The 224,956-nt window shown below is 68.2% G+C and carries 218 protein-coding genes, 2 tRNA genes, 1 pseudogene and 2 riboswitches; of the genes and pseudogenes, 136 read left to right on the plus strand and 85 right to left on the minus strand.

Features of this window, described 5'->3' with window-relative positions; genetic code table 11:
* Nucleotides 1-69: 69 nt before the first annotated feature.
* Nucleotides 70-282, minus strand: coding sequence for a hypothetical protein (locus tag FVP33_RS19435; RefSeq protein ID WP_187270594.1), 213 nt, complete (start codon nucleotides 280-282; stop codon nucleotides 70-72).
* 155 nt (nucleotides 283-437) lie between these two features.
* Between FVP33_RS19435 and FVP33_RS05855 the strand changes: the two genes are divergently transcribed.
* The 7 genes from FVP33_RS05855 to FVP33_RS05885 all read left to right on the plus strand — a co-directional run bounded on the left by FVP33_RS05855 (nucleotide 438) and on the right by FVP33_RS05885 (nucleotide 6,361).
* A complete protein-coding gene (locus FVP33_RS05855) occupies nucleotides 438-1,058 on the plus strand; it encodes a dihydrofolate reductase family protein (protein ID WP_147782697.1) in 621 nt (206 codons plus the stop codon).
* A 205-nt stretch (nucleotides 1,059-1,263) separates the two neighbouring features.
* On the plus strand, nucleotides 1,264-1,683 hold the full coding sequence (locus FVP33_RS05860; RefSeq protein WP_147782698.1) for a YciI family protein: 420 nt from the start codon (nucleotides 1,264-1,266) through the stop codon (nucleotides 1,681-1,683).
* 23 nt (nucleotides 1,684-1,706) lie between these two features.
* On the plus strand, nucleotides 1,707-3,014 hold the full coding sequence (locus FVP33_RS05865) for an RNA polymerase sigma factor (protein WP_147782699.1): 1,308 nt from the start codon (nucleotides 1,707-1,709) through the stop codon (nucleotides 3,012-3,014).
* 383 nt (nucleotides 3,015-3,397) lie between these two features.
* Nucleotides 3,398-3,601 (plus strand): hypothetical protein, encoded by a 204-nt coding sequence (locus tag FVP33_RS05870; protein WP_147782700.1) that lies wholly within the window; start codon nucleotides 3,398-3,400, stop codon nucleotides 3,599-3,601.
* A gap of 114 nt (nucleotides 3,602-3,715) precedes the next feature.
* Nucleotides 3,716-4,849 (plus strand): glycosyltransferase family 4 protein, encoded by a 1,134-nt coding sequence (locus FVP33_RS05875; protein ID WP_147782701.1) that lies wholly within the window; start codon nucleotides 3,716-3,718, stop codon nucleotides 4,847-4,849.
* Between the two features lie 11 nt (nucleotides 4,850-4,860).
* Nucleotides 4,861-5,733: an SGNH/GDSL hydrolase family protein gene (locus tag FVP33_RS05880; protein ID WP_246142190.1), complete on the plus strand. Its 873-nt coding sequence runs from the start codon at nucleotides 4,861-4,863 to the stop codon at nucleotides 5,731-5,733.
* Nucleotides 5,726-6,361 carry a DedA family protein gene (locus FVP33_RS05885; RefSeq protein ID WP_147782703.1) on the plus strand — a complete coding sequence of 212 codons (636 nt, stop codon included), beginning with the start codon at nucleotides 5,726-5,728 and terminating at the stop codon, nucleotides 6,359-6,361. Before FVP33_RS05880 ends, FVP33_RS05885 begins: the two co-directional genes overlap by 8 nt.
* 6 nt (nucleotides 6,362-6,367) lie before the next feature.
* Here FVP33_RS05885 and FVP33_RS05890 read toward each other — a convergent pair whose 3' ends face one another.
* Nucleotides 6,368-6,985 (minus strand): CGNR zinc finger domain-containing protein, encoded by a 618-nt coding sequence (locus FVP33_RS05890; protein ID WP_147782704.1) that lies wholly within the window; start codon nucleotides 6,983-6,985, stop codon nucleotides 6,368-6,370.
* A gap of 111 nt (nucleotides 6,986-7,096) precedes the next feature.
* Between FVP33_RS05890 and FVP33_RS05895 the strand changes: the two genes are divergently transcribed.
* Genes FVP33_RS05895 through FVP33_RS05905 form a run of 3 tightly spaced genes read left to right on the plus strand, consistent with a single transcriptional unit; the run spans nucleotide 7,097 to nucleotide 9,086 of the window.
* Nucleotides 7,097-7,645, plus strand: a complete 549-nt coding sequence (locus FVP33_RS05895; protein ID WP_147782705.1) for a carboxymuconolactone decarboxylase family protein — start codon at nucleotides 7,097-7,099, stop codon at nucleotides 7,643-7,645.
* Nucleotides 7,646-7,686: 41 nt separating this feature from the next.
* Complete coding sequence (locus FVP33_RS05900; RefSeq protein ID WP_147782706.1) at nucleotides 7,687-8,628, plus strand: pyridoxamine 5'-phosphate oxidase family protein; 942 nt, start codon at nucleotides 7,687-7,689, stop codon at nucleotides 8,626-8,628.
* Nucleotides 8,625-9,086, plus strand: a complete 462-nt coding sequence (locus FVP33_RS05905) for a nuclear transport factor 2 family protein (protein ID WP_147782707.1) — start codon at nucleotides 8,625-8,627, stop codon at nucleotides 9,084-9,086. The genes FVP33_RS05900 and FVP33_RS05905 overlap by 4 nt, the downstream gene beginning before the upstream one ends.
* A 36-nt stretch (nucleotides 9,087-9,122) precedes the next feature.
* Here FVP33_RS05905 and FVP33_RS05910 read toward each other — a convergent pair whose 3' ends face one another.
* The 4 genes from FVP33_RS05910 to FVP33_RS05925 form a co-directional block, all read right to left on the minus strand.
* Nucleotides 9,123-9,656 (minus strand): NADPH-dependent FMN reductase, encoded by a 534-nt coding sequence (locus tag FVP33_RS05910; RefSeq protein ID WP_147782708.1) that lies wholly within the window; start codon nucleotides 9,654-9,656, stop codon nucleotides 9,123-9,125.
* 99 nt (nucleotides 9,657-9,755) lie between these two features.
* Nucleotides 9,756-10,331 (minus strand): hypothetical protein, encoded by a 576-nt coding sequence (locus FVP33_RS05915; RefSeq protein WP_147782709.1) that lies wholly within the window; start codon nucleotides 10,329-10,331, stop codon nucleotides 9,756-9,758.
* The gene (locus FVP33_RS05920) at nucleotides 10,328-10,879 is read right to left on the minus strand and encodes an RNA polymerase sigma factor (RefSeq protein WP_147782710.1); all 552 of its coding nucleotides are present in this window, start codon (nucleotides 10,877-10,879) and stop codon (nucleotides 10,328-10,330) included. The genes FVP33_RS05915 and FVP33_RS05920 overlap by 4 nt, the downstream gene beginning before the upstream one ends.
* A gap of 88 nt (nucleotides 10,880-10,967) precedes the next feature.
* On the minus strand, nucleotides 10,968-11,477 hold the full coding sequence (locus FVP33_RS05925) for a hypothetical protein (RefSeq protein ID WP_147782711.1): 510 nt from the start codon (nucleotides 11,475-11,477) through the stop codon (nucleotides 10,968-10,970).
* Between the two features lie 312 nt (nucleotides 11,478-11,789).
* Here FVP33_RS05925 and FVP33_RS05930 point away from each other — a divergent pair, with 312 nt between their 5' ends.
* Genes FVP33_RS05930 through FVP33_RS05945 form a run of 4 tightly spaced genes read left to right on the plus strand, consistent with a single transcriptional unit; the run spans nucleotide 11,790 to nucleotide 15,502 of the window.
* Nucleotides 11,790-13,670 (plus strand): glycosyltransferase family 2 protein, encoded by a 1,881-nt coding sequence (locus tag FVP33_RS05930; RefSeq protein WP_147783186.1) that lies wholly within the window; start codon nucleotides 11,790-11,792, stop codon nucleotides 13,668-13,670.
* A complete protein-coding gene (locus tag FVP33_RS05935) occupies nucleotides 13,670-14,005 on the plus strand; it encodes an STAS domain-containing protein (protein ID WP_147782712.1) in 336 nt (111 codons plus the stop codon). The genes FVP33_RS05930 and FVP33_RS05935 overlap by 1 nt, the downstream gene beginning before the upstream one ends.
* Entirely contained in the window at nucleotides 13,998-14,414 is a 417-nt protein-coding gene (locus tag FVP33_RS05940) for an ATP-binding protein (RefSeq protein ID WP_147782713.1), read from the plus strand. The genes FVP33_RS05935 and FVP33_RS05940 overlap by 8 nt, the downstream gene beginning before the upstream one ends.
* Nucleotides 14,411-15,502 (plus strand): PP2C family protein-serine/threonine phosphatase, encoded by a 1,092-nt coding sequence (locus FVP33_RS05945; RefSeq protein ID WP_147782714.1) that lies wholly within the window; start codon nucleotides 14,411-14,413, stop codon nucleotides 15,500-15,502. Before FVP33_RS05940 ends, FVP33_RS05945 begins: the two co-directional genes overlap by 4 nt.
* 22 nt (nucleotides 15,503-15,524) lie before the next feature.
* Here the strand turns inward: FVP33_RS05945 and FVP33_RS05950 are convergent, their stop codons facing one another.
* The 9 genes from FVP33_RS05950 to FVP33_RS05985 all read right to left on the minus strand — a co-directional run bounded on the left by FVP33_RS05950 (nucleotide 15,525) and on the right by FVP33_RS05985 (nucleotide 25,234).
* On the minus strand, nucleotides 15,525-16,226 hold the full coding sequence (locus tag FVP33_RS05950) for an alpha/beta fold hydrolase (protein ID WP_147782715.1): 702 nt from the start codon (nucleotides 16,224-16,226) through the stop codon (nucleotides 15,525-15,527).
* 108 nt (nucleotides 16,227-16,334) lie between these two features.
* Nucleotides 16,335-17,279, minus strand: a complete 945-nt coding sequence (locus FVP33_RS05955) for an undecaprenyl-diphosphate phosphatase (RefSeq protein WP_147782716.1) — start codon at nucleotides 17,277-17,279, stop codon at nucleotides 16,335-16,337.
* Between the two features lie 155 nt (nucleotides 17,280-17,434).
* Entirely contained in the window at nucleotides 17,435-17,599 is a 165-nt protein-coding gene (locus FVP33_RS19440; RefSeq protein WP_187270595.1) for a hypothetical protein, read from the minus strand.
* Nucleotides 17,600-17,671: 72 nt separating this feature from the next.
* Nucleotides 17,672-17,941 carry an acyl carrier protein gene (locus tag FVP33_RS05960; RefSeq protein WP_147782717.1) on the minus strand — a complete coding sequence of 90 codons (270 nt, stop codon included), beginning with the start codon at nucleotides 17,939-17,941 and terminating at the stop codon, nucleotides 17,672-17,674.
* A complete protein-coding gene (locus FVP33_RS05965) occupies nucleotides 17,938-19,332 on the minus strand; it encodes a 2-oxo acid dehydrogenase subunit E2 (RefSeq protein WP_147782718.1) in 1,395 nt (464 codons plus the stop codon). The genes FVP33_RS05960 and FVP33_RS05965 overlap by 4 nt, the downstream gene beginning before the upstream one ends.
* Nucleotides 19,325-20,305: an alpha-ketoacid dehydrogenase subunit beta gene (locus FVP33_RS05970; RefSeq protein ID WP_147782719.1), complete on the minus strand. Its 981-nt coding sequence runs from the start codon at nucleotides 20,303-20,305 to the stop codon at nucleotides 19,325-19,327. Before FVP33_RS05970 ends, FVP33_RS05965 begins: the two co-directional genes overlap by 8 nt.
* Nucleotides 20,302-21,297 carry a pyruvate dehydrogenase (acetyl-transferring) E1 component subunit alpha gene (gene pdhA / locus FVP33_RS05975; protein ID WP_147782720.1) on the minus strand — a complete coding sequence of 332 codons (996 nt, stop codon included), beginning with the start codon at nucleotides 21,295-21,297 and terminating at the stop codon, nucleotides 20,302-20,304. The genes FVP33_RS05970 and pdhA overlap by 4 nt, the downstream gene beginning before the upstream one ends.
* Entirely contained in the window at nucleotides 21,294-23,096 is a 1,803-nt protein-coding gene (acsA, locus tag FVP33_RS05980; protein ID WP_147782721.1) for an acetate--CoA ligase, read from the minus strand. Before acsA ends, pdhA begins: the two co-directional genes overlap by 4 nt.
* Nucleotides 23,097-23,164: 68 nt before the next feature.
* Entirely contained in the window at nucleotides 23,165-25,234 is a 2,070-nt protein-coding gene (locus tag FVP33_RS05985) for a hypothetical protein (RefSeq protein WP_147782722.1), read from the minus strand.
* 172 nt (nucleotides 25,235-25,406) lie between these two features.
* Here FVP33_RS05985 and FVP33_RS05990 point away from each other — a divergent pair, with 172 nt between their 5' ends.
* The 4 genes from FVP33_RS05990 to FVP33_RS06005 are packed head-to-tail and all read left to right on the plus strand — an operon-like array spanning nucleotide 25,407 to nucleotide 29,906.
* Nucleotides 25,407-26,045 (plus strand): TetR/AcrR family transcriptional regulator, encoded by a 639-nt coding sequence (locus FVP33_RS05990; RefSeq protein WP_187270596.1) that lies wholly within the window; start codon nucleotides 25,407-25,409, stop codon nucleotides 26,043-26,045.
* A complete protein-coding gene (locus FVP33_RS05995) occupies nucleotides 26,042-27,310 on the plus strand; it encodes an MFS transporter (RefSeq protein ID WP_147782724.1) in 1,269 nt (422 codons plus the stop codon). Before FVP33_RS05990 ends, FVP33_RS05995 begins: the two co-directional genes overlap by 4 nt.
* Nucleotides 27,310-28,572 (plus strand): alanine racemase, encoded by a 1,263-nt coding sequence (locus tag FVP33_RS06000; RefSeq protein ID WP_147782725.1) that lies wholly within the window; start codon nucleotides 27,310-27,312, stop codon nucleotides 28,570-28,572. Before FVP33_RS05995 ends, FVP33_RS06000 begins: the two co-directional genes overlap by 1 nt.
* Nucleotides 28,569-29,906, plus strand: a complete 1,338-nt coding sequence (locus tag FVP33_RS06005) for a D-arabinono-1,4-lactone oxidase (protein WP_246142191.1) — start codon at nucleotides 28,569-28,571, stop codon at nucleotides 29,904-29,906. Before FVP33_RS06000 ends, FVP33_RS06005 begins: the two co-directional genes overlap by 4 nt.
* 27 nt (nucleotides 29,907-29,933) lie before the next feature.
* Here the strand turns inward: FVP33_RS06005 and FVP33_RS06010 are convergent, their stop codons facing one another.
* The 4 genes from FVP33_RS06010 to FVP33_RS06025 all read right to left on the minus strand — a co-directional run bounded on the left by FVP33_RS06010 (nucleotide 29,934) and on the right by FVP33_RS06025 (nucleotide 34,006).
* The gene (locus FVP33_RS06010) at nucleotides 29,934-31,865 is read right to left on the minus strand and encodes an APC family permease (RefSeq protein WP_147782726.1); all 1,932 of its coding nucleotides are present in this window, start codon (nucleotides 31,863-31,865) and stop codon (nucleotides 29,934-29,936) included.
* 43 nt (nucleotides 31,866-31,908) lie between these two features.
* The gene (locus tag FVP33_RS06015; protein ID WP_147782727.1) at nucleotides 31,909-32,439 is read right to left on the minus strand and encodes an adenine phosphoribosyltransferase; all 531 of its coding nucleotides are present in this window, start codon (nucleotides 32,437-32,439) and stop codon (nucleotides 31,909-31,911) included.
* Between the two features lie 89 nt (nucleotides 32,440-32,528).
* On the minus strand, nucleotides 32,529-33,263 hold the full coding sequence (locus FVP33_RS06020; protein ID WP_147782728.1) for an ABC transporter permease: 735 nt from the start codon (nucleotides 33,261-33,263) through the stop codon (nucleotides 32,529-32,531).
* A complete protein-coding gene (locus FVP33_RS06025; protein WP_147782729.1) occupies nucleotides 33,260-34,006 on the minus strand; it encodes an ABC transporter ATP-binding protein in 747 nt (248 codons plus the stop codon). The genes FVP33_RS06020 and FVP33_RS06025 overlap by 4 nt, the downstream gene beginning before the upstream one ends.
* Nucleotides 34,007-34,209: 203 nt before the next feature.
* Here FVP33_RS06025 and FVP33_RS06030 point away from each other — a divergent pair, with 203 nt between their 5' ends.
* Together FVP33_RS06030 and FVP33_RS06035 are read left to right on the plus strand one after the other, a co-directional pair.
* Complete coding sequence (locus FVP33_RS06030; RefSeq protein WP_147782730.1) at nucleotides 34,210-34,776, plus strand: LemA family protein; 567 nt, start codon at nucleotides 34,210-34,212, stop codon at nucleotides 34,774-34,776.
* Between the two features lie 76 nt (nucleotides 34,777-34,852).
* On the plus strand, nucleotides 34,853-35,740 hold the full coding sequence (locus tag FVP33_RS06035) for a M48 family metalloprotease (RefSeq protein ID WP_147782731.1): 888 nt from the start codon (nucleotides 34,853-34,855) through the stop codon (nucleotides 35,738-35,740).
* Nucleotides 35,741-35,753: 13 nt separating this feature from the next.
* Here FVP33_RS06035 and FVP33_RS06040 read toward each other — a convergent pair whose 3' ends face one another.
* Together FVP33_RS06040 and FVP33_RS06045 are read right to left on the minus strand one after the other, a co-directional pair.
* Entirely contained in the window at nucleotides 35,754-36,968 is a 1,215-nt protein-coding gene (locus FVP33_RS06040) for a winged helix-turn-helix domain-containing protein (protein ID WP_147782732.1), read from the minus strand.
* Between the two features lie 38 nt (nucleotides 36,969-37,006).
* Nucleotides 37,007-37,708: a phosphonatase-like hydrolase gene (locus tag FVP33_RS06045; RefSeq protein WP_147782733.1), complete on the minus strand. Its 702-nt coding sequence runs from the start codon at nucleotides 37,706-37,708 to the stop codon at nucleotides 37,007-37,009.
* Between the two features lie 137 nt (nucleotides 37,709-37,845).
* Here FVP33_RS06045 and FVP33_RS06050 point away from each other — a divergent pair, with 137 nt between their 5' ends.
* From FVP33_RS06050 to ilvA, 7 genes are all read left to right on the plus strand, one after another.
* Nucleotides 37,846-38,994, plus strand: coding sequence for a TIGR03364 family FAD-dependent oxidoreductase (locus FVP33_RS06050; protein WP_147782734.1), 1,149 nt, complete (start codon nucleotides 37,846-37,848; stop codon nucleotides 38,992-38,994).
* A 156-nt stretch (nucleotides 38,995-39,150) separates the two neighbouring features.
* The gene (locus tag FVP33_RS06055; RefSeq protein ID WP_147782735.1) at nucleotides 39,151-40,302 is read left to right on the plus strand and encodes an ABC transporter substrate-binding protein; all 1,152 of its coding nucleotides are present in this window, start codon (nucleotides 39,151-39,153) and stop codon (nucleotides 40,300-40,302) included.
* Between the two features lie 14 nt (nucleotides 40,303-40,316).
* On the plus strand, nucleotides 40,317-41,237 hold the full coding sequence (locus FVP33_RS06060) for an ABC transporter permease (RefSeq protein ID WP_187270627.1): 921 nt from the start codon (nucleotides 40,317-40,319) through the stop codon (nucleotides 41,235-41,237).
* Nucleotides 41,234-42,157 carry an ABC transporter permease gene (locus FVP33_RS06065; protein ID WP_147782737.1) on the plus strand — a complete coding sequence of 308 codons (924 nt, stop codon included), beginning with the start codon at nucleotides 41,234-41,236 and terminating at the stop codon, nucleotides 42,155-42,157. Before FVP33_RS06060 ends, FVP33_RS06065 begins: the two co-directional genes overlap by 4 nt.
* Complete coding sequence (locus FVP33_RS06070; RefSeq protein WP_147782738.1) at nucleotides 42,154-43,269, plus strand: ABC transporter ATP-binding protein; 1,116 nt, start codon at nucleotides 42,154-42,156, stop codon at nucleotides 43,267-43,269. The genes FVP33_RS06065 and FVP33_RS06070 overlap by 4 nt, the downstream gene beginning before the upstream one ends.
* Nucleotides 43,270-43,324: 55 nt before the next feature.
* On the plus strand, nucleotides 43,325-44,461 hold the full coding sequence (locus tag FVP33_RS06075) for an AI-2E family transporter (RefSeq protein ID WP_246142192.1): 1,137 nt from the start codon (nucleotides 43,325-43,327) through the stop codon (nucleotides 44,459-44,461).
* Complete coding sequence (gene ilvA / locus FVP33_RS06080; RefSeq protein ID WP_147782739.1) at nucleotides 44,454-45,692, plus strand: threonine ammonia-lyase; 1,239 nt, start codon at nucleotides 44,454-44,456, stop codon at nucleotides 45,690-45,692. The genes FVP33_RS06075 and ilvA overlap by 8 nt, the downstream gene beginning before the upstream one ends.
* 145 nt (nucleotides 45,693-45,837) lie before the next feature.
* Here the strand turns inward: ilvA and greA are convergent, their stop codons facing one another.
* The gene (gene greA / locus FVP33_RS06085; protein ID WP_147782740.1) at nucleotides 45,838-46,329 is read right to left on the minus strand and encodes a transcription elongation factor GreA; all 492 of its coding nucleotides are present in this window, start codon (nucleotides 46,327-46,329) and stop codon (nucleotides 45,838-45,840) included.
* Nucleotides 46,330-46,446: 117 nt separating this feature from the next.
* Nucleotides 46,447-46,872, minus strand: coding sequence for a DUF4307 domain-containing protein (locus tag FVP33_RS06090; protein ID WP_147782741.1), 426 nt, complete (start codon nucleotides 46,870-46,872; stop codon nucleotides 46,447-46,449).
* A gap of 61 nt (nucleotides 46,873-46,933) precedes the next feature.
* On the opposite strand from FVP33_RS06090, the gene mca reads away from it, so the two are divergent.
* Together mca and FVP33_RS06100 are read left to right on the plus strand one after the other, a co-directional pair.
* Entirely contained in the window at nucleotides 46,934-47,827 is an 894-nt protein-coding gene (mca, locus tag FVP33_RS06095) for a mycothiol conjugate amidase Mca (protein ID WP_246142193.1), read from the plus strand.
* Nucleotides 47,824-48,063 carry a hypothetical protein gene (locus tag FVP33_RS06100; protein ID WP_147782742.1) on the plus strand — a complete coding sequence of 80 codons (240 nt, stop codon included), beginning with the start codon at nucleotides 47,824-47,826 and terminating at the stop codon, nucleotides 48,061-48,063. Before mca ends, FVP33_RS06100 begins: the two co-directional genes overlap by 4 nt.
* A 10-nt stretch (nucleotides 48,064-48,073) precedes the next feature.
* Here the strand turns inward: FVP33_RS06100 and trhA are convergent, their stop codons facing one another.
* On the minus strand, nucleotides 48,074-48,820 hold the full coding sequence (trhA, locus tag FVP33_RS06105; protein WP_147782743.1) for a PAQR family membrane homeostasis protein TrhA: 747 nt from the start codon (nucleotides 48,818-48,820) through the stop codon (nucleotides 48,074-48,076).
* Nucleotides 48,821-48,891: 71 nt separating this feature from the next.
* Here trhA and FVP33_RS06110 point away from each other — a divergent pair, with 71 nt between their 5' ends.
* The 4 genes from FVP33_RS06110 to FVP33_RS06125 all read left to right on the plus strand — a co-directional run bounded on the left by FVP33_RS06110 (nucleotide 48,892) and on the right by FVP33_RS06125 (nucleotide 53,387).
* Nucleotides 48,892-49,677 carry an isoprenyl transferase gene (locus FVP33_RS06110; RefSeq protein ID WP_147782744.1) on the plus strand — a complete coding sequence of 262 codons (786 nt, stop codon included), beginning with the start codon at nucleotides 48,892-48,894 and terminating at the stop codon, nucleotides 49,675-49,677.
* Between the two features lie 3 nt (nucleotides 49,678-49,680).
* Nucleotides 49,681-50,805, plus strand: coding sequence for an aminotransferase class V-fold PLP-dependent enzyme (locus FVP33_RS06115; RefSeq protein ID WP_147782745.1), 1,125 nt, complete (start codon nucleotides 49,681-49,683; stop codon nucleotides 50,803-50,805).
* A 396-nt stretch (nucleotides 50,806-51,201) separates the two neighbouring features.
* The gene (gene phoH2, locus FVP33_RS06120; protein ID WP_246142246.1) at nucleotides 51,202-52,539 is read left to right on the plus strand and encodes an RNA 5'-3' helicase PhoH2; all 1,338 of its coding nucleotides are present in this window, start codon (nucleotides 51,202-51,204) and stop codon (nucleotides 52,537-52,539) included.
* 62 nt (nucleotides 52,540-52,601) lie between these two features.
* A complete protein-coding gene (locus tag FVP33_RS06125; RefSeq protein ID WP_147782746.1) occupies nucleotides 52,602-53,387 on the plus strand; it encodes a DUF6199 family natural product biosynthesis protein in 786 nt (261 codons plus the stop codon).
* Nucleotides 53,388-53,391: 4 nt separating this feature from the next.
* Here the strand turns inward: FVP33_RS06125 and FVP33_RS06130 are convergent, their stop codons facing one another.
* From FVP33_RS06130 to FVP33_RS06155, 6 genes are all read right to left on the minus strand, one after another.
* The gene (locus FVP33_RS06130) at nucleotides 53,392-54,810 is read right to left on the minus strand and encodes a class II fumarate hydratase (protein WP_425460937.1); all 1,419 of its coding nucleotides are present in this window, start codon (nucleotides 54,808-54,810) and stop codon (nucleotides 53,392-53,394) included.
* Between the two features lie 63 nt (nucleotides 54,811-54,873).
* Nucleotides 54,874-55,458, minus strand: coding sequence for a carbonic anhydrase (locus FVP33_RS06135; protein WP_147783192.1), 585 nt, complete (start codon nucleotides 55,456-55,458; stop codon nucleotides 54,874-54,876).
* A 38-nt stretch (nucleotides 55,459-55,496) separates the two neighbouring features.
* The gene (locus FVP33_RS06140; protein WP_246142194.1) at nucleotides 55,497-56,150 is read right to left on the minus strand and encodes a DUF4245 domain-containing protein; all 654 of its coding nucleotides are present in this window, start codon (nucleotides 56,148-56,150) and stop codon (nucleotides 55,497-55,499) included.
* A gap of 5 nt (nucleotides 56,151-56,155) precedes the next feature.
* Nucleotides 56,156-56,371: an exodeoxyribonuclease VII small subunit gene (locus FVP33_RS06145; RefSeq protein ID WP_147783193.1), complete on the minus strand. Its 216-nt coding sequence runs from the start codon at nucleotides 56,369-56,371 to the stop codon at nucleotides 56,156-56,158.
* 18 nt (nucleotides 56,372-56,389) lie between these two features.
* Complete coding sequence (gene xseA / locus FVP33_RS06150) at nucleotides 56,390-57,628, minus strand: exodeoxyribonuclease VII large subunit (RefSeq protein WP_147782748.1); 1,239 nt, start codon at nucleotides 57,626-57,628, stop codon at nucleotides 56,390-56,392.
* 19 nt (nucleotides 57,629-57,647) lie between these two features.
* Entirely contained in the window at nucleotides 57,648-57,965 is a 318-nt protein-coding gene (locus tag FVP33_RS06155) for a hypothetical protein (RefSeq protein ID WP_147782749.1), read from the minus strand.
* An 88-nt stretch (nucleotides 57,966-58,053) separates the two neighbouring features.
* On the opposite strand from FVP33_RS06155, the gene FVP33_RS06160 reads away from it, so the two are divergent.
* The 3 genes from FVP33_RS06160 to FVP33_RS06170 are packed head-to-tail and all read left to right on the plus strand — an operon-like array spanning nucleotide 58,054 to nucleotide 60,492.
* Nucleotides 58,054-59,106 carry a 4-hydroxy-3-methylbut-2-enyl diphosphate reductase gene (locus FVP33_RS06160; protein WP_147783194.1) on the plus strand — a complete coding sequence of 351 codons (1,053 nt, stop codon included), beginning with the start codon at nucleotides 58,054-58,056 and terminating at the stop codon, nucleotides 59,104-59,106.
* Complete coding sequence (locus tag FVP33_RS06165) at nucleotides 59,103-59,645, plus strand: DUF6264 family protein (RefSeq protein ID WP_147782750.1); 543 nt, start codon at nucleotides 59,103-59,105, stop codon at nucleotides 59,643-59,645. Before FVP33_RS06160 ends, FVP33_RS06165 begins: the two co-directional genes overlap by 4 nt.
* On the plus strand, nucleotides 59,632-60,492 hold the full coding sequence (locus tag FVP33_RS06170) for a CPBP family intramembrane glutamic endopeptidase (protein ID WP_147782751.1): 861 nt from the start codon (nucleotides 59,632-59,634) through the stop codon (nucleotides 60,490-60,492). Before FVP33_RS06165 ends, FVP33_RS06170 begins: the two co-directional genes overlap by 14 nt.
* A 22-nt stretch (nucleotides 60,493-60,514) precedes the next feature.
* Here FVP33_RS06170 and fbaA read toward each other — a convergent pair whose 3' ends face one another.
* Nucleotides 60,515-61,540: a class II fructose-bisphosphate aldolase gene (gene fbaA, locus FVP33_RS06175; RefSeq protein WP_147782752.1), complete on the minus strand. Its 1,026-nt coding sequence runs from the start codon at nucleotides 61,538-61,540 to the stop codon at nucleotides 60,515-60,517.
* A gap of 202 nt (nucleotides 61,541-61,742) precedes the next feature.
* Between fbaA and glpX the strand changes: the two genes are divergently transcribed.
* Nucleotides 61,743-62,675, plus strand: a complete 933-nt coding sequence (glpX, locus tag FVP33_RS06180) for a class II fructose-bisphosphatase (RefSeq protein WP_147783195.1) — start codon at nucleotides 61,743-61,745, stop codon at nucleotides 62,673-62,675.
* Nucleotides 62,676-62,684: 9 nt separating this feature from the next.
* On the opposite strand, the gene FVP33_RS06185 is transcribed toward glpX, so the two are convergent.
* The gene (locus FVP33_RS06185; protein ID WP_147782753.1) at nucleotides 62,685-64,292 is read right to left on the minus strand and encodes an FAD-dependent monooxygenase; all 1,608 of its coding nucleotides are present in this window, start codon (nucleotides 64,290-64,292) and stop codon (nucleotides 62,685-62,687) included.
* On the minus strand, nucleotides 64,292-65,965 hold the full coding sequence (locus tag FVP33_RS06190) for an FAD-dependent monooxygenase (protein ID WP_147782754.1): 1,674 nt from the start codon (nucleotides 65,963-65,965) through the stop codon (nucleotides 64,292-64,294). Before FVP33_RS06190 ends, FVP33_RS06185 begins: the two co-directional genes overlap by 1 nt.
* Nucleotides 65,966-66,151: 186 nt before the next feature.
* On the opposite strand from FVP33_RS06190, the gene FVP33_RS06195 reads away from it, so the two are divergent.
* Entirely contained in the window at nucleotides 66,152-67,114 is a 963-nt protein-coding gene (locus FVP33_RS06195; protein WP_147782755.1) for an AraC-like ligand-binding domain-containing protein, read from the plus strand.
* Between the two features lie 43 nt (nucleotides 67,115-67,157).
* Here FVP33_RS06195 and FVP33_RS06200 read toward each other — a convergent pair whose 3' ends face one another.
* The gene (locus tag FVP33_RS06200; protein WP_147782756.1) at nucleotides 67,158-68,492 is read right to left on the minus strand and encodes a DNA recombination protein RmuC; all 1,335 of its coding nucleotides are present in this window, start codon (nucleotides 68,490-68,492) and stop codon (nucleotides 67,158-67,160) included.
* Nucleotides 68,493-68,647: 155 nt separating this feature from the next.
* Between FVP33_RS06200 and FVP33_RS06205 the strand changes: the two genes are divergently transcribed.
* A complete protein-coding gene (locus FVP33_RS06205; protein WP_147782757.1) occupies nucleotides 68,648-70,138 on the plus strand; it encodes a CoA-acylating methylmalonate-semialdehyde dehydrogenase in 1,491 nt (496 codons plus the stop codon).
* 7 nt (nucleotides 70,139-70,145) lie between these two features.
* Here FVP33_RS06205 and FVP33_RS06210 read toward each other — a convergent pair whose 3' ends face one another.
* The gene (locus FVP33_RS06210) at nucleotides 70,146-70,754 is read right to left on the minus strand and encodes a GNAT family N-acetyltransferase (protein ID WP_222706635.1); all 609 of its coding nucleotides are present in this window, start codon (nucleotides 70,752-70,754) and stop codon (nucleotides 70,146-70,148) included.
* A 251-nt stretch (nucleotides 70,755-71,005) separates the two neighbouring features.
* Here FVP33_RS06210 and FVP33_RS20215 point away from each other — a divergent pair, with 251 nt between their 5' ends.
* The 8 genes from FVP33_RS20215 to FVP33_RS06250 all read left to right on the plus strand — a co-directional run bounded on the left by FVP33_RS20215 (nucleotide 71,006) and on the right by FVP33_RS06250 (nucleotide 79,627).
* Nucleotides 71,006-71,320 (plus strand): MurR/RpiR family transcriptional regulator, encoded by a 315-nt coding sequence (locus tag FVP33_RS20215; protein ID WP_425460938.1) that lies wholly within the window; start codon nucleotides 71,006-71,008, stop codon nucleotides 71,318-71,320.
* Nucleotides 71,321-71,478: 158 nt separating this feature from the next.
* A complete protein-coding gene (gene iolC / locus FVP33_RS06220; RefSeq protein WP_147782759.1) occupies nucleotides 71,479-72,438 on the plus strand; it encodes a 5-dehydro-2-deoxygluconokinase in 960 nt (319 codons plus the stop codon).
* Nucleotides 72,435-73,316 (plus strand): class I fructose-bisphosphate aldolase, encoded by an 882-nt coding sequence (locus FVP33_RS06225; protein WP_147782760.1) that lies wholly within the window; start codon nucleotides 72,435-72,437, stop codon nucleotides 73,314-73,316. The genes iolC and FVP33_RS06225 overlap by 4 nt, the downstream gene beginning before the upstream one ends.
* A 32-nt stretch (nucleotides 73,317-73,348) precedes the next feature.
* The gene (locus FVP33_RS06230) at nucleotides 73,349-74,845 is read left to right on the plus strand and encodes a CoA-acylating methylmalonate-semialdehyde dehydrogenase (protein WP_147782761.1); all 1,497 of its coding nucleotides are present in this window, start codon (nucleotides 73,349-73,351) and stop codon (nucleotides 74,843-74,845) included.
* Nucleotides 74,846-74,888: 43 nt separating this feature from the next.
* Nucleotides 74,889-75,812 carry a 5-deoxy-glucuronate isomerase gene (gene iolB / locus FVP33_RS06235; RefSeq protein ID WP_147782762.1) on the plus strand — a complete coding sequence of 308 codons (924 nt, stop codon included), beginning with the start codon at nucleotides 74,889-74,891 and terminating at the stop codon, nucleotides 75,810-75,812.
* The gene (gene iolD, locus FVP33_RS06240) at nucleotides 75,809-77,731 is read left to right on the plus strand and encodes a 3D-(3,5/4)-trihydroxycyclohexane-1,2-dione acylhydrolase (decyclizing) (RefSeq protein WP_147782763.1); all 1,923 of its coding nucleotides are present in this window, start codon (nucleotides 75,809-75,811) and stop codon (nucleotides 77,729-77,731) included. Before iolB ends, iolD begins: the two co-directional genes overlap by 4 nt.
* A gap of 2 nt (nucleotides 77,732-77,733) precedes the next feature.
* Nucleotides 77,734-78,735, plus strand: a complete 1,002-nt coding sequence (locus FVP33_RS06245; RefSeq protein ID WP_147782764.1) for a Gfo/Idh/MocA family protein — start codon at nucleotides 77,734-77,736, stop codon at nucleotides 78,733-78,735.
* 1 nt (nucleotide 78,736) lies between these two features.
* On the plus strand, nucleotides 78,737-79,627 hold the full coding sequence (locus FVP33_RS06250; RefSeq protein ID WP_147782765.1) for a TIM barrel protein: 891 nt from the start codon (nucleotides 78,737-78,739) through the stop codon (nucleotides 79,625-79,627).
* A 4-nt stretch (nucleotides 79,628-79,631) separates the two neighbouring features.
* On the opposite strand, the gene FVP33_RS06255 is transcribed toward FVP33_RS06250, so the two are convergent.
* Both FVP33_RS06255 and FVP33_RS06260 read right to left on the minus strand, forming a co-directional pair.
* On the minus strand, nucleotides 79,632-80,393 hold the full coding sequence (locus tag FVP33_RS06255) for a GntR family transcriptional regulator (protein WP_281289368.1): 762 nt from the start codon (nucleotides 80,391-80,393) through the stop codon (nucleotides 79,632-79,634).
* Nucleotides 80,394-80,494: 101 nt separating this feature from the next.
* Nucleotides 80,495-81,118 (minus strand): exonuclease domain-containing protein, encoded by a 624-nt coding sequence (locus tag FVP33_RS06260; RefSeq protein ID WP_147782766.1) that lies wholly within the window; start codon nucleotides 81,116-81,118, stop codon nucleotides 80,495-80,497.
* Between the two features lie 155 nt (nucleotides 81,119-81,273).
* Between FVP33_RS06260 and FVP33_RS06265 the strand changes: the two genes are divergently transcribed.
* From FVP33_RS06265 to FVP33_RS06275, 3 genes are all read left to right on the plus strand, one after another.
* Complete coding sequence (locus tag FVP33_RS06265) at nucleotides 81,274-81,678, plus strand: SseB family protein (protein WP_147782767.1); 405 nt, start codon at nucleotides 81,274-81,276, stop codon at nucleotides 81,676-81,678.
* Nucleotides 81,679-81,703: 25 nt separating this feature from the next.
* The gene (ychF, locus tag FVP33_RS06270; protein ID WP_147782768.1) at nucleotides 81,704-82,777 is read left to right on the plus strand and encodes a redox-regulated ATPase YchF; all 1,074 of its coding nucleotides are present in this window, start codon (nucleotides 81,704-81,706) and stop codon (nucleotides 82,775-82,777) included.
* Nucleotides 82,778-83,139: 362 nt separating this feature from the next.
* Nucleotides 83,140-84,708 (plus strand): ABC-F family ATP-binding cassette domain-containing protein, encoded by a 1,569-nt coding sequence (locus FVP33_RS06275; RefSeq protein ID WP_246142195.1) that lies wholly within the window; start codon nucleotides 83,140-83,142, stop codon nucleotides 84,706-84,708.
* A gap of 9 nt (nucleotides 84,709-84,717) precedes the next feature.
* On the opposite strand, the gene FVP33_RS06280 is transcribed toward FVP33_RS06275, so the two are convergent.
* Together FVP33_RS06280 and FVP33_RS06285 are read right to left on the minus strand one after the other, a co-directional pair.
* Complete coding sequence (locus tag FVP33_RS06280) at nucleotides 84,718-85,767, minus strand: hypothetical protein (RefSeq protein WP_222706637.1); 1,050 nt, start codon at nucleotides 85,765-85,767, stop codon at nucleotides 84,718-84,720.
* Nucleotides 85,768-85,951: 184 nt separating this feature from the next.
* Nucleotides 85,952-86,071, minus strand: a pseudogene (locus FVP33_RS06285) (LysR family transcriptional regulator); the annotation flags it as partial.
* 196 nt (nucleotides 86,072-86,267) lie between these two features.
* On the opposite strand from FVP33_RS06285, the gene FVP33_RS06290 reads away from it, so the two are divergent.
* From FVP33_RS06290 to FVP33_RS06315, 6 genes are all read left to right on the plus strand, one after another.
* Entirely contained in the window at nucleotides 86,268-86,888 is a 621-nt protein-coding gene (locus FVP33_RS06290; protein WP_147782770.1) for an LON peptidase substrate-binding domain-containing protein, read from the plus strand.
* A gap of 165 nt (nucleotides 86,889-87,053) precedes the next feature.
* Nucleotides 87,054-88,331: an ABC transporter substrate-binding protein gene (locus FVP33_RS06295; protein ID WP_147782771.1), complete on the plus strand. Its 1,278-nt coding sequence runs from the start codon at nucleotides 87,054-87,056 to the stop codon at nucleotides 88,329-88,331.
* A 121-nt stretch (nucleotides 88,332-88,452) separates the two neighbouring features.
* Entirely contained in the window at nucleotides 88,453-89,457 is a 1,005-nt protein-coding gene (locus FVP33_RS06300) for a carbohydrate ABC transporter permease (RefSeq protein ID WP_425460941.1), read from the plus strand.
* Between the two features lie 86 nt (nucleotides 89,458-89,543).
* A complete protein-coding gene (locus FVP33_RS06305; protein WP_147783200.1) occupies nucleotides 89,544-90,359 on the plus strand; it encodes a carbohydrate ABC transporter permease in 816 nt (271 codons plus the stop codon).
* A gap of 6 nt (nucleotides 90,360-90,365) precedes the next feature.
* Nucleotides 90,366-90,605 (plus strand): hypothetical protein, encoded by a 240-nt coding sequence (locus tag FVP33_RS06310; protein ID WP_147782772.1) that lies wholly within the window; start codon nucleotides 90,366-90,368, stop codon nucleotides 90,603-90,605.
* Between the two features lie 18 nt (nucleotides 90,606-90,623).
* Entirely contained in the window at nucleotides 90,624-91,667 is a 1,044-nt protein-coding gene (locus tag FVP33_RS06315; protein WP_147782773.1) for a LacI family DNA-binding transcriptional regulator, read from the plus strand.
* Nucleotides 91,668-91,691: 24 nt separating this feature from the next.
* Here the strand turns inward: FVP33_RS06315 and ctlX are convergent, their stop codons facing one another.
* Nucleotides 91,692-92,744 (minus strand): citrulline utilization hydrolase CtlX, encoded by a 1,053-nt coding sequence (gene ctlX, locus FVP33_RS06320; RefSeq protein ID WP_246142197.1) that lies wholly within the window; start codon nucleotides 92,742-92,744, stop codon nucleotides 91,692-91,694.
* Nucleotides 92,745-92,782: 38 nt separating this feature from the next.
* Nucleotides 92,783-92,893: riboswitch (glycine riboswitch) on the plus strand.
* Nucleotides 92,894-92,993, plus strand: a riboswitch (glycine riboswitch). It abuts the riboswitch before it with no gap.
* A 30-nt stretch (nucleotides 92,994-93,023) separates the two neighbouring features.
* Here ctlX and gcvT point away from each other — a divergent pair.
* The 3 genes from gcvT (at nucleotide 93,024) to gcvP (ending at nucleotide 97,449) form a co-directional block, all read left to right on the plus strand.
* Nucleotides 93,024-94,160 (plus strand): glycine cleavage system aminomethyltransferase GcvT, encoded by a 1,137-nt coding sequence (gcvT, locus tag FVP33_RS06325; protein ID WP_147782774.1) that lies wholly within the window; start codon nucleotides 93,024-93,026, stop codon nucleotides 94,158-94,160.
* A 2-nt stretch (nucleotides 94,161-94,162) separates the two neighbouring features.
* Complete coding sequence (gene gcvH, locus FVP33_RS06330; protein ID WP_147782775.1) at nucleotides 94,163-94,534, plus strand: glycine cleavage system protein GcvH; 372 nt, start codon at nucleotides 94,163-94,165, stop codon at nucleotides 94,532-94,534.
* Nucleotides 94,535-94,620: 86 nt separating this feature from the next.
* Nucleotides 94,621-97,449, plus strand: a complete 2,829-nt coding sequence (gcvP, locus tag FVP33_RS06335; protein WP_222706657.1) for an aminomethyl-transferring glycine dehydrogenase — start codon at nucleotides 94,621-94,623, stop codon at nucleotides 97,447-97,449.
* Between the two features lie 165 nt (nucleotides 97,450-97,614).
* Here the strand turns inward: gcvP and FVP33_RS06340 are convergent, their stop codons facing one another.
* Both FVP33_RS06340 and FVP33_RS06345 read right to left on the minus strand, forming a co-directional pair.
* Entirely contained in the window at nucleotides 97,615-98,421 is an 807-nt protein-coding gene (locus FVP33_RS06340) for a CPBP family intramembrane glutamic endopeptidase (RefSeq protein WP_147783202.1), read from the minus strand.
* Nucleotides 98,422-98,437: 16 nt separating this feature from the next.
* Complete coding sequence (locus FVP33_RS06345; protein ID WP_246142198.1) at nucleotides 98,438-98,833, minus strand: thiol-disulfide oxidoreductase DCC family protein; 396 nt, start codon at nucleotides 98,831-98,833, stop codon at nucleotides 98,438-98,440.
* 280 nt (nucleotides 98,834-99,113) lie between these two features.
* Between FVP33_RS06345 and FVP33_RS06350 the strand changes: the two genes are divergently transcribed.
* The 3 genes from FVP33_RS06350 (at nucleotide 99,114) to FVP33_RS06360 (ending at nucleotide 103,671) form a co-directional block, all read left to right on the plus strand.
* The gene (locus tag FVP33_RS06350) at nucleotides 99,114-100,922 is read left to right on the plus strand and encodes an ABC transporter family substrate-binding protein (protein WP_246142199.1); all 1,809 of its coding nucleotides are present in this window, start codon (nucleotides 99,114-99,116) and stop codon (nucleotides 100,920-100,922) included.
* A gap of 158 nt (nucleotides 100,923-101,080) precedes the next feature.
* The gene (locus tag FVP33_RS06355; protein ID WP_147782779.1) at nucleotides 101,081-102,610 is read left to right on the plus strand and encodes an ABC transporter permease; all 1,530 of its coding nucleotides are present in this window, start codon (nucleotides 101,081-101,083) and stop codon (nucleotides 102,608-102,610) included.
* 2 nt (nucleotides 102,611-102,612) lie between these two features.
* Nucleotides 102,613-103,671, plus strand: a complete 1,059-nt coding sequence (locus FVP33_RS06360; RefSeq protein WP_147782780.1) for an ABC transporter permease — start codon at nucleotides 102,613-102,615, stop codon at nucleotides 103,669-103,671.
* An 11-nt stretch (nucleotides 103,672-103,682) separates the two neighbouring features.
* Here the strand turns inward: FVP33_RS06360 and FVP33_RS06365 are convergent, their stop codons facing one another.
* Nucleotides 103,683-104,303, minus strand: a complete 621-nt coding sequence (locus FVP33_RS06365) for a PH domain-containing protein (RefSeq protein WP_147782781.1) — start codon at nucleotides 104,301-104,303, stop codon at nucleotides 103,683-103,685.
* Between the two features lie 71 nt (nucleotides 104,304-104,374).
* On the opposite strand from FVP33_RS06365, the gene FVP33_RS06370 reads away from it, so the two are divergent.
* The 4 genes from FVP33_RS06370 (at nucleotide 104,375) to FVP33_RS06385 (ending at nucleotide 110,449) form a co-directional block, all read left to right on the plus strand.
* Complete coding sequence (locus tag FVP33_RS06370) at nucleotides 104,375-106,042, plus strand: ABC transporter ATP-binding protein (protein WP_147782782.1); 1,668 nt, start codon at nucleotides 104,375-104,377, stop codon at nucleotides 106,040-106,042.
* A gap of 36 nt (nucleotides 106,043-106,078) precedes the next feature.
* Nucleotides 106,079-107,890: an ABC transporter family substrate-binding protein gene (locus FVP33_RS06375; protein ID WP_147782783.1), complete on the plus strand. Its 1,812-nt coding sequence runs from the start codon at nucleotides 106,079-106,081 to the stop codon at nucleotides 107,888-107,890.
* Between the two features lie 139 nt (nucleotides 107,891-108,029).
* A complete protein-coding gene (typA, locus tag FVP33_RS06380) occupies nucleotides 108,030-109,937 on the plus strand; it encodes a translational GTPase TypA (RefSeq protein WP_147782784.1) in 1,908 nt (635 codons plus the stop codon).
* Nucleotides 109,938-109,987: 50 nt separating this feature from the next.
* Entirely contained in the window at nucleotides 109,988-110,449 is a 462-nt protein-coding gene (locus FVP33_RS06385) for a hypothetical protein (RefSeq protein ID WP_147782785.1), read from the plus strand.
* Between the two features lie 68 nt (nucleotides 110,450-110,517).
* Here FVP33_RS06385 and efeB read toward each other — a convergent pair whose 3' ends face one another.
* From efeB to efeU, 3 genes are read right to left on the minus strand one after another with little or no spacing between them, the layout of a single operon-like run.
* A complete protein-coding gene (efeB, locus tag FVP33_RS06390) occupies nucleotides 110,518-111,762 on the minus strand; it encodes an iron uptake transporter deferrochelatase/peroxidase subunit (protein ID WP_147782786.1) in 1,245 nt (414 codons plus the stop codon).
* Between the two features lie 10 nt (nucleotides 111,763-111,772).
* The gene (gene efeO, locus FVP33_RS06395; protein ID WP_147782787.1) at nucleotides 111,773-112,975 is read right to left on the minus strand and encodes an iron uptake system protein EfeO; all 1,203 of its coding nucleotides are present in this window, start codon (nucleotides 112,973-112,975) and stop codon (nucleotides 111,773-111,775) included.
* A complete protein-coding gene (efeU, locus tag FVP33_RS06400) occupies nucleotides 112,972-113,832 on the minus strand; it encodes an iron uptake transporter permease EfeU (protein WP_147783203.1) in 861 nt (286 codons plus the stop codon). Before efeU ends, efeO begins: the two co-directional genes overlap by 4 nt.
* Nucleotides 113,833-113,923: 91 nt before the next feature.
* Between efeU and FVP33_RS06405 the strand changes: the two genes are divergently transcribed.
* The 4 genes from FVP33_RS06405 to FVP33_RS06420 all read left to right on the plus strand — a co-directional run bounded on the left by FVP33_RS06405 (nucleotide 113,924) and on the right by FVP33_RS06420 (nucleotide 117,920).
* Nucleotides 113,924-115,114, plus strand: a complete 1,191-nt coding sequence (locus tag FVP33_RS06405; protein WP_187270598.1) for a PIG-L family deacetylase — start codon at nucleotides 113,924-113,926, stop codon at nucleotides 115,112-115,114.
* Entirely contained in the window at nucleotides 115,111-115,437 is a 327-nt protein-coding gene (gene fdxA / locus FVP33_RS06410; RefSeq protein WP_147782789.1) for a ferredoxin, read from the plus strand. The genes FVP33_RS06405 and fdxA overlap by 4 nt, the downstream gene beginning before the upstream one ends.
* A complete protein-coding gene (dapC, locus tag FVP33_RS06415; RefSeq protein WP_147782790.1) occupies nucleotides 115,438-116,547 on the plus strand; it encodes a succinyldiaminopimelate transaminase in 1,110 nt (369 codons plus the stop codon).
* Nucleotides 116,548-116,621: 74 nt separating this feature from the next.
* Entirely contained in the window at nucleotides 116,622-117,920 is a 1,299-nt protein-coding gene (locus FVP33_RS06420) for a citrate synthase (RefSeq protein WP_147782791.1), read from the plus strand.
* 363 nt (nucleotides 117,921-118,283) lie between these two features.
* Here the strand turns inward: FVP33_RS06420 and dapD are convergent, their stop codons facing one another.
* Nucleotides 118,284-119,219, minus strand: a complete 936-nt coding sequence (gene dapD / locus FVP33_RS06425) for a 2,3,4,5-tetrahydropyridine-2,6-dicarboxylate N-succinyltransferase (RefSeq protein WP_147782792.1) — start codon at nucleotides 119,217-119,219, stop codon at nucleotides 118,284-118,286.
* Between the two features lie 59 nt (nucleotides 119,220-119,278).
* Between dapD and dapE the strand changes: the two genes are divergently transcribed.
* The 3 genes from dapE to FVP33_RS06440 all read left to right on the plus strand — a co-directional run bounded on the left by dapE (nucleotide 119,279) and on the right by FVP33_RS06440 (nucleotide 121,828).
* Entirely contained in the window at nucleotides 119,279-120,352 is a 1,074-nt protein-coding gene (gene dapE, locus FVP33_RS06430; RefSeq protein WP_187270630.1) for a succinyl-diaminopimelate desuccinylase, read from the plus strand.
* On the plus strand, nucleotides 120,337-121,560 hold the full coding sequence (locus FVP33_RS06435; RefSeq protein ID WP_246142200.1) for a hypothetical protein: 1,224 nt from the start codon (nucleotides 120,337-120,339) through the stop codon (nucleotides 121,558-121,560). Before dapE ends, FVP33_RS06435 begins: the two co-directional genes overlap by 16 nt.
* 91 nt (nucleotides 121,561-121,651) lie before the next feature.
* Entirely contained in the window at nucleotides 121,652-121,828 is a 177-nt protein-coding gene (locus tag FVP33_RS06440) for a DUF3117 domain-containing protein (protein WP_147782794.1), read from the plus strand.
* Nucleotides 121,829-121,897: 69 nt separating this feature from the next.
* Here the strand turns inward: FVP33_RS06440 and FVP33_RS06445 are convergent, their stop codons facing one another.
* Nucleotides 121,898-122,527 carry an O-methyltransferase gene (locus FVP33_RS06445; RefSeq protein ID WP_147782795.1) on the minus strand — a complete coding sequence of 210 codons (630 nt, stop codon included), beginning with the start codon at nucleotides 122,525-122,527 and terminating at the stop codon, nucleotides 121,898-121,900.
* 112 nt (nucleotides 122,528-122,639) lie between these two features.
* Here FVP33_RS06445 and FVP33_RS06450 point away from each other — a divergent pair, with 112 nt between their 5' ends.
* Nucleotides 122,640-123,002, plus strand: coding sequence for a sec-independent translocase (locus tag FVP33_RS06450; protein WP_147782796.1), 363 nt, complete (start codon nucleotides 122,640-122,642; stop codon nucleotides 123,000-123,002).
* A 27-nt stretch (nucleotides 123,003-123,029) separates the two neighbouring features.
* Here FVP33_RS06450 and FVP33_RS06455 read toward each other — a convergent pair whose 3' ends face one another.
* Complete coding sequence (locus FVP33_RS06455) at nucleotides 123,030-123,947, minus strand: LysR family transcriptional regulator (protein ID WP_147782797.1); 918 nt, start codon at nucleotides 123,945-123,947, stop codon at nucleotides 123,030-123,032.
* Nucleotides 123,948-124,003: 56 nt separating this feature from the next.
* Here FVP33_RS06455 and FVP33_RS19445 point away from each other — a divergent pair, with 56 nt between their 5' ends.
* The gene (locus FVP33_RS19445; protein ID WP_187270599.1) at nucleotides 124,004-124,180 is read left to right on the plus strand and encodes a hypothetical protein; all 177 of its coding nucleotides are present in this window, start codon (nucleotides 124,004-124,006) and stop codon (nucleotides 124,178-124,180) included.
* Between the two features lie 54 nt (nucleotides 124,181-124,234).
* On the opposite strand, the gene FVP33_RS06460 is transcribed toward FVP33_RS19445, so the two are convergent.
* From FVP33_RS06460 to FVP33_RS06470, 3 genes are read right to left on the minus strand one after another with little or no spacing between them, the layout of a single operon-like run.
* Nucleotides 124,235-125,371, minus strand: a complete 1,137-nt coding sequence (locus FVP33_RS06460) for an Mrp/NBP35 family ATP-binding protein (protein ID WP_246142201.1) — start codon at nucleotides 125,369-125,371, stop codon at nucleotides 124,235-124,237.
* Entirely contained in the window at nucleotides 125,368-125,889 is a 522-nt protein-coding gene (locus FVP33_RS06465) for a DUF1003 domain-containing protein (protein WP_147782798.1), read from the minus strand. Before FVP33_RS06465 ends, FVP33_RS06460 begins: the two co-directional genes overlap by 4 nt.
* A complete protein-coding gene (locus tag FVP33_RS06470) occupies nucleotides 125,873-127,192 on the minus strand; it encodes a magnesium transporter MgtE N-terminal domain-containing protein (protein WP_147782799.1) in 1,320 nt (439 codons plus the stop codon). The genes FVP33_RS06465 and FVP33_RS06470 overlap by 17 nt, the downstream gene beginning before the upstream one ends.
* 46 nt (nucleotides 127,193-127,238) lie before the next feature.
* Here FVP33_RS06470 and FVP33_RS06475 point away from each other — a divergent pair, with 46 nt between their 5' ends.
* A complete protein-coding gene (locus FVP33_RS06475) occupies nucleotides 127,239-127,730 on the plus strand; it encodes a YflT domain-containing protein (RefSeq protein WP_147782800.1) in 492 nt (163 codons plus the stop codon).
* 166 nt (nucleotides 127,731-127,896) lie between these two features.
* Here FVP33_RS06475 and FVP33_RS06480 read toward each other — a convergent pair whose 3' ends face one another.
* Nucleotides 127,897-129,369 carry an aminopeptidase P family protein gene (locus FVP33_RS06480; RefSeq protein WP_147782801.1) on the minus strand — a complete coding sequence of 491 codons (1,473 nt, stop codon included), beginning with the start codon at nucleotides 129,367-129,369 and terminating at the stop codon, nucleotides 127,897-127,899.
* 19 nt (nucleotides 129,370-129,388) lie between these two features.
* On the minus strand, nucleotides 129,389-130,402 hold the full coding sequence (locus FVP33_RS06485) for an endonuclease/exonuclease/phosphatase family protein (RefSeq protein ID WP_147782802.1): 1,014 nt from the start codon (nucleotides 130,400-130,402) through the stop codon (nucleotides 129,389-129,391).
* A 74-nt stretch (nucleotides 130,403-130,476) separates the two neighbouring features.
* On the opposite strand from FVP33_RS06485, the gene FVP33_RS06490 reads away from it, so the two are divergent.
* Complete coding sequence (locus tag FVP33_RS06490) at nucleotides 130,477-131,328, plus strand: PHP domain-containing protein (protein WP_147782803.1); 852 nt, start codon at nucleotides 130,477-130,479, stop codon at nucleotides 131,326-131,328.
* Between the two features lie 31 nt (nucleotides 131,329-131,359).
* Nucleotides 131,360-132,211 (plus strand): PHP domain-containing protein, encoded by an 852-nt coding sequence (locus FVP33_RS06495; RefSeq protein ID WP_147782804.1) that lies wholly within the window; start codon nucleotides 131,360-131,362, stop codon nucleotides 132,209-132,211.
* A gap of 8 nt (nucleotides 132,212-132,219) precedes the next feature.
* On the opposite strand, the gene FVP33_RS06500 is transcribed toward FVP33_RS06495, so the two are convergent.
* Nucleotides 132,220-133,671 carry a DEAD/DEAH box helicase gene (locus tag FVP33_RS06500; RefSeq protein ID WP_187270600.1) on the minus strand — a complete coding sequence of 484 codons (1,452 nt, stop codon included), beginning with the start codon at nucleotides 133,669-133,671 and terminating at the stop codon, nucleotides 132,220-132,222.
* 194 nt (nucleotides 133,672-133,865) lie between these two features.
* On the opposite strand from FVP33_RS06500, the gene FVP33_RS06505 reads away from it, so the two are divergent.
* Nucleotides 133,866-134,585: a ferritin-like fold-containing protein gene (locus FVP33_RS06505; RefSeq protein ID WP_246142202.1), complete on the plus strand. Its 720-nt coding sequence runs from the start codon at nucleotides 133,866-133,868 to the stop codon at nucleotides 134,583-134,585.
* Nucleotides 134,586-134,612: 27 nt separating this feature from the next.
* Here the strand turns inward: FVP33_RS06505 and FVP33_RS06510 are convergent, their stop codons facing one another.
* The gene (locus FVP33_RS06510; RefSeq protein WP_147782807.1) at nucleotides 134,613-134,903 is read right to left on the minus strand and encodes a hypothetical protein; all 291 of its coding nucleotides are present in this window, start codon (nucleotides 134,901-134,903) and stop codon (nucleotides 134,613-134,615) included.
* 2 nt (nucleotides 134,904-134,905) lie between these two features.
* The gene (locus FVP33_RS06515) at nucleotides 134,906-135,130 is read right to left on the minus strand and encodes a DUF3107 domain-containing protein (protein ID WP_147782808.1); all 225 of its coding nucleotides are present in this window, start codon (nucleotides 135,128-135,130) and stop codon (nucleotides 134,906-134,908) included.
* A gap of 107 nt (nucleotides 135,131-135,237) precedes the next feature.
* On the opposite strand from FVP33_RS06515, the gene FVP33_RS06520 reads away from it, so the two are divergent.
* On the plus strand, nucleotides 135,238-138,387 hold the full coding sequence (locus FVP33_RS06520; protein ID WP_147782809.1) for an ATP-dependent DNA helicase: 3,150 nt from the start codon (nucleotides 135,238-135,240) through the stop codon (nucleotides 138,385-138,387).
* A complete protein-coding gene (locus FVP33_RS06525; protein ID WP_147782810.1) occupies nucleotides 138,380-141,574 on the plus strand; it encodes an ATP-dependent helicase in 3,195 nt (1,064 codons plus the stop codon). The genes FVP33_RS06520 and FVP33_RS06525 overlap by 8 nt, the downstream gene beginning before the upstream one ends.
* Nucleotides 141,575-141,791: 217 nt before the next feature.
* On the opposite strand, the gene FVP33_RS06530 is transcribed toward FVP33_RS06525, so the two are convergent.
* Nucleotides 141,792-142,646 (minus strand): LysR family transcriptional regulator, encoded by an 855-nt coding sequence (locus FVP33_RS06530; RefSeq protein WP_147782811.1) that lies wholly within the window; start codon nucleotides 142,644-142,646, stop codon nucleotides 141,792-141,794.
* 144 nt (nucleotides 142,647-142,790) lie between these two features.
* Between FVP33_RS06530 and FVP33_RS06535 the strand changes: the two genes are divergently transcribed.
* On the plus strand, nucleotides 142,791-144,104 hold the full coding sequence (locus tag FVP33_RS06535; protein WP_187270601.1) for an MFS transporter: 1,314 nt from the start codon (nucleotides 142,791-142,793) through the stop codon (nucleotides 144,102-144,104).
* 643 nt (nucleotides 144,105-144,747) lie between these two features.
* Here the strand turns inward: FVP33_RS06535 and FVP33_RS06540 are convergent.
* Entirely contained in the window at nucleotides 144,748-145,743 is a 996-nt protein-coding gene (locus FVP33_RS06540) for a phosphotransferase (RefSeq protein WP_147782812.1), read from the minus strand.
* Between the two features lie 79 nt (nucleotides 145,744-145,822).
* Here FVP33_RS06540 and nudC point away from each other — a divergent pair, with 79 nt between their 5' ends.
* Together nudC and FVP33_RS06550 are read left to right on the plus strand one after the other, a co-directional pair.
* A complete protein-coding gene (gene nudC, locus FVP33_RS06545; protein WP_147782813.1) occupies nucleotides 145,823-146,785 on the plus strand; it encodes an NAD(+) diphosphatase in 963 nt (320 codons plus the stop codon).
* A complete protein-coding gene (locus tag FVP33_RS06550; RefSeq protein WP_147782814.1) occupies nucleotides 146,749-148,461 on the plus strand; it encodes an ATP-dependent helicase in 1,713 nt (570 codons plus the stop codon). Before nudC ends, FVP33_RS06550 begins: the two co-directional genes overlap by 37 nt.
* Here FVP33_RS06550 and FVP33_RS06555 read toward each other — a convergent pair.
* Together FVP33_RS06555 and FVP33_RS06560 are read right to left on the minus strand one after the other, a co-directional pair.
* On the minus strand, nucleotides 148,361-149,272 hold the full coding sequence (locus FVP33_RS06555; protein WP_147782815.1) for a hypothetical protein: 912 nt from the start codon (nucleotides 149,270-149,272) through the stop codon (nucleotides 148,361-148,363). The genes FVP33_RS06550 and FVP33_RS06555 overlap by 101 nt on opposite strands.
* 264 nt (nucleotides 149,273-149,536) lie before the next feature.
* Nucleotides 149,537-150,916: a zinc-dependent metalloprotease gene (locus tag FVP33_RS06560; RefSeq protein ID WP_147782816.1), complete on the minus strand. Its 1,380-nt coding sequence runs from the start codon at nucleotides 150,914-150,916 to the stop codon at nucleotides 149,537-149,539.
* 102 nt (nucleotides 150,917-151,018) lie between these two features.
* Here FVP33_RS06560 and FVP33_RS06565 point away from each other — a divergent pair, with 102 nt between their 5' ends.
* From FVP33_RS06565 to FVP33_RS06585, 5 genes are all read left to right on the plus strand, one after another.
* On the plus strand, nucleotides 151,019-152,131 hold the full coding sequence (locus tag FVP33_RS06565; RefSeq protein WP_147782817.1) for a YlbL family protein: 1,113 nt from the start codon (nucleotides 151,019-151,021) through the stop codon (nucleotides 152,129-152,131).
* A 132-nt stretch (nucleotides 152,132-152,263) separates the two neighbouring features.
* Nucleotides 152,264-155,104, plus strand: coding sequence for a UPF0182 family membrane protein (locus tag FVP33_RS06570; RefSeq protein WP_147783207.1), 2,841 nt, complete (start codon nucleotides 152,264-152,266; stop codon nucleotides 155,102-155,104).
* A 4-nt stretch (nucleotides 155,105-155,108) separates the two neighbouring features.
* Nucleotides 155,109-155,969, plus strand: a complete 861-nt coding sequence (locus FVP33_RS06575) for a class I SAM-dependent methyltransferase (RefSeq protein ID WP_147782818.1) — start codon at nucleotides 155,109-155,111, stop codon at nucleotides 155,967-155,969.
* Nucleotides 155,970-156,017: 48 nt separating this feature from the next.
* Nucleotides 156,018-156,091 (plus strand) — tRNA-Met (locus tag FVP33_RS06580).
* A gap of 214 nt (nucleotides 156,092-156,305) precedes the next feature.
* Nucleotides 156,306-156,962 carry a histidine phosphatase family protein gene (locus tag FVP33_RS06585; protein WP_246142204.1) on the plus strand — a complete coding sequence of 219 codons (657 nt, stop codon included), beginning with the start codon at nucleotides 156,306-156,308 and terminating at the stop codon, nucleotides 156,960-156,962.
* Between the two features lie 601 nt (nucleotides 156,963-157,563).
* Here FVP33_RS06585 and FVP33_RS06590 read toward each other — a convergent pair.
* Nucleotides 157,564-159,000 carry an MDR family MFS transporter gene (locus FVP33_RS06590; protein WP_147782820.1) on the minus strand — a complete coding sequence of 479 codons (1,437 nt, stop codon included), beginning with the start codon at nucleotides 158,998-159,000 and terminating at the stop codon, nucleotides 157,564-157,566.
* A 67-nt stretch (nucleotides 159,001-159,067) separates the two neighbouring features.
* Here FVP33_RS06590 and FVP33_RS06595 point away from each other — a divergent pair, with 67 nt between their 5' ends.
* Nucleotides 159,068-159,673 (plus strand): TetR/AcrR family transcriptional regulator, encoded by a 606-nt coding sequence (locus FVP33_RS06595; protein ID WP_246142205.1) that lies wholly within the window; start codon nucleotides 159,068-159,070, stop codon nucleotides 159,671-159,673.
* On the opposite strand, the gene FVP33_RS06600 is transcribed toward FVP33_RS06595, so the two are convergent.
* The 4 genes from FVP33_RS06600 to FVP33_RS06615 form a co-directional block, all read right to left on the minus strand.
* Entirely contained in the window at nucleotides 159,655-159,873 is a 219-nt protein-coding gene (locus FVP33_RS06600; RefSeq protein WP_147782821.1) for a hypothetical protein, read from the minus strand. The genes FVP33_RS06595 and FVP33_RS06600 overlap by 19 nt on opposite strands.
* Before the next feature lie 202 nt (nucleotides 159,874-160,075).
* Nucleotides 160,076-160,804 (minus strand): SGNH/GDSL hydrolase family protein, encoded by a 729-nt coding sequence (locus FVP33_RS06605; RefSeq protein ID WP_147782822.1) that lies wholly within the window; start codon nucleotides 160,802-160,804, stop codon nucleotides 160,076-160,078.
* A gap of 208 nt (nucleotides 160,805-161,012) precedes the next feature.
* Entirely contained in the window at nucleotides 161,013-161,798 is a 786-nt protein-coding gene (locus tag FVP33_RS06610; protein ID WP_187270602.1) for an inositol monophosphatase family protein, read from the minus strand.
* Between the two features lie 9 nt (nucleotides 161,799-161,807).
* Nucleotides 161,808-162,626 (minus strand): BtpA/SgcQ family protein, encoded by an 819-nt coding sequence (locus FVP33_RS06615; protein WP_147782824.1) that lies wholly within the window; start codon nucleotides 162,624-162,626, stop codon nucleotides 161,808-161,810.
* Nucleotides 162,627-162,784: 158 nt separating this feature from the next.
* Between FVP33_RS06615 and FVP33_RS06620 the strand changes: the two genes are divergently transcribed.
* The 9 genes from FVP33_RS06620 (at nucleotide 162,785) to sufU (ending at nucleotide 172,101) form a co-directional block, all read left to right on the plus strand.
* A complete protein-coding gene (locus tag FVP33_RS06620; protein WP_147782825.1) occupies nucleotides 162,785-163,585 on the plus strand; it encodes a DeoR/GlpR family DNA-binding transcription regulator in 801 nt (266 codons plus the stop codon).
* Complete coding sequence (locus FVP33_RS06625; RefSeq protein ID WP_147782826.1) at nucleotides 163,582-165,066, plus strand: FGGY-family carbohydrate kinase; 1,485 nt, start codon at nucleotides 163,582-163,584, stop codon at nucleotides 165,064-165,066. The genes FVP33_RS06620 and FVP33_RS06625 overlap by 4 nt, the downstream gene beginning before the upstream one ends.
* Complete coding sequence (locus FVP33_RS06630; protein WP_147782827.1) at nucleotides 165,063-165,836, plus strand: SDR family NAD(P)-dependent oxidoreductase; 774 nt, start codon at nucleotides 165,063-165,065, stop codon at nucleotides 165,834-165,836. Before FVP33_RS06625 ends, FVP33_RS06630 begins: the two co-directional genes overlap by 4 nt.
* Before the next feature lie 87 nt (nucleotides 165,837-165,923).
* Nucleotides 165,924-167,216: an ABC transporter substrate-binding protein gene (locus FVP33_RS06635; protein WP_222706638.1), complete on the plus strand. Its 1,293-nt coding sequence runs from the start codon at nucleotides 165,924-165,926 to the stop codon at nucleotides 167,214-167,216.
* Between the two features lie 56 nt (nucleotides 167,217-167,272).
* Nucleotides 167,273-168,124, plus strand: coding sequence for a carbohydrate ABC transporter permease (locus FVP33_RS06640; protein ID WP_147782828.1), 852 nt, complete (start codon nucleotides 167,273-167,275; stop codon nucleotides 168,122-168,124).
* Nucleotides 168,121-168,936, plus strand: coding sequence for a carbohydrate ABC transporter permease (locus FVP33_RS06645; RefSeq protein WP_147782829.1), 816 nt, complete (start codon nucleotides 168,121-168,123; stop codon nucleotides 168,934-168,936). The genes FVP33_RS06640 and FVP33_RS06645 overlap by 4 nt, the downstream gene beginning before the upstream one ends.
* 20 nt (nucleotides 168,937-168,956) lie before the next feature.
* Nucleotides 168,957-170,018, plus strand: a complete 1,062-nt coding sequence (locus FVP33_RS06650) for an ABC transporter ATP-binding protein (RefSeq protein ID WP_147782830.1) — start codon at nucleotides 168,957-168,959, stop codon at nucleotides 170,016-170,018.
* A 380-nt stretch (nucleotides 170,019-170,398) separates the two neighbouring features.
* Nucleotides 170,399-171,649 (plus strand): cysteine desulfurase, encoded by a 1,251-nt coding sequence (locus FVP33_RS06655; RefSeq protein WP_246142249.1) that lies wholly within the window; start codon nucleotides 170,399-170,401, stop codon nucleotides 171,647-171,649.
* Nucleotides 171,646-172,101: a Fe-S cluster assembly sulfur transfer protein SufU gene (gene sufU / locus FVP33_RS06660; protein ID WP_147782832.1), complete on the plus strand. Its 456-nt coding sequence runs from the start codon at nucleotides 171,646-171,648 to the stop codon at nucleotides 172,099-172,101. Before FVP33_RS06655 ends, sufU begins: the two co-directional genes overlap by 4 nt.
* Nucleotides 172,102-172,120: 19 nt before the next feature.
* Here the strand turns inward: sufU and FVP33_RS06665 are convergent, their stop codons facing one another.
* Nucleotides 172,121-172,657 (minus strand): hypothetical protein, encoded by a 537-nt coding sequence (locus FVP33_RS06665; RefSeq protein WP_147782833.1) that lies wholly within the window; start codon nucleotides 172,655-172,657, stop codon nucleotides 172,121-172,123.
* 66 nt (nucleotides 172,658-172,723) lie between these two features.
* On the opposite strand from FVP33_RS06665, the gene FVP33_RS06670 reads away from it, so the two are divergent.
* The 9 genes from FVP33_RS06670 to FVP33_RS06710 are packed head-to-tail and all read left to right on the plus strand — an operon-like array spanning nucleotide 172,724 to nucleotide 182,082.
* A complete protein-coding gene (locus FVP33_RS06670) occupies nucleotides 172,724-173,644 on the plus strand; it encodes an FAD binding domain-containing protein (RefSeq protein WP_246142206.1) in 921 nt (306 codons plus the stop codon).
* A 5-nt stretch (nucleotides 173,645-173,649) separates the two neighbouring features.
* Nucleotides 173,650-174,144 (plus strand): (2Fe-2S)-binding protein, encoded by a 495-nt coding sequence (locus tag FVP33_RS06675; RefSeq protein ID WP_147782834.1) that lies wholly within the window; start codon nucleotides 173,650-173,652, stop codon nucleotides 174,142-174,144.
* On the plus strand, nucleotides 174,141-176,534 hold the full coding sequence (locus FVP33_RS06680; RefSeq protein ID WP_147782835.1) for an aerobic carbon-monoxide dehydrogenase large subunit: 2,394 nt from the start codon (nucleotides 174,141-174,143) through the stop codon (nucleotides 176,532-176,534). Before FVP33_RS06675 ends, FVP33_RS06680 begins: the two co-directional genes overlap by 4 nt.
* Before the next feature lies 1 nt (nucleotide 176,535).
* Nucleotides 176,536-177,444, plus strand: coding sequence for an XdhC family protein (locus FVP33_RS06685; RefSeq protein ID WP_147782836.1), 909 nt, complete (start codon nucleotides 176,536-176,538; stop codon nucleotides 177,442-177,444).
* A complete protein-coding gene (locus FVP33_RS06690) occupies nucleotides 177,428-178,036 on the plus strand; it encodes a nucleotidyltransferase family protein (protein ID WP_147782837.1) in 609 nt (202 codons plus the stop codon). The genes FVP33_RS06685 and FVP33_RS06690 overlap by 17 nt, the downstream gene beginning before the upstream one ends.
* A gap of 2 nt (nucleotides 178,037-178,038) precedes the next feature.
* On the plus strand, nucleotides 178,039-178,956 hold the full coding sequence (locus FVP33_RS06695) for an AAA family ATPase (protein WP_147783211.1): 918 nt from the start codon (nucleotides 178,039-178,041) through the stop codon (nucleotides 178,954-178,956).
* Entirely contained in the window at nucleotides 178,949-180,211 is a 1,263-nt protein-coding gene (locus FVP33_RS06700) for a vWA domain-containing protein (protein WP_246142207.1), read from the plus strand. The genes FVP33_RS06695 and FVP33_RS06700 overlap by 8 nt, the downstream gene beginning before the upstream one ends.
* On the plus strand, nucleotides 180,211-180,909 hold the full coding sequence (locus FVP33_RS06705; protein WP_147782838.1) for an SRPBCC family protein: 699 nt from the start codon (nucleotides 180,211-180,213) through the stop codon (nucleotides 180,907-180,909). The genes FVP33_RS06700 and FVP33_RS06705 overlap by 1 nt, the downstream gene beginning before the upstream one ends.
* A 27-nt stretch (nucleotides 180,910-180,936) precedes the next feature.
* Complete coding sequence (locus tag FVP33_RS06710; protein WP_147782839.1) at nucleotides 180,937-182,082, plus strand: XdhC family protein; 1,146 nt, start codon at nucleotides 180,937-180,939, stop codon at nucleotides 182,080-182,082.
* Nucleotides 182,083-182,159: 77 nt separating this feature from the next.
* Here FVP33_RS06710 and FVP33_RS06715 read toward each other — a convergent pair whose 3' ends face one another.
* Nucleotides 182,160-182,594: an Hsp20/alpha crystallin family protein gene (locus FVP33_RS06715; RefSeq protein ID WP_147782840.1), complete on the minus strand. Its 435-nt coding sequence runs from the start codon at nucleotides 182,592-182,594 to the stop codon at nucleotides 182,160-182,162.
* Between the two features lie 152 nt (nucleotides 182,595-182,746).
* Between FVP33_RS06715 and FVP33_RS06720 the strand changes: the two genes are divergently transcribed.
* Both FVP33_RS06720 and FVP33_RS06725 read left to right on the plus strand, forming a co-directional pair.
* Nucleotides 182,747-183,277: a pyridoxamine 5'-phosphate oxidase family protein gene (locus FVP33_RS06720; protein ID WP_147782841.1), complete on the plus strand. Its 531-nt coding sequence runs from the start codon at nucleotides 182,747-182,749 to the stop codon at nucleotides 183,275-183,277.
* A 23-nt stretch (nucleotides 183,278-183,300) separates the two neighbouring features.
* The gene (locus FVP33_RS06725; protein ID WP_147782842.1) at nucleotides 183,301-183,966 is read left to right on the plus strand and encodes a hypothetical protein; all 666 of its coding nucleotides are present in this window, start codon (nucleotides 183,301-183,303) and stop codon (nucleotides 183,964-183,966) included.
* A gap of 67 nt (nucleotides 183,967-184,033) precedes the next feature.
* On the opposite strand, the gene FVP33_RS06730 is transcribed toward FVP33_RS06725, so the two are convergent.
* Nucleotides 184,034-185,527, minus strand: coding sequence for an APC family permease (locus tag FVP33_RS06730; RefSeq protein ID WP_147782843.1), 1,494 nt, complete (start codon nucleotides 185,525-185,527; stop codon nucleotides 184,034-184,036).
* A gap of 172 nt (nucleotides 185,528-185,699) precedes the next feature.
* Between FVP33_RS06730 and FVP33_RS06735 the strand changes: the two genes are divergently transcribed.
* Nucleotides 185,700-186,509, plus strand: coding sequence for an acetoacetate decarboxylase family protein (locus FVP33_RS06735; RefSeq protein ID WP_147782844.1), 810 nt, complete (start codon nucleotides 185,700-185,702; stop codon nucleotides 186,507-186,509).
* 196 nt (nucleotides 186,510-186,705) lie between these two features.
* On the opposite strand, the gene FVP33_RS06740 is transcribed toward FVP33_RS06735, so the two are convergent.
* Nucleotides 186,706-188,055, minus strand: a complete 1,350-nt coding sequence (locus tag FVP33_RS06740; protein ID WP_147782845.1) for a glutamine synthetase family protein — start codon at nucleotides 188,053-188,055, stop codon at nucleotides 186,706-186,708.
* A gap of 107 nt (nucleotides 188,056-188,162) precedes the next feature.
* Between FVP33_RS06740 and FVP33_RS06745 the strand changes: the two genes are divergently transcribed.
* Nucleotides 188,163-188,888 (plus strand): type 1 glutamine amidotransferase, encoded by a 726-nt coding sequence (locus FVP33_RS06745; RefSeq protein WP_147782846.1) that lies wholly within the window; start codon nucleotides 188,163-188,165, stop codon nucleotides 188,886-188,888.
* Here the strand turns inward: FVP33_RS06745 and FVP33_RS06750 are convergent.
* Entirely contained in the window at nucleotides 188,885-190,255 is a 1,371-nt protein-coding gene (locus FVP33_RS06750) for a pyridoxal phosphate-dependent decarboxylase family protein (RefSeq protein ID WP_147782847.1), read from the minus strand. The genes FVP33_RS06745 and FVP33_RS06750 overlap by 4 nt on opposite strands.
* Before the next feature lie 10 nt (nucleotides 190,256-190,265).
* On the minus strand, nucleotides 190,266-191,519 hold the full coding sequence (locus FVP33_RS06755; protein WP_147782848.1) for a cytochrome P450: 1,254 nt from the start codon (nucleotides 191,517-191,519) through the stop codon (nucleotides 190,266-190,268).
* Between the two features lie 139 nt (nucleotides 191,520-191,658).
* On the opposite strand from FVP33_RS06755, the gene FVP33_RS06760 reads away from it, so the two are divergent.
* Entirely contained in the window at nucleotides 191,659-192,159 is a 501-nt protein-coding gene (locus FVP33_RS06760) for a MarR family winged helix-turn-helix transcriptional regulator (RefSeq protein ID WP_147782849.1), read from the plus strand.
* Between the two features lie 34 nt (nucleotides 192,160-192,193).
* Here FVP33_RS06760 and FVP33_RS06765 read toward each other — a convergent pair whose 3' ends face one another.
* The gene (locus FVP33_RS06765) at nucleotides 192,194-192,886 is read right to left on the minus strand and encodes a gamma-glutamyl-gamma-aminobutyrate hydrolase family protein (protein WP_147782850.1); all 693 of its coding nucleotides are present in this window, start codon (nucleotides 192,884-192,886) and stop codon (nucleotides 192,194-192,196) included.
* A 113-nt stretch (nucleotides 192,887-192,999) separates the two neighbouring features.
* Between FVP33_RS06765 and FVP33_RS06770 the strand changes: the two genes are divergently transcribed.
* From FVP33_RS06770 to FVP33_RS06815, 11 genes are all read left to right on the plus strand, one after another.
* Nucleotides 193,000-194,463, plus strand: a complete 1,464-nt coding sequence (locus FVP33_RS06770) for an aldehyde dehydrogenase (RefSeq protein WP_147782851.1) — start codon at nucleotides 193,000-193,002, stop codon at nucleotides 194,461-194,463.
* A gap of 3 nt (nucleotides 194,464-194,466) precedes the next feature.
* The gene (locus FVP33_RS06775; RefSeq protein WP_147782852.1) at nucleotides 194,467-195,378 is read left to right on the plus strand and encodes a DODA-type extradiol aromatic ring-opening family dioxygenase; all 912 of its coding nucleotides are present in this window, start codon (nucleotides 194,467-194,469) and stop codon (nucleotides 195,376-195,378) included.
* Entirely contained in the window at nucleotides 195,371-196,246 is an 876-nt protein-coding gene (locus FVP33_RS06780; protein WP_147782853.1) for a fumarylacetoacetate hydrolase family protein, read from the plus strand. The genes FVP33_RS06775 and FVP33_RS06780 overlap by 8 nt, the downstream gene beginning before the upstream one ends.
* Nucleotides 196,247-196,438 (plus strand): ferredoxin, encoded by a 192-nt coding sequence (locus tag FVP33_RS06785; RefSeq protein WP_147782854.1) that lies wholly within the window; start codon nucleotides 196,247-196,249, stop codon nucleotides 196,436-196,438.
* Nucleotides 196,438-197,649 carry an NAD(P)/FAD-dependent oxidoreductase gene (locus FVP33_RS06790; protein WP_147782855.1) on the plus strand — a complete coding sequence of 404 codons (1,212 nt, stop codon included), beginning with the start codon at nucleotides 196,438-196,440 and terminating at the stop codon, nucleotides 197,647-197,649. Before FVP33_RS06785 ends, FVP33_RS06790 begins: the two co-directional genes overlap by 1 nt.
* Before the next feature lie 38 nt (nucleotides 197,650-197,687).
* Nucleotides 197,688-198,530 (plus strand): carbon-nitrogen hydrolase family protein, encoded by an 843-nt coding sequence (locus tag FVP33_RS06795; RefSeq protein ID WP_147782856.1) that lies wholly within the window; start codon nucleotides 197,688-197,690, stop codon nucleotides 198,528-198,530.
* 72 nt (nucleotides 198,531-198,602) lie between these two features.
* On the plus strand, nucleotides 198,603-199,055 hold the full coding sequence (locus FVP33_RS06800; RefSeq protein ID WP_246142208.1) for a response regulator: 453 nt from the start codon (nucleotides 198,603-198,605) through the stop codon (nucleotides 199,053-199,055).
* Between the two features lie 52 nt (nucleotides 199,056-199,107).
* On the plus strand, nucleotides 199,108-199,233 hold the full coding sequence (locus FVP33_RS20080; RefSeq protein ID WP_281289369.1) for a hypothetical protein: 126 nt from the start codon (nucleotides 199,108-199,110) through the stop codon (nucleotides 199,231-199,233).
* The gene (locus tag FVP33_RS06805; protein WP_147782858.1) at nucleotides 199,230-199,610 is read left to right on the plus strand and encodes a response regulator; all 381 of its coding nucleotides are present in this window, start codon (nucleotides 199,230-199,232) and stop codon (nucleotides 199,608-199,610) included. The genes FVP33_RS20080 and FVP33_RS06805 overlap by 4 nt, the downstream gene beginning before the upstream one ends.
* A complete protein-coding gene (locus tag FVP33_RS06810) occupies nucleotides 199,595-199,996 on the plus strand; it encodes a response regulator (protein ID WP_222706640.1) in 402 nt (133 codons plus the stop codon). Before FVP33_RS06805 ends, FVP33_RS06810 begins: the two co-directional genes overlap by 16 nt.
* A 21-nt stretch (nucleotides 199,997-200,017) precedes the next feature.
* Entirely contained in the window at nucleotides 200,018-201,787 is a 1,770-nt protein-coding gene (locus FVP33_RS06815; protein ID WP_147782859.1) for a sensor histidine kinase, read from the plus strand.
* A 15-nt stretch (nucleotides 201,788-201,802) separates the two neighbouring features.
* Here FVP33_RS06815 and FVP33_RS06820 read toward each other — a convergent pair whose 3' ends face one another.
* A complete protein-coding gene (locus FVP33_RS06820; RefSeq protein ID WP_147782860.1) occupies nucleotides 201,803-202,999 on the minus strand; it encodes an aminotransferase class I/II-fold pyridoxal phosphate-dependent enzyme in 1,197 nt (398 codons plus the stop codon).
* Nucleotides 203,000-203,176: 177 nt separating this feature from the next.
* On the opposite strand from FVP33_RS06820, the gene FVP33_RS06825 reads away from it, so the two are divergent.
* From FVP33_RS06825 to FVP33_RS06840, 4 genes are all read left to right on the plus strand, one after another.
* Complete coding sequence (locus tag FVP33_RS06825; RefSeq protein ID WP_147782861.1) at nucleotides 203,177-203,725, plus strand: hypothetical protein; 549 nt, start codon at nucleotides 203,177-203,179, stop codon at nucleotides 203,723-203,725.
* Nucleotides 203,722-204,501, plus strand: coding sequence for a PKD domain-containing protein (locus FVP33_RS06830; protein WP_147782862.1), 780 nt, complete (start codon nucleotides 203,722-203,724; stop codon nucleotides 204,499-204,501). The genes FVP33_RS06825 and FVP33_RS06830 overlap by 4 nt, the downstream gene beginning before the upstream one ends.
* Nucleotides 204,502-204,629: 128 nt before the next feature.
* Nucleotides 204,630-206,102: a S1C family serine protease gene (locus FVP33_RS06835; RefSeq protein WP_147782863.1), complete on the plus strand. Its 1,473-nt coding sequence runs from the start codon at nucleotides 204,630-204,632 to the stop codon at nucleotides 206,100-206,102.
* 124 nt (nucleotides 206,103-206,226) lie between these two features.
* Nucleotides 206,227-207,276, plus strand: coding sequence for a glycosyltransferase family 2 protein (locus tag FVP33_RS06840; protein WP_147782864.1), 1,050 nt, complete (start codon nucleotides 206,227-206,229; stop codon nucleotides 207,274-207,276).
* A 10-nt stretch (nucleotides 207,277-207,286) separates the two neighbouring features.
* Here the strand turns inward: FVP33_RS06840 and FVP33_RS06845 are convergent, their stop codons facing one another.
* The 8 genes from FVP33_RS06845 to FVP33_RS06880 form a co-directional block, all read right to left on the minus strand.
* Complete coding sequence (locus FVP33_RS06845; protein WP_147782865.1) at nucleotides 207,287-208,816, minus strand: CDP-glycerol glycerophosphotransferase family protein; 1,530 nt, start codon at nucleotides 208,814-208,816, stop codon at nucleotides 207,287-207,289.
* The gene (locus tag FVP33_RS06850; protein ID WP_147782866.1) at nucleotides 208,813-210,063 is read right to left on the minus strand and encodes a CDP-glycerol glycerophosphotransferase family protein; all 1,251 of its coding nucleotides are present in this window, start codon (nucleotides 210,061-210,063) and stop codon (nucleotides 208,813-208,815) included. The genes FVP33_RS06845 and FVP33_RS06850 overlap by 4 nt, the downstream gene beginning before the upstream one ends.
* 725 nt (nucleotides 210,064-210,788) lie before the next feature.
* The gene (locus tag FVP33_RS06855) at nucleotides 210,789-211,085 is read right to left on the minus strand and encodes a hypothetical protein (RefSeq protein WP_147782867.1); all 297 of its coding nucleotides are present in this window, start codon (nucleotides 211,083-211,085) and stop codon (nucleotides 210,789-210,791) included.
* An 85-nt stretch (nucleotides 211,086-211,170) separates the two neighbouring features.
* A complete protein-coding gene (locus FVP33_RS06860) occupies nucleotides 211,171-211,992 on the minus strand; it encodes a hypothetical protein (RefSeq protein WP_147782868.1) in 822 nt (273 codons plus the stop codon).
* On the minus strand, nucleotides 211,989-212,762 hold the full coding sequence (locus FVP33_RS06865) for an ABC transporter ATP-binding protein (protein ID WP_246142209.1): 774 nt from the start codon (nucleotides 212,760-212,762) through the stop codon (nucleotides 211,989-211,991). Before FVP33_RS06865 ends, FVP33_RS06860 begins: the two co-directional genes overlap by 4 nt.
* A 1-nt stretch (nucleotide 212,763) precedes the next feature.
* Entirely contained in the window at nucleotides 212,764-213,582 is an 819-nt protein-coding gene (locus FVP33_RS06870) for an ABC transporter permease (protein WP_147782869.1), read from the minus strand.
* 42 nt (nucleotides 213,583-213,624) lie between these two features.
* Nucleotides 213,625-214,317: a phosphocholine cytidylyltransferase family protein gene (locus tag FVP33_RS06875; protein ID WP_147782870.1), complete on the minus strand. Its 693-nt coding sequence runs from the start codon at nucleotides 214,315-214,317 to the stop codon at nucleotides 213,625-213,627.
* Between the two features lie 367 nt (nucleotides 214,318-214,684).
* Nucleotides 214,685-215,137, minus strand: coding sequence for a hypothetical protein (locus FVP33_RS06880; RefSeq protein ID WP_147782871.1), 453 nt, complete (start codon nucleotides 215,135-215,137; stop codon nucleotides 214,685-214,687).
* Between the two features lie 43 nt (nucleotides 215,138-215,180).
* Between FVP33_RS06880 and FVP33_RS06885 the strand changes: the two genes are divergently transcribed.
* Genes FVP33_RS06885 through FVP33_RS06895 form a run of 3 tightly spaced genes read left to right on the plus strand, consistent with a single transcriptional unit; the run spans nucleotide 215,181 to nucleotide 218,035 of the window.
* Nucleotides 215,181-216,215, plus strand: coding sequence for an ABC transporter ATP-binding protein (locus tag FVP33_RS06885; RefSeq protein WP_147782872.1), 1,035 nt, complete (start codon nucleotides 215,181-215,183; stop codon nucleotides 216,213-216,215).
* Nucleotides 216,191-217,762: a hypothetical protein gene (locus FVP33_RS06890; protein WP_187270603.1), complete on the plus strand. Its 1,572-nt coding sequence runs from the start codon at nucleotides 216,191-216,193 to the stop codon at nucleotides 217,760-217,762. Before FVP33_RS06885 ends, FVP33_RS06890 begins: the two co-directional genes overlap by 25 nt.
* Nucleotides 217,763-217,771: 9 nt before the next feature.
* Entirely contained in the window at nucleotides 217,772-218,035 is a 264-nt protein-coding gene (locus tag FVP33_RS06895; RefSeq protein WP_147782873.1) for a DUF3039 domain-containing protein, read from the plus strand.
* A gap of 23 nt (nucleotides 218,036-218,058) precedes the next feature.
* Here FVP33_RS06895 and FVP33_RS06900 read toward each other — a convergent pair whose 3' ends face one another.
* Nucleotides 218,059-219,372: a nicotinate phosphoribosyltransferase gene (locus FVP33_RS06900; RefSeq protein ID WP_281289370.1), complete on the minus strand. Its 1,314-nt coding sequence runs from the start codon at nucleotides 219,370-219,372 to the stop codon at nucleotides 218,059-218,061.
* Between the two features lie 90 nt (nucleotides 219,373-219,462).
* On the opposite strand from FVP33_RS06900, the gene murI reads away from it, so the two are divergent.
* The 5 genes from murI to FVP33_RS06925 are packed head-to-tail and all read left to right on the plus strand — an operon-like array spanning nucleotide 219,463 to nucleotide 223,605.
* Entirely contained in the window at nucleotides 219,463-220,326 is an 864-nt protein-coding gene (gene murI, locus FVP33_RS06905; RefSeq protein ID WP_246142210.1) for a glutamate racemase, read from the plus strand.
* Entirely contained in the window at nucleotides 220,323-221,081 is a 759-nt protein-coding gene (gene rph / locus FVP33_RS06910; protein ID WP_147782876.1) for a ribonuclease PH, read from the plus strand. The genes murI and rph overlap by 4 nt, the downstream gene beginning before the upstream one ends.
* Nucleotides 221,078-221,749 carry an RdgB/HAM1 family non-canonical purine NTP pyrophosphatase gene (gene rdgB, locus FVP33_RS06915; protein WP_147782877.1) on the plus strand — a complete coding sequence of 224 codons (672 nt, stop codon included), beginning with the start codon at nucleotides 221,078-221,080 and terminating at the stop codon, nucleotides 221,747-221,749. Before rph ends, rdgB begins: the two co-directional genes overlap by 4 nt.
* A gap of 36 nt (nucleotides 221,750-221,785) precedes the next feature.
* On the plus strand, nucleotides 221,786-223,012 hold the full coding sequence (locus tag FVP33_RS06920) for an Nramp family divalent metal transporter (protein WP_147782878.1): 1,227 nt from the start codon (nucleotides 221,786-221,788) through the stop codon (nucleotides 223,010-223,012).
* A 41-nt stretch (nucleotides 223,013-223,053) separates the two neighbouring features.
* Nucleotides 223,054-223,605, plus strand: a complete 552-nt coding sequence (locus FVP33_RS06925) for a HEAT repeat domain-containing protein (RefSeq protein ID WP_147782879.1) — start codon at nucleotides 223,054-223,056, stop codon at nucleotides 223,603-223,605.
* Nucleotides 223,606-223,611: 6 nt separating this feature from the next.
* On the opposite strand, the gene FVP33_RS06930 is transcribed toward FVP33_RS06925, so the two are convergent.
* Nucleotides 223,612-224,334, minus strand: coding sequence for a DedA family protein (locus FVP33_RS06930; RefSeq protein ID WP_147782880.1), 723 nt, complete (start codon nucleotides 224,332-224,334; stop codon nucleotides 223,612-223,614).
* An 82-nt stretch (nucleotides 224,335-224,416) separates the two neighbouring features.
* Nucleotides 224,417-224,501 (minus strand) — tRNA-Leu (locus tag FVP33_RS06935).
* Nucleotides 224,502-224,956: the final 455 nt, after the last annotated feature.

Here is a 224,956-nt window from a genome sequence, read left to right on the forward strand (position 1 = left end):
CCGAGGGACCGGCACGGGATCTTCACCCCGACGAGATGCTCGTGTCGTGATAGAAGCCACAGGCGAGCACTATCGCCGGTTCGGGTCGTTCTCCTGCGGGTGGCGGGCGCGGCCGCGCATGTTTCCTGCTCCGTTGAAAATGAATGCGATGATCAGGGCCAGGCTGAACGGCCACGTGTCGTAGTGCCAGAAGAAACGGCCGACAAATCCCAGGCCGGCCAGGGTCAGCATCACCCAGTACACAGCCCCGGCGATCGTCATCCGTCTCCACGCAGTGATCACCAGATCAGTATGCGCCCTCGTGCCCTCAGAAATGAGAATTCTTCCCACCGCGAGCCGGGGCGAGTTGTAGGGTAGTGCCGAGCCCGCCCAAGGTCTACCCTCCCGTAGAGGGTGTCGGTGCTTCCCGGCAATCGTGGCTCAGCGAAGGAGTGGACGTGGCCGGCCGATTCGTGTACTGGATGAATGTCTCGCTCGATCTTTTCATCGAGCGAGAGGCGGGCGAGCACGGTGACATCGAAGGGCCCAGTTGGATCCGTCTGGGTGAGCCGCTGCATCGCGAATTCAACGCTCGCGCGCGGGCGATGTCGATGATGGTTCAGGGCCGTAAAGTCTACGAGATGATGGATCCGTTCTGGCCGAACGCTCGCACGGACGAATCCCTGCCGGGCTTCCTGCGCGAGTACGGCGAGATCTGGACGAACATACCCAAGGTGCTCGTCTCGCGCACGCGCACGACGGCCGAACACAACACGCGCATCATCGGCGGCGACAACGCGATCGAACAGCTCGCCGTGCTGCGGCAGGAGACTGAGGGAGACATCGGCATCGGTGGCGCGAATCTCGCCACTCAGCTGTTGCGGGCTCACCTGCTCGACGAGCTCTTGCTGTTCACACACCCGGTCGTGCTCGGAGCCGGCCGGCCACTCTTCGATGCTCTTGACCACCCCATCGAACTCGACCTCGTGGAACAGGGTTCGTTCGACCAAGGAGTGACGATGCACCGCTACGCGGTGCGCGGGGCGTTGGTCGGATCGGCTCCAGATCTGACGAACTGAACGTCCGGCTTTTGGGCGGGCTGACTGAACACGTTGCGCGGGACAATGCGGTCATAGCCGGTCCGGCCTTGATCCTGCGGTGGCGCGAACCGCCTCCCTCGGAAAGCATCCAAAGATTCTTCAGCATTTGTCGATTTGGCATCGCGCCGTTCGACCTAGGGGTGAGAAGCTCGAACAGCGACCTTCCAGAATCAAGGAGTAGAAGATGGCCAAATACATGCTGATCATGCGCGCGACGGACGAGTCGTTCGCGAATTTCACGAGCGTCGACTTCACGGAGATCCTCGAGGCGATGGGCAAGTTCAACGACGAGCTGATCCGGGCCGGCGTGTTGCTGGCGGCTGAAGGCCTCGACGACGCGAACAACGGGGTCGTGGTCGACTTCACGGGGGAAACGCCGGTCGTGACTGACGGTCCCTACGGAGAGACCAAGGAGCTGTTCAACGGGTACTACATTCTCGACGTCGCATCGATTCAGGAGGCTGTCGAGTGGGCCAAGCGCGCACCGATGACGGCGGGCAGCAAGACCGAGATCCGTCGCGTGCCGTCGATCGATGAATTCCCTCAGGACAACGTCTGGATCCAGAAGGAGCGCGCCTGGCGCGAGCAGACCGGGCAGCTCTGATCGAGTGAGGCAGTTGGGATCCGATGAGTAGGGCCGAGGCGAGGCGCGCCGTCGAGGCGGTGTGGCGGATGGAGTCCGCCCGCATCGTCGGTGCCCTCGCCCGCTATACCGGAGACTTCTCGCTGGCCGAGGATCTCGCCCAGGAGGCACTCGCTGAGGCGCTGGTTTCCTGGTCGGTCAACGGACTGCCGGCCGAGCCGACCGGTTGGCTGCTCACCGTAGGCCGTCGCCGGGCGATCGACGTCTTTCGACGCCGGTCCGCCCGCGACGAACGGTACGTTCTGCTTGCCCGTGACCTTGACGAGGAGTTGCCCGGCGTGGACGTGCTGTTCAATCCCGACGCCATCGACGATGACGTGCTCGCCTTGATGTTCATCTCGTGTCATCCAGTGCTGTCGAAGGAGTCACGGATCGCATTGACACTGCGGGTCATCGGCGGACTCACGACCGACGAGATCGCCAAAGCCTTCCTGGTGCCCGCGCCGACGATCCAGGCGCGCATCACCCGCGCCAAAAAGACGCTTGCGGCCGCCGAAATCCCCTTCGTCGTTCCCGAACCGCACGAGATAGCCGAGCGGCTCGGCTCGGTGCTTCAGGTTGTCTACCTGATCTTCACGGAGGGCTCGTTCGCATCGGCTGGTGAGGAGTGGATTCGCACGGATCTGGCCAGCGAGGCGCGCCGACTGGCTCGTGTGCTGGTGCGACTCAAGCCGGAGCCCGAGGTATTTGGGCTGATCGCGCTATTGGAACTCACTGCGGCCCGTTTTCCCGCGCGACTCGACGAACTGGGCCGCCCCGTGCTCCTGGAGGACCAGGATCGACGGCTGTGGGACCAGTCGGCGATCCGGCGCGGACGTGCGGCCCTCGCACGAGCCGTGGACGCCGGACATGGACTCGGCGCGTACGGTCTCCAGGCATCCATCGCCGAGTGTCACGCGGTGGCGCACTCGGTTGCCGAGACCGACTGGCAGCGGATCGTCATCCTCTACGAAGCCCTCGGACGGCTGACACCATCGCCCATCATCGAACTGGGTCGTGCGGTCGCAGTCGCGATGGCCTCCGGTCCGGCGGATGGCCTCGCGCTGGTGGACGCGATCGCGTCACGCGGCGAACTGGCCGGCTCGCACCTGCTCCCCGCGATCCGCGGGGAAATTCTCACCCGACTCGGCCGCCCGGACGAGGCGCGGACCGCACTCCTGCAGGCCATAGAGCTGTGCGGGAACGCCGTCGAACGCGCAGCCCTCCAGCGAAAGGTCAACGACATCGGCGACCACCGGGGCACCGCCGCTGAACCCGCCACGAGCAATGTTCCACAAGGAGAATATCCGTAATGTCACTGACAAATCCTGATCCAAGAGTCACGCAATACATCGATGACTCTGAGGCTTTTGCCCAACCGATCCTCAATCATCTGAGAGAGCAGATCCATCTGCACTGCCCCGCTGTCGTGGAATCAATCAAGTGGGCTAATCCGCATTTCACATGGGATGGGACCGTTCTACCGGGCGAGTAGATCCGAGATCATCTCGTATTACGGAGGGTCGTTCAGGAACTACCTCGTCAGCGCGCTCATCGGATCGATTCCGATTCTGGTCGCGAACTGGAGCCGAACTCTGTGGCCCCGTCTCGCGGTGTCAGTGGCGTTGATTGCCGTCCAACTGATCACAGGAAGCATTTTCGTACTCACCCCACGGGCCGCCTGAACTCGGGCGGGGTGGATTTCGCGTTCTCCTCGCCGCCGGTAAATCGCGGGGGACATGATTGGGACATCCCGAAGTCCAAACGACTCCCGCGAACGATGCATCGCGGCGCCGGCGATATCGATCGATTGGGCGGGCGGAGCGTCGAATGGCTGGTGTTGCGGAAGGATGCCGACACTGTAGCCGCAGCAATCCTCGACGTGATCGCGAAGACGTGAGGCGGCGGTCGCGCATGACCCGCGAGCCTTCGCGCCCCAAGAGTTCACCATCCCCTCAATCGACAGACACTCAAAAGTTGAGCCCCGAGAAGCCGCGGATGAGACCGTCGAGGCATGAGGATCGCGATTGTCGCCGAGACCTACCTTCCCCTCGTCAACGGAGTCACACACTCGCTGCAGCGCGTGCTCGAGCATCTCGTCCGCCGGGGCGACGAGGTGCTGGTGATCGCCCCGGCGGCGGTCGGGGCGAATGACGTCGACCAACGCGATGGTGTGAGTGTCGTGCGGTTGCCGTCTGTTTCTGTGGCCGGGTATTCCGATGTGCGCCTTGCCGTCGGCGGAGTCTCGCGGGTGCGCCGCCTACTCGCGGGTTTTGCGCCCGACATCGTTCACCTCGCCTCGCCGTTCGAACTCGGACGCCGGGCGATACGCGCGGCGGAGCAACTGGGAATTCCGACCGTCGCGGTGTACCAGACGGATGTGCCCGGCTACCTCGGGAAGTACGGCGTCCCATTCCTCGAGGCCTGGGCGTGGCAGCGAGTCGCCGCGATCCACCAGCTCGCGACCCTCACCCTGGCCCCCTCGCTCTCCGCGGCACGTCAGCTCGATGCGCACGGCATCCCGAGGGTCGAACTCTGGGGTCGCGGAGTGGACACCACCCGCTTTCATCCGGGCAAACGAAGCGCGGCATTCCGGGCGAAGGCGGCACCGAACGACGAGGTCCTCATCGGCTACGTGGGACGTCTCGCGGTGGAGAAGCAGGTGGAAGACCTGGCCGCCCTCGACAACATCGAGGGCACTCGGGTGGTGATCGTCGGAGACGGTCCAGAGCGGGAGGCGCTCGAGGCCGTGCTGCCGAACGCCTACTTCACCGGATTCCTGGGCGGGGAACAGCTCGCCACTGCCCTGGCGAGCATCGATCTCTTCGTGCACCCGGGGGAGCTCGAGACCTTCTGCCAGACGATCCAGGAGGCGATGGCCTCCGGAGTGCCGGTGGTGGCGACCGGCCGGGGCGGCCCGGTCGACCTCGTCGACCCGTCGCGTACCGGCTGGTTGTACACACCGGGCGACCTCGGGCAACTGCGCCGCCACGTCGTGGACCTCGTCGGAGACGATGCCAAGCGTGCCGCGTTCGCCGAGGCCGCGTTCCAGAGTGTGCAGGGTCGCACCTGGCCCGTGGTCTGTGAATTGCTGCTGCACCACTTCGAATGCGCGATCGCCGAGCACGCGCTTCTTGCCCGGCGGTGACGGGAACGGCGGTGACGGGATCGGCCGCGGATCCGAGCTCGGGAGAGGGGGCCACCACGGTTCGCCTCTACGTCGCGCTGGGCGACTCGTTCACGGAGGGCGTCGGAGATCCGGATCCGCGCCTGCCGAACGGGGTGCGCGGCTGGGCCGATCGAGTGGCCGAGAGACTTGCGAAGGCGGAACCCGGCTGGCAGTACGCGAACCTGGCCGTGCGCAGCAAGAGGCTGCGGGATGTCGTCGCAGACCAGCTGGACTCGGCGGTGCGACTGCACCCCACCCTCATCACTCTCTACGCCGGCGGCAACGACGTGATGGACCCCGGCACGGAGATCGGATCCCTCCTCGACGACTACGAGAGACTCGTGGCCGCTCTGGCGAAGACCGGCGCGACCATCCTCTTGTTCACCGGCTACGACGTTCCCCTCTATCCCGTGGTCTGGCTGTTCCGGCGCCGAAACCACGCCTACAACGACGGCGTGCGCCGCATCGCAGAGAAGTACGGCGCGACACTCGTGGACTATTGGACCTTCGAGGGCTACGAAGACAGGCGGATGTGGTCAGCAGACCGACTTCATCTCTCGAAGGCAGGCCACAAGGCGCTCGCCGCCCGGGTGCTCGATGTGCTGGCGGTGCATCACTCGATCAACGCCAAAAAGATCAAGGCCAAGAAGTTCGCGCCGCTCGAGTCGCGGTCGACTCGACGGTGGCTGATCGACCAGAGCCTGTGGGTGCGCGACTGGGTGGTTCCGCTGCTTCATCGCAAGATCAGGCGGGTGACGCTCGGTGACTGGCTGGAGCCGCGCTGGCCGCATCCCGTGGAGGTTCCGCCGAAGGGTGGCTTGCGTCGCCTGGTGAGAGACCGCGAAGCCGGGCCCCGTGGCTGACGTCGCCGATCTGATCTACGCTGTGGCCCGGTCGCCGTGGGCACTGTTTGCGTTGGTCGGCCTGCTCGTCATCGACGGGTTCTTCCCGCTCGTGCCGGGGGAGACGATGGTGGTCACGCTCGCGGCGCTCGGCGCATCCGGCCACGGACCCGAGCCCGTCGCCGTGCTGGTGGTGGCCACCGCGGCGACCATGGTGGGAGACGGAATCGCCTTCCTGATCGGGCGTTCGATCCATCCGGCGCGCAGGGTCTGGATGCGCGGATCGAAGGCGCAAACCGCGCTGCTGTGGGCATCCGGCCGAATCGAACGCAACCCGGGTACCATTCTCGTCGGCGCGAAGTTCCTCCCGTTCGTGCGCGTGGCGGTGACGATGACGGCAGGGGCGAGCGGCCTCCCGGCGTGGAGATACCTGGTCTTCTCCCTCCTCTCCGCCACGATCTACACGGCGTACCACGTCGGGGTCGCGGTTGCGGCGGGAGAACTGTTCATCGCCGACCCGTTCGTCGGGCTTGCCGCGTCGATCGCGTTCGGGATTCTCTCCGCGACGGCGATCGGCGGCATTCACGGAATGGTGACGCGGGCCCAGCGCTCGCGGGCGGCCGCGTCCGTCGAGCACGGGGATTTGTAGCCTGAATCAGTGGGTCGTGTCCTCCCGCGTGATGCGGGCGGAGCGCACCGACTGGTAGTGCCGGGCCGCGCGCGCGCGGTTGCCACAGGCAACCGAGCACCATTCCCGTCGAGGGTGGGTCTTCACGAAGTACAGCACGCACCCCGGCGCGTAACACGCCCGCAGTTGGGAGCCGTTCTCGCCCAGGAGTTGCTGGGCTTCCGAGGCGACTTCGGCCAGACCGGCAACCACCGGAGAGCCTGCGGGGGTGGCGGCGAGCTCGAGATGTCCCTCATTCAATCGCAGTCGCGGCACACTGCGCTCGCGGACTGCCTCGTTCACGGCTCGGGTCGCATCCTCCACGCTTGCGACGGCAGACTCGGCGGCTGGGCGCTGGTCGCTGGTGACATGGGCTGCCAGTCGGCGCACCGAATCTCGCAGAACTCGCGCGCTCTGGAACTCCTTCTGCGTCGCCGTGACGCCTGCACGGTCGAGGCCGACAGCATCCAGCCAGGCATCAAGATCCGTCGGCGCGGCGAAGTCGTCGTGCACACCCGCGGTATCGGCCCAGATCGTGGCCATCAGCCGCACCGGGGTCGGCTCCTCGGGGAGCACCCAGCTGCGATCCGGTCCATCGTTTTCCATGCGGCAAATATATCACGGATGAATTGAGTTGCATCCGTGAGATTACCCGTGGTATAACCTGTAACGGATGAACCTGAGTTCATGCATTAGAAACCAAGGAGACAGAGACCCATGACTACCGCTATCGCCACGATCGTCCCCATCCAGCCCGAGACCGCCACGGGCGTTGCCAAGGATCTGCTCGACCAGGTGCAGAAGGGACTGGGTCTCGTTCCGAACATGACGAAGGTCATGGCGAACAGCCCGGCACTGCTGAAGGGCTACCTCGCCCTTTCCGCCGCGGTCGCAACCGGCAGCATTCCCGCGGCGGTTCGTGAGCGCCTGGCAATCTCCACGGCGCAGCTGAACGGCTGCGAGTACTGCCTGTCTGCGCACACCTACATCGGCGGCAACATCGCCAAGGTGGATGCCGCCGAGCTGGATGCCGCGCGCCGCTCCGAGTCGAGTGACCCCCACGTGGGCGCGCTTCTGAAGCTCTCCCAGGCGATCGCCGAAAACGCGGGCGACGTGCACGATGACGCACTCGGCGTGGCCCGTGCCGCCGGCGTGACCGACGCGGAGATCGGCGAGCTGGTGGCCAACCTCGCGTTGAACATCCTGACCAACTACTTCAACGTGCTAGCCAACGTGGAGAACGACTGGCCGGTAGTCGGGCTGTAGGCCTCGACTCGTTCCTCAAGGACATGATGACGATGACTTCGATGCGCGAAATCGCCGACGCGGGCTTCCATGCCGGCGAGCTCGCGGTGCAGCGGACGGCCGGGGTCGCGCGAGACGCGGCGCGGCTGTCCAGCATGCTCGAGCCCGTTGCGCTGACCGGCGGAATCGCCGGATTCCTCAGCGCCCGCACGTTTCTCGTCGTCACCGGGAGGGATGCCGGCGGACGTCTCTGGACGTCTCCGCTGGTCGGCCCTCCCGGGTTCCTCGAGGTGCTCTCCGACACCGCCGTCGCGGTGCAGGCCGCGATTCCCGCGGGAGACCCGCTCCACGGGCTGGTCGCGGGCCAGAAGATCGGGATGACGGCGGTCGAATTCGCCACCCGGCGCCGGGTGCGGATCAACGGCACCCTCACGGTGAGCGGGGGCGACCTGCTTCTCGTCGAGGTCGAGCAGGCCTACGGCAACTGCCCGAAGTACATCCAGCAACGCACGCTCGTGCCCGGCCGCCCGCACCGGGACGGAGGCGATCCCGTCCGTCTCGGCAGCACTCTCGATCCGGAAGATCGCGAGTTGATCCGCGCCGCCGATACGTTCTTCCTCGGCACCGCGAACCCCGAGCGGGGAGCCGACGCCTCGCACCGTGGTGGCCCACCTGGGATGGTCCGCGTGGACGAGCGCGGGCTGTGGTGGCCCGACTATCCGGGCAACAATCTCTTCAACAGCTTCGGCAACCTCGCCGTGAGCCCCGAGACCGCCCTGCTGTTCTTCGATTTCGGCACCGGGCGTACTCTTCACCTGTCCGGCACGACCGAGATCGAATGGGGAGAACCCGGCCGATCAGGAGACGACGGGCACACCGGCCGAATTGCACGGTTCACCCTTCAGCGCGTCGTGGCCGGTCGCCTGCTCCCGGCGCGAGAGACCACTCACAACCCCTATCCGCGCAACCCCACGCTGACCGATCGACAAGGACACGTTCGATGACCGAATCCCGCCCGCCGTTTCCGCCATTCGACCTGCCGACGGCCCTGCAGAAGGTGCAGGCAGCCGAGGACGCGTGGAACAGCCGCGACCCCGAGAGAGTCGCTCTTGCCTACACGCCGGACTCGGTGTGGCGCAACCGCGACGTGCACGTCGTCGGTCGTGAGGCGATCATCGAGTTCCTCAGCGCGAAGTGGCACCGCGAGCAGGGCTACGCGCTCCGCAAGGGCCTCTGGGGCTTCCGGGAGAACCGCATCGCGGTGCGGTTCCAGTACGAGTGGCACGACGTTCACGGCCAGTGGTTTCGCAGCTACGGCAACGAACTGTGGGAGTTCGCCCCGAGCGGGCTCATGAACCGTCGCGAGGCATCCATCAACGACCTCGGCATCAGCGAGGCCGAGCGACGCATCTTCGGACCCCGCCCGCAGTCCGAAGTCGGTGTCGACATCCCGGTCTGGTGAGCGCCTGGCGCTCGCGCTGGGACCCCGACACGGGGATCATCCGCGCTTCTCCAATTGCTCGAGCATCGTGATCCACCAGCGGGCGAGCGCGTCGCGTTCGGGCAGGGTCGAGACGATCCCGGAGACGATCGTGTCCCGAGCAAGGGGGAGGTCGATGCAGGCCCCGTCGAGAACCCGTGCATCGATATAGCCGAGCACCAACGCCAGAGTGGCCAGGGCACCATGTCCTCGCCCCGGGGCAGCCACATTGATCCACGCGACCGGCTTTCCCGAGACCACCTCGCTGCCCACGGTCCAGTCCAGGAGGTTCTTGAAGCTGCCCGGGAGCGTGCCGGCGTACTCGGGCGTGCTGAACAGCACGGCATCGGCGAGACCTATCTGCTCGCGCAGGGTGGCAACGGCGGCGGGAACGGGGTCGTGATCATCGTCCGGATTGAAGGCGGGCAACGCAGACAGGCCGCCATACAAGGTGGCGCTGGAGCCTGGCGGCGCCAGCTCTCGTATCGTGGCCAACGCGGCGTTGTTGGTCGACGATTGCCGGGTGCTGCCGGAAACAAGCAAGAGTCTCATCAGAATGCGTCCCGTCTTGCCTCAAGGCGATGGAACCAGACCGACACGGGCCTGATCGTGTCCATCGTATGGGCAGTCCCTCGCCCGCTGGCGCCCGGGCTAGTGGTGGGAGTTCGCCGGCGGTGCGGTTGGCTTCGATCCCGCGCCGGGCGGGGTGACGGGGGGCACGACCGTTGACGGCCGCCTGCTGGGGTCGGGTCGGGCGGGCACGCTCGTTCGCGGCGATGGCGACACGCTGGACTTGTCGCTCGCGCCTCGTTGGGGGCCGCCGGACGAGGTGCCCTCTCTGCCCGGCACGCGACTGCTCCCGGGCGCCGGAACCGGGGGCTGCCCTGGCTCGTGCAGCGCGCCGGGCACCAGGGTGTGGACGAGGAAGCTGATGGCGGTCTGCGCCGTATGCCTGAAGTCAGGGCTGGCCGCGGCGGCCGAGGCGCCGACGCCCACCGATGCCGCGACGGCAATGGCGGCGACGATGAGACGACGGTTCCGAACCCGTCGATGCGCGGCGATGTCCACCGGAGCAGGGGTCATGAGCGCGGCGAGCTCTGCCGAGGGTTCGGGGGGGCTGCCGGCGCCCAGAGACCTGAGTTCGAGGAGCAGCGATCGAAGATCGGCGGCATCGTCGATGGCGGCCTCCTCGAGGAGATCGTCGACAACGCGGTCATCACGAGTCATGGGGTGTTCCCGACCTTCATTTCCAGTTCCTGCTTCAGGTTTCCCAGTGCTCGGCGCTGGAGTTGTTTGATCGCGCCGGGCGTCTTGTCCATGATCGCCGCGGTCTGTTCGAGGGAGAGGTCCGCGATGATTCGCAGGTTCAGAACCTCGCGCTGATCATCGCCCAGGTGGGCGAGGAGTTCGAGGGCGCCGGCGTCGAGAGCCGAATCCAGCGCGTGGTCTTCCGCGGACGCGGTGGATCTGGAGTCGAGCTCCGGCAGGTATTCGGTGATCATGGGGCTCCTGGCCCGCAGTCGGTGGTGATCCACCGACCGGGCATGTGCAATGGAGAAGATGAGAGTCTTCAACCCCTTCACCCCTCCGTTCACCGAGGCGAGCCGAGGGTAGAGGGCGAGGAAGACATCGTGGGTAACGGCCTCGGGGTCATCCACACCGCGGGCCACAAGGTAGCCGTGCACCGACGGCGAAAGCGCCTGATACACGAGAGTGAAGACCTCCGCCGGGTTGCTGCTCCCGAGAGCCAGCATCTCGTCGGTCAATGTCTCCATCGACCACCTCGTCCCATTCCGTCACCAGAGCCCTGCCGCGCAACGCTGCCTAGGCTAGCGCGGCGCGGCAGGGTGATTGGTGAGAAACTTACGGGCGGCCGGGCGTGGTCGGCTTGTGGCTGGTGCCCTTCGACGACTGGTCGGGGAGCGCCGGCGCGCCGGTGGAGACGTCGGACGGTGCGGCGGTCTTACCGGGGTGGACGATCGTGGCGCAGTAGGCCTTGATGTCGGTCGAGTTGCTCGCCGCGACGACGAGGGACTTGTACGCCGTGGATGAGGTGCTCAGTCCACCGTGCGTGAAGGCCGTGCAGAGACCGAAGGCCGCGGGGCCCGTGGCATCCGGACCCACCGGCGTGGCGGTGGGGTTCGGCGTGGCGGTGGGGTCCGGCGTCTCGGTCGGGTCTGCCGTGGCCGTGGCATCCACCTCTGTGCTGTCGGCGGGGGCAGGGGCGCCGATCAGGCTGTGGGCGCTCTGCTGCAGCGGAGCCGGAAGCGTCCCGGTGTAGGCGGCGACGGCGGTGCCGCCGGCGGCGACTGTGCCGAGTGCCAGGGCGCCGATGGCGATCTTGCTCGTGACAAGAACGGTAAAGAATGACATCTAAGTCCTCCAAGTGGGTCTGAGACCCGTCGGTTCATTTCTGCGGGGCCGAGGCCCACGTGGACGTAATCGACGACGGCACCCGAAAAGTTACGCTCGGTACCAAAAGCTTCAGGTCGCTCGGGGAGTATCGTGCCTGCCGCGATATTATCGAGGGAGCACGCCGAGGGGGATTCGGCGGCACGGGGCTTTCGGGGGGTCGACGTGGTTCAGGAGCGCGTGTCGGTACACAGGGCCGACCCGGAGGTGACCACCCGGCTTGCCGTGCTGCGGCTAATCGTCGTGGCGACCGTGGTGCTCGGCCTCAACTACATGGTCTGGCGTTGGTTCTTTTCGCTCAACTGGGGAGCGTGGTGGATCGCGCTGCCCCTCGTCGCCGCGGAGACCTACAGCCTCATCGATGTGAGCCTGTTCGGCCTCACGATGTGGCGGGCTCGCCCGCGACCCCGGCCGCCCGTGGCACCGGCCGGACTGACCGTCGACGTCTTCATCACCACCTACAACGAGCCCGTCGACCTGGTGATAGAAACGGCCACCGCGGCCCGAGCCATTCGCTATCCGCATCGCACCTGGATTCTTGACGACGGTGATCGTCCGGAGATGAGCGAGGCGGCAACGTCGCTCGGCGTCGGCTACATCACGCGCGGGGCCGACTGGCTCGACCGGCCCTTGCACGCGAAGGCCGGAAACCTCAACAACGCCCTGCTCGCCACGGACGGCGAATTCCTGCTCATCCTCGACGCCGACCAGGTTCCACTTCCCCAGATTCTCGACGAGACCCTGGGCTACTTCGGGGACGAATCCGTCGCCCTCGTGCAGACCCCGCAGATCTTCGGCAACGTCACCCCGGGTGATCCGCTGGGGAGTCAGGCCGGCCTGTTTTACGGACCGATTCAGCAGGGGAAGGACGGCTGGAACGCGGCATTCTTCTGCGGTTCGAACGCTCTGCTCCGGCGCGAGGCCCTCATGCAGCTCGGGATAGCCGGTTACGTCGCGGAGGTGGAGCGCGCGGTCCTCACGGCACTGCGGGGTGCTCGGCGCGTGCTTGCCAAGGCGGCCCGCAGCGCCCCCCGGGACAATGATGTGGTGCTCGGCGCCCTCGCGGAGGTTGCCTCCGCCGTGGAGACCGCGCGGCTGGAGGTGGCGGCTCTCAAGCCGCTGTCGTCGGTCACCTACGCACTGCAACGACGGATCGAGGAGATCTCCCGCGGCATGGTGGCTATCGACATCCACCTCCTCGCCCGAGACCTTGACGCGCTGAGGGAAATGGGCGGCGACGACGAGGTCGAATGGGATGTCCTGATGGACATGGAGAGCACGGTCGAGACCCTCGCCTCGCGTGAACTTTCCCCGCTCGGGGCCTTCGAATCGGTGCAGACCCTGTTGCGCTCGATCGATGTCGACCGTGCAGAAGAGGCCCAACCGCTGATGCCGCTCGCGACGATTTCCGTCACGGAAGACATGGCGACGTCGATGCGGCTGCACGACATGGGCTGGCGGAGCGTCTATCACTCCGGTCTGCTCGCGGTCGGTCTCGCCCCGGAGGACCTCGGGACGATGCTCAAACAACGCCTGCGCTGGGCTCAGGGGACCATGCAGGTGTTCCTGAAGGAGAATCCGCTCCGGCAGCGTGGCATGACCATCGCCCAGCGTCTGATGTACTTCTCCACGATGTGGAGCTACCTCAGCGGATTCGCGGCGCTGATCTATTTCGCGGCGCCGATCGTCTTTCTCTGCTTCGGCATCCTGCCGGTCAACACGACCGCGTGGGAGTTCTTTCTTAGGTTCGTGCCCTTCATGGCGCTGAACCAGCTGCTCTTCGTGTTCGCGGGGCGGGGAATCCCCACCTGGCGCGGTCAGCAATACAGCCTCGCGCTCTTTCCCGTCTGGATTCGGGCGACCGTGAGCGCGGCGGCGAACGTCTACTTCAAGCGGCCGCTCGGCTTCGTGGTCACGCCCAAGACGCGCCAGGAAGGCGGCCCGAACTGGCGGCTCATCACCCCCCAGGTCTGCGTGGCAGTGGCCCTGGTGATTGCGGCGGTCATCGGCACGACGCGACTTGTTCTCGGTGTCGGCGAACCGATCGGCACTGCCGTGAATCTCGGCTGGGTGGTGTTCGACCTGATCGTGCTCAGCGTTCTTGTGCCTGCGGTCTTGTACCGCGGCTTTCAACCGAAAGAGGTGTCCGGCTAATGGAGTTCACGAGCGGAGAGATTGCCGACGGCATTGCCGTGGTGCGGCCCACGGGCCGTCTCAATATGGTGTCGGCGGGGCGCCTGCGAGAGCTGATCACATCGACCGTGGCAGGGGGGCGGTCCCGGGTGGTCGTGGATCTGACCGGAGTGGAATTCATCGACTCGTCGGGGCTCGGCGCCCTGATCAGCGGGCTCAAGACCGCCCGGCAGGCCGGCGGAGATCTCAGGATCGCCGCGCCGAACGAACAGGTCTCTCTGGTGTTGCGGCTCACCAACATGGATCGGGTGCTCCCGGTCTACGCCAGTGCCGAGACGGCATACGGCAATGGATAGCGGCACTCAGTTCACCCTGGCGATGTCTGCACCGCCGGACGACGTCGACACGGTGCATGCGCTGTTGCAGGAGGTCTGGTCCAACTCGCCGGCGGTGTCGGCGACGGACCGGGTGTGCTTCGAGACGGCCCTGATCGAGCTCGCCGGCAACGTGATCCAGCACGCCGACGCGGGAACCGGCGTGTCCTGCACACTCACCGTGGAGGTGTTCGGCGATCGGATCGAGGCGAGGTTGAGCGACACCGGTGAGCCGGGACAGTTTCACCTGGTGCCAGGAGGCATGCCGCACGAGCTGGCGGAGTCCGGGCGGGGCATCCCCCTCATCGAAGCGCTCGTCGACGAACTGCACTACGACCGGTCCGGTTCCCTCAACCTCTGGCGGATCAGTCGAAGGCTCGGCACCGCATGACGACGAGCGAGGACGCCTATCGGGTGCTCGTGCTCGACGACGACCCGGACATCGCCGAATACACCAGGACCGTGCTCGAGCGGAGGGGCGGCTGCCAGGTCCTGTCCCTGAATGACCCGCGGCTAGCCGTGGCGGCCCTCGAAGACTTTCAGCCGGATGTCGTGGTGACCGACATCGAGATGCCGGGCATGAGCGGCTTGGAGGTGCTGGCCCTGATGCGGGAGGCGCAGCCCGGCCTTCCCGTCATCGTCATGACCGCGCACGTGTCGATCGATTACGCCGTGCGCGCTCTTCGGAGCCAGGCCGACGAGTTCCTCACCAAGCCGATCTCCCACCCGGAACTGATTTCGATAGTCCGCCGTCTCGCGTCGCAGTGGCGCAGCCGAAGGGAGGCCGACCTGGAGCTGGATCGCGCCGCCGAGGTGCAGCGTGGCCTGCTTCCGCGACAGCTGGTCGCCCTTGACGGATATCAACTGGATGGCGACTGCACTCCGGCCCGTGCGGTCGGGGGCGACTTCTTCGACTGGTATCCGGTCAGCGATGGCGCGGCATTCACCGTCGCCGACGTGATGGGAAAGGGAATCGGTGCCGCCATCATCGCGGCCACCGTTCGATCGGTGTTGCGTTCCGGCGCCGGCGGGCCCGATCTGGGGCAGGTGATGTCCGTTGCCGATTCCTCACTCGAGCCGGATCTCGAACGGGCCGGCGCGTTCGTCACGCTCTTCCACGCGAGGCTGAATGCCGCGCTCGGCGAGGTGCGCTACGTCGACGCCGGACACGGACTGTCGCTGGTCGTTCGCGCGGCCGGTGGCACGAAGCGGCTGGCGACGACGAGTTTCCCCCTGGGGTCGGGGTTCGGGGGAGGCTGGCGCGAGCACATCCTGACTCTGCTGCCCGGCGACACGCTCGTGTCCGTGAGCGACGGCGTTCTCGACCTGTTCGACGGGACACTCGCGAGCCTGGACGAGGTGGAGCGGATCGCGCGCTCCGCGTCGAGCGCACGAGACATCGTCGACGCTCTGCTGGAGAGGGCGTCACACGGCGCGCCCGACGACGTGACCGTCGTTGTGCTGCGGCGGGACCTCTGACCGAGCCGGTGGCGATTTCGCCTCAGTGAGTCTGCACGGCGGCGACGATGGCGGCACCGAGCTCGGTGGGCTTGGTGAACTGGGGCCAGTGCCCGGTGGGCAGTTCCACGTATTCGACGTCGTGGATACGGGCGAGCTCCGACACGTTGGGGTGACCGCTCTTGATCCACGTCTTCAGCGCCGAGACCGGGAACTCGCAGGTGATCACGGTGACCGGCACGTCGTAGCGCCGCTCGTCGTGGAGGTGCTGGGCATCCTGGGCCACGCCGCGCGGCTCCGGAATCGCCCGGGCTCGGAAGGCGGCGCGGAGGTCGTCGCTCAGGTCGACGAGGTCCTCGTCGTCGAAGATGTCCCACGACGGCAACGGCACGTCGTCTCCGACGGCTGGCAGCGCGTCGTTGATGACACCACCCTCGGCGAGTGGACCGCTGTCCACATAGACCGCGCGAAGCACACGATCCGGTCGCGCATCCACCGCCCCGTGGATGATGGCGCCACCGCCCGAATGACCGACCAGCACCACCCGGTCGGGCAGGGAGTCGATCACCGCCACGACCGCATCGATGTGGTCGCGCAGGCCGATTCCGGCGCGCGGCGCGTGGGCAGACTCGAGCCCGGGAAGCGTGAGCGGGTGCACGCGATGCCCCGCAGCGACAAGGGTCGGGGTCACCCGCGACCAGGATGACGCATCCAACCAGAATCCGGGAACCAGAATGATGTCCATGCCGAGCGACGCTACGCCCGACGACCGACACCCGACGCCCCGACACGGGACGCCCGAGGTCGACGAATCAGCGGTCAGATCTCCGGAGGCGATCCGTACCTCAGTGACTCAGCCGTGAAGCAGGAGCCAGCCGAGGGATGCCGCGCCGGCGAGGAGGGAGTAGACGGCGAAGGGGATGAGGGTCCTGGTGCGGAAGTAGCGGTCGAGAAAGGCCACAGCGAGCAGCGCCGCGACGAACGCGGTGGCGCTGCCGGCGAGCACCTGGCCGTGGATCGAGGCGCCGAGCGGACCGAAGAGGTCGGGCAGCTTGAGCAGCCCGGCGGCCAGGATCACCGGGGTCGCGAGGAGGAACGAGAACCGTGCTGCCTCTCGATGGCTGAGACCCACCGCCATGCCGGCAACCATCGACACGCCAGACCGGCTGATCCCGGGAAGCAGGGCGAGCGTCTGCACAGCGCCGATCGCCACGGCGCGCCACCGAGGCACGTCGGCGAGGGCGGTGTCGTCGCCGAGGGCGTCCGGGTCCTGGGCGGCCGCCGTGCCCAGAACCGCGGCATCGGCGCTCCGTCCGTTCAGCGCGGCGGCCCGGTCGACGGCCGGGTCGCGTCGCCGTCTCAGGAGTTCGCCCCCGCCGAGGATCAGCCCGTTCACGATCAGGAAGATCGCCGCGGGCACCGGCTTTCCCAGCACCGTGCGGAAGGTGTGCTCGAGCAGCAGACCGGTCACCCCCACCGGGATGGTGGCCAGGATGAGCAGCCAGGCGAGTCGCTCGGGCGCGGTCCGGATGCGGCGGTACCGCACCGAGGAGAAGAAGCCCCGGATGATCCGCGCCCAGTCGCGACGGAAGAACACGAGCAGCGCCAGGGCGGTCGCCACGTGCAGACCCACGATGAAGGCGAGGTAGGGCGACTCGGGGGCGGAGACCGAGAGGTCGCGACTCCATTGGCCGCCGAGCAGGGCCGGGATCAGCACCGCGTGGCCGAGGCTGGACACGGGGAACAGTTCCGTGATGCCCTGGATCGCCCCCATCACAATGGCTTCGAGGTAATTCATGGGGTCGGGTCCTCCTGGGGCGCTGGGCATCGGGTGTCAAGGGAGCGAGGTCACTCCAGCCAAACAACGACGCCCTAAGATTCCGTAGAGATTCGGCAGCATGCACTCGTGGCTGCCGGCGCTCTGCACCCCGTGTATTCGCGGGCCGCGGTTGTCTAGCGGCCGGGGAAGATGCGCGAGAAGAGGCTCTGTGCGGCCGGGGCCTGGTGGCCCGGGCATCGCTGGGCGACCGGGACGTCGCGCATCACTTCGTCGACGTGCTGGCCGCACCCCGCCCAGGTGACCTTGCCGCACTCACTGCAGGTAACTGCCTGGCACATGTATTGCTCCCTCTGCTGGTTCTCCCGGAACCACCGGTATTGGCGGTTCTGGCGGTGGGAGTAAATATACCCCTAGGGGTATAACGTTTGCTGAGTGCGGTCAGCCTGGGCGGCGACGTAGCCGATCAAGCTGTGCACCGTGGTGAGCGACGCATAGTCGTTCTCCGGGGTCTCGACACCGGTGGCGCCGGCGACCGTCTCGAGAAGTCGCAGGAAATCGAGGGAGTCGAGTTCGAGATCCTGCCGGAACCTCGCGGAGTCGTCGAGGCCGTCGGTGTCCACGTCCGGCGCCACCTGCCCGATTGCCGCGAGCACGGCAGCGCGAGCGTCATCCTCAGTCATAATTCCTCCGGTTTCTGCAGCAGCTCGTCGATGCGGGCGAGGAAGCGCGCGCCGCGCAGACCGTCGCTCACCCGGTGGTCGGCGGAGAGGGTGGCGGTGACGGCCGTACGAACGCCGAGCATTCCGTCGTGCGCCCAGGGCTGCTCGAGCACCCGGCCGAAGCCGACGAGTGCGACCTGGGGCGGATAGATCACGCCGAACACGCTCTCCACTCCGAGGTCGCCGAGATTGGTGACCGTGATCGTGGGGTCGGTCATCTCGGCTCGCTGCAGGCGACCGCTGCGCGCGCGGCCCACGAGGTCCCTCAGGCCCGCCATGAGGTCGTCGAGGGAGAGGGAGTCGGCGTCGTGGATGGCGGGAGCGACGAGGCCGCCCTGACGCAGCGCCACGGCGACACCGAGATGCACCGCGGAACTCGGCTGGAACGCGTCGTCGGCGTAGAAGCCGTTCATCTCGGGAATGTCCCGCGCGGCGAGCGCGGTCGCCTTGAGCAGAAGGGCGGCGGGCACGACCCGCTCGGCGATGGACCGCTGGGCGTTGGCGGACTGCAGCCACGCCGTGGCGGCACGCAGGTCAATGGTTGTGCTGAGGTAGTAGTGCGGGATGGACTTCTTCGAGCGCGCCATGAGCACGCCGATGGAGCGGCGCAGGCGAGCGGAGCGCTCGGCCGACTCGGCTGCCGCTGCCGTTGCCGTTGCGGGCAACTTCCCCGGTTTCCGGGTGCGCCCGGGTGCGGCAGGCACCGGTTCCCGCGCGCGGGTGATGTCGGGCCCCGTCACCTCGCCGTGCGGGCCGGTGCCGACGACGCCGGCCAGATCGATGCCGAGTTCGGCGGCAAGCCGGCGCGCCCTCGGCGACGAGCGAATCCGCTCCGGCCGTGACGACTCGGCCGGAGCGGCGGCGGGCGAGGGAACGGCGCGTTCAACATCGTCGCGTGTGATGACCCCCTGCGGGCCGCTTCCGTGCACCCCGGCGAGCTCGACGCCGAGCCGGTGGGCAAGTTGGCGCACGGGGGGAGAGATCGGGGCCTGGGCCGGCGGCACCGCCTCGATCGGCCCGGCCGCCTCGATCGGTTTCGGGGCCTTGGCCGGCCTCCCCGGCTTTGCGGGCCGGTGCGGCTTCGCGGCCGGCCTCGCCGACTCGTCGACCGCCGCCGGCGTCTGGGTGATTCGAGCGAGCGGGGCGCCGACGGGCACCGTGACTCCCTCCTCCACGAGCAACTCGGCAACCACTCCCTCGTCGAAACTCTCCACGTCCATGACCGTCTTATCGGTGTCGACGGCGGCGACGATGTCCCCCTTGTGCACATAGTCGCCCGGCTTCACGAGCCACTCGACGAGCTTGCCGCGCTCCATGTCCGCGCCGAGCGACGGCATGAGGAACTCAGCCATGAGATCCCACCGCCTCGCGGGCTGCCTCGACCACGCGGACGACCGACGGCAGGGCGGCGAGTTCGAGGTGCTTGGCGTAGGGCAGGGGCACCTCGGCGCTGCACACCCGACCCACCGGGGCGTCGAGGTCGTAGAACGACGACTCGGTGATGCGCGCACTCACCTCGGCCGAGATGCTGCCGCTGCGCCACCCCTCGTCCACGACGACGGCGCGGTGCGTCTTCGCCACCGTCGCGAGGATCGCCGGTGTGTCGAGGGGGCGGAGGGTGCGCAGGTCGAGCACCTCGGCGTCGATCCCCTCCCCGGCGAGCTGCTCGGCCGCCTCCAGGACGGTCGGCAGCGAACCGCCGTAGGTGATCAGGGACACCGCGTTCCCCGGTCGGCGAATCGCGGCGCTCGTGATGTCGACGGCGCCCGCGTCGTCGGCGATCTCTCCGGCCACGTTGTAGAGCGACCCGTGCTCGAAGATGAGCACCGGGTCGGGATCTTCGAGCGCGGTCCACAGCATGCCGCGGGCGTCGGCGAGGGTCGCCGGGGTGAGAATCCGCAGCCCGGGGATGTGCGCGTACCAGCCTTCCAGGCTGTGCGAGTGCTGCGCCGCGAGTTGGCGTCCCGCTCCGGTCGTCATCCGGATCACCAGCGGCACGTTGAACTGGCCACCGGACATGTGCAGGATGCTCGCCGCGTTGTTCATGATCTGGTCGAGCGCGAGGAGACTGAAGTTCACGGTCATGATCTCGACGATGGGCCGCATGCCGCCGAGGGCGGCCCCGATTCCCGCACCGACGAAACCGGACTCCGACAGGGGAGTGTCGCGGATGCGTTCCGGCCCGAACTCCTCGAGCAGGCCGAGGCTCACGGCGAAGGACCCGCCGTAGAGTCCCACATCCTCGCCCATCAGGAAGACCCTGTCGTCGCGGGTGAGTGCCTCGCGGATCGCGTCCCGCATCGCCTCCCGATAGGTGGTCTTCACGGCGACCTGATCTCGCTGTAGACGAAGCGCAGGAGCTCATCCACCGGTTCGACGCTGCCGGCCTCCGCGAACTCCACGGCCGCGCTCACCTCGGCGTCGACGTCCCGTTGCATCTTCGCCCACTCCGCCTCGGAGAGCCGGCCGGCCCCCTCCAGCGTGGCGCGGAGCAGGTCGATCGGGTCGCGCTCGATCCACCGGGCCACCTCGGCCTTGTCACGGTAGCGCTCCGGGTCGTACATCGAGTGCGCCCGGAAGCGGTAGGTGCGCAGTTCGAGGAAGTGGGGCCCGCCGCCGCCGCGCACCGCATCGACGGCGCGACGGGCGGCCTCCTCGACCGCGAGCACGTCCATCCCGTCCACCGGCCAGGCCGGGATCTCATACGCCGCCGCCTTCACGGCGAGATCGGTCTGCGACTCCGAGCGCGAGAGCGCGGTGCCCATCGCGTAGAGATTGTTCTCGCAGCAGAACAGCACGGGAAGCTGCCACAGGGCGGCGAGGTTGAGGCTCTCGTGAAACTCGCCCTCCGCGGCCGCCCCCTCGCCGAAGAAGCACACGGTGACCCGGGAGCGGCCGGCCATCTTGTCGGCCAGGGCCAGCCCGATCGCGAGCGGCAGTCCACCGGCGACGATGGCATTGCCGCCGTAGAAGCGGGTCGCCGCGTCGAAGAGGTGCATGGACCCGCCGCGACCGCGGCAGCAGCCCTGCTGAAAGCCGTACATCTCGGCGAGGATCGACCCGGCCGAGACGCCCTTGAGCAGCGCATGCCCATGCTCGCGGTAGGTGGCCACCACCGCATCCTCGGGGTCGAGGGTCGCCATGATGCCGGCGGCCACGGCCTCCTCACCGATGTAGACATGAAGGAAGCCGCGGATCTTCGCCGCGCTGTAGAGTTCGACGCACTTCTCCTCGAGCCGGCGCACGCGCAGCATCTGCGTGAGGAGGTGTTGGCCGTGGGCGGCCCCGGACGGGGTAGCGGCGCGAGGCGTGTTCATCGGCTTCCCTCCACGGTGGACGTGTCGCCCTCGGGCAGGCCGAGCTCGCGGGCCTTGAGCAGTCGGCGCAGGATCTTGCCGCTTCGCGTCTTGGGCAGCGACTCCACGAAGTCGAGCTCGCGAGGGGCTATCGCGGGACCCAGCCTCTTCCTGGCGAACCCGATGATGTCCAGCCGCAGCGCATCCGACGGTTCCCGGCCCGGCCGCAATTCGACGAAGGCCTTGACCAGGGCGCCGGCGACGGGATCGGGGATGCCGATCACTCCGGCCTCGGCCACGGCCTCGTGCTCCAGGAGACAGCTCTCCACCTCGAAGGGCCCGATGAGGTGGCCAGACGACTTGATCACGTCATCGCCTCGACCCACGAACCAGTAGTAGCCGTCGGCATCCCGAGTGGCGAGGTCTCCGGTGAGGTACCAGCCCCCGACGAAGCATCTCCGGTAACGCTCCTCCTCGTTGAGGTAGCCGCGGAACATGGATGGCCAGCCTGGTCGAAGCGCCAACTCGCCCACGGTGCCTGGCTCGGTCACCAGCTCCGCCTCGCCGTCGAGCATGACCGGCCGGTCCTCGTCGTCTCGGCGCACCAGGGCGGCCTGCACCCCGGGGAGCGGTCGGCCCATCGAACCGGGACGGATCTCGGTCGCCGCGTAGTTGGCGATCATGATGCCGCCCGTCTCCGTCTGCCACCAGTTGTCGTGCACCGGCAGGCCGAACGCCTCCGTCCCCCACACCACGACCTCGGGGTTGAGCGGCTCGCCGACGCTCGCCACGAAGCGCAGCGCGGAGAGGTCGTGTTCGTGCGCGAGCGGGGCGCCCGCCTTCATCAGCATCCGCAGGGCGGTCGGCGCCGTGTACCAGACCGACACTCGTTGCTCGGCGAGGATGCGGTACCACCGCTCGGCATCGAGCTCCTCCTCGTCGACGATGGAGGTCACGCCGTGCACGAGGGGCGCGATCACGCCGTACGAGGTGCCGGTCACCCAGCCGGGGTCCGCGGTGCACCAGTAGATGTCGTCCGGGTGCAGGTCGAGGGCGAAACGGCCGGTCGCCAGGTGGGCGGCGACGGCGTCGTGCACGTGGATCGCCCCCTTCGGGGTGCCCGTCGTGCCGCTCGTGAAGTGCAGCAGCGCCATGTCCTCCCGCTGGGTCTCGGCGACCGGCCCGTAGGGTTCCGCGTCGCGCAGCAGGGCCGTGAGGTCGAGCGTGTCCGGCTCGGGCGCGCCCTCCGCATCGACGAGGAAGACGTGCCGCAGTTCCGGCAGAGCCGAACGGATCGGCGCCACCTTCTTGCGGTACAGCGCCCGGGTCGTGACGAGCACCCGACCGGTGCCGAGCTGCAGTCGTTGGCGAATCGGATCCGGACCGAAGGCCGAGAACAGCGGGCAGAACACGCTCGCGTTCGTGAGGGTTCCCATCATGGCGACATAGAGGGAGGGGATGCGTCCCGCGAGCGAGAACACGCGATCGCCCCGCCCGATCCCGAGCGAGCGCAGCACGCTCGCGAACCGGTTGGCCTCCTCGGACAGTCCCCGGTAGGTGAGCGAGTGGGTGGTGCCGTCGGCCCGCACGAACCGGAGGGCCTCGCGCTCGGCCCGCTCGCCGACGGCGTGCCGGTGGGCGGCCTCGAAGGCGATGTTGACGCCGCCACCCGGAAGTCCGGTCAGCTCGCGTCTCGCCGAGTCCCAGGTGAAGGTGCGGCAGGCCTCGTCGTAGTCGACCAGGTTCGGCAGCACCGCGAGGCTGCGGACATCCTTGCGGATGGTGGACCAGCGCGTGGGTGACTCGATTCCTGCGGCCATGACCTCATAGGACTCCACCCCGCGGGGCGGGCATAGAGCCTAAGGTCCTCTCGCCTCGGTGGTTGCCGTCAGGCGCTGGGCTGACGCAAGGCCACCGGCTCGACGAAACGAAGCCACGCCCACACCGCGAGGCTCAGGGCGGCGAAGGCGACGGCCACGACGATCGATCCGACCACCGGGAAGTCGGCGCCCCGGCCGCCGAGGAACACTGCGGCGGCGAGGGTGGTGACCACGGCGACGCTCGCCAGCCAGACCGGCGGCGACCACTCCAGGATCACGCGGCCGGGCAGGGTGGCCAGCGGGAGAATGAGGGTCATCGCCGATCCGAGTCCGGCGAGCGCGATCGTCGCGAGGGTCTCGTGGAGCAGTGACGGCCAGAAGCCCTGAACGGCGCCGAGGGCGCCGTTGGCGAGCCACGCCGCGATCGCCAGCACGGTCACCCCGCCCACCTCCACGAGGTTGACGATCGCCCTGGGTCGCGCGGGCAGTCCTCGCGCGAAAGCGATGCCGATCACCACCCCGGTGACGACGACCGGCTCGATGCCCGTCGCCCTCGAGAGCAGGGCGGCCACCGCGGCGGCAAGCACGAGCATCGGCCGCGTGCGCAGCCGTCCGGCGACACCCTGCCAGCGGCGAGCGAGACGCGTCGTGACGGCCACCCCGATCACATTGAGCAGGCCGAGACCCAGGCACACCGCCACGGTGAGCCTGAGGTAGCGCACCTCATCGTCGACCCCGCCGGAGAAGACCACGAACGCCGCGGCCACCGCGAGGGGGATCGCCCCGGCGAGGATCGGGTTCAGCGCCGTCGTGTCGTCGCGATCGACGAGCCCCGGTCGGTTTCGACCGGTGAGGCGGATGCTCGGTCGTCTGACCCGACCGCGGAGGGCCGTCGCGAGCATCCGGAGCGGCAGGGCGACGAGCAGGATGAAGGCCAGGGCGAGAAGCGGAGCGAGCAGCCAGTTGCCGCGACCGATGGTCTCGGCGAGAGTGGGCAGTTCGGAGCCGAACGACGTGGGGGTGCCCCAGTTGCTCGACCCGCTCGCCGGCGGCACCGGTGGGGTGGGCTCCGGGGCCGGCGAGGTCGGTGAGTCGGAGGGCGGGGGAGTCCCGGCCGGCGGATCGGTCGTGGTGGGCGCGACGGGCGGCACGGCCGCGCCGGGCTTCGGGCCGAAGAACACGGAGATCGGCGCGGAGGGGGCGCTGAAGTTGCCCGCCTGGTCACGCTGGATCGCCACGACGGGGTGTTTGCCGGCCGCCGGTGCGGCCGCCGTGCAGGCCCAGATCGTGCCGCTCACGCGGGCGCTGCAGACCGGCACGTTGTGCACGTACACGTCGACGGCGCCGGCCGCCTCGCCCATGCCGCGGTAGGTGACCGTGCGGTCGGGTGCGCGGCTTCCCGCGCGGGGCGAGGTGATCGTCGGGCTCGCCGGAGCATCGCGGTCCACCGTCACGGGAAGGGACCCCGACGGGGAGGAGGATGCCCCACCGCCGAGGCCGGCCTGCGACTGGCGGGCGACGATCACCCACGACCCGGAGCCCACGGTGAGGGCGCAGGACCAGTAGCCGGTGGTGCTGGCGATCGCGGTGCAGCCGCCGGCCGGGGCCCCCGCCACGCCCGCGACCACGGTGGCGCCGGCAAAGCCGAGACCCGACACGAGCCCGCTGGTGACGAAGCCCGGCGCTCCGTCGATGCTGGGCGCTCCCAGCACATCGAGGGTCGCGGTGTCCTCGCCGGTGATCGCGCCGCTCGTCAGCTGCTGGGCGGTGACGGAGATGGCCCTGCCGTTCGGCAGGGCGATCGTGCACCCCCAGGTGGTCTTCGAGTCCTCGGGAATCGTGCAGACCGGCTGGTCGCCTGGCGTGAGGGGGAGCACGCTCACCCCGGAGTCCGCGTCCTTCGTGCCGGTCAGGGCGACGGCGTCGGTGGGAGAGAAGCCCGGCGCCGTCAGCGTGAAGTTCGGGCTCGGGCTGGCAGGGGGGCTGGACGTGGGGGTGGGGACGGCGGAGGCCGCGGTCAGGATCCCGGCGAGCCCGGCAAAGGCGAGGATGGCGGCCAGTCGCAGGAATCGCCGGTCGGCGCTCGCTCCGCATTCGCGAAACGAACGTCGGGGGACGTTCGTGGGAGAGGGCTGCACCGTACCTCCATTTAGCTAGGCATTCGCTGCCCTGTCAAACCGCGGACCGAGTGTTACGCCCCGTTTGGGTGATTGACGGAGCCGCGAATCACCGCCATGATTCGTAGTCAGACGACTGGGACGATCGACCCAGTTCGGCCGATCGCAGACCGACCAGATGGAGGGCCCAGGCATGACCCGCGTCCCCTCCGACGAACGACGAGCCGCGCTGATCCAGGCCGCCCTCGCCGTGATCGACCGGGACGGGGTGTCCGCGGCCACCACCCGCGCGATCGTGGCCGAGGCGGGCATGTCGCTCGCCAGTTTCCACTACGCCTTCCGCTCCCGAGACGAGATGATGCGGGAGCTCATCGCCTTCGTCGTGGCGAACGAGAAGCGGGTGACGCTCGCCGCCGTGGCCCCCGGCACGGACATCCGCACCGCCGTTCGAGCGGGCCTCCAGGCCTACTTCGACCTGCTGGTGGAGAATCCGCAGCGGGAGCAGGCCCTCTTCGAACTCATGAACTACTCCCTGCGCACCCCGGAGCTCGACGCGGTGCCGGCCGCCCAGTACGCCAGCTACTTCGCCGCGGCAGGCGAGCTGCTCGAGTACGGCGCGCTCGCCACCGGAGTCACCTGGTCGCGGCCCGTGCAGGAGGTCGCCCGCATCCTCATCGCCATCAACGACGGCTACACCCTCGCCTGGCTCGCCGACCGGGATGCCGTCGCCGCCGGGCGACTCATGGACTTCGCCGCAGACACGATCGCCGCGCTCGCGCGCCCCGCCCGCCCCAGCCCCCGTCCGGCCACCCCGCAGGAGCCCCAGCCATGACGACACCCGAGACCGCCCACGCGCCGGCCCCGTTCGCCGAACCGCGGGCCCGGGTCCGCGGCAGGTGGATCTCCCTCTTCGCGGCGGCCTGGCTCGGGGTGTGGATGGCGCAGCTCACCCCCATCCAATTGCTGCTTCCCCTGCAGATCGAGGCGCGCGTGCACTCGTCGGACTGGGTGGACAGCGTCGTGGCGTTCGGCGTGGTCTCCGGCATCGCGGGCGTCTTCGCCCTCGTCGCGTTCCCCCTCACCGGGGCGCTGTCCGACCGCACCACCTCGCGCTTCGGCCGACGCCGCCCCTGGATTCTCGGCGGCGCGCTCCTCTTCGCGGCCGGCCTCGTCGCGCTGGGCGCCCAGACCGGCATCCTGGGGATCGGCGTGTTCTGGTCGGTGGCCCTGGTCGGTTTCTGCGTGCTCTCCGCCGCCCTCACGGCGATGATCTCCGACCAGGTGCCGGTGAACCAGCGGGGCTACGTCTCCGGCTGGATCTCGGCGCCGCAGGCGATCGGCACCATCCTCGGCCTGCTCCTCGTCGTGGTTCTCGGGCTCGGCATCTTCGCGGGCTACACCCTCGTCGCCGTGCTCGTCGTGCTGCTGGTGCTCCCGTTCGTGCTGGGGGTTCCGGATGCCGTGCTCGCGCCGGCGGACCGCCCGCGCCTCACCGGGCGCGGCCTGATCGCCGGATTCTGGATCAGCCCGCGCGAGCATCCGGACTTCGGCTGGACCCTGCTCAGCCGCATCCTGGTCAACTTCGGCAACGCCTTCGGCACCGCGCTGCTGCTGCAGTTCCTGCAGTACGGGCTGCACCGCCCGCACGCGAGCGACGACCTGCTCGTGTTGGTCGCCGTCTATCTCGTCTTCGTCGTGATCGCCTCCCTCGTCTCCGGGAGGCTCTCCGACCGGCTCGGCCTGCGCAAGGTCTTCGTCTTCGTCGCCGCCGCGCTGCAGGGCGTCGCGGCCCTCCTGCTCGCCTTCGTGCCGGAGTTCGCCGTCGCGATCGTCGCCGCCGGCATCCTCGGTCTCGGCTATGGCTGCTTCCTCTCCGTCGACCAGGCGCTCGCCACCCAGGTGTTGCCCGACGTGCACACTCGCGGCAAGGACCTCGGCATCATGAACATCGCGACCGCCGTTCCGCAGGCGGTCGCGCCGCTGATCGGAGCGTTCGTGGTGGCCGCGTTCGCCGGCTTCCAGAGCCTCTTCGTGCTGTCCGCGCTCGCGGCCCTGCTCGGGGCCGCGGCCGTGCTGCCGATCAGGTCGGTGCGCTGATGACGATTTCGCTCAGCCACCCGTCGACAACTCCGTGGACCACGCCGGCACGCTACTGGCCGGGGATCGACGCGGCGACGGCGGAGCTCGATCCGCCGTTCGGGGTGATCTCGCTGCCGGCGCTGGCCCACAACGCCTTCGAGATGCTGCGTCGCGCGAACGGCACTCCGATCAGGGTGGCGAGCAAGTCGGTGCGGGTGCGTTCGGTGATCGACGCGGTGCTCGCGCTTCCCGGATTCGCCGGGGTGCTCGCCTACACCCTGCCCGAGGCGCTCTGGCTCGCCGCGGGGGACGAGGGCAACGACGGGATCGCGGATGTCGTGGTCGGCTACCCCACCGCCGACCGGGCCGCGATCCGCCGCCTCGCCACCGACGAGCGGCTCGCCTCCCGAGTCACCATCATGGTGGACTCGGTGGCCCAGCTCGACCTGATCGATGCGGTGCTCCCCCCGGATCGACGCGGCATCATCCGGGTCTGCCTCGAACTGGACGCGTCGTGGAACTCCAAGGTCCTCGGGCACCTCGGCCCCTGGCGGTCGCCGGTCTTCACCGTGGATCAGGCGCGCGACCTTGCCGCCGAGATCGTCCGCCGCCGGGGGTTCTCCCTCGTCGGCCTCATGGCCTACGAGGGGCAGATCGCCGGTCTCGTCGACGAGCCGGCAGGCGACCCGGCGCGCGGCGCCCTCGTGCGCTGGGTGCAGCGCCAGTCGGTGGCCGAGCTCGCCGGCAGGCGCGCCGAGGTCGTCGCGGCGGTCCGCGCGCTTGCCGACCTCGAGTTCGTGAACGGCGGCGGCACCGGTTCACTCGAGACCACGAGCGCCGAGCCCGCGGTGACCGAGATCGCGGCCGGCAGCGGGCTCTTCGGCCCCCACCTCTTCGACCACTACCGTCGCTTCAGCCCGGCCCCCGCGGCCGCCTTCGCCCTCTCGGTGGTGCGCAAGCCGACGCCGCAGATGGCGACTCTGCTCGGCGGCGGCTGGGTCGCCTCCGGGCCGCCCGGGCCGGACCGGCTGCCCCTCGTCGCCTGGCCGGAGGGCACGAGAATGATCTCGCGGGAGGCAGCCGGCGAGGTGCAGACCCCGCTCAGCGGAGAGTCGGCCGCCCGGCTGCGGGTCGGCGATCGGGTCTGGCTTCGGCACACGAAGGCCGGCGAGTTGAGCGAGCACCTCGACGCCTTCACGCTCGTGGACGGTGATGCGTCCGGGTTCAGGGTCGTCGGCACCGCGCCGACCTACCGGGGTGAGGGGAAAGCGTTCCTGTGAGCATCGACAGCGCGACCGCGCGAATCCGGCCGGGCGAGAGCTGGCGCAACTGGGGGCGCACCGAGGCGATTCTGCCCGTGTTCGCCGCGCGCGCGTCGACGGTCGACGAGGTCGTGGAGGTCGTGCGCTTCGCCCGCCAGCACGGCCTCACGGTGAAGACCGTCGGCGCCGGGCACAGCTTCTCGGGCATCGCGGTGGCCCCCGGCGTGCAGCTCGACATCTCCGGGCTCGACGGCCTGCTCGACGTCGACCTGCCGAACGCGCGGGTCACCCTGGGAGCGGGCACCCACCTGCACCGGTTGCCCGACCTGCTCGAGCCCCTCGGTCTCGCACTGCAGAACATGGGCGACATCGATCGCCAGACCATCGCCGGGGCGACGTCGACGGGAACTCACGGCACCGGGGCGCGGTTCGGGGGACTCGCCACCCAGGTTGTCGCGCTCACCCTCGTCACGGCCGACGGATCGATCCTGCGGATCGGCGACACCAGCAACGCGGAGCTGCTGCCGGCGGCCCGGCTGGGCCTCGGCGCCCTCGGTGTGATCGTGGAGGTCACCCTGCAGTGCGTTCCGGCCTTCCTGCTGCGCGCGGTGGAACGACCGGCGGGCTTCGACGAGGTGCTCGACGACTTCGAGGCGCGCGCCACGGTCGCCGACCACTTCGAGTTCTACTGGTGGCCGCACACCGACGGCGTGATGACCAAGACCAACACTCGTCTGCCGGGCGACGCCCCCCGGGAGCCGCTCGGCGCCGTCTCCGAGTGGCTGGAGGATCGGGTGCTCAGCAACGGCGTTCTCGCCCTCATCTGCACTCTCGGCCGGGTGGCTCCCGCGCTCACCCCGCCGATCAATCGGCTGGCGACGAGGGTGTACGGCAACCGCACCTTCACCGACCGCTCGCACGAGGTGTTCGTGAGCCCGCGCACGACCCGGTTCGCCGAGATGGAGTACGCGATTCCGCTCGAGGCGGTCCCCTCCGCCCTGCGCGACATCCGACGGCTCATCGACGATCGCGGCTGGCGCATCTCCTTTCCCGTCGAGGTGCGGGTCGCGGCCGCCGACGACAACTGGCTCTCGACAGCGCACGGGCGGCCGACGGGCTACATCGCCGTGCACCGCTACGTGCGCGACCACCACGTCGACTACTTCACCGCCGTCGAGCGGATCATGCGCGGGTACGAGGGCCGTCCGCACTGGGGCAAGATCCACTACCTCGACGCCGAGGCGCTCGCCGCGGTGTATCCACGGCACGCCGACTTCGTGGCGGTGCGCGACCGGCTCGACCCCGATCGCCTCTTCACCAACCCGTACCTCGACAGGGTTCTCGGCCCCTGATCCGCGGCTGCCGCCCGACCGCGGGTTCTAGCTGACGTGCACCGACGGACGGCGCTTGGCATCCTTCTCGCACTCGCGCAGCACCTCGCGGGTGACCGGAGCGACCTCTCCCGTGCCGGTCACCAGGAACTTGAACATGTTCGAGATCGGGTTGCCCTCCGTCCACTCGAAGTAGATGTCCGGGACGACGCCGGTGAGGTCGCGGATCTCGAGCAGCACGGCGGCGAGGGTGTTCGGCACGTTGCCGCTCTCCACCTTGAGCACCCGGTAGCCGTGCATCTCCACCCCGCGCACCACGAGGTCCTCCTCGAAGTCGGAGGAGTCAGAGGGGTGCACCTCGAGGAAGATCGTGCGGGCACGCTGCGGGATGTGGCTGAACCGGCGCTCGTCCGTGTTCTTCTCGCGGTATTCCTTGGCCGTGCCGTCGTCGGGCTCGTTGGCGATGATACGGATCTTGCCGTTCTCGGCGTCGGCCATCACGAAGGAGCGGGCCGTCTCGTCGAGCTCGACCGAGGTGGCTCTCAGCTGAAGCGACCGCTGCACGCGGGACACGATCGAGATCACGAGGATGCCGACGATGAACAGCGTCGCGATGCGCAGTCCATCGGGCCGTTCGATGATGTTCGCGACCGACGTGTAGAGGAAGACGACGGAGACGACCGCGAATCCCACGGTGCGCTTGCGCTGCTTCTTGTGGAACGCCGAGAGCGTGACGGCCACGGATGCCGAGGTGATGAGGACGAGCACGCCCGTCGCGTACGCGCCACCCTGGGCATCCACGTTTGCGCGGAACACGATGGTGATCAGGAAGGCGATCGCGGTGAAGACGAGCACCAGCGGGCGCACCGCCCGCGCCCAGTTGGGCGCCATCCCGTAGCGGGGAAGGTAGCGCGGCACGAGGTTGAGCAGGCCGGCCATGGCCGAGGCCCCCGCGAACCAGAGGATGCAGATGGTGCTGATGTCGTAGACCGTGCCGAACACCGGGCCGAGGTATTCGTGCGCGAGGTAGGCCAGGGCGCGACCGTTCGCCGATCCGCCCGGCTGGAACTGTTTCTGCGGGATGAGGAAGGTCGTCACGAGGCTCGAGGTGATGAGGAACGCGCTCATGATGAGCGCGGCAGTGGTGAGCAGCCGGTTGGCCCCGCGGATGCGCCCGGTCGGCTTCTGGGGAGTGTCCGTCGCGTCGCCGCTGATCTGCGGCATGACGGCGACCCCGGTCTCGAATCCGGAGAGGCCGAGGGCGAGCTTCGGGAAGACGATGAGGGCGATGCCCACCACGACGAGGGGGTTCCCGTGCTGCGTATTGAGCGCCGTCCACCAGTCGGAGACGACCACGGGGTGAGTGAACACCTGGCCGATCGACACGAGGATCACCACGACGTTGAGGGCGAGGTACACGGCGACGAGGGCCACCGCGATGCCGATCGCCTCTCGGAATCCGCGCAGGAAGACGGCACCGAGCAGGGCCACCAGCACGAGGGTCAGGCCGATCTCGTTGCCGTGGAACCAGGCCGGGGCGAACGGGTTCTCGATCGCGTGGGCGGAGGCGTCGGCGGCGGAGAGGGTGATGGTGATCATGAAGTCGGTGGCGGCGAAGCCGAGCAGCACCAGCACGAAGAGCTTGCCGGCCCACCAGGGGAGCAGCTTTTCGAGCATCTGGATGGAGCCGGAGCCCTTGAAGCTCTCGCGGGCGACCCGGCGGTACACCGGCAGGGCGCCGAGCAGGGTCAGCGCCACCAGCACGATTGTGGCGAAGGGGGAGACGAGCCCGGCGGCGAGGGCGGCGATGGCCGGCTGGTAGCCGAGGGTGGAGAAGTAGTCGACGCCAGTAAGGCACATGACCCGCCACCACGAGTGGGTCTTCTCGGGGGTCTCGGCGTGCGGCCCCTGGTGCGTGCCGCGCGGATCGACGAGGCCCTTGAGCATCCAGGTGCGAAAACCGGCGGTGGTGACGGCCATCAGGACTTTCCTCCAGCAACAGGGTAGCTCGGCTGCGGGGCGTTCACAGCGTCACAAGCGAGTGCACGCGGCGACCCGGCAGCCTGGTCGTTCCCGCGAGTTCGGAGAGCTCGAGCACCACGCTGATTCCGGCGACGACCCAGCCGGATCTCTCGATGAGCGAGCAACTCGCGGCGAGGGTGCCGCCGGTCGCGAGCACGTCATCGATGAGCAGCACCCTGGCGCCTCTTTCGAGTTCGTCGGGGTGCACCTCGAGGGTGGTGCTGCCGTATTCGAGGTCGTAGTCCTCGGTGAGCACCGCGCGGGGGAGTTTGCCCGGTTTGCGGATCATGACCACGCCGTGCCCGGTCGCGTATGCGGCACTCGCCGCGAGCACGAATCCCCGTGCCTCGACTCCGGCGATCACGTCGAACCCGCCCGCGAACGGCGCCACGAGGGCATCGGTGACGGCGTGCAGGGCCGCACCGTCCGCGAACACCGGGGTGAGGTCCCGGAAGGTGATCCCGGGGGTCGGGAAGTCGGGCACGACCCGGCTGAGTCGCTCGATCGCCTCCCGTGCTGTCGCCGTCGGCATCCGAAGTCCTTCCTGAGCACTGCAGTATGCGGCGCGACGATAATTGTCGCACTGACGCCACCCCTGCAGGCGACGTGCGGTCGGCGCTCTCACGGGGTCCGGCGGCGAAGGGTGACCGAGCCGAGAACGATCGCCCCGACCGCGAAGGCGCCGATGATGAGCAGCCGTCCGCCGATCCACTCCGCCGACTCCGAGTCGGCGGCCACGGCGTTGAGGGCGTCGATGGCGTGCGAGAGGGGCAGCCAGTCCGAGATCGCGTGCAGCACGTCGGGGAGCTGGTCTCGGGGGATGAAGATCCCGCCGAGCAGGATCTGCGGGAAGACGATCGCCGGCATGAACTGCACAACCTGGAACTCGGTGCGGGCGAAGGCGCTCGCGAGCAGACCGAGCGTCGTGCCGAGGATCGCGTCGGCGAGGGCGACGGCCAGCAGCAGCCAGATCGAGCCCGAGATGGTGAGTCCGCACAGCCACACCGCGAACCCCACCGCCACGAGGGCCTGCAGAATGGCGAGGAGCCCGAACGCGAGCGTGTAGCCGAGGATGAACTCCAGCTTGCCAAGCGGCATCGTGAGCAGCCGTTCGAGAGTGCCGGTGCGGCGTTCGCGAAGCGTGGTGATGCTCGTCACGAGGAACATCACGATGAACGGGAACAGCGCGATCATCGCCGGGCCGACCCGCTCGAACACCGCCGTGTCCGAAAAGAGCCAGGAGACCAGTCCGATCAGGAGGCTCGGCACCAGCAGGAGAAGCGCGATGGTCCGCGGATCGTGGCGGATCTGCTGGAGCACGCGCCGCGCGGTCGCCAGGGTGCGGGACGCGTTCATGAGTCGTCCTCCGCCCGTTTGCGCGGAGTTCGGGCGATGAGGGTGAGGAAGGCGTCCTCGGTGTCGGCCGCCCCGGTCGACTCGAGCAGTCCGGTCGGGGTCTCGTCCGCGAGCAGCACCCCGCCCCGCATCAGCAGCAGCCGGTCGCAGCGCGTCGCCTCGTCCATCACGTGACTCGAGACGAGAAGGCTCGTCCCCTCGTCCGCGAGCGCATGGAAGAGCCGCCAGAGCTCCACCCGCAGCACAGGGTCGAGGCCGACCGTCGGTTCGTCGAGCACCAGGAGTTCCGGCGATCCGATGAGGGCGGCCGCGAGCGAGACCCGCGCTCGCTGGCCGCCGGAGAGAGTGTCGACGAGCTGGGACGCGTGGGCGCCGAGATCCGTCGCCTCGATCACCCGGTCCACCTCGCCGCGCTCGGCGCCGAGCACCCGCCGAAAGTAGGAGAGGTTCTGGGTCACCGTGAGGTCGTCGTAGACGCTCGCGGACTGCGTGACGTAGCCGACCCGGCGACGCAGGTTCGGCGTGCCTGCCGGGCTCCCGAGCACTGTCACCGTGCCGGAGTCGATTCTCTGCACCCCCACGATGGACCGCATGAGGGTGGTCTTGCCGCATCCGCTCGGCCCCAGGAGACCCACCACCTGGCCGGGCTCCACCGAGACCGTGACCCCGTGGAGCACCTTGCGCCGTCCGCGCGAGACGTGCAGCCTGTCGATGATGATGGCCGGTCCGTGGTAGTTGGTCACAGCTCGAACTCTCCGCGTGCGGGGGAGGCGCTGTCAAGGGCCGTCGGACCCGAGAGATCGGCGGGGGCTACGAGTTGTCTCGGAGCTTGCCGCGAACGAGGTGAGAGCGCAGATGACCTTGGCTATAGTTGTCTCGAATGTGCGCCGCCCGCCCTGCCATTCCTGTCCTGGGGCGAGAATCGCACTTCCCCGAGGGAGTAGCAATGGAAACTCTGATCGTCGTCGGCATCATCGTCCTGCTGGTCGTCATCATCGGCGTCTACCTGTGGTCGACCTACAACGGGCTCGTGCGCCTGAACGTGCGTGTCGACGAGGCGTGGAGCGACATCACGGTGCAGCTCAAGCGTCGCGCCGACCTCATCCCGAACCTGATCGAGACGGTGAAGGGCTACGCGGCCCACGAGAAGGGTGTCTTCGAGGCCGTGGCGCAGGCCAGGGCCGAGTCGATCAGCGCGAGCACCCCGGCCGACGCGGCCGTCGCCGAGAACCACATGCAGGCGGCGCTGAAGAGCATCTTCGCGGTCGCCGAGGCCTACCCGCAGCTGCAGGCCAGCCAGAACTTCCTGCAGCTCCAGGGCGAGCTCGTCGACACCGAAGACAAGATCCAGGCCTCGCGTCGCTTCTACAACGGCGGCGTGCGCGAACTGAACACCAAGATCAAGACCTTCCCGAACACCCTGTACGTGCGCAGCCTCGGCTTCCACGAGCGCGAGTTCTTCGAGGTGGCGGATGCGGCGGCCATCGCCGAACCGCCCCGCGTGCAGTTCTAGGCCCGGTCGGTGGAATTCCCTCGAGCGCACTCGCGCCTCGATTTCGTTGTGCTGATCACCCCAGGCTGAGACCACCATGTATCGCGCGATAGCGAAAAACAAACGCAACACCGTCTTCATCATCCTGCTGTTCATCGTGATCATCGGCGGACTCGGCTGGTTGGCCGGGGCCATCTACGGCAGCCCGGCGATCACGATCTGGACGCTGGTGATCGCCACGGTGTACGCGGTGATCCAGTACTTCGCCGCGTCCCGGCTCGCGATCTCGATCTCGGGCGGCCAGGAGATCCAGAAGGCGGACAACCCCCGCCTGTATCGCATCGTGGAGAACATCGCCATCACCGACGGCCTGCCGATGCCCAGGGTCTACATCGTCAACGACCCGGCCCCGAACGCCTTCGCCACCGGCCGCGACCCGGCGCACGCCTACGTCGCGGCCACCACCGGTCTGCTCGACATCATGGACGACTCCGAGCTCGAGGGCGTGATGGCCCACGAGATGGGCCACGTGCAGAACTACGACATCCGGGTCTCGATGATCGTCTTCGGCCTCGTGGTGGCGATCGGCTTCATCGCCGACATCTTCCTGCGCCTCTCGTTCTTCGGCGGCCGGAGCAACGACCGCAACAACGGCGGCGGCAACCCCGTCGTGCTCATCTTCGGCATCGCGGCGATGATCGTCGCCCCGCTCGTCGCCGCCGGCGTGCAGGCCGCCATCTCCCGCCAGCGCGAGTACCTCGCCGACGCGACGAGCGCCATGACGACGAGAAACCCGGATGCTCTCGCGAGCGCGCTGCAGAAGCTCGGTGAGTTCGGCCGACCGATGCGGCGGCAGAACTCGAGCACCTCGCACCTGTGGATCTCCGACCCCTCGAGGCCCGGGTTCATGAGCCGCCTGTTCAGCACCCACCCGCCGCTGCCGGACCGCATCGCGCGGCTGCACAAGATCGGCGGCGAGTTCTAGGCGCTGCCCGGTTCTAGGCGCCCGGCTCGGCCACCGGCACGCCGAGCTCGGCGGCGATCGCGCCGGCGAGATCGCCCCGGCCCATCACCTCGATGCCGTCGAGTCCCTGCCAGGCTGCGGTCTCGCGCAGCACGGGGGCGAGGCGAGCTGCGGTCTCCGGCGGTGCTCCCGCCTCGGTCCACGCGGCCTGCACCCGCAGCACCCGGTTCTGCCGGTCGCTCTTGAGGTCCACCCGGCCGACCAGCCGATCGTCGACGAGCAGCGGCAGCGTGTAGTAGCCGAACACGCGCTTGGCGGGCGGGGTGTAGATCTCGATGCGGTAGTGGAACCCGAACATGCGCTCGGCCCTGCCCCGCTGCCAGACGACCGGGTCGAACGGGGAGAGCAGCGCCGTCGTCTCGATTCGCCGGGGCATCCGCGCGTCCCGGTGCAGCCAGGCTGGCCGGTTCCAGCCGGCGACGGTCACCGGGATGAGCTCACCGGAGTCGACGAGGTCCCGAACGGCGGCCTTCGCCGGCTCCTGCTTGAGCCGGAAGTAATCGGCGAGGTCGCTCAGGGTTCCGATTCCATGGGCCGCGGCGGAGACGCTCATCAGCCGCCGGATCGCCTCGTCCTTCGGCACCTCGGCGTCGAGGATGTGGCTCGGCAGCACCGCGTCGGCGAGGGCATAGGTGCGTTCGAAGCGGGTGCGCCCGGCCGTCACCACCTCGCCGAACATGAACAGGTACTCAAGGCCGGTCTTCACCTCCGACCAGCCCCACCACGGTCCCTTGCGCGCCCCGGCGTCGTGCTCGATCTGGCTCGCCGCGAGCGGCCCCTTCTCGGCGAGTTCGGCGCGCAGCCAGTCGAGCATCGTCGGGTTGGATTCCACCCAGCCGCCGGCGATCGACGAATACCGTGCCCGCAGGGCGGCCATCTTCCACCGGAACAGGGGCCAGCTCTCCACGGGGATGATCGCCGCCTCGTGGGCCCAGTACTCGATGTAGCGACCCTTGCGGGCGAAGGTCAGCGCGTCGAGCTGCCCCCTGTCGTAGGCCCCGAGGCGGGCGAACAGCGGCAGGTAGTGGCTTCGCTCGAAGACGTTCACCGAGTCGAGCTGCAGGAGCCCCAGCCGGTCGATCGCCGAATTCAACTGCCGGGTGCCGACGCTCGCCGGGCGGGGGCGCCCGAAGCCCTGCGCGGCGAGGGCGATGCGCCGGGCCTGCGCTGCGGTGAGTGTCGTGATCATCGCCCCCGACACTAGCGCGAGCCACCGACGGCGGAGCCTCAGGCCGTTGCCTCCGCGAGGCCGGGCACATCGGCAACGGAGGCGAGAATGTAGTCGTGCGGCTGCGCTTCGAGCTCGGCCCTGCCGAGACTGCCGGTGAGGACGCCGACCCCGATCACACCCGCGTTGCGTGCCGCGAGAAGGTCGACGATGGTGTCGCCGGCCGCCAGCACCCTGCGCACATCGACGATTCCCGTGCGCTCCATCGCCCGGTGGATCAGATAGGGCGCCGGGCGTCCGGATGGCACATCCGAGGTCGTCACGACGGCATCGAGCACATCGGTCGGCGCCGCGCCGTCGATGGCCGGCCCGATGGTCCAGCCGATGGAGTGCAGGATGGCCTCCGCGACCTCGCTCGTGAAACCGGTGGTCAGCGCGACGCGAATACCGCGTGACCGCAGTTCGCGCAACGCCGCTTCGACGCCGGGGAGGGCGACGGGCGGCAGATCCCGGTAGGACTGGGAGAGGATCCGGCGAAAGCCGTCGAATGCCGAGGCGACAGTCGACTCCGTCGGTTCCACCCCGCCAAGGCCCAGCAGGGCGCCGATCGCGGTGACCTTGTCGGTCCCCATCCAGAGTTGCAGGTCTCGTGGCTGGACCGTGGCGCCGGCATCGGTGACGCAGCGCTCGAGGGCCACGTAGACGAGGCCGTGGTCGTCGACCGTGGTGCCGGCCATGTCGAAGGCGACGAGTTCGATCATCCGGGGCTCCCCTGGTTCGCGGCCGAGCGACCGATACCGACCAACCAACCAGTGCCAGATGAACGGTGGGAAAACTCGGGCGGAACACGCGCGGCACCCCTTGACTCGGAACGCAACGTCGCGCACAGTCGACAACCATGGCGACCACGACCCCCATTGCCGAGTGCGACGTTCTCGTGGTGGGTGCGGGAATCGTCGGGCTCGCCCACGCAGCGGAAGCCGCGTCCCGAGGGCTCTCGGTGGTCGTGATCGACCGGGACGCCTGGGCCGTCGGCGCCTCGGTACGCAACTTCGGCCACTGCTGCATCACGGCACAGTCGGGGGAGCTGCTCGAGCTCGCTCAGGTTTCCCGCGAACGCTGGCTCCACTACAGCGGCCTTGCCGGATTCTTCTCGATCGAGTCGGGGGCCATCGCCGTGGCGGCCAACGATCGTGAGCTCGATGTACTCACCGAGCTGGCGGAGTCCCGCGAACCGGGCCAGGTTCGCCTGCTCGACGCACAGGGGACCCGCGACCGGCTCTCCGTCGGCGCGGCGACCGCCGGCGACGGGTCGGCCATCGTGGGCGGTGCCGTCTTGCGCGACGACGTGCGCGTGGATCCGCGCGAGGCCGTGTCGAGCCTGGCGGCCTGGCTGGCTGACCAGCCAGGAGTCACCTTTCTCTGGCAGACCTCGTTCTTCGGCGCGACGGATGGCGTCGCCGACACGTCCCGCGGCGCGATCCGGGCAGAGCAGACGATCGTCTGCGTCGGCCACGACCTCGACTACCTCTACCCGGATTTGGCGCTGCGGCACGAGATCCGGCGCTGCGGGCTGCAGATGGCGCGGGTCGAGGCGCCGCCCGGCCTCCTCATCGGCGAGGCCGTGTTGACCGGCACCTCGATGCTGCGCTACCCGGCGTTCACCGAAACCGCCGCGGCCGGCGCCCTTCGCACCCACCTCGAGTCGGCGGAACCTGCCCTGCTCGAGATCGACGCGAACCTCATGTTCGTCCAGCGACCGGACGGCACTCTCATCGTCGGGGACAGCCACCGCTACGACATCTCGATGCCGCCGTTCCTCGCCGAGCAGACCGGCGCCCTCCTTCTCGATCGAGTCGCGGCGGTGCTCGGTGTCGGATCCCTCAGGGTGCTGGAGAGGTGGCAGGGGGTCTACGCGTCGAGTCCGCTGCATCCCTACCTCGTGCACGAGCTCCGACCCGGAGTCACGGTGGTGACGGTCACCTCGGGGGTCGGCATGACGATTTCACTCGGACTCGCGCGCAAGGTCATCGGCGCTCTGTACTGATCGCCACTGATCGTCGCCAGTCGTTGGTTCGACGTTAACCCTCGTGCCTCATTCCGGTCACGATCGGTGGTGAGCATCATCAGAGGTCCTCCCTGGTATCCGAAATGTTCGCCCCACAGCGCGAGCGCCCAGGGGAGATCGCCTGGAGGAAGAATCGTGATCAGCAAGCGTTATGTCGCCGGCGCCGCCATCCTGGTGGCCGCCGCCGTCTCGCTCACCGCGTGCGCGGGAACCGCCGCACCGTCGAGCTCCACCTCGAGCGGCGCAACGGTGGATGCCAAGACCGCGACGAGCGCGGCCGCGCTCGGCGGTCTGCCTGCCCTCGTGAAGGCCGCCAACGCGGAGGGCCAGCTCAACGTCATCACCCTCCCGCCGTCGTGGGCCAACTACGGCAAGATCATCGCCGGTTTCGAGAAGAAGTACCCGAAGATCACGATCAACTCGGCGAACCCCGACGGGTCGAGCGCGGACGAGATCTCCGCGGCGAAGGCGCAGAAGGGCCAGTCGACCGCTCCGGACGTCTTCGACCTCGGCACGGCAGTCCTGCAGCAGAACCTCGACATGGTCGCCCCGTACAAGGTGGCCAACTGGGCGGATATCCCCGCGGACTTCAAGGCCACCGACGGAAAGTGGTTCTACGACTACACCGGCCTGATGTCGGTCGGCTACGACTCGAAGGTCATCAAGACGGCGCCGAAGTCCATCTCCGATCTTCTCGGCTCCGACTTCAAGGGCAAGGTGGCCATCAAGGGCGACCCGACCCAGGCGAACGAGGCGGCGAGCGCGGTGTACCTTGCCGCCCTGCAGAACAAGGGGGGCGCGAGCAACATCCAGCCGGGCGTCGACTTCTTCGCCAAGCTCAAGAAGGCGGGCAATTTCCTGGCCGTGACCCCCACCCAGGCCACCGTGGTCTCGGGCGAGACCCCGGTCGTCATCCAGTGGAGCTTCAACAACCTCGCGTGGGGCGCGGCGGGCGGCGCGGCCGGAAACCCGAACTTCAAGACCGTCGTGCTGCCAGGCACTGCGCTCGGCAGCTACTACAACCAGGCCATCAGCATCGACGCACCGCACCCCGCGGCCGCGCGCCTCTGGGAGGAGTACCTCTACACGCCCGCCGTGCAGAACCTCTTCCTCGCCTCGGGTTCGTACCCGGCGACGCTGGCAGCAATGGAGTCCGCGAAGACCGTGGACGCGAAGGTGCTCGAGACCGTCGGGGCGGCTCCGAAGGACTTCGTGCAGCTCACCGCCGACCAGGCCACGACGGCGGGCACCCTGCTCGCCGCCAAGTGGGCCGCCGCCATCGGCTGACAACCACCTCGATGATGTCTGCCGCCGCCATCGCGCCAGCCACCACGACGAGCGGCGCCGGGGTCTCGACTCCCCGGCGCCGCAGCGTGGCCTGGCTCGGACTCCTGCCGTTCGCGGGCTACGTGCTGCTTTTCCTTGCAGTGCCCGCGGTGCTGGCGGTGGGCAGCGGGTTCTTCACCCGCGCCGGGGCTTTCACCCTGGCGAACCTCGCGGCATTCGCCGACCCGAACATCCAGAAGGCCTTCCTCGCGTCGATCGGCATCTCGGCGCTCACGGCGGTGGCAGGCGCGGTGATCGGTGCCGTCGTGTGTTTCGCGCTTCTCGGAACCCGTTCGGACGGCTTCCTGCGCACTGCTGTCGACTCGGCTTCGAGCGTGCTCGCCCAATTTGGCGGCGTCATGCTCGCGTTCGCCTTCATCGCGACGATCGGCCAGCAGGGACTCATCACGAAGTGGCTGATCTCGTCCGGTCTGGCCGACAACGTGTTCCTTAACTTCAACAACCAGGGTCCACTGCTCTATCAGATCTCGGGCCTGAACATCGTCTACCTGTACTTCCAAGTTCCGCTCATGGTGCTCACCTTCATGCCGGCGATGGAGGGTCTGAAGAGCACGTGGGCCGAGGCGAGCGCGACGCTCGGCGGAACGCGGCTCACCTACTGGACACGAATCGGGATGCCGATCCTCGCTCCGGCGTTCTTCGGCAGCCTGATCCTGCTCTTCGCCAACTCGTTCTCGTCCTATGCCACGGCGGCCGCGCTGCTGTCCCAGGGCGGGATCATCCCGCTCGCCATCAAACAACAGTCATCGAGCGAGACGGTGGTCGGCGTTGCGAACGTCTCCGGTGTGCTCGCCCTCGGAATGGTGGTCGTCATGATCGTGCTCATGACCGCGTATGCGGCGCTCCAGCGTCGGGCATCGAGGTGGCAGCGATGACGGTCTCCACGGCCACGGCCACGACCAGCGACCCGATTGCACCGAAGGCGGTGAGGGGCAGCCCCGTTGGGCCTCGCAGCTTCGCGGCGGAACCCGGCCGGGTCGTCCGCGGCATCATCCTCGGAATTGTGGGAGTGGTCTTCCTCGTGCCGATCGTGGCGATGATCGAGTTCTCGCTGAGGGTCGGCCAGCCGGTGGACGGGCGGCAGGCCTACGGCTTCCAGCACTTCGTCGCTGTCTTCGATCCGGTGAATTCACGGGCATACGGTGTGCTGTTCCAGGGCATCGTCAACTCCATCGGAATCTGCGCGATCACGGTGCTCATCGTGCTCGTACTGCTGCTGCCGACCATGATCTTCGTCGAACTCAAGTTCCCCGGCCTCCGCCGGGCGCTCGAGTTCGTCTGCATCATCCCGATCACCATTCCGTCCATCGTGCTCGTCGTCGGCTTCGTGCCGGTCTACTCCGTCGTGGCGGGCATCTTCGGCAGCCACCCCTGGACGCTCTCGTTCGCTGTGGGAATCATCGTGCTCCCGTACGCCTACCGTCCCATCGCGGCGAACCTCAGGGCGATCGAGGTCGTGGTGCTCAGCGAGGCGAGCCGCTCGCTCGGAGCGGGCTGGACGAGCGTGCTCACGCGCGTGATCCTGCCGAACCTGCGGCGGGGCATCCTCTCCTCGGTGTTCATCACGATCGCCGTGGTACTCGGGGAGTACACGATTGCGTCGTTCCTCAGTCAAAACACCTTTCAGACGGCGCTCATCCTCGTGCAGCACACCGACCCATACGTCGCCGTGATCTTCGCGCTCTTCGCGCTGATCTTCGCCTTCGTCCTTCTCGTATTCATCGGACGCCTCGGGTCGGGTTCACCGCGACCGCGCCGCGGCGGCCCTCGACGGCTCACCCGGAGGCCAGAATGACAAACACCCGCAGCTCGGCACGCAACGCCGCTCGCGCGACGCCCGCGGTTACGGCGAGCCAGGCCATCCCGCTCGCCCGGGAGGGCGCTGCCGTCGAACTGCGCAACGTCGTCAAGGACTACGCGGGGCACCGGGCACTGACGGGCGTCAATCTGTCCATCGCTCCCGGCGAGCTCGTGGCGCTGCTCGGTCCGTCCGGGTGCGGAAAGACGACGGTGCTACGCGCACTGTCGGGCCTCGAGGCGATCTCCGACGGCCAGATCAGGATCGACGGCGCGGATGTCGCCGGGCTGCCGGTGAACAGGCGCGACATCGGAATGGTCTTCCAGTCGTATTCGCTCTTCCCGCACATGACGGTGACGCAAAACGTCGAGTTCGGCCTGCAGATGCGCCGAGTGGATGCCGCGAGCCGTCGCGCCCGGGCCGTCGACGCCATCGAGATGGTGGGCCTTGGCCACCTCGGCGGCCGCTACGCGCACCAGCTCTCCGGCGGTCAGCAGCAGCGCGTTGCCCTGGCGCGGGCCCTGGTCACCCGCCCGCGGGTGCTCCTGCTCGACGAGCCGCTCTCCGCCCTCGACGCGAAGGTGCGCGTGCAGTTGCGCGACGAGATCCGGCGCATCCAGACCGAGCTCGGCATCACGACGGTGTTCGTGACGCACGACCAGGAGGAGGCCCTCGCCGTGGCCGACCGGGTCGCGGTGATGCGGGACGGCAACATCGAGCAGATCGGCTCCCCGGAGCAGCTCTACACCCAGCCCGCGACCTCCTTCGTCGCGACCTTCGTGGGGCTCAGCAATCCGGTGGCGGCCATTCTCGCCGGCGCAACAGTCACCGCCTACGGCGCGACGCTCCCGGTGCTCGGCACGGCGCCGGCCGACGGCCCGGTGACCGCCTACATCCGGCCGGAGGACATCGCGCTCGGGTCGCGCGGCATCCCGGCCACCGTGGTCGCGTCGAGCTTCCTCGGTTCGCTCCGTCGCACCCAGGTGCGCCTGGCCGACGACTCGCTGCTGTTCGTGCAGCACGACGTGCGCGAACGGCCGGTGTCGGGGGAGCCCGTCTTCATCGAGTTCGCCGGCCACCCGGTCGCGGTGAGCGAACGTGAGGAATGACACGGGGCGCCGTCGCATACCGCACCGCGCATACAGCCGGACGTAGACTGACCGGGTGACTTTCGGACGACGGAACAGGCCGCTGGCTCCCGCCGAGCGCTGGCAGCCCGACGACGCCGTCCCCGCCGGAATGAGGGTGGCCGGAGCGTGGTCATGGCGGATCCTCGCGCTCGCCGGCGTGATCGCCCTCTTCGTCTTCCTCGTGATCCAGCTTCGCGAGATCGTCGTGCCGTTCATGGTGGCGATTCTGCTCGCGGCCCTCCTCGTGCCGTTCGTGCAATTCCTCCAGCGGCATCGCTGGCCCAAGTGGCTCGCCGTCGCCCTCGCCGAGGTCGGACTCATCGCGATCGTCGCGGGCCTCATCGTGCTCGTGGTGTTCCAGATCCGGGGCGGATTCCCCGATCTGCAGGCGCAGACCATCACCGCCTACAACGACTTCAAGAGATTCCTGCTCGACTCCCCGCTGCACCTCACGGAGTCGCAGATCAACACCTATCTCGGCAACGCGTTGGCGAGCATCCAGAACGACAGCCAGCAGCTCGTCTCGGGGGCGCTCAGCGTCGGCTCATCGGCCGGTCGATTCCTCGCCGGCCTGTTGCTCACCCTGTTCGCCACCCTCTTCTTCCTCATCGACGGCAGGGGCATCTTCGGCTGGTTCGTGCGGCTGTTCCCGCGCAAGGCTCGTCGGGCGGTCGCCGGGTCCGGCCAGACGGGCTGGGGCACCCTCACCAACTTCGTGCGGGTGCAGATCTTCGTCGCGGCCGTGGATGCGGTGGGCATCGGACTCGTCGCCTTCGCCCTGCAGCTCCCCCTCGTGATCCCGATCGCGATCGCCGTGTTCCTCGGTTCGTTCATCCCGGTCGTGGGGGCCGTGCTCACCGGCATCATCGCGGTCTTCATCGCCCTCGTCTACAACGGACCCCTCGCGGGCCTCATCATGCTCATCGGCGTGATCGCGGTGCAGCAGATCGAGGGCCACGTGCTGCAGCCGTTCATCATGGGCAACGCCGTGAAGGTACACCCCGTGGCCGTGGTATTCGCCGTGGCGGCCGGCGGCTTCCTCGCCGGCATCCCCGGGGCGCTCTTCGCTGTCCCGGTCGTGGCGACCCTCAACGTAATGTTCAACTACGTCGCGCGCGGGGACTGGCGCAGCGGCGAAGACCCGACCCCGAAGGACGTTCTTCGTGCCTGACACCACCCTTGCCGGACCGACCCTCGCCGAGTTCGAGGCCGCGCGAGCGGTAGTCGCGCGCGTTGCCGAGGTCACGCCGATGGAGAGTTCGCGGTTCCTCTCCGAGGTGCTGGGGTCACCGGTCTACCTCAAGTGCGAGAACCTGCAGCGTACTGGCTCGTACAAGATCCGCGGGGCGTACAACCGGCTCGCGAAGCTCACCGACGAGGAGAAGGCCCGCGGAGTCGTGGCCGCCTCGGCCGGAAACCACGCCCAGGGGGTCGCCTTCGCGGCCCGCGAGCTCGGCATCGCTGCGACGATCTTCATGCCGGTCGGTGTCGCCCTGCCCAAGCTCCAGGCGACCCGCAACTACGGGGCCGAGGTGATTCTCCGCGGGCACTCCGTCGACGAGCCGCTGCGCGCCGCCGCGGAGTTCGCCGCGTCCACCGGAGCCGTGCTCATCCCGCCCTTCGACCACCCGGATGTCGTGGCCGGCCAGGGAACCCTGGGCCTGGAGATCCTCGACCAGGTGCCCGACCTCGACACCGTCATCGTGCCGATCGGCGGCGGCGGCCTGATCTCCGGCGTGGCCAGCGCGCTCAAGCAGAAGTTCGCGACCCAGGGCCGCACCGTGCGCATCATCGGGGTGCAGGCGGCGAACGCGGCGCCCTACCCGCTGTCCCTCCGCACTGGAGTGCCGACCGAGATCACCCTCAGCCCGACGATCGCCGACGGCATCGCCGTGAGCAAGCCGGGCATCCTCAACTTCGAGATCATCAAGAACGCCGTGGACGAGGTGATCACCGTCACCGACGACGACATCGCGCGGGCCATGCTCGTGCTCATCGAGCGGGCGAAGCTCGTGGTCGAGCCGGCCGGGGCCGTGTCGGTCGCGGCGATCCTCACCGGCCAGGTCGTGAACTCGGGCACCACGGTGGCGATCCTCAGCGGCGGCAACATCGATCCCCTCGTCATGGAGCGGGTGCTCTCCCGCGGGCTCGCGGCATCCGACCGTTATCTCAAGATCCGGCTCATGCTTCCCGATCGCCCGGGTCAGCTGGCGCGGGTCGCCGAGCTGATCTCCGAGGCGAACGCGAACGTCGTGGAGGTGCTGCACACCCGTCACAGCCGCAATTCGCTCATCAGCGAGGTCGAGCTGGAGCTCAGCGTGGAGACGAGGGGACCGGAGCACGTCCAGCGGGTGCTCGGCCACCTCCTCGAGGCGGGCTACGAGCCACGCATCGACTTCTGATCGAGCCGGCGCCACCCGGCGCCCACCCGGCCCGACCCGACAGCCACTTGTGCCCCCGTGTCGCTATCGTGCCCGGTCGAGCGAGCACACTCACGACGAACGGGCACAGTCACCGGATTGAGTCGGTGACGGCACGACCGTGGGGTCAGGGCGTGTAGGTCTCCACCTTCACGATGTGCACGGTGATCTCCTTGCCGTTCGGCGCGATGTAGCTCGTGGTGTCGCCGACCTTGTGGCCGAGGATCGCCGCGCCGAGGGGGCTTCCCTCGCTGTACACATCGAGGTCGCTGTCTTCGCCGACGATCTCGCGGCTGCCGAGCAGGAAGACACTCTCGTCGCCGAGGATCGTCGCGGTCACCACCGTTCCGGACTGCACGATCCCGGTGCTTTCCGGTGCCTCGCCGACCTTGGCGTGGCGCAGCAGCTCGGTGAGCACGCGGATGCGCGCCTCGATCTTGCCCTGCTCCTCCTTGGCGGCGTGGTAGCCGCCGTTCTCCTTGAGGTCGCCCTCTTCGCGGGCGGCCTCGATCTTCTTGGCAATCTCGGTTCTTCCGGCTCCCGCCAGCTGTTCGAGCTCCGCGCTGCGGCGGTCGAAAGCTTCCTGGGTGAGCCAGGTTTCGGTTGTCTCGTGGGACACGGTGAACTCCTTGGATGGACGACTGATCGCGCGGCCGCGGCCCTGCCGGGCGCGCCGGGCGATCGGGATAAACAAATGAGACCGGCCAAGCGGCCGGTCTCCAATGAATTACTTAGTTTAGGTCAGCCAACAGCGGTAGATCAAGCCGGTGACCGCCTGCTCGGCGGTGCGCACCGTCTCGGTGTGCCCGGTCGTGTAGAGCTTCGAGGCCGGAATCTTCACGATTTTCCAGCCGACGATGCCGTGGGCGTCGTTCTGCACCTGCAGTGCGCACCGGGCCGTGCTCCCGATCGGCATCGACACCAGGAAACTGATGCTCACCGTCTTGTCGTCGAGGATCCGATGGCTGGTGTCCTGCGCTTCGATCGAGCCCCCGGCCTGGTCGAGCCCGGCCCAGATCACCCACGCCACCACGACGATGCCCACGAGCACGGCGAGAGCGGTGTACAGCCGGCGGTTGCGACGCTTGATCGACGGCGTGCGCCCGTAGCGCTCGGCGAGGTCGTTGTCGTCCGCGTGGCCGGTGCGACCGATGGCAGTCATTCAACATCCCTCAGCGATTAGTCTTGGATTCCAAGGCTATCCGCTATCCCTGAGGAGTTCGGTGACACTGCGTCTGCTGGCCGTGCACGCCCATCCCGACGACGAGTCGAGCAAGGGTGCTGCGACGTATGCGTACTACCGCAGCATCGGGGTCGAGGTCACGGTCGTGAGCTGCACGGGAGGCGAACGCGGCGACATCCAGAACGAGGGGCTGGCCGAACGCGCGGCCGCGAACCGGGACATGGCGGGGCTCCGCCGCATCGAGATGGCGCGCGCCCAACAGGCGATCGGGTTCGACCACCGCTGGCTCGGCTACCTGGACTCCGGGCTGCCGGACCCCGCGTCCGTGCAGGCCGGCGAGCCGCTCCCGGCGAACTGCTTCGCGGTGATCCCGCTCGAGATCTCCGCCGAGCCGCTCGTGCGCGTCATCCGCGAACTGCGCCCGCAGGTGCTCATCACCTACGACGAGACCGGCGGCTATCCGCACCCCGACCACATCCGCACCCACGAGATCTCGATGTACGCGTTCGAGGCCGCCGCCGACCCGGCACGGTACCCGGATGCCGGGGAACCGTGGCAGATCTCCAAGGTCTACTACGACCGCATCTTCAATGCGCCGCGGATCGAGGCGATGTACCAGTTCGTGCTCGCCAACGACCCCGGTTCGCCCCAGCTCGAGCGACTCACCGAGGTGCGCGGCTGGATGAAGGACCGCCCGAATCTCGCCACCACGCAGGTGCGGATCGGCGACTTCCTCGAGGCCAGGGACGAGGCGCTGCGCTCGCACGCCAGCCAGGTGGCCCCGGACAGCTTCTTCTTCTTCTGGCCCAACGACATGCAGCGCCAGGCCTGGCCGTTCGAGGACTTCCAGCTGGCCGTGTCGCTCGTCGACACCGACATCCCCGAGACCGACCTCTTCGCCGGAATCGTCAACGACCACCAAGGAACGCCATGATCTCCAGCATCCTCACCCTCGCCGCCCAGGTTCCGGCCGCCAAGTTCGACGAAGAGTCCGTCACCCCCGGCTGGGTCGGCTTCCTCATCACCTTCCTCATCGCCGCGGCCGTCGTGCTGCTCTGCCTCGACCTCGTGCGCCGGATCCGCCGGGTGCGCTACCGCGGCGAGATTCGCGAACAGCTCGAGGCCGAACGCGTCGCGGCCGACTCGGCTCCGGAGAACCAGGACGACTGACCTCGGCTGACTAGGCGCCGAGGACGGGCGGGTTCGTCGCCACGAGGAAGATCGCCGTCCAGTGGCAGAGGAACGCCAGCAGGGTGAGTGTGTGGAAGATCTCGTGGAACCCGAACACGCCGGGGAAGGGGTTGGGTCGCTTGAAGCCGTAGGCGACCGCGCCGATCGTGTAGAAGAGACCGCCGACGAGGATGAGGGTCATCATCATGGCGTTCGCGTGGAAGAAGTCGACGATGAAGGCGAGGGCCGCGTACCCGAGCAGGAGGTAGAGGGGCACGTAGAGCCAGCGCGGGGCCCCGATCCAGAAGACCCGGAAGCCGATGCCGAGCGCCGCGCCTCCCCAGACGAGCCAGAGCAGCAGCACCGCCTTGTCGTGCGGCAGGGCGAGCACGGTGATCGGGGTGTACGAGCCGGCGATGAGCAGGAAGATGTTGGCGTGGTCCAGCCGCTTGAGCAGACGCCTCGTCTTCTCGTTCCAGGTGAACCGGTGGTAGAGGGCCGAAATGCCGAAGAGCAGGAGCGACGACAGCACGAAGACCGCGCTGGAGATCTTGGCCGCCGTGCCGTGGGCCAGCACGATGAGGATCACCCCGAGCACGATGGCGAGCGGGAAGGTGCCCGCGTGGATCCAGCCCCGCCAGGTGGGCTTCTGCTCCGGCGTCTGGTCCTCGACGATGGCATCCTCGAGAAGGGGAATGTTGGGCAGACCGGCGCCCGGCTCCTGATCGACGCTGACGTCGTCCGCATCCTGCGTCATGCTCCAAGCCTAGCGGCAGGGCGGCGGCCGCGACGGGGAGCGAATCGGGGCGATTGCACTAGCGTTAGGTCGTGGCAAAGAGGGAGATACCGCTCGGTGAAGGGGTGCTCTATGGCCTCTACCAGAACCGGATCCGCCGCTGGCTGAGCCATCAGGAGCTGCCGAAGCACGTGGCGATGATCCTGGACGGCAACCGGCGATGGGCGAAGCAACGGTTGCTCGAGACCGCCGCCCACGGGCATCGGGCGGGCGCGGCCAAGTTCCGCGAGTTCCTCATCTGGTGTGACGACCTCGGCATTTCGGTGGCCACCCTCTACCTGCTCTCCACGGACAACCTCACGGGCCGCGACCCGGAGGAGCTCGATGAGCTGTTCCAGATCATCGGGGACCTCGCGGAAGACCTCTCGCACTTTCGCAACTGGCGCGTGCAGCATGTCGGCTCCCACGACGGACTGCCGGCCGACCTCCTGGCGACGCTCGCCGCGGCCGAGAAGCGCACCGAGCACAACACCGGCCTGCACATCAACCTCGCTGTCGGCTACGGCGGACGCCGGGAAATAGCGGATGCGATGCGCAGCATCGTGAAGAAGCACGGCGACGAGGGCGGGACTCTCGATGCGCTCGCCGAGATCCTCACCCCGGAGCTCATCGGGGACCACCTCTACACCGGCGGCCAGCCCGACCCTGACCTGGTCATCCGCACCTCCGGCGAGCAGCGCCTCAGCGACTTCATGCTCTGGCAGAGCGCGCACAGCGAGTTCTACTTCGTGGAGGCCCTCGGCCCGGACCTGCGCGAGGTGGACTTCCTCCGCGCGCTGCGCGACTATGCCCGCCGCCAGCGGCGCTACGGGAGCTGAACCGTGACCACCATCGACGACTTCGTCGCCGGTTTCGGCGAGGAGCCCGGCTACCTCAACTTCGCCAGCATCGGGCCACTCGGCCGGGCGGTGATCGAGGAGGAGCAGGCCCAGCTCGAGCTGTTGCGGCGCTCGCGCTTCGGGAGCCTGGGCAGCCTCGACAGACAGGACGAGCGGGTGCGCGCCGCCGTTGCCGCCGTCACCGGCTTCACCGCCGAGCAGGTCTGCTTCCAGCCCAACACCAGTTCCGGGCTCATGCACGTGATGTTCGGGCTCACCGGGGGAGTGCTGCTGTCACCGGCCGAATTCCCGAGCGTCACCTTCGCCGCGGCGCGCGCCGCGGATTCGCTCGGCGTGCTCAATCCGGTGTGGCTCGACACCGCGGGGGGACCGGTGACGCCGGGCATCATCCGTGACCAGCTCACGAAGAACACGGCCGCCGTCGCGGTGAGCCTCGTCGACTTCCGCACCGGCTATCTCGCCGACCTGGAGGGGATCCGGCAGGTGATCGGGGATCGCCTGCTCATCGTGGACGCGATCCAGGGCTTCGGGGTCGTGGATGCGCCGTACCGCGTCGCGGACGTCGTCGTGTCCGGCGGCCAGAAGTGGGTGCGCGCCGGGTGGGGCACCGGCTTCCTCGCGCTGAGCGATCGGGCCGCCGAGTCGCTCACCCCGGTCTTCTCGGGGTTCAACGCGACGGACCAGGACGACCTGCCGCTCGACGCCGTCGTGCCTCCAGCGCGCGGCGTCGCGGCGTTCAGCATCAGCAACCCCGATCCGATCGCCCAGGCCCGGTTGGCGGCGGCGCTCGAAGACATCGCCCGGGTCGGCGTCGCCGCGATCGGCGAACGGCTCGCCGAGAAGGTGTCCCGGGTGATCGAACTCGCCGACGAGTACGCGGTGCCCGTGTCGTCGTCCCGCGCCGAGCACGAGCGCGCCGGAATCGTCGTGCTCTCGCCGGCGATCGACCAGCTCACGGTGCTCTCCGCGTCGCTCCACAATCACGGCGTCAGCGTCACGACCCGCCAGAACACGGTGCGGCTGAGTCCCCACGTCAGCACCGACGAGGAATCGTTCGACATGCTGCGCGCGGCCTTCACCAGTTACGCGTCCGCCATCACCGTCTGACCCTCCCTCCCTTCCTCCTCCCCCTTCCTTCCGCCTCCCCCTTCCGCCTCCCCTTTCCGAAATCCATGCATTCCGGGGTGACACGCCGCCCGGCAGCGCCAACACGCCGCGGCGCTGCACCGATTGCATGGATTTCGGAACGGGAATTGCCGAAGGGCGGAAGGGGAGGCACGCGTTCGACGCCGCGAATTTACCGCGATGTAACACTGCACAGGGCGTGTCGGTGATGGTCTTGCCGATCGACAGACGTAGCGTCGGATCCATCGGGTATGGCACCCGATCGAGACGGCCACGTAAGTTCGTTTCGGAAAAAGACAGTGCCTAAAGGAACTGACCGGCCGTCACGCGACTGGATCCGAGTGTCAAGCACTCGGGGATGGAGTTCACGTGGCCGCATTGGACAAGACCAGCCCAGCCTCCCCGTCAGCCTCGAAGGTCAGGCAAACCGAGCGCACGTATGTGCTCGACACGTCTGTGCTCCTGTCTGACCCGAAGGCGATCTTCCGCTTCTCGGAACACGCCGTCGTTCTGCCCGTCGTGATCATCTCGGAGCTCGAGGCCAAGCGCCACGATCCCGAGATCGGCTACTTCGCCCGGCAGGCTCTCCGCAACCTCGACGAACTGAGGGTCCAGCACGAGAGACTCGACTTTCCGATCGCGGTGGGCGATGGCGGTTCCCTGCGGGTCGAACTCAACCATTCGAACATGTCGGTGCTGCCCTCTGGTCTGCAACTCAACGACAACGACTCGCGCATCCTCGCCGTGGCGCTCAACCTCTCCAACGACGGTCTGGATGTCACGGTCGTCTCGAAGGACCTGCCCCTGCGGGTGAAGGCCGCATCGATCGGGCTGGCGGCCGAGGAGTACCGGGCCGAGCTCGCGGTGGACTCCGGCTGGACCGGCATGGAGGATGTCACCCTCCCGTCAGAGCAGATGGCCAGGCTCTACGAGACCGAGTCGCTGCACACCCGGGTCGTCGGCGACACCCCGGTGAACACCGGGCTGGTCATCCACTCGGACCGGGGATCGGCCCTCGGCCGGGTCACCGCACCCGGGCAGCTGCGACTGGTGCGCGGGGACCGCGACATCTTCGGCCTGCACGGCCGATCGGCCGAACAGCGGCTGGCCATCGACATGCTGCTCGACCCGGAGATCGGAATCGTGTCGCTCGGCGGCCGAGCCGGCACCGGCAAGTCGGCACTCGCCCTCTGTGCCGGGCTCGAGGCCGTGCTCGAGAAGCAGCAGCACAAGAAGATCATGGTCTTCCGCCCGCTCTACGCGGTCGGCGGCCAGGAACTCGGCTTCCTGCCGGGCGACGCCTCGGAGAAGATGAACCCGTGGGCACAGGCCGTGTTCGACACCCTGGGATCCGTCGTCTCCCAGAACGTGCTCGACGAGGTCGTGGAACGCGGACTGCTCGAGGTGCTGCCGCTCACCCACATCCGCGGACGCTCTCTGCACGATGCGTTCGTGATCGTGGATGAAGCCCAGTCGCTCGAGCGCAACGTCTTGCTCACCGTGCTCAGCCGCATCGGCCAGAACTCGAGGGTCGTGCTCACCCACGACGTGGCCCAGCGGGACAATCTGCGGGTCGGCCGACACGATGGTGTTGCCTCGGTGATCGAAACTCTCAAGGGCCACGCGCTCTTCGGCCACATCACCCTGACCAGGTCCGAGCGTTCGGCGATCGCGGCCCTCGTGACCGAGATGCTCGAATCGAATGAGCTTGCCTGACAACTTGCCCGGGTAGACCGGTGAGGTGACCCACACTCGAGGGACAGAGTTAAGCTCGTAGGGTGAGCAGCCTGACGATTACCGTGATGATCGCTTTCGCGATTCTCACGGTGTGGGGCCTCGTCGCCCCACGCGGCCAGTGGCGCGCTCTCGCCGGATGGAGTCGACACGATTCCGACGGGGGCGAGCCCGGTCCGCTCGGCGTGGCCATCCTCCGGATCGTGTCGGCCGTCGGCCTCGTCGTGGTCCTGTTCGGCAGCATCTCCCTGGCGAATCCCGTGCGCGAGGAGCTTCCCCGCGCGGTGGACGTGCCCGCGCGCATGAGCACGGTGGAGCGACTGTGGGGTTCGCCGGCGCCGGTCGTGGTCAATCGGGTGTTCGTCCCGGTCTCCGCGCCGCCCAGCGGCGTCGTCGCGCAGCCGGTGTTGCGCTATCAGGCCATGATCGGCGCGCAGCGCACGCCGAGCTACCTCTTCGGCCTCAAGAACTACACCAGGCACGGCGCGAAGCCGGGGGACGGCTACATCGGCTCGTCGCCGCAGGTGGGACTGACGGCGCTCGACTCCGCCGACCTGGTCTTGCAGGTGCGGGCAGACAAACGGTGCATCCCGTACAGCGTCGCGCTGGTCGAGACGGAGGACACGGTGACCGTCGGGGTCTACTTCGGGCAGCCGAACGCTGCCGGTTCTGGCAACGACGCAAATGTCACCCAGTGCGACACGGGTGCGAGCGGGTCGAAGTCGGTGTCGATGCTCATTCCGGTCGACCTGAAGTCCGCCGTGGCCGGCCGCACGGTGCGCGACTTCGACGGTTCGGCCATCGAGAGCGCCGGAGTGCCGACGGAGTAGACGACTACGCCTGCGGCGGTCGGGTCATCGACAGCACGTCGAGCGCCGAATCGAGCTGTTCGACCGTCACCTCGCCGCGCTCCACGAATCCGAGGTCGATCACCGATTCGCGGATCGTGATCGCCTTGGCCACCGCGTTCTTGGCGACCTTGGCCGCCGCCTCGTAACCGATCACCCGGTTGAGCGGGGTGACGATGGCGGGTGAGGACTCGGCGAGGGCGAGGGCCCGTTCCACGTTGGCCTGCAGGCCGTCGACGGTCTTGTCGGCGAGGGCGATGGTGGAGTTCGACAGGAGGCGGATCGACTCGAGCAGGGCGGTGCCCATGACCGGGATCGCCACGTTGAGCTCGAACGAGCCGGAGGCGCCCGCCCAGGCGATCGTGGAGTCGTTGCCGATCACCCGGGCCGCGACCATGAGCACGGCCTCCGGAATCACCGGGTTCACCTTGCCCGGCATGATCGACGAGCCGGGCTGCAGGTCCGGGATGTTCAGTTCGCCGAGGCCGGTGTTCGGGCCGGATCCCATCCAGCGCAGGTCGTTGCAGATTTTGGTGAGGCTCACGGCGATCACCCGGAGGGCTCCGGATGCCTCGACCAGGGCATCCCGCGCTCCCTGCGCCTCGAAGTGGTCGCGGGCCTCGGTGAGGGGTAGGCCGGAGTCGGCCGCGAGCAGCTGGATCACCCGCTGGGAGAAGCCGGCCGGCGTGTTGATGCCCGTGCCGACGGCGGTTCCGCCGAGCGGCACCTCGGCGACCCGGGAGATCGTGGATTGGACGCGGTCGATGCCGTATCGAATCTGGGCCGCGTAGCCGGCGAACTCCTGTCCGAGCGTGACCGGGGTCGCATCCATGAGGTGGGTGCGACCGGACTTCACGACCGACTTCCAGAGCTCAGCCTTGCTCTCCAGCGCCACGGCGAGGTGGTCGAGCGCGGGCACGAGGGTGCCGAGAAGCGCGCCGGTCACAGCGACGTGCACCGAGGTGGGGAACACGTCGTTCGACGACTGGGAGGCGTTCACATGGTCGTTGGGGTGCACCGGCCGGCCGGCGAAGCGGGTGGCGAGCGTGGCGAGAACCTCGTTGGCGTTCATGTTGGAGGACGTGCCGCTGCCGGTCTGGTACGTGTCGACCGGGAACTGGTTGTGATGCCGCCCGGCGATGAGTTCGTCGGTGGCGAGCACGATCGCCTCCGCGATCTCCGCGTCGAGGATGCCGAGATCCCGGTTGACGATGGCCGCCGCGCGCTTGATGCGGGCGAGAGCCACGATCTGGGCGGGCTCGAGCCCGGATCCCGAGATCGGGAAGTTGTCGACCGCGCGCTGGGTCTGCGCCCCGTAGAGGGCGGCGACCGGCACCCGCACCTCGCCCATCGTGTCGTGTTCGATGCGGTACTCGTCGTCGGCGACCTGGTGCAGAGTGTTCACGGCGCTGTGTCTTTCTTCTCGATGATCCGGGGTATCCGGGGTGGGGCGAACGGGGATGGTGTTTCAGACCTCGCCGACAATGATGTCGGGAACGGCTGCACCCTGGAGCAAACGGTAGTTCGCACCGACGATAGCCAGCGTACCCGCGGCGATCGCGTCGCTGATGAGCTCGGAGCTCTCGAGCAACTCGGCGACGGTGTCGCGCAGGTGTTCGCGGCCCACCTCCGTCGCGTCCGGGCGGTCTCCGTCCGGGGCGCTGACTCTCTTCACCGCGGGAATGATCTTCTCGATCAGGCCGTGGATGTGCGGCGGCAGCGGAACGGCGTCCGGCGCCTGCGAGTCGATGGCCGCCCTCACCGCTCCGCACTCGTCGTGGCCGAGCACGACGATGAGGGGAACGTGCAGCACCGCGACCGCGTACTCGAGCGAGCCGAGCACCGAGTCCGAGATGATCTGGCCGGCGTTGCGCACCACGAAGAGGTCGCCGAGTCCCTTGTCGAAGATGATCTCGGCGGCGAGGCGGGAGTCGCTGCAGCCGAAGAGCGCGGCCTGGGGCGCCTGTCGGTCGACGAGCTGCTCGCGCCTCTCGACGTCCTGGCGGGGATGGCTCGGCTCGCCGTTCACGAAGCGCTGATTGCCGCGGGACATCTCCTGCCAGGCGATAGACGGACTGCGGATTTCTTCGCTCACTTGGTCTTTCCTTCCGCGTCGAGTTGAGCAGCGATGGCGGCCGCGAGCACCCGGAATTCCGCCGGCTCGGCCGTGCCGTAGAGCACGACGCTGCTGCGACCCACCGTCGTGGTGAGAGCGTAGGCGATGTTTCCGGTGTCGCTCTCGCTGCGTCGGTCGTAGACGGTCCACTCGAGGCCGCCGAGGGAATCCGTGCCGGTGGCTCGAGCCCGCTCGAGCGCGTTCGACACCCAGGTGCGGTTGGCGTCGATGCCCTGCTTGAGCCCGATGAACTGGGCGCTCGGCGTGATGAAGCCGATGGTCCACGCCGTGATCCCGTCGGCCGAGGTGGTGACTCCGTCGTCGTTCGCGCTCCAGCCGGTGGGGAGCCTGGGTGCGGCGAGGGGCGCACCCACGAGCGATTGCGACTTGGCGGCATCGCCGACGAAGTCCACGGGTTGGCGGGCCGGCTGGTCGGGCCGGACGACGACGAGCACGAGAACGAGCACCACGCCGAGCGATGCGAGCAGGGCGAGCACGAGATTGATCAGGGACTGGTTGGCGCGGTGCTTGCGGGAGGCCTCGGCCTTGCGCGCGGCCGTCTCCTCCGGAGTCTCTGGACGGCCGAGCTCGGCGACGACGCGCGCCGGCCGGTCGGGGGGAAGCGTCACCGTTCTCAGCCCGCGACGGCGTTGCGAGCCGCGTCCAGTCGCGCCTTCGCGCCGATGAGCCATTCCTCGCAGCGCTTCGCGAGGGCCTCGCCGCGCTCCCACAGGGCCAGCGACTGTTCGAGCGTGGTCGAACCCTGCTCGAGCTCGTTGACGACGCGCACGAGTTCGTCGCGCGCCTGCTCGTAGCTCAGGTCGGCGACCGCCGGAACGGGGGATGAGATCTCTGCCACGGCTTAACTCTACCGAGCCTTGGCGGGGGTGGTCGGCGGCGGGGTGACGGTGGTCGTCACGGTGCCGTCGGCGAGGGTGAGGAGGAGCGGAGTGCCCACCGGCGCCTCCTTCTCGCTGCGCAGCACCGCGCCGCCCGGCAGTTGGGCGATCGCGTATCCGCGGTCGAGGGTGCGTTGCGGCGACAGCGCGCGCAACTGGGACCGCAACTCGCCCACCCGGGTGCGGGAGCGTTCGATCAGGAGATCGATGAGCTCGGTGCTTCGTCCGATGTAACGTCCCAGCTCCTCGGCGCGGGAGTCGACGAGCCAGGACGAACTCGCGAGCACCGGGCGTGACCTCAGTTGCTCGAGCCGGTCGATCTCGGTCACGACGAAGCTCGTCACCCGGCTCTGGATGCGCGACCGGGCCTGCTGCACCCGGCTGAGTTCCTCCGCCACATCTGGCACCACGCGCTTGGCCGCGTCGGTGGGAGTGGATGCCCGCAGCGAGGCGACCTCGTCGAGCAGCGGCCGGTCCGCCTCGTGCCCGATGGCGCTCACGATGGGGGTGACACAGGCCGCGGCGGTGCGCACGAGAGTCTCGTCGCTGAAGACGAGGAGGTTCTGGAAGTCGCCGCCGCCGCGCGCGACGATGATCACGTCGACCTCGGGGTCCGCGTCGAGGAGCTTGAGCGCCGCCGTGACCTCGCCGGAGGCACGATCGCCCTGCACCGCGGTGTGCACGACGCGGAAGGCCACCGCGGGCCAACGCAACTGGGCGTTGCGCAGAACGTCCTTCTCGGCATCCGAGTCCTTGCCGGTGATGAGCCCGACACAGCCGGGCAGGAAGGGGAGCGGCTTGCGGCGGGCGGGGTCGAAGAGGCCCTCCGCCCGGAGCTTCTGGCGGAGGCGTTCCAGCCTCTCCAACAGGTCGCCGAGGCCGACGTGGCGCATCTCGAACACCTGCATGGTGAGGGTGCCGCCCTTGACCCAGTAGTTGGGTTTGACGAGGGCGATCACCCGGTCACCCTGCTTCAGGTCGTCGGGGAGCTTCGCCTTCACCGACGACCAGACGGTGAAGCCGACAGTCGCGTCGACATCGAGGTCCTTGAGTTTTCCGTAGACGTTGCCGCCCGAGAGCCCCCACTGGGTGATCTCGCCCTCCACCCACACGGAGCCGAGCCGATCGATCCAGCCCTTGATCTTGTTGGAGAGGAGCGCCACGGGCCACGGGGCGTCAACGGTGGATGGCCCGGGATCTATGGTCATGCGGGAATCGATCCTGCGGTCACGACTGGCCGCCCACGGGCGGCTCGCCCACGTATTCGTGCGCCTCGCCGGCGAGTTCCGGCCACAGGAGGAGGTCGCTCACCCGCACCCACCCGCGGGCCGGATGTCCGTCGACCACGAATCGCTCGGCCACACCGCGATGCACGAGGTCGCGGGCACGGGCGGGGGTGACGTCCACCACGAGGTCGTCGCCCTCGAGAAACGCGAAGCGCCTGCCGTGCACGAGCAGGCCGACCGGCGTGGCCTCCACGCCGTCCTCGTCACGCAGGGAGATCTCCAGTGTCTCGTACGCGTCTCGCGCCGCTCTGCCGGCCATCCGTTTGCCTCCCAGCGTCTCGGAGTGCACGCGAACTACAATCGGGTTCGTGAGCACGATAACCAACGGCGCTGCCGCCAGCCTGAACATGCCGCGGATTCCCGCGGTACGTAACAGGCTAAGGGACAACCCCGTCAGCCATCCCAAGAGGGTGCTGCTCGCGGCGCCCCGCGGCTATTGTGCGGGAGTGGACCGGGCGGTGATCGCGGTCGAGAAGGCCCTGGAGCATTACGGTTCGCCGGTCTACGTGCGCAAACAGATAGTCCACAACATCCACGTCGTGTCCACCCTCGAGAAGAAGGGGGCGATCTTCGTCGACGAGGTCGGCGAGGTGCCGGAGGGTTCGCACATCGTGTTCTCGGCCCACGGCGTCTCGCCCGCCGTCGTCCAGGGGGCGGCCGACCGCAACCTCGAAGCGATCGATGCCACCTGCCCGCTCGTCACCAAGGTCCACCGAGAGGCCGTGCGTTTCGCCAGGGACGACTTCGAGATCCTGCTGATCGGCCACGCCGGCCACGAGGAGGTCGAGGGCACGATGGGGCACGCGCCGGAGCGCACCACCCTCGTCAACAGCCCGGCGGATGTCGCCCTGTTGCAGGTGAAGGATCCGGACAACCTCGTGTGGCTGAGCCAGACAACCCTGAGCGTGGACGAGACCATGGAGACGGTGCGGCTGCTGCGCGAACGCTTCCCCAACCTGCACAACCCGCCGAGCGACGACATCTGCTACGCGACCCAGAACCGCCAGGTGGCCATCAAGAAGGTTGCCGAAGAGGCCGAACTCGTGATCGTCGTCGGCTCGGCCAACAGCTCGAACACCGTGCGCCTGGTGGACGTCGCCCTCGAGAACGGTGCCCGCGCCGCCTATCGCGTGGATTACGCGAGCGAGATTCGCCAGGAGTGGCTCGACGGCGTCGCGACCGTCGGGGTGACGTCCGGCGCGTCCGTGCCGGAGGTTCTCGTGCAGGAGGTGCTCGACGACCTCGCCGACGCCGGCTACACCGACGTGCGCCAGGTCGTCACCGCGGAGGAGGACCTGATGTTCTCGCTGCCCAAGGAGCTGCGCAAGGACGCGAGCGGCCAGGCCGACTCCCGCGGACTCGGCGGCCGGACTCGACAACTCGATTGGCAGAAGAAATGACCGACCCCCGACCACGACCGCAGTACGGCGAGTACGCGAGCCCGAAGGACCAGGCCGCGGCCGCCGGGCTGCCCGCCCCGTCGTTCGCGCCGCCCGTGGTGCCGCCCGCCGGCGAGCGCGCGGTCGAGCGTGCCGCCCACGCACCCGGGGCGGCGCCGTCGGCCATCGGCACGGCAGCACCGCGCCGGTGGGACGCCTTCCTCAGCTACGCCCTGCTCGCCTATGGCGCGGTCACCGTGGTCGCCGGCTTCTTCCAGTTCACCGACCTGAACGCCGTGATCGAGCAGGTGTACACGATGATGAACATCGGTACCTACACCCCGACGGCCCTCGCCGGCACGCTCGGAATCGTCATCAACGTGTCCAACGTGGTGCTCTTCCTGATCACCGTCGCCGTGACGATGAGGGCGCTTCGTCGGGGCCGCCTCGCCTTCTACCTGCCGATCATCGGTGGAGCGGTGGCCTATCTGGTGTCCTTCGTCTGCCTGGCCACGCTGATGCTCGGGGACCCGGCGTTCACCGCGTATGTCGGTCGCTGACCCTCGCGCCCTCGAGTCATCCCGCACCGCGCCACCGGCGCTGACCTGGAGCCTGCTTCCGGCGGCCGGAGTCTCGGCATCCGCGGTGCTGCTCTTCGGCGTTCAGGCGCTGCCGGCCGGATACGCGACCCTCGCGGCCAGCCTGATCGTGGCGTTCGCCCTCGATCGCGACCTGTTCCGCAGCCTCGCGCTCGTGGCCGCCGGCCTCGGAATTGTGAGCGCCATCTCGGTCGCGGCCGACATCAGCTACGCCAACATCGCGCTCATGGGCACGGTGCTCAGCCTCGCGATCGCCGTGCCCTACGCCGCCGAGCGCTGGGGCCTTCCACGTCTGGGAGTCGGGCGCGGCGCCGACCGGGCGATCCGGTTCCCGATCAACACCGGCCACCGCTGGACCAGGCTCGAACGCCTGTACCTGCCGATCGTGCTGGTGCTCGGCTACGTCATCCTGCCGTTCTACTTCATCGGCTCTGGGGCGTATCGCAACTGGCCGGCCATCCACGCCCCTGACGAGCTCGCTCGCCTCTTCGTCGGCGTGAACTTCGTCGGAATCTGGGACGAGATGTTCTTCATCTGCGTCGTCTTCGCGTTGCTGAGACGACACTTCCCCGTCTGGCAGGCGAACCTGCTGCAGGCCGTGATCTTCGTCTCGTTCCTCTGGGAGCTCGGCTATCGAGGCTGGGGTCCGCTGATGACCTTCCCGTTCGCTCTGCTGCAGGGGTACATCTTCACCCGCACCCGGTCGCTCACCTATGTGGTGTGCGTGCACCTGCTGTTCGACCTGGTGGTCTTCCTGGTGCTGGTGCACGCACACAATCCTGGCTGGCTACGGATCTTCCCCTACTGACGCAGCGACCGGGCCGGCGCGACTAGTTGCCCGAGTGGCCGGCCGATCCGAGCTGCTGGGTCGCCTGCACCACGCGCTTCGCCATCGCGGTCTCGGCGAGCTTGCCCCAGGCGCGCGGGTCGTAGACCTTCTTGTTTCCGACCTCGCCATCCACCTTGAGCACGCCGTCGTAGTTCTTGAACATCGTGTCGGCGATGGACCGCGTGAACGCGTACTGGGTGTCGGTGTCGATGTTCATCTTGATCACACCGTTCGCGACGGCGGTCGCGATCTCCTCGTCGGTGGAGCCCGATCCGCCGTGGAAGACGAGGTCGAGCGGCTTGTCGCCGGTGCCGTAGCGCTGGGCGATGCCGACCTGGATCTCGTGCAGCAGCTCGGGACGGAGCTTGACGTTGCCGGGCTTGTAGACGCCGTGCACGTTGCCGAAGGTGAGGGCGGCCATGTAGCGGCCGTTCTCGCCGAAGCCCAGCGCCTCGACTGTCGCGACCGCGTCGTCGATGGTGGTGTAGAGGTGCTCGTTGATGTCGTGGCTGACGCCGTCTTCCTCGCCGCCGACCACACCGATCTCCACCTCGAGGATCGCGTTGATCGCCTTCATGCGCGGCAGGAGCGACTGGGCGATCTCGAGGTTCTCGGCGAGCGGCACGGCCGAGCCGTCCCACATGTGCGACTGGAAGATGGGGTTGCGACCCGCGCGCACCTCGGACTCCGAGGCCTCGATGAGCGGCAGGACGAAGCCGTCGAGGGCATCCTTCGGGCAGTGGTCGGTGTGCAGCGCGACCGTGATCGGGTAGTTCTTGGCCACCTCGTGGGCGAATGCGGCGAACGCGAGCGCGCCGGCCGCACGGTTCTTGACGGTGTGCCCGGCGAAGTAGTCCGCGCCGCCCGTCGTGACCTGGATGATGCCGTCTGAGCCGGCCTCGGTGAGTCCCTGGAGCACGGCGTTGATCGTCTGCGACGACGACACATTGAACGCGGGGTAGGCGAAGCCCCTCGCCTTGGCCTTGTCGAGCATGTCGGCGTACTGCTCGGGGGTTGCGATGGGCATTGCGTCTCCTTCTGGGCTACTCGGACTGGCGCATCGGGCCAGCGCCGAATTTACGGTACGAGTCTATTGACTCCCGGTGCCCGCGAAAGAATGCCGATTGTTTCGCGAACGAGGGCGGCTCGTGGGGAGGCAGGCTCGCTAGCCTTGACAAGTGAACACTGACAGCGCGAACCTATTCCAGCATCCCGACCGCAACCTCGGGATGGAGCTCGTGCGGGCGACGGAGGCGGCCGCGATTCGAGCCGTGCCCTTCATCGGCCGGGGCGACAAGAATGCCGCGGACGGAGCGGCCGTCGACGCGATGCGCAAGTTCCTCGGCACCGTGGGCTTCGACGGCCTGGTCGTGATCGGGGAAGGCGAGAAGGACGACGCCCCCATGCTCTTCAACGGCGAGCACGTCGGCACCGGGCACGGTCCGGCCTGCGACATCGCCGTCGATCCCATCGACGGCACCTCGCTCACCGCGGCCGGCCGCCAGAACGCGCTCTCGATGATCGCGGTCGCCGACCGGGGAAGCATGTACGACCCGTCCGCCGTGTTCTACATGGACAAGATCGTCACCGGACCGGAGGGCCACGGCGTGGTCGACCTTCGCCAGCCGATCGGCGAGAACATCCGCGCCCTCGCGAAGGCGATGAAGAAGGACATCGCCGACATCGTCGTGGCCGTGCTCGACCGCCCGCGGCACGCGGAGCTCATCGACGAGATCCGGGCGGCGGGAGCCGGAACCCGTCTTCTTCTCGACGGCGACGTGGCCGGCGGCATCAACGCGGCGCGCTACGACGCGCGAATCGACATGTGCGTGGGACGCGGCGGCACCCCGGAGGGCATCATCACGGCCTGCGCGCTCAAGGGACTCGGCGGTTTCATCCAGGCGAAGCTCGCCCCGCGGGACGACGACGAGCGCCAGAAGGCGATCGACGCCGGACACGACCTCGACCGCATCCTCGAGATCGACGACCTCGTCACGAGCGACAACACCTACTTCGTCGCCACCGGCGTCACGGACGGCCAGCTGGTGGGCGGCGTGCGAAAGAAGGGCCCGATCATCCGCACCGAGAGCATCGTGCTTCGAGGTCGTTCCGGCACCATCCGCCGCGTCGTTGCCGACCACCTCGCGGAGAAGTGGCTGTAGCCCCGAGCCTCAGCGATCCAGGATGGTCCTGAGCGTTTCCCGCAGCGTGCTGCCCTGCGCCGCGGAATCCGTCGGGGAACGCCAGGCCACGAAACCGTCGGGTCGCACCAGCGCGGCGCCGGTCGACTCCAGGCCGTAGAGGCTCTCGAAATCGCCGTCCGGGTTCGCCAGCCCGGGCGCACCGATGTGGTGAATGCCGATCTCGATCCCGAGTTCGCGAGCGGCCTGGGCGGCGGGGGCAGCCCAGGCGCCGCCGTCGCTCCCGGTGAGCACGGTGAAGGTGCGTCCGAACAGGTCGAGGGTGGAGATGCGCTCGCCGTCGCGCACGAGGAACGTGTGCGGCGCGCGCGTGCCCGGCAGGCCACGGGCCTCCCGCGGGTCACCATGGACGACCGCCTCCCCGGGCTCCGAGGCGATGGCCGCGGAGCGGTAGCGGTACCCGAGATCGATCACGTCATCCTTCACCAGCGCGTCCATCCCGAGCGCAGCCCGCGACGGCGCGGCGCGAGTGACATAGCGAGCGTAGGCCTGGCCGACGGTGAAGATCGCCACCGGCTTGCGCTCGGCTTCGTAGGTATCGAGCAGGCCGTCTCCGGCGGTGCCGCCGAGCACCGCGGCCAGCTTCCACGCCAGGTTGTGGGCGTCGTGGATCCCGGTGTTGCCGCCGTACCCGCCGTAGGGCGGCATGACGTGCGCCGAGTCGCCCACCAACAACACCCGACCCGCGCGCCAGGAGTCGGAGACCTCTGCGCTTGCCTGCCACTTCATCACGTCGTCGATGTGGACCTCGATGTCGGGCACTCCCAGCCCCGCTCGGACGAGCTCGATGCATTTCTCGTCGGTGAGATCGGTCCAGACGTCATTATTCGGATCGGTGGGGTCGCCAAGGCCGTGGACCGCCAGGAAGCCCGATTCGTACGGTTTCTGGATGCGGAAGAAGCCCTGCAGGATCGGGTTGACGACCATGATCACCCCGAGGCTGCGCCCGCGCATCAGATCGGCCACCTCCGCATGGAAGTAGATGGTGATGCTCTTCGAGAAGACCCCGCGGCCCTCCTGGTGGATGCCCACCTGATCGCGCACTCCGCTGTGCGCCCCGTCGGCCGCGATGAGGTACCTGCTGCGGACGGTCGAGGTCTCGCCGGTGTCGCGGTCGCGGATCTGAGCTGTGACGCCGTCGGCATCCTGCTCGAACGAGACCATTTCGGTGCCGAATCGGGTCTCGGCCCCGAGTTCGCGCGCGCGCTCGCCCAGGATCGGCTCGACCGCGACCTGGCTCGCGAAGAGCCGCTCCGAGGGGCTCAGGTCACGCACGCCGTCGTTGAACTTGGGCAGATAGTAGGCGATCTCCTCGCCGGCGAGGCTCACCACCGCCATGATCGCGGCATCCTGGTCGAACTGGTCACCGGACTTCACCGTGATTGCCTTCTCGACGCCGACGCTGCGCATGATCTCCATCGATCGCTGCAGGATCGCCGCCGCCCGAGGGTGCACGGCCCCACCGCGGTGGCGCTCGACGACCAGGGACGGGATGCCGTGGTAGCCGAGGAGCGCTGCGGTCGTCATGCCGACCAGGCTTCCGCCGACGATGAGGACGGGAATCTCCGTGTCGGTCATCACTGTGCCCCAACGCCCTGGAGCGAGTCGACGGCGCTGGGCGAGTCGGCACTGGGCACATCGCGACCCAGTATTGCCGCGAGCGGTTCGCCGAGTTCGCTTCCGTTCGCCGCCTCATCCGTCGGGGCGCGCCAGGCAATGAACCCGTCGGGCCGCACGAGCACGGCTCCGCTCGCAGTCAGGCCGTACAGTGCCTCGAAGCTCGCGTCCGGGTCGGTTGGGCCGCCTTCTCCGCCGATCAGGTGAAGGTCGATCGGGAGAGCGAGCTCCGCACTCGCCGCGGCGACGGCGTGCTCCCAGCGTGTTCCCTCGCTGCCGGCCAGGACGACGAACCGCGTGCCGAACAGGTCGAGGGTCGAGAGGCGCTCGCCGTCGCGCTCGACGAACAGGTGCGGGGCGCGTGTGCCGGGCAGGCCGCGCGCCTCCCGGGGATCGCCGTGCAGACTCGGCGGCACGTCGGCTTCGGGCCGGATGGCGGACGACTGGTAGCGATAGCCGAGGTCGATGATCGCGTCGCTCACCACGGGCTCGAAGCCGAGTGCTGCGCGGGAGGGTGCCGCCCGCATCACGTAGCGGGTATAGGCCTGCTCGACAGTGAAGGCGGCGACCGGGCGGCGCTCCGCGTCGTAGCTGTCCAGGAGCTCGGGTGCGGCCCGGCCGCCGAGCACCGCGGCCAGCTTCCACGCCAGGTTGTGAGCGTCGTGGATGCCGGTGTTGCCGCCGTAGCCACCGTACGGCGGCATCACGTGAGCCGAATCACCCACGAGGAGCACGCGCCCCGAGCGGAAGCTGTCCGACACGTCGGCGCTTGCCTGCCAGCGCATCACATCGTCGATCTCGACCGCGATGCCCGGTGCCCCGAGACCGGCGCGCACGAGTTCGACGCACTTCTCGTCGGTGAGGTCGGTCCAGACGTCACTGTTCGGGTTCTTCGGATCGCCGAGTCCGTGCACGGCGAGGAATCCGGATCGGTAGGGCTTCTCGATCCGGAAGAAGCCCTGCAGGGTCGGGTTCACCACCATGATCACCCCGAGGCTCCGGCCGCGCAGCAGTGCTTCGACTTCGGCATGGAAGTAGATCGTCACACTGTTCGAGAACGCGCCGCGCCCGGTCTGCGCGATGCCGAGCTTCTCCCGCACTCCGCTGCGGGAGCCGTCGGCCGCGATCAGGTACTGCGACCGCACGGTGGAGGTTTCTCCCGAGTCGCGGTCGATGATGTGTGCCGTGACGCCATCGGCATCCTGTTCGAAGTCCACCAGCTCGGTGCCGAACCTGGTTTCGGCGCCGAGCTCCCTGGCGCGGTCGCCGAGCACGGGTTCGATGGCTACCTGGGTGGCGAAGAGCCGCTCCGAGGGGCTCAGGTCGCGCACGCCGTCGTTGAGCTTCGCGAGGTAGTAGGCGATCTCCTCACCGGCGAGGCTCTCGACGGCCATGATGGCGGCATCCTGATCGAACTGGGCGCTCGATTTGGCCTTCACCGTCTCTTCGAGGCCGAGACTGCGCAGGATCTCCATCGAGCGCTGCAGGATCAGCGCCGCGCGCGGGTGCACGGCCGTGCCGCGATGGCGCTCGACCACCAGGCAGCGGATGCCGTGCTGGCCGAGCAGCGCGGCCGTCGTCATGCCGACCAGGCTCCCTCCGACGATGAGAACGGGAACGTTGGTCTCGGACATGGCTTCTCCTTCGTGCACGAGGCAGGACGACTGCGACTGCCTGTGCACGTCGTCGTGCCGAGGCTTGGCGCCACAGTATTCGAGGCGAATCCGGGGCGCATCGGCGTAGAGTGCAGATACCTGTCCACTCCGTGCACTCTTGACGGCGAAGCGACAGCACGTGCCCGCTCACCGAGGAGTGGCTCAATGCAGATCGAGCGCACCGACCCCCCATCGCCCGCGCGCGTCGAAGCGCCGGTGCGCCACCTCCGCGAGTGGAGTTCGCTGCTGTCCCAGTCGTTCATGAACTTCAGCGTTGAGTCGGCCAGACCCGCCCAGTTCCGGGGTTCGCTCGGGATCCGGACCATCGCCGGCATCGACTTCATCCAGATGACAACCGGCAGCCACGCCGCCTACCGCGACGCGAAGAGCATCGGCGCAGCGGAGCGGCCCGACTTTTTGCTCTGCCTGCAGGTGGCCGGGGTGGGAGAGTTCTTGCAGGACGGTCGCACCGCGCGGTTGAACCCGGGCGACATCACCGTCTTCGACACCACGCGGCCGACGACGGTGATCAGCAGCACCCACTATCGCAACCTGTGCATGCGATTCCCGCAGCGGCTGCTCGACGTGCCCGTTGCGCAGATGCGCCAGTTGACGGCCACACGATTCGACGGGCGGGAGGGCCTCGCTCCCGCCGCCGGGGCCGTGCTCGACACGCTGAATCGGGTTGCGGATACCCTGCCTGGTCGCAGCCAGCAGCTTGCGGCGCACAACGCGCTCGACCTGATGTCGACCCTGTTCGAAAGCACTCTGGGTCTCGCCGACGGGCGGCAGCGTCGAGCGGGTGCCGCCCTTCTCGAGCGGATGCTCGACTTCATCGAAAAGAACCTCGGTGACCCGGAGCTCTCGCCCCAGACGCTCGCCGTCACCCATTTCGTCTCGCTTCGCCAGGTGCACAGCGTGTTCAGCGCGGCGGGATTGACCGCGTCGGCCCACATTCTCGACCGTCGGCTCGAGCACGCGCGCCGGGACCTGGTCGACCCTGCCCTGTCCGGGATCTCGGTGGCGACGATCGCCGAGCGTTGGGGGTTCCGGTCGGCCTCTCATTTCGGCCGGTCGTTCAAGGAGCACTTCGCCCGCACGCCCGCCGATTACCGCCACACCGCGTGACGCCGAGCCGGATCTCGGCTCTCGGCCGACCCCCGAGGCGTCCCTACGCGGTGCGGTCCGGTTCCACCTCGAGGGCCGCGACGGCCTCGAGTTCCGCCACGAGTTCGTAGGCGCTCAGGTCGCGCGGGAAGTCCTCGAGTTCGTCGTGGCTGCCGAGCACCTTCGACTCGTCGAGGACGTTGAGCTTGCGCGCCGAGGGGAGCACCTGGCGCTCGAGCGACCCCACGAACCCGTTGTAGTTCTTCACGGTGCTCTCGATCGACCGGCCGAGCTTGTCGACGTGACTCGCGAGGGTGGCGAGGCGGCCGTAGAGCTCCCGACTCAGGTCGAAGAGCATCTTCGCCTCCTGGGTCACCACATCCTGCTGCCAGCTGAAGGCGACGGTCTTGAGCACCGACCAGAGCGTGACCGGCGAGGAGAGGGCGACGCGCTTGGAGAACGCGTAGTCCATGATGCCGGGGTCTGCCTCGAGAGCGCTCGAGACGAGCGACTCGCTCGGGATGAAGGCGATCACGAGCTCGGGGGACGCGTCTAGTCCGGCCCAGTAGGCCTTGCTGCCGAGGGTGTCGATGTGCGCCCGCACCGCCTTGACGTGCTGGCGGATGAACTGCTCGCGCCGCGCGCCCTCCTCGCCGGTCGCCGTCACGGCGATCTGGCTCGCCTCGAGGTAGGCGTTGAAGGGCACCTTCGCGTCCACGGCGATGTTCTTGCCGCCGGGCAGGTGGATGACCATGTCCGGCCGGCCGGCCCCGGCATCCGAGGAGATGCTGGACTGCACGTCGAAGTCGACGCGCTCGATCAGACCCGCCGCCTGCACGACGTTGCGCAGCTGCGTCTCGCCCCAGACCCCGCGGGTGGCGTTGTTGCGCAGGGCGGACGCGAGGGACTCCGCGGTGCTGCGGAGGCGCTCCTCCGACTCGGTCGCGGTGCGCAGCTGCTGGCTCAACTCGCCGTGCTGCTGGCTGCGCTGGGCCTCGAGCTCTGTCACCTTGAGCTGCATCGTGCGCAGCGACTCCTGCACCGGACTGAGGGCCTGGAGCACGCGGCTCTCCTTCTGCTGCCGCTCCGCCTCGGCAAGCTGCTCGAGGCGGTGGCGCTCCACGAGCTCGCGGTACTGGGCCTGCTGACCGGCGACCTGCTCCTTGAGGGCGAGCGCGGTGGCCTGGATGGCCGCGAGCTCCGCGCTCAGTCTGGACTGTTCGGCGAGCCCGTCGGCCCGCACCGCGGCCAGGGCGATCTCGTGCTGGGAGGCGATGAGGGCGGGGTCGGTCGCCTCGGGCGTGCCGGACCGCCTGGCGCGGGCGAGCAGGAGCCCGATCACTGCGCCGAGCAGAACCCCGATGAAGAGGCCGATGATGAGGGCGAGAAGCGGGTCCATGAATCCAGTGTGACAGCGGGCTCCGACAATGCCGGGAAGCATCGCCCGAGACGCGCGGATCCCTGGGCGGGGCGGGCAGCGGCCGGGAGGGCCGGAAACATTTCGAGAACAATAAACGACGAAAATCCGGTCGATCTCGCGGCTAGCATGGCGGCATGGACATCGTGAACCACTGGATCAACGGCGCGGCATTCGAGGGCGAATCGACGCGAACCGGACCGATTTTCGACCCCGCCCTCGGCCGGGTCGCCCGCGAGGTTCGGCTGGCCACGACGGGCGACGTCGACGTCGCGGTCGCCGCGGCCAGGGCGGCCTTCCCAGCCTGGGCGGACACCTCGCTCGCCAAGCGCCAGGCGATAATCTTCACCTTCCGCGAGCTGCTCAACACCCGCAAGCTCGAACTCGCCGAGATCCTCACCGCCGAGCACGGCAAGGTGATCTCCGACGCCCTCGGCGAGATCTCCCGGGGCCTCGAGGTAGTGGAGTTCGCCACCGGCATCCCGCACCTGGTCAAGGGCGAGTACAGCGAGAACGTGTCGACCGGGGTCGACGTCTACTCGACCCGCGAGCCGCTCGGCGTGGTCGGCGTGATCAGCCCGTTCAACTTTCCGGCCATGGTGCCGCTCTGGTTCTTCCCGCTGGCGATCGCCGCCGGCAACTCGGTCGTGCTGAAGCCCTCGGAGAAGGACCCATCGTCGTCCATCTGGATGGCGCAGCTGTTCCAGGAGGCCGGACTGCCCGACGGCGTGTTCAATGTGGTTCACGGGGACAAGGTCTCGGTGGATGCCCTGCTCGAGCACCCGGACGTCGCCTCCATCTCCTTCGTCGGCTCCACGCCGATCGCGAAGTACATCTACGAGACCGGGTCGAAGCACGGCAAGCGGGTGCAGGCACTCGGCGGAGCGAAGAACCACATGCTGGTGCTCCCGGACGCCGATCTCGACCTCGTCGCCGACTCGGCGGTCAACGCCGGGTTCGGCTCGGCCGGTGAGCGCTGCATGGCGATCAGCGTGCTCGTGGCCGTCGAGCCCGTGGCCGACGAGCTGATCGCGAAGATCGCCTCGCGCATGTCGAGCCTGCGGGTCGGGGACGGCCGGCGCAATTGCGACATGGGACCGCTCATCACGCGGGAGCACCGCGACAAGGTGGCCGGCTACATCGACATCGCGGCCGAGGACGGCGCCAAGGTCGTCGTTGACGGTCGTGGAATCGCGGTCGACGGGGAGTCCGACGGTTTCTGGCTCGGCCCGACGCTCATCGACGCCGTGCCCACCACCTCCCGGGTGTACACCGACGAGATCTTCGGCCCGGTGCTCTCGGTGGTGCGGGTGGCCACCTATGAGGAGGGCGTGGCGCTCATCAACGCGTCGCCCTACGGCAACGGCACCGCGATCTTCACCAACGACGGCGGTGCGGCCAGACGGTTCCAGCGCGAGGTGCAGGTGGGGATGATCGGCATCAACGTGCCCATTCCCGTGCCGGTCGCCTACTACTCGTTCGGCGGCTGGAAGGACTCCCTCTTCGGCGACTCGAAGGCGTACGGACCGGACGCCATCCACTTCTTCACCCGCCAGAAGGCCATCACCCGCCGCTGGCTCGACCCGAGCCACGCCGGGGTGAACCTGGGCTTCCCCGAGAACAAGTAACGGGGTTCTAGAGCACGGCGTCGGTGCGGATGCCGAGCAGGGTCTCATTGGTCGGGTCGGCCGGGAGCGGGCGGAAGCCCAGCCGCGCGTAGAAGGCCCTCGCCCCGAGGTTGTCGATTCCGACGCCCAGGTGCACCCCGGGCACCTCGCGCTCCCGCAGCGCGGCGAGCAGCGTGCGCACGAGGGCACGCCCGAAGCCCTGTCCCTGGAGCTCGGGGAGAAGATCGATGTGCAGGTGCGCCGGGAAGAGCTCGGTGCCTGCCGCGATCATCGATTCCGGGTGGTGGCCGAGGGCGATCATCTTCTGGCCGGCGGTCACCGCCGGTTCGACGAGGGGGTACCGGGCGTCGAACCGGGGCAGCCACTCCTCGCGGTAGCGCTTGACGAACGCGGCCGTGTCCGCGGTCGCCACGAGGTAACCGGCGACCCCGTCTCCGGTGTCCACGACGAACGCGAGTTCCGGTTCGAGGGTCGCGTAGGGGGCAGCGAAGATGTCCCCGAGCAGGTCGTCGGAGTCGAACTGGCCCGTCGCGTCATCGCCGGATGCGCCGGTGCGCACGCAGATCTCGTAGAGGTCGGCGAGGTCCCGCGGCTCGTACTGGCGTATCCGGTTCACCCGTCGAGTCTGTTCCACCGCGCGCGAGCCGGTCAAGGCGAACTGGCACAGAGTTTCGACGGCCTGAGCAACCTTGTCAAGAATTGACAACCGGCCCGGACTTGCCCTGCGCGCGACGCGCTCGGGGCGCGAGCGGGGTCCATGATGATCGACGCCACCACGCCGACGAGCGCCCGGAATTCCGCACGGGCTTCCGCACCGGGGCCCGACAATCCACCGCGCCGTCGGCGCGCCGGGTCGCCGACGCGCTGATGGCGAATCCGCAGCTCGCGATGGACAAGACCATCACCGAACTCGCCGAGCTGTGCGACACCTCGGGAACCTCGGTCGTGCGGTTCTGTCGCAGCATCGGCCTGAGCGGCTACCCGGAGCTGCGGCTCGCCTGGCCATCGGCCTCACCGCGTCCGGAGCCACGCCATACGTGCGTGGCGCGCTCGTCGCGGCCCGGGCCCTCGGCGCGACCACCGCGCTCGTCTCCTGCAATCCCGGTGCGCCCCTCACGCCGCTGGCCGACAGCCACATCGTGCTCGACACGGGCGCTGCGGACCGTGGGTCGGCGGAGGTAGGCGACCGCGGATTTCGCCGCCTGACCGGGGGAGCGGAGCCCGCGGCCTGGACGCTGGGTGATCGACCAGCGGAGTTGACTTGTCAATATGTCCGAACATATAGTCGACAGGACGGGCGCCGCGGCTCGTCGGCCAACCAGGAAGTTGAACTGAGCAGCATGACCCAGCCTCGTTCCGCACTCGATGTTCTCACGATCGGGCGTGTCAGTGTCGACATCTACCCGCTGCAGGATGGGGTCGGTCTCGAAGACGTCTCGACCTTCGGAAAGTACCTCGGCGGCAGCGCGACCAATGTGGCGGTCGCCGCCGCTCGCCACGGGCTGTCCTCCGCGGTGATCACCCGCACCGGGCACGACCCGTTCGGCCGGTACATCCACCAGGAGCTGCGCCGCCTCGGGGTCGGCGACGAGTTCGTGTCTCCCGTCGACGGCCTCAACACCCCGGTGGTGTTCTGCGAGATCTTCCCGCCGGACGACTTTCCGCTCTACTTCTACCGCGCCCCCAAGGCGCCGGACCTCGTCATCAACCCCGAGGAACTCGACCTCGACGCGATCCGGGACGCCCGGATCTACTGGTCGACGGTGACCGGGCTCAGCGAGGAGCCGAGTCGCACCGCCCATCATGTGGCCTGGGACGCGCGCGGCCGTCGGCCGCTCACCATCCTCGACCTCGACTACCGTCCGATGTTCTGGGAGTCGCCGGCAGCGGCGACGGAGCAGGTGGACCGCGCCCTCGCCAAGGTGACCATTGCCGTCGGAAACCGCGAGGAGTGCGAGGTCGCCGTCGGCGAGACCGACCCGCACCGCGCGGCGGACGCCCTGCTCGAGCGCGGAATCGAACTGGCGATCGTCAAGCAGGGTCCGAAGGGCGTGCTCGCGAAGACGCGGACCGAGACGGTGGAGGTCGCGCCCTACCTCGTGGAGGTCGTCAACGGCCTCGGCGCCGGGGACAGTTTCGGCGGCGCCCTGTGCTTCGGCCTGCTGCAGGACTGGCCGCTCGAGCGCACCCTTCGCTTCGCCAATGTCGCCGGCGCGATCGTGGCCGGCCGGCGCGAGTGCTCGACAGCGATGCCGACCACCGTCGAGGTCGAAGACATCATGAAGGGAATCCGCGCATGACCGCTCTCGACTTCGAATTGCTGCGAGAGACCCGGGCCGCCCGCCCCGGTCGGATCGCCGAGATCCTCGCCGCGCGCCGGCGTCGCGACGTGATCGCGGGCGACGGCCGCCTGTTCATCGTCGCCGCCGACCACCCGGCCCGCGGCGCCCTCGGCGTCGGCCCCAACGAGTCGGCGATGGCCAACCGCTACGAGCTGCTGGAGCGGCTTGCCTTCGCACTCTCCCGGCCGGGCGTGGACGGCGTGCTCGGCACACCGGACATCATCGAGGACCTCGCGCTCCTCGGTCTGCTCGACGGAAAGATCGTCGTCGGCTCGATGAACCGCGGCGGGCTGCGCGGGGCGTCCTTCGAGATGGATGATCGATTCACCGCCTACGACATCGACCGCATCCGGCGCGACGGCCTCGACTTCGCCAAGAACCTCATCCGCATCAACCTGCAGGACGCCGGTTCGGCCGACACCCTCGAGGCCTCGGCGCTCGCCGTGAGCGAGGCGGCGGATGCCGGCATCCCGATCATGCTCGAACCCTTCATGAGCGAGTGGGTGAACGGCTCGATCCGCAACGACCTCTCCACGGATGCCGTGATCCTCTCGATCGCGATCGCCTCCGGCCTCGGCAACTCGAGTTCGCACTCGTGGCTGAAGCTTCCCGTGGTGCCGGACATGGAACGAGTCATGGCGTCGACCACGCTGCCGACCCTGCTGCTCGGCGGAGACCCGACCGGCGACCAGGACGAGACATTCGACAACTGGAGCAACGCGCTCGCCCTGCCCGGCGTGCGCGGACTCGTCGTGGGGCGCACTCTGCTCTACCCGCCGGACGGCGACGTCGTCTCGGCGATCGACACCGCTGCCGCGCTCGTCCACCGCCGCTGAACGCCATCCCGGTTCAAGAAAGAAGATCCAAAATGTCAGACCTCCCCGTTGTGCCGCACTGGATCGACGGCGCCGAGCGGGCGAGCACGTCCGGCCGCACCTCACCGGTCTTCGACCCCGCCCTCGGAGTGGAGACCAGGCACGTGGCCCTCGCCGACGCCGCCGAGATCGATGCGGCAGTCGCCTCCGCGAAGGCGGCCTTCCCGGCCTGGCGCGACCTGTCGATGACCAGGCGCCAGCAGGTGCTCTTCCGCTTCCGCGAACTGCTCAACGAACGCAAGGGCGACCTCGCCGAGATCCTCACCTCGGAGCACGGCAAGGTCGTCTCCGACGCGCTGGGCGAGATCACCCGCGGGCTCGAGGTCGTCGAGCTGGCCACCGGCCTGCCGCACCTGCTCAAGGGCGAGCACTCTGAGAACGTGTCGACCGGCGTCGACGTGTACTCCACGAAGTCCCCGCTCGGCGTCGTCGGCATCATCAGCCCGTTCAACTTTCCGGCCATGGTGCCGATGTGGTTCTTCCCGATCGCGATCGCGGCGGGCAACACCGTGGTGCTCAAGCCCTCGGAGAAGGACCCGTCGGCGGCCAACTGGCTCGCCGCGCTGTTCACGGAGGCCGGGCTGCCCAATGGCGTGTTCAACGTGCTGCACGGCGACAAGGTCGCGGTCGACGGCCTGCTCGAGCATCCGGACGTCAAGTCGATCTCCTTCGTCGGCTCCACCCCGATCGCCAAGTACATCTACGAGACGGCCGCCCGCCACGGCAAGCGGGTGCAGGCCCTCGGCGGGGCCAAGAACCACATGCTCGTGCTTCCGGATGCCGACCTCGACCTGACCGCGGATGCCGCGATCAACGCGGGCTTCGGTTCGGCCGGCGAACGCTGCATGGCGATCTCCGTCGTGGTGGCCGTGGAGCCCGTCGCGGACGACCTCATCGAGAAGATCACCGCCCGCATGGCGACGCTGAAGATCGGCGACGGTCGCCGCTCCTGCGACATGGGGCCGCTCGTCACCGAGGCGCACCGCGACAAGGTCGCGAGCTACCTCGACATCGCGGTGCAGGACGGCGCGACCGTCGTCGTCGACGGACGCGGAATCGAGGTGGACGGGGATGCGAACGGCTTCTGGCTCGGCCCGACCCTCATCGACAACGTGCCCGTCACATCCCGCGTCTACCTCGACGAGATCTTCGGGCCGGTGCTCTCGATCGTGCGGGTGAAGAGCTACGACGAGGGGGTGGCCCTCATCAACGCGAGCCAGTACGGCAACGGCACGGCGATCTTCACCAACGACGGCGGCGCGGCCCGCCGATTCCAGAACGAGATCGAGGTGGGCATGATCGGCATCAACGTGCCGATTCCCGTGCCGGTGGCGTACTACTCGTTCGGCGGGTTCAAGGACTCGGCGTTCGGCGACTCGAAGGCCTACGGGCTGCAGGGCTTCCACTTCTTCACCCGCGAGAAGGCGATCACGAGCCGCTGGCTCGACCCGAGCCACGGCGGAATCAACCTGGGCTTCCCCCAGAACTGACCTCGACACACTCACTCATTAGTCTCATCGTGGAGGTCATATCGTGACGCAGGAGTCCTGGTTCCATCCGCGCGGGACGCTCGCCGAGGACGGCTGGGAGACCGTCGTCGGCTCGGCCATCCACGGCTGGCACCACACCGGCCTGCGGGTCGCCGAGCTGGCGGAGGGCACCGAACGGGTGCTCGCCGCCGACCGGGTCGAGCGCCTGGTCATTCCGCTCTCCGGCTCGTTCACGGTGAGCTACGTGCCGCCAGGCGAACGGGGGGTCGACGTCGAGCACGTGCAGGAGTTGGCCGGGCGGGCATCGGTGTTCTCCGGGCCCACCGACACGCTCTACCTGCCGACGGGCACCGCGCTCCGGATCTCCGGGGCCGGTCGCGTGGCCGTGGCGGAGGCGCCAACGGTCGACCGCTTCCCGGTCGCCTACCTGCCCGCCGCCGCGGTCGCCGTGGAGCTGCGGGGCGCCGGGCGCTCCAGCCGCCAGGTGCACAACTTCGGCACGCCGGCCCAGCTCGACGCCGCTCGCCTCATCGTCTGCGAGGTGATCACGCCGGCGGAGAACTGGTCGAGCTACCCGCCGCACAAGCACGACGACTTCGTCTCCGGCGGCGAGTCCCGGCTCGAGGAGATCTACTACTTCGACAGCGCCGTCTCGCGCGGGCTCACCGCCCCGGACACCGCCGACCCGTTCGGGTTCATGCGCACCTACGCCTCGGATGACCGGGAGATCGACATCCTCGCCGAGGTTCGCCACGGCGACGTCGCCCTCGTGCCGCACGGTTGGCACGGACCGTGTGTGGCCGCCCCCGGCTACGACCTGTACTACCTCAACGTGATGGCCGGACCGGACCCGGACCGGGTGTGGCTGATCAGTGACGACCCGGCCCACGGCTGGATTCGAGACACCTGGGCCGGCCAACCGGTCGATCCGCGCCTTCCGTACACGCACCCCGAAGGGACCCCATGACCACCAGACGCATGACCGTCAGCCAGGCGCTGATCGAGTTCCTCGCCCACCAGTGGACGGTCGACGGCGACTACCGCGAACGCACAATCGCCGGCACCTTCGGCATCTTCGGCCACGGAAACGTCGCCGGAATCGGGCAGGCGCTGAAGCAGCTCTCCGCCGAGGACCCCGCCATCATGCCGTACCACCAGGCCCGCAACGAGCAGGCGATGGTGCACGAGTCGGTGGCGTACTCGCGCATGACGCGTCGACGTTCCACCTTCGCCTGCGCCGCATCCGTGGGTCCCGGCGCCTCGAACATGCTCACCGGGGCGGCCCTCGCCACGATCAACCGGCTGCCGGTGCTGTTGCTGCCCTCCGACACCTTCGCGACCCGGGTCTCCGACCCGGTGCTGCAGCAGCTCGAGCTGCCGCACGATGCGAGCATGAGCGTGAACGACGCGTTCAAGCCGCTCTCCCGCTTCTTCGACCGGGTGCAGCGCCCGGAGCAGCTGTTCTCCGCCGCGCTCGGCGCGATGCGGGTGCTCACCGACCCGATCGAGACCGGCGCGGTCACGATCGCGCTCCCCGAGGACGTGCAGGCCGAATCCCTCGACGTGCCGGACGAGTTCCTCGCCGACCGCGAGTGGCACCTGCGCCGACCGCGTCCGGACCGCGGGGTGATCGCCGACGTCGTGCGGGCGATCCGCGCTGCCGAACGCCCGCTCATCGTCGCGGGAGGCGGGGTGATCTACTCGGATGCCGCGGCCGCCCTCCGCGCGCTCGTCGAGTCCACCGGACTCCCCGTCGGCGTCTCCCAAGCCGGAGTCGGCTCGCTGTCCTGGGACCACCCGCAGTTCCTCGGCGCGGTCGGAGCCACCGGAACCACCACCGCAAACCGCGCGGCCGCGCAGGCCGACCTGATCATCGGCATCGGCACTCGCTACAGCGACTTCACCACGGCGAGCCGCACCGCCTTCCAGAATCCCCGCGTGCGATTCGTCAATATCAACATCGCCTCCTTCGACGCGTTCAAGCACGGCAGCGCCATTCCGGTGGTGGCCGACGCCCGCGAGGCCATCCTCGAGCTCACCGCGGCCCTTGCGGGCCACCGGGTCGCCGAGGCGTTCGAGGCGGACTACTCCCGCGAGAAGAGGGCCTGGGACGACGTGGTCGACGCGGCCTTCGAGCCGCGCGGCCTCGACCTGCCGAGCCAGACCGAGATCATCGGCGCCGTGCAGCGGGCCTCCGACCCCCGCGACGTGGTGGTCTGCGCCGCCGGCTCGCTGCCGGGAGACCTGCACAAGCTGTGGCGGGTGCGCGACGACCTCGGCTACCACGTGGAATACGGCTATTCCTGCATGGGCTACGAGATCGCCGGCGGCATCGGCGTGGCCAGGGCAGACACCACCCGCGACGCGATCGTGATGGTCGGCGACGGCTCCTACCTCATGATGCACACCGAGATCGTGTCGGCGGTGGCCGAGGGCATCAAGCTGATCATCGTGCTGATCCAGAACCACGGCTACGCCTCGATCGGACACCTCAGCGAGGACGTGGGGTCGCAGCGCTTCGGCACCCGCTACCGCTACCAGGACAAGGCGGGCAACAACTTCGACTCGGGAGGCATCCTGCCGATCGACCTCGCGGCCAACGCCGAGAGCCTGGGTATCCGGGTGATCCGCGTCGAACCGGGGGCGGGCGCCATCGCCGACCTCGCCGCGGCGGTCGCGACGGCCAAGGCCTCCGACCGCGCCACCCTCATCCACATCACCAGCGACCCGCTGCTCTATTCGCCGGACGGCGAGGGCTGGTGGGACGTGCCGGTGGCGGCGGAATCGACCCTCGAGAGCACCCGGGCGGCGCGCGCCGACTACCTCGAACACCGGAAGAACCAGAAGCCGCACCTCGGTGCCGGCGCCGTCGAAAGGAAAAGCTAGGAATGCGCTTTGCAATTCTCGGTGCCGGCAGGATCGGCATCGCCCACGTCAGCACGCTCATGGCCCAGACCGGGGTGAGCGAGCTGCTCGTCGCGGACCTGGACCCCGCCCGCGCCCGGACGGCGGCCGAATCGGTCGGTGCCGCGAGCCACGGCACGATCGACGACGCGTTCTCGTTCCGGCCGGACGGCATCGTGATCGCCGCTCCGACCCCCGCGCACGCCGAGTTGATCCTCCGCGCGGTGCGGGCGGGCATCCCCACCTTCTGCGAGAAGCCGCTGGCGGAGTCGCTCGCGTCGAGCGTCGCCGTGGTCGAGGAGGTCGAACGGCACGACGTGCCGGTGCAGATCGGATTCCAGCGACGCTTCGACGCCGGCTATCGCGCGGCGAAGCAGGCACTCGAGGCGGGCGACATCGGTGAGTTGCGGCGCCTGCACCTTCTCACCTGCGACCCGACACCCCCGCCGGCGGAGTACATTCCGCAGAGTGGCGGCATCTATCGGGATTGCCACATCCACGACTTCGACATCTTGCGCTGGGTCACCGGGCGCGAGGTCGTCTCGGTCTTCGCCACGGGAACCAATCGCGGAGCGGCCTTCTTCGGGGAGGCCGGCGACGTCGACGAGTCTGCGGCCCTGCTCACCCTCGACGACGGCACCCTGGCCACTCTCCAGGGCTCGCGGTACAACGGTGCGGGCTACGACGTGAGGATGGAACTCGCGGGCACGCTGGGCAACCGCTCGGTGGGACTGGATGACCGGGTGCCGCTCACGAGCGCCGAGCCGGGGGTCGGCTTTCCCGCTGGAACCCCCTGGCCGAACTTCCAGGAGCGGTTCGCCGCGGCGTATTCCGCGGAACTCGCCGCCTTCGTCTCGGTCGCCGCCGGGGAACGCCCGAGCCCGTGCACCCCGCGGGAGGCCCTGGAGGCGCTGTACATTGCGGAGGCGGCCACCCTCTCCCGAGCCGAGGGCCGCTCGGTGCGGCTCGACGAAGTGCGGGGCTGACATGGCGAAGCCGAACGGTCTCGCCGATCGCCTCGCCGCGGCACCGATCTCCTGGGGAGTGTGCGAGGTTCCCGGCTGGGGGCTGCAGCTTTCGCCGCAGCGGGTGCTCGCCGAGATGCGCGACCTCGGCGTCGCGGCCACCGAGTTCGGCCCAGACGGATTCCTGCCCGACGCGCCGGCGGAGAAGGCGAAGACCCTCGCCGGATTCGGGCTGCGTGCGGTGGGCGGGTTCGTTCCTGTCGTGCTGCACGACGCGTCGGTCGATCCGGTTCCGGGCATCGAGGCGCAGCTGGAGTCCTTCGTCGCGGCCGGCGCCGTGAGCCTCGTGCTCTCCGCGGACACCGGACGCATCGGCTACGACTCGCGTCCCACGCTCACCGAACGGCACTGGGACGTTCTCCTGGCCAACCTCGATCGGCTGGCCGTCGTGGCCGCGGAACGCGGAGTGGTCGCGTCCATCCATCCCCACGTCGGCACCCTGGTGGAATCGGCGGACGATGTCGCTCGCGTGCTCGAGGGCTCTCGCATCGGGCTCTGCCTCGACACCGGCCATCTGCTCATCGGCGGCACTGATCCCGTCGCCCTCGCCGCCGCCCAGGCGGCCCGGGTCAGTCACGTTCACCTCAAAGACGTCCGGGTCGGCATCGCCGACGGCGTGCGCCGGGGAGACCTGAGCTACACGGAGGCGGTGCGCGACGGCCTGTACACGCCGTTGGGAGCCGGGGACATCGACATCGCCACGATCGTGAGCTCGCTCGAGGCGGCCGGCTATAACGGCTACTACGTTCTTGAGCAGGACACCATCCTCACCGAGCTGCCGCAGCCCGGGCGTGGGCCGGTGGAGGATGTGCGGGAGAGCCTCGAATTCATCTCGAGCCTGACGTGGCCCTGATGGGCTACTTATCGACGAGGGTGACCTCGAAGGAGTAGAGGTCCGGCCGGTAGCAGTGGTGGCCGAATTCGACGGCGCGCCCCGAGTTGTCATAGGCCGTGCGGTCCATCGTGAGCAGGGCGGAGCCGCGGTCGATCTCGAGCAGGACGGCCTCTTCGACCGTGGCCTTGCGGGCACCGATGCGCTGTTTGGCGACGCGTATGGTCACCCCGCGCCCTCGCAGCACCTGGTACAGGCCGTGGTCCTTCAGTTCGTCGCTCGACACATCGAGGAAGTCGGCGGGAAGCCAGTTCTCGAGCACCGCGACCGGGACGTCGTCGGCCAGTCGCACGCGGCGAACGTGCAGAGTCGGATCTCCCTCCGCGACTGCGAGCTTTTCGGCGACGTTCGCGTCGGCCGGCACCACGTCGAGCGTCAGCACTCTGGTCGACGGCTTCTGGCCGCCCCCGACGAGGTCGTCGAAGAGACTCGTGAGTTCTACCCGCCTCGTCACCTGGCCATGAACCACCTGGGTGCCGATGCCGCGGCGGCGCACGAGCAGGCCCTTGTCGACGAGTTCCTGGATGGCGCGCCGGATGGTGGGGCGGCTCAGGCCGAGACGCTCGCCGAGGGCGACCTCGTTCTCCAGCCGGGATCCGGCCGGGAGGTCGCCGCCCAGGATCGCCCTCTCGATGCGCTGCGCGATCTGGAAGTAGAGCGGCATCGGGCCGGAACGCTCGAGGTCCATGAAGAGATCAGCGGGCAGGCTATGTTCCTTCTGGGTCACGCGGCATCCATTCGGTGGGGTTACCTGTGGCGAACTTTGATAACTTGTTATGACATTATCAGTTCGGACGTCGACAGCCCGGTCAGCGATGGTCGGCGCGCTCAGCCGATCGCCATCGGACGTCGATCCGCGGCCACCGCGCCGGCAGCCTCCGCCTCCGGCCCGATCGCCCCGATGCGCGAGCCGGTCGCCAGGGCGAGCTCCTCGATGGTCGAGGCGTCGTGGCGGCGGGCGGCGTGCACGATGATCGCGGCGCAGGCCTCGGAGTCGGCCAGGGCGTCGTGGTGCGCGAAGTCCTCGAAACCGGCCGCCATCGCGGCCACCGGCAGGCGGTACGACTCGAGGTTGTAGGTCTTGCGGGCGACCTGCAGGCTGCACAGGTAGCGGAACTCCGGCACCTCGATGAAGCTCGCCCGGCACGCCCCCGCGATCACGCCCATGTCGAAGCCGGCATTGTGGGCCACGAGGTGGTCGCCCTCCGCGAAGGCGACCAGGTCGGGGAGTTGCTCGCTCCAGAGCAGGGCGTCCACCACATCCGGGGCCATGATGCCGTGGATGCGGGTGTTCCACTCGTTGAACTGGTCGTGCCCGAGCGGCGGCTTGATCAGCCAGCCGGCCTTGTCCACGACGATGCCGTCGCGAACCTTGACGAGACCCACCGAACACGCTGACGCGCTCGACGAGTTGGCGGTTTCGAAGTCGATCGCGGTGAAGTTCAGTGCCATCCCGGCATAGTCTCACGCGCGACCGACGGTGGCCCGCACGACCCGCGCGCGTCGCCGGAGTCGGCGGGGCGATCCGCGCCCGGCGTGCCGCGCGATGGCGCGCGCCTCGATCACCAGCCGTTCCGAGCCGCCGGGAAGAAACCTAGGATTGGCGAATGGACGAGGTGCGGGAGGCGACAGAGCTCGAGCGGATGATCGTCCTCGCCCAGGCGGACCGGGCCACGGGCGAGGCGGTGCTGCGGGTATTCGCCGACAGTCGAGTGGTGATCCCGAGCGGAACCCCGGTCTCCACCAATCTCGGCCAGCTGCAGCCCCTGCTCTTCGACAACAACGGCGCATCGATGCTCGCCGCCTTCACCCATGCCGACCAGATCGGCGACTTCGCCGAACTCGCGGCCTTCTCGCTCACCATCACCGGCCGGCTGCTGCTCGTGGCGATGCCGCCGGGGGCCGGTCTGGTGCTCAACCCGAGCCGGTCGATCGGCCTGGAACTGCCGCCCGAGGCGATCCGGCTCTTCGTGCGGGACATCCTGGAGCAGGCGAGCGCAGCCGAGGAGTAGTGTCTGGCCGGTACGCTTGACCCCCGTGGCTCTCACTATTGCAATCGTCGGTCTGCCCAATGTCGGCAAGTCCACCCTCTTCAACGCGCTCACCAAGAACCAGGTGCTCGCGGCGAACTACCCGTTCGCCACGATCGAGCCCAACGTCGGCGTCGTGAACCTTCCGGATCCCCGGCTCGACAAGCTCGCGGAGATCTTCGGCAGCGAGCGCATCCTGCCGGCGCCCGTCTCCTTCGTCGACATCGCCGGCATCGTCAAGGGCGCCTCCGTGGGGGAGGGGCTCGGCAACAAGTTCCTCGCCAACATCCGCGAGGCCGACGCGATCGCCCAGGTGATCCGGGGATTCGCCGACCCGGATGTCGTGCACGTCGACGGCAAGGTCGACGCGGCATCCGACATGGAGACCATCAACACCGAGCTGATCCTCGCCGACCTGCAGACACTGGAGAAGGCAATCCCTCGCTACGAGAAAGAGGTCAAGACCAAGCGCACCGAGCCCGCCGTGCTCGCCGCCGCCCTCGAGGCTCAGAAGTTCCTCGACTCCGGCAAGCCGCTCTCGTCGTCCACGATCGACGTCTCGCTCATCCAGGAGCTCGGCCTGCTCACCACCAAGCCCTTCATCTACGTCTTCAACGTGGACGAGGACATCCTCGGCGACGCAGACAAGCTCGCGGCCCTCGCGGCCCTCGTCGCCCCGGCCAAGGCGATCTTCCTCGATGCCAAACTCGAGTCCGAGCTCATCGACCTGTCTCCGGAGGACGCCGCGGAACTCCTCGCCTCCACCGGCCAGACCGAGAGCGGCCTCGACCAGCTCGCCCGCATCGGCTTCGACACCCTCGGCCTTCAGACCTACCTCACCGCCGGACCCAAGGAGACGCGGGCCTGGACCATCCCGAAGGGCGCGAAGGCCCCGCAGGCGGCGGGCGTCATCCACACCGACTTCGAGAAGGGCTTCATCAAGGCGGAGGTGATCGGCTTCCAGGACCTCGTCGACACCGGGTCGATCGCCGAGGCGCGCGCCAAGGGCAAGGCCCGCATCGAGGGCAAGGAATACGTCATGCAGGACGGCGACGTCGTGGAGTTCAGGTTCAACAACTGAGCCCCACCCTTCTTCCCGCCCTACTTCCCACTCAACCGTCACCAAGTGCTGGGTTGAGCGATCCAGCCAGCAGTTACTGACGGATGAGCGGGGCGGGGACAGCAGGCCGCCCAGCCAGCACCCGTCGGAGGATGCCCGCCGTGGGCACTGCTCATTGACGGCCGGACCCACTCGGCCGTCACTAAGTGCTGAGTTCAGCCGCCCAGCCAGCAGTTAGTGACGGCTGAGTGGGCGGGACCCGGGAGGTCGGCGCCGAGAGGGCCCAGCGCGACAACATCCGCCGCCCTGTAACGTGGTGGGGTTCCGCCGACCCTGGCTAAGCACATCTCCCCACAGAAACGGTTGGCATGAGCCTCATCCGCTTGAACGACGTAAACCTGTCCTTCGAGAAGACGCCAGTGCTGCGTGAGGCCTTCTTCCGCCTCGAGTCGAACGACCGGGTCGGGCTGATCGGCCGCAATGGATCCGGCAAGTCGTCTCTCCTGAAGCTCGCCCTCGAGCAACTGCATCCGGATTCCGGAACGGTCACGATCGAGTCGGGGCTGAAGCTCGGCTATTTCTCCCAGTTCTCCGAGCTCGACGGCAGCCAGACCATCACCGAGGTGCTCGACGGGTTGTTCGTCGAGATCCATGCAGTGCACGCCGAGCTGGCAGAGATCGACGCGACGATCGCGGCCGACCCGACAGCCGACCTCGACGGCCCGATTCACCGCCAGTCGGAGCTGTTCGAGCAGATGGAGCGCCTCGACGGCTGGGACTACCAGCGTCGCATCGACACCGCCCTGACCACGCTCGGGTTCACCGAGGAGCACCGCACCTGCGCCATCGACGACCTCTCCGGCGGATGGCGCAACCGGGCCGCGCTCGCGAAGATCCTGCTCGAGGAGCCAGACGTCCTGCTGCTCGACGAGCCGACCAACTACCTCGATGTGGCCGGGGTGGAGTGGCTGGAGTCGTGGTTCAAGTCGTTCCGCGGCGCGGCCATCATCGTCTCGCACGATCGGCGCTTCCTGGATGTGGTGGTGACCCGCATCATCGAGCTGGAGAACTTCCACCTGCACGAGTACCCGGGCGATTTCGGGGAGTACGTGATCCAGAAGCAGTTTCGGCTGAAGACGCTCGAGGCACAGTTCACTCACGAGAATGAGCTGCTCGCGTTCGAGGCGGAGGGCATCGCCGACCGCCGGGAGGCCGCGAAGAACGCGAGCAAGTCGCTCGGAAAGCAGCTCTCCGGCATCAAGAAGTCCCGAGCCCCGCGCCCGGTCGATGAGATCATCACCGAGATCTACGGCGGCCTGCACGTCAAGGACGTGCTCTGCCGCGTCGAGGGCCTCGCCAAGTCCTACGGCGACCGCGTCTTCTTCGACGACCTCACGCTCGAGATTCGGCGCGGCAACCGCATCGTCGTGCTCGGCTCCAACGGCTCCGGGAAGAGCACGCTGCTGCGGGTGCTTCTGGGGGAGGAGAAGGCCGATCGCGGCAGGGTCGACTGGGCGGGGGGTGCCAAGGTCGTCTCCTACAACCGCGTGCTCGAGGAGCTCGACCTCGAAGACACCGTCACCCACGCCGTCAACGCCATGCCGGACAGCCTGGCGCTGCGGGCCACGCGCAAGTCGGTCGGGCGGTTCCTGGCCATGTTCCAGTTCTCCGAGGCCGACCTCAAGCAGCGCATCGGCGACCTGTCCGGTGGGCAGCGCGCCAGAGTCGCGATGGCCCAGTGTCTGCTCTCCGGTGCCTCGGTACTGCTGCTCGACGAGCCGACCAACCATCTCGACCTGGCGAGCACCCAGGTGATGGAGCGCGCCCTGATCCACTTCCCCGGGGCCGTCGTGGTGGTCAGCCACGATCGATTCTTCACCGACAAGATCGCCAACCGGCACCTGGTCTTCGACGCGGCGACCCCGGGGGAGATCGACGTGCGGGCCGCCTGACCCGCCGACTCAGGATGCCGGATGCGTGAACGGGATCCGCTCGAAGGTGAGCGGTGCCGGTGAGCCCTTCGTCGTGGCGCTCACCTTGAGCCAGTCCTTCGCGTTCGACGAGCCGTCGACGGTGACGCGGGTCAGGTTCTTTGCCGCGACCGCCTGGCCGTAGAACGGCAACCACGAGGAGCCGGCCGCCAGCGGGTGGTCTTCATTGAAGACGTGGCTGTCGCCGTTGATCAGGTACACCGGTCCGTCGAAGGCGTTCGACTGCTCGATGAGGGACTGCACGAGCGGCGCATATGCCCCGAAGTCCGCCTGGGACGGACTGGCCACCGTCGGGTCGAACATGTCGGCCTGGGTCATCACGACGACGGCCCGGTCGTGGTGCTTGCGCGCCTCGCGGAAGGTGTCCGTGAGCTCGCGGATGTCGCCCTGCGTGCGCTGCTGCACCTCGGCGAGCTGCTCAGCGGTGGGCGCCGTCTGGCCGAGCCCGGCCCAGGGCAGCATGGAGTTGTCGCTGCCCGGGATGTTGACCGCAGTGATGGCGATGCCGTGTTTGCGGAAGCTGACGTTCTCCGGCAGGCCGCTGCTCGCCTGAGAGTCGACCTTCATCGGGGCGCCGAGGGTGACGCCCGGCTTCGGGGAGAAGACCTTCCGAACGGCGGCCAGGCGCTCGAGCGGGTTGTACGCCCCATTGTTCGCGCGGTGGCAGTCTGTCCACTCGTTGTCGCCCGGGGTGTAGACGAGGGGGAGCGTGAACGTGTCGAAGTTCTTGCGGATGGCGGCGAAGTAGTCGTCGGAGCACACCGACGAGCCGTTCTTGATGTCGCCGACATGCCCCACGAAGCTGAGCTCCGTGTGGGCGTTGATGTCCTGGATGTAGGAGGGGAAGGCCGCGATCTCCGCCGCACCGTACGGCACGTCGCCGATCACGCCGAAGCTGAACTTGCCGCCGCTGCCGTTGCCGCCGTCATCGGTTCCGTGCGCCAGCGCCGGCGTGGCCAGCGCGGTTGCCAGCAGCAGCGCGGTCGCGGCGATTGCCGCCATCTTCTTCATCGAACGCATTCGATCCTCCTCCGTCGTGGTCCGCCAACGACGCTACGAGGCGAATCTGACCAGCCGGGGTCGTGCGGATGAATTCTCGGTGTTCCGGGTCGTCAGATGCGCAGGCACGACCGTCTTTCTTCCGGAACGCGCTGCCGTGCGACGCGCCCAACCGGGCGGCCCGCAATTGCGGATGCGGCGGGCGTTAGCGGGACTGGCGGCGCTTGCCCGGCCGGGGCTGGCCCTTGACGGCAGGCGCCCGCCCCTTGCCCTTGGAGGCCTTGGCCTTGCCCCCGGCCTTCGGAGCGGGGGGCTTCGGCGGCCGAGAGTCGGCCGGATCGATCGGCGGCTCGTCGGTCATGCGCGGCCCTTCGTCCAGTCCACGAGGATCGTGGTCGAACTCACAGGCTACGCCGTCGCCTCCGCGATTTCGGACCCCCGAACCGTGGGAGAGACGATTACCGACGAGAACTCCGGGCGCGGCCCTTGGCGGGGGCCCTCCGGCGTGGTTCGCTGGGGTCATGACCGACCTGCCGATGTTCCCGCTCGGATCCGTTCTGTTCCCGTACATGCCCCTGAAGCTCCGGGTGTTCGAGGAGCGTTACCTCGTGATGCTCTCCCGCATCCTCGTCAATGAGCCAGCCGAATTCGGCGTCGTTCTGATCGAGCGCGGCCAGGAGGTCGGCGGCGGAGAGCAGCGTTTTCCCCTCGGCACGGTGGCGCAGGTCACCGAGCTGGAGGCGACGGAGGAGGGCTTCATCGGGGTGGTCGCCCAGGGCGATCGCCGCATCGAGGTGGTGGAGTGGATGCCGGAAGACCCGCATCCCCAGGCGGTCGTGCGGGAGCTCGACACCTTGGCCTGGGACGACTCGCTGCTGCCGCTGCTCGGCCGCGCCGAGCGCACCGTGCGCAGCACCCTCGCGCTCGCGAGCGAGTTCACCGATCAGGCCTGGCCAGCCAACGTCGAACTATCCGACGACCCGGTCGCGAAGGCCTGGCAGCTTGCCGGGATCGCCCCGCTCGGTGCCCTCGACCAGGTCACCCTGCTGAGGTCGCCGACCATGGAGGGGCTCCTCGGCTCGATCATCGACCTGACGGCAGCGGCGGACGAGTCGCTCCGGGCCGCCTGGCCGGACGACTGAGCCGGCGGATCGTCTCCGGCGCACGAGCCGGTACCGCGGCTCTCGCTCGGGCGACGTAACATCCGCTGATCCACCCTTCGCAACCGGTTGCATTTCGGCCCCCATCGGGGTTACATTGGCCGGGCATCAGGCAAGATCCCACTGCAGCCTCAACGAGGAGGAAACATGAAAAAGTTTCGCCTAGTGTCCGCGGCCGGAATCGCGGTCATCGGGCTTGCCCTGGCCGGCTGCTCGAGCGGAAGCCCGAGCGGCGGTTCGAGCGGCGGCCCGGCAGGCGCGAATCTCGATAGTCACGGGCCGATCACCTATGTGCAGGGCAAGGACAACAGCAATGTCGTGCGGCCCCTCGTCGACAAGTGGAACGCGGCGCATCCCACCGAGAAGGTCACATTCAAGGAGCAATCCGACCAGGCCGACCAGCAGCACGATGACCTCGTGCAGCACTTCCAGGCCAAGGATCCCAACTACGACGTCGTGGACGTCGACGTGGTCTGGACCGCGGAGTTCGCGGCCAAGGGCTGGCTGACCCCTCTCACCGGCAAGATGAAGCTCGACACGACCGGCCTCTTCCCCTCGGCAGTGAAGACAGCCACCTATAACAAGACGCTCTTCGCGGCGCCGCAGACCTCCGACGGCGGCATGCTCTACTACCGCACCGACCTGGTGAAGACCCCGCCGAAGACGTGGGACGAGATGATGTCGATGTGCAGCATCGCCAAGAGCGCAGGCATCGCCTGCTACGCGGGACAGTTCGCCAAGTATGAGGGCCTCACGGTCAACGCCTCGGAGGCGATCAACGGAGCGGGTGGATCGGTGCTCGCCGCCGACGGGGTCACCCCGACCCTGACCTCGGCCGACGCCGTCAAGGGGCTCAGCCTCCTCGCCGACGCGTTCAAGAACGGCAACATCCCGGCGGAGGCAATCACCTACCAGGAGGAGCAGGGCCGAATCGCGTTCGAGAGCGGCAAGCTGATGTTCCTGCGCAACTGGCCGTACGTGTACGGTCTGGCGAAGTCCGATGGCAGTTCGGTCGTGAAGGACACCTTCGCGGTCGCTCCGCTCCCCGGCCTCACCGGCACCGGCGCCTCGACCCTGGGCGGGCACAACGCGGCCATCAGCGTGTACTCGAAGCACAAGGCGACGGCGCGTGACTTCCTCACCTTCCTGGAGAGTGCCGAGACCCAGAAGTTCTTCGCGACCCAGGGTTCGCTTGCCCCGGTGCGCACGAGCCTCTACGACGATGCCGACCTCATCGCTAAGCTTCCGTATTTGCCGACCCTGAAGGAGTCGATCCTCAACGCGATCCCGCGCCCGGTGAGTCCCTTCTACCCGGCGGTCACGAAGGCGATCGAGGACAACGCATACTCGGCCCTCAAGGGGGACAAGAGCGTGAAGCAGGCGCTTACGGATATGCAGGCCGCCATCAAAGCGGCAACGTCCTAACCAGATCAGTGCTGATGCCCGAGCCGGAGGGATCGAACGGTCTCTCCGGCTCGGCACACCGCACCCAACGCACACCAGGCAAGGAGGCCACGTGTCCGCTGTTACCGAGGTTCCGTCGAAACTGTCTCCCCCACCCGGCCGCGCGGGTGGTCGGAAGCGCGGCGGCCTGAACGAAGCCCACGGCCGTTGGGCGAGCTACCTGATCACCCCGTCGCTGGTCATCCTGGGGGTCGTCATCGGTTATCCGGTTGTCAGCGCGATCATCATGTCGTTCCAGAAGGACGCCGGCCTCGACAAGGCGACCGGCCTCTTCGTCGCCGGCGGTTTCGCCGGGTTCTCGAACTACGCGCACTGGCTCCTGCAGCAGTGCGTCTCGACCACCGGGGTCACGTCGGCGTGCCCACCGGGCAACCTCGGCGCGCAGTTCTGGAACGCCTTCGGTACGACGTTCTTCTTCACCGCCGTGACCGTGGTGCTCGAGACCGTGATCGGCATGTGGATGGCGCTCATCATGAATCGGGCCTTTCGAGGACGCGGGCTCGTGCGCGCGGCGATCCTCGTGCCGTGGGCCATCCCCACGGCCGTGACCGCGAAGCTCTGGTACTTCATCTTCGCGTTCAACGGCATCCTCAACAGCGTGCTCGGGGCGAAGATCCTCTGGACGAGTGACGAGTGGGCCGCGAAATTCGCGATCATCATCGCCGACACCTGGAAGACGACCCCGTTCATGGCGCTCCTGATTCTCGCCGGTCTCCAGCTCATCCCCGAGGAGGTCTACGAGGCCGGGGTGATGGACGGCGCATCGACGGTGCAGCGGTTCTTCCAATTGACCCTCCCGCTCGTGCGGCCGGCGCTCATGGTGGCAATCCTGTTCCGAGTTCTCGACGCCCTCCGCATGTTCGACCTTCCTCAGATCCTCACCGGGGGCGGTGGTGGCACCGGTAATGCCACGACGACCCTCTCGATCCTGGTCGTCGATCAGATCAGACAGGGGTTCAATAGCGCGTCGGCACTGTCGACCATCACGTTCCTCGTCATCTTCATCGTCGCCTTCCTGTTCGTGAGGTTCCTCGGAGCAAACGTCGTCCAGACCCAGGCGAACCAGCAGAAGGGCGTGCTCAAGTGACAATCGCAGCCGAACGCTCACACACCGCCGATCGGGATCGCGCGGGTGTCGCCACCCGCGCGCGCACTCGCAAGTCGAGCGCACCGATGGTGCGAACCGTCATCAGCGCGCTTGTCATCGTGCTCTGGTGTATCGCGCCGTTCTATTGGATGATCGTGACCGCCTTTCGCGATGTCGGGTTCACCTACGACACGACCCCGTGGCCGACCCACGTCACCCTCGCGAACTTTGAGACGGCGTTCTCGACGGCGCTCGGTAACCACCTTGGGCAGGCGATGCTCAACAGCCTCTTCATCGGGGCGACGGTCACCGTCGTCGCACTGCTGTTCGGGATCTCAGCGGCCTATGCTCTCGCGAGGCTCGAATTCAAGGGCAAGGGGATTATCTCCGGAGCGATCCTCGCGGCCTCGATGTTCCCGGGCGTCGCCCTCATTACGCCGCTGTTCCAGCTCTTCACCAACATCGGCTGGATGGGCACCTACCAGGCCCTCATCATTCCGAGCATCTCGTTCGCCCTCCCGCTCACCGTGTACACGCTCACATCGTTCCTCCGGGAGATGCCGTGGGACCTCGAGGAGGCGGCCAGGATCGACGGGTGCACCCGGGTGCAGGCCTTTCGTCGAGTGATCATGCCGCTCGCGGCGCCGGCGGTGTTCACCACCGCGATCCTCGCGTTCATTTCGTCCTGGAACGAGTACCTCATCTCGAGCCAGCTTTCGAGCGACGCGACCCAGCCGGTCACGGTGGCCATCGCCGGGTTCGCCGGCAGCCAGCCCCATGTCGAGCCGTACACCGCGATCATGGCGGCGGGCACGATCGTGACGGTTCCGCTGGTGATCCTCGTGCTCATCTTCCAGCGCAGGATCGTCGCCGGCCTCACGGCCGGCGGGGTGAAGGGCTAGCGACCGATGGCGCTGAAGGCACCGACGCGCCCGACCTACCCGGTCGACCTGGCGATCGGGTTCGTCGGATTCTTCGCGATCATGTTCTTCATCATCACGGTGGTGAGCGAGATAACCGACCAACCGGCGCTCACCTGGGCGCTCGTGCTGCTCGTGCTCGTGATCGTCCTTGCGGTGCTAGTCCGAAGGCGATCGCGCATCCTGCGCCGAGTGAAGGAGACGGCACCCGATCGGGACCGAGTCTGATGGGATAACTTGGGGATTGTGACTGGCATCCAGGAAATTGCCCGCGCGACCGGACTCTCCAAATCGACGGTCTCCCGCGCGCTCCGCGGGCTGCCAAGCGTTTCTGAGACGACGACACGGTCGGTGCAGCGGACCGCCGAACGGCTCGGCTACATCCCCTCGTCGTCGGCCGCAGGGCTGGCGACCGGCCGGACGCGCGCGATCGGCGTGCTCGTTCCCGTGATCGACCGCTGGTTCTACGTGAAGGTGCTCGAGGGCATCGACGCCCAGCTGCGCGCGGCGGGCTATGACCTCATCCTCTACAACCTCGGCGGCCGGGGAGGAGACCGGGAGCGGGTCTTCCACCGGTCCATCTTGCGCAAGCGCGTCGACGCGCTCGTCGTGCTCTGCCTCGTCTTCGACCCGGGCGAACGCGAACAGCTTCAGGCGATGGAATACCCCGTGATCGTCGTCGGCGGCCCCGGTCCCGGGGTGCGGCACATGGGCATCGACGATCGCAAGGCCGGGTTCGCCGCGACGAGCCACCTCATAGAACTCGGCCATACGGCCATCGCCCACATCGGCGGAGAGGACGAATCTGGGCTCAACGCCGCTGTGCCGCTCGAGCGGCGGGAGGGGTTCATCGCGGCGCTTGCGGCGGCACGCATCGAGGCCCGCGATGAATGGATTGTCAACGGCGGGTTCGTGTTCGAAGGCGGCTATCGTGCGATGAAAGAGCTGCTCTCGAAGCCGGGACCGCGGCCGACCGCGGTCTTCGCGGCATCGGACGAGATGGCCTTCGGCGCCCTGGCAGCGATCGCGCAGGAGGGGCTCTCGGTTCCCGGCGACATCTCGGTGATCGGAGTGGACGGTCACCAGAACGGCGAGGTGCTCGGCCTGACGACGATCAGGCAGAACCCCTACCAGCAGGGGGTCGACGCGACACGCGTGCTGCTCGCCGAACTGGAGGGTCGGGGCCACACCGAATCCTTCGAGCCCGCCCCCTTCGATCTCGTCCGTCGCCGTTCGACGGGGGCGCCCCGGCCGCTCGACCCGGAGGACTCGCTCGACCGGGTGCGCTGAATCGCGTTGGCCCGTCCCCGGCGGTCAGTCGCGCGGGCGGGCAGTGCGGCGACCGAGGTGGATGCCGGCCAGCATGCAGCGCACGGAACCTCCGGCGAGCTCGATGGTCGGCACGTCGAGGGGAACTATCGACGCCGAGCGCTCGATCACCGCCACCTGGCGGCTCGTCAGGCTCGCAAGCGCCCGGGTCGACAGTGCGAGGATCAAGCCGTGCGAGCCCTCGAGTTCGAGCGCGTTCCCGGCGAACTCGCTGACCTGCTCCCTGGTCAGGGGGATGAGGTCGCGGCCCGAGTCGCTCAACCGGTCCTCGATCTCCGCGCGTCGCACCTCGTCCACGACCAGGTCGAAACCGGCCATCGCGAACCGGGTTCCGATGCACATGAGCACGTTCGTGTGATAGATCGGCCGGCCGGCGTCATCCAGCGCGTCGAAGGCGATCGGCTCGAAGTTGAAGTGGGTGCAGAACCGCTCGAGCGCCACGGGATCCGCACGGTTCGAACGGCAGACGTACGCCACGCGGTCGAGGTGATCGAGCACCATCGCTCCCGTGCCCTCGAGGAACAGTCCGTCCTGCTCGAGCCCGGAGTAGTCGATCACATCCTGCACGCGGTATTCGCGCTTGAGCATCTCGATGATGTCCCATCGGCGCTCCAGCCGACGGTTCGGCGACCACATCGGGTACACGGCCACGTGCCCCCCGGCGTGCGTGGAGAACCAGTTGTTGGGGAACACCGAGTCGGGGGTGAGCCCCGTGCTCAGGTCGTCGAAGAGGTGCACCTCCACGCCGTGACCGGTGAGCACCTCGTGCACGCGGGTGACCTCCGCGTACGCGGCCCTGGCCATCTCGCCCGGCTCGGCGTCGATGCGGGCCGACTGGAAGGCATTGTCGGCCGCGGTCTGCTGGTTCACCGAGAACGCCCGCGGGCGGATCGCCACGACGGAACGAGGCGCCTGTGGCGAGTATGGCTGAGCGACTCGATCCGAGCCCGGCAGAGCGGTGATGGCGTTTCCCTTCGACGGTGCTCTCGCATCGTAGACCCCAGGCTGGGCGGCGGCCGTGTGCCGTGGCGCTGCCAAGCCGGTAGGCTGGCCCCACAATCGAATATCGGGCCGCTCAACGCGATGCGGGAGAGCCGGGGCACCAGTCGAACGCCGACTGCGGAACCCGGCACCGAAGGAGCAATTCTCCCCACCAATCTCTCAGGTACGTGTACCGCATCGAACAGGCCACTCTGAAAAGCAGGACTCAACGTCGACTCCTCGCCCACGGTGAAAGTCGGTCCATCGGGCCGGTGAAGCTCTCAGGCCTATGACAGAGGGGGAGTTCTTGGCAATCCGACCACGCTGGAGAACTCTGTGACCGATAGCACCCCGACCGAAAAGTACAGCCCGCTCCACCAGATCCACGTGGATGCCGGAGCGAGTTTCACCGATTTCGCCGGCTGGCAGATGCCGGTGCGTTACTCCAGCGACCTCGCCGAACATCACGCGGTGCGCACCGTGGCCGGGCTCTTCGACCTCTCCCACATGGCGGAGATCATCGTGACGGGACCGGGCGCCGCCGCCGCGCTCGACTATGCGCTCGCCGGCAAGATCTCGGCGATCGGGGTCGGCCAGGCCAAGTACTCCCTGCTGCTCACCCCGGACGGCGGGATCGTCGACGACGTCGTCGTCTACCGCACCCACCCGGAGCGGTTCGCCGTCGTCGCCAATGCCTCCAACCGCTTCCCGGCCGCGGCGGCACTGGCCGCGCGGGCCTCCGGATTCGACGCGACCGTCGTCGACGAGAGCGACGAGATCGCCCTCATCGCCGTGCAGGGGCCGCAGGCCCTGGCCATTGTGGAGTCGCTGACGCGGGTCGACGGTGGGCTCGTGCTGCCCGTCGCCCCTGGCGACCTCAAGTACTACTGGAGCACGCTCGGCAGCTACCTCGGCGAGGAGGCCATGGTCGGCCGCACGGGCTACACGGGCGAGGACGGCTTCGAAATCTACGTGAGCAACGACCGGGCCGCACGGCTCTGGAACGACCTCGTGGCGGCCGGTACCGACCGGGGCCTCGTGCCGGCCGGACTCGCGAGCCGCGACACCCTGCGCCTCGAGGCCGGCATGCCGCTCTACGGTCACGAGCTTTCGTTGCACACCTTCCCGGTGCAGGCCGGGCTCGGCCGCGTCGTGAACCTCAAGAAGGAGGGCAACTTCGTGGGCCGCGCCGCCGTCGAGGCCGGGCCACCGGAGGGCGCACGGATGCTCGTGGGCCTCCGCGCGGAGGGCAAGCGGGCGGGCCGGGCCGACTACCTCGTCTACTCGGGGGACACCGAGGTCGGCGTGATCACGAGCGGGGCGCTCAGCCCCACCCTCGGCTATCCCATCGCGATGGCCTACGTCGACCCGGGCGTCACCGAGCCGGGAACTCCACTCTTCATCGATGTGCGCGGGACTCGCATCCCGGCCACCGTCGTCCCACTCCCCTTCTACAAGAGAGAGGCCAAATAACCATGGCTGACCACGATTCACTGAGTTTCACCGCCGAGCACGAATGGGTGCGGGTGGATGGCGACATCGCCACCGTCGGCATCACCGCCTACGCGGCCGAGAAGCTGGGCGACGTCGTCTTCGTCGAGCTCCCGGCGGTCGGCTCGCCGGTCGCGAGCGGCACGGTCGTCGGCGAGATCGAGTCCACCAAGTCGGTCGGCGAGCTCTTCGCGCCGGTGAACGGCACCGTCACCGAGACGAACGATGCAGTGGTGGCGAGCCCCGAGCTCGTCAACAGCGACCCGTTCGGAGAGGGCTGGCTGATCAAGGTGGCCTTCACCGAGCTGCCCACGTTGTTGACGCGGGCCGAGTACACGGCGCTGGTGGGAGAGTAGTGGATTTGTTGGACGACGCCGTTTCCCTCCCCACCGGCGCTTTCGCCGAGCGCCACATCGGCACCGACGACGCCGCGCAGGCGACGATGCTCGCCGCGATCGGCTACGAGACCGTCGACGACCTCGTCGGCGCCGCCGTGCCGGCCTCGATCCACGTCGACGGCTTCCGGGCGGCGAGCGAGAGCGTGCTGCCGCCGGCCGCGACTGAACGGGAGGCCCTCGCCGAGCTGCGCGGACTCGCCCGGCTCAACACCGTCAACCGGTCGATGATCGGGCTCGGCTACTACGACACGATCACCCCGGCCGTGATCAAGCGCAATGTCTTCGAGAACCCGAGCTGGTACACGGCGTACACGCCATACCAGCCGGAGATCTCGCAGGGTCGTCTCGAGGCGCTGATCAACTTCCAGACCATGATCACGGACCTCACCGGCCTGCACACCGCCAACGCGTCGATGCTCGACGAGGGCACCGCTGTCGTCGAGGGGATGATGCTCGCGCGCCGCGCCAGCAAGGTGGAGCCGCGCCTCTTCATCGTCGACGCGGACACCCTGCCGCAGACGCGGGCGCTCTTGGCCAACCGGGCCGCGGCGGTCGGGATCACCCTCGTCGACCTCGACCTAACCACCATCGAAGCGGACGAACTGCCCGAGGCCTTCGGGGTCTTCGTGCAGTACCCTGGCGCATCCGGTCGCGTGTGGGACCCCTCCGCCGTTCTCGCGACGGTCAAGGAGCGCGGCGGCCTCGCCGTCGTCGCCGCCGACCTGCTCGCCCTCACCCTCATCGCCTCGCCCGCGGAGCTTGGAGCGGACGTCGCCGTCGGGTCCAGCCAGCGCTTCGGGGTTCCGATGGGCTTCGGCGGGCCGCACGCGGGCTATATGGCCGTGCGCGCCGGGCTCGAACGCCAGCTGCCCGGCCGGCTCGTCGGCGTCTCGCAGGACGCGGCAGGGCATCCGGCCTACCGCCTCTCGCTGCAGGTGCGCGAGCAGCACATCCGCCGCGACAAGGCCACCTCCAACATTTGCACCGCCCAGGTGCTGCTCGCCGTGATGGCCTCGATGTACGCCGTCTATCACGGCCCGCAGGGCCTCACCCAGATCGCGACCCGAGTCACGAGGCTCGCCCGGGTGCTCGCCCGCGCCGCCACGGAGGCGGGGCACACCCTCGTCACGGCCAACTACTTCGACACCCTGCGGCTGCATACCAAGACGGATGCCGCGGCCCTCGTCGAACGCGCGCACGAGGCCGGCTATCTCATCCACCTCGCGGACGCCGATCACGTGCAGCTGTCGGTGGACGAGACCACCACCATGGACGACATCCGTGCGATCGCCGAGATCCTCGGCGAGGAACTCGCGGACGACTCGGTGCCGTTGGAGACCGGCACCTGGATCCCGGCGGAGCTGCGGCGCGCGAGCGACTTCCTCACCCATCCGGTGTTCAACACGCACCGGTCGGAGACGTCGATGATGCGCTACCTCAAGCACCTCGCCGACTACGACTACGCCCTCGACCGCGGCATGATCCCGCTCGGCTCGTGCACCATGAAGCTCAACGCCGCCACGGAGATGGAGGCGGTGAGCTGGCCGGAGTTCGCGGGTCTCCACCCCTTCGCGCCCGAGGCGGACGTGGAGGGCTACCTGCAGCTGATCGAGCAGCTCCAGTCCTGGCTCGCCGACGTCACCGGTTATCACTCGGTGTCGCTGCAGCCCAACGCGGGCAGCCAGGGCGAGCTTTCGGGACTGCTCGCGATTCGCGGCTATCACCTCTCCCGCGGCGACGCCGGCCGCACCGTGTGTCTCATCCCGCAGAGCGCCCACGGCACGAACGCGGCGTCGGCGGTGCTCGCCGGGATGCGCGTGGTGGTGGTCGCCTGCGACGAGCTCGGCAACGTCGACCTCGACGACCTGCGCGCCAAGATCGAGGCGCACTCGGCGGAACTCGCCGGACTCATGATCACCTACCCGTCGACGCACGGCGTCTACGAGCACGAGGTCGGGTCCATCTGCAAGGCGGTGCATGACGCGGGCGGCCAGGTCTACGTCGACGGCGCCAACCTCAACGCGCTGCTCGGCTTCGCCCGCTTCGGCGATTTCGGGGGCGACGTCTCGCACCTCAACCTGCACAAGACGTTCTGCATCCCGCACGGCGGCGGCGGCCCGGGGGTCGGACCCGTCGCGGCGAAGGCGCACCTCGCGCCGTTCCTGCCCGGGCATCCGATGGCGCAGCGCGACACGATCGCCGGCCGGAGCGCGGAGCAGCTGCCCGAGTACGCCAACATCGTCAGCGCGGCCCCGTTCGGCTCGCCGAGCATCCTGCCGATCAGCTGGGCCTACGTGCGCATGATGGGCGCCGACGGGCTGAAGCGGGCCACCGGGGCAGCGGTGCTCGCCGCCAACTACGTCGCGGTTCGGCTGCGCGACCACTACCCGGTGCTCTACTCCGGCGACAACGGGCTCGTCGCGCACGAGTGCATCCTCGACCTGCGACCGCTCACCGAGTCGACCGGTGTGACCGTGGACGACGTGGCCAAGCGCCTCATCGACTACGGGTTCCACGCCCCGACGATGTCGTTCCCGGTAGCCGGCACCCTCATGGTCGAGCCGACCGAGAGCGAGGACCTCGCCGAGATCGATCGGTTCATCGACGCGATGATCGCGATCAAGGCGGAGGCGGATGCCGTGAAGGCCGGCGAATGGCCGGCGGACGACAACCCGCTGCACCACGCACCGCACACGGCGCAATCCGTGATCGAGGGGGAGTGGACCCACGCCTACTCGCGGGAGCAGGCCGTGTACCCGGTGCGCACCCTCATCCGCAACAAGTACTGGCCGCCGGTGCGTCGCATCGACAACGCGTTCGGCGACCGCAACCTGGTCTGCGCCTGCCCGCCACCGGAGGCGTTCGCCGACTGACCCAGCGCCCTCGCGCCCGCGCCCCGCGCCCCGCGCCTTCTCGCTCTTGTTCCCGTTTGTCGCAACTGTGCCGGATCGCCCCGGCACCGGCGTGACAAACGGGAACAATCGCGGGCGGGTAGCGCGCGGGCGCCGCGGACGCGGGTAGCGCGGGCGGCCGGCGGCCTACTTGCCCGGCAGGCCGAACAGGCCGGGGAAGGCGGATGCCGCCCATGGGTACCCGACGAAGATCGCGGTGTCGATCACGAAGTGGGCGATCACGAGCGGGAGCACGCGGCCGTAGCGCGTGTACAGCCAGCCGAACAGCGCACCCATCGCGAAGTTGCCCACGAACGCGCCGAAGCCCTGGTAGAGGTGGTAGCCCCCGCGGAGGGCGGCGGCGGTGAGGATCATCGACCACGGGCGCCAGCCGAGGTCGCGCAGCCGGGCGAACAGGTAGCCGATCACGATGACCTCCTCCTGCAGCCCGGCGCGCAGTGCGCTGAGCACGAGGATGGGCACCGTCCACCAATAGGTGTCGAGCGGCGATGGACTCACCGTGAGGTTGATTCCCATCGCCTTGCTGCCCAGGTAGACGAAGATGCCGGGGATACCGATCGCGAGGGCGAGTCCGAGGCCGACGAGGGCGTCGCGGCCCGGCCGGCGCAGGTCGACCCCGAGGCGCCCGAGGTGGGGGCGTGCGGCCCGCCAGAGCAGGAATCCCACGAGAACCACCGGCACGAGGTCGAAGAAGATGGCCAGGAACTGGTAGATGAGGTCGAACAGCGGGCGGTCGCTGAGCGCGGCGTTGAGCGACCGCACCTGCCGGGAGAGCGGTGTGCTGCGGGTGAGGCTGTCGGCGATCGACACGATCGAGTAGGCGGCGGATGCCCCGAGCGAGAGCCCGAGAACGAGCCAGACCTCGGCGACGATCCGTTTCCGTGGCGGCACCTCGTCTGGCGAGCCCAGGAGGGGGAACTGCCCGGGGGACAGCCGGAACGGCCTCACGTCACCGCTTGACCGCGCAGGCGGGGGTACCGCCCGGCAGCAGGTTCCGGTAACGGGCGACCAGGGAGTACCCGAGCGCCCCGGCCCAGGAGAACGGGGGAGTGGCCAGCAGCCAGCCGACGAGACGCAACCCGGGGTCTGGCTGGTGCCTGAGCAGCGCGGAGAACGCGAGGTGCCCACCGTACTGGTGGGTGGGCGTCACGAGCCACACCCGGGCGGACGCCTCGTCGGTGCTCAACCCGAGCGCGTCGAGATCCGCCCACTGGTAGGGAACGCTCGAGGGCATCGCCGGGAGGGTGCGCTCGAGGTAGCGAACGGATGTCGTGCAGAAGCCGCAATCGCCGTCGAAGATCAGGAGGGCATTCTTGGTGGAGTTCGACAAGGAGGCCCGGGACACGCCTCCGATGCTACCCCGATGTTTCCGCCGCTTTATCCCCGGACCCGCCGCACATCCGCAATAAAATTGTGAATCAGGCCGTATCGACGCACCAAATCTCGATCTAGCGCAACATTCCCTTGCGACTGTTACCACTGTGTAACGTTTACCCATACAGTTTGGCGGGGAGACCACGCCCTACTTATGGTTCTTCTATCTAGCGCGGCAGAACGCTAGGAAATCGTGCTGCCGTCGCTCATCTTGCACAGGAGGAAAATTGAAAATCAAACGGATTGCGGTAGTGGCGTCAGTCGTTGCCGTCGCCGCGCTGGCCTTGTCCGGCTGCAGCGTGCCGAAGACCTCGGAAGTGATCAAGGGGACGTCCATCAGCGTCGCCTGGAACGATCCGCTGCAGGAGTACAACACCCTGTCGGCGACCGGTAACTCGGCGGCGAACAACAACATCTCCTACATGGCCAACTCGCCGTTCAACTACTACGACGACAAGAACAAGCTCGTCAAGAACACCGAGTTCGGCACGTACACGGTCGAGAAGAAGGACCCGCTCACGGTCAAGTACACCGTGAAAGAGGGCGTCAAGTGGTCTGACGGCGTGCAGGTCGGCGCGGCAGACATGATGATGACGTGGGCAGCGTTGACCACACACCTCAACAACGTGGAGGCGGAGTACGACGCCGACGGCAACATCACCAACCAGGCCGCGCTCGACAAGGGCGTCTTCTTCAACGCCGGTGCCGTCAAGGGCCAGGGTCTCGACCTCGTGTCCAAGACCCCGACGATCAGCGACAACAACCGCAGCGTCACGATCGTCTATGACAAGCCGTTCGTCGACTGGGAGCTCTCGTTCCCGATCGGTGTCTCGGCCCACGGCACCGTGCAGCTCGCCTACCCGGACAAGAAGTACTCCGGCGACGCGGCCAACAAGGCGTTCATCAAGGCCGTCCAGGACAAGGACTACACGTTCCTGAGCCCGGTCGCCAAGTCCTGGAGCAACGACTACAAGTTCCTCGACATGCCGAAGGAGAAGCAGAAGCTGCTCTCCGACGGACCGTATGTCGTCACGGACCTCAAGGACCAGCAGTTCGTCACCCTGACGGCGCGCAAGGACTACACCTGGGGACCGTCGCCCAAGTACCAGAAGATCACGGTACGAGTCGTCGGCGACCCGCAGGCTCAGATCACCGCGCTCCAGAACGGTGAGGTCAAGATCGCAGAGGGCCAGCCGACTGCCGACCTGCTCACGCAGATCAAGGGCCTGTCCGGGGTCAAGTACAAGGCGGCGACCGAGTCCACCTACGAGCACATCGACCTTCAGGTCACCAACGGTGGAGTCTTCGACCCGAAGACCTACGGCGGCGACGCGGCGAAGGCCCAGCTCGTTCGTGAGGCCTTCCTCAAGACGGTTCCCCGCCAGGACATCGTCGACAAGCTCATCAAACCGCTCCAGCCTGACGCCGTTCTGCGCGCCTCGCTGCAGTTCGTTCCCGGCACCCCCGGATACGACGCCGTGAAGAAGGAGGGCGCGTACGCCCAGTATGACAAGGTCGACATCGAGGGAGCCAAGGCCGACCTCGCGAAGGCCGGAGTCACCAGCCCGAAGGTTCGATTCCTCTACGGCAAGACGAACACCCGTCGCCAGCAGGAGTTCGAGCTGGTTCGCCAGTCGGCCGCACTCGCCGGCATCACGGTCATCGACGGTGGAAGCGAGACGTGGGGCGCAGACCTCTCGTCGAAGCCGAACGCCTACGACGCCGCGCTGTTCGGATGGCAGGCCACGAGCCTGGCAGTCGCGCAGAACCAGGCGAACTACACGCCGGGTGGTCTGAACAACTACTACGGCTGGTCCGACAAGGCGCTGACCGCGATCTACGACAAGCTGTCGACGGAGACGGACACGGCCAAGCAGGATGACCTGCTCGTGCAGGCGGACAAGATCATCGGCCAGCAGGCCTGGTCGGTTCCGATCTTCCAGTTCCCCGGAGTGACGGCCTGGAGCGACACGGTGACGAACGTCAAGCCGGCGTTCCTCGCACCGCAGTACTTCTGGAACTTCTGGGAGTGGGCGCCGTCCAAGGCGGCCGCCAAGTAGTCGCATTTTAAGTGGCCAGGGTGGATCATTGATCCACCCTGGCCACTAATGAGTCAAGGCGACTTCCATCTCCATGTGGTCAAATAGCTTCGTCGTGTCGACAGCCAGTCGTCGCGTACCGGGCTTCCTCGTGCAACAGAAAGCGACGACCAGCAACTGTGCTCTCGTTCATTATTCGGCGCCTAGGCGCCTCGATCCTGGTGCTCCTCGTCGCCAGTTTCCTCATCTACAACCTCGCCTCCCTCGCGGGAGACCCGCTCGGTGACCTGCGCGGGTCGACGGCCCCCAACAAGGCGGCGCTCATCGCGGCGCGCATCGACCAGCTTCAGCTCAACGTGCCGACGCCCCTGCGCTTCTTCATCTGGCTGAGCGGCATCCTCAAGGTCTTCATCGGTCAGTTCACTCTCGGCGACAGCGTCAACGGGCACTCCGTCATCAGCCTGGTCGGCAGTTCAGCGGCGAACACCCTCCAGCTCGTCACCGCGGCAACGTTGCTTGCGGTCATCTTCGGCGTCGCCATCGGCATGAGCACGGCGATCCGCCAGTACAGCGGCTACGACTACACCGTGACGTTCCTCTCGTTCCTGTTCTTCTCGCTCCCGGCGTTCTGGGTGGCGGTGCTGCTCAAGCTCTACGTGGCCATCGGGTTCAACAACTTCCTCGGGTCGCCCGTGATATCGCCGTTGTCGATAACGGTGATATCGCTCGTCTCCGGGTTCATCTGGATGAGCATCATCGGCGGGGAGGGCAAGCCCCGGCTCATCGTGTTCGGCTCGGCGACCGTCATCACCGCGGCGACGCTCGGCTTTCTCGTCGTCACCGACTGGTTCACGACTCCTCAACTCGGGCCCGTCCTCATCGCCGTGCTCGGGGCGCTCACGGCCGTCATGGTCACCTCGCTCACGACCGGGCTCTCCAACCGGCGCGCCCTGTATGCGGCGCTGATCACCGTGCTGATCGGCGTGGCTCTCTGGTATCCGCTCCAGTTCCTCTTCGCCGCCTTCCCGGCGTTCTGGCTGCTCGGGCTGCTCGGGGTGCTGTCGATCGTCGTCGGACTGGCGGTGGGCTATTTCATGGGCAGGGACGACCGCTGGCCGGCGGCGCGCACCGCGGCCATCTCGTCGTTCCTGGTCGGTCTGCTCGTCCTTGCCGACAGGCTGATGCGTTCCTGGCCGGACTATGTGCAGGCGGTCGGCGGTCGGCCGATCGCCACCGTCGGGGCGAACACCCCGGACCTCGGAGGCTCGATCTGGCTGCACATGATCGACAGCTACACCCACCTCCTGCTGCCCACGATGTCCCTCATCCTGATCTCGCTCGCCGGATACACGCGCTACGCCCGCGCGAGCCTGCTCGAGGTGATGAACCAGGACTACGTGCGCACCGCCCGGGCCAAGGGACTCACCGAGCGCACGGTGGTGATGCGCCACGCCTTCCGCAACGCGATGATTCCCATCATCACCGTCGTCGCGTTCGACGTGGGAGGCCTCATCGGAGGAGCGGTGATCACCGAGACGATCTTCGCCTGGCGGGGCATGGGGTCGCTCTTCACGGGGGCGCTCAAGGACCCCCTCGACCTCAATGTGCTGATGGCGGTCTTCCTGATCGTGGGCTCCTTCGCCATCGTGTTCAACATTCTCGCCGACCTCGCCTACACGGCACTTGACCCCAGAATTCGGGTGAGCTGACCATGACCAACCTGCTACTCCAGACCCCCGAGGATCCGGCCAGCGCCGGAATGACCATCGAGCAGCGCGAGGTCGAGGGACTCAGCCAGGGGACCATCGTTCGCCGGCGATTCTTCCGCCACCGCGGGGCGATGATCTCGATCATCGCCTTGCTGCTGGTCGCCGCCCTCGTCTACTCGTCGATCGGTGTCAACCTCTTCGGCGTGCAGATTCCCGGCTGGTGGAGATTCGGCTACGAGGCCCAGAACACCATCATCAATAGGGGAAACCCCACCTGGACCCTGCCGTTCAACTTCGGGCTGCACCCCTTCGGGCAGGACGAGATCGGGCGGGACATCTTCGCGCGGGTGATGCGCGGGGCGCAGCAGTCGATCGTGGTCACGCTGTTGTTCGGCAGCATCGCCGCGGTGATCGGCGTGGTCATCGGGGCCCTCGCCGGGTTCTACCGCGGCTGGGTCGACCAGTGGCTGATGCGCCTCACCGACCTCTTCATCATCTTCCCGATCCTCATCATCGGCGCGGTCCTCGGTCGCGCCGTCGGCGGTCTCGGCGCGGCCGCGCTGGGAATCGGCCTCGGCTTCCTGGGCTGGACCGCCCTCGCCCGACTCGTGCGCGGCGAGTTCCTCAGCCTGCGCGAGCGGGAGTTCGTGGACGCGGCCCGGGTCGCGGGTGCCGGAACCGGCAGGATCATCTTCAAGCACATCCTCCCGAACGCGGTCGGCGTCGTCATCGTGAGCTCGACCCTGCTCATGAGTGGCGCCATCCTCACCGAGGCGGCCCTGAGCTTCCTCGGCTTCGGAATCGCGGCCCCCGACGTGTCGCTCGGCCAGCTCATCAACGAGTACCAGGGCGCCTTCCAGACCAGGCCCTGGCTGTTCTGGTGGCCCGGCCTGTTCATCATCATCATCGCCCTCGCCATCAACTTCATCGGCGATGGTCTCCGTGACGCCTTCGACCCACGCCAGCGGCGGATTCCGGGAGGCACGGGGCCGTACCGCCAGATGGGCCAGGTGATCGCCGGCTGGTTCCGGCGTCGGCCGTCGAACGCGGGCATCCGCTAGTGGCGAGGCCCCTACCGACCGGAGAACACCAGAAGCGATGCGAGGCTCGCCGCCACGAGCACGGCGGTCGTCGCGATCTTCACGGGGTTCCAGGCGACCGGTCGAATCGCGTCGTCCAGGAGGCCGCTGTCCAGATGGCCGCCGTCGCGCAGGCTCTCCCAGCGAGCACGCACCACGGCCGCTGCGTCACCGGACTCCGTGTTCGGAAGATCGCCCTGGCCGAGGGTCCCGGCGATGAAGGAGCTCTCGGGCAGTCCGCGGGCATCCTCCTTCGGCGTGTTGATGAAGCGGTGCCGACCGGCCGAGGGCGCGGCCCAGGCGACGAAACGGCCGTACTTCGTGAAGAGCGTGAGCGCGTACTTGGTGTCGATTCGCTCGATGGCCGGCCAGGGGAGGTCGATCCTCCTGAACACATTGACGAGCCTGACCCCTCCGTCGCTGACCTCCACCGCGGGCGCCCAGTAGACCAGCCAGACGAGGTAGGCGAGCGCCACGAGCGGGGCCACGAAGCGAACGGCGACGTCGACTTCGCCCTGCACGCCGAGCGCCACCAGACACGCCACGACGACAACGATCACGCTGAGCGTCAGGAATTTTCCAAAGGTGGATCGAAGCACAACGGTCTCAGCCATTCGTCCATGCTCCCACGGGGAGCGCGGGCGTCACGAAGAGCACTCGGCAGAATTGCAGGTGGAAAGCAGAAATGAATCCCAAGACGAACACCCGTGACTCGAACGCACCGATCCTCGAGGTCAGCAAGCTCGGAGTGGAATTCTGGGTCGGAGGCGAGTGGATTCCCGCCGCCAAGAACCTCGACTACGTCGTGCGCCCCGGAGAGGTGCTGGCCATCGTCGGCGAGTCCGGATCCGGCAAGAGCGTCAGCTCGATGTCCCTGCTCGGCCTGCTCCCGGCCAACGGGCGGGCCACGGGAAGCGCCCGCCTCAACGGCGAAGAACTCATCGGAGCGACGATGGCCAAGCTGCGTCAGGTGCGCGGAAAGGACATCGCCGTCATCTTCCAGGAGCCGATGACGGCGCTCAACCCGGTCTACCGCATTGGTTTCCAGATCATGGAGGCCCTGCGCATCCACTTCCCCCTCACCCCGGCAGAGGCGAAGGTGCGCGCACTCGAGCTTCTCGAGCTCGTCGAGATGCCCGATCCGCAGAAGGCGTTCGACTCCTACCCGCACCAGCTGTCCGGCGGACAGCGCCAACGGGCCATGATCGCGCAGTCGATCTCCTGCGACCCGGACATGCTCATCGCCGACGAGCCGACAACGGCGCTCGACGTGACGATCCAAGCCGAGATCCTCGACCTGCTGAGGCACCTGCACACCCGGCTCAACAGCGCGATCGTGATCATCACCCACGACATGGGAGTCGTGGCCGACCTCGCGGACAACGTCATCGTGATGCGATACGGCGAGATCGTCGAACGCGGCACCGTCGACGAGATCTTCAACCACGCGCAGCACCCGTACACGAAGGAGCTGCTCGCCGCGGTGCCGCACCTCGGCACCGGCGAGGCGGTGGCCGTCGCGGAAGCGACCCGCACCGAGCAGCCCGCCCTGGTGCTCGACGACGTGAGCGTGGTCTACCCGAAGCGCGGCCGGGTGCCCGCGTTCACGGCGGTCGAGGGGGCGTCGTTCTCGATCTACCCCGGCGAGATCGTCGGCCTCGTGGGCGAATCGGGCTCCGGAAAGACCACGATCGCGCGCGCCGCGGTCGGCCTCGTCCCCGTGTCCGCCGGCACCCTGACCGTGGTCGGGCAGAACATCGCCGGCGCGAGCACCAAGGAGCTGCGCGCGGTGCGCCGCAGCCTCGGGATCGTGTTCCAGGATCCCGGGTCCTCGCTCAACCCGCGATTCCCGGTGGGGGAGAGCATCGGCGAACCGCTTCTGCTGTCCGGACTCTTCGACAAGAAGCAGATCAACACTCGCGTGGAGGAGCTGCTCGAACAGGTGGAGCTGCCGCTGAGCTTCCGCAACCGCTACCCTCACGAGCTCTCGGGCGGCCAACGCCAACGCATCGGCATCGCTCGGGCCCTGGCCCTCAGCCCGAAGCTCCTCGTCGCGGACGAGCCGACCTCCGCGCTCGACGTGTCTGTGCAGGCGCGCGTGCTCGAACTCCTTCAGGAGATCCAGTCGAGGCTCCAATTCGCCTGTCTCTTCGTGAGCCACGACCTCGCGGTCGTCGACCTCCTCGCCGACCGGATCGTCGTGATGAACCACGGAAAGATCGTGGAGCAGGGCAACAAGGAAGACATCCTGCGCAACCCGCAGGAGGCGTACACCCAGCGCCTGATCGCGGCGGTTCCGCTGCCGGATCCCGCGGCCCAGAAGCTCCGCCGGGAGCAGCGGGCGGCGTCCTAGGTCAATCCGGACCACCCTCCATGCCTAGCATGGAGGGTGCGCCGTGAACGGAATGATGCAGCGAGACCACGGCCTCTCGCGACGCTCGTCGCCCTGATCCTGGTGCTCGCGCTCGCCGGCTGCGGCACCACGGTGGTCAGCGGCACCACGATCAGGATCGCCTCGAGCCAGCTGTTCTCGTCCGCGAACCCCAAGACGTCCTACGGAAACTCCGCGGCCAACGGCACCGTCTCAGCGGCCACGAACTCCCAGTTCAACTACTACGACAACACCCCCAGGCTCGTGCGGGACACCTCCTTCGGGTCGTATCGGGTGGTCTCCCGAGACCCGCTCACCGTCAAGTACACGATCGCGCCGGGGGTGACCTGGTCGGACGGCGTGCCGGTGGATGCGGCGGACATGCTGCTGTCCTGGGCCGCGAACTCCGGCGCGCTCAACACGAAGGGCTTCGACGACTCCTCCTACCTCGACCGGGAGACCGGAAAGTACTCCCGGCCGTTCCCTCCGTCCGTCGTGCACTTCGACGGCTTCAGCGGCAACGGCCTGCAGCTCGTCACCAAGACACCGGTCATCGGCGACGGCGGCCGGTCGCTCACGCTCAGCTACGACAGGTTCTTCGTGGACTGGGAACTGGTCTTCGGGGTCGGGGTCCCGGCGCACGTCGTGGCGGGGAAGGCGCTCGGCATCCGCGACCACGACGCGGCCAAGAGGGCGATGATCGCCGCGATCCAGACGGATGACGCCCCGAAGCTGGCAAAGATCGCGCGCTTCTGGGACACCGGCTTCAACTTCTCCGCCGCGAAGCCAGACAAGGACCTTCTGGTCGGCACCGGCCCGTACACGGTCACCGACGTCGTGCCGGGAAACCACGTCACCCTCACGGCGAATCCCCGGTACACCGGCGCGCACCGCCCCAAGGTGGAGCGGGTCACGATCCGCTACATCGCCGATCCACTCGCCGCCGTCGAGGCGTTCCGGCGCGGGGAAGTGGACGTGGTGTCCCCGCAACCGACCGAGGACGTGGTGAAGCAACTCGTCTCGGTGGACAACGCCACGATCCTGAGCGGATTCGACGGGGCATACGAGCACCTGGACCTGCAGTTCGACCACGGCAAGAACGGCACGTTCGCCAACCCCGAGGTGCGAAGGGCCTTCCTCAAGACGGTGCCGCGGCAACAGATCCTCGATTCCCTCGTCGTGCCGGTGCAGAAGGATGCCCGGCTGCGCTCCTCGCAGGTGTTCCTGCCCGGGTCGACGGGCTACCAGTCCGCCGTGAAGAGCAACGGCTCCCGCGAATACTCGAGGGTCGACATCGCGGGGGCGAAGGCCGCCCTCGCCGCCGCCGGGGTGGCCTCGCCCGAGGTCTGCGTGCTGTTCGACCCGTCCAACCCGCGCCGGGTCGCCGAGTTCGGCCTCATCCAGAAGTCGGCGGCGCTGGCCGGGTTCGCCGTCACCGACTGCTCGAGCACCGACTGGCGCGAGCTGCTCGGCACCCCTGGGGCGTACGACTCGTCGCTCTACGCGCTGCGACCATCGAGCCTCGCCGTCTCTGCCGTCGCCGCGTCCTTCCGCTCGGATTCGACGATCGACAACTCCAACTTCTACGCGAACAGGCAGGTCGACGGCCTCATCGACTCCCTCGACTCCACCTTCGATCGCACGGCGCAGATCGCCATCCTGCACAAGATCGATTCGCTCGTCTGGGCGGACGCCTACGGAGTACCGCTCTACCAGTTCCCCTCGGTGACCGCGTTCGACGATCGGGTCACCGGCATTGCGCCATCACCGCTCGCTCCCAACCTGCTCTGGAATATCTGGGCCTGGGCGCCGGTTAAATCAGCCAAATAGGGGCTGACGGGCTGGCCGAGGTAGACTGGACGGCGCAGGGCACCACTGTCGTGATCCTGCCGCAACGCCTTTCTCCTGGCCTTCCACGTTCTCACGCCAGAACTCCCTCAAGCCAGATCACTTTAAAGGAAGTACACCCATGGCTATTGCCACCCGTAATGACCTGCGCAACGTCGCAATCGTGGCGCACGTCGACCATGGCAAGACCACGCTCGTGGACGCCATGCTTCGCCAGACCAACTCCTTCGCTGCGCACGCTCACCTCGAAGAGCGCGCCATGGACTCGAACGACCTCGAGCGCGAAAAGGGAATCACGATTCTCGCCAAGAACACCGCGGTGTCGTACTCGGGCATCCACGCCACCGAGGGTCCCATCACCATCAACGTGATCGACACCCCGGGCCACGCGGACTTCGGCGGCGAGGTCGAGCGCGGCCTCAGCATGGTCGACGGCGTCGTGCTTCTCGTCGACGCGAGCGAGGGCCCGCTGCCGCAGACCCGCTTCGTGCTGCGCAAGGCGCTCGAGGCCAAGCTCCCCGTGATCCTGCTGGTCAACAAGACGGACCGACCGGATGCCCGCATCGACGAGGTCGTGGCGGAGAGCCAGGACCTGCTGCTCGGCCTCGCGAGCGACATGGCGGACGACTTCCCTGACCTCGACCTCGACGCGATCCTCGACGTGCCGGTCGTCTACGCCTCCGGCCGCAACGGCGCCGCGAGCTGGAACAAGCCGGAGAACGGCACCCTGCCTGACAACGACGACCTCGAGCCGCTGTTCGACGCGATCCTCAAGCACATCCCGGCTCCGAGCTACGACGACCAGCACCCGCTGCAGGCCCACGTCACCAACCTCGACGCCTCCCCGTTCCTCGGCCGCCTCGCCCTGCTGCGTGTCTTCAACGGCACCATCAAGAAGGGCCAGACCGTCGCCTGGGTCAAGCACGACGGATCCGTGCACAACGTGAAGGTCACCGAGCTGCTCATCACCAAGGCGCTCGACCGCTTCCCCACAGAGTCGGCCGGCCCCGGTGACATCGTCGCCGTCGCCGGCTTCGAGGACATCACCATCGGTGAGACCCTCGCCGACCCCAACGACGTGCGCCCGCTGCCGACCATCACGGTTGACGACCCGGCCATCTCGATGACGATCGGCACCAACACCAGCCCGATGATCGGCAAGGTCAAGGGCCACAAGCTCACCGCCCGCATGGTGAAGGACCGCCTCGACCGCGAGCTCGTCGGAAACGTCTCGATCAAGCTCGTCGACATCGGACGCCCGGACGCCTGGGAGGTGCAGGGCCGTGGAGAGCTCGCCCTCGCCATCCTCGTCGAGCAGATGCGGCGCGAGGGCTTCGAGCTGACCGTCGGCAAGCCGCAGGTGGTTGTGAAGCAGGTCGGCGGCAAGGTCCACGAGCCGTACGAGCACCTCACGATCGACTCCCCGGAGGAGTACCTGGGCGCCATCACGCAGCTCCTCGCCGCCCGCAAGGGCCGCATGGAGGGCATGTCGAACCACGGCACCGGCTGGGTTCGCATGGAGTTCATCGTGCCGTCGCGTGGCCTCATCGGCTTCCGCACCGAGTTCCTCACCATCACCCGCGGCGCCGGCATCGCGAACGCCGTCTCGCACGGCTACGAGCCGTGGGCGGGCGAGATCGTCACCCGCGTCAACGGCTCGATCGTCGCCGACCGCGCCGGAGTCGCGACGCCGTTCGCCATGGTTGCCCTGCAGGAGCGCATGTCGTTCTTCGTCGAGCCCACCCAGGAGGTGTACGAGGGCATGGTCGTCGGCGAGAACTCGCGCGCCGACGACATGGACGTCAACATCACCAAGGAAAAGCAGCTCACCAACATGCGGCAGTCCACCTCGGACACCTTCGAGCGCATGACGCCGTCCCGCAAGCTGACGCTCGAGGAGTGCCTCGAGTTCGCCCGCGAGGACGAGTGCGTAGAGGTGACGCCCGAGTTCGTGCGCATCCGCAAGGTGGAGCTCGACGCGAGCGCCCGCCAGCGCAAGACCTCGCGCCTGAAGAAGCAGAACGCGTAAGCCGCTCCCCACACTGTCGGAGTTCTTCGTGCGGCCCTAAGCTTGGCCGAATGAAGAGCTCCGTCAGGCGTTTAACCGTCCCTCTGGCCATCGGGCTCGCCGTGCTCGCCGGTCCCGCGATGCTGACCGGGTGTTCGATCCAGAACCTCGTGCACAACGCCACCGGCGGCAAGGTCGACCTCGGCGGCAAGGAGATCCCCAAGGACTTCCCGTCCGAGGTGCCGATCGCCAAGGGCGAGGTGCTCTACGGGCTCTCCGTCGGCGACAGTGGCGGAAAGGTGTGGAACCTCACCATCAGGGTCGATGGCGCCTCCTCGTTCGACGACATCGCCAAGCAGCTCACCGACGCCGGCTTCAAATCGGATGCCGCGGTGCAGGCCAGCACGGCGGACGGCGGCACCGGGGTCTTCGCGAGCGACAAGCTCGGGGTGATCGCCGCCGTGACCAAGGACGGCAAGAACGGCTGGGTCGCCAACTACACGGTGTCGACGGTCAAGGACAAGGGCAAGTAGCTCGGTCCACCGCCGGATGACATCCCGGACGCCGGTTCACCCTGGCCACGTGACAACGTAGTCGGCTCTCACCCGAAAAGAGTCTGGCCGACGTAGCCGCCGACGGCAGCGCCCGGCGGCACGGCGAAGATGCCGGAGCCCACGTGGCGGATGTACTCGTTCATCTGGTCGTTCTTGGCGAGGCGGAGCTGGATGGGCACGAACTGGGTGCGCGGATCCCGCTGGAAGGCGATGAAGAACAGGCCGGCGTTGAGCCGACCGAGGTCGTCGTTGCCGTCGACGAAATTGTAGCCCCGGCGGAGAAGCAGCGCTCCGTCGTTCTGTTTCGGGTGGGACAGGCGCACGTGGGCTCCCGCGTCGATCGCGACCGCGCCGTGCCCCAGCTTGGCGAAGTCCGGCTCGGTGAACTCCGATCCGCCGCTCAGCGGTGCCCCCTCGCCCTTGGACCGACCGATCACGCGCTCCTGCTCGCGCAGGGCGGTGCGGTCCCAGGTCTCGATGGTCATCCGGATCTTGCGGGAGACGAGGTAGGAGCCGCCGGTCATCCAGGCGGCGGAATCGCCCCTCGGAACCCAGACGTGGTCGGTGACCCGGGCGGTGTCTTCCGCCTTGACGTTGGCCGTGCCGTCCTTGAAGCCGAAGAGGTTGCGCGGGGTCACCTGGGCCCTGGTCGTGGACGAGGTGCGACCGAAGCCGAGCTGCGACCACCGGATGGATGCCCGCCCGAATGCGATCCTCGAGAGGGTGCGGATGGCGTGAAAGGCCACCTGGGGGTCGTCGCTGCAGGCCTGGATGCAGAGGTCACCGCCCACGAGTTCGTCGATCAGCGCGTCGCCAGGGAAGTGCGGGAGGTCGATCAGCGCCGCCGGGCGCTTGTCCTCGAGACCGAAGCGGTGGTCGAAGAGCGACGGACCGAAACCGAAGGTGATGGTGAGACCGGCCGGGGGCAGGTCGAGCGCCTCTCCCGTGTCGTCGGGTGGCGCATCCTTCTGGCCGTCGATCGCCCCGTCGCCCACCGGCCGTCCCGCGGTCATCCGTGCGGCCGCGGCCGACCAGTCCTTGAGCAGCGACACGAGCTCCGCGCGGGAGATGTCCGAGACATCGTAGGCGGCGAAGTGCAGGCGGTCCTGAGCGGCCGTCGTGACGCCCGCCTGGTGCTCGCCGTGGAAGGGGTAGATCGTCGAGGGCGCCGACCCTGTCGCGTCGGCGGGGACCACGAAACGGTCGATGGCGAACCCCGCGCCCGCACCCACCACGCCGGCCCCGGCGAGGCCGAGCAGGCCGCGGCGGGACAGGCCGCTCTTCGCCGTCATCCTGTGCCGATCAGCCGACGACGACGGAGGTGAGGCGCGAGAGCGGCTCGCTCAGCGCGTTGACGCCGTCGGCCAGCGACTTCACCTGCGACTTCGTGAGCTCGTCGTACGGCGTGAAGCCCGTCGAGAGCGAGCCGTAGGCGGCGAGCTGCTTCTCGAGTGAGTCGAACTGGCCGTCGATGCGCGTCGCGAGGGAGGCGTTCTTCGCCACGACGATGGTGCGGACTCCCTCGTAGGCCACCCGGGCACCCTCGAGGTTGGCCTGGAAGTCGGAGAGGTCGGTGTGTGACCAGATCTCCTCCTCGCCGGTGATCTTGCCGTTCGCCACCTCGTCGAGCAGCCCGATGGCTCCGTTGCTGATCGCGTCCGCGGTGAGGCCGTACCCGGAGGCATTGACGGCGGACCAGAGCCTGGCCGTGTCCTTCTCGAGTTTGGCGGAGAAGGTCGCCCGCTCGCCGGTGGTGAGGGCGGCGTACGGCCTGCCGTCGTTGGCGGCGGCCGGCGGCCAGAGGTCCTTCTCGATGCGGTGCCATCCGGTCCAGGTGTCGCCTTCCGCGACATCGGCCTCGCGGAGGTCGATCTCCGGGTCGAGGTCGCCGAACGACTCGGCGACCGGTTCGATGCGCTCGTAGTACGCCCGGGTGGAGGCGTAGAGCGAACGCGCGGTGGCGTCGTCCCCCGCACGGTACGCGTCGAGGAAGGCGGTGGTCGCCGGCACGAGCCGGGAAACCTGGTCCCGAACGTATGACACGTACTCGGCCGCAGCAGCCTGCGCCCTGGTCTTCTCGTCGCCGGTGCGCTGGGCGCCCGCGGAGGACGAAGTCACGGTGAACCTGGCCGTGCCGACGCCCGCGCCGTTCATGCCGGGCTTGCAGCTGGTGAAGTACTTTCCCGGCTCGAGCTTGACGGTGAGCTTGCGCGGAGCGCCCGGTGCCACGTTCTCCACCTCGCCCACGATGCGCTTGCCGTCTGCGGCAAGCAGGTAGAACTCGGTGGCCTTGTCGGCCGAGTTGGTGACCGTGAATTCGACGGTGCCGCTCGGCGCCGTCGACTTCGACACCACGCAGGTCGTGGCGGTGCTCTCGACGGCGATCGACGTGGCGCCGGCCGTGGTCGCGGTGTTCGGCACGCAGGCGGAGAGCGCGAGCAGTGCCGCCGTTCCCGTCGCGGTGCTGAGGGCCACGCGGCCGGAACGGGCGCTGCGCGAGATCATCGAACTCCTTCGGCGGCGAGCTGGGCGCTGCCGGGGGTCGCGGTGGTGCCGGGCCGGGCTCGGCGGTTCGACAGGATGAAGGCCGTGAGGACCGGCACGACGTAGAGCACCCAGACGATCGCCTCGAGCCAGGTGGTGGCCGGGGAGAAGTTGACGGTGCCCTTGAGGAGGGTGCCGTACCAACTGCTCGGCGGAACCGCCGCGCTCACGTCGAAGGCGAGGGAGTTGAGGCCCGGCAGGATGCCGGCCTCCTGCAGGTCGTGCACCCCGTAGGAGAGCACCCCGGCCGCCACCACGATGAGGAAGAGGCCCGTGTATGTAAAGAACTTGGCCAGGTTGATGCGGACGACGCCGCGGTAGATGAGGTAGCCGAGCACGACGGCCAGGGCGATGCCCAGGGCGGCACCGACCAGGGGGAGGGTGGTGGCGCCGGTGGCCTGCACGGCGGCCCAGATGAACAGGGCGGTCTCGATCCCCTCGCGTCCCACGGCGAGGAACGCGACGAGCACGAGCCCCCAGCCGGCGCCGGCGAGATTCCTGTCGACATCCGCCTTGAGGTGTCCGCTCAGGCTTCTCGCCGTCTTGAGCATCCAGAAGATCATCCAGGTGACGAAACCGGTGGCGACGATGGACAGCACTCCGCCGATGGTCTCCTGGGCCTCGAAGCTCAGCCCGTAGGCGCCGAAGGTGAGGACCGCGCCGATGACGAGCGAGACCAGCACCGCGAGCCCCACGCCGAGCCAGATCCGGGGCAGCACGTCGTGGCGCCGGATCTTGATCACGTAGGCGATCAGGATGCCGACCACGAGGGCCGCCTCGAGGCCTTCGCGCAGGCCGATCAGGAAGTTAGCGAGCACTGGATTCATTTCTGAGAGTCGGGCGTGGGGAAGGTTGGTAAGCCTTACCTTACTCGATCGACTCTAGGTGTTGCGGCCTATCCTGTGCAATGTGCAGCAAAACCCCAGTGAGTCGGTGCCCGAGCGTGTGCTCTTCGTCCACGCGCATCCCGACGACGAATCCCTCTCCACCGGCGGCACGATCGCGACCCTCGTGAAGCGGGGAGCGGCGGTCACCGTGGTGACCTGCACGCGCGGTGAGCGGGGGGAAGTAATCCCCGCCGACCTGCACCACCTCGAGGGGGACCCGGCGGAACTCGCCGCGCACCGTTCGATCGAACTTGCCGCGGCTCTGGCCGTGCTCGGGGTCACCGATCACCGCTACCTGGGCGCCGCTGGTGCGCGTTGGGCCGACCTGCCTCCCCGGATCTATACCGATTCGGGCATGCGCTGGGGCTCCGATGGGGCCGAGCCGGCGGAGACCATCGCCGACGACTCCCTCTGCGCCGCCCCGTTCGGCGAGGTCGCGGCCGACCTCGCGACCGTGATCGACTCGGTGCAAGCGACCGCCGTGGTCAGCTACGACTCTCGAGGCGGCTACGGGCATCCCGACCACGTGCGCGCCCACGAGGCCGCTCGTCGGGCCGCCGAGGTGATGGGGGTGCCGTTCTTCGCCATCCAGCCAGCGGGGGCGGCCGCGACCGTGCGCGTCGACGTGAGCGACGCGCTCGCCCAGAAGGCGGATGCCCTGCGCGCCCACCGCAGCCAGGTCACGGTGGAGGGCGACCGGTACTCGCTCTCGAGCGGACCGAGCCACCCGATCGCCGCGGAGGAGTCCTACGCGATCGTTCGCCCCGACCAACCGGGAACCGTCGCCTGGAAGGACCAGGGCTTCGGCATCCACCTCTTCGCCTGGATCATCGCCCTCATCGTCGGCGCGGCCGTGGGCGGCATCGCCACGGTCAACCACCAGGCCACCCTGTCCGTGGGCGGCCTCACGATCGGCATCGGCATCATCGCCACCCTGGTGATCACGGCCGCCCTACTCGTGGGCCTTCGGCTCGTGTTCGGCGGTCGCCTGGTCGCCGGAATCGCGGCGTTCGGCCAGCTTGCGGTGATCGGGGCGCTCTCCCTCACCGGCAGCGGCGGCTCCATCCTCGTCCCCGCGAATGTCGCGGGCTACCTGCTCACCTACGGCCCGGCCCTCATCGCCCTCCTGGTGCTCGCCTGGCCGTCGGTCGGCACCTTCCGCCGCGATAAGATTGCAGTCAGGCCCGAAACGAAGGGAACGTCCTCACCGTGACTTACGTCATTGCCCTCCCGTGCGTGGATGTGAAAGACCGTGCGTGCATCGACGAGTGTCCGGTCGACTGCATCTACGAGGGCGACCGGATGCTGTACATCCACCCCGACGAGTGCGTCGACTGCGGCGCGTGCGAACCCGTGTGTCCCGTCGAGGCCATCTACTACGAGGACGACGTCCCGGAGCAGTGGGCCGAGTACTACAAGGCGAACGTGGAGTTCTTCGACGAGGTCGGCTCTCCCGGTGGCGCGGCCAAGGTGGGCGTGATCCACAAGGACCACCCGATCGTCTCCGCCCTCCCGCCCCAGGCCGTCGGGGTCTAGGTGCCGCTCCGGCTTCCCGACTACCCCTGGGACTCGCTCGAACCGTTCGCCGAGAGGGCGCGCGCGCATCCCGGCGGAATCGTCGACCTCTCGGTGGGGTCCCCGGTGGATCCGACGCCCGCGATCATCCGCGAGTCGCTCGCCGCCGCGACCGACGCCCATGCCTATCCGCTCACGGCGGGAACCCCGGCGCTGCGCGAGGCGATCGTCGAGTGGTTCGCTCGCCGACGCGGCGTCGACGACCTCACGGTGGCGAACGTGCTGCCGACCATCGGCTCGAAGGAGTTCATCGCCGGCCTGCCGCTCTGGCTCGGTCTCGGCGCGGGCGACGTCGTGGTGCAGCCGACCCTGGCCTACCCGACCTACGCCGTCGGGGCGGCCCTCGCCGGCGCGACGGTCTTCTCGAGTGATGACCCGGCGGAGTGGCCGGAGAGCACCAGGCTCATCTGGGTGAACAGTCCGGGCAACCCCGACGGGCGCGTGCTCGGCGTCGATGAACTCGCGGCGGCCGTCGCCCGGGCGCGGGAGCTCGGTGCGGTCATCGCGAGCGACGAGTGCTACGCCGAACTCGGCTGGGACGACGAATTCGCCGATCGCGCGACACCGAGCATCCTCGACCCTGCCGTGATCCACGGCGACCGCAGCTCGGTGCTGTGCGTCTACTCGCTCAGCAAGCAGTCCAACCTGGCCGGCTACCGTGCCGGATTCGTCGCCGGCTGCAGCCGCATCCTCGGCGAGCTCCTCGCGGTGCGCAAGCACCTCGGCACGCTTCCCCCGGCGCCGATCCAGGCGGCCATGATCACCGCTCTCGGGGATGACCGCCACGTGCAGGAACAGAAGGACCGGTACCGCGTGCGCCGGGCGAGGCTCTCCGCCGCGCTCGAGGCCGCCGGGTATCGCATCGACGAGAGCCGGGGCGGGCTCTACCTCTGGGCGACGAGGGGCGGCGACGCCTGGCAGACGGTGGCCGACCTCGCCGACCTCGGCATCCTCGTGGTGCCGGGGACCTTCTACGGCGAGGCCGACGCCCAGCACGTACGGGTCGCCCTCACCGCCACCGACGAGGCGATCGGCACGGCCGTGGAGCGTCTGGGCGCCCGCTCAAAGTAGCTGTTCCCTCCAAGTAAAAGGCGCATTCCTTGGTGGATGCGACGGTCGACCTCCCGGCCAATTAGGCTGTATGCGTGAACGACGCTGCCAATGACAACGCCGCTAAGGCAACCCTGCACTTTCCGGGGGGAACCGCGGACTTTCCCATACTGAAGAGCGTCGACGGCGCGTCGAGCATCGACATCTCGTCCTTCACCAGGCAGACCGGATACACGGCCCTCGACCAGGGCTTCGTGAACACCGCCGCCACGAAGAGTGCGATCACCTACATCGACGGCGACCAGGGCATCCTGCGCTATCGCGGCTACGGCATCGAAGACATCGCCGCCAATTCGACCTATCTCGAGGTGGCCTGGCTGCTCATCTACGGCAACCTGCCGTCGCCGTCGGAGCTCGAGGCCTTCGAGGAGAGGGTGCGGCGCCACACCCTCCTGCATGAGGACCTGCGTCGCTTCTTCGATGCGCTGCCGCACAACGCGCATCCGATGTCCGTGCTCTCGAGCGCCGTGTCCGCCCTCTCCACGTTCTACGAAGACTCGCTGAGCGTGCACGACCCGGAGCAGGTCGAGCTCTCCACCATCCGGTTGCTCGCCAAGCTGCCCGTGATCGCGGCCTACGCGCACAAGAAGAGTCTCGGCCAGGCGTTCCTCTATCCGGACAACTCGCTGAGTTTCACCGACAACTTCCTCAAGCTCAACTTCGGCAACATGGCCGAGCCGTACGAGGTCAACCCGGTCGTCTCCCGGGCGCTCGAGCGGCTGCTGATCCTGCACGAAGACCACGAGCAGAACGCGTCGACGTCCACGGTGCGACTGGTCGGATCCACCGAGGCCAACATGTTCGCCTCCATCTCGGCGGGGATCAACGCGCTCTACGGCCCGCTGCACGGCGGGGCGAACGAGGCGGTGCTCAAGATGCTCGGCGAGATCAAGGCCAGCGGCGAGAGCGTGGAGAAGTTCGTCGAGAGGGTCAAGAACAAGGAAGACGGCATCCGCCTGATGGGCTTCGGCCATCGCGTGTACAAGAACTTCGACCCGCGCGCCAAGCTCGTGAAGGAGAGCGCGGACGAGGTGCTCAAGGCGCTCGGTGTGCAGGACGACCTGCTCGACATCGCCAAGGAGCTCGAGGCCGTCGCCCTCGCCGACGACTACTTCATCGAGCGCAAGCTGTATCCCAACGTGGACTTCTACACCGGCGTGATCTACAAGGCGATGGGATTCCCGCCGCGCATGTTCACGGTGCTGTTCGCGATCGGGCGGCTTCCCGGCTGGATCGCGCACTGGCGCGAGATGAACGAAGACAAGGCGACCAAGATCGGCCGGCCGCAGCAGCTCTACACGGGCGCTCCCGCGCGCGACTGGCCCGCGCGCTAGCAGGGGCTTCGCGCACAGCGTGGTGTCGGGTGGCCTTGCGGCGTCACCGTTGTGCCGGACCTGGGGCCCGGCGTGGTTCACGCTCTCGCCCCGGTGTGGTCGACGCTCTCGCCCCGGTGCCTGCAATGGTCCCGGTCGAGCACCCCGCGTGGCTGGCGGCATGCTGCCTTCCTCGCGGAGGGAATTGTGTCCCTCCATGGCGGGAAAACTGCATGGCGGAGGGAGGCGTAACCCCCGCCGCGATGCGGTTTCCCCGCCGCGAGGGTGCGCCGTGGTTGTGGCCGAGGGCGTAACTCCCGCCGCGACGTCGTGACTCCCGCCGCGGGCGATCGCTGGCGAGTGCCGCCGTAGCCCCCGCGCGGGCTAGGTGTGCAGCGCCGAGTTGAGCTCGACGCCGGTGCCGGAGCGCGCAAGCACCTCGACCGCGCCGGTGACCGAATTGCGGCGGAAGAGGAGGCCGGCCACCCCCGACAGCTCAGCCGCCTTCACTATGCGTGGTTCGCCGCCGAGCAGCACGACCTTCGTGCCGGCGGTCACGTAGAGCCCGGCCTCGACGACCGAGTCGTCGCCGATGGAGATGCCGATTCCCGAGTTGGCGCCGAGCAACGCCCGTTCGCCGACCTCGACTCGCCGGGTGCCGCCGCCCGACAGGGTACCCATGATGGATGCGCCGCCGCCGATGTCCGAGCCGTCGCCGATCACGACGCCCTGCGACACGCGTCCCTCGACCATGGAGGTGCCGAGGGTGCCGGCGTTGAAGTTGACGAAGCCCTCGTGCATGACGGTCGTGCCGGGGGCGAGGTGTGCTCCCAGCCGAACGCGGGAGGCGTCGGCGATGCGCACTCGGGCCGGGGACACGTAGTCCAGCAGCCGGGGGAACTTGTCGATTCCGGTCGCGGCGATGCCCTGGCGCTGCAGCATCGGCCGCAACCGGTCGAAGTCACTCGGATGCACCGGGCCGGCGTTGGTCCACACGACGATCGGCAGTTGCCCGAAGATGCCGTCGAGGTTGATCGTGTTCGGTCGCACCAGCAGGTGGCTGAGCAGGTGCAGCCGGAGGTACGCGTCCGGGGTGGAGGCCGGGGCCGCGTCGAGATCGATCTGCACCGTGACGAAGTCCACCCGCACGTTGCGGCGGTCGTCTGCCCCGGTGAGGGCCTCGAGGTCGGCGGGGGCGATGTACGGGTCGCGCCCGGCCGGGAGCTCGCCGAGCGTGGGGGAGGGGAACCAGGTGTCGAGCACCGTTCCGTCGCCGGCGATGGTCGCGAGTCCGTAGCCCCAGGCTGCTCGTTGAGTCATGGTCCAAGGTTAGCGATCCGACTGCGGATAAACTGACGCGCATGCCTGACGCCGATTCGATGCCCGTGCTCGACCTCGCCGCACCCTCGATCGATATCACTCGGCAACTGTGCGACATCGAGTCCGTGTCCGGGAACGAGGCATCGATCGCCGACGCGATCGTGGCATCGCTCGCCGGTCTCGACCACCTCGAGGTGACCAGGGATGGCGACGCCATCGTCGCCCGCACCAGGCTGGGGCGAGACAAGCGGGTGGTGATCGCCGGCCACATCGACACGGTTCCCGTGAACCACAATCTGCCCACGCGCTTCGAGACGATCGACGGGATCGACTACCTCTGGGGGCGCGGCACCGTCGACATGAAGGCCGGCGTGGCCGTGCAGCTCAAGCTCGCCGTGGAACTCGTCGACCCCGCCGTGGACATCACCTGGATCTGGTACGACCACGAGGAGGTCTCCGCCGAACTCAACGGCCTCGGCCGGCTCGCCGAACATCGCCCGGACCTGCTCGCGGGTGACTTCGCGATCCTCGGCGAGCCCACCAACTCCACGGTCGAGGGCGGCTGCAACGGCAACCTCCGCGTGGAACTGCGCACGTTCGGCACCCGCGCGCACTCCGCCCGGGCGTGGGTCGGCCACAACGCCATCCATGACGCGGCCTCGATCCTCGCCGTGCTCGCCGCCTACGAGCCGCGCGAGGTCGAGGTCGAGGGACTGGTCTATCGCGAGGGCCTCAATGCCGTCGGGATCTCCGGCGGGGTGGCCGGCAACATCATCCCGGACGAGTGCATGGTGCACGTGAATTACCGCTTCGCGCCGAGCCGCTCGGGCGCGGAGGCCGTCGACCACCTGCGCGGACTCTTCCCGGGAATCGACCTCACCGTCGTGGACCTCGCGGAGGGGGCGCGCCCCGGGCTCGATGCGCCGCTCGCGAAGGACTTCCTCGCCGCGGTCGGCGGCACGGCCACCCCCAAGTACGGCTGGACGGATGTCGCCCGCTTCTCGGCCATCGGCATCCCGGCGGTCAACTACGGACCGGGGGACCCCCTCAAGGCGCACGCGGACGACGAGCGCGTCGCACTCGAGCAGATCACGGAGTGCGAACGGGGACTGCGGGCGTGGCTCACGGCCTAATGCCGGCGCTGCCCACCCCGGTGGTCGTGAGGTATCGCCTCACGCCGTGGTGGCTGCGGGTACTCGCCGTCTGGGTCGTCTCCCGGGTGGTCACGACCATGCTGATGCTGCTCTTCGCGAGCTGGCAGGAGAAGAACCCGTGGACGGGTCCCCGCCCCGGCCTCCTCGCCTTCTCGCAGCTCTGGGACAGCGTCTGGTACCACATCGTGGCGGTGAGCGGATATCCGAGCGTGCTGCCGCGCGGTGCCGACGGGCACGTGGCCGAGAACGCGTGGGCCTTCCTTCCCGGCTATCCAGCAGTCTCCCGCCTCGTGATGACCGTCACCGGCCTGCCCTGGGAGCCGGTCTCGGTGTTCCTGTCCGTGGCGTTCTCCCTCGGCGCGGCGTTGATGGCGTACAGGCTCTTCCGACTCATCCTGCCGGCCGGCACCTCGCTCTTTGCGGTGACGCTCTTCTGCTTCGCCCCGCTGTCGCCCCTCTACCAGGTGGCCTACGCGGAATCCATGCACCTCTTCCTGCTCGCCCTCGCCCTCTACTTGCTGGTGCGGCGTCGCTACTGGCTGCTCTTTCCCGTGGTCGCCGTCATGGCCCTCACCCGGCCGAGCGGGCTCGCCTTCGCCCTCGCCCTCGGCCTGCACATCGTGCACCGCGTCGTCACCCGGGCGCGCGACCCCTTCCCGCTCGCCGACGGCGTCCTCGCCTCCGCTCTGGCGCTCTTCAGCCTCGCCATGGGGCTCGCCTGGCCTCTGCTGGCGTGGGTGGTGACCGGATCCGCCTCCGCCTACACCGACACCGAGCTGGCCTGGCGCGTGCCCTACATCGGCTACACCGAGCTCATGCCCTTCGCCGCCTGGATTCAGGGCGCGCAATTCTGGGGAGCGCAATGGGGGATCGGCCTGTTCGCCGTGCCGCTCCTGTTCCTCGCGGTCGGGCTCTTCGCCGTGTTCCTGTTCATCCCGCCCGTGCGCCGGCTCGGCGTCGACCTGCGATTCTGGTCGGCGAGCTACGCAGTGTACCTGCTCGCCGTGTTCTTCCCGCAGTCGAGCACCTTCCGGCTGCTGGTACCGCTGTTCCCCCTGCTCGGGGCGGTCGCGCAGCCGCGATCCCCGGTGTATCGCGTGGCGATCGTCGCCCTCTGCATCGCCGGGCAGGTCGGCTGGCTGTACGCCTGCTGGTGGGTCAACGGCTACGACTGGACTCCGCCCTAAGGCGACACGGGGCGCGATGAAAATGGCTCGTTTTCGTGGTTGGTGCCGGTGTACGGGATAATAGAAGTCATTCCACGAAAGGGGATCACTCATGGCAGCCATGAAGCCGAGGACCGGAGACGGGCCAATGGAGGCTGTTAAGGAGGGTCGTCTCATCATCGTGCGCGTGCCGCTCGAAGGTGGGGGGCGCCTAGTCGTTTCAGTCAACGACGCCGAGGCCAGGGAACTCCACGACGCTCTCGCGGGAGTCGTCGCCGCGGCCAGTTAGTTCGGACCCACAGGGGACATCGTCGCCGCAGCCACCGGCTGCGGCGACGTCCGCTTGTCCCGGCGAGTGCTAGCCGAGTTTGGTGATCTGGAGCAGTCCGTCGCCCACGGCGGAGAGCGCGCTGATCACCGCGTCAGACTCGGCGATGGTCGCCAGCAGCGACCGGTAGCCGGTGACGGTGTCGTCACGCTGGGCCGGATCGGCGACCCGGCCGCGCCACAGCGCGTGTGCCACGAGCACGGTGCCGCCGGCACGCACGAGGCGCAGCCCGTGTTCGACGTACTGGATGACGTGCTGCGGGTCGGCGTCCACGAGCACGATGTCGTAGGACTGCTCGTTCATCCTGGGCAGAACGTCGAGGGCCCGGCCGGCGATCATGCGGATGCGGTTTGCCGAGACGCCGGCGTCGATGAAGGACTTGCGGGCGGACTGCTGGTAGTCGAGCTCGAAGTCGATCGAGGTGAGGGTGGCCCGCGGGGCGCCGGCGAAGAGCCAGAGTCCGCTCACGCCGACACCGGTGCCGATCTCGATGATGCGGGTCGCTGCGGTGGCCGCCGCGACGACGGCGATCTGGGCGCCCATCGCCGGGCTGACCGGATCGATTCCCAACTCGATCGAGTTGAGGCGTGCCTGGGCGATCGCCGGACTCTCGACGACGATCTCCTCGGCGAATTTCCAGCTCGACTCTTTGTCTGCCACGTGCACTCCTTGTTCCTCCCCAGCGTAGGCGAGGGTAGCTCCGCCGGGGGTTAGCCCGGGCAGCGCGTCAGACTGCGCACGGCGCACGCCTCGCCGGGGTTAAGCTGAACGAGTGTTCGGCCTCACTTTCGACAAGTTGCTCGTGATCGGCGTCATCGCCGTGTTCGTGCTCGGTCCCGAGCGCCTGCCGCACTATGCATCGCAGCTCGCCAGGCTGGTGCGCAACCTGCGCCAGATGGCCGACGGCGCGAAGGACCGCTTGCGGGACGAGATGGGCCCGGAGTTCGACGACGTCGACTGGAAGAAACTCGACCCGCGGCAGTACGACCCGCGCCGCATCATCCGCGAGGCCCTCATCGACGACGACCCGAAACCGGTGTCTGTCGTGCGGCCCGCCGGGGAGTCCGCGTACGTCAAGCGCCAGAGACTGGCCGCAGAGGGCGAAGCAGCCCCGTTCGACAACGAAGCGACCTGAGGTCGGCGCTGACCTCCTGAGCGGGCCCTAGCGGCCGGGATGCTGGGCGAGCACTCCCCGGGCCTCGTCGCGTAACGCCTCGACCACGAGCCGCACCGACGGTCGCTCGGCGCGGTCGGGGCGCAGCAGGGCCGAGATCTGGCGCACCGCACGCACCCCGGAGAGCGGGCGGGTGACGAGCCCATTCTCGTGGCCCCGGGTGGTGAACCGCGGCAGGATCGCGATGCCGTGGCCGGCCGCCACGAGCGCCTCCACGATTCCGTTGTCGAGGAAGCGCTGGCCGATGGTCGCCGGCACTCCCGTGACGGCTTCGAGCTGGCGCAGGATGCGGTCGTATGGGAATCCGACGGGCGTGCCGATCCAGGTCTCGCCCATCAGGTCCCGCGCGGAGAGGCTGGCCTTCTCGGCGAGCGGGTGCCCCTCGGGGAGGGCGATGTCGAGCGGTTCCTCCATGAGCTTGACCACGGTGAGGCCGCGCTCGCGCCAGGCGGGCAGCATGCCTGGCGAGTCGGCGAGCACGATGTCGAAGTCGGGGGTGAGGTCGGCGAAGTCCGGATGCAGCGGGTCCTGGTCGGTGGCGATGAGCACGAGGCCGGGGATGCGGGCCACGGCGGTGAGCAGCCCGGGCAGCAGCATCTGGCCGCCGGTGGGAAAGGTGGTGAGCGTCACCTCGCCCCGGGGGGCCTGCTTGAAGTCCTCCCAGAGGGCGTCGGCGCGCTCGAGCGCGATCGCGACGTCCGTGGCGGTCTGGGCCAGCATCCGCCCGGCCCCGGTGAGCACGATGCCGCGCCCGCTGCGCTCGGTGAGCGGGATCCCGGCCTCCCGTTCGAGCACCTTGAGCTGCTGGGAGACCGCGGAGACCGTGCGGTTCGTGGCCCGCGCCACGGCCGTGATGCTGCCGCGCTCGGCGAGTTCGCGGAGCAGCTCGAGTCGTCGAACATCCATTAAGTCAGACTACACAATCATGCAAGAACTATTTGATTGTGCTACAGCGTTGGCGGGTGTGGAATGAGATCAATAACAACGTGCCCATCCGGGGCATGTTTCAGCACACCGAGGTCATCATGTCCAGCGTCATCGTTCCAGCAGTCATCGCCATCGTCGCCGTGTGGGGTGCCGCGGCCAGCATCGTGGTGACCGCCCGTGACGGCTACCGCCGGATGCCCACGCGCCACTAGGTCCCGCGGCCCCACACCCAGAGGCTGGTTGCCCAGCGGCGATGCGCCGAGGGGCTACCGAACGCTCAGGCCGAGCTTTCGGCCGGCCAGTCCACGGCCGCGAGTGGCCAGCCGATCGGCGACCGAGGCGATGGCGACAGACGCGGGATCCGTCGGATTCGACCTGACGATCGGCACGCCGGCGTCCCCACCCTCGCGCAGCGCGACGCTGATCGGGATCGAGGAGAGCACGGTCACCCGTTCGTCCTGGCCCCGGGAAAGCCTCGCCGCGACCTCGTCGCCGCCTCCGCTGCCGAAGAGGTGCAGGGTCGACCCGTCCGGCTGCACGAGTCCGGCCATGTTCTCGATGACGCCGATCACCCGCTGGCCCGTCTGCCGCGCCACGATCGCGCTGCGCTCGGCCACCTCGGCGGCGGCCGGCTGCGGCGTCGTGACGACGATGACCTCCGCCTGCGGCAACAGCTGGCCGAGCGAGATCGCGACATCGCCCGTCCCAGGCGGCAGGTCCAGCAGCAGCACGTCGAGGTCCCCGAAGTACACATCGGTGAGGAACTGCTGCATGGTTCGATGCAGCATGGGGCCACGCCAGGAGACGGCCCTGGCCGACTCCGACGGCTCGAGGAACATGCCGATCGAGATGACCTTCACCCCGCAGCCGATCGGGGGCAGGATCATCTCGCCCACCCTGGTCGGTCTGGCGCCCTCGAGGCCGAGGATCCCCGGGATCGAGAAGCCGAACACGTCGGCATCGACGATGCCCACGGTGAGACCGCGGTCGACGAGCGCGACGGCGAGGTTGGCCGTGATGGAGGACTTGCCCACCCCGCCCTTGCCGCTGGTGATCGCATAGATGCGGGTGAGCGAGTCCGGCCCGAACTGCGCAACACGGGTGCGCCCGCCCCGGAGCTTCTCGGTGAGGGCCGTGCGCTGCTCGCGCGACATCACGGACACCTCGACGGCCACCGAGGTCACACCGGCGACCGAGGCCGCCGCCTCACGAACGTCCCGCTCGATCGTGTCGGCGGCCGGGCATCCGACGATCGTCAGTCTGAGGCCGACGGTCGCGTGGCCGTCGGGGGAGACTTGCACCGCCCCGATCATGTCCAGCTCGGTGATGGGCTTGCGGATTTCGGGATCGATCACGCGGCCGAGAGCCGACAGGATGCCGGCCCGAAGCTGCTCGCTCGTCACGCGGCCCCTTCGGGGTTCCTGTCGCGCTCGAGGCTGCGCTGCTCTTCCAGCTCGGCCAGCAGGGCGCGCAGCTCGGCGCGGATGAAGTCCTTGCTCGCGAGTTCGCGCACGGCGAGCCGCAGCGCGACCACCTCGCGGGCGAGGTACTCGGTGTCGGCCAGGTTGCGTTCGGCGCGCTGCCGGTCCTGCTCGAACTGCACCCGGTCGCGGTCGTCCTGGCGGTTCTGGGCGAGCAGGATCAGCGGGGCGGCGTACGAGGCCTGCAGCGATAGGATCAGGGTCAGCAGCGTGTAGTTGAGCGAGCGGGGGTCGAACTGGGCCGCGGGCGGCGCGTAGGTGTTGAAGGCGATCCAGACCACCACGAACACGGTCATGCCGACAAGGAAGCCCGTCGTGCCCATCGCCCGGGCGAATCCCTCGCTGAACCGTCCGACGCGGTCGCGTCCGCCGAGGCGGGGGACGAACGACGTGCGAAGACCCTTGGGCGAATCGAGTCCTGAGTCAGTGCGACGGGCCATTGAGGTGCCTCCTTCCGGATGAGACGACTACGGGGATGGTGCTGGTGTCTGAAGACACGGCGGGGGAGGGGTCGTCGTCGTGACTTCGCCAGTCGTCGGGCAGAAGGTAGTCGAGAACATCGTCAATGGTCACCACCCCGACCAGTCGGTGGTTGTCGTCGACAACCGGAAGGGACACGAGGTTGTAGCTCGCGAGGGTGCGCGCGACCTCGGCGGCCGAGGCGCTCGCCCGAACGGGCTCGAGCTTCTGGTCGAGCAGCGTGCCGAGCCGCTCCATGGGCGGGTAGCGGAGCATCCGCTGGAAGTGCACCATTCCGAGGAAGCGTCCGGTGGGCGGCTCGTACGGCGGCAGCGTCACGCAGACCGCGGCGCCGAGGGCCGGCGCGAGCTCGTGGCGACGGATGAGGGCGAGGCCCTCGGCCACCGTCGTGTCGGCGGAGACGATGATCGGCTCCGTCGTCATGAGGCCACCCGCGGTGTCCGGGGCGTAGAGCAACAGCATCCGCACGTCGTCCGCCTCCTCGGGCTGCATCAGGTCGAGGAGGGCCTCTCCGCGTTCGTCGGAGAGTTGCGCGATGAGGTCGGCAGCGTCGTCCGGCTGCATCTGGTCGAGCACGTCGGCCGCACGATCGTCGTCGAGGTGGCCGAGAATGTCGACCTGTTCGCTCTCGGGCATCTCCTCGAGCACGTCGGCGAGGCGCTCGTCGCTCATCTCCTCGGCGACCTCGAGCATCCGCTGCTCCGGCAGGTCGAGGAGGGCGTTCGCGAGGTCGGCGGGCAGCAGGTCCTCGTAGGTGGCGAGCAGCTGGGTGGCCGACTGGGCCTCGCCGGTCGACCGTTCGCGCACCTCTGACCACTTGGCGAAGATGGTGACGCCCTTCGCGAATGGCGAGGCGCTGGTCTTGGGGCGGCGGAGGAAGAGTTCGCTGACCGCCCACTCGCCCTGGCCGCGCTCCTCGATCGCGACGTCTTCGATCGTGGCGGTTCCCGACCCGTCCACGAGCTCCATCTGTCGGCCGAGAACCTCGGCGATCACCCGCACCTCGCCGCCGCGCTGCTCGAAGCGGCGCAGGTTGATGAGGCCGGTGGTGATGATCTGGCCGCTACCGATGCTCGTGACTCGACCGATCGAGAGGAAGACGCGGCGCTTGCCCGGGACCTCCACGATGAGCCCGACGACGCGCGGCGGCTCCTTCTGGCGGTAGACGATGAGCACATCCCGCACGCGCCCCACCTTGTCTCCCGCGGGGTCGAAAACGGAGCACCCGGCCAAACGGGCGACGAAGACTCTCGCGGCGCTCACAGGTCTAACTTAGACCTTCGCAACTGTGGGAGAGGATAATGAGGCCATGACCAACCAAAGCCCCCTCAGCTCTCGTGGCCGCCTCGTACCGACGCTCCCCAAGGGGGACGTGCTCGGAACCTACGACACGTACTTCGAGGCGCAGGCCGCGGTCGATCGTCTGGCGAGGGCCGACTTCGAGGTGAAGAAGGTGTCGATCGTGGGCAGCGACCTCAAGACCGTCGAGCGCGTGACCGGCAAGCTCACCTGGGGCAAGGCCGCCGGGGCCGGCGCGGCGAGCGGCGCCTGGTTCGGACTCTTCTTCGGCGTGCTGCTCACCTTCACGGCGACCACCGGCGTGTTCCAGTACGTCTTCGCCGCGGTGATCATCGGGGCCGGATTCGGCGCGCTGTTCGGCATCGTCACCTACGCGATCAACCGACGGACCAGGGACTTCACGTCCACCCACCAGGTGCTCGCGAGCAAGTACGAGATCATCATCGACCCGTCCCTCACCATGAAGGCACAGGACGTGCTGTCGAGGCCGGAGACGCACTAGCGCTGCGCGCATCCCCGCCGCGCGCGGGTGCGCCTTCCGGGCGCCGCGCGTGATTGTGCCCGTTCGTCGTCATTGTGCCCCCTCGAGGTGACACGGACGCGTCAAACGGGCACAGTCGCCCGGAGCCGGAGCCGGAGCCGGAGCCGGGCGAGGACTGCGCGCCGGGTCAGCGCAACCACGCCTCCACGCCATCCACGGTGCGGGGAATGCCGATCGACAGGTTCTCCGCGCCGGACGGAGTCACGAGGATGTTGTCCTCGATGCGCACGCCGATGCCCCGGAACTCCGCCGGCACGGTCAGGTCGTCCGGCTGGAAGTACAGTCCGGGTTCGATCGTGAAGACCATCCCGGCCTCGAGCACGCCGTCGAGGTAGAGGTCGCGCCTGGCCTCGGCGCAGTCGTGCACGTCGATCCCGAGGTGGTGGCTCGTGCCGTGCACCATGTAGCGGCGGTGGAACTGGTTCTCCGGCTTCACCGACTCCTCCGCGCTCACCGGGAGCAGACCCCACTCGGCGGTGCGCCGGGCGATGACCTCCATCGCGGTCGCGTGGATCTCGCGGAACCGGATGCCCGGCCTCACGATCGCGAACGCCGCATCCGCCGCCTCGAGCACGGCCTCGTACACGAGGCGCTGCGTGGGCCCGAAGACACCGTTGATCGGCAGCGTGCGGGTGATGTCTGCCGTGTAGTAGCTGTCGAGCTCGATTCCGGCGTCCATCAGGATGAGGTCGCCCGGCACGACGGGGCCGTCGTTGCGGGTCCAGTGCAGGATGCAGGCGTGCGGACCGCTCGCGGCGATGGTGTCGTAGCCGACGGCGTTCCCCTCGGCGCGGGCACGTCGGTTGAAGGTGCCCTCGACGAGGCGCTCGCCCCGCGGGTGGGCGACGATCGCGGGCCGGTCGGCGATCACGTCGTCGAATCCTGCTCGGGTGGCGGCCACGGCCTTGCGCATCTGGTCGATCTCATAGGCGTCCTTGACGAGCCGAAGCTCGGACAGGTCCCGGGCGAGATCGGAGTCGGCGTCCGTCTCGAGCGCCTCGGATTCCGCCACGAGCAGGCGACGGCCGTCCACCTGGTCGGTGAGATCGCGATCGCCGTCGCGCACGATGACCGTGCTCGCGTCGACGGCGTCGAGCACCCGATCGAGTCCGTCGAGGGATGCCGTGGCAAGGCCGAGGTCGCTCGCGACCTGGGCGAGCGATGGCCGGGGGCCGGTCCAGAATTCGCCGATGTCGGGGTTGGCGTAGAACTCGTCCGAGTCGCGGCCGGCGGCCTTGCGGAAGTACAGAGTGGCGTCGTGGCCGCTCGCCGTCGGCTCGAGCACGAGCACGCTCCCGGGAACGGAGTCGCTGCCCCAGCCGGTGAGATGCGCGAACGCCGAGTGGGCGCGGTAGGCGTAGTCGGTGTCGTTCGACCGAACCTTCGCCGCCCCCGCGGGGATGATGAGGCGCTTGCCGGGGTAGAGGCCGGAGATCACGGCTCGCCGAGCCGCGGCATACGTCGCCTGTTCGCGGGCCGCCGGCACCGGTTCTGGCCGCTCCGCCCACTTGCTCGAGATGTAGTGCTTGAACGTGCTCGAAACCGGCACGGTCGAGCGGTTTGTCGTTGCGCGGGGGGCCTCGGCCCTGTCGTCAGCCATGAGCCCATTCTCTCCCGGGTCAGCCGAGCGCGTGCAACTGCACCACGATCGGCCGGTGATCGCTTCCCGTGCCGTCCAACTCCGTCACCACCCGCATGCCGGTGACCCTCCAGTTCGCCGTGGCCATGACGTGGTCGATCGAGGCGCCGGCCAGGGCGGGAATGGAACTCGGCCAGGTGCCGACCGCGCCGTTGCCGCTCTGCACGCCGGCATCCGAGCAGCCGCCGAGTGTCTTTCCCCGCTTGTCGACGAAACCGGCGAGGTGATCGATCGTGGCGTTGAAGTCGCCTGCCATGATCACGTTCTTCGAGTCGCAGGCGCCGCTCAGCCACCGCAGGTCGCTGCGCCAGTTGCGCATCTCGCCCTCGACCGGGGCGATGGGGTGCACGGCGACGATCGTCGGGCCGTGTCCGTCGTTCGGCAGGATCACCACGGTCGGCACCGTCGAGGTCGAGCCGGCGGTCTTGTCGAGGTGGTACTCGCCGAGGTCTTCGCTCACGAGAACGGAGGTCGACCGCGACCCGTAGTTGCGGTCGAAGGTGAGGGTGTGTACCGACATCGGCCGCCCGCTGGCCTTCAGGAGCGCGGCCACGGCATCCGCCGTCGACTTCGTCGTCTCCGGCAGGCTCACGATGTCCGCGTCGGAGCCGAGCGCGAGTGTCGCGATCGTGGCGGCGCCGGGGGAGCCCCCGAGGGTATTCCAGGACACGACGGTGAGGTCGGACCTCGACTTCGCCGCGAAGGTCTCGTTTCCGAGTCCGCGGGAGGCGAGCACCGCCACCGTGACGAACGCGAAGACGCCGAGAAGCAGCACGATGGAGGCGCCGAGCCGCCGGAACGGCCGGTTGAGGGCCGCGGCCACGCCGACCACGACCATCGCGCCGACGGCGGCGACGACCATCGCCCCGCGGAAGGAGATGAGCTGGGCCAGCCCGCTGGTGCGCTGGAGGCCGAAGAGCTGAGGCCAGGCGGCGATGAGCAGCACGACGGCGAGCAGCAGGAGCAGCGCGGCTGCCAGGACTCGACGAAACATGGACTTTCACCCTAACCGCTGCCGCCGCGCGCACCGGCCGCCTGCCGCGCGGGTCACTGGCCTAGAGTTACAGGATGTCCGGCCTGATCGACCTGCACGCCCACAGCAGCGTGTCCGACGGCACGGAGACCCCGGCCCAACTCGTGCGGGCGGCGATCGCGGCCGGTCTCGACACGGTGGCGATCACCGACCACGACTCGACGGCGGGCTGGCAGGCGGCGTGCGTGGCAGCCGAGGGATCCGGCCTCACCGTGATCCCCGGCATGGAGTTCAGCACGCTGGACGGCCGGCGCAGCGTGCACCTGCTGGCCTACCTCTTCAACCCCCTCGACGGCGGAATCATCGCCGAGACCGGGAGAATCAGGGACGCACGGCTCAGGCGCGCCGAGAGCATCGTGCAACGACTCTCGGTCGACTATGACCTGGAGTGGGAGGACGTGCTCGCCCAGACGACCGAGGGTGCGACGGTCGGCCGACCGCACATCGCGGATGCCCTGGTGGCGAAGGGGCACGTGCCCAACCGCAGCGCCGCCTTCGAGAGCATCCTGCACCCGCGAAGCGGCTACTTCGAACCGCACTACGCGCCGGGCCCGCTCGACGCCGTGCGGCTCGTGGTCGCGGCAGGAGGCGTACCGGTGCTCGCGCATCCCGCCACCCGGGGGCGGGAGAACGTGATCCCCGAGGACAAGATCGCGATCCTCGTCGAGGCGGGGCTGTTCGGGCTGGAGGTTCACCACCGCGAGAACACCGAGAGCGGCAAGCAGCGGCTCGTCGAACTCGCCGAGAAGTTCGACCTGGCCATCACCGGGTCGAGCGACTACCACGGCGAGGGCAAGCCGAATCGCCTCGGCGAGAACACGACGACCCGTGAGGTGCTCGATCGCATCGTCGCGGCGGGCACCGGAACGACGGCCTATCGGGGCTGAAGCTCCGAGGATACGACAATAGAGTTGCAGGATGCCCGCACCGATCGACCTGCACACGCACAGCAGCGTCTCCGACGGCACCGAGACTCCCACGCAACTCGTCGACGCGGCCCTTGCCGCGGGCCTCGGCGCGGTCGCCATCACCGACCACGACTCGACGGCCGGCTGGCGGGAGGCGTTTGCCGCGGCGACGGGTACCGGCCTGACGGTGATTCCGGGCATGGAGCTGAGCACGAATTACGGACCGGCCAGCGTGCACATGCTGGCCTACCTGTTCGATCCGGATGACGCGGGCATCATCCGGGAGACCGCACGCATCCGCGACGGTCGGGCCCACCGCGCCGAGCGAATCGTCGAGCGCATCGCGGTCGACTACGACCTCACCTGGGCCGACGTGCTGGCCCAGTCGACGGACGGCGGTACCCTCGGTCGACCGCACATCGCCGATGCCCTCGTGGCCAAGGGCCACGTCGCCACCCGCAGCGCGGCGTTCGCGAGCATCCTGCACTGGCAGAGCGGGTACTACGAGAAGTACTACGCGCCGTCGCCGCTCGACGGCGTGCGCCTGATCGTCGCGGCCGGCGGGGTGCCGGTGCTGGCGCATCCGGCCACCCACGGTCTCTATCGCGTGATCGAGGAGCGGGTGATCGCCGAACTCGTGGACGCCGGACTGTTCGGTCTCGAAGTCCATCATCGGGACAACACCGAGGAGGGCAAGGAACGCCTGTTCGGGCTCGCCGCGAAATACGACCTCGTCGTCACCGGCTCGAGTGATTACCACGGCGAGGGCAAGCCCAACCGGCTCGGCGAAAACACCACGGAGCCGGACGCGCTCGCGCGAATCGTGGCTGCCGGGACGGGGTCGGCGCCCTTTCGGGCCTAGGCCTGCTCCTAGGCGGTGGGCGGCGGGGTGTTGCCGGTTCCGCCGCGACGCGAGCGGGTGCGACGGCGACGCGTCGGCGAGGTGCCATCGTGGGTTCCGCCGCCCTCGGCGCTTTCGCGCACGACGTCGGTCGAGCCCTCCGCGCGTTCGCGCGGCGGGCGTCCACCCGAGCCGGTGGCCGGGCGCGCGCCGCCGGAACGGCCCCCGCGGTCGGCACGGCCCCCGCGGTCTCCGCCATCGCGGCCACCGCCGGAGCGGCCTCCGCGGTCGCCGTCGGTTGGGCGCGGCTCGCGGGGACGCACGGGGCCGGCTGAGGCGAGTCGCCCCTTCGTGCCCTCCGGGATGTCGAGGTCGGTGAAGAGGTGCGGCGACGACGAGTAGGTCTCGACCGGCTCCGGCTGGCCCATGTCGAGCGCCTTGTTGATGGCGGCCCACTTGTGCATGTCGTCCCAGTCGACGAAGGTGACGGCGATGCCGGTCTTGCCCGCGCGGCCGGTGCGGCCGGCGCGGTGCAGGTAGGTGTCGTCGTCGTCCGGGATCGTGTGGTTGATCACGTGGGTGACGTCGTTCACGTCGATGCCGCGGGCCGCGACATCCGTGGCGATGAGGATGTCCTTCTTGCCCGCCTTGAAGGCGGCCATGGCCCGCTCGCGCTGCTCCTGGTTGAGGTCGCCGTGCACGGCGGCGGCGTTGAAGCCGCGGTCGTTGAGCTCCTCGACCAGCTTGGCCGCCGCACGCTTGGTGCGGGTGAAGACCACGGTCTTGCCCCGGCCCTCGGCCTGCAGGATGCGGGCGATGACCTCGTCCTTGTCCATCGAGTGGGCGCGGTAGACGACGTGCTTGATGTTGGCCTGGGTGCGTCCCTCATCCGGATCCGTCGCGCGGATGTGGATGGGGCGATTCATGAAGCGACGCGCCAGCGCGACGATCGGGCCGGGCATCGTGGCGGAGAACAGCATGGTGTGCCGGGTCGGGGAGGTCTGGGCGAAGAGCTTCTCGATGTCGGAGAGGAATCCGAGGTCGAGCATCTTGTCTGCCTCGTCGAGCACCATCACCTTGACGTCCTTGAGCGACAGCATGCGCTGGCTGGCGAGGTCGAGAAGGCGACCGGGCGTGCCGACCACCACCTGCGCGCCGGCCTTGAGCTGCTCGACCTGGCCCTCGTAGGCCTTGCCGCCGTAGATCGCGGCGACCTGGGTGCCACGGTTGGATGCCGCGAGCACGAGGTCTTCTGCAACCTGCACGCAGAGCTCGCGGGTCGGAACGACGACGAGCGCCTTGACGCCGGGCTCGGGGTTGAGGCCGAGGGACTGCAGGAGCGGGAGCCCGAAGCCGAGGGTCTTGCCGGTGCCGGTCTTGGCCTGGCCGATGATGTCCTGGCCGGCGAGTCCCATCGGGATCGTCTGCACCTGGATCGGGAAGGGCTCGATGATGCCCTTGGTGGCGAGAGCGTCGACCATGTCCTGGTCGATGTTGAGATCTGAGAATGTTGTAATGAGTGTTGCCCTGTTCTAAAGCGGCTACGCCCGCTTTGACCTGGGGCGTGCGGAGCCTCCACCAGAAATGGGAGGCATTACCACTAGTTTAGTCGCCATTCACCGGTTCACTGGATTCCCCGGCCCCGGCGGCCTGTCGGGCGCCGCGCCGATAGGCTATGCGCGTGGTCAAACTGTTCGGTCGTCGCCCCAGACGCAGCGACTCCGCCCGTCCGGGCGCGCGTCGCTCACCGAGCGACGCCGTCAACCGGGTAGACCTCGAGGAGCTGACTCCCGACCTCCTTTCCTACCTCGGCCAGGCCGCGTACCTCCAGCTCGTGATCTTCGAAACACTCGGCCGGGCCGTGGCCACCGCGCCCTCGATCGCCTCGAAGGAGGCGATGAGCCGGGTCGCCGGGCTCTCGCTGGCCAAACACCACGGGCTCACTGCCGAGATCGTGCGCCAGGGCGCCGAGCCGGGGCCCACGATGCAGCCGTACGTGGCGGCCATCGACAACTACGTGCGGATCACCGCCGGTGCCGACTGGTACGAGACGCTCGTCACGAGTTACATCACCTCCGGGCTTCTCAACGACTTCGCGCGCCAGCTCGCCGGCGGACTCCCCGCCGACGCCTCGGCGCGGATCACGGCCCTGCTCGGAGCGGACGACGGCCACGAGATCATCGTCGCCGAGTTGCGCTCCGCGATCGAGGCGAACCCGCGCCTCGCCTCGCGCCTCGCGCTGTGGGGCCGGCGACTGGTGGGCGACACGCTGTTGGCCGCGCGGTCGGCGCTTGCCGCCAACGGACATCCGGATGAGGCGCGGCTCGAACCGGTGTTCACCGAGCTCATCGCGGCGCACACCCGACGCATGGACGCCATCGGCCTCACGGCCTAGCGGGCTGCCGCGGTCGGTGCTCGGCGGTCAGGCGCGGCTGAGTGTCGCGAGCATCTCGGCATCCGCGTGCCGGCGTCGACGAGCGATCGTCACGGCGAGAACCGCGCTGAGAGCGGCGGCGAGCACGAGGCTCGCGACCCAGATCCAGCCGCCGTCGAACTTCCAGCCGGCCCAGGTGAGGGCAGCCCAGATGGCCGATGCCGACGCCGCGCCGATCGCCGGGATCAGCGCGGCTCCGTGCGTCTCGCGGCCCGGGAACGCGTAGCGCAGGCCGAGGCCGATGATGGCTCCGCCCAGGGTGACGAAGAGCAGCTCCATGGTCAGGCGACGAAGCCGACGCGCCGAGACTCCTCCGAGCCGATCTCGAGGTACCCGAACGACTCGAGCGGCACGACGTAGACCGAACCCCGCACGTCGGTGAGGGTGAAGTATTTCGCGCCGGAGTCGAGGGCCGAGGAGACGACCGCCTGGATCTCCGCCGACGACTGCGACGACTCGAAGTTGATCTCGCGAGGGCTGTTGATGATTCCGATTCGAATGTCCACGTGCCCAGATTACGACACAACAGGCTGCGGCCCGCGCGCCGTTCTCTGGGAGCGGAACCGCCCGTGCCGTGCGGGCCGATGTCGGTGGCCGCCGTTAAGTTGGGGGCATGGGGATCAAGGGTTTTCGGCGGACCGCCGTCGCGGATTCCCGGATCGGCTCCGCGTCGAATCGTCTGGTTCCGGATGCCGCCCAGAGGGCCGTGCTCCAACTCGCCGACGGCGCATCGGCGGCGGTCATCGGAGCGCCGGGCACCGGCAAGACCACGACCCTCGTCGAACTCGTGGCCGATCGGGTGCTCGACCGCGGGTGGAGCACCGAGCACGTTCTCGTGCTCACCTCCAGCCGAACGACGGCGACCGCGCTGCGCGACCGGATCGCGCTGCGGCTCGGCGTGCCCACCAACGGCCCGCTCGCGCGCACCGTCAACTCCCTCGCCTTCGAGATCGTCGGCGCGGCGGCGGCCTCGGCCGGCGCCGCTCCGCCGAGGCTCGTCACCGGCGGCGAGCAGGACGCGGACATCGGCCAGCTGCTCGAGGGCCAGATCGAGGACGGTGCGGCGCCGGCCTGGCCGGCGCCCCTCGACGAGGACGTGCGCCGCCTCCGCGCCTTCCGCACGGAGCTCCGTGAGCTCATCATGCGCGCAACGGAATACGGGGTGACCCCCCGGCGACTCGCGAAACTCGGCGCAGAAACCGGGCACCCCGAGTGGGTCGCCGCAGCGGACTTCATCTCCGACTACCTCTCCGTGGTGAGCAGCTCACGGCCTGGCCAGCTCGACTCGGCGGAGCTCGTGCAGTTCGCGATCGCCGCCCTCGGCCGGGGCGAGGCCGGGGAGCGCGTCGCCGGTCTCCGCCTCGTGGTGGTCGACGACCTCCAGGAGGCCACCAAGTCCACGATCTCGCTGCTTGCCGCCCTCGCGGCGCGCGGTGTCTCGATCGTCGCGTTCGGCGATCCGGATGTCGCGACGAACGCGTTCCGCGGCGGGGAGCCGGATGCCCTGGGCCGGCTCGGCAGCGTGCTCGGCGTACCAGACCTCGTCACCATCACCCTGGGCACGGCGCATCGCCAGGACGCGACCCTGCGCGAGTTCACCGCACGGGTCACCGAACGCATCGGCACGGCCGGCGCGGTCGGCCAGCGCGCGGCCGTCGCCGGCGCCGCCCCTGCTGCGGCCCACGGCTCCCCGGTGCTCAGGATCACGGCGACGAGCCAGGCGAGGCAGTGGGCGGCGATCGCCCGGCAGCTGAGGGAGCACCATCTGATCGGCGGCATCCCGTTGTCCGGCATGGCGGTCGTCGTGCGCAGCGGCGCCCTCGTGCCCGTGATCGCGCGAGCCCTCGCCCTCAACGAGGTCCCCACCCGCACCGCGGTCGGCGGGCGGGCCCTGCGCGACGACCACGCCGCGCGCAGCCTTCTCTCCGTGGTGGACGTGGCCATCGGGCGCACTCCGCTCACGGGCCCCCTCGCCGCAGAACTTCTCCTCGGCCCCTTCGGCGCACTCGACCACCTCGCGCTGCGGCGCCTGCGCCTCGCACTGCGGGCCGAGGAACTCGCCGGCGGCGGCAACCGGGCGAGCGACGACCTGCTCGTGGAGGGGCTCGGCGCCCCCGGCCGGTTCGCCACCATCGACCACCGGGTAGGCCGCAACGCCGAGCGGCTCTCGGCCACCCTCGGCGCCGTCGGGGCGCTCGCCGCCGACGGCGGCACCATCGAGGAGCTCCTCTGGCTCGCCTGGAACCGCAGCGGGCTCGCCGACGACTGGTTCGCCCAGGCGACGAGCGCCGGCATCACGGCCGCGGAGGCCAACCGCAACCTCGACGGGATCGTCGCCCTCTTCACCTCGGCGAGGCGGTTCACCGAGCGCCGGCCGGGCACGGGCCCGAGCGTGTTCCTCGACGACGTGCTCGACGCCGAGGTTCCTGAGGACACCCTGTCCCCCCAGTCCGCCGCGGAGGCGGTGCTCGTGACGACGCCCTCCGGCGCCGTCGGCCTGGAGGTGGACGTGGTCGTGATCGCCGCCCTTCAGGAGGGTGTCTGGCCGAATCTCCGGTTGCGCGGGTCCCTGCTCAACCCGCAGGACCTCGTGCGGGTGATGACGGGGCTCGACGACGTGGTGATCGACGAGCGACGCCAGGTGCGGGATGACGAGCTGCGGATGTTCGCGCTCGCCGTGTCCCGCGCCCGCCGGCAGGTGATCCTCGCCGCCGTGTCGAACGAGGACGACGCCGCGAGCGTGCTCTTCGCGCTCGCGCCCCCCGGCACGCCGGTGGTCGATGCGGCGACCGTGCGGCCGCTCTCCCTGCGGGCGCTCACCGGGCGGCTCCGACGCGAGCTCGTGCAGGAGCGGCGCCCGGCGCCCGAGCGGGCGGCCGCGGCCTCCGCCCTCGCCCGGCTCGCCGAGGAGCGGGTGCCCGGAGCGAACCCGGCGGAGTGGCACGGCCTGCTCGAGCCGTCGACCACCGAACCGCTCTTCGACGGGGACGAGACCGTGCCGGTCTCCCCGTCCAAACTCGACGCGTTCGAACAGTCGCCGCTCGACTGGTTCATCGACACCGTCTCGGGCACCCAGTCGAGCACGGCGATGGGCCTCGGCACGATCGTGCACTGGGCCATGGAGACCGCCACCGACTCGAGCGTCGACACGGTCTGGCGCGCCATCGAGCAGCGCTGGAGCGAGCTCTATTTCGAGTCGCCGTGGTTTGCGGAGCAGCAGCGTTCGGCCGCGCGCATCCTCGCCGCCGGCGTCGCGGACTACCTCGCCGACTTCGAGCGCGAGGGCAAGTCGCTCGTCGCCGCGGAGGGACGCTTCAGTCTGAAGATCGACCGCGCCACCGTGAACGGGTCGATCGACCGGGTCGAGCGCTCGAGCGACGGATCCGTGGTGATCGTGGACCTCAAGACCGGCACCCCCACCGTGCGGCAGCAGGTCGTCGACGCGCATCCGCAACTCGGGGCCTACCAGCTCGCCTATTCGCAGGGAGTGCTCGACGAGTTCCTCGACGACCTCGGCGAGCACTCCGGCGGGGGAGCAAAGCTGCTCTTCGTGAAGAAGGGCAAGAAGAAGAAGCTCTACCAGGAGGGCGTGCAGGCCCCGCTCGACGAGGAGGCCCTCGAGGGCTTCCGGGCGCGGATCAGGCAGGCGGCCCTCGGGATGGCGGCGGCCGCCTTCGAGGGGGCGGTCGAGCTGAGCGAGTGGGGTGGCTTCGATATCGCGTCGCGCAAGCTGCACCGGGTGCGGGCGGTGTCCAGTGACTGACAGCGGGCGAGTGCCGGTGAGCGCCTTCGACATCGCCGACGCCCTCGGGCGCCCGCGACCGACCGAGCAGCAGCGGCGGGTGATCGAGTCGCCGCTCGAGCCGGCGATCGTCGTGGCGGGCGCCGGCAGCGGAAAGACCGAGACGATGGCCAATCGGGTGCTCTGGCTGCTCGCCAACGGGCGGGTCGCGGCGAGCGAGCTGCTGGGTCTCACCTTCACCCGCAAGGCGGCTGGCGAACTCTCCAGCCGCATCCGCGAGCGCATCGGAGAACTGCACTCGGTTGGCCTGCTTCCGGGCGACTACGACGAGTTCGACCCGCCCGTCGTCGCCACCTACAACGCGTTCTCGAACACCATCTACCGCGACAACGCGGTGCTGCTCGGCCGGGAGAGCGACGGCGCGGTGCTCGGAGAGGCGTCAGCCTGGCAGCTGGCCCGCTCGATCGTCGTCGCCTCCACCGATGAGCGCCTGCCGGGGCTCGGCAAGAGCATCGACTCCGTGACGAAGGCGGTGCTGGCACTCAGCCACGAGCTCAGCGAGAACGTCGTCGACCCGCGCGACGTCGCCGCGATGGCCGCCCGATTCGCCGGACTGGCCGAGCTGCCCACGGGCGGGACCGGTGTCTACGAGGACGCCGTCACGCTCGCGAAGACCGTCGGGGCGCTTCCGGTGCTCGTGGACCTCGCCGGCGAGTTCGCGCTGGCCAAGGCCCGGCGCGGATTCGTCGAGTACTCCGACCAGGTGTCGCTCGCCCTCGAGATCGTGCGCGGAATGCCGAAGGTCGCCGCGGAGATCCGCGAGAGGCACCGCGTGATCCTGCTTGACGAGTACCAGGACACGAGTGTCGTCCAGACCTGGCTGCTGTCCGAGCTCTTCGCCGGCCGAGCGGTGATGGCCGTCGGCGACCCGAACCAGTCGATCTACGGCTGGCGGGGGGCGAGCGCGGCGAACCTGGAGGGCTTCGCCGGGCAGTTCGGCGGCGGGCGTGTGCGGGAGTTCGCGCTCAGCACGAGCTGGCGCAACGGCCACGACATCCTCTCCGTGGCGAACGCGCTCGTGCAGCCGTTGCGGGAAACGACGACGGTGGGGGTGGAGCGGCTCGACGCCGGCCCCAACGCGAGCGACCTGCCGGTCGAGGTCATCGTGGAGGAGACCCTGCAGGAGGAGGCGGACGCGGCGGCGCGCTGGCTCAAGGCGAGACTCCAGACGCGCCAGGGCGAGACGCCACCCACCGCGGCGATGCTCTTCCGCGCCCGCAAGACCCAGGGCGTGTTCATCGACGCCCTGCGCGCGCACGGCGTGCCCTTTCACGTGCTCGGCATCGGCGGAATCATGGCCGAACCGGAGATCGCCGACCTCGTCTCGGCGCTGACCGTGGTCAACGATCCCACCGCCGGATCTCAGCTCGTGCGGCTGCTCGCCGGCTCACGCTGGCGAATCGGGGCGGCCGACCTGCATGCCCTCAGCCGGCTCGCATCGTGGCTGCGCGACCGGGACTACGCCCAGCGCCCGCTGGACGCCGAGCTCAAGGACCGCCTGCGCGCCTCCGTCGCGGAGGGCGAGGGCGGCTCGATCGTGGACGCGATCGACTTTCTGGCCTCCGCCCGTCCCGGCCATTCCGCCCTCTCCCGCTTCAGCGAGGAGGGGCTGGCGAGACTCCGGGACGCCGGCCGCACGCTGGCGAGACTCCGCGCCCGGGCGAGCCTCGACCTGCTCGACTTCGTGACCGTGGTCGAGCAGGAGCTGCTGCTCGACATCGAGGTCGCGGCCAACGAGACCCGGTCGCTCGGTTCCGCCAACATGGAGGCCTTCTTCGACGCGCTCGGCGGCTACCTCACCGTGGACGACTCGGCGAGCCTCGGCGGATTCCTGGCCTGGCTCCGCGAGGCCGAGTGGCGTGACGGGCTCGCGCCCCGTCCAGAAGACGCGGAGGCCGGCACGGTGCAGCTGCTCACCATTCACGGCGCGAAGGGGCTCGAGTGGGACGTGGTGGTCATTCCCCGTCTCGTCGAGAGCGAGCTCCCCGGCTCGCCGCGCGAGGGCTTCGGCGGCTGGCTGTCGTTCGGCACCCTGCCGTACGAGTTCCGCGGCGACGCGGCGGAACTCCCTCGCTTCGACTGGGAGTCCGCGGCATCCCGCAAGGAACTCCTGGCCTCGGTCGACGAGTTCAAGTCGGCCGTGCGGCAGCGGCACGAGCTCGAGGAGCGGCGGCTCGCCTACGTCGCCGTCACCCGCGCCCGGCACTCCCTCCTGCTCACCGCGTCGTTCTGGTCGACCCAGACGACCCCGCGCGCGCCGAGTCCGTTCATCGTCCCGCTCGCCGAGGCCGGCGTGATCGGCCCGCTCCCGCCGGCGAGCGAGCACGCGGAGAATCCGCTGGGTGACGACGTCAACCTCTTCCTCTGGCCGCTCGATCCGCTCGGCGGCCGCCGAGCGGCGATCGAGCGCGCGGCAGACCTCGTGCGTGCCTCCGCCCCGGGGGACGCGGGGCCCTGGGATCGCGAGCTCGACCTGCTCCTCGAGGAGCGGCGACGGCGGCTGGATGCGGCCGAGTACGTCGACCTGCCCGCGCGTGTGCCAGCCTCCCGGTTCAAGGACTTCGTGGCCGACCCGGCAGCGGTAGCCTCCGCGCTGCGTCGGCCGATGCCGGAGCGGCCGTTCAGGGCGACGAGCCTCGGCACGGTGTTCCACGACTGGGTGGAGCACCGCGCCGGAGTGCACGGGGCGACCGAGCAGCTCGATGCCCTCTCCACCGAGCTCGACGGGATCGACGGGATCGATGGGCTCGGCGAGGGCGAACTCGCCGAGCCGGAGGGCCTCGAGCGACTGCGGCAGATCTTCGAGCGGTCGGAGTTCGCGGCCCTCAAGCCGGAGAGCGTCGAGATCGAGATCCACCTGATCCTCGAGGGCGAGATCGTGGTCTGCAAGCTGGACGCGGTCTACCGGGTCGGCGACCGCTACCGCATCGTCGACTGGAAGACCGGCAAGGCGCCCCGGGATGCCGCGGACCTCGAGGCGAAACAGCTGCAGCTCGCCCTGTACCGGCAGGCCTTCGCGGAGTGGAAGGGCATCGACCCGGAGTTGATCGACGCCGTCTTCTACTATGTGAGCGACGACGCCATCATCCGTCCGGAGCGCATCTACTCGCGGGACGAACTCATCGCCCTGTGGCGCGCCGTCGCCTGACCGCCGCCGCCCATCGGCTCTTCCCCACTTCCCTTCTCTTCCCTTCTCTGCTCTCCCTTTCCGAAATCCATGCATGCTTGCCCGACACGCCGTTGCCGGGTGCCTCCACACGGCGTGTCCTGAAGGAATGCATGGATTTCGGAAGAGAACGGAGGGGGAAAAGAACGGAGGAGGAAGGATGCCGCGGGGGAAGCATGCTGCGGAGGGGGCGGGCCGGCTAGTTCGCGGGGGAGCCCTGTCGAGCCACGATCGCTGCGATGAGCGCGTCCACCGGCTTGCGGGCGGTGCCGGGGTTGTCAAGCAGGCTGAAGTCCACGTCGCCGAGGGTCGGCAGCTCGAGTGCGGGGGAGAGCTCGCTCAGGTCGGGCGGGATCAGGCTCTGCGGGAACGCGGCGATGCCGATGCCGGCCCGCGCCGCCGCGAGCACACCGTTGATCTCGCGCACGTTGCAAGTGATGCGCCAGGTGCGGCCCGCGGATTCGAGCGCGCTGATCGCGACCGTGCGGCTGAGGCTCGGGGCCTGGTAGGCGATGAGGGGAACATGCTGTCCGGGTTCGAGGCTCAGCGTGCGGTGCCCCACCCACACCATCCGGTCCCGTCGCACGAGGCGGCCGACTCCGATGCCCGGCTCCTGCTTGATGAAGACGAGGTCGAGCTGCCCGGCCTGCAGGCGGCGGGCAAGGGCTCCGCTCTGGTTCACGGTGAGTTCGAGGTTGATCTGCGGGTAGAGCTGGCGGAAGTCGCGCAGGATCTGCGGCAACTGGGTGAGCGCGAGGTCGTCGGCCGAGCCGAATCGCAGCCGGCCCCGCATCGCCGACCCGGTGAAGTAGCTCGAGGCCTGGTCGTGGGCGGCGAGGATGGAGCGGGCGAAGCCGAGCATCGCGTCGCCGTTGTCGGTGAGGCGCACCTCTCGGGTGTCCCGTGCGACGAGGAGTCGTCCCGCGGCCGTTTCGAGCTTGCGGATGTGCTGGCTCACCGTGGGCTGGCTGAGCCCCAGCAGGGTCGCGGTCTTGGTGAAACTGAGGGTCTCGGCCACGGAGACGAAGCTCTTGAGGAGCACCGGGTCGAACATTCAGGCCTCTCATTACGAAATCCAATAGGACTTATAGGGCCGATTCTATAAGGCAATGGATGGAAACGGGCCTAGCGTTGGCGTGACCATACGAAACGCACGAGTATCGCGAGACATCAGACTGTGACGACAGAATCGCCGACAATGAGTCCGGCAACCGAGCCCATCCCCGTGCTCCACGAACGACCGCGCTGGCGCGACACCTTCATCTCGCTGCGCATCTACAACTACCGCCTCTATGTGATCTCGCAGCTCATCGCGAACACCTCGGGCTGGATGCAGAAGATCGCCACCGACTGGCTGGTGAACGAGCTCACCCACAACATCACCCTCGTCGGAGTGACCGTCTTCCTGCAGTTCGCCCCGGTGCTCGTGTTCGGCGTGTGGGGCGGGGTGATCGCCGATCGCGTGGACAAGCGCCGGCTCATGATGGCCACCCAGTCGGTGACCGCCGCTCTCTGCGCGACGCTCGGCCTTCTCACCATCCTCGGCATCGTCGAGGTGTGGCAGGTCTGGGGAGTCGCGCTCCTTCTCGGCCTCGTCGCCGTCGTGGAGGGCCCGGCGCGCTCCGCGTTCGTGAATGAGATGGTCGGCCACGGCCGGCTGCGGAACGCGATCAGCCTTAACGCGTCGATCTTCCACCTCGGCGGCCTGCTCGGCCCGGCCATCAGCGGCGTGCTCATCGCCCTGGTGGGTTCCGGCTGGTCGATCAGCGTGAACGCGATCGCCGCCGTTCTGGTGGTGGTGGCCCTGGCCAGCATGCGGGTGCGCGAACTGCGCCCGTCACCGCGCGCCGAGCGCGCGCGCGGCCAGATCCGGGAGGGGCTGAGCTACGTGATCGCCAAGCCGACGATCTTCTGGCCGATGGTGATGCTCGCCTTCGTCTCGACCTTCGGCATGACGCTGCCGGTGCTTCTCGTCTCGTTCGCCGACACCGTGTACCAGACGGGGGCGACCGGATACGGCCTCTACAGCTCGGCGGCCGCGGTGGGGGCGCTCTCCGGCGCCGTGCTCTCCACCCGCCGGATGAATGTGCGGCTGCGCACGATCGTGGTCGCAGCCGGCCTGTTCGGTCTCGCGCTCATCCTCGCCGGCTCCGTCAGCTGGGAGCCGCTCTTCATCGTCTTCCTCGTGAGCATCGGCGTCACGCGTCTGCTCTTCGCCACGGGGGCCGAGTCGATCGTGCAGCTCTCGACCAACCGCGTCATCCGCGGTCGGGTGATGTCCCTCTACTCGATCATCATGCTGGGTGGCCAGGCGCTCGGCGGCCCGATCAGCGGCGCGATCGCCGAACATCTCGGCGTGCATGTGGCCATGACCGTCGCCGGCGCGATTCCGGCGCTCGCCGCGATCGTGATCGGGACGGTGCTCGCCAGGACGGGACGGCTCAGGCTGCGGTTGCAGTTGCGACGCAACCGCGGGCCGTTCGTGATCGTGCGCCGGGCATCCGGAGCGTGAGTCCGGGGGCGTGAGGCGGGCTAGGCGCGCTGGACGCCCTCCGTCGCATGCCGGTCGCCGCGATGCCGGAGGCTGGACCTTCTCGGCCCTCTGGCGGTGCCGGCTAGTGGTGCCGCCCGCGTCGGTCGGGCCGTGTTCTGCAGGACGGGCCCCGGTGGTGTGGGTGCCTACCCCGCAGACTCCAGTTGTGCAGGACGGCTTGTGCAGGACAGTTTGTGCAGGGCAGCCTGTGCAGGGCAGCCTGTGCAAGACAGCCTGTGCAAGACAGTTTGTGCGGGACACGGCAGGGGTGCGGCGACCCGAAGGGTCCCGGTCTGCAGGACGCTACCGTCTCGGTTCTGCACCTATCGTCCTCGCCATCCGCCCGAGGCGTCCTGCAGAACCCGTCCTGCCGTCCTGCAGAACCCGTCCTGCCGTCCTGCCGTCCTGCCGTCCTGCACAACCTGTCCTGCACAACTGGAGTCTGTAGGGCGGGCGCCTGTGGACGGCGGCACCGTCCTGCACAACCTGTCCTGCGCAACTGGAGTCTGCGGGGCGGGCACCTGTGGACGGCGGCACCGTCCTGCACAACGCGTGTCAGGAGCAAGGGAGTGCCGCACAGTTGCGAGGACAGGCGGGCCGAAATGCCCTCCCGACGCTACAGCTAGGCGCGCTGGTTGCGGTCGAGCATCGCCTCGACCTCGTGCACGGCCATCACGGGCATCGTGTTGTGGGTCAGGGACTGTTCGAGGTCGTTCTGTACCGTGTCGACGAGGCCGTGCAGCATGGCCACCGCGTCATCAACGATCTCGGTGCTGCGCTGCTGGGTGCCGTGCAGCAGCCACTTGGCGATCTCGAGTTCGGCGTAGAGCATCGCGCGCTGCTTGACCTGCCGGTCGCTCGACCCGCGGGCGAGGGCGTAGGCATCGAACGCGGCCTCCGCCACGTTCTCGCCGTGGGCACCGAGCAGCCAGTAGAGGTCGCGCGCGGGGTCGCCGACGCTCAGGGTGTGCCAGTCGAGCAGCCCGGTCACGCCGCCGTCCGAGCTCAGGAAGGATTCGGCACTGAGCGAGCCATTGATCACGGTCGGGGCGAACTGCCAGAGGGCCGAGTCCTCGGTCGCGCGCTCCCAGCGGCCGAGGAGGGCGGCCGGAACGAGGTGGGTCGCGGCGGCCCGGTCCATGATCACGACGCTCGAACGCAGGATCTCGACCGGGGTATAGACGGGGAGGCCGGCGTCGGCGATGAAGCTCGTCGGCAGCGCATGCACGGCGGCGATGGCGCGGCCGATCGAGTCGGCGAGACCGTCGTCGGTCTCGATCGAGTCGAGGGGCACCTTCGAGCCGTAGACGAATTCGTAGACGACCGCGCGGGTGCCGCCGATCGGGGTCTGGCCGGCGAAGTTGGTGACGCTGAAGGGGAGCCTGGCCCGCACTCCGGTGCTGAGCGCCCGAAGCGCCACGAGATCCGCAGACTGCTCGGCCTCGGCCCGTTCGGACGTGGGGACCCGGATGATCCAGTGCCGGCCGTCCCGCCCGGTGAGCAACGCCGCCTCGAAGTCGCCGTGCGCCCCCGAGCCGAAATTGGTGGCGGACGCGACGTCGAGGCCGGCTACGGCTGCGGTCGCCAGCGCGGCTAGAGTGAGATGAGATCTGGCCATACCTCACAGGGTAGGTCGTAGGTCGCCGGCCGGCACGAACGCCACGCTGTTCCCGCCTCCTTCACCGATTGGTCGCCCCATGTCCACTCCGCCCCCAGCCCGGCAGCCGCAGGCCGCCCTTCCGTTCTCGTCGCTTCCCCTCTCCCGCCACGCGCTCGACCGCGACTACCTCGGCCGTAACCGGGAGGGCCTGTTCGACGAGCTGTGGGGCGACCCGGCCACCCGCGTGCTCGTGCTGTGGAAGGGCAACGCCCTGCTCGGCGCGAACGGTCGCCTCGCCCTCCTCCCGACCGATCGGGTGCCGGATGCCGAGCTGCGGCTCTACCTCGGACGCTCGCTCGCCGGGGACTCCCGCGGTCTGCCGATCGTCGCGGCGCAGATCGGCGACGAGGCGGCGGTGAGACTCAACTCCGACCCGGCGGCGTGGGCGAACCTCCGCGTGGTCGGCAACACCCTCAACGACCTCGACGCCGGACTCTTCACGGCGGCGCTCGCGCTCGCCAACTGGCACACGTCGCACGGCTTCTCGCCGCGCACCGGCGCCCCGACGGTGCCGGACCAGGGCGGCTGGGTGCGCCGGAACCTGGATGACGGCAGCGAGATCTTTCCCAGGACCGACCCGGCGATAATCGTCGGCATCGTCGACTCGCAGGACCGCATCCTGCTCGGTCACAACGCGATGTGGGACGCCAATCGCTATTCGCTGCTCGCCGGCTTCGTCGAGCCCGGGGAGTCGCTCGAGAGCGCGGTGATCCGCGAGGTGTTCGAGGAGTCGGGCATCCGCGTCGTCGACCCGATGTACCTGGGCTCTCAACCGTGGCCGTTCCCCGCGTCGCTGATGCTCGGGTTCTCGGCCCGGGTCGACCCGGATCATGAGTCCACCCTCACACCGGACGGAACCGAGATCCTGGACCTGCGCTGGTTCAGTCGTGCGGAACTCGCCGACTCGCTCGGCGAGATCTTCCTGCCGGGGTCCACCTCGATCGCCCGGGCGATCCTCGAGCGGTGGTACGGCGGCCCGATCGACGACGGGCAGCAGTGAGTTCGGCCGAATCCCTCCTCGACGGCCTCGACGCCGAGCAGCGCGTCGCGGCCGAGAGCCTGCTCGGACCGCTGTGCCTTCTCGCGGGGGCCGGCACCGGCAAGACTCGCGCGATCACCCACCGCATCGCCTACGGCGTGGCCACCGGCGTGTACGCGCCCGGGCGGGTGATGGCGCTCACCTTCACGTCGCGCGCGGCGGCGGAGCTGCGCGGCCGTCTCCGCGTGCTGGGGGCGACGGGCGTCGCCGCGCGCACGTTCCATGCCTCCGCGCTCTCGCAGCTCGGCTTCTTCTGGCCACAGGTGATCGGCGGCACCATGCCCCGCATCCTCGACAGCAAGGGCAGGCTTCTCGGCCAGGCGGCCGAGATGCTGCGGCTGAAGCTCGACACCGCCACCCTGCGCGACCTCGCGGCGGAGATCGAGTGGCGCAAGGTCTCCCGGCTCACCCTCGACCAGTACGCGGAGATCGTCGCCCAGCGGCCGCTTCCCGCCCTCCTCACCGCGGAGAAGATGATCGCCCTGCACTCGGCATACGAGGCGATCAAGGACGACCGCCGACAGCTCGACTTCGAGGATGTGCTGCTTGCCACGGCCGGCATGATCGAGACCGAGCCGCGGGTCGCGCAACAGGTGCGCGAGCAGTACCGCTTCTTCGTGGTCGACGAATACCAGGACGTCTCGCCGCTCCAGCAGGCGCTGCTCGACCTGTGGCTCGGCGACCGGCAGGACCTCTGCGTGGTGGGCGATGCGAGCCAGACCATCTACTCCTTCGCCGGGGCATCCGCGGACTACCTTCTCGGCTTCCCCACGCGCTACCGGGAGTCAACGGTCGTGCGGCTCGAGCAGAACTACCGGTCGACACCGGCGATCGTGCACACCGCGAACCGTCTCATGCGGGGACGGCCGGGGGCTCTCGCCCTGCGCGCCGCGGTGAAGCCCCCGGTGGCCATCACGCCGTCGGTCACCACCTACCCGAGCGACATCGCCGAGGCGCGAGCGGTCGCGGCCCAGATCGGTGAGCAGATCGCGGGCGGCGCCAAGCCGCAGGACATCGCCATCCTCTATCGCATCAACGTGCAGTCCGCCGTGCTCGAGGCCGCCCTCACCGACGCCGGCATCACCTTCCAGCTGCGCGGCGGCACCAGGTTCTTCGAACTGCAGGAGGTGAAGCAGGCGCTCATGATGCTCAAGGGCGCCGTCGTGGGCGCCACGCGCGAGCCGCTGTTCAAGACGGTAAGTGATGTTCTGCGCTCGCTGGGCTGGACCCAGGATGCCCCGGAGGTGCGCGGTGCGGTGCGCGACCGGTGGGAGTCCCTCAACGCGATCATGGGCCTCGCCGAGGCCTCGCCGAGCGGCACGACCCTCCGGGCGTTCGTGGACGAACTGTTCGAACGATCGGCCGCCCAGCACGAACCGACGATGTCGGCCGTGACCCTCGCGACCCTGCACTCCGCGAAGGGCCTCGAGTGGGACACCGTCTACCTCGTCGGCCTGAGCGACGGTTTCGTGCCGATCACCTACGCCAAGACGCCGGAGGCCATCGACGAGGAACGCCGCCTGCTCTATGTCGGTGTCACGCGGGCCCGTCGCCGACTGCACCTGTCGTGGTCGAGCGGTGGAGGCGGCCGGGGCGGCGCTCGCCGACCGTCACGATTCCTCGTCGAGCTGGACTGACACCCTCGACCGAGTCGATGCCGCCGGATGCCCCGCAGAGGCAGTCCGGATGCGGCCACCACACGGTGCTGCGCCTCGCGCCGTCCGCGGTGCCGATGGCGAGGGAGGTGGCGGAGCCTCCTCGCGGGCCGGGCTCTCGTCCCTCGGGCGGGGCAATCCTCGCGAGCACGAGCCGCGCGACGCTTACCGCGACCTCCTCGACGAGGAGCGCGCTCTCCGCGGTCGGGCGACGGCCCAGGAGCTGAGTGGCGATCGCGGGCCAGGCCGGGTCGGCATCCGTCCTGGCGAGTTCGACGCACCAGAGGCACGGTCCGATTCCGGGCTCGACCAGGGGCCCCAGGCGCACGGCCTCGTCGCCGAACACGACAGGCAGGTGGGGGAGGTCTCGGCCCAGCCAGCGGCCGTGGAGCCCTGGCGGAATCACGTACCCGGCGACGATCACGACGAGGGCCGTCTCGTCGCCGTCGGGGACCACGGCCACGTTCGAGCGGCGCAGCAGGTGCGCGATGTGCTCGGCCGCCGGTCCGTCGCCCACGATCGTGACTCTGCCCTGAGGGGCGGCGTCGGTGGCCGGGACGAGCGCCGGCCCCAGGCGGTCGAGCAAGAGCCCCACCTCGCCGTGGCCGCCGCCCGCCGACGCGGCGATCATCTCGAGCCCCGATCGGCTCACGCCCACGCGCAGGGCGGCGATCATCCGCTCGTCGGCGCCGGACACCTCCTCGAGCACGACTCGCGGCGCGTCGACGCCGAACTGAAGGCTCGACGGAGTGCGCCAGAGCAGGGGAAGCCGGGGATCGAGTCGCAGAACCATCCGCCCATGATGCGCGGACGCTCCCCCCGGCGTCGCCCGCAGTCCACAGGCCGCCCCGCCGCGCGGCCCGCCTTGCCGGCCCGCCTCCTCCGTCGCCTCCGCCGTCTCCCGTCGCCCCACCCTCCGAAATCCATGCATTCCTGCCCGACTCGCCGCTCAACTACCCCGTCGAGGGCGCGTCGTCGAGAAATGCATGGATTTCGGAAGGGGAAGGGGAAGGGGAAGGGGGAAGGCGGCAGGGAAGGGGCGGGGCCGGCCCGGGGGTTAGTGCGAGGGGTCGTCGGCCGAGCCGTCACGCGCCTCGTGCGGTCGATCGTCCGTCGTGTCGTTGAGCAGGTCCTCGATGGCCTGGTCGATGTCGTCGGGTTCCGGCGAGGGGCCGGTGAGTCGAGCGACGAGGGCGGCCGGGTCGTCGATGTCCTCCGACGTCGGCACGAGGTCCGGATGCGACCAGAGCTCATCGCGAGCCTCCGGACCGACCTCGTCGGTAAGTTTCTGCCACATCGCGGCGGCCTCACGCAACCGTCGCGGCCGAAGCTCGAGGCCGACGAGGGTGGAGAACGCCGATTCGGCCGGGCCGCCCGCCGCGCGCCGACGTCGAACCGTCTCGGCGATCGCCCCGGACTTCGGCAGCCGGGTGGTCGCCTTGGCGGTCACGACATCCACCCAGCCCTCGATCAGGGCGAGCATGGTCTCGAGGCGCCCGAGGGCGGCGAGCTGGGCCTCGGACTTCGGCGGGATGAGGGCCCCGCTCACCATCGCCTCGCGCAGTTCCTCCGGATTCGACGGATCGAAGTCGGTCGCGAGCTGCTCGAGCCGCTCGGTGTCGATCCGGATGCCCTGGGCGAACTCCGAAATGGAGGTCATGAGTTGCAGCCGCATCCACTTCGCGTGCCGGAACAGCCTCGCGTGGGCGAGCTCGCGCACGGCGAGGTAGAGCTGCACCTGGTCCTGCTCGATGTCGAGCCCCGCGCCGAAGGCGGCAACGTTCTGGGGGAGCACCGCCGCCTGCTGGTCGGCCTCGGTGCCCGCGCTGAGCAGCGGGATGCCGACGTCGCCGCCGGAGACGACCTCGCTTGCGAGCTGGCCCACGACCTGGCCGAGCTGCATGGCGAAGAGGGTGCCGCCGACGTTGCGCATGAGCCTCGACGCGCCGTCGATCATGCCGGACATCTCCTCCGGCGCCTGGTCGCGCAGCACGTCGGTCAGGGCGTTCGCGATGCTGAGGGCGACCGGCTCGGCCAGCTGCGTCCAGATCGGCATGGTGGCGGTGATCCACTCGGTGCGGCTGAGGAGCCGCGGATGCACCGTCAGTTCCGAGATGTAGGTCGCCTCGTCGAGCCACAGGGCGGCGATGTGGAACGCCTGCTCGAGCGCGGCACGCTCGGCCGGGGTGGTGGCGACGACGTCCTTGGCGGCGATCGCCTTCGCCTGCTCGAGGGCGAGTCCCCAGTTGATGCCGTCGCCGCTCGACTGCAGCGCGTTCTGCAGCTGGCCGATCAGGTTCTTAATCATTTCGGGGTCGTTCGGCAGGCCGGCCGCGGCGGCGAGACGCTCAGGGTCGATCTCGCCGTCACCGGAGAGAAACTTGTTGAGCATGTCGCGGAATTCGTCTTCCGGGTCGTGCGCCGAATCTTCAGACATAGCAACTACGCTAGCCGCTGCGCGCTCGACGCGGCTTGTTTTGACCTGTGCCTTGGCCCCGAAGATGTGCGCCTGTGGCGAACATCACGCGAAAGGACAGCGGTGGCGATCTTCACCGACGATTCTCCGGTCGGCGCGCCCGCTCGGCGCCGTTCCCGCTGGGTCGGCTGGACCCTGCTCGCCGGCGCGCTCCTCGGGTCCTTCGGCTTCGCCATGGTCCCGGCGCCCTACGTCATCGAGCAGCCCGGGCCGGTCTTCAACACCCTGGGCACGGTCATCTTCGACCACAAGCAGGTTCCGCTCATCGAGATCCCCGGCGAGAAGACGTACCCCACCACGGGAGCGCTCGACATGCTCACGGTGAACGTCGTCGGTGACCGCCAACAGTCGCCCAGTTGGTTCGAGGTGGCTCAGGCCTGGCTCGACAGGAGCAAGGCGGTGCTCCCGCTCGATTCGATCTACCCGGTCGGCGAGACGGTGAAGCAGTCGAACGAGCAGGCAACCGTCGACATGCAGAACTCCCAGAAGGACGCGATCGCCGCGGCGCTCACGCGGCTCGGCTACACCCTGCCGAGCACCCTGTCCGTCGCCGGCTTCTCGCCGGACTCGCCGTCGAAGGGACGCCTCCAGAACGGTGACACCATCCTCAGTGTCAACGGCACGAAGACCGACAGCGTTCTCGGGCTGCGGGCCATCATCGCCAAGTCGGGTGCCGGCGTTCCGCTGACCATCGCCATCGCGCGAGGCGGCCAGACGAAGAGCGTGGAGGTGACGCCGCAGCTGAGCGCCGGGCCCCGGCCGGCACCCATCATCGGCATCTTCCCGGCGGTGTCGTACACCTATCCGTTCACGGTCAAGATCCAGCTGCAGGATGTCGGCGGCCCGAGCGCCGGACAGATGTTCGCGCTCGGCATCATCGACAAACTGACCCCCGGGTCGATAACCGGAGGCGCCAAGGTGGCCGGCACCGGCACGATCGACGCCGACGGAAACGTCGGCGCCATCGGCGGGATCCGGCAGAAGCTCTACGGCGCGAAGAACGCCGGCGCGACCTGGTTCCTCGCCCCCTACAGCAACTGCAACGAGGTGACCGGGCACATCCCGAGCGGTCTCCGGGTGCTCGCAGTGAAGACGCTCGACGACTCCCTGGCCGCGCTCAAGGCGATCTCCACCGGAGCGAGCACGAAGTCGCTGCTCGCCTGCCCGGCCGGGTGACCGGCGCGGTGACCACGCAGAACCACCCCTTAAGATGAGGGACCACAGCATCCGCCACAAAACAGGAGCAGTCTCGTGACGTCCAGCCGTACAGAAGAGCGCCAACCTGCGTCGCGATCGAGGGTCACCGTTCTGGTGACGATCGCGGTTCTCGCCGTTCTGGTTGTCCTCTTCTTCATCTTCTCGAGCCTGTACACCGACTGGCTGTGGTTCGACCAGCTGGGCTTCCTCAACGTGCTGACCACGCAGTGGGTGGCGAGCGCCGTGATGTTCTTCATCGGCTTCTTCGGCATGGCGGTGCCCGTGTTCGTGAGCATCGATGTCGCGTTCCGTTTCCGGCCCGTGTACGCCAAGCTCAACCCGCAGCTCGACCGCTACCAGCAGGTGATCGAGCCGCTCCGCCGGCTCGCGATGTATGGCATCCCGGCCGTGCTCGGCCTGTTCGCCGGGGTGGCGACCTCCTCGCGCTGGCAGCTCGCCCTCGAATGGATCAACGGCGTGCCATCGGGCAAGGTCGACCCTCAGTTCGGGCTCGACATCTCCTTCTACCTCTTCGCGCTGCCGTTCTACCAAGCGGCGGCGGCCTTCGCCTCGGCCGTCGTGTTGATCTCCGGCATCGCGGCGCTCGCCACGAGCTACCTCTACGGGGCGCTGCGATTCAACGGCCGTGAGGTGCGCATCTCGCGCTCCGCGCGCATCCAGCTCGCGACGATCGGTGCTGTCTATCTCGCGCTGCAGGCCGTGAGCATCTGGCTCGACCAGTATTCGACTCTCAGCAGCCAGACCTCGAGCACCCTCTTCGAGGGAGCGTCATACGCGGACGCCAACGCCGTGATCCCCGGCCGGCAAATCCTCGCCGGCATCGCCGCGGTCGTGGCGATCCTCTTCGTGATCACGGCGATCGTCGGCCGCTGGCGCCTGCCCATCATCGGCACGGCGCTCCTGCTCGTGAGCGGCCTGCTCATCGGGTCGGTGTACCCCTGGATCGTGCAGAAGTTCCAGGTGGAGCCGAACGTGCGCACGCTCGAGGCTCCATACATCGACAGGAACATCGCGGCGACCCGAGAGGCCTACGGTGTCGCCGGCGTCAAGGAAGAACCGTATTCCGCCACGACGACGGCCGCCCAGGGTGCCCTGCGCAACGACGCGGAGACCACCGCGAACATCCGCATCATCGACCCGGCCCTCGTCTCGGACTCCTTCGCCCAGCTCGAGCAGATCAAGCAGTACTACCAGTTCGCCCCGCACCTCGACGTGGACCGCTACAAGATCGACGGCAAGTCGCAGGACACCGTCATCGCGGTGCGCGAGCTCAACCAGGCCAACACCGGTGCCCAGCAGAGCTGGTACAACAACACCCTCGTCTACACGCACGGCTACGGCGTCGTCGCCGCTTACGGAAACCAGCGGTCGAGCGACGGCCTGCCCGTCTTCCTCGAGTCCGGCATCCCGAGCACCGGCGCCCTCGGCAAGTTCCAGCCGCGCATCTACTTCGGCGAGGACTCCCCGACCTACGCGATCGTCGGCGCCCCCAAGGGCGGAAGCAAGATCGAGCTCGACTACCCGGCCGGCGACCAGGGCAACAACCAGAACGCCACGACGACGTTCTCCGGCAACGGCGGGCCCAAGCTCGACAGCGTCTTCAAGAAGCTGATCTACGCCATCAAGTTCCAGTCCGAGCAGATCTTCCTCTCCAACGGCGTGAACAACGACTCGCAGATCCTCTACAACCGCAAGCCGGTCGATCGCATCCAGAAGGTCGCCCCGTACCTGACGCTCGACAGCGATCCGTACCCGGCCGTCGTGGACGGCAAGGTCGTCTGGATCGTGGACGGCTACACCACGAGCGCGAGCTACCCGTACTCGGCGATCCAGCAACTCAGCAACGCGATCTCCGACACCTACACGCCGGCTCCGGACTTCGCGCTCGACAACATCAACTACATCCGCAACTCGGTGAAGGCCACGGTCGACGCCTACAGCGGAAAGGTGACCCTCTACGCCTGGGACGACAAGGACCCGATCCTCAAGACCTGGCAGAAGATCTTCCCGTCCACGGTCAAGCCGGTGAGCGCGATGAGCGCTCAGCTCATCAGCCACGTGCGCTACCCCGCCGACCTCTTCAAGGTGCAGCGCGAGATCCTGGGCACATACCACGTCACGGACTCGAACACCTTCTACTCGTCGACGGATGCCTGGATCACGCCGAACGACCCGGTGTCCGACGCGGCGACGGCGAAGCTCCAGCCGCCGTACTACCTCACGATGAAGCTCCCGGGGGCGAAGCAGCCCGCGTTCTCCCTGTACTCCACCTACATCCCGAACTCGAAGGGCGTCGGCACGAGGAACATCCTCACCGGCTATCTGGCGGCGAACGCGGATGCCGGCAGCACGGCGGGAAAGATCGACTCCGGCTACGGAAAGCTCACCCTTCTCGCGCTGCCGAAGCAGGACACGGTGCCGGGCCCCGGCCAGGTGCAGAACAACTTCAACACCGATACGGCCGTCGCCAACCAGCTGGCACTGCTCCAGCGCGGTGACACGAAGGTGAAGCGCGGCAACCTGCTGACGGTGCCCGTCGGTGGAGGACTGCTCTACGTGCAGCCGATCTACGTCGAGTCGACGGCCGAGACGAGCTACCCGGTGCTGCGTAAGATCCTCGTGTCATTCGGCGACAAGATCGCCTTCGAGGACACCCTCAACGCGGCGCTCGACTCGCTCTTCGGCGGGGACTCCGGGGCGAGTGCCGGGGACGGCGGGGTCGCGACGACACCTCCGGCCACCGGAACTCCCACGCCGCCGACCACCCCGTCGACGGGCACCGACGCCACGCTCAAGGCGGCGCTGGCCGACGTGCAGTCGGCGCTCACCGCGCGCGCCGCGGCACTGAAGTCTGGGGACCTGAGCGCGTATGCGACGGCCGACCAGGCCCTCGTGACGGCCCTCAACAAGGTATTCGCCCTGGAGAAGTAGACACGTGAACGACGGGATCGCGCTCGACTCGGGCGATTGGCTCGACGCCAATCGAGCGAACTGGGACGAGCGGGTTCCCGTGCACGTCGCGAGCGAGTTCTACGACCAGTCGGGGTTGCGAGCCGGCCGGGGCGCGCTGTACCCGATCGAGGAGGCCGAGCTGCCGGTGGTCTTCCCCGAGGGGGTCGGCGGGCTTCGAATCCTTCACCTGCAGTGCCACTTCGGTGCCGACTCCCTCGTTCTCGCGCAGCGCGGGGCAACGGTCGTCGGCATCGACTTCTCGAGGCCGGCAGTTCGCCGGGCGCGGGAGCTCGCGGCGGAGGTGGGGCTTTCCGGGCGCTCCAGGTTCATCGAGGCGAACCTCTACGACGCGCGGCACGCCCTGCCGGAGCCGGAGTCGTTCGACGCCGTCTACACGACCTGGGGCACCATCGGTTGGCTCCCGGATGTCGCGGAGTGGGCCAGGATCGTGGCCTGGTTCCTCAAGCCGGGAGGCCGCCTGTATTTCGCGGACGGGCATCCGACCGCCTTCGTCTTCAGCGACCGGACCGACTCCACCGTGCTCCCGTCGTTCACCTACCCGTATTCCACCGACGGTGTCGCCGATGTCGTCGACGAGAACTACGACTACGCAGACCGGGACGCGCTGTTCGAGAACACGGTCACCTACGAGTGGCAGCATCCGCTCTCCGAGACCGTGACGGCGCTGCTCGACGCCGGGCTGCGCCTCGACTTCTTCCACGAGCACTACGAGCTGCCCTGGCGCATGTTCGAGGCGCTCGAGCCCACCGGGACGGGCCTCTGGCGCTGGCCGGAGAAGAAGTGGCTGCCTCTGGGGATGAGCATCGCGGCCACCCGACTCTGACCGCTCGCGACCCGCGCTGGCAAGCTGTGGTAGTGTTACTTCTTGTGCCGCGGGGTGGAGCAGTTCGGTAGCTCGCTGGGCTCATAACCCAGAGGTCGCAGGTTCAAATCCTGTCCCCGCAACAGAGAACGACACGAAAGGCCCGGAATCATTGAGATTCCGGGCCTTTTGTTTTGCTCGGACCTCCGGTGCCTCCGGTCCAGACTCCGGTCCAGGGGTGGATTTCCTGCACCAGTCCGTTACCGTCCCGTTTGCGGGCGGTCTCAACTGACCGCTGTTCTGCAGGCTGTTTCGATGGCTCGGCCATGTGTGAGGCATCGCGATTACGGTTGGAGGGTGCTCACAAACGATCCGCTGCCCGAACGCCCCGCTCCGGACAACCCTTCGGGGAAGTTGGTTTTGTTGCGCCATGGGGAGACGGAGTGGTCCAAGGAAGGACGCCACACAGGACTCACGGATGTTCCGCTCACTGCTCGAGGTGAGGAGCTTGCCCGCGGCGCAGGTCGGTTGGTCGCTGGCTACGATTTCTCACTGGTCCTGAGCTCGCCTCTGCAGCGCGCGCAGCGGACCGCCGAACTGGCGGGCCTCCATGCCGAGGTCGATTCGCTCCTCGTGGAATGGGACTACGGCGGATACGAAGGGCGTACCTCGCGCGACATTCGCAGCGAGCTCGGCTACAACTGGAGTGCTTTCACCCACGGCGTGATTCGCGGGCGGACGCCCGGCGAGACAGTGGAAGAGGTCGCCGCGCGCGCCTCGCGCGTGCTTACGCGAGTGCTGCCTGCGATGGCGGAGGGAGATGTCGCCCTGATCGCGCACGGCCACTTTCTGCGCATCCTGACGGCCGTGTTCCTGCGGATGGCCCCACGTTTCGCGGCCCAGATCACTCTGGATGCGGGATCAGTGTCCGTGCTCAGTTTCTACCGCGAGCAGCCGGCCATCCTTTCTTGGAACTACGGACCCGAGCTACCCCTGGTCCCCTCGGAGTCCTGAGCTCTTCATGAAATGAGCCATCCGGGAAACGTCTGTCGACGTGTTTGCCCGGGTTGAGGTTCCCTAAGTGCGGCAGGCGCGGTGACTATGACGTCTTGACGTTTTCAGGTAGCGCTGGTCGATGACGTGGAACAGTCTCGCGGTTAGTCCACCTATCCAGCGGGACTGCTGACGCCGAGGAGAAGGAATCAGAGCTTGGCCGGAGATCGTGGCATTCGTCGCAAGCGATCGTTCCAGCTACATGATCGTCGCAATTGTGGCGGCCCCGACGGCCGGACGGCCATCTAAGGAAGGTTTGCGCAGGGCCAGGTGAGCAAGCGGAACGGCCAGCTCGCGGAGTCGAAGGGCAAGGGTCTGCTCGGTGGCGCAATCGCCGGGTTGGCCCACACCGCCGAGTTCATCGAAACAGCCGCCGCGGGGAGTCGGCCCGCATCACTTGGGTGGCAGAATCGCAGCAACCTTGGCATCGACTTCGGCGCAGGTCACCGTGTGGTGCACGGGCCGAGACTGCCGCTACCATGCCATCACCTCGGCGGGCCTAACGGGTGATCTCGGTCTTGAGCGGATTTCGGGAACGCGCGCTCGCCCATCTGGGCATCAACTACCGAACCGCGGTCACTGGTCTGCGCGTTGTCCGTATCCTTGCTCTTCCGGGCAAGGCGAACGAAAGCACGACCGCCATGAAGGTGAAGCCGATAGACCACCAGAACGCTTCGTCGAACGCGGAAGAGACCGACCGGGTGCTTGCGGCGACATGTGCGAGGGCGCCATCGAGGATGACGGCGAGGAGCGCGACGCCGAATGAGCCGCCAACTTGCTGGGCGATGCGGGTGATGATGCTCGCGTGTGCCACATCCGATCGGTCGAGTCCGACGAAGGCGGCGGTCATGAGTGGGATGGTGACTGCGCCGAGCCCGAAACCGCGGACGAGGAGTGCGGCCATCAGGATCCAATCGTTGGTGCTCGCGGTGGCAAACGCAAAGGGCACGGTTGCGACGCCGACGATTGCGAAGCCGATCAGAGTGACCCACTTGGCTCCGAGGGTGTCGGTCAACCGACCGGCGAGCGACCGGCTGAAGAAGGTGCCGATGCCCTGCGGCACGAGCAGAAGGCCTGCACCGAGCGCGTCGACGCCGCGGACTTGCTGGAAGTACAGCGGCAGCAGCAGCATCGCTCCGTACAAGGCCGCGCCGGAGAGGAACAGCAGGGCGGATGCTGACGCCACGGCGCGGTGGGTGAAGAGGCGAATATCAACCAGGGCGCTGTCACCACGCCGCAGCGCATGGATCACGAAGGTGAGCAGCAGCGCAGCGCCGGCCAACAGCGGCCCGTAGACATCCGGCCGGGCGAATCCATTCGTGTTGCTGGCATTGGAGAGCCCGTAGAGGATTCCGACGATGCCCGGGGAGAGGGCGATGAATCCCAGCACATCGAGCGGTCGTTGCGCCATCCTCGGGTCGGTGGGCAGCATCTTCCAGGCCAGAAGGAACCCGACTACGCAGAAGGGAATGTTGACGTAGAACAACCATCGCCAGTCGAGCCAGTTCAGGATCACCCCGCCCAGGACCGGGCCGAGGATCGGCCCAAGCACCGCGGGCAGGCTGACCACCGACATCGTCCGTCCCAGCGACTTGCCGGCCGCGGCCTGCATCACCAGCGTCGTCATGAGGGGCAGCATCAGTCCGCCGCCAACTCCCTGAACGATCCGGAAACCGATCAGGCTCGGCGCGCTCCAGGCCAGGCTGGAGCCGATCGAACCGGCCAAAAAAACCATCAGGGCGAACATCCAGAGCAGCTTGCCGCCGAAGCGGTTCTGAGCCCAACTCACCAGCGGAATCGTAACGCCGAGTGCCAGCAGATACCCTGTGCTCACCCACTGGATTGTCGCCACAGAGGAGTGCAGCTGGATGGCGAGGGTGTGCAGGGCCACGCTCACGATGGTCGTGTCGAAAACAACCGCCAAACCGCCGACGATGAGCACCATCGCGACCCGCATGACCTTCGGGTCGACCTTTTCCTTGGTTGGTGCGGTGCTCATGCTCTTCTCCAATAAGATACGAACTAGTACCTTGGGCCAAAGTATCACCGGGCTGTACGATACGCAAGTGGATCTAGAGACTGAGAGCATTGCCAGGCGGCGCCGCGGCCGCGAGCTGGAGGACGCCCTGCTGGATGCCGCCTGGGCGCAGATGGTCTCGGGCGGGTACGGGGCGTTCACATTTGACGCCGTGGCTGAGCGAGCGGGCACGAGCAAGCCGGTGATCTACCGCCGCTGGCAGAATCGTCAAGAGTTGGTCGTCGCAGCCATAAAGCATTTCTTGACCCGTACCTCGCAGCCCATCCCGGACACGGGCAGTCTTCGCGGGGACGTGCTTGCCCTGCTGACGCAGGCCAACGAGACGCGTTCGACTATTGCTGCCGTCATAAGCGTGCAGCTTGCCGCCTATCACCAGGAGAGCGGAACGACGCCCGCCGAACTGCGCGAACAGATTCTCCGAGATCGCACCCTCGTGATGGAAACCATCGTGCGGCGAGCCATCGAACGCGGTGAAATTAGCACCGCGCGGGTGACTCCTCGAATCATTGCCCTGCCGCTCGATCTTTTCCGCCACGAAGCGCTGATGACGCTCAAGGCCATCCCTGCCGAAACCATGATCGAGATCGTCGACACCATCTTTCTCCCCCTCATCAATCAGGGGTCCACGCCGTGAGCGAATTCGGCCAGGCCGCCATCTGGAGAATCCAGGACGCTGTTTGCTGAGGCGAATCCAGACCTGTCCGGCGCCCTCAAGATGCGAAGGTCGCTGGTGAGTTCCGCGGCGGGATTCAGACTTTCGAGATCGACCGGCTGGCCCAGACACGGCTGGAAGCGACGATGCACGACTTCGAACCCACCGCCGAAATCGCTCACGCTCTGCGGAAGCGTGGGTCTGCAATGTAATTCAAGAGGCACTGCGCATCTGATCGGATCTCTACCCGCACCGCACGGGGCTTGACCGATTCGGAACCTCCAACAACCCCGGGGCAATTCACAACGACAATCACTGAGAACCGCCAAAAACTCAGAGCGACGCCTTTGACGATCGTGAGCATCGTTCCCTGAGCGGCCGCAGCTACGGAATGTGAACTCCCGAATCCTCGCCGTGAACGTCTTCAGGCGGAAGCATCGAAAATTCGTGTTCTTGAACGGTCACGAGTTGTTGAGCGATGATGTCTGCGATGGTGTTGGCCCACTCTCGGTAGGTTCGGCCGTCGCGTACTTTCGGGGCGTTTGTCGTTTCCAGGCCGGCCAAAGGGACGTATGTTGCGCTGAGTGCGGAGTTGCAAACTCGAATCGTCGTGCTGTTCATCTGCCGGGCATGGGCGGCGACGATCATGCCGATTCGTGTCTCAAAGCCAGGCACTGATTCGATCGGGGGGATGCCGGTCACAAAGGTAGGTAATGGGGGCGACGATCTCTGGCAGATGTAGCTAAGTATCTCAGAGAGTCGGTTCTGCCATTTCGCCAGTGGAATCAACCTGACGGCGTCGTTTGCGCCGAGTATGAAAACGATCGCATCGAAACGGGATACGTCGATCTTGCACAATATCGGCAGTGCGTTTCGTGCGGTGATCCCCATGTCGGCGACGAGTTCGACCGTGGTTCCGCGTCCGGTCCTGCGAGATAATGCGCGGCCGAGCGAGCCAGGTAGGGCAATTTCGTTTGTCACCACACCCCACCCGACTGCTGGACCGGAACCGAAGATCAGCACTCTGTAAGGCTCGAGACCGGTGATGGAGATTGTCGTCGCGTCGCGTGGACGCGGTGTCCATTGATTGTTGTTTGCCTGCTGAAAAGCCAACCAAACTCGCATGATCAGGGCCAGAAGGAGGCGACGTCGGGGAGACAACCTATTCCCGCTCATACGACGGAGAGTGCGGTGGGAATGTGCGCGGCAGATTCACCGAGCCTCCGGGAGCACCACATGTGATCGACTCTCTTCGCGGTTCATGGGGCCTTTTCGCTTTGCCGGCGAACTCTGCTGACGAGCGCCCTCCGGACCGGCCCTGTCAGCCATTGTTAGGGGGGACTGTTCGCCGGGTCGCGCTCATCGCGGCACCCTGAACTGACGGTCTGACTATGGAGAGACCTGCCTCCTCGGCGATCAGCGCTGCGGCCGCCCAATCGTATTCGTACAGATCGGATTCATGGAATGCGTCGAGTGTTCCTTCGGCAACGCAACAGATTTCTAGAGCTGCCGACCCAAATCTTCTTAGGTCCGAAAACGTCGTCATGAGTTCCGGTAACTGCGCGTATTGATTTTCGCGCACGGTTCGCGAGTACGAAAATCCGGTTCCGAGGAGACGACTCGCTCTGCCCGGCGGCGGGCCACTAATGCGCACGGCGTCGCGGCCGCCGCGCGACATCCAGGCGCCGCCCCCGAGCGAGGCGAAATAGGTCACTCCTAGGGCTGGAGCGACGACAGCGCCTACGAGCCACTTGCCCGTTGACGTTGAACAGGCGGCTACTGACGTGCAGTAGAACGGCAAGCCGCGAATGTAGTTGGTGGTTCCGTCGAGTGGGTCGATACTCCAGCGGACCGTAGCGCGGGCGCCGGGGGAGTCTGGCAATTCCTCTCCACTGACGAGGTCATCTGGACGTCTCGTCGCGATTGCGTTCCGAACTCGATGTTCTGCCGCGACGTCAACGTCGGTGACGAGATTGCCGATTTCGCCCTTGGTGTGAGTCTCAAAGGGCTCCCCAGACTGAGCTGTGAGTTCCTCCGCACCAGCGGTCGCGGCAGTGATCGCGATCTGCAGCAGATCCGCTAGCTTCGGCAGCGGTTCTAACGACATCACTGTTGTTCAGTGGAGTGTGGACCGGAACGCGCGGGCTTCTGACATGAGCTCCTCAACACGTGACTTCTCGACCCTGTTCTCGAACACGCCGTCCTTCTTGAAGTAAGTGCCTACAATGGCGCCGTCGGCGACACTGAGTTGCTCCGCCACGTTGTGCGCGCGGACGCCGGTGTTCACGAAGACGGGAACAGTGCCCGCTGCGGCCTTGACGAGCGCGAGTGACTGCGAATCGGTTGGTGCTCCGGCTGTCAGTCCTGAGACGCACAGCGCATCCGGCAGAGTGGCGAAGACGGTGGTCTGGGCGATAGAGGCCAGATCCCGTCCCGAGAGATAGGTCGCGGATTCGGGCACGATGTTGAAAAAGAGTTTGACGTCGGAACCCCCGATGCGTGCCCGGTGCCTGGCCACCTCTCCGATGTTCGTGTTCCACAGGCCGAAGTCACTGGCATATACGCCGGTGAAGATTTCACGAACGAATTTGGCACCGGTGGCCACGGCGAGGTCGATCGAGGCGCGCCCGTCCCAGAGCACGTTCACTCCGAATGGCACCTGAATATCAGGGAGCAGTTGGCCAATGATGCGTGCCATGGTGATCGCGGTGATCGGTTCTGTTTCGGTCAGGTAAGGCAGGCTGAATTCGTTGGAGATCATGATCCCGTCGACGCCACCACCCTGGAGAGCATCGAGTTCCTCCTTCGCGCGTTCAATGACGGCAGTGAGACCTGTTCGGCTGTCGAAACCCGGATCACCGGGCAGCGCGGTGAGGTGGAGCATCGCGATGACTGGTTTCTGGGGGGCAAACATTTCGTCCAGCCAGTTGCTCATGTCAGTGCCTTTCGTAGAGTTTCGCGTCCGCCGTATCTTTTGGGGGACGCATTCGTTATGTTAGTGTTTCACATCGTTCGTCGTCAATCTGATGACAATTTACACTTCTGAAACAAAAATAGTGTGAAGATGTAACAACTTGACCTTAGGGTGTAGCTATGGAAGCTAAAACGCGGCGGGCGTTGATCGAGACTCGTGTGCTCGCCACTGGTGAGATCGATTTCGTGTCGCTGGCCTCTGAGTTCGGGGTTTCAGAGATGACCATTCGGCGCGACGTAGACAATCTTGAAAACAAGGGGGTTGTCAGGCGAATCGTCGGCGGGGCGATCGCCCTGGTCGGTAAGTCCTCTGAGCCGCCGTTCGAAGCGCGCTCCGCTGCTGCGGCGATTGTGAAAGTTCGTCTGGCTGAGGCCGCGGTCCAACTCCTGCAACCGCACGAAACCGTCATTTTGGACAGTGGCAGCACCGTCCTCGCAGTCGCCAGAGCGATCAAGGGTCGTGGACTGGGATTGACCATCGTCACTCCAAGCATCCTCGTGGCGATTGAGCTCGCTGACGAACCGGACACCACAGTCCTTTTGACCGGCGGTCTCGTGCGTCCCGGGGAGCTCAGCCTGATTGGCGCCGAGACGCAAGAGACTTTCGCGCGTTACAACTGCGACACCTACGTAATGGGCATCGCCGGCGTGGACATGGATCGGGGGGTCTCTGAGTATCACCGCGAGGAAGGCAACGTCAAGAAGGCAGCCGCGAAATCGGCTGATCGCGTGATCGTCGTTGCCGACCAGACGAAACTGGGTCGCGTCCAGCTGATGAGCGTGGCTCCCCTCAGTGCGATCGGCGTGTTGGTGACAGACGGTGATCCAGCGGATCCAACCCTCGTCGCGGCAACGAACGCCGGCGTCGAGGTCGTGTGCGTTCGCAACTCAACGACGACGAGCCAGGGGAAGATGAAATGAGCCGATACACGATTGGCATCGACCTCGGTACGACTGGCACGAAGACCATCCTGCTCGACACGGAAGCGGGCATTGTGGCCCAGGCATCGCGCGAGTCTGCCCTCTATTCACCGCGACCAGGTTTCGCCGAGGCCGACCCGGCTCAGTGGCTACGCAACGTACAGGAATCGATCCGACAGGTCGTTGTCGAGGCGGGCATCAGCCCCCGGGATGTCGTCGCAATTTCTGCTTCCGGCATGGTTCCCGCCGTGATCCCGGTTGACCGGGCTGGGCGACCGCTCCGCCGGGCAATCCTGCAGAACGACGCCCGTGCCACCGTCGAGATTGGCGAGCTGACCGAATTGCTCGCAGTCATCGATCTGGTCGCCCTTACTGGCTCGGCACTCACTCAGCAATCCGTTGCTCCAACAGCAGCATGGATTCAGGCCAACGAGCCGGACGTATGGGCCAAAACCACGCACTTGATGGGCTCGTATGACTGGATCCTGCTCGCTCTCGGAGCTCAACCCCATGTTGAGCTCAACTGGGCGCTCGAATCCGGGCTCTTCGGCCTCGACACGCAACCCCTGGCCAGCGTGCTCGACGCCGCAAAGGTCGAAAGAGACATTCTTCCCGCGGTGCTTTCTCCGGGGGATCGAGCAGGGGTGCTCAGCGCGACCGCAGCAAACGATTGTGGGCTGATTGCCGGTACAGCATTGATCGTCGGAGGAGCTGATCATGTACTCTCTGCGTTCGCTGCCGGAGTTGAGAAGGAGGGCGACTGGTTGGTCAAGCTCGGCGGTGCTGGCGACATTCTCGTAGCGAGTGATCGCGTGATCGTCGATCCCCGTCTGTACCTGGACGCTCACCCTGTGCCCGGACGCTGGCTCCCCAACGGCTGCATGGCCACTAGTGGCAGCCTGATTCGCTGGTACCAGTCGCTTATCGGTGGCACGGACCTGCTGCGTCTCGATGAAGAGGCCGCCCTTCGACCGCCGGCGGACCTGCTGTGTCTTCCGTACTTCCTTGGCGAGAAGAGCCCCATCAACGACCCAGACCTCCGCGGTACGTTCGCCGGGCTCCACCTCGGGCACACCCGTGCAGATTTGTACCGTTCCGTTCTCGAGGCGATTGCCTTCGGGTTCCGACACAATGCCGACGTGTTCCGAGAAATCGGCATGAAACTCGACCGGGTGATGATCACTAACGGCGGCAGCAAGTCCACCCTCTGGAAGCAGATTCACGCCGAGGTCCTCGGGACGGAAATGTACCCAGTCCTCGACCATCCGGGGGCATCGCTTGGCGCAGCGCTTATCGCAGCAGTCGGGGTCGGCGCGATCAGCAATTGGGAAGACACGAAACGTTTTCTCAGGCTTGGTGAGCCAGTTGTTCCGGACCCGGCAAAGGTCCTCATTTACGGCCAGGCCTATCAGGAATGGCTCGCACTCGGGTCGGCAGTCGCGCCGATCTCCCACTCAATCGCAAGGAGAACACGATCATGACCAAGACCGTCGTAGTCACGGGGGCCGGGTCCGGAATCGGGCGCGCTATCGCGACCGTTCTGGCAGTCCGAGGGTGGCAAGTAGTGGTGTCGGACATCAATGAGGAGGCCGCAGAGGCAGCCTGCGCAGCTCTTGATGATTCGGCCGGCCAAAGGCATGAGTTTGCCCGGCTCAACGTGAGCGACCCCGGCGACGCTCAGCGGGTGGCCGACGACGTTGCCGATCGGCTTGGCCTTGATGCGTGGGTGAGTAACGCCGGTATCTCGTTCATGCAGAAGTTCCTCGACCTTCCGATCGAGCGCTACGACAAGACGCTGGAGATCAATCTCAAGGGGGTCTTCGTCTGTGGGCAGGCAGCAGCCCGCGCAATGGTGCGGACCAACCGCGCGGGTGCCATTGTGAACACCGCGTCGATGGCCGGCAAACAAGGAAAGGTTCCCTACCTCTCCGACTACGTCGCATCCAAGTTCGGTGTCGTCGGGCTCACCCAGGCGATGGCATTCGAACTCGCCGAACACAACATCATCGTGAACAGCGTGTGCCCCGGGTACGTCGAGACGCCCATGCAAGAGCGAGAGCTTGATTGGGAGGCGAGCCTGCGGGGGACCACTGCGGCAGGCGTGAAGCAATCGTGGATCGACGACACACCCCTCGGGCGGCTTGAACAGCCCGAGGACGTTGCTCGAGTTGTGGCTTTCCTCCTCTCCGAGGATGCCCGATTCATGACCGGTGAATCGCTAGCCGTGAACGGCGGGGCATTCATGGACTAATGGCATGAGTATCCAAGACACAGCTACACGCAACGAGAACAACAACACGAAACCGAGAGTCGAATACCAAGAGAAAGGAAGGCACCTGTGTCTTTCAAGAAAAGAACCATCACAGCGCTAGGAGCGTTGGCGATCATCGGGGCCAGCGCGCTCGTGCTCAGCGGATGTTCCAGCGCCTCGACGCCGGCGCCTTCTGCCTCGAGCACCGATCCTGCCGCCATGACGGGAACAGTGCGAATCCTTATGGAAGACGTGCCCGACAGCGACATCGTCAAGTCGCTGATTCCCGAGTTCAACAAGGTTTACCCGCATGTCACGGTGTCGATCGAGAAGCTCGTCTATGACCAAATGCGGGACAAGCTCGTAGCGTCATTTCAGGCACCCACCCCAAGCTATGACCTCATAGTGGTGGACAACTCCTGGATGACGGACTTCGTCGACGCCGGCTTCTTGCAGCCAGCCGACGCTCGCATCAAAGCGACCCCCAACTACGACCCCGCGGATTTCTTCACCTCCTTGACCGACATCACCAAGGTGAACAAGGTGCGCTACGGAGTTCCGTTCTACAACTACGCACTTGGGTACATCTATAACTCCGACATCATCAAGCCCAGCGAAGTGCCCACCACCCTCGACGGACTGGTCAAACTGTCGCAGAAGATCACCACCCCGACCATGGCCGGTTTGGCCATGCAGCCTCAGACCGGCTACAAGATCATGGAGGAGTGGACCAACTTCCTCTACTCAGCAGGCGGCTCGATTTACACCGGAACGGGGAAGGCCAACCTCGACACCCCCGAAGCCAGGACTGCGCTCAACAAGTACATCGAGCTCTACAAGACTGCCGCACCAAAGAACAGCCTGAACTGGGCGTTCGACGACGCCTTCCGCTCCGTGTCCTCCGGCGGTAGCGCTGCCATGGTGAGCTACAACTGGAACCTCGCCGCTTTGAACAAGCCAGGGTCCGGACCGTACGCTGGCAAATTCAAGCTCGCGCCGATGCCCGGCGGAAAGTCTGCCCTTGGCTCGTGGACATGGTCCGTCCCGACCAATTCTGGAAGCCCAGACGCGTCTTGGGCATTCGCCTCTTGGCTCACCTCAAAGGCAATCGATGTCAAACGTGTCGTGGCCGGTGGTGCGGCGATTCGGGCGAGCACGATGAAGGATCCCGCCGTTCTTGCCGATGCCTACGGTGCCGACTACTACTCGACGGTCACCAAGATCCTGTCAAACGCAGCGCCACTGACCGAGGGTGCAAACGGCGACGAAATGATCCAAAGCGTCGGTGAGCAACTGAACAATGCCGTCGCGGGAACGAAGAGCGTAAGTGACGCCCTCAAGGCCGCAAATGACGCCATAAAGACAATCCAGAAACGATAGTCAACGAACAATGGATGCCGACGGCATCGCGACGAGACGCAAGGAGCGGATCCACCGTGAAGTATGAACACAAACTGCTTACGCCCCTTCTGGCGGTGTTCGCGGTCGCCGTCGGCTTTCCATTGCTCTACAGTTTTTGGCTCGGCTTCACCGACTACAAGTTGGTGAATTCCGGAGCCACCAAGTTCGTCGGTTTGCAGAACTACATATCCGTACTGTCCGACGGGGCCTATTGGTCCTCCTTCGCAACAACCACGGCATACGTCCTCCTGTCAGTGTCGCTCGAACTCATCATCGGCCTGTCAATCGCTTTAGCCCTACAGAAACAAAAATGGGTCAAGGATCTCACGCGGTCAGTGCTGCTCGCCCCCATGTTCATCACGCCGATCGCCGTCGGGCTGATGTTCCGCTTCTTCCTCAACGACCAACTTGGTGCCATTCCCAACTTCCTCAAACAGCTGGGTCTGTCCTACGACTTCTTCGGGCCCGGCAGAGCTCTCATCAGTCTCGCCTTCATCGATGTATGGCAGTGGACGCCGTTCATGATCCTGCTTCTGTTGGCGGGTCTCGAATCAATTCCCAAGCAGCCTCTGGAGGCTGCGCGAGTGGACGGCGCGAACAGCTGGTATTCCTTTCGTCGAATCACGCTGCCGATGCTTTCGCCAGTATTGGTGGTCGCTATCCTGCTCCGAGGTCTCGACGCCCTCAAGGTTTTCGAATACGTGTTCGCGACGACCAGGGGTGGACCGGGAACGGAAACGAAAACAATTCAATTCTTGGCCTATCAAACGGGAATCACCTATTTCAGGCTGAGCGAGGCAAGCGCCATGGCGTTCATCCTGCTCGTTGTTGTTCTCGCCATCATCGTCATCCTGTTTCGTAACCTCGAGAAAGCCAGCACACGATGAGCCGCATAAAGCCACTCGGCGTACTGAGAGTCGCACTACTGTGGGCAGCCGTCATCACGGTCGGCCTACCGTTGATTTGGGTCATTCTCGGCAGCTTCAAGAGTCCTGCCGAGCTGAACAACCCCAATCAGCTCCTGTTCGTCCCCACCCTGGGTAGTTGGCGTGCTGTCCTCTCCTCCGACCTCATCTTTTCGGCCGCACGCAGTCTCATCGTCGGACTCGTAACGGTCTCCATCAGCGTCATCGTCGGAACAATGGGCGCCTACGCGATTGCTCGTTTCAGGGCCGGCGGATCGCTCACTCGATTCGGGATTCTGGCCGCCCAGGTGCTCCCACCTGCGGTGCTGGTGTTTCCCTTCCTCACCGTCGCATATGCGCTGCGCCTCAACGGGACTCTCGTGCCAGTGATCTTTGCGCATTTGAGTTTTGTTCTGCCGGTGGTGACGTGGTTTCTGATCGGGTTCTTCGCTGCGGTCCCCAAGGAGATCGAAGAGCAGGCTCGGGTTGACGGATTCGGCCGATTCGCGGCATTCCGACTGGTCGTGCTGCCGCAGGTGCTCCCCGGAATCGGGGCCGCTGCCATCTTCGGTTTTACCTTGTCCTGGAATGACATGTTCTATGGACTCATCCTCGCTCCGAGCAACTCCACGATCCTGCCGGTCGCCATCGCCGGATTCAACACCTTCCGAGGGGTTGAACTTGGCCCGATGTGCGCGGCCATACTCATCGCCGTAATTCCGGTTCTGATCGCCAGTTTCTTCATTCAACGCAAGCTCGTGCAAGGCATCAGCGGCGGCGCAGTCAAGTTTTAGGCCGAGAGACAAAGAGAGAAATGTCAACTGTCAATTTTGAAAAGATCGTCAAGTCCTACGGCGATACGTCGGTGGTCAGAGAACTCGACCTTGAGCTCCCTGATGGGTCATTCACCGTACTCGTAGGTCCATCCGGCTGTGGCAAGACCACCACGCTGAGGATGCTCGCCGGACTCGAAACTGTCACGTCCGGACGTATCCTCATCGGGGGTCGCGACGTCACCAAACTCGAACCCAAGGATCGTGACATCGCCATGGTCTTCCAGAACTATGCGCTCTATCCACACCTATCCGTGCGGGAAAACCTCGCCTTCCCGTTGCGAGCGATCCAGACGCCGAAGGATCAGGTCGCAACCCGCGTCGACAGCGTGGCTGGTCCGCTCGGTCTCACACCGCTATTGCACCGTAAACCCAAAGATCTGTCCGGCGGTCAACAGCAACGGGTGGCCATCGGTCGGGCAATAATCCGACAGCCATCGGTCTTCTTGTTCGATGAACCTCTCAGCAATCTCGACGCCAAGCTCCGCGTGGAAATGCGCACGGAGCTGCTGCAAATCCAGAGGCGTCTCGGAACTACAGCCCTCTACGTGACGCACGATCAAGAAGAGGCAATGACACTGTCGGACTGCATCGTCGTGATGCGCGACGGCCAAATTGCTCAGCAAGGCAAACCGCAGGACGTGTACGACCACCCGAACAGCACCTTTGTCGCAGCATTCGTGGGTAGCCCCAAGATGAACCTCATGGACGGGACCGTCACCGACGGGGTGTTCGTGGATGATGCTGGATTCTCTATCGGTGTTACAAACGTCGCCGCAGGAAGGTTCACACTCGGAGTCAGACCCGACGATATCCTGATCGGCCTGGACGAATCCTCCCCCCACCGCGGCGTAGTGGACGTTGTCGAGTTGCTTGGCCCACGTGCCATCGTGTCGGTCATCAGCCACGGTCAGAACGTCGCCGCCGTGGTTGAGGCGGCCTCGATGACCGGCATCCGCGAAGGCGCAACTGTGTCGTTGGGCATCCGGCCCGGCTCGCAGCACCTCTTCAACCAGTCGACCGGCTTGCGAGTCGGTAGCTAAGCCAACCCACTGATTTCGCGAATGCGGCTCCCGCTCGAATTCTCGAGCGGGAGCCGTTTTCTCAGTTTGAAGTAGCGAGGCGAATGCCACGTGCCGCTATCCCGGTGCTATCTGGATTCCCGGAATCACCAACAGAGAACGACACGAAAGGCCAGGAATCATTGAGATTCCGGGCCTTTCGTCCTGCCCCGGCCGTTTACCCTGCGCGGTGTGACGCCGAGTTGCCGTACCCCGAAGTCCCACCTCCGTGGCGTCTAAAATGGAGGGAGCCCCGCGTCGTCGGCGAGGGACGATCAGGGAGATTCTCCGTGGCCACCACGCGCAGCGCACCGCACGCCCCAGCCGGCGATGCCCCGGCCTTTGCCGATGAGCGGGTCGCCCTGTTCCGCGCGGACTTTCCGATTCTCGGCCGCTCGGTGAACGGCGTACCCCTCGTCTACCTCGACTCGGCGGCCACCTCGCAGACCCCGCTGGGCGTGCTCGAGGCGGAGCGGCACTTCTACAAGCACGAGAACGCGGCGGTCAACCGAGGCTCGCACACTCTCGCGGTCGAGGCCACAGACACGTTCGAGGCGGCCAGGGCGACCCTCGCCGGCTTCCTCGGCGCCCTCCCCGAGGAGATCGTCTGGACCTCGAACGCCACCGAGGGGCTCAACCTCCTGGCCTACTCCTTCTCCAACGCGAGCCTCGGACGAGGCGGCCAGGCCGCCAGGCGCTTCGCCCTCCAACCGGGGGACGAGATCGTGGTGACTGAGATGGAACACCATGCCAATCTCATCCCGTGGCAGGAGCTCGCGTTCCGCACGGGGGCGACGCTGCGCTTCATCCCGATCACTGATGACGGCGAGCTGCGCCTCGACGAGGCGGAGCGCATCATCGGCGACCGCACGAGGGTGCTCGCCGTGACCCACGCCTCCAACGTGCTCGGCACCATCAACCCGGTGGTCGACCTCGTGGCGCTGGCCCGCCGGGTGGGCGCCCTCGTCTTGCTCGACGCGTGCCAGTCCGCGCCGCATCTGCCGCTCGACCTGCACGCGCTCGACGTGGACTTCGCGGTGCTCTCCGGTCACAAGATGCTTGCGCCCACGGGGATCGGCGTGCTCTACGGGCGCCGGGAACTGCTCGACGCCATGCCCCCGTTCCTCACCGGCGGGTCGATGATCACCACGGTCACGATGGAGCAGGCGGAATACCTTCCGGCCCCGCACCGGTTCGAGGCCGGCACCCAGCGCGTCTCCCAGGCCGTCGCGTTCGCCGAGGCCGTGCGCTATCTCGAGGCGGCCGGGATGGATCGCGTGCGCGCGTGGGACTCCCAGTTGGGGCAGCGCCTCGTCGAGGGGCTCGCCGACCTCGACGGCATCCGGGTGGTCGGGCCGGAGGCGGGCCGCGAGCGCATCGGTCTCGCTGCGTTCGATGTCGACGGGGTACACGCCCACGACGTGGGGCAGTTCCTCGACGATCGAGGAATCGCCGTGCGGGTCGGCCATCACTGCGCCCAGCCCCTTCACCGGCGGCTCGGGCTCACCGCGACCACCCGCGCGAGCACCTACCTGTACACGACGACCGATGAGGTGGATGCGTTCCTCTCGGCGGTCGCCGAGGTGCGCGGGTACTTTGGAGTCACATCATGAGCGAACTCGACAGTCTCTACCAGCAGATCATCCTCGACCACTCGAAGGCCCGCCAGGGCAGCGGGCTCGCGACCGAGCCCGCGCCCGTCGGCGCGCGCCTCGGCGAGTCGCACCAGATCAACACCACCTGCGGCGACGAGGTCACGGTGCGCGTGGCCGTGGTCGACGGGAAGATCGAGCAGATTCGCTGGGACGGCGACGGGTGCGCGATCTCGATGGCCGCCGCCTCGGTGATCAGTGAACTCGGTGAGGGCGAGGGCGTGGGCGAGCTGCGCGCGAAGATCGAGACCTTCCGTGAGCTCATGCGGTCTCGCGGCACAGTGGAGGCGGACGAGGATGTGCTCGGCGACGCCGCCGCGTTCTCCGGCGTCTCGAAGTACCCGGCCCGGGTCAAGTGCGCGATGCTGGCCTGGGTCGCCGTGGAGCACGCCCTCGCCGAGGCGGAGGCCTGACGCGGGAGTTCCCGACCGCTCAGGCGGCCATCGCCGCCATCGCCGCGATCATGCTGCCCGAGCACACGACGTCGAGCAGCCAGCCCGGCGCCCGCGCACGCACCGCGGGAACAAGCAGCGCCGCTGCGCATCCCGCCCAGGTGAGCAGCACGACCCAGATCACCCACCAGCCGGAGGTCGCCGGTCCGTGGCCGATCATGGTGGCGGGGAGCCCGAGGGCAGGGGCCGGCCGAACGGCGAGATGCGACGGCATCACCAACACCGTCGTCGCCATGAACCCGATGTCGACGATCGAGACGGCCACGGCCGTGCGCAGCCCGGGGTGGGGATGGCGCCCGGATCGCGCCCGCAGCGCGAGTGCCGCCGCCGCGAGCGGCAGCAACAGCGCGAGCGTGATCGTCGATGCGGCTAGGCGGGAGAAGGTGGGGGCGGCGAGTACGGCGACCATGATCGCGCCCATCCCGAGAGCGGACAGCGCGTGCAGCGGGGCTCGGCGGTGCCGCGCCAGGGCCGCGCCCATCCCGCACACCGCGAGCACGAAAGCCACGACCGTCATCGCTGACCGCCCTTCCCATGGGGTCTATCTTGACATCGTCGCGGCCGCGGAGTAAGACTCAGGTCAGTGCCCTTCAGCAACGCAGGGCATCTGGGCGAGGAGGGCATCATGCAGATTCCGGCTCCATTCGACTACGCGCGCGCAAGCTCCGTGGACGACGCTTTGGCGTTGCTCGAGAGACACGGCCCAGAGTCCCTGATCGTCGCCGGAGGCCATAGTCTGCTGCCGATGATGAAGCTCCGGCTGGCCAGGCCCGAGTGGCTCATCGACATCAATGACCTGTTCGAACTCGACTTCATCGTGCGCGACGGCGACCGGCTGAGGGTGGGCGCGATGACGCGGCACACCACCCTCTTCGAGTCGGATGAGGTGCGCCGGCTCTTCCCGATCATCACGGATGCGGAGCGCACGATCGCCGACCCCGTGGTGCGCAATCGCGGAACGATCGGCGGCTCGCTGTGCCAGGCCGACCCGGCCGAGGACCTGTCGACCGTCTGCATCGTGCTCGGCGCCGAGGCGGTGATCCGGGGCACGGCCGGCGAGCGGGTCGTCTCGATGGCCGAGTTCCACGTCGGCCCGTACGAGACGTCGGTCGCCCACAACGAGCTGCTCGTCGAGGTGCGTCTGCCCATCCGCCCCCGCTCGGGGAGCGCATACGAGAAGGTCGAACGGCGGGTGGGCGACTGGGCCGTCGCGGCGGCGGGGGCCTCGGTGTCCCTCGCGGAGGACGGCACGATCGACCACGTCGCGATCGGCCTCACCGCGATCGGGCTGGACGGAACCGTCACCGAGGCCGAGGCGATGCTCCACGGCAAGGCGCCCTCGGAGGAGCTCTTCGTCGAGGCCGGCCGGCTGGCTGCGCTCGCCTGCGATCCCCTCGCCGACCAGCGTGGCGCCATCGACTACAAGCGGCACCTCGCCGACGAACTGACCAGAAGAGTCCTGCGACGCGCGAGTTCGCGCGCTGCCGAAGCACAGGAAGGCTGAACCCGATGCAGATCAGCATGACCGTCAACGGCGACGAGATCACCAGGGAGGCCGAGCCGCGCGTACTGCTCGTGCACTTCATCCGGGAGATCCTCGGGCTCACCGGCACCCATTGGGGCTGCGACACCTCGAACTGCGGCACGTGCGTGGTGCTCATGGACGGACTGCCGGTCAAGTCCTGCACCGTTCTCGCCGCGATGGCCGATGGCCACGACATCCGAACCGTCGAGGGCCTGGCCACCGGGGGAGTGCTCGACCCGGTGCAGCAGGGCTTCATGGAGGAGCACGGGCTGCAGTGCGGATTCTGCACGCCCGGGATGATGCTCACCGCTCGAGCGCTCCTCGACCGGAACCCGCACCCGGACGACGACCAGATCCGCGAGGCCATCTCCGGCCAGATCTGCCGGTGCACCGGGTACGCCACGATCGTCCGTTCGGTGCAGTGGGCGGCCGAACATCCCGCGGGGGCCGCAGCAACAGGCGAAGAGGTGAACGCATGACCATCACGGACGAGCGCGCGTCGAACCCGGCGGCGGGCGGCGCCGACCGACCGATCGGCTACGGCCGCATCCAGCGCAAGGAGGACCCCCGGTTCATCCGCGGCAAGGGCAACTACATCGACGACATCGTGCTGCCCGGCATGCTGCACAGCGCGATCCTGCGCGCCCCGGTCGCGCACGCGACTCTCGTCTCGATTGACACCACGAGGGCCCTCGCCCACCCCGGTGTCGTCGCCGTGATCACCGGCAAGGACCTGCTGGGCCTCAAGCTCGCCTGGGCGCCGACCCTGTCGGCGGATGTGCAGGCCGTGCTCGTGACGGACAAGGTGCGGTTCCAGGGCCAGGAGGTGGCCTTCGTGGTGGCGAACGACCGCTACGCCGCCCGGGACGCCCTCGAACTCATCGACGTGGAATACGACGTGCTGCCGCCGGTGATCGACGCCCGCAAGGCGCTCGACCCCGGTGCCCCCGTCATCCGCACCGACATCGAGGGCAAGACCGACAACCACATCTTCGACTGGGAGGCGGGCGACGCGGCGGAGACCGACGCGGTGTTCGCGTCGGCGGACGTCGTCATCTCCCAGGAGATCGTCTATCCGCGGGTGCACCCCGCGCCGATGGAGACCTGCGGGGCGGTGGCCGACTACGAACCGATCGAGGGGCACCTCACCCTGTACGAAACCACCCAGGCCCCGCACGCGCACCGCACGCTCTTCGCGATCGTCGCCGGCATCCCGGAGCACAAGATCCGCATCGTCTCGCCGGACATCGGCGGCGGCTTCGGCAACAAGGTCGGCATCTACCCGGGCTACATCCTCGCCGTCGTCGGGTCGATCGTCACCGGCAAGCCGGTGAAGTGGGTGGAGGACCGGTCGGAGAACCTCATGTCGACCTCGTTCGCGCGGGACTACATCATGCAGGGGGAGATCGCCGCCACGAAAGACGGCACGATTCTCGCGCTGCGCACGAACGTGCTGGCCGACCACGGGGCGTTCAACGCCACCGCCCAGCCGACCAAGTACCCGGCGGGCTTCTTCCACATCTTCACCGGAAGCTACGACCTCAAGGCAGCGCACTGCAAGGTCACCGGGGTGTACACGAACAAGGCGCCGGGCGGGGTGGCCTACGCCTGCTCCTTCCGCGTGACCGAGGCGGTCTATCTCGTGGAGCGACTGGTCGACATCCTCGCCCGGAAGCTCGAGATGGACCCGGCGGAGCTGAGGATCAAGAACTTCATCCAGCCGGAGCAGTTCCCGTACAAGAACAAGACGGGTTGGGAGTACGACTCGGGCAACTACGAGCCTGCGATGCGGTTGTCGATGCAGATCGCCGGCTACGAGGAGCTTCGGCGCGAGCAGAAGGAGAAGCGCGAACGCGGCGAGCTCATGGGCATCGGCGTCTCGTTCTTCACCGAGACGGTGGGGGCCGGTCCGCGCAAGCACATGGACATCGTGGGGCTCGGGATGGCGGATGGCGCGGAGCTGCGCGTGCATCCGACCGGCAAGGCAGTGGTCCGGCTCTCCGTGCAGAGCCAGGGCCAGGGCCACGAGACGACGTTCGCCCAGATAGTGGCGGAGGAACTCGGAATCCCGCCGGAGGACATCGACGTGGTGCACGGCGACACCGACCAGACTCCGTTCGGGCTGGGGACCTACGGCAGCCGGTCGACTCCGGTGAGCGGGGCGGCGGTGGCGCTCGTCGCCCGCAAGGTGCGCGACAAGGCCAGGTTCATCGCCGCGGCCATGCTGGAGACCCGGCCGGAGGACCTCGAGTGGGAGAAGGGGCGCTGGTTCGTGAAGGGCGACCCGAGCATCGGCAAGACCATCGCCGAGATCTCGATGGGTGCCCACGGCACGGTCGAGCTGCCGGAGGGCATCGACGGAAACCTCGATGCCGAGGTGACCTACGACCCGCCGAACCTCACCTTCCCGTTCGGGGCGTACATCTGCGTCGTGGATATCGACCCGGGCACCGGTCACGTCAAGGTGCGGCGGTTCATCGCGGTCGACGACTGCGGCACCCGCATCAACCCGATGATCATCGAGGGTCAGGTACATGGCGGTCTCACCGACGGCGTGGGCATGGCTCTCATGGAGATAATCCAGTTCGACGAGGACGGCAACAACCTCGGCGGATCGTTCATGGACTACCTGATCCCCACGGCGATGGAGGTGCCGAACTGGGAGACCGGGTTCACCGTGACCCCGTCACCGCACCACCCCATCGGCGCGAAGGGCGTCGGGGAATCGGCGACCGTCGGCTCGCCGCCGGCGGTGGTGAACGCCGTCGTGGACGCCCTCGCCCCGTTCGGCGTGGTCCACATGGACATGCCCTGCACCCCCGGTCGGGTCTGGGAGGCAATGCAGGGCCGGCCGAGGCCACCGATCTAGCATGACCGTCGTGGGTGGGAGTCTCGCCGAACGGGCACAGGAGCTCAGCAGTCGCCGGGAACCGTTCGTGCGCGCCACGGTGGTGCGAGCCCAGCATCCGACGAGTGCGCACGCCGGCGACTCGGCGATCGTGCGCGAGAACGGCGAGATCGACGGCTTCGTGGGAGGAAACTGCGTCGAGGCGTCGGTGCGCGAGTACAGCCTGCGCGCGCTGGCGAGCGGCGAGCCCGTGCTGCTTCGGGTGGTTCCGGGCGAGCCGTCGCGGGTGCAGGAGGAGGGCGCCATCGAGGTGGCCAACCCCTGCCTGAGCGGCGGCAGGATCGAGATCTTCCTCGAGCCGCAGCTGCCGGCGGCCCGTCTCGTGATCGTGGGCGCGACGCCCGTGGCGCAGGCCCTCGCCGTGCTCGGCGCCGGCCTCGGCCTGGAGGTGGAGCTCACCGACGGTGCCTCGGCGATGCCCAGGGCGGACGACGCGGCGCTCATCGTCGCGTCGCACGGCCGCGACGAGGAGCCGGCCCTGGAGGCCGCGCTCCGCGCCGGAGTGCCCTACGTGGGGCTCGTGGCGAGCGGCACACGCGGGGCGGCGGTCGTTGCCTCCCTCGACGTCGACGAAGAGCAGCGTGCCCGGGTGTACACCCCGGCCGGGCTCCGGCTCGGGGCGCGCACGCCCGCCGAGATCGCCCTGTCCATCCTGGCCCAGCTGGTCGAGGAGCGGGCGTCTGGCCGGCTCGCGGCGTCCACCCCCGCCCCGCCTCCGCAGACGGCGATCGATCCGGTCTGCGGCATGACGGTCGCCGCCGTGCCGGCATCGCTGCACGTCGAACACGGCGGGTCGACGGTCTATTTCTGCTCGGCGGGCTGCCGAACCGCCTTTCTCGCCGACCCGGAACGCTATGCCGCCGCCGGCTGAGGCGGGTGTCGCCGCCCTCGTGCTCGCCGCCGGCGCCTCCGTGCGTCTCGGCCGGCCGAAGCAGCTCCTTCCGTACCGCGGCGGGGTGCTGCTGGATGCCGCGCTCGATACCGCCCGCGAAAGCAGCGTCGACCAGATTGTCCTCGCCCTCGGCGGGTCGGCCGGCGAGGTGGTGCGCGCCGTGGACACGAGCCTGTGCGACGTGGTGCTGAACCCGCACTTCGGGGAGGGATGTTCCTCATCGATCGCGGCGGCCCTCCCGGCGGTGCGGCCGGACATCGGGGTGCTGGTTCTGCTGCTCGCGGACGAGCCGGGCGTCGGGGCGGACACTGTGCGGCACCTGCTCGGCGGGCGGGGCGACAGCCTCATCGCGGTGTGCCGCTACGACGACGGCATCGGTCATCCGTTCGCCTTCGCGCGTCCGGTCTTCGCCGACCTCGCCGCGCTGCACGGCGACAAGGGCGTCTGGAAGCTCATCGAGCGGCAGGCGGCCGACGTGCGGGAGGTGCGGGTTGCCGGTCGGATTCCCCTCGATGTCGACACCGAGGAGGACTACCGGCATTTGCTCGCCGAGCTCGAGGGGGCCCGGTGACCATGCCGGCCCGGGCGGGGGCCGAAGACGACGTCGTGCGCCGGGTGCCGGATGTCGCCTCTCTCGTCGCGGCCCTCGACGAAGACGATTACCTCGCCGACGTGGGTCTTGCGACGGCGTTGTTCCTGGCGGTGCGGCTGCCGCAGCCCATCCTGCTGGAGGGCGAGGCCGGGGTCGGGAAGACGGAGGCGGCCAAGGCTCTGGCGCGGCTGCTCGACACGCCGCTCTACCGGTTGCAGTGTTACGAGGGCATCGACGCGGGCGAGGCACTGTACGAGTGGAACCACCAGCGGCAGATGCTGGGCATCCGCCTGGCCGAGGCGCGGCACGCCGACCTCGAGGAGACCGACCTCTTCGCCGAGGACTACCTGCTCCGGCGTCCCCTGCTCAAGGCGATCGAGCATCCGGGGCCGCGCCCGGCCGTGCTGCTCCTCGACGAGATCGACCGGGCGGACGCGGAGTTCGAAGCGTTCACCTTCGAGCTGCTCGCCGAGGCCGCCGTGACGATCCCGGAGCTCGGCACCGTGCGGGCCACGCACCCGCCCATCGTCATCCTCACCTCCAACCGCACCAGGGATCTGCACGACGCCCTCACCCGGCGCTGTCTCTACCATTGGATCGACTACCCGCCTCCGGCCCGCATCGCCGAGATCGTGCGCCGCCGGGTGCCGTCGAGCGCCGAATCGCTCGCGTTCGAGGTCGCCTCGGCGATCACGAGGCTACGGTCGCTCGACATGGCGAAACCGCCCGGCATCGCCGAGGCGATCGACTGGGTCTCCGCCCTCGCCGTGCTCGGCGTGGATCGCCTCGATGCGAAGACCGTCGACCTCACCTGGGGGGCGGTACTGAAGAACCGGGACGACCTGGAACTCGCCGGCGCACGGGGCGCCGACTGGCTCATCGGAGGCGGCGATGCCTGAGGTGGCGAGGCGGGAGACGACGAGCATGCTCCCCCTTCCGCACGTCGAGACCGCCGCGCTCGCCGCGGGGTTCGCGACCGCCCTGCGCCGGGCCGGGCTGCCCAGTTCCCCCGACCGCGCGGCCTGGCTCGCCGAGTCCCTGCGCATCGTGCCGCCGACCGACCGCGACCGGCTGTACTGGGCCTGCCGGGTGGTGTTCGTCACCTCGAGGGAGCAGCTCCCCGTCTTCGACGCCGTCTTCGCCGCCGTGTTCGACGGGATGCTCGACCCGGCGACCAATCGGGGCGACACGAGCGGCCCGCCGCCCGTCGGCTCCGAACCGCGAACCAGGCCGACGCCCCCCGACCAGCGGCCGGTCGGTGCGGCCCGGCACGAACCGGAGGATCGCCCCCCGGCGCCGAGCTCGGGCGGCGACTCCGCGCAGGTTGAGGGCCGGGAGCGGGACGCCATCCTCGCGGTCGCCTCAGCCGAGGAACGCCTGCACGACACCGCGTTCGCCGAACTCACCGAGGACGAGATCGTCGGCATGCAGCGGATCGTGCGCCGGATCATGCTGTCGACCCCGGTCAGCCGCAGCCGGCGATCCCGGCCCTCCACTCACAGCCGGGACCGCCTCGACCTGCGCCGCACGCTCCGGGCGGCCCAGCGCAGTGGGGCGGATGTCTCCCGCCTCGTGTTCACCCGGCGCCGTGACCGCCGACGTCGGCTCGTTTTACTCTGCGACGTATCCGGGTCGATGGAGCCGTATTCCCGGGTGTTCCTCTCGCTGCTCCAGGGTGCGGTCGCCGGCGCGCACGCCGAGGCGTTCGTCTTCTCCACCCGGCTGACCCGGCTGACCAGGCAGCTCGCCGTGCGCGACCCGGACCAGGCGCTCGCGCGGGCGGCCGCGAGCGCGCCGGACTGGGCCGGCGGCACCCGGTTGGCGGAGAGCATCCGCCGATTCATCGACGAGCACGGCCGTCGGGGGATCGCCCGCGGCGCCGTCGTGGTGGTGCTCTCCGACGGCTGGGCGCAGGACGACCCGGCCTTGGTGGCCGCCCAGATGGCGCGGCTGCGGAGGCTCGCCTTCCGCATAGTCTGGGTGAACCCGCGCAAGGTGGCACCGGGCTACCGGCCGCTCGTCGGCGGGATGGCGGCGGCCCTGCCGTTCTGCGATGCCTTCGTGAGCGGGCACAGCCTCGCCGCCCTCACCGAACTCGCCGCGGCAATCTCCGCCGAACGTACAATAACGGATCACGAACGAAGGGCACGGTAATGCAACTCGACAGCACTTTCTCCGTCGTCGCACCGATCGATGCGGTGTGGAACACCCTGATGGACTTCGAACGCGTCGCGGGCTGCGTGCCCGGCGCGCAGATCCTCAACAAGCTGTCCGAGGACGCGTACCAGGTGGGGATGAAGGTGAAGCTCGGCCCGGTGAGCATGCAGTATCGGGGCCAGATGAACGTGATCGAGCGGGATGCCGACGGGCATCGCGCGGTGTTCCAGGGCAAGGCCCAGGAGACCAGGGGGCAGGGCACGGCCGAGGCGACGGTGACACTGCAACTTGTCGAGTCGAAGGGCACGACCCAGGGCACGGTGAGCGCGGACGTGTCGCTCTCCGGCAAGGCCGCGGCCATGGGCAAGGGCGTGATCACGAGCGTCACCGACCAGATGATGGCCCTCTTCGCCGAGAACCTGCAGACCATGGTGGGAGAGCCGGCTCCCGCGGCCGCGACAGCCGCGGCGGAGTCGAGCACCGCACCGTCGAGCTCGGCTTCCGGCGCGACGAGTGCCCCGGCCGCGCCGCGCGCCAGCAGCGCCCCCGCCGACAACAGCCTCAACGCGTTCAGCCTCGCCAAGGGGATGATCGCCGACCAGCTCAAGGACCCGGCCAAGCTCATCGGGGTGCTCGCCGCCGTGGCCTCGATCGCCTTCTTCCTCGGGCGACTCAGCCGGGGACGACGATCCTAGCCGCGACACGATATCGATCGGAGTCTCATGCGTGACGTGCTGAACGCCCTCCGGGCGGACTGGCTCGCCGGCGGCACGGCGGGGCTCGCGACCGTCGTTCGTACCTTCGAGTCCGCACCGCGGCCGGCCGGGGCATCCATGTTCGTCACGGCGAGCGGCGAGGTCGTCGGTTCCGTGTCCGGCGGGTGCGTCGAGGGCGCGGTGTACGAGCTGGCGACCCAGGTGAAGGAGGACGGGCGCCCGGTCCTCGTGCGCTACGGCATCAGCGACGACGACGCGTTCTCGGTTGGCCTCACCTGCGGCGGCATCCTCGATGTCTTCGTCGAGCCCGTGTCCCGGAACGGTTTCGCCGAACTCGGTGACGTGATGGACGACATCGACGCGTCGAGACCGGTGGGGGTCGCGACGGTGATCGAGCACCCGGACGAGGCGTGGCTCGGGCGCCACCTCGTGGTCCGTCCGGACGGCTCCGTGGGCGACCTGGGCAGCGAGCGGGCGAACCGCGCGGTGAGCGATGACAGCCAGGGGCTCCTCGCCGCCGGCCGCAACAGCGTGTTGACCTACGGCCCGGACGGTGAGCGACGTGGCGAGGGGATGCGGGTCTTCTTCGCCAGCTATGCACCGAGACCGCGGATGCTCGTCTTCGGCGCCATCGACTTCGCGGCGGCCCTCGCGCGGCTGGGCTCGTTCCTGGGCTTCCGCGTGTCGGTGTGCGATGCCCGGGCGGTCTTCGCGACGCCCGCGCGTTTTCCGAGCGCCGACGAGGTGGTCGTGGCCTGGCCGCACCGCTACCTCGCCGAGCAGTTCGAGAAGGGTCTCGTCGATCAGCGCACGGTGATCTGCGTGCTCACCCACGATCCGAAGTTCGATGTGCCCCTGCTCGAGGTGGCGCTGCACGCCGGTCCGGTCGCGTACATCGGCGCGATGGGCTCACGGCGCACGCACGAGGACCGGCTGGCGCGCCTGCGCGAGGCGGGCGTGAGCGAAACCGAGCTGTCGAGGCTGCACAGTCCGATCGGACTCGACCTCGGTTCGCGCACGCCGGAGGAGACGGCGGTCTCGATCGCGGCGGAGATCATCGCCACCCAGTGGGGCGGCAGCGGCGACCCGCTCACCCTGCTCGGCGACCGGATCCATCACGACGACCAGGCCGCGCCCGACCACGAATCCTGAGGGGAACCGGGCGCAGAGAAGCGGCGCCGGCAATCCAAGCCGGCACCGCTTCCTGGACCACACCCTCGGCGACCTGGCTAGGAGGTCGCACCGCCGGTCGTGATGGCGATCTTCTTGGGCGCCGGCAGTTCCTTGAACGGAACGACCACCTTGAGCACACCGTCGGCGAACTGGGCGGAGATGTGCGAGTCGTCCGCCTGCTCCGGCAGGGTGATGCGGCGGTAGAAGCTGCTGCTGCTCTCACGAACTACGTACTTCTTCTTCTTGTCTTCTTCCTTTTCGTGCTTCTCCGCCTGGATGACGAGGGCGCCCTGATCGACGTCGACCGAGATGTCCTTCTCCGCGAAGTTGGGCAGATGCGCCTCGACGGTCAACTGCTTGTCGTCTTCGGTGTAGACGTCGGTCGTGGGGTACTTGCTGCCGCGGGCCGGCAGGAAGCCGTCCCCGAAGTACTCCTTCTGCAGCGCATTCAACTCCGCGAACGGGTCGAAGCGCACGAGGTTGCGTGCCATTTCGGTCTCCTTTTCGAGTCGTGCCCGGCGTGCAGTCGCACGTCATGTTCGACGGTAGGCACGGTCCGATATGGTCCACAGAGCCGAAGGTCCTCCTCCCCGCGGGACCAAGGTCACTAGCCCCTCGGCCGCCTGTCGGCGAGCATCGATGGATGATCGCTGAGATGAACGACCAGCAAATCGACGACCTGCTCACCGAGGCGATCGTCGGGCGCATCGGTTGCGCGGCGGGGGGCGAGACCTACGTCGTTCCGGTGACCTACGCCTACGACGGAGAGAGCCTGTACGGGCACAGCGCCGACGGCAAGAAGGTGCGGCTGATGCGACAGAACCCCGCGGTCTGCTTTGAGGTCGACCAATTCGACGACCTGTCCCACTGGCGAAGTGTGATCGCGTGGGGCCAGTTCGAGGAACTGTCCGGCGCCGAGGCAGAGGCGGCGATGGAGCGGCTGGTCGCGCGGCTCAGGCCACTCATGGCGCAGGCCTCGACGAGACCCGACCACGGCATCGTGCCGGGCAGCGTGCCGGCCGGTTCCGTGCAGAGAATATCGGGCCGTGAGTCCTCCGCGGAACGCCCGAAGCCCCACGCTCCGACCACCGGGCAGGCCGGGCATGCCCCGCAGTCCGCCGTGCTCTACCGCATCCGGCTGACCTCGAAGACCGGGCGGTACGAGAAGCCGTGATCGGCGTCCTGTAGCCTGCGGGAGTGAACCCCGAGCCGAGACCAGCCGCCGCCGCCAGGACCGTGGGCGCGCTCGCCCTCGCGTCGATCGTGACGTTCGCCCTGCTGGGCTGCTCCCAGCCGTCGCCGGCCCCCACGGGCTCGACACGGGCCGACTCGAACTCGATCACGGAAATCCCCCCGTCGCCCGCCGCCACGGCGACCGGGGCGGAGTCGTCCGCGCCGTGGGCGGCGCCCGCTGATGCGTCGGCGCGAACGGCGGCGGCGGGTCTGCCCATGCTGAGCTCGGAGGGGACGGAGCTGCACATCCACTCCCACCTGGTGGTCACGATCGACGGGAAGTTCGTCGCACTGCCGGCCGACATCGGCATCGACGTGGCGAAGCAGCGGATCTCGCCGTTGCACACCCACGATTCGAGCGGCATCGTCCACGTGGAATCGCCCGTGGCGAGCACCTTCACTCTCGGGCAGTTCTTCACCGAGTGGGATGTCGCCCTCGACGCGACGCGCATCGGCGGCTACTCGACAACCGGTGGCCACAGCCTCACGGCCTTCGTGGACGGCGTGAAGTTCTCCGGCAATCCGGCGTCGATCGTGTTCGCGAACCACCAGAACATCGACATCGTGTACGGACCGGCCGACGAGACGGCGGCGCCCTCGGCGCCATTCGCCTGGCCCGACGGCTACTAGACCTTCCCCGCACGAAGGAACGCCCCGCCGAACCCGGCGGGGCGTTCCTCTTGTCTGTCCCGGTCGCTCAGGAGAGAACGTCGCGCAAGAGTTCGTCGTTCACCTTTCGACGGCTCACCGACACGACGAACCCGACGGCGAGCAGAGCGAAGGGCAGGAGAACGAGCACCCAACCGACCGGGCTGAGGGCCCAGGCCGTGACCGAGGGGTCGACGCCCGCCGCCGGCGTGCCGGCCAGCAGCCCGAACCGCGACATGAGCAGGTACTCACCGAGCAGCAGGCCGATCGTCGCGAGCACGGGAGCGATTATCGCCTCGAAGACGTTCTCGGTTCCCTTGTTGCGACGGAAGTAGACGATCACCGCGACGCAGACGAGGATCTCGATCAGCACGATCGCGACGACCGCGAGCCCGCTGAACCAGAAGAACAGGGTGAGCACGGGGTCGAGCTGGAAGATCGCGAAGATCGCGATCACGAGGCCGGTGATCACTGAGGTGATGAGCGAGGCGTTGCTCGGGGCGCCCCGGCGGTTGACCCGGCTGAGCGAGACCGGGAGCACTCCTCCGCGGGCCATCGCGAAGATGTACCGGCTCGCCGCGTTCTGGAAGGCCAGCAGCCCGGCGAACAGGCTCGACAGCACGAGGATGCTCATGACCGTCGCCATCCACGGCCCGATGTACTGGGTGGCGAGGGAGAAGAGCACGGCCGCCGGGTCGACGAGCTTGTTGGACAGCTCGGCGGTCTTGTCGACAACCGTGGAGGCGCCCATGCCGGTGACCATCGCGAAGGAGGTGAGGGCGAAGAGCACTGTGATGACGCCGACGGCGAGGTAGGTGGCGCGGGGGACGACCTTCTTCGGGTTCTTCGACTCCTCCCCGTAGATCGCGGTGGCCTCGAATCCGATGAACGAGGCGAAGGCGAACGCGAAGGCGATGCCGGCAGACCCGGCGAGGCCGCCGACGAGGATCTTGTCCGGCGAGAAGGATGCCGCGAAGTTGAGGCCCTCCGGACCGCCGTTGACCAGGATGGCGATGGAGGTGACGACCAGGGCGGTGAGTTCCAGAAGCATGAGCCCGCCGAGCACCTTGGCCCCGACATCCACGCTCAGCAGTGAGAGCGCGGTGACGACGATCCAGGCGATGAGCGTCCAGGCCCACCAGGGGAGCACGCCGACCTGGGCGGCGATGAGCCCACCGAAGAAGCCGTAGATGGCGAGCTGCACGGCCACGTAGGCGAGGATCGAGACGAAGGCCGACGCGATTCCGGCGTGCCGGCCGAGGCCCCGGCCGATGTAGGCGAAGAACGCCCCCGCGTTGGTGACGCGCTGGCTCATCGCGGCGTAGCCGACGCTGAAGAGCAGGAGCGTGATGCCCACGACGAGGTAGGCGCCCGGGGCGGCGGCGCCGTTGCCGAGAACGATGGCGACCGGCACGGCCCCCGTCATGCCGACGAGCGGTGCGGCGGCGGCGACGACGAAGAAGACGATTCCGATCACGCCGAGGCGCCCAGTGTGCAGTTTGGTCCTGGTGTCTTCGTCCGACGACTGTTGGGTAAGCGCCATGGAAATTACTCCTCGTTGAGTAGTGATGCCTAGATCGTGCGTATCCGAACGACTTAGACACACACTGTCGAAGGTTGGCGGGCGCGTCAAGGGCTGGAGCAAGAAAGATGTGCGGATCGAGACCTGTCATTCGGATACGAACAATGACGGAAGTGGGCTACACTCTGGCGCTATGACTGCTCTCCATGGCTTCCTGCCGCCGCTGACGCCTCGCGGAACCAGCGCTCTCGTTCCCAACCTGCCCTGGTACTACTCGGGCACCCTGCTCACGGTCGAATACCTCACCGACCCGGCCAACGTGCGTGCGATCCTCCCGGACGACATCGAGCTGGCCCCGGATCGGCCAGGGGCGGTGGCCATCATCTGGGCCGACTGGCAGTCCTGCAGCGAGGGCGGTCTCGAACTGCTCGACCCCATCCGCTCGCAGTATCTCGAGGCCTTCGTGGTCGTGCGGTGCTCCTACCAGGGCGAGGTCTACAGCCGGTGTGTGGCGATCTGGGTGACGAAGGACTTCGCCATGGGCCGAGGATGGTTCCAGGGCTACCCGAAGAAGCTGGGCTCGGTGCATGTCACGCGCATCTTCTCTCGCGGCAAGGCGAGCCCGAGGCTCGAGGCCGGAGCCCGGCTGGGAGCGTCGCTCGCGGCGTACGACCACCGGCTCGCCTCCGCCCTCGTCACCCTGCGGGAGCCGTCGGAGGGCAACGGCTTCGTCAACGGGCACCGGATGCTGCACAACCGCTTCATGCCGTCGATCAGCCAGGGCCAGGGCCTCTCGATGGACCAGCTCATCGCGATGGGCGGCGTCGACGCCGACCTCGGCCAGGCCTGGCGCGGCGACGCCGAACTCTCGCTCGCCGACTCGCCCTGGGACGAGCTGCACTCGATCCTGCCCGTCGACGAGATCCTCGGCGGCTACTACCGCGAGGTGGGGGTCACCTTCGCCGGTGGCGACCTCATCGCCGACCGCTCCCGCACCGTCTGACGCGCGGGGCCGCATCCGCCCCCGTCCCTCTCCTGGCTCCCCGCTCCCCGCTCCTCGCTCCTCGCTCCCTCTTCCGAAATCCATGCATTCCTTCGGCGAGGGCGGCGTGTCGGGGTGCGACACGCCGCCCTGCCCCAGAATTGCATGGATTTCGGAAGCGGCAAGGGGAGAAGCGGCGCAGGGGAGGGAGTCGGGGCTAGTAGTCCTCGAGGTACTCGTCGATCTCCCACTGGGTCACGTCACGCGTGGCCGGGTCGGGCACCTCGCTCTCGTAGCGCTCGATCTCGTCGCGCTTGAGCACGCCGAACACGTCGATCACGGGGGCGCCGATGATGTCGCGTAGCGCCGAGTTCGCGTCCAGGGCGTCGAGCGCCGCCTCGAGCGAGGTGGGCAGCACCTCCGCCGCCTCGTTCTGGTAGGCCCAGCCCTCGGCCGCCTCCGGCACGGCGAGCTGGCGACGGATGCCGTCCAGGCCGGCGGCGAGCACCGCGGCGATCATGAGATACGGGTTGGCCGCACCGTCGCCGACGCGCACCTCCAGGCGCGTGCCGGCTCCACGCTCCGGCGGCACGCGCAGCATCGCGCTGCGGTTGTCGTGACCCCAGTTGGCGCGGTAGGGCGCGAGAGTGTCCGGCCCGAGCCGCTTGAAGGCGTTGATGGTGGGGTTGGTGAGCGCGGTGAGCGCGGCGGCATTCTCGAGGATGCCGGCGATCAGCAGGTTGGCCGTGTCCGAGAGCCCGCCGTCGGCGGTGGCCATGAGGTTGCGTCCGTTCGCGTCGACGACCGAGAAGTGCAGGTGGAAGCCGCTGCCGCCCTCGTCGCTCCACGGCTTGCCGAGGAAGGTGGCGAGCTTGCCCGACCGGGCGACGATGTCCTTCACCGCGGTCTTGAATAGGAACGTGCGGTCGGCCGCCCGGAGGGCCTCGCCGTGCCAGAGGTTGATCTCGTACTGCGACGGACTGAACTCGTGGTTGCCGGCGAAGACGCCGATGTCCATCTGGTCGAGCATCCGGAGCAGGTGCAGGAAGGTGCCGTCCGGGTCCACCCACGCGCCGGTCGTGTAGACGCGGCCGGTGCGGGTGAGGGCACGCTGCCAGCCCCGCTCGCCGCGCTCGGCGATGTAGAACTCGAGCTCCGGCCCGATGATCGGGGTGAGACCGAGCTCCGCGTACTGGGCGATCACCCGGCGGAGGGCCGAGCGCGGGGCGATCTCGCTCGCCGTCTCGTCGGGGTTGAACGCGTCGGCGACGACGAGCGCCACTCCGGGCTCCCACGGCATCATGGTGAGGGTGGAGGCGTCGAGGCGCGTGACGAGGTCGGGAAGGCCGCTCGACATGATGTCGTTGCCGTCGAGCACGCCGCCGCGGGTGGTCGTGACCCAGACCCCCTGGCAGAAGGCCGGACCGTTGGCCGCCGATCGTTCGAGCTGGCTCACGAGCAGGTCCTTCGACCTCGTGATGCCCAGGACATCGGGGTAGATGAGCCGGAGCACATCGATGCCCCTGGCCTCGAGTTGCGAACGAAGAGCAGCTACATCGGTACTCATGTGACCTCCGGCGATAAATCGTTCGGCCATGAACGATTAGTGCGATACTAGGGCACATCGCCGGGAATCTGTCAGCCCGGCGCACTCCGGCGGCGATGAGGTGAGCGGTGAAGGCCCTGTTCGTGCAGCATGACCATGTGAGTCCGACCGGGCCCGTCGCAGGTCGCCTGCGGGAACGCGGCTTCGAGGTAGACGAGATCACCGTCGTCGACGAGGCCAGCTTCGGCAGCCCGAACGTGACCTTCGATTTTCCCGATCTCGGCGAGTACGACCTGCTCGTGCCGATGGGGGCGCCCTGGGGCGCCTGGGATGACGCCTGCATCGGTCGCTGGCTGCTGCCCGAGATCGAGTGGATCGGCGACGCCCTCGCCCGCGACCTCCCCGTGCTCGGCATCTGCTTCGGCGGCCAGCTCATGGCGCGGGCCCTCGGCGGCACCGTCGGGCGGGCCGGCAAGCCGGAGATCGGCTGGACCGCCATCCACACCGACGATGCGTCAGTTGTGTCGAGCGGCCCCTGGTTCCAGTTCCACTACGACCGGTGGACGCTGCCGGCCGGCGCGACCGAGATCGCGCGAAACTCCGTGGCCTCCCAGGCCTTCGTGGTCGGTCGGAGCCTCGCCGTGCAGTTCCACCCGGAGCTCACCGCGTCGACCCTCGACGGCTGGCTGGCCCAGGGCGGGGCAGAGCAGGTGATCGCCGACGGCCAGGATCCGGTCGCCCTGCTCGAGCACACGCGGGCCGAGGAGCGCGCGGCGACGGCGCGTTCGCACGCCATGGTCGACGCCTTCGTCGAGCGGATCGCGCGGCTCCAGCCGCCCGGTTGGGGCACCTAGCGGAGGGTCTCGAGCACGTCGATCACCCGCTGCGCCTCGGTCGCCGGGTTCACGAACGCGAGCCGCAGGACGCTGCGTCCGCGCCAGGTGGTGGGCACGCAGAGGATCACCCCGGCGTGCGCCGCGGCGTTCGACCACTCCAGGTACTGCGCCTGGGTCCAGCCGACCCGCTCGAAGAGCAGCACGGACAGTTCCGGCTCCCGAACCAGGCGCAGGTGGTCGGATGACCGGATGGCGTCAGCGACGACCCTGGACGTCGTGAGGGAGGCCTCCACGGCATTCCGGTACCGGTCGGTACCGTGCGTGGCAAGGCTGAACCAGAACGGCAGGCCGCGCGCCCGGCGGGAGAGGTGAAGGGCGAGTTCGCTGGGGTTCCAGACCTCGCGGTCGACGTGGTCGAGGTAGCTCGCGTGCTGGGCGTGGGTGGCGCGGGCGAGCTGCGGATCGCGGTAGACCAGCGCGCAGCAGTCGTAGGGGGCGAAGAGCCACTTGTGCGGGTCGACGATGAAGCTGTCCGCCCGCTCGATGCCCGCGAAGAGCTCGCGAACGCTCGGTGCCGCGAGGCCGGCCCCGCCGTACGCGCCGTCGACGTGCATCCAGACCCCGAACTCCTCGCACACGTCGGCGATGTCGTCGAGGTCGTCCACGACGCCCTCGTTGGTCGTGCCGGCAGAGGCGACGACCGCGAAGACGTTGGGCGAGCGTTCGAGCACGGCGCGGAGGGCCGCACCGGTGAGGTGGCCGCGGTCGTCGACTGGGACGTCGACGATGTCCACGTCGAGGGCGCGGGCCGCCGACTGGATGGAGGAGTGCGCGTTCGAGCTGCTGGCGAGCTGCCAGCCCTCCGCCGGCCGGCCACCGCGCCTCGTGCGTGCGGTCTCCCGCGCGGTCATGAGGGCGGAGAGATTGCCGGAGGTGCCGCCGGAGACGAAGCAGCCGCCGGCGGTCGACGGCCAGCCGAGCAGGCCGACGATCCAGGCGAGTGCCTCGTTCTCGGCGTAGATCGCACCAGCGCCGGCCTCCCAGAGACCGCCGAAGATGTTCGCGGCGCTCGTCACGAGGTCGAAGGCGATGGCGGCGCGGGTGGGCGCCGCCGCGATGTAGGCGAGGTTGAGCGGGTCGTCCTGGGAGCGGGTCGCCGGTTCGAGCACGGTGTCGAAAACCCGCAGCGCCGCCGCCCCGCCGATGCCCGACGGCGTGATCGTGGGTCCGGCATCCGCGGCGATGGCCGACGCCGGCCGCGCGGTGGAGAGCGGGTCGGTGTGGCGCACCACACGCCTCGCGGACCAGTCGACGGCGAGTTCCACGACCGCCGACTCGTCGCCCCAGATCGGATGCGGCTCGGCGTGCAGGTGCGGTTTCGTCATGCCGGGGAGCCTACTTGGCCAACTCGACCCGAACCGGGAAGCGCTTGATGCCGTTGACGAAGTTGCTGCGCAGCCGGGAGAGCTCGCCGATCTGCTCCATGCTGTCCACCCGACCTAGCAGGTCTTCGTACATGATCCGGATCTCCAGGCGCGCCAGCGCGTTGCCCAGGCACATGTGCGGGCCGCCCCGTCCGAACGACATGTGCTCGTTCGGGTTGCGGGTCACATCCATGCGGTACGGGTCGTCGAAGACCTCCGGATCGCGGTTGCCGGCGGCGAACCAGGTGACGACCTTGTCGCCCTCCTTGATCGCCTGGCCGTTGATCTCGGTGTCGCGGGTGGCCGTGCGGCGGAAGTGGTAGACCGGGCTCGCCAGGCGCAGGAACTCCTCGACCGCCCAGGGGATGAGCTCCGGACGCTCCTGCAGCAGCGCCATCTGGTCCGGGTTCTGCATGAGGTAGTTCATCGAGTGGGTGATGGTGTGTCGTGTCGTCTCGTTGCCGGCCACGACCAGCAGCAGGAAGTAGCTGTTGAAGTCGCGCTGCGAGAGCGGGATGCCGTCGGACGGCGTCTCGTTGACGAGCCGGGACACGAGGTCGGTCCCGCTCTTGCCCCGGCGCTGCCTGGCCAGTTCGTTGCCGTAGTCGAACACCTCCTGGGCGGCGGGGGAGCGGAAGGGAAGCAGCCGGTACTTCTCGCTCTCGGCCGAGGTGGAGAGCACGTCGGCGTGCTCGGGGTCGGTGTTGCCGACCATGCGGTTGCCCCAGTCGATGAGCTTGTGGATGTCGGTGTCCGGCACGTCGAGCATGCGAGCGAGCACGCGGATGGGGAAGTCGGCCGCGACGTCGGCGACGAAGTCGAACTCGCCCTTGGCGAAGGCGGTGTCGAGGGTCGTGGCGGTGAGTCCGCGCAGGAAGGTCTCGTAGCCGGCGACGGCCCGGGGGGTGAACTCGCCCTGCATCAGCTTGCGCAGCGCGCGATGGCGTACGCCGTCGGTCTCGAGCATCGACTTGCGGGCCTCGATCTGGTCCGCGTCGAGTTCCTCGAGGTTCACGGTCCCGCGTTCGCTCGAGAAGGTCTCGGTGTCCCGCAGCACCCCGACGATGTCGTGGTAGCGCGTGAGGGACCAGAACCCGTGGTTGGGCGCCTCCTCCTCGTCCCAGTGCACGGGAGCCTTCGCGCGCAGCTCGTCGAAGACGGCCCAGGGCTGGTCGTGCTCGAAGAGGTCGAGGTCGGCCAGGGTGACATTCGCCAGTGAAGTCAACTCATCCTCCAGGGATATTGTTTGGATGCGAACAACCTACACCCGGGGCACTGGCGGCGCGAGAGTTCGCCGCCGTCTCGAACCCGGTGACGGCCCGTCGTTTAGAGTGAACCCACCCGCGCTTCCCGAAGGAGAATCCATGACCGGTCCGCACACGCTGGTCGAGACGGAGCGGCAGGTCGAGGCGCGCCTCGGCAAGCTCCCGCTGGACTACTCGGCGATGGCCGTCGCCTCCAACCTGTTCCGGGCGGCGAACGCGGTGCGCAACCACCTCGAACGCACGGTGCTCTCCGAGAACAACCTCTCCTGGACCGCGTTCGTCGTGCTCTGGGTCACCTGGATCTGGGAGCCGATCGAGACCCGCCAGATCGCGCTCGAGGGCGGCTTCTCCAAGGCGACGCTCACCGGGGTGCTGTCCACGCTCGAGGGGCGCGGCTGGCTCGCGCGCGAGCGGAGCCAGGCGGATGGCCGGCTCGTCCTCGTGCGCATGACCGACGCCGGGCGCGAGCTCATGACGCAGCTCTTTCCGGACTTCAACCTCCAGGAGCAGCACGTGTCGAGCCCGATCGATCCGGCCAAGCGCGACGAGTTCGCCGAGATGCTGCGCCTCGTGACGGTTCACGTGGAGAAGCGGGACTAGACTCCGGGCACGGGCGCCCGCGGGGGCGCCGCGATCAGGGCCGCGACCGCTCGACCAGCTCGGCGAAGATCGCCGCCTGGGCCGGGTCCGTCGCCGCGGTGTCCTCCGGATGCCACTGCACGCCGACGGCCCAGCCGGCGGCGTCGATCACCGCGGCCTCCGGGATGCCATCGGTCGACCGCGCGACGACCTCGATTCCCTCGCCGAGCCGGTCGAGCGCCTGGTGGTGGTAGCAGGAGGCGCGCACGACCGGGGAACTCAGGCCGAACAGCTGCTCGTCGCGTTCGAAGCGCACGTCGTGCACGTGGTTGCGGTGGTGCCGGGGAAGGTCCTGCACCAGAGTCCCGCCGCGAGCGACGTTGACGACGTGCAGACCGCGGCAGACGGCGAGCAGCGGCAGGCCGGCCTGCAGGGCGAAGCGAGCGCTCTCCAGGTCCGCGGCATCCTGCACCTCGTCCACGTCGTAGACGTTCTCGGAGGCGACCGCCTGGCCGTAGCTGGCCGGAGAGAGGTCGCCGCCGCCGGGAAGGAGGATGCCGCCGAAGCCGTCGAGGCGGCTCGCCCAGTCGCTGCCGGCGACCGGCAGGAGGGTGAGGGGCTCGCCTCCGGCGGCCCACACCGCCTCGAGCAGGGCGCGCGCGGTGACGACGGCGCCGTGGCGCAGGGCGGACGTGCTGGAGGCGAATCGGCCGAGGACGGCGATTCTGGGACGCTGCGAGGTGACCACGATGTCTTTCCCAGGTTCGGAACGGGGAGTTGTAGAGCCAATGGCTATTCTGTAGGGTAACTCATTAGCATCCGAATGATTTAACGGCGAGCCATTCGAGACGGGGAGTGCGCATGACCAGCGTTGACGTGGCAGGAACGGCTGTCGACACGAGACACTACATCGGCGGCCAACGCGTCGCCTCGGTGTCGACGTTCACCAATACCTCCCCGATCGACGGATCGTTTCTCGGCGAGATCGCCCGCGGCGGCGCCGTCGAGGTGGACCTCGCGGTCGAGGCGGCTCGCAATGCCTTCCCGGTGTGGTCCGGCATGCCGCCGGCGGAACGCGCCGCGATCCTCAACCGCATCGCCGACCTCGTCGAGGAGAGCGTGGATTCTCTCGCGGCCGTCGAGACCATGGACAACGGGGCGCTCCTGCGCAGCCACCTGCGCGGAGTGATGCCGCGGGTCGCCCTCAACTTCCGCTTCTTCGCCGACTGGCTGGTCAACCACCTCGACCACCCGGACTTCGAGACGCGCGGTCACGTCAACCACGTCTCCTGGGACCCGTCCGGCGTCGCCGGCATCATCACACCGTGGAACGCGCCGCTCATGCTCGCCACCTGGCGGATCGCCCCGGCCCTGGCCGCGGGGGACACCGTCGTGCTCAAGCCGGCCGAGTGGACGCCGCTCACCGCATCCCTCCTCGCCGACATCACCAAGCGGGCCGGGCTCCCGGATGGCGCCTTCAACGTCGTGCAGGGGATCGGGCGCGAGGCCGGGGCCGCGCTCGTCGCACACCCGGGACTCAGTCGCATCTCATTCACCGGCTCGGTGCCCACGGCCAAGTCGATCGCTCGGGCCGCCGCCGACAACCTCACCCCCTGCAGCTTCGAACTGGGCGGCAAGAGCCCGTTCATCGTGCTCGCCGACGCCGACCTCGAACTCGCGGCGGAGCTCGCCATCGAGCAGTACGACAATGCCGGCCAGGTCTGCCTCTCCGGCACGCGCATCCTCGTGCACGAGAGCATCGAGGCGGAGTTCACCGAGGCGTTCCGTCGCAAGGCGGCGGCCATGCGTCAGGGCGACCCGCGGGATCCGGCGACCGACATCGGCCCGCAGGTTCACGAGGCGCACTTCGCGCGGGTCAAGGGCTTCGTCGACCGCGCCAGGGCCGAGGGAGCGACCATCGCCATGGGTGGGGGTCCGAACACCGAGCTCGGTGGCCTCTACTTCTCGCCGACACTCGTCTACGACCCCACGCCGGGAAGCGAGATCGTCACGCAGGAGGTCTTCGGCCCCGTGCTCACCATGCAGACCTTCTCGACCGACGACGAGGTGCTCGCTCTCGCGAACGGCACCGAGTTCGGCCTCGCGGCGGTCGTCGTCTCGGGCGACCGGCAGCACGCCGAGGCGATCACGTCCCGGCTCGTCGCCGGCACGATCTGGGTCAACTGCTTCTTCGTGCGCGACCTCCGGGCGCCGTTCGGCGGTTCGAAGAAGTCCGGTGTCGGTCGCGAGGGCGGCACCTGGTCTTTCGATTTCTACGCGGACGTGAAGAACACGGTCGTCGCTCCCAACGGATGGAAGGAATAGCTCATGGGTGAAGTAGTCGGTGTGGGCCTGATCGCTCACGTACCAACCATCATGCTGCCGAAAGAGACACGGATGGAGCTCAACGAGGGCAAGGACTCGACGCTCGTCTCCGGGCTGGAGAAGCTGCGCAAGGACGTCTTCGAGTCCGACGACTACGACACGGTGATCGTGCTCGACAGCCACTGGGCGACCACCGTCGAATTCGTGGTGACCTCGCACGAGCGGCGCAGCGGAAAGTTCACCTCGGAGGAGCTCCCCCGGGGAATGCACGGTGTGCCGTTCGACTACCTCGGCGACCCGGAACTGGCCATGCTGATCGCCGACCAGGCGGAGAAGAACGGCACCTGGATCACGCCGATCGACGACCCGGACCTGCCGGTGATGTACGCCACCATCAACCTCTGGAAGTACCTCGGCGAGGGCCTTCCCGACAAGAGGTGGATCAGCGTGAGCCTCTGCCAGACGGCCACCGACGAGGACTTCCTCCGTGCCGGCCGCGCGATCGGTGAGGCGATCGCCAAGAGCGATCGCCGGGTGATCCTGCTCGCCTCCGGAGCCCTGTCCCACACCTTCTTCAAGCTGCGCGAGCTGCGCAAGCACGAGATGGCCGACCCGAGCCACATCTTCTCCGAGGCCGCCCGGGTCGCGGACTACGAGCGTCTCGACTGGTTCGCCGCCGGCGACCACGCGAAGGTTCTCGAGACCATGCCGGCCTTCCACAAGGTGCGGCCGGAGGGCATGTTCGGGCACTGGCTGCTCGCCGCCGGCGCGATCGGCGAGGAGAACTGCACCGCCCCCGGCGTGCTGTACAGCGAATACGAGAACTCGATCGGCACCGGCCAGGTGCACGTCTGGTTCCCTCGACCGGTTGGCGGATTCCCCAAAGCCAAAGATCTGACGCTGTCCCGTGACTGAGTATCGTCGCATCCTGCTGGACGGCGTCGCCACGCAGACCGTGCGCCACGGCGACGCCCTCGTCGCCGCCGACGGCCGGGAGGTGGGGCTCGACGCGGCCATCCACCTGCCGCCGACCGAGCCGTCCAAGATCATCGCGGTGCATCTCAATTACGCTAGCCGCACCGACGAGTTCATGACCAAGCTGCCCTCGGCACCCACCTACTTCCACAAGCCGATCACGGCGCTCAACAGCCACCGAGGTTCAGTGGTGCGCCCGCTCGGCTGCAAGTGGCTCAACTTCGAGGGCGAGATCGTGATCGTGATCGGTCGCACCTGCCGCAACGTGTCGCCGCAGGATGCCGGCGACTACATCGCCGGGTACACGATCGGCAACGACTTCGGCTTGCACGACTTTCGGGACACGGATGCCGGATCGATGCTTCGGGTGAAGGGCAGCGACACGCTCGCCCCCGTCGGACCGGGGCTCGTCACCGACTGGGACTTCCGCGGCAAGCAGATCCGCACGATCGTGAACGGGGTGGTGAAACAGGACGACAACACCGCCAACATGGAGTGGGACATGAACTACCTCGTCGCCGACATCGCCCGCACCATCACGCTGAGCCCCGGCGACATCCTGTTCAGCGGCACGCCGGCGTTCTCGCGGCCCGTCGAACCCGGGGACGTCGTGGAGGTGGAGGTGGAGGGCCTCGGCCGCCTGAGCAATACCATCGTCGAGGGTCCCACCCCGATCCGCACCGACGTCGGTGCCCAGCCGACCGAGAGCGAAGAGGTCGTCTCGACCGCGCTCGGCGGGGACTGGGAGTTCCGCGGCATCCGCACGCCATCGAAAGACCTGTACCCATCCACCGTGGAGGAGAAGTAGTTGATAAAGATCCAGGTCGATATGGCCCTCTGCCAGCACTACGGGCAGTGCGTCTTCGAGGCGCCGAACGTGTTCCACCTCAACGATGACGACAAGCTCGAATACCTCGCGGAGGCCGACGACTCCGAGCGCGACAACGTCGAAGCCGCCGTGGACGTCTGCCCGATGCAGGCCATCCGGATCGTGGAATAGTGTCTGCGCCCGTCGTCATCGTCGGTGCCGCGATGGGGGGACTCCGCACCGCGGAGGCCCTCCGCCGGGCCGGCTACGCGGGCGCGCTCACGGTGATCGGCGACGAGGTGCACGCCCCGTACAACCGGCCGCCGCTCTCGAAGGACGTGCTCTCCACCGTCGTGAGCCACGAGGCCGTGGCCTTTCCGGCCCGCGCCGCCACCGCCGACGTGGATTGGATGCTCGGAACCCGGGTGACCTCCGTCGATCTCGACGCGCACACCATCGTCACGGACGACGGAACCGTGCTCCCGTGGCGCGCGCTCGTGATCGCGACCGGGTTGCGCCCCCGACGGCTGCAACTCCCCCCGATCGCCGGACGACACTCGGTGCGTACCCTCGACGACGCCATGGCCCTGCGCGGGGAACTCGTGCCGGGCGCGCGCGTCGTGCTCGCCGGCTCCGGTTTCATCGGCTGCGAGGTGGCCGCGACCGCACGCAAGCTCGGCTGCGAGGTGACGGTGGTCTCGCCGAGCGTCGAACCCATAGTGCGCCCGCTCGGGCGCCTGCTCGCCACGGAGCTTCGGCGGCGCCACGAGGCGCACGGCGTGAGCTTCCGGCTCGGCAGGACCATCGCCCAGCTCGACGGCGGCAACCGGCTCGACGAGGTCGTGCTCGACGACGGGGAGATCCTGCCGGCGGATGTGCTCGTCGAGGCGATCGGCTCCGACTGCAACACGGGATGGCTCGCCTCCACCGATCTCGACCTGCGCGACGGGGTGCTCGCCGACCCGGCGATGCGCGCCATCTCGATCGACGGGCGGGTGCGCGACGACGTGTACGTGGTCGGCGACATCGCGCGCTTCCCCAACCTGATGTTCGACGACGTCCCGCGCCGGGTCGAGCACTGGAATATCCCCACCGACACCGGCAAGCGGGCCGGGTCGGTGCTCGGCGCCTGGCTCGCCGACGACGGCACGTACGCCGAGGTCGCCGCCCAGCGGTTCACCCCGATGCCGGCGTTCTGGTCCAACCAGTTCGAGGTGAGCCTGCAGGCCTACGGCCTTCCGGGCCTCGCCGACCCCGACGGCATCCGTATCCTCGCCGGCGACATCGCGGCGGAGGTGATCGTCGGCTATTTCCGCGGCGAGCGACTGGTGGCCGTGGTCGGCCTCGGTCTCAAGGCGGCCCTGCTGCCCTACCGGGAGCAGATCGCGGCGGGCGTCGGCTGACCGCGCGCGCAGGCCGACGCTGGCCCTAGGCTGGCGGCATGACCGAATCCGGCGTCTCCCGCGTGGGATCCCACGGCGATTCGAGCGTCGGCGTCGCGGTGGCCCAGTTCGCCCCGGGGAACGACCCGGCGGCGAACCTCGCCAGCATCCGAGACCTCGCGACCCTGGCGGTGGAGCGCGGCGCCTCGCTTGTCGTCTTCCCCGAGTACTCGTCCTACTTCACGCCGGAGCTGGGCGCGAACTCGCTCGCCGCGGCCGAACCCCTCGACGGCCCGTTCGTGGCCGGGCTCGAGGCGATCGCGAAGGTGCTCGGAGTGCACCTCGTCGCCGGGATGCTCGAGACGACCGCGGCGGGCGACCGGTTCTCGAACACCGTCGTGGCGGTGGGCCCGAACGGGGCGATCGTGGCGGCCTATCGCAAGATCCACCTCTACGACGCGTTCGGGCAGCGGGAGAGCGAGTGGGTGCGCCCGGGTGACATCGAGGCGCCAGAGACGTTCCCCCTCGCCGGATTCACCGTCGGCATCCAGACCTGTTACGACCTCCGGTTTCCCGAGGTCACCCGACGACTGGTCGACGCGGGCGCCGACCTCGTCGTCGTGCCGAGCGAGTGGGTGCGCGGTCCGCTCAAGGAACAACACTGGCGCACCCTCGTCACCGCCCGGGCGCTGGAGAACACCGTTTTCGTGGCGGCCGCGGACCAGGCCCCGCCCATCGGCGCGGGCAACAGCATGATCGTCGACCCGATGGGAGTCGAGCTCGCGACCCTCGGCGAGGAGACCTCCGTGGCGGTGGCGTGGCTCGCCCGCTCCCGGGTCGTCTCGGTGCGCGAGATCAATCCGGCGCTCCGGATGCGGCGATTCGGTGTCCATCCGCTGTAAAAGTTCCACTCCGCATACAATGGAGCCAAATTCTTTCGGGGGAGTTCACTGGTGGATCAGCCTTACCGCGTCTTGGTCGTCGAAGATGACCCGGACGTGGCCTTTTACACGCGCACTGTTCTCGAGAAACGCGGCTGCATCGTCACCGTGATCTCCGACCCGACGCTTGCCCGCGCCGCACTCGCCACCTTCGAGCCGGATGTCGTGATCACGGACATCGAGATGCCCGGTCTGACCGGCCTCGACCTGCTCGACCAGATCCGCGCCGAACGCCCGGGAACGCCCGTCGTCGTCATGACGGCTCACCTCTCCCTCGACTACGCCGTAGCCGCCCTGCGCAGCCAGGCCGACGAGTTCCTCACCAAGCCGGTGTCTTCCGTCGACCTCAACTCGGTCGTCACGAGGCTCGCCGAGGAGTCCAGGCGGGCCAGGGCTGCCCTCCCGCCCCGCGAGGTCGTGCCGGCGACCGGCGCTCATCCCGACGATGTCGGGCAATCACCTTCGACTCAGACATCCAGGAGTTGAGGCACGCCGACGCCCGGTGGGACAACGTCGAGAACACGGGGAGGGTGCTCGCATGACCACGGATTGCACGGGCAGGCATGCCGAACGCGGCTCCGAGCGAGAGCTCATCCTCAAGGCAATTCTGGCGCTCGCGGTCGTCGCGGCGCTCGTCGTTCTCCGAGAGGTTGTCTTCGCATGAGCATTCCCACCGCGATCAAGACGAGGGTGAAGGTTCTCATCGTCGACGACAGCGACGACCAGCGCATCCTGCTGCGCCGGTATTTCGAACGGGCGGGCTGCGACGTGACCGTCGCCGCGTCCGCCGAGGAGGCGATCCTGGCCTACAGCCGTTCGACCCCGGATCTCGCTGTGATCGACCTGGTTCTTCCCGGCATGAACGGCTGGGACCTCACCGAACGGTTGAAGGAGGATCGCCCGGAGTGCATGATCGCCGTCAGCTCGGTGCTCGACGCCGCGCAGTACCCGGCGAGCGATGCGGTGCTGCCGAAGCCGTTCACCGGGGCGCAGATCCGTAAGGTGCTCCGGGATCTCGTGCCGAAGTGGTCGGCGCAGTGAACGAGTCGGTTCCGGCCCGCGTCGTCATCGCGGACGACGACCCGGACATCCGCGCGCTCGTCGCCATCGCGGTGAAACGGGCAGGCCTCGAGCTCGTCGAGTCGGCCGCCGACGGCACGGCGGCCTGGCACGCCCTGCAGACCCACAGGCCAGACCTGGCGGTTCTCGACATGTCGATGCCCGGTCTGACCGGCCTCGAGGTCTGCCGCCTGGCCCGGTCAGACGACTCGCTCGACGGCATCCACCTGGTCCTGCTCACCGCCGCCGTCGACGACCAGTCGAGGGCGGCAGGCGCGGACGCCGGAGCTGACGACTTCTTCGTCAAGCCGTTCAGCCCCCGGGAGCTCGCCCTCGCGCTCTCCGCCCTCATGGCCACGGACAACTGATCGCATGAAGAGAGTCATCGCATGAAGAGCGTCATCCGGCTCTACGCCAGGGCCATGAAGCGGCTCTCGGTCGATGCCCCGTCGCCGGCCCTCAAGCAGTTCCCGACGGCCTCGGTCTTCACCGTCGCGGCTCTCCTCGCCTTCTTCGCGCCGGCCATCGTCGTCACAGACCGGGCGTTGATCCTCTCCGCCTGCGTCGTCATGCTCGGCGCGACGCTGCTCGCCGGGTACTTCACCCGGCTCGGCCGGGTCACCCGGTGGGCCCTCATCGTGCCCGGGTTCTCGCTGCTCGCCATCGCCCTTCTGCGGGCGGGCACCGGCGGGGCCACCTCCCTGTTCTCGGCGCTGCTCATCCTGCCGGTGCTGTGGATCGCGTCCGAGCAGGGCCGACGCTGGATCCTCGTGGCAATCTTCGGGACGTCGGCGAGCATCATGCTGCCGTACCTCCTCTATTGGCATGCCCCGGAGACGCAGAGCGAGTGGTTCCGTGGGGTGTTCGGCCCTCTCGTCTACGGCGTCGTCGCGGCGATTGTGAACGAGCTCTCCCGGCAGGGCAGAAAGCAGATGTGGTCGATCACGAGGCTCGCGGAGGAGCGGGAGGGGATGCTGCGAGAGACCCTGTCCTTCGCCGGCAAGCTCCAGGAGAACGAGTTGAGCCTGCACGCGGCCCACCGCCTCACCCGGAGCGTGCTGGACGCCGTCACCGAGCAGTCGGTGATCGGCACCGACCTCACCGGGCTCATCGACGTGTGGAACCCCGGGGCGGCGGTGATGCTCGGCCTCGCCGCCGACGAGACGCAGGGCAAGCGCTATGTCTTCGAGTTCCATGACTCTCACGAGCTCGAGGACCGGTCACGCGAACTCAACTATCCGCCCGGTGCCACGGTTCTCAACCCCGGGTTCTCCGCGCTCGTCGAGTCGGCCAGGCTCGGGCGCGCCGAGGTGCGGGACTGGACCTACCGGCGCCACGACGGGTCCGAGCTCTCCGTCAACGTCGCCGTCACCCCTCGCGTGGACGAGGAGGGGGCGACGATCGGCTACATCTTCGTCGCGACGGATGTCACCCAGGCACTCGAGGTCGCCCGGCTCAAGGACGAGTTCGTCGGCCTCATCTCCCACGAACTGCGCACCCCGCTCAGCTCCATCCTCGGCTACCTCGAACTGATGCGCGATGACGACGAATCGCCCCTGTCGGACGAGCAGTTGATGTACCTGGGCGTCGCCGAGCGCAACGCCCATCGGCTTCTCCGCCTGGTGGGAGACCTGCTGTTCACAGCTCAGGTCGCGTCCGGCAAGTTCCCGCTCGACGTCGGCACGGTTGCCCTCAGCGACGTGGTCACGGCCGCGGTGCAGTCGGCGAGGCCGGTCGCCACCGCGGCGGGAATCGAGCTCCTGATCGAACTGCCGGGCGAGCCAGTGGTCGTTCGCGGCGACTCGGTGCGACTCGGGCAGGCCTGCGACAACCTCATCTCCAACGCCGTCAAGTTCACGCCGAGGGGCGGCACGGTCACCGTCGCGCTGGGCTCCACGGCCGAGGACGCGATCGTGAGCGTTCGAGACACGGGCATGGGGATTCCAGCCTCCGAGCTCGACCAGCTTTACGCGCGTTTCTTCCGGGCCTCGACCGCCACGCGCAACGCGGTGCCGGGGGTGGGTCTTGGCCTCACCATCACCAAGGCGATCGTCACCGCCCACGAGGGCGAGCTCGATGTGGAGAGCCAGGAGGGCGTCGGCACGCTGTTCAGCATGTCGCTGCCGTTGCCGAGGAAGTCGCTCCTCGACGCTGCCTGAGGCCCGGCCGCCCCTCTAGCGCCGCAGGTCGGCGAGTTGGGCGGATGCGCGCTCGAGCACGTCCACGTGCTTGCAGAACGCGAATCTGAGGAGCGACGCGTACTCGCCCTTGTTCTCGTCGCTCACGAACGCGCTGATCGGCACCGCCACCACGCCGGCGAGCTCGGGGAGCTGCCGGCAGAGGGCGGCCGCGTCGGTGAATCCGAGGGGCGCGGCATCCGCGACCACGAAGTAAGAGCCGCTCGAGCGGCTCACCGCGAAGCCCGCCTTGGTGAGTCCGGCGGAGAGCACGTCCCGCTTGCGTTGAAGCCCGGCGGCGATCCCGGTGAAGAACGCGTCCGGCAGGCCGAGACCCACGGCGATTGCCGGCTGGAAGGGCGCGCCGTTCACGTAGGTGAGAAACTGCTTCACGCTCAGGATCGGCTCCAAAAGCCGGTTGGGCGCCGTGAGCCAGCCGATCTTCCAGCCGGTGGTGTTGAAGGTCTTGCCGCCGCTCGAGATGGTGACAGTGCGCTCCCACGCCCCGGGCAGCGTTGCGATCGGCAGGTGACCGGTGCCGAAGGTGAGGTGCTCGTACACCTCGTCGGTGACGATGATGGCGTCGTGCCGGTGGGCGAGTTCCACCACGAGCTCGAGGAACTCGCGAGAAAGCACGGCCCCCGTGGGGTTGTGCGGGTTGTTGATCAGGATGAGGCGGGTGCGGTCGCCGACGACCTGCCGCAGCTCGTCGGGGTCGGGCTGGAAGTCGGGCGCGCGGAGCGCCACCGTACGGTGCACGCCCCGGGAGAGCGCGATGATCGCCGCGTACGAGTCGTAGAACGGCTCGAGGGTGACCACCTCGTCGCCCTCCTCGACCAGGGCGAGGATGGTGGCCGCGAGGGCCTCGGTCGCTCCGGCGGTGACCAGAACCTCGCGGTCGGGATCGGGATTCATTCCATAGAAGCGCTTCTGGTGGGCGGCGATCGCCTCGCGCAGCACCGGGTAGCCGAGCCCGGGCGGGTACTGGTTGAATCCGTCGGTGATCGCGCGGCGGGCGGCATCGAGCACCTCGATCGGGCCGTCCTCGTCGGGGAACCCCTGCCCGAGATTGATCGCGCCGGTCGCCGTGGCGAGTGCGGACATCTCGGCGAAGATCGTCGGCCTGAGTTGGCCGTTCGATCCGAGCAGCATCGCGCCTCGTGCCGTGCGTTCCCAGGCTCCGGAGACTGTCATCCGCGGTTGTCTCCACTGTCGTCGATGGGCAAAATAACTGCTCCAACGCTACTCCGTCGCCGCTCCTCTCCACCGCACCCCGGCCGAATCGCGGTAACAGGTGTGGAAAAGGCTGGCCGCGGTGTGCCCGCGTGCCCTACCTTGTGCTGCATGCGGAATTTATCTCGCGTATCCCTAGTGACCATCGCGGCCGTCGCGATGCTCACCGGGTGCGTGAGAACGGAGCCGATTGCCTCGCCGCCACCGACGTCCGCACCCACGCCGGCTGCGACGCCGCTCTTCGCCTCGGACGCCGAGGCGCTCGCGGCGGCCACCGCCGCCTATGCCGCGTACGTGGCGATGTCGGACAAGATCACAACGGAAGGCGGCGCCGACCCGGAGCGCATCTCGCCATATGTGTCGAAAGAGCAACTCGCGAGAGATCTGGCCGTCTTCAAGACTTATGAAGACAGAGGTTATGCCAGCCACGGCGAATTGGGGTTTGATTCGGTTCGATTGGAGAGTCTGACCGGCACCGATAAGCCTGTTGTGACGGTATTCCTCTGTGCGGATTTCTCCAAGATTCGGCTGGTCGACTCTGCGGGAACGGACATCACTGAGAGCGATCTGCAAGAGCGCGCGCCGATGGAGATCTCATTTGTTCGGGACTCGAACGTGTCGACGAGATATGGATTGGTTATCGATTGGAGTGAGTCGTGGAGCGGCACCGACTTTTGCGCTGGGTGACTGTTGTCCTTCTTCTGGCCGGGCTCTCAGATATCACAGGCGCCTCCCGCGCTCAATCTGGGGAAGTCGGGTGCACTCCGGCGCAGAAGCTGGCCGGTCTCTGCCCTACGGTCAACGCCAACATCCGCGACGGCGAGGCGGTGCTCGACGGGTCGGCGAACACCGCCGGTTCGTCCGGGGCGGGCCGCGGCGGCCCCGCGCGTCCGGGCGCGGTGTGCCGACGCGCAGCGGGTTGCGCCGGAGCCCCGGCCCCGGTTCCGCCGCCCCTGCGCGACGGCTACACGGTGACCGCACCGGTGACGCTTCGCGATCTGGTCGGCTTTCGGCCCGCATCCGGCATCGACTACATGCAACCGAACGGCTGGATGGTGGTGGGTCTCGACACCAACTTCTATGCGGTGGCGGGCGTGCAGGAGCAGCGGGGACTGCTTCTGGCTCAGGAGGCATCCGTGCGGTTCACCGCGATTCGCTACCACTGGTCGTACGGGGACGGTGCCACGCGCAGCACGACAACGGGCGGCTCGCCATGGGCGGCGCAGGGCGCCGGCGAGTTCGACGCGACCCTCACCAGCCACATCTACCGCAGTCCCGGAACGTATTCGATCGACCTCACCATCGAGTTTTCCGCTGAGTACCGTTACGCGGGCGGCGACTGGACCGCCATCGCGGGCTCGATCCCCGTGCAGGCCAACCGCCTCGTGGCCACCGCCGGCGAAGCGCAGACGGTCCTGGTCGGGTCGGATTGCGCCGCCAACCCTTCCGGACCGGGCTGCTGAGCCTCCTGCGGGGTGCTGCAGGGCGCTCCGGCGCGAATGGAGGCAAGGGTCGGCAGCCTCACAGCGCGTCCAAATAGAATGCTCAGGTTGCCAGAGGATGCTGGCAACGCTTGGAAGGAGCAGCCCCCATGACCGACGCACCGAAGGACCCAGCTTCCGGGTCCGACACCCCCGAATCTTTCTCCGAAAACGAGGCGCGACTCAACACTGCGAGCGACGGCACGCCCGCCACGGAGGCCCAGAACGAGACCACCCCGGTGGATGTCTCGTCCGGTGATCTTTCGAACCCGGCCGCCAGCCGGGCCGCCACCGAGGAACAGTTCTACGCGCCCACGGCCACGCAGCCCCTTGACCCGACCCTCCACACCACGGCGGCACCCTCCACCGCCAAGCGATCGAACACCGTGGGACTCGTCGCGGCCCTCGCCGTCGGCGCCCTCGTGGGAGGCGTGTCTGGCGCAGGCGTAGCCGCGTGGGCGATTACGTCCAACCAGGGCAGCCAGGTCACCTCCTCCACCAGCACTCCGCAGAACATCACGGTGAACGACACCGAGAGTGTGAACGTGATTACCGCGGTGGCGGCCAAGGCAGGTCCCTCGGTCGTCACCATCTCCGTCTCCAGCAAGTCGGCGGCGGGCACAGGATCCGGCGTCGTGCTCAGCAAGGACGGCTACGTGCTCACCAACACCCACGTCGTCACCCTCGACGGCGAGATCGCGGACCCCGCGGTCAAGGTCACCACCTCGGACGGCCACCTCTACGACGCGACGGTCGTCGGCACCGACCCGATCGCGGACCTCGCGGTCATCAAGCTCAAGAACGCGAGCAACCTCACCCCCGCCGACTTCGCCGACTCGAGCAAGCTCAACGTCGGAGCGACCGCCATCGCGATCGGCGCGCCGCTCGGCCTCGCCAACACGGTCACCGACGGCATCGTGAGTGCCCTGAACCGCAGCATTTCCATCGCCTCATCGGCCGCACCCAAGTCGGGTTCCGGCGACAGCTCGAGCCCGAACACGAGTCCGTTCGACTTCTGGAACTTCGACAACGGCCAGGGCAACGGCAACGGTAACAGCCAGGCTCCGGCCACGGCCGCCGCCACGATCTCCCTCCCGGTGATCCAGACGGATGCCGCCATCAACCCCGGCAACTCGGGTGGCGCGCTCCTCGACTCCAACGCGAAGGTGATCGGCATCAACGTGGCGATCGCGAGCGCGAGCGGCTCGTCGTCCACGTCCGGCAACATCGGAGTCGGCTTCGCCATCCCGTCCAATCTCGCCCAGCGTGTGGCGAACGAGATCATCAAGAACGGCAAGGCCACCCACGGCCTGCTGGGCGCGAGTGTCACGGATGTCTCGTCCACCGACACGAGTGCGGTCGTCGGAGCGGTCATCAAGCAGGTCACCGGCGGCGGAGCGGCTGACAAGGCCGGGCTCCAGGCAGGCGACGTGATCACCCAGTTCGACGGTGTCGCGATCACCAGCAGCACCGACCTCACCGCCCAGGTGCGGTTCCTTCCGGCGGGCGCCACGACCGACCTCACCTACGTGCGAGGCGGAAAGACCTCGAACGCCACGGTGACCCTCGGAGCCCTCGGCTGATCGTTACAGGAATCCAGGCACGGTCCCCGCGAGACGGCGGGGACCGTGCCTGTTTCTTGCCGGCTGCCTGTTTCGAGTCGGCTGGTAGGCTCGACCGACCGACCACCCAGCTGTATTGGACCCCATGACGCCCGAGGCACCCGCCCTTCCCGGTGTGTCCTACGTGATCCCCGTGCTCAACGAGGTGTCGTACATCGGCAACGCGATCCGCACGGTCCTGGCCCAGGACTATGCCGGCGAGGTCGAGGTGATCCTCGCCCTCGGCCCGTCGACGGATGGCACGAATGAGGTGGTCAACGGTTTCGCGGCCGCGGACCCCCGAATCGTCACGGTCCTGAACCCGGACACCGACATCCCGGTCGGCCTCAATCTCGCGATTCGGGCGAGCAAGTATCCGATCATCGTGCGCGTCGACGCCCACTCGGAGCTCGAACCGAGCTACACCCGCCGGGCCATCGAGACCCTCGACCGCACCGGCTCAGCCAACGTCGGCGGGGTCATGAGGGCGCAGGGCAAGACCCCGTTCCAGTCCGCGGTCGCCCGGGCCTACAACAGCCGGTTCGGCCTGGGCGGCGGGAGCTATCACGGGGGAGCGGAGGAGGGTCCGGCGGAGTCCGCCTATCTCGGGGTCTTCCGCACGGAGGTGCTCGAGGAGGTGGACTACTTCGATGAGACCATCCGCCGTGGCGAGGACTGGGAACTGAACCTGCGCATCCGGGCCGCCGGTCACTCGGTCTGGTTCGACCCGTCGCTCGAGGTCACCTACTGGCCGCGGGAGAGCTGGACCAAGCTTGTGCGCCAGTTCTGTGCCACCGGTATCTGGCGCGGCGAACTCGTTCGCCGGTACGCCGGACGCAACCCGTGGCGCTTCTTCGCCCCGCCGGCGCTCGTACTCGCCCTGATGCTCAGCATCGTCGTGTTCGTGCTTCAGGTGACGGGAGTGCTCACCGGATGGGCGAGCGTGCTGCTCTCCCTCGTCTACGCCGGCCCCGCCGCGTACCTGGTGCTGCTCCTGCTCCTGAGCTTCTCCCGGGCGGGCGGTCCGGCCTGGCCGGACCGCTGGCGGTTCTTCCTCGTTCTGCCCACGATGCACCTCAGCTGGGGTGTCGGGTTCATCATCGGCGTCATCCGGGGTGCCCGGGACACGACCGACACGTCGCGCACCGGAATCTGACCACGCGGCCTCAGCCGATGATCCGCTCCTCGAGCAGCCGCCGAACCACGCGCTCCGCCGCTCCGCCGTCGTCGCGCGGGTTGAATCGGCGTTGCCAGGCGCGGTACTTGTCCGCGTAGCGCGCGCGCACGGCGTCGCGGTCGTGCACGAGGGCGACGAGCTCGGCGGGATCCGAGACGACGGGCCCCGGCGCCACGGCGCTGAGGTCGAAGTAGAAGCCACGAAGCTTCTCGCGGTAGTGCACGAGATCCGGGGTGAAGAAGAACAGCGGCTTGCCCGTGACGGTGAAGTCGAACATCACCGAGGAGTAGTCCGTGACGAGGGCGTCAGCCACGAGGAACAGTTCGGAGATGTCGGGGTAGCCGGTCACGTCGAGCACGTTGCGGGCCTTGAGGTCCTCGCCGGGGAGGAGGGTGCGGGAGTGCCCGCGGATCAGGGTCACGTACCCCGCACCGAGGTTCTCGGCGAAGCGAGACACATCCAGATGGTCGACGTGGTCCGGGCGGTCGTCGCGCCAGGTGGGTGCGTAGAGCAGCACCGCCACGCCATCCGGGATGCCGAGGCGACGCCGAACGGCCGCCGCATCGCCGGTGAGGAGCACGTCGTCGCGCGGATAGCCCTCCTGCCAAACCGGCCCCAGAAATGCATACGCCGAGCGGAATACTCTCGTCGAGTACGGATTCTGCGCGAGCAGGATGTCCCACCGGGCCCGCTCCCGCAGGGTGGCTAGGGCGGGTCGGGCGCCGAGGCGAAGACGGCTGAGCGCGAGCTTCTTGAGCATCGTGCCGTGCCAGGTCTGCAGCACCGTCTGGTACGAGCGTTTGCGGAACCGCTTGCGCAGCCAGTCGTTGATCACCAGCAGCCGGGCCGAACCGCGGATGCGCCACCAGTCCTCGCTGCCCTCGATCAGCGCGATCGAGCCCTCCGGCACCGCGACCGAGGCGTCCGCGACGCTCCAATACCGGGCGATGTCCGGCCGCAGCCTGGCGAACTCTCGGTCGATGGCGAGCGGGTTGCAGGACGCGTTCTGCCCGTAGAAGCTCTCGAAGAACACGGCGTCGAGCGGCTCGAACCGCGCGGAACGATAGTCGGCCTCGAGCGACGCCTGCTGCAGCGGCCCGCGTTCCCGGTCGCTGAGGGGGGCGGAGAAGCGCAGGCCGAGGCCGTCCTCCCGGTCGTCGAAGGCCACCCGGGTCACCCCCTCGATGAGCTGGGGGGCTGGAAGGGCCGCGTCGACGTCGATGCGGAGGGGCGAGCCGTCGTCGGTCAGCAGGATCGCCTCGTATTGGCCGGACCGGGGCGGAAGAGCCGGCCCTCCCCAGAGCGACTCGAGCAGGGGGAGGGTGGCGCTCCAGCGGCCGTTGGCGACGGAGACCGGGGCACCGAGCGTCTGCCGGGAGCCGCGCACCTCGAGTTTCGCCGGCGTGCCCACGCTCACCGCCCCCGCGAGGGAGACCGCAGGCGCCGGCGACGTGAGCACGGTGACCGAGTCGACGATTGCCAGCCCGACCGGAGGCCCGCCTCGCTCGCTCCGTGTCATTTCCGCGCCTTCTGTCTGAGAACTATCTCGGAATACACTCTCTCAGCATTCCGGCCGTCCTGAAACGTGAAGTGCCGCGTCGCGAGGTCGGCGGAGTGCGCACGCACCTCGCCCGCCCAGGCGGGGTCGTCCTCGAGCCGCCGGAGTTGGCCGAGCAGTGCCGACCAGGTGCGCACCTCTCGACCGCCACTGAATTCACGGTACGGCTCGTAGAATCCGCGGGACTCGGAGTACGACTCCTCGTCCGGGGCGAGGAACAGGATCGGGCCGCCGGTGAGCGAGTAGTCGAGCGCGATCGACGAGTAGTCGGTGATCAACACGTCGACGGCGGGCAGCACGGGGGTCACGTCGGCGAGCCCGGTCGAGTCGAGCAGCACGACACGATCGGATGCCGCGACGCCGCCCCGGTAATCGCCGACGCCGTGCGGGTGCGGTCGCAGCACCAGGACGGAGTCGGACGCCAGAAGGTACTCGTCGATCCGGAGCCAGTCGTCGGCGGAGGGGATGCCGGGGTCGGCCTCGCCGTCCCGCCAGGTGGGGGCGAACAGGATGATCGTCGAGTCCGTCGGGGGCAGGCGGAGCCGCGCGAAGAGCAGTTCCCGTGCTCGCGCCGACCGCTCGGCTGGAGTGCCGCGGGAGAGAACGTCGTCGCGCGGGTCGCCCGTCACGGCGATCCGGCTCGCGGGCAGTCCGAAGGCGGTGCGCAGCCGATCGGCGGCCAGGGGCGATGCCGCCGGCATGAAGGAGATGCCGTCGAACCCCGCGCGATAGGCGCGGCGGAGGGGCCCGCGCAACCTCCGCGCCCCGGGCAGACGGGTGCGCATTGTGGCCGGCGAATCGAGCTGGATGAGCTTGAGCGGGATGCCGTGCCAGAGCTGCACGACGAACCCCCCACGGGTGCCGTAGCGGTTCACATCGCCGAAGCCGTGGGTGACCACGAGGACCCGGGCCCGCAGGGTGAGCCAGAGGCCGCGGGCGCTCGACTTCAGCGTCGCGTCGAGGCCGAGCGCCCGGGCATCCGCGAGCTCCCGATCGTCGCGGGCGAGCCAGGCGAGGCGCGGCGGGGTGGGCTTCGCCCGCGCGAGAAGGAAGAGTTCGAGGGCGCCTTCCCCGACGCCGGATCCACAGCCGACCACCCAGCGATCGTCCGACCGGGGGACGGCGAGGCTGGCGAGGGCGCCGAGCGCGTAGAGCGGGAGCGACAGGAGCTTCTTCGCATTCCCTGACGCAAAGTTGAACCCGGGCACGAGTGGAGCCTAGCAGCAGGCAATGCGGGCGATCCGGGCTCGGGCGCTGCGGCCGACGGACCTGCGCGCGGTGGACGAGTTCGGTGGGGAGTCATCCCCGCTCGACTCGGAGTCGGACGACGGCTAGGTGCTGCTTTGACTTGTTACTGACGTTCGCGTGTGGCCGTCGCCGACGTTGCGGATCTCGTGGTCGTGGACCTCGACCCCGTCGCGGCTGCCCGGACGCCCTCCGCCGCATGCCGGTCGCCGCGACGACGCTCGATTGTGCCGCCCGCGTTGGTCGGGCCGCGTTCTGCAGGACGGGGCCCCGGAGGCGTGGGTGCCCACCCCGCAGACTCTGGTTGTGCAGGACAGCTTGTGCAGGACACGGCAGGGGTGTGGCGACCCGAAGGGTCCCGGTCTGCAGGACGCTCCGTCGGTTCTGCACCTAAACGTCCTCGCTACCTGCCCGAGGCGTCCTGCACAAGCCGTCCTGCCGTCCTGCACAAGCCGTCCTGCCGTCCTGCACAAGCCGTCCTGCCGTCCTGCACAACCTGTCCTGCACAACCAGAGTCTGCGGGGCGGGCACCCGTGGACACCCGAGCCGTCCTGCACAACGCGTGCCAGGGGCAAGGGAGTGCCGAACAGTGGCGGGGACAGGCGGGCCGAAAACGCCCTCCCGGCCTGGCCCCACGAATACCATCGCCACAGGCCCCACACCGCGATCGCAGCCCTAGCCCCGGGCATCAGAAACTCACCCGCCAGAGGTATTCCCGGCCGTTCGGTCTGAACCAGCGGACAACGAGCACGGTGCACCTGGCGAGGTCCCGGCCGGACACCATGACCTCGAGGGACTCCCCGGGAAGCAGGGTCGCGGGCAGGCTGGCGGGCATCATCCCCGAACCGAGAAGGCTCACGGTCACGCCGTCCACCGGCTCCGTCCCCGCATTGGTGAGGAGGTACCGCCGTGGCCCGGTGTCCCGGTCGAGGCGGAACGGGACCGGGTAGGCGTCGTCGAGGTCAGGGAGGCTGTGAGTGGTCATGCGGCGAATCTAATGAGGGCGTGCGACGGCACGGCGTTGCCGGTGCACACCTCCTGACCGCTCTCGGTGTGAGGGAGGGGCGGTCTTAGGGTTTCGGCGGCCGCGGAGTCTTCCGAGCGCGCGGGGCCTTGGGCTCGGACGCTGTTTTCCCAAACCGGGGGAGCGCGATGCGCGAGCGGGCGGTCTGCACCCGCACCGGTCGCACCTTCGGTTCGAGCACGAGGGGGAACGACTCGGGCGGCGGTCCGAAGGCATCTCGCGCGCTGGTGACGACCTTGCGACCGAGCATGTGGTTACCGGTTCCGCCGATCACAGCACCGATCCCGAACGGGATCGCCCGCCCGATGATGCTTGCGCCCTGGGTGGCCGCGAACCTCTTCACGAAGACCCGCTTGACCCTGTCGCCGACCTGCCCCATCGCCGCCTGCGGAAGGCTCTTTGTCACGAGCTCGCCCCAGAAGCGTCCACGCGACGGGCCGACGCCGGCGGCCTGACCGGCGAGTTGCTTCACGAGGTCGGAGCCGGCGGTGCCCAGCATCATGGTCATCACGAGGGTTCGCGCCCGCTCCGGATCCTCCACGGCGATGCCGTGCACCTCGGTCACCGACTGCGCGAAGAGGGCACTCGTCTCGAGGAAGCCCGCCGTCTCCACCCCGCTGAGGGCGAGGGAGATGCCGAAGCCGACGCCGGGGATCACGGCGCTCGCCCCGACGGCGGCGCCTCCTGTGGTGACCGCGGCGAGGTAGTGGCGCTCGAGGATGGTCACGATCTCCGCCGGAGTCGCCCCGGGATGCCGCTGGCGAATTCCCCGCACGTGGGCGATCACGAGGGGCCGCTGCACCGAGAGCAGCCGGTCGATCCCCGCCTCCACCGGAGCGGTCTGTCGGGCGCCGACGGGCAGCGTCACGGGGTGACTCCGTACTCCTGGTTGTAGCGGTCGAGCACCTCGTCGATGGACGCGTCGAGCACGAGCGCGCCCTTGTCGAGGTACAGGCCCCTGGTGCAGAACCGGCGCAGATCTCTCTCGTTGTGGGACACGAAGAACAGGGTACGCCCGCCCGCCAAGAGCTCCTCGATGCGCCGGTAGCACTTCTCCCGGAAGCCCTTGTCGCCCACGGCGAGCACCTCGTCCACGAGCAGGATGGGCTCCTCGAGCCTCGAGATCACCGAGAACGCGATGCGCACCTTCATTCCGCTCGACAGGTGCTTGTACGGGGTGTCGAGAAAGTCGCCGATCTCCGCGAACGCGATGATCTCATCGAACTGAGCGTCGATCTCTGCGCGCTTCATGCCGTGCAGGCCGGCCGTGAGGTACACGTTGTCCCGCACGGTGAGGTCGTCGACGAAGCCTCCGGTGATCTCGATCAGCGGAGCCACACCGGCGTGCACCCCGATTCTGCCCTCGTCCGGGTACACGACCTCGGCCACGAGCTTGAGCAGGGTGGACTTGCCCTGCCCGTTGCGCCCGACCACGCCGATCGCCTCGCCCGGAGCGACGCTGAACGACACGTTACGCAGCGCCCAGAACTCGCCGGGGCGAGCGCGGCGTTGCGAGCCGGCGAAGAGGTCCTTGAAGCTGCGGCGCGAACGGCGGTTGCGCTTGAACCGGATGCCGACATCCGAGACGGTGATCACGGGGGCCTGCACCGCGGTCACCGGGGTGCTGAGATCCGTCACGTCAGATCTCCTTCAGCACGGTGGGGATCGTGCGCCGGAAGACCAGCGCGCCCACGACGAGGATGACGATGGTGAACCCGGCGCTCACCGCGACATCGACCCAGTTCAGCTCGAGCGGGAAGAACGCCGAGCGGTAGAGAGACAGGATTCCCGACATCGGATTGATCGCGATGAACGGCTTGAGGTGGATCGGTACCGACTCGAGCCCATAGACGATCGGCGACGCGTAGAAGAGGAACCGCAGGCCGAGCTTCACCGCGCGTTCCAGGTCCCGGAAGAACACGACGAGCGGCGCGACGATCAGGGCCACGCCGAAGGCGAGGGCTGCCTGGAGGATGATCGCGAGCGGAAGGAAGACGATCTGCCAGTGGAGCTGGGCCGGGGTGTTCGTTCCGAGGGAGACCAGCGCGAAGATGATGATCACCGGGAGGCTGACCACGAACTCGATGCCCTTCGACAGCACGAGACGGGCAACCCAGATCGTGCGCGGGATCTTGGTGGAGCGGATCAGCTTGGCTTCCTTGGTGAAGGCGCGCGTGGCATCCGACACCACCCCGTTGAACCAGGTCCACGGGAGCAGCGCCGTCAGCAGGAAGACGATGTACGGCTGCTCGTGGCCGACGGTGCCGCGGTGGAAGATCTGGGTGAATACGATCCAATAGATCGCCGCCATCACCAACGGGTCGAGGATCGACCAGAAGTAGCCGAGGAACGAGGTGGAGTAGCGCACCTTGAGGTCGCGCGTGGTCAGCAGCCACAGCGAATGGCGGTAGCGCGCGAACGGCGACCGTGTCGGGCGTGCTTCAAGAGCTGCACTCACGCGATACGGGTCCTTAGAGATCAAGCACCCCCGCGCCTCGCGCTAGACGAAGAGGTTGGCCCGCTCCAGGTCTTCCGCGAAGTCGATCTCTACGGCGTAGAGGTCGGAGATGTCTACCGGCTCAAATCGTAGCTTGTCCTGCTCGATGGCCAGTTCAATGCCGCGCTCGAAGTAGTCCTGGTCGCCGACGCGCCCCAGCTGGCGCAGCAGCGCTGCCTTGTCGGCGCGCGACACGTAGTTGATGCCGACGGCCTCGCCCAGCCCGCCCTTGACGGTCTTGGAGAGCTCGTTGATGTATCCCTCGGCGTCGACGGTGTACTTGACCTCTTCATCCGAGACGCGCTCGGTGTTGACCGACACGAAGGACTGGTCGCGAGCGACCATCTTCGCCGCGCGCTCCAGCGCCTCCGGGTCGAAGACGACGTCGCCGTTCATCCACAGGACGCCACCGGGCGACGACGCGCGCAGGGCACGCATGAGGCTCTTGGACGTGTTGGTCTGGTCGTACTGCTCGTTGTAGACGAACGAGGCGTTGGGGAAGGCCTCAATGATGTGCTCGAGCTTGTAGCCGACGACGATGGTGACCTTCGCGGCCTTGCCGAAGGCGTGGTGGATGTTGTCGAACTGCTGCTGCATGATGGTGCGGCCATCGTTGAGTTCGGTCAGCGGCTTGGGCAGCGAGCGGCCGAGACGGCTGCCCATTCCTGCGGCCAAGATGACGATCTGTGTGCTCACGATTGGTCTCCTCAATTGACTGTTGTCCGACTGGGGCGCGGTGTCAATACCAAAAGGGTTTACCGTCTGTTCATCCCCAGACACTTGTCTGGACACATCGTCGTGCTCGGGCAAGCCTACTCGGTGGCCCACGATTTCGACAGGGACGCACCTGTGGATGTTCTCAATTCGTGACAGAAACCCCGGTCGCCGCTCGGGCGCACAGGTGCCGTTGATACGGTTAGCAGGTGGATCCAGAACCCGAGAAGAAGCCAGATGCCGAGCCAGTTGACTTGGCGCGCGAGGCGACTCCGAGCGACGGCCCGATGGCGCCAGTGGCGTCCATTTCCGGCGCCCCGCGCGCCCCGCGCAGCCCTCGGACGCCCCGTCAGCGCCCCGCTGCCGGTGCCGCCCGGCCGACGCAAGGATCGTCGGTGGAGTCTGCCCAGACCGAGGCCGAATCGACGCCTGCCGAATCGACGACGGACCAGCAGACTGCCAAGCCAACCCCGGCGTCCCGACCGGCCCGGCGACCGAGCGCCCGCTCGACGAGCGCAGCCAAGGCCCCCCGCGCCGCTCCGACGAAGCCTGCGCCCGCCGAGCCCGCGCCCGCCGAGGCGGCTCCCGCCGTCGACGCTCCGGTGATCCCGGATTCACCGGAAACCGTGGTTGCCGGCGCGGCCGAGACCGCGGACGCCGCGACGGCAGAGAAGCCCACACCGAGCTCCGCCCGCAAGCCCGCCGCTCCGCGCCGACCGGCAACGGCGAGGAAGCCGGCCGCTCCACGGGCCACGGCGTCCCGCGCGCCGGCAACTCCGCGGAAGACACCGTCGAGTGCCACGACTCGCGCGGTCCTGGCGGCACAGGCTCCTGAGGCGGCCGGCATGACGGTCCCAGCCCAGCCTCCTGCCGCCGTGGTCGATACACCGGCGGAGGCGCTCGACCCGCCGATCGCGGAAGATCCTGTCGTCGAGGCCCTCGTGATCGAGGACGCGGTCGTCGACGACCTCGTCGTCGAGGCGCCTCTCGTCGCACCGGCGCCGGCCACGCGGACCGTCACCCGCAAGCCGGCGACGCCTGCCAAGGCGCCCACCCAGGCACCGACAAAGGCCACGATCACGACTGCGGCGCGCACGCCAGCACCGGAATCCGCCGATGCCGACGTCGTGCTCGAGTTGCACGACCTGGTGAAGAGGTTCGGCGACACGGTGGCGGTGGACCACGTGAGCCTCTCGATCCCCACCGGCTCGATCTTCGGAATCGTCGGACCGAACGGGGCGGGCAAGACCACCACCCTGTCCATGGTCACTGGGCTGCTGCGGCCGGACGGCGGCACGATCGCGGTGCACGGGGCCGACGTCTGGTCGGACCCCATCGTCGCCAAGCGCAACATGGGAGTGCTGCCGGACCGCCTGCGGCTCTTCGATCGGCTCACCGGCGGCCAGCTGCTGTATTACGCGGGAATCCTCCGCGGGCTCGACCCCCAGACGGTGAAGAAGCGGTCGGCCGACCTCGCCTCGGCGTTCGGCCTCGAGGACGCCCTCGACCGGCTCGTGGCCGACTATTCGGCCGGGATGACGAAGAAGGTCGCGCTCGCGTCGGCCATGATCCATTCTCCGCGGCTGCTCATCCTCGACGAACCGTTCGAGTCGGTCGACCCCGTTTCGGCGGCGAACGTCACCGAGATCCTGCAGAACTATGCGGCGGCCGGGGGCACGGTCGTGCTCTCGAGCCACAGCATGGATCTCGTGCAGCGCATCTGCGACTACGTCGCCATCGTGGTGTCCGGCTCGGTGCTCGCCTCCGGGACCATGGACGAGGTCAGGGGAATCGGATCGCTCGAAGAACGCTTCGTGGAACTCGCCGGCGGACGCAAGACAGCGGAGGGCATGGAGTGGTTGCACAGTTTCTCGGACTGAAGCTCCGACTGCTCGCGAACATCTTTCGCCGCAGTCCCATGCAGGTGATCGGCATTGCTATCGGGCTCGCCTACGGTCTCGGCACCGCGGCCCTGGCGGTGATCGGATTCCTCGCGCTGAGGTTCGCCGATGTCGCCTTCGCCACGAGCGTGTCCGTCACCGTCGGCTCCCTCATCGTGCTCGGCTTCCTGCTCGTTCCCCTCGCCTTCGGCACCGACGACACACTTGACCCCCGCGCGTTCTCGCTCCTCGGAGTGCCCACCACCCGGCTCGCGGCCGGACTGGCGCTCTCCGCTCTCATCGGGGTGCCAGCCCTGGCCATCGCGATCGTCGCCGTCGCCCAGATCTTCACCTGGACCCGTGACCCCTTCGCCGCCTTCCTCGCCCTGGTCGGCGCCGTCCTGATCGTGGCGACCTGCGTGCTGGGCGCCCGCGTGACCACCTCTGTCGCGGCGTTCCTGCTCGCCACCCGGCGCGCCCGCGAGGCCACCGGGCTCATCGCCCTGCTCGTGATCGTGTCGTTCTCGCCGGTGGTCGTGCTGCTGGCGACCGTCGACTGGGCGCGCGACGGGCTGCGGGTGCTCCGCTCCGTCGCCGCGGTGGCCGGCTGGACGCCGCTGGGCGCCGTCTGGTCTGCACCCGCCGAGGCGGCCGCGGGCGAACCGGTACTCGCGCTCGCCAAACTCGCGATCGCCCTCGCCTTCCTGGGCCTGCTCTGGCTCGGCTGGCGCGCGCTTGTCGCCTGGATGCTCGTGACGCCGCAACGCGAGTCGCGCAAGAGGGCCTACGTCGGTCTCGGCTGGTTCGACCGGATGCCGGGGACGCCGGCCGGAGCGATCGCCGCTCGCAGCATCACCTACTGGCTCCGCGACGCGAGGTATCACACGTCGCTCGTGGCCGTCCCGGTGGCGCCCATCGTCTTCGTCGTGGCGCTCTCCGTGGCCGGCGTGCCCGGGAACGTGCTCGCCCTCATCCCGGTGCCGGCCATGTGCCTGTTCCTGTCCTGGTCGATCCACAACGACGTCGCCTACGACAACACGGCGATCTGGCTGCACGTCGCCTCCAACGTGTCCGGGTGGGCGGACCGCCTCGGCCGGGTCGTGCCGGCGCTGCTGATCGGCGTGCCGCTCGTCTTCATCGGGTCGCCGATCGCCGCAGCGCTGTATGGCGACTGGGCGGTGCTTCCGTCGCTCATCGGAGTGAGCTCGTGCATCCTGCTCGCCGGGCTGGGCTTCTCGAGCGTGATCTCCGCGCGCTTCCCGTATCCCTCGGTGCGACCGGGAGACAGCCCGTTCAACCAGCCGCAGGCCAGCGGGACCGCGGCCGGTCTCATCCAGTCGCTCTCGTTCTTCGCCGCCATCATCGTCTCGATGCCGGCGCTCGCCTTCGCGGCGCTCGGACTGTTCGTGAACCCCGCCTGGCACCTCGGCTCGCTCGTGGCCGGCCTGCTCATCGGGCTCGCCGCCCTCGTGCTCGGCATCCACTGGGGCGGAGCGATCTTCTCCCGCCGGGGGCCCGAGCTGTTGGCCTTCACGTTGAAGAACTAAAATCGAAGCATGAGCGGTGACACACAGCAGGGCGGCGGCGGCACAGACACGCTTGACCGCGAACTCGAAGAGCTGCTGAACCAGGAGCAGGTGGAAGACGGCGACCACGACCGATACTCGCACTATGTGCAGAAGGACAAGATTCTCAAGTCGGCGCTGAGCGGCAAGCCGGTGATCGCGCTGTGCGGCAAGGTCTGGACGCCCGGGCGCGACCCGGAGAAGTTCCCGGTCTGCCCGACCTGCAAGGAGATCTACGACTCGATGAAGGCGTAGCGACCTCCTCCCGGCGTGCCGGCCTACTCGTAGCGGGTGGCGACGGCCGGGTCGCCTCGGCCGAGTCTCAACGCGTCGGCGGGGAGTTCGGCCATCGCCGCTGCGCGATGCTCCCTGGCGAGGGCCGTGCCGGCGGCACCGCGATAGCGCTCCACCGGGACTCCGGCATTCATCAGGGGCACGAGGAGCGGCCGGTGCCGGCTGGTCGCCGCCTCCGGCTCGCCGACGTGGATCACTTCGGCCGTCGCGCGACCCGCCTCGTCCAACTCCCGCACGGGGAACTTGCGCCCGCCGACGGTCGCCTTGTGCGCGGACCTCTTGGCCACGGAGAGCCACTCGCCGTCCGAGCCCTTGCGCGCCACGAGCTTGTAGACCATGCCGGCCGCCGGGGAACCCGAACCGGTGACGACGGAGGTGCCGACGCCGTAGGAGTCGACCGGGGCGGCGCGCAGGGCGGCGATGGTGAACTCGTCCAGGTCGTTCGTCACGGTGATCCGGGTCTTCGTCGCCCCGAGGGCGTCGAGTTGCCTGCGCACCGCTGCCACCTGCTCCGGCAGGTCGCCACTGTCGATCCGCACGGCGCCGAGGCCCGTGCCGGCCACCCGGACGGCGAGTTCGACCGCCGCCGGCACGTCGTAGGTGTCGACGAGCAGTGTCGTTCCGACGCCGAGCGCCGCGACCTGGGCGCGGAAGGCATCCTCCTCGGTGTCGTGGAGGAGGGTGAACGAGTGCGCGGCCGTGCCCATGGTCGGGATCCCCCAGCTGCGGCCGGCCTCGAGGTTGCTCGTCGCGCCGAAGCCCGCGATGAACGCCGCGCGCGCCGCGGCCACGGCGCTGCGCTCGCCGGTGCGGCGCGATCCCATCTCGGCGAGGGGCCGACCGCTCGCGGCGGACACCATCCTCGCTGCCGCGCTCGCGACGGCGCTGTCGTAGTTGAGCACGCTCAGCGCGAGGGTCTCGAGGAGAACGGCCTCGGCGAAGGTGCCGTCGACGACGAGGATGGGGGAGCCGGGAAAGTAGAGCTCGCCCTCCTGATAGCCCCAGATGTTGCCGGTGAAGCGGTAGTCGGCCAGCCAGGCGATCGCCTTGTCGTCGACGATCTCGTTGTCCCTCAGCCACTCCAGTTCGGCATCCGTGAACCGGAAGTCGGCGATGAGGTCGAGAAGCCGCCCCGTGCCGGCGACCACCCCGTAGCGGCGACCGCCCGGCAGATGTCGCGCAAAGACCTCGAACACGCATTCCCGTTCGTGCGTGCCGCTTCGGATGGCCGCATCGACCATGGTCAGCTCGTACTGGTCGGTCAGGAAGGAACTCACGGGGTGCGGAGCGCTGGTCACCGCTCAAGCCTAGCCAGAGCGGCCGCCGGGGCGCCGCCGTGCCGCCCCCGGACTGCGGACGACCGCGGGTCGCGGCTAAACTCGACTCCCGTGGCTGATCCTCTGACAAACTCCGGCGCCCCGATCGGGATCTTCGACTCGGGTGTCGGCGGGCTCACGGTCGCCAGGGCGATCATCGACCAGCTGCCGAACGAATCCATCCTCTACGTGGGGGACACGGCTCATTCGCCGTACGGCCCGAAGCCGATTGCCGATGTTCGCCGATACACCCTCGCCGTGCTCGACGACCTCGTCGCGCAGGGCGTGAAGATGATCGTGATCGCCTGCAACACCGCGTCGTCCGCGATGCTGCGGGATGCGCGCGAGCGCTACACCCAGGCCCTCGGGATTCCGGTGGTCGAGGTGATCCAGCCGGCGGTGCGCGCCGCCGTGCGCCAGACGCGGAACGGACGGGTCGGAGTGATCGGCACCGTCGGCACGATCGGGTCGAAGGCCTACGACGACGCCTTCGCCGCCGCCCCGCACCTCGACCTGTTCACCCAGGCCTGTCCGCGGTTCGTGGAGTTCGTGGAGGCCGGTGTCACGAGCGGCGCCGAGCTGTTCGACGTGGCCGAGCACTACCTCTCGCCGCTCAAGGCGGCCGGGATCGACACCCTCGTGCTCGGCTGCACCCACTATCCGCTCATGTCCGCGGCCATCCAGTACGTCATGGGCGAGGACGTGACCCTCGTCTCGAGCGCGGAGGAGACGGCCTTCGACGTGTACCGCACCCTCGTCAAGCACGGCATTCAGCGCACGTCTGCCGCACCGCCCGTGCACGTCTACGAGGCCACCGGCGACAGCCAGGCCCAATTCACCTCCCTCGTGACCCGCTTTCTCGGACCCGCGGTGTCGACCGTCGACCTCGTCGAGACCGGCACCATCCACCTCCCAGCTAAGGACGCCATCGCATGAGCATCAGCCAGGCCACCGACACCCCCAGCGGTCCCCGCAGCGACGGGCGCGGGCACGACGAGCTTCGGGCCATCACGATCGAGCGCGGTTGGAGCGACCAGGCGGAAGGCTCGGCCCTCATCTCGTTCGGCCGCACCAAGGTTCTCTGCACGGCCTCCTTCACCAACGGCGTGCCCCGCTGGATGACCGGCAAGGGCAAGGGCTGGGTGACGGCCGAGTACTCGATGCTTCCGCGCTCCACCAACGACCGCATGGACCGGGAATCGGTGAAGGGCAAGATCGGCGGGCGCACCCACGAGATCTCCCGCCTGATCGGCCGGAGCCTGCGCGCGGTCGTCGACATGAAGTCCCTCGGCGAGAACACCATCGTGATCGACTGCGACGTGCTCCAGGCCGACGGAGGCACGCGCACCGCGGCGATCACCGGCGCCTACGTGGCGCTCGCCGACGCGCTGGAGTGGGGCCGTTCCAAGCGATTCATCGGCCAGAACGCCAAACCCCTCATCGACAGTGTCTCGGCGGTCTCGGTGGGCATCATCGACGGCGTTCCCATGCTGGACCTGGCCTACGTGGAAGACGTACGGGCCGAGACCGACATGAACGTGGTCGTCACCGGCCGCGGCCTCTTCGTGGAGGTGCAGGGCACCGCCGAGGGAGCGCCGTTCGACCGCTCGGAGCTCGACTCGCTCCTGGACCTCGCCCTCGGCGGGGCCGCCGACCTGACCAAGCTCCAGGTGGAGACCCTGGGCCGATGACCACTCAGCCGACGACGGGCGGCCCGACGGCGCACGAGCCGGTGCGGCTCGTGCTGGCCACCCACAATGCCCACAAGGTCGCGGAGCTGCGCCGCATCCTCGGGGCCTCCCTCGACGGCATCGAGCTCATCGCCTACGAGGGACCCGAGCCGGTGGAGGATGGCGAGACCTTCGAGGCGAACGCGCTGATCAAGGCGCGAGCGGCCTCCGAGCACACCGGTCTCCCGGCGATCGCCGACGACTCCGGCATCGCCGTCGCGGCCCTCGGGGGAGCCCCCGGCATCAACTCGGCCCGCTACGCCGGCAGCCGGGACGACGCGGACAACGTGCGGTTGCTTCTCGCCAACCTCGTCGGGAAGGAGGAGCGCGGCGCCCAGTTCGTGTGCGCGGCCGCCCTCGTGGTGCCCGCGCCGCTGGCTTCGGTCGGTCCGGATGGGCCATCGGAGGACGCCACGAGCTTCGAGTGGGTGGAAACGGGAATCTGGGCGGGGACCGTGTTGCACGAGGCGGTCGGCGGCGGCGGATTCGGCTACGACCCGGTGTTCAAACCGGCCGGCTACGCCGTCTCGTCCGCCGAGCTCCACGCCGACGAGAAGAACGCCATCAGCCACCGCGCCCGCGCGTTCGCGGCGCTCATGCCTGTCGTCCGGGAACGATTGGTACCCTGAGCGGTGCGCGGCGCCGCTGAGGACTCGGGTGTGGCAATGAATCGGGCAGCGGCACGCCCGGTGACACGCGGAGTGTGGCTCCTCGGGCCGGCATTCGTCGCCGCCATCGCCTACGTCGACCCTGGCAACGTCGCCGCGAACCTCACCGGCGGCGCCCGCTACGGCTACCTCCTCGTCTGGGTGCTGGTGGCGGCCAATCTCATTGCCGCCCTCGTGCAGTACCAGTCGGCCAAGCTCGGGCTCGTCAGTGGTCGAACGATGCCAGAGCACCTGGGCGAGCGAATGCGCACGCCGGCCAGGATCGCCTTCTGGGGGCAGGCGGAACTCGTCGCGGCCGCCACCGACATCGCCGAGGTGATCGGCGGCGCGATCGCGCTCAACCTGCTCTTCGGCCTGCCGCTCTTCGTCGGCGGACTCATTGTCGGTGTGGTCTCGATGGCCCTTCTCGCGCTGCAGAGCCGCTACGGCCAGCGCCCATTCGAGACCGTGATCATCGGCCTGCTCACGGTGATCGCTGTCGGCTTCCTCGCCGGGCTCTTCATCAGCCCGCCGGACGGGCTCTCGGTGCTCGATGGGCTCATTCCCCGTTTCGACGGCACCGGGTCGGTGCTGCTCGCGGCGAGCATGCTCGGCGCGACCGTCATGCCGCACGCGATCTATGTGCACTCCGCCCTCGCGCGCGACCGCCACGGGCGGGCTGGCTCCGCGGATGATCGGGCGCGCCTGCTGCGCGCCACCAAGTGGGACGTGGTGATCGCCCTCGGCCTCGCCGGGGTGGTGAACATCGGCATGCTGCTGCTCGCCGCGGTCAACCTGCGGGACGTGGCCGGCACGGACACGATCGCCGGCGCGCACGCGGCGATCGGCTCGGCGCTCGGTCCGGGCATCGCGCTCGTCTTCGCGATCGGCCTTCTCGCCTCGGGGCTCGCGTCCACATCCGTGGGCAGCTACGCCGGGGCGACGATCATGGCCGGGTTGATCAAGCGCTCCATCCCGGTCTTCGTGCGGCGCGGGGTGACCCTCATCCCCGCGCTGATCGTGCTCGCCGTGGGGGTGAACCCCACCTGGGCGCTCGTGATCAGCCAGGTGTTCCTGAGCTTCGGCATCCCGTTCGCCCTCGTGCCGCTGCTCCGCCTCACCAACGATCCGGCGATCATGGGCGAGAGCGTCAATCGCCGGCCGGTGAGATGGGCGCTCGGCGTGGTGGTGGTTCTCGTGGTCGCGCTCAATCTCGCGCTCATCGTGCTCACCCTTGCCGGGTAGGGCGGCGGCCCCGCGCGCCGCGGGGTACCGTTGGAGTCGCCATGAACAACATTGACCCCGCCTCCGACGTCCCCCTCGACGACTCACCAGCCCACAGGATCGCGGTCGCCGTCGAGCGGTTCGGCGAAAAGAACGTCGCCGAGCGCGCGGCCTCCCTGCTTCGCGGTGGCAACGAGGGCGAGGAATTCCTGCTCTGGGTGGGCGGCCGTCACGCCCAGGGCGTGCTCGACGGGGCGCCGCCCCTGTACTGGCCGGAGGTGTGGGGCGCGCGCGCCCTCAACTACGTGTGGGACGACTCCTGCGAGTCCGCCGTGATCGCCGGGCTCTCCGACCGGGCCTGGCGCGTGCGCGAAATGTGCGCCCGCGTGTGCCTCGGGCGGAAGATCGGCAGTTCGGAGACCCTCTCGCCCCTGCTCGCCGACGAGAACGAGCGAGTTCGGATCGCCGGCGCGCGGGCCATCGCCGAGGTCGGTGACGCGGAGAACGCCCCGGCCCTCACGGCGATGCTGCGGGATCCGCAAAAGGAAGTGCGCCGGGCCGCGCAACAGTCCCTCGTCCGCCTGGCGAAGCGACTCGACCGGCCGCTCGCCTGACCGTCGCTACTCGGCCTTGCGGTCGAAGTACTTCGCGTCGATCACGACGTCCGCATCGGTCGGCAGGGGGGCGTTCTCACGATTGGCCCGCTTCGCCTTCACCGTCGACTGGATGTAGTGGTACACGGTGGGGATGAGCGTGAGCACGACGGCGGCGAGCAGAATCACGTCGATGTACTTCGAGACGAAGGCGGCGACCGGTGGGATGTAGCCGAGCAGGTATCCGCCGAAGGTGAGGCCGGCCGCCCAGAGCAGCGCACCGATCAGGTTGTAGATCGAGTACTTGCGGTAGTTCATGCGACCTACGCCAGCCGCCACCGGCACGAAGGTGCGCAGCACGGGGACGAAGCGGGCCAGCACGACGGCGAATCCGCCGAAGCGCTCGAAGAACGCATTGGTGCGTTTGACGTTTGCGATGCTGAAGAGCCCGGTCTCCTTGCGTTCGAAGATGCGCGGCCCGGCCTTCTTACCGATGAGGTAGCCGACCTCGCCGCCGAGGAACGCGGCGAGCCCGATGGCGGGCACGACCAGCCAGATCGGCACGCCGATTCCGGGGTGGAAGGCCAGCAGTCCCGTGATGATGAGGAGCGTGTCGCCCGGCAGCAGGAATCCGACCAGGAGTCCGGTCTCGGCGAAGATGATGAGGCAGACACCGACAAGCGCGTAGGGCCCGAAGGCATGGATCAGCGATACCGGGTCGAGCCAGGGGATGAGGCCGGAAGATAGCAAAGGGGAAAGCTCCAGTCGTCTGTATTAGACAGGGTAGCCCGTGGACCGGGGGACAGGATGGGGATAACCTCCCAATCCGCCTTGGTGCGGAAGAAGGGACTCGAACCCTCACGCCTTTCGGCACAGGTACCTAAAACCTGCGTGTATACCAATTTCACCACTCCCGCGAGTGCCGCTCAAGTGTATCCGCACCGGCCGGAGGCCGCCTCATTCGCCGATGTCCCCGCCACTGCGCGGCACTCGCTTGCCCCTGGCATGCGTTGTGCAGGACGGCGCCGCCGTCCACGGGTGTCCGCCCCGCAGACTCCAGTTGTGCAGGACGGGTGGTGCAGGACGGCAGGACGGGTTGTGCAGGACGGCTCCGCCGTGCACGGGTGCCCGCCCCGCAGACTCCAGTTGTGCAGGACGGGTGGTGCAGGACGGCAGGACGGGTTGTGCAGGACGGCTCGGGCGGATGGCGAGGACGATTGGCGCAGAACCGACGGGAGCGTCCTGCAGACCGGGACCGTTCGGGGCGCCACACCCCTGCCGTGTCCTGCACAAGCTGTCCTGCACAGGCTGTCCTGCACAGGCTGTCCTGCACAAGCTGTCCTGCACAACTGGAGTCTGTGGGGTAGGCACC

It is taken from the genome of Lacisediminihabitans profunda (genome assembly GCF_008040105.1).
Classification (GTDB): Bacteria; Actinomycetota; Actinomycetes; order Actinomycetales; family Microbacteriaceae; genus Lacisediminihabitans; species Lacisediminihabitans profunda.

What these genes read in the sequence shown, in the direction of transcription:
- FVP33_RS06740 (WP_147782845.1), bottom strand. Translation starts at nt 188,055, where the DNA reads ATGAGTACCGATGTAGCTGCTCTTCGTTCGCAACTCGAGGCCAGGGGC.
- FVP33_RS06700 (WP_246142207.1), top strand. Translation starts at nt 178,949, where the DNA reads ATGCCTGAGGTGGCGAGGCGGGAGACGACGAGCATGCTCCCCCTTCCG.
- FVP33_RS06060 (WP_187270627.1), top strand. Translation starts at nt 40,317, where the DNA reads ATGTCTGCCGCCGCCATCGCGCCAGCCACCACGACGAGCGGCGCCGGG.
- FVP33_RS06135 (WP_147783192.1), bottom strand. Translation starts at nt 55,458, where the DNA reads ATGTCCCGCGGCAATCAGCGCTTCGTGAACGGCGAGCCGAGCCATCCC.
- FVP33_RS06715 (WP_147782840.1), bottom strand. Translation starts at nt 182,594, where the DNA reads ATGGCACGCAACCTCGTGCGCTTCGACCCGTTCGCGGAGTTGAATGCG.
- FVP33_RS06385 (WP_147782785.1), top strand. Translation starts at nt 109,988, where the DNA reads ATGAAGAGCTCCGTCAGGCGTTTAACCGTCCCTCTGGCCATCGGGCTC.
- FVP33_RS05935 (WP_147782712.1), top strand. Translation starts at nt 13,670, where the DNA reads ATGGAGTTCACGAGCGGAGAGATTGCCGACGGCATTGCCGTGGTGCGG.
- dapE (WP_187270630.1), top strand. Translation starts at nt 119,279, where the DNA reads ATGCCCGTGCTCGACCTCGCCGCACCCTCGATCGATATCACTCGGCAA.
- FVP33_RS06510 (WP_147782807.1), bottom strand. Translation starts at nt 134,903, where the DNA reads ATGGAGCTGCTCTTCGTCACCCTGGGCGGAGCCATCATCGGCCTCGGC.
- FVP33_RS06225 (WP_147782760.1), top strand. Translation starts at nt 72,435, where the DNA reads ATGACCGCTCTCGACTTCGAATTGCTGCGAGAGACCCGGGCCGCCCGC.
- FVP33_RS05995 (WP_147782724.1), top strand. Translation starts at nt 26,042, where the DNA reads ATGACGACACCCGAGACCGCCCACGCGCCGGCCCCGTTCGCCGAACCG.
- FVP33_RS06035 (WP_147782731.1), top strand. Translation starts at nt 34,853, where the DNA reads ATGTATCGCGCGATAGCGAAAAACAAACGCAACACCGTCTTCATCATC.
- FVP33_RS19440 (WP_187270595.1), bottom strand. Translation starts at nt 17,599, where the DNA reads ATGTGCCAGGCAGTTACCTGCAGTGAGTGCGGCAAGGTCACCTGGGCG.
- FVP33_RS06620 (WP_147782825.1), top strand. Translation starts at nt 162,785, where the DNA reads ATGGAAGCTAAAACGCGGCGGGCGTTGATCGAGACTCGTGTGCTCGCC.
- FVP33_RS06030 (WP_147782730.1), top strand. Translation starts at nt 34,210, where the DNA reads ATGGAAACTCTGATCGTCGTCGGCATCATCGTCCTGCTGGTCGTCATC.
- FVP33_RS06050 (WP_147782734.1), top strand. Translation starts at nt 37,846, where the DNA reads ATGGCGACCACGACCCCCATTGCCGAGTGCGACGTTCTCGTGGTGGGT.
- FVP33_RS06040 (WP_147782732.1), bottom strand. Translation starts at nt 36,968, where the DNA reads ATGATCACGACACTCACCGCAGCGCAGGCCCGGCGCATCGCCCTCGCC.
- FVP33_RS05965 (WP_147782718.1), bottom strand. Translation starts at nt 19,332, where the DNA reads ATGGCTGAGTTCCTCATGCCGTCGCTCGGCGCGGACATGGAGCGCGGC.
- nudC (WP_147782813.1), top strand. Translation starts at nt 145,823, where the DNA reads ATGTCCACTCCGCCCCCAGCCCGGCAGCCGCAGGCCGCCCTTCCGTTC.
- fbaA (WP_147782752.1), bottom strand. Translation starts at nt 61,540, where the DNA reads ATGCCCATCGCAACCCCCGAGCAGTACGCCGACATGCTCGACAAGGCC.
- FVP33_RS20080 (WP_281289369.1), top strand. Translation starts at nt 199,108, where the DNA reads ATGACCACGGATTGCACGGGCAGGCATGCCGAACGCGGCTCCGAGCGA.
- FVP33_RS05860 (WP_147782698.1), top strand. Translation starts at nt 1,264, where the DNA reads ATGGCCAAATACATGCTGATCATGCGCGCGACGGACGAGTCGTTCGCG.
- FVP33_RS06480 (WP_147782801.1), bottom strand. Translation starts at nt 129,369, where the DNA reads ATGGCTGACGACAGGGCCGAGGCCCCCCGCGCAACGACAAACCGCTCG.
- FVP33_RS06310 (WP_147782772.1), top strand. Translation starts at nt 90,366, where the DNA reads ATGGCGCTGAAGGCACCGACGCGCCCGACCTACCCGGTCGACCTGGCG.
- FVP33_RS06195 (WP_147782755.1), top strand. Translation starts at nt 66,152, where the DNA reads ATGCAGATCGAGCGCACCGACCCCCCATCGCCCGCGCGCGTCGAAGCG.
- FVP33_RS05925 (WP_147782711.1), bottom strand. Translation starts at nt 11,477, where the DNA reads ATGTCATTCTTTACCGTTCTTGTCACGAGCAAGATCGCCATCGGCGCC.
- FVP33_RS05910 (WP_147782708.1), bottom strand. Translation starts at nt 9,656, where the DNA reads ATGAGACTCTTGCTTGTTTCCGGCAGCACCCGGCAATCGTCGACCAAC.
- FVP33_RS06840 (WP_147782864.1), top strand. Translation starts at nt 206,227, where the DNA reads ATGACGCCCGAGGCACCCGCCCTTCCCGGTGTGTCCTACGTGATCCCC.
- FVP33_RS06020 (WP_147782728.1), bottom strand. Translation starts at nt 33,263, where the DNA reads ATGAACGCGTCCCGCACCCTGGCGACCGCGCGGCGCGTGCTCCAGCAG.
- FVP33_RS06685 (WP_147782836.1), top strand. Translation starts at nt 176,536, where the DNA reads ATGACCGTCGTGGGTGGGAGTCTCGCCGAACGGGCACAGGAGCTCAGC.
- FVP33_RS06590 (WP_147782820.1), bottom strand. Translation starts at nt 159,000, where the DNA reads ATGAGCACCGCACCAACCAAGGAAAAGGTCGACCCGAAGGTCATGCGG.
- FVP33_RS06495 (WP_147782804.1), top strand. Translation starts at nt 131,360, where the DNA reads ATGCCCGCACCGATCGACCTGCACACGCACAGCAGCGTCTCCGACGGC.
- FVP33_RS06455 (WP_147782797.1), bottom strand. Translation starts at nt 123,947, where the DNA reads ATGGATGTTCGACGACTCGAGCTGCTCCGCGAACTCGCCGAGCGCGGC.
- FVP33_RS06730 (WP_147782843.1), bottom strand. Translation starts at nt 185,527, where the DNA reads ATGGCGCTTACCCAACAGTCGTCGGACGAAGACACCAGGACCAAACTG.
- FVP33_RS06280 (WP_222706637.1), bottom strand. Translation starts at nt 85,767, where the DNA reads ATGCGTTCGATGAAGAAGATGGCGGCAATCGCCGCGACCGCGCTGCTG.
- FVP33_RS06610 (WP_187270602.1), bottom strand. Translation starts at nt 161,798, where the DNA reads ATGTCGTTAGAACCGCTGCCGAAGCTAGCGGATCTGCTGCAGATCGCG.
- FVP33_RS06855 (WP_147782867.1), bottom strand. Translation starts at nt 211,085, where the DNA reads ATGACCACTCACAGCCTCCCTGACCTCGACGACGCCTACCCGGTCCCG.
- FVP33_RS05895 (WP_147782705.1), top strand. Translation starts at nt 7,097, where the DNA reads ATGACTACCGCTATCGCCACGATCGTCCCCATCCAGCCCGAGACCGCC.
- FVP33_RS06835 (WP_147782863.1), top strand. Translation starts at nt 204,630, where the DNA reads ATGACCGACGCACCGAAGGACCCAGCTTCCGGGTCCGACACCCCCGAA.
- acsA (WP_147782721.1), bottom strand. Translation starts at nt 23,096, where the DNA reads ATGGCCGCAGGAATCGAGTCACCCACGCGCTGGTCCACCATCCGCAAG.
- FVP33_RS06165 (WP_147782750.1), top strand. Translation starts at nt 59,103, where the DNA reads ATGACCGACCCCCGACCACGACCGCAGTACGGCGAGTACGCGAGCCCG.
- FVP33_RS06485 (WP_147782802.1), bottom strand. Translation starts at nt 130,402, where the DNA reads ATGTTTCGTCGAGTCCTGGCAGCCGCGCTGCTCCTGCTGCTCGCCGTC.
- FVP33_RS06695 (WP_147783211.1), top strand. Translation starts at nt 178,039, where the DNA reads ATGCCGGCCCGGGCGGGGGCCGAAGACGACGTCGTGCGCCGGGTGCCG.
- FVP33_RS06555 (WP_147782815.1), bottom strand. Translation starts at nt 149,272, where the DNA reads ATGGTTCTGCGACTCGATCCCCGGCTTCCCCTGCTCTGGCGCACTCCG.
- FVP33_RS06630 (WP_147782827.1), top strand. Translation starts at nt 165,063, where the DNA reads ATGACCAAGACCGTCGTAGTCACGGGGGCCGGGTCCGGAATCGGGCGC.
- FVP33_RS06650 (WP_147782830.1), top strand. Translation starts at nt 168,957, where the DNA reads ATGTCAACTGTCAATTTTGAAAAGATCGTCAAGTCCTACGGCGATACG.
- FVP33_RS06795 (WP_147782856.1), top strand. Translation starts at nt 197,688, where the DNA reads ATGACCGAATCCGGCGTCTCCCGCGTGGGATCCCACGGCGATTCGAGC.
- FVP33_RS05915 (WP_147782709.1), bottom strand. Translation starts at nt 10,331, where the DNA reads ATGACTCGTGATGACCGCGTTGTCGACGATCTCCTCGAGGAGGCCGCC.
- FVP33_RS05890 (WP_147782704.1), bottom strand. Translation starts at nt 6,985, where the DNA reads ATGGAAAACGATGGACCGGATCGCAGCTGGGTGCTCCCCGAGGAGCCG.
- sufU (WP_147782832.1), top strand. Translation starts at nt 171,646, where the DNA reads ATGAGCGAACTCGACAGTCTCTACCAGCAGATCATCCTCGACCACTCG.
- FVP33_RS06290 (WP_147782770.1), top strand. Translation starts at nt 86,268, where the DNA reads ATGACCGACCTGCCGATGTTCCCGCTCGGATCCGTTCTGTTCCCGTAC.
- FVP33_RS06205 (WP_147782757.1), top strand. Translation starts at nt 68,648, where the DNA reads ATGGACATCGTGAACCACTGGATCAACGGCGCGGCATTCGAGGGCGAA.
- FVP33_RS06820 (WP_147782860.1), bottom strand. Translation starts at nt 202,999, where the DNA reads ATGACAGTCTCCGGAGCCTGGGAACGCACGGCACGAGGCGCGATGCTG.
- FVP33_RS06100 (WP_147782742.1), top strand. Translation starts at nt 47,824, where the DNA reads ATGATCTCCAGCATCCTCACCCTCGCCGCCCAGGTTCCGGCCGCCAAG.
- FVP33_RS06680 (WP_147782835.1), top strand. Translation starts at nt 174,141, where the DNA reads ATGACCATCACGGACGAGCGCGCGTCGAACCCGGCGGCGGGCGGCGCC.
- FVP33_RS06770 (WP_147782851.1), top strand. Translation starts at nt 193,000, where the DNA reads ATGACCAGCGTTGACGTGGCAGGAACGGCTGTCGACACGAGACACTAC.
- FVP33_RS06365 (WP_147782781.1), bottom strand. Translation starts at nt 104,303, where the DNA reads ATGGCTGAGACCGTTGTGCTTCGATCCACCTTTGGAAAATTCCTGACG.
- rph (WP_147782876.1), top strand. Translation starts at nt 220,323, where the DNA reads ATGAGCATCAGCCAGGCCACCGACACCCCCAGCGGTCCCCGCAGCGAC.
- FVP33_RS06615 (WP_147782824.1), bottom strand. Translation starts at nt 162,626, where the DNA reads ATGAGCAACTGGCTGGACGAAATGTTTGCCCCCCAGAAACCAGTCATC.
- FVP33_RS06305 (WP_147783200.1), top strand. Translation starts at nt 89,544, where the DNA reads ATGGTGCGAACCGTCATCAGCGCGCTTGTCATCGTGCTCTGGTGTATC.
- iolD (WP_147782763.1), top strand. Translation starts at nt 75,809, where the DNA reads ATGACCACCAGACGCATGACCGTCAGCCAGGCGCTGATCGAGTTCCTC.
- FVP33_RS06885 (WP_147782872.1), top strand. Translation starts at nt 215,181, where the DNA reads ATGACGGTCCCAGCCCAGCCTCCTGCCGCCGTGGTCGATACACCGGCG.
- FVP33_RS06070 (WP_147782738.1), top strand. Translation starts at nt 42,154, where the DNA reads ATGACAAACACCCGCAGCTCGGCACGCAACGCCGCTCGCGCGACGCCC.
- FVP33_RS06775 (WP_147782852.1), top strand. Translation starts at nt 194,467, where the DNA reads ATGGGTGAAGTAGTCGGTGTGGGCCTGATCGCTCACGTACCAACCATC.
- FVP33_RS06705 (WP_147782838.1), top strand. Translation starts at nt 180,211, where the DNA reads ATGCAACTCGACAGCACTTTCTCCGTCGTCGCACCGATCGATGCGGTG.
- FVP33_RS06560 (WP_147782816.1), bottom strand. Translation starts at nt 150,916, where the DNA reads ATGTCTGAAGATTCGGCGCACGACCCGGAAGACGAATTCCGCGACATG.
- FVP33_RS05920 (WP_147782710.1), bottom strand. Translation starts at nt 10,879, where the DNA reads ATGGAGACATTGACCGACGAGATGCTGGCTCTCGGGAGCAGCAACCCG.
- FVP33_RS06295 (WP_147782771.1), top strand. Translation starts at nt 87,054, where the DNA reads ATGAAAAAGTTTCGCCTAGTGTCCGCGGCCGGAATCGCGGTCATCGGG.
- FVP33_RS05900 (WP_147782706.1), top strand. Translation starts at nt 7,687, where the DNA reads ATGCGCGAAATCGCCGACGCGGGCTTCCATGCCGGCGAGCTCGCGGTG.
- FVP33_RS06045 (WP_147782733.1), bottom strand. Translation starts at nt 37,708, where the DNA reads ATGATCGAACTCGTCGCCTTCGACATGGCCGGCACCACGGTCGACGAC.
- FVP33_RS06845 (WP_147782865.1), bottom strand. Translation starts at nt 208,816, where the DNA reads ATGACACGGAGCGAGCGAGGCGGGCCTCCGGTCGGGCTGGCAATCGTC.
- FVP33_RS06475 (WP_147782800.1), top strand. Translation starts at nt 127,239, where the DNA reads ATGACCAACCAAAGCCCCCTCAGCTCTCGTGGCCGCCTCGTACCGACG.
- FVP33_RS06065 (WP_147782737.1), top strand. Translation starts at nt 41,234, where the DNA reads ATGACGGTCTCCACGGCCACGGCCACGACCAGCGACCCGATTGCACCG.
- FVP33_RS06370 (WP_147782782.1), top strand. Translation starts at nt 104,375, where the DNA reads ATGAATCCCAAGACGAACACCCGTGACTCGAACGCACCGATCCTCGAG.
- FVP33_RS06710 (WP_147782839.1), top strand. Translation starts at nt 180,937, where the DNA reads ATGCGTGACGTGCTGAACGCCCTCCGGGCGGACTGGCTCGCCGGCGGC.
- FVP33_RS05930 (WP_147783186.1), top strand. Translation starts at nt 11,790, where the DNA reads ATGGTCTGGCGTTGGTTCTTTTCGCTCAACTGGGGAGCGTGGTGGATC.
- FVP33_RS05875 (WP_147782701.1), top strand. Translation starts at nt 3,716, where the DNA reads ATGAGGATCGCGATTGTCGCCGAGACCTACCTTCCCCTCGTCAACGGA.
- FVP33_RS06760 (WP_147782849.1), top strand. Translation starts at nt 191,659, where the DNA reads ATGACCGGTCCGCACACGCTGGTCGAGACGGAGCGGCAGGTCGAGGCG.
- FVP33_RS05955 (WP_147782716.1), bottom strand. Translation starts at nt 17,279, where the DNA reads ATGAATTACCTCGAAGCCATTGTGATGGGGGCGATCCAGGGCATCACG.
- gcvH (WP_147782775.1), top strand. Translation starts at nt 94,163, where the DNA reads ATGGCTGACCACGATTCACTGAGTTTCACCGCCGAGCACGAATGGGTG.
- FVP33_RS06540 (WP_147782812.1), bottom strand. Translation starts at nt 145,743, where the DNA reads ATGGCCAGATCTCATCTCACTCTAGCCGCGCTGGCGACCGCAGCCGTA.
- FVP33_RS06490 (WP_147782803.1), top strand. Translation starts at nt 130,477, where the DNA reads ATGTCCGGCCTGATCGACCTGCACGCCCACAGCAGCGTGTCCGACGGC.
- efeO (WP_147782787.1), bottom strand. Translation starts at nt 112,975, where the DNA reads ATGATCTCGCGCAGCGCCCGTTCCGGCCGCGTGGCCCTCAGCACCGCG.
- FVP33_RS05945 (WP_147782714.1), top strand. Translation starts at nt 14,411, where the DNA reads ATGACGACGAGCGAGGACGCCTATCGGGTGCTCGTGCTCGACGACGAC.
- FVP33_RS05990 (WP_187270596.1), top strand. Translation starts at nt 25,407, where the DNA reads ATGACCCGCGTCCCCTCCGACGAACGACGAGCCGCGCTGATCCAGGCC.
- xseA (WP_147782748.1), bottom strand. Translation starts at nt 57,628, where the DNA reads ATGACCATAGATCCCGGGCCATCCACCGTTGACGCCCCGTGGCCCGTG.
- FVP33_RS06265 (WP_147782767.1), top strand. Translation starts at nt 81,274, where the DNA reads ATGGACGAGGTGCGGGAGGCGACAGAGCTCGAGCGGATGATCGTCCTC.
- FVP33_RS06690 (WP_147782837.1), top strand. Translation starts at nt 177,428, where the DNA reads ATGCCGCCGCCGGCTGAGGCGGGTGTCGCCGCCCTCGTGCTCGCCGCC.
- FVP33_RS06160 (WP_147783194.1), top strand. Translation starts at nt 58,054, where the DNA reads ATGCCGCGGATTCCCGCGGTACGTAACAGGCTAAGGGACAACCCCGTC.
- FVP33_RS05950 (WP_147782715.1), bottom strand. Translation starts at nt 16,226, where the DNA reads ATGGACATCATTCTGGTTCCCGGATTCTGGTTGGATGCGTCATCCTGG.
- FVP33_RS06010 (WP_147782726.1), bottom strand. Translation starts at nt 31,865, where the DNA reads ATGGCCGTCACCACCGCCGGTTTTCGCACCTGGATGCTCAAGGGCCTC.
- FVP33_RS06170 (WP_147782751.1), top strand. Translation starts at nt 59,632, where the DNA reads ATGTCGGTCGCTGACCCTCGCGCCCTCGAGTCATCCCGCACCGCGCCA.
- efeB (WP_147782786.1), bottom strand. Translation starts at nt 111,762, where the DNA reads ATGACGGCGAAGAGCGGCCTGTCCCGCCGCGGCCTGCTCGGCCTCGCC.
- FVP33_RS06090 (WP_147782741.1), bottom strand. Translation starts at nt 46,872, where the DNA reads ATGACTGCCATCGGTCGCACCGGCCACGCGGACGACAACGACCTCGCC.
- FVP33_RS20215 (WP_425460938.1), top strand. Translation starts at nt 71,006, where the DNA reads ATGGCGAATCCGCAGCTCGCGATGGACAAGACCATCACCGAACTCGCC.
- FVP33_RS06895 (WP_147782873.1), top strand. Translation starts at nt 217,772, where the DNA reads ATGAGCGGTGACACACAGCAGGGCGGCGGCGGCACAGACACGCTTGAC.
- FVP33_RS05940 (WP_147782713.1), top strand. Translation starts at nt 13,998, where the DNA reads ATGGATAGCGGCACTCAGTTCACCCTGGCGATGTCTGCACCGCCGGAC.
- FVP33_RS06190 (WP_147782754.1), bottom strand. Translation starts at nt 65,965, where the DNA reads ATGTCCGAGACCAACGTTCCCGTTCTCATCGTCGGAGGGAGCCTGGTC.
- FVP33_RS06735 (WP_147782844.1), top strand. Translation starts at nt 185,700, where the DNA reads ATGACTGCTCTCCATGGCTTCCTGCCGCCGCTGACGCCTCGCGGAACC.
- FVP33_RS06665 (WP_147782833.1), bottom strand. Translation starts at nt 172,657, where the DNA reads ATGACGGTCGTGGCTTTCGTGCTCGCGGTGTGCGGGATGGGCGCGGCC.
- FVP33_RS06815 (WP_147782859.1), top strand. Translation starts at nt 200,018, where the DNA reads ATGAAGAGCGTCATCCGGCTCTACGCCAGGGCCATGAAGCGGCTCTCG.
- FVP33_RS06200 (WP_147782756.1), bottom strand. Translation starts at nt 68,492, where the DNA reads ATGGACCCGCTTCTCGCCCTCATCATCGGCCTCTTCATCGGGGTTCTG.
- FVP33_RS06440 (WP_147782794.1), top strand. Translation starts at nt 121,652, where the DNA reads ATGGCAGCCATGAAGCCGAGGACCGGAGACGGGCCAATGGAGGCTGTT.
- trhA (WP_147782743.1), bottom strand. Translation starts at nt 48,820, where the DNA reads ATGACGCAGGATGCGGACGACGTCAGCGTCGATCAGGAGCCGGGCGCC.
- FVP33_RS06500 (WP_187270600.1), bottom strand. Translation starts at nt 133,671, where the DNA reads ATGGTCGACGCTCTCGCCACCAAGGGCATCATCGAGCCCTTCCCGATC.
- glpX (WP_147783195.1), top strand. Translation starts at nt 61,743, where the DNA reads ATGGAGCTCGTGCGGGCGACGGAGGCGGCCGCGATTCGAGCCGTGCCC.
- FVP33_RS06645 (WP_147782829.1), top strand. Translation starts at nt 168,121, where the DNA reads ATGAGCCGCATAAAGCCACTCGGCGTACTGAGAGTCGCACTACTGTGG.
- FVP33_RS06530 (WP_147782811.1), bottom strand. Translation starts at nt 142,646, where the DNA reads ATGTTCGACCCGGTGCTCCTCAAGAGCTTCGTCTCCGTGGCCGAGACC.
- rdgB (WP_147782877.1), top strand. Translation starts at nt 221,078, where the DNA reads ATGACCACTCAGCCGACGACGGGCGGCCCGACGGCGCACGAGCCGGTG.
- FVP33_RS06805 (WP_147782858.1), top strand. Translation starts at nt 199,230, where the DNA reads ATGAGCATTCCCACCGCGATCAAGACGAGGGTGAAGGTTCTCATCGTC.
- pdhA (WP_147782720.1), bottom strand. Translation starts at nt 21,297, where the DNA reads ATGAACACGCCTCGCGCCGCTACCCCGTCCGGGGCCGCCCACGGCCAA.
- FVP33_RS06360 (WP_147782780.1), top strand. Translation starts at nt 102,613, where the DNA reads ATGACCAACCTGCTACTCCAGACCCCCGAGGATCCGGCCAGCGCCGGA.
- FVP33_RS06520 (WP_147782809.1), top strand. Translation starts at nt 135,238, where the DNA reads ATGGGGATCAAGGGTTTTCGGCGGACCGCCGTCGCGGATTCCCGGATC.
- gcvP (WP_222706657.1), top strand. Translation starts at nt 94,621, where the DNA reads ATGCTCGCCGCGATCGGCTACGAGACCGTCGACGACCTCGTCGGCGCC.
- FVP33_RS06625 (WP_147782826.1), top strand. Translation starts at nt 163,582, where the DNA reads ATGAGCCGATACACGATTGGCATCGACCTCGGTACGACTGGCACGAAG.
- FVP33_RS06185 (WP_147782753.1), bottom strand. Translation starts at nt 64,292, where the DNA reads ATGACCGACACGGAGATTCCCGTCCTCATCGTCGGCGGAAGCCTGGTC.
- FVP33_RS06000 (WP_147782725.1), top strand. Translation starts at nt 27,310, where the DNA reads ATGACGATTTCGCTCAGCCACCCGTCGACAACTCCGTGGACCACGCCG.
- FVP33_RS06925 (WP_147782879.1), top strand. Translation starts at nt 223,054, where the DNA reads ATGAACAACATTGACCCCGCCTCCGACGTCCCCCTCGACGACTCACCA.
- FVP33_RS05905 (WP_147782707.1), top strand. Translation starts at nt 8,625, where the DNA reads ATGACCGAATCCCGCCCGCCGTTTCCGCCATTCGACCTGCCGACGGCC.
- FVP33_RS06015 (WP_147782727.1), bottom strand. Translation starts at nt 32,439, where the DNA reads ATGCCGACGGCGACAGCACGGGAGGCGATCGAGCGACTCAGCCGGGTC.
- FVP33_RS06250 (WP_147782765.1), top strand. Translation starts at nt 78,737, where the DNA reads ATGGCGAAGCCGAACGGTCTCGCCGATCGCCTCGCCGCGGCACCGATC.
- FVP33_RS06155 (WP_147782749.1), bottom strand. Translation starts at nt 57,965, where the DNA reads ATGGCCGGCAGAGCGGCGCGAGACGCGTACGAGACACTGGAGATCTCC.
- FVP33_RS06260 (WP_147782766.1), bottom strand. Translation starts at nt 81,118, where the DNA reads ATGGCACTGAACTTCACCGCGATCGACTTCGAAACCGCCAACTCGTCG.
- FVP33_RS06465 (WP_147782798.1), bottom strand. Translation starts at nt 125,889, where the DNA reads ATGGCCCGTCGCACTGACTCAGGACTCGATTCGCCCAAGGGTCTTCGC.
- FVP33_RS06230 (WP_147782761.1), top strand. Translation starts at nt 73,349, where the DNA reads ATGTCAGACCTCCCCGTTGTGCCGCACTGGATCGACGGCGCCGAGCGG.
- FVP33_RS05865 (WP_147782699.1), top strand. Translation starts at nt 1,707, where the DNA reads ATGAGTAGGGCCGAGGCGAGGCGCGCCGTCGAGGCGGTGTGGCGGATG.
- iolC (WP_147782759.1), top strand. Translation starts at nt 71,479, where the DNA reads ATGACCCAGCCTCGTTCCGCACTCGATGTTCTCACGATCGGGCGTGTC.
- FVP33_RS06505 (WP_246142202.1), top strand. Translation starts at nt 133,866, where the DNA reads ATGCGCGTGGTCAAACTGTTCGGTCGTCGCCCCAGACGCAGCGACTCC.
- FVP33_RS06675 (WP_147782834.1), top strand. Translation starts at nt 173,650, where the DNA reads ATGCAGATCAGCATGACCGTCAACGGCGACGAGATCACCAGGGAGGCC.
- FVP33_RS06720 (WP_147782841.1), top strand. Translation starts at nt 182,747, where the DNA reads ATGATCGCTGAGATGAACGACCAGCAAATCGACGACCTGCTCACCGAG.
- FVP33_RS06920 (WP_147782878.1), top strand. Translation starts at nt 221,786, where the DNA reads ATGAATCGGGCAGCGGCACGCCCGGTGACACGCGGAGTGTGGCTCCTC.
- FVP33_RS05960 (WP_147782717.1), bottom strand. Translation starts at nt 17,941, where the DNA reads ATGACTGAGGATGACGCTCGCGCTGCCGTGCTCGCGGCAATCGGGCAG.
- FVP33_RS06535 (WP_187270601.1), top strand. Translation starts at nt 142,791, where the DNA reads ATGAGTCCGGCAACCGAGCCCATCCCCGTGCTCCACGAACGACCGCGC.
- dapD (WP_147782792.1), bottom strand. Translation starts at nt 119,219, where the DNA reads ATGACTCAACGAGCAGCCTGGGGCTACGGACTCGCGACCATCGCCGGC.
- FVP33_RS06245 (WP_147782764.1), top strand. Translation starts at nt 77,734, where the DNA reads ATGCGCTTTGCAATTCTCGGTGCCGGCAGGATCGGCATCGCCCACGTC.
- typA (WP_147782784.1), top strand. Translation starts at nt 108,030, where the DNA reads ATGGCTATTGCCACCCGTAATGACCTGCGCAACGTCGCAATCGTGGCG.
- FVP33_RS06750 (WP_147782847.1), bottom strand. Translation starts at nt 190,255, where the DNA reads ATGACGAAACCGCACCTGCACGCCGAGCCGCATCCGATCTGGGGCGAC.